The organism is Ottowia thiooxydans (genome assembly GCF_040548795.1).
Lineage (GTDB): Bacteria > Pseudomonadota > Gammaproteobacteria > Burkholderiales > Burkholderiaceae_C > Ottowia > Ottowia thiooxydans_A.
This window is the reverse complement of record NZ_JBEPSH010000001.1, coordinates 284,777-515,462: the sequence shown is the minus strand read 5'-3', so window position 1 is coordinate 515,462 and position 230,686 is coordinate 284,777. Positions and strand designations below refer to the sequence as shown.

199 protein-coding genes and 6 pseudogenes (2 of these 205 cut by a window edge) are annotated in these 230,686 nt (G+C 59.1%); 96 read left to right on the top strand and 109 right to left on the bottom strand.

Annotated elements, in window-relative coordinates; translation table 11 throughout:
* Positions 1-408, top strand: partial view of a mandelate racemase/muconate lactonizing enzyme family protein gene (locus ABIE13_RS02355; RefSeq protein ID WP_354440801.1) — the 3' portion only. The gene continues 762 nt to the left of window position 1, outside the view; 408 of the gene's 1,170 nt are visible here — the last part of the coding sequence; its start codon lies off the left edge, out of view; its stop codon occupies positions 406-408.
* Between the two features lie 238 nt (positions 409-646).
* Here the strand turns inward: ABIE13_RS02355 and ABIE13_RS02350 are convergent, their stop codons facing one another.
* The gene (locus ABIE13_RS02350) at positions 647-2,314 is read right to left on the bottom strand and encodes a sensor histidine kinase (protein ID WP_354440799.1); all 1,668 of its coding nucleotides are present in this window, start codon (positions 2,312-2,314) and stop codon (positions 647-649) included.
* A 375-nt stretch (positions 2,315-2,689) separates the two neighbouring features.
* A complete protein-coding gene (locus tag ABIE13_RS02345; protein WP_354440797.1) occupies positions 2,690-3,688 on the bottom strand; it encodes a Bug family tripartite tricarboxylate transporter substrate binding protein in 999 nt (332 codons plus the stop codon).
* A 46-nt stretch (positions 3,689-3,734) separates the two neighbouring features.
* Between ABIE13_RS02345 and ABIE13_RS02340 the strand changes: the two genes are divergently transcribed.
* Together ABIE13_RS02340 and ABIE13_RS02335 are read left to right on the top strand one after the other, a co-directional pair.
* Positions 3,735-4,715 (top strand): LysR substrate-binding domain-containing protein, encoded by a 981-nt coding sequence (locus tag ABIE13_RS02340; protein ID WP_354440795.1) that lies wholly within the window; start codon positions 3,735-3,737, stop codon positions 4,713-4,715.
* Between the two features lie 411 nt (positions 4,716-5,126).
* Positions 5,127-6,236: a phosphotriesterase family protein gene (locus tag ABIE13_RS02335; protein ID WP_354440793.1), complete on the top strand. Its 1,110-nt coding sequence runs from the start codon at positions 5,127-5,129 to the stop codon at positions 6,234-6,236.
* 159 nt (positions 6,237-6,395) lie between these two features.
* Here ABIE13_RS02335 and ABIE13_RS02330 read toward each other — a convergent pair whose 3' ends face one another.
* Positions 6,396-6,623, bottom strand: coding sequence for a hypothetical protein (locus ABIE13_RS02330; protein WP_354440791.1), 228 nt, complete (start codon positions 6,621-6,623; stop codon positions 6,396-6,398).
* Between the two features lie 11 nt (positions 6,624-6,634).
* Positions 6,635-7,033, bottom strand: a complete 399-nt coding sequence (locus ABIE13_RS02325; RefSeq protein ID WP_354440789.1) for a tautomerase family protein — start codon at positions 7,031-7,033, stop codon at positions 6,635-6,637.
* A gap of 108 nt (positions 7,034-7,141) precedes the next feature.
* Here ABIE13_RS02325 and ABIE13_RS02320 point away from each other — a divergent pair, with 108 nt between their 5' ends.
* The gene (locus ABIE13_RS02320) at positions 7,142-8,065 is read left to right on the top strand and encodes a LysR family transcriptional regulator (RefSeq protein ID WP_354440787.1); all 924 of its coding nucleotides are present in this window, start codon (positions 7,142-7,144) and stop codon (positions 8,063-8,065) included.
* 1 nt (position 8,066) lies between these two features.
* Here ABIE13_RS02320 and ABIE13_RS02315 read toward each other — a convergent pair whose 3' ends face one another.
* From ABIE13_RS02315 to ABIE13_RS02295, 5 genes and pseudogenes are all read right to left on the bottom strand, one after another.
* The gene (locus ABIE13_RS02315) at positions 8,067-8,348 is read right to left on the bottom strand and encodes a LysR substrate-binding domain-containing protein (protein WP_354440785.1); all 282 of its coding nucleotides are present in this window, start codon (positions 8,346-8,348) and stop codon (positions 8,067-8,069) included.
* Between the two features lie 89 nt (positions 8,349-8,437).
* The gene (locus ABIE13_RS02310; protein ID WP_354440784.1) at positions 8,438-9,154 is read right to left on the bottom strand and encodes an SDR family oxidoreductase; all 717 of its coding nucleotides are present in this window, start codon (positions 9,152-9,154) and stop codon (positions 8,438-8,440) included.
* Between the two features lie 181 nt (positions 9,155-9,335).
* Positions 9,336-9,434 (bottom strand): annotated as a pseudogene (locus ABIE13_RS27505) (ATP-binding protein); the annotation flags it as partial.
* A gap of 103 nt (positions 9,435-9,537) precedes the next feature.
* On the bottom strand, positions 9,538-10,398 hold the full coding sequence (locus tag ABIE13_RS02300; protein WP_354440781.1) for an EamA family transporter: 861 nt from the start codon (positions 10,396-10,398) through the stop codon (positions 9,538-9,540).
* Positions 10,398-11,276 (bottom strand): MurR/RpiR family transcriptional regulator, encoded by an 879-nt coding sequence (locus tag ABIE13_RS02295; RefSeq protein ID WP_354441233.1) that lies wholly within the window; start codon positions 11,274-11,276, stop codon positions 10,398-10,400. Before ABIE13_RS02295 ends, ABIE13_RS02300 begins: the two co-directional genes overlap by 1 nt.
* Before the next feature lie 520 nt (positions 11,277-11,796).
* On the opposite strand from ABIE13_RS02295, the gene ABIE13_RS02290 reads away from it, so the two are divergent.
* The 3 genes from ABIE13_RS02290 to ABIE13_RS02280 are packed head-to-tail and all read left to right on the top strand — an operon-like array spanning position 11,797 to position 15,168.
* Entirely contained in the window at positions 11,797-13,248 is a 1,452-nt protein-coding gene (locus ABIE13_RS02290; protein ID WP_354440779.1) for an FAD-dependent oxidoreductase, read from the top strand.
* A gap of 52 nt (positions 13,249-13,300) precedes the next feature.
* On the top strand, positions 13,301-14,311 hold the full coding sequence (locus ABIE13_RS02285) for a Bug family tripartite tricarboxylate transporter substrate binding protein (protein ID WP_354440777.1): 1,011 nt from the start codon (positions 13,301-13,303) through the stop codon (positions 14,309-14,311).
* Positions 14,312-14,316: 5 nt separating this feature from the next.
* Positions 14,317-15,168, top strand: coding sequence for an alpha/beta fold hydrolase (locus tag ABIE13_RS02280; RefSeq protein WP_354440775.1), 852 nt, complete (start codon positions 14,317-14,319; stop codon positions 15,166-15,168).
* A 176-nt stretch (positions 15,169-15,344) separates the two neighbouring features.
* Here ABIE13_RS02280 and ABIE13_RS02275 read toward each other — a convergent pair whose 3' ends face one another.
* From ABIE13_RS02275 to ABIE13_RS02265, 3 genes are all read right to left on the bottom strand, one after another.
* Positions 15,345-15,866 carry a tripartite tricarboxylate transporter substrate-binding protein gene (locus tag ABIE13_RS02275; RefSeq protein WP_354440773.1) on the bottom strand — a complete coding sequence of 174 codons (522 nt, stop codon included), beginning with the start codon at positions 15,864-15,866 and terminating at the stop codon, positions 15,345-15,347.
* A gap of 234 nt (positions 15,867-16,100) precedes the next feature.
* Positions 16,101-17,210, bottom strand: coding sequence for an NADH:flavin oxidoreductase/NADH oxidase (locus ABIE13_RS02270; protein ID WP_354440771.1), 1,110 nt, complete (start codon positions 17,208-17,210; stop codon positions 16,101-16,103).
* A 271-nt stretch (positions 17,211-17,481) separates the two neighbouring features.
* Positions 17,482-18,489, bottom strand: a complete 1,008-nt coding sequence (locus ABIE13_RS02265; protein WP_354440770.1) for a flavin reductase — start codon at positions 18,487-18,489, stop codon at positions 17,482-17,484.
* Positions 18,490-18,710: 221 nt separating this feature from the next.
* On the opposite strand from ABIE13_RS02265, the gene ABIE13_RS02260 reads away from it, so the two are divergent.
* Positions 18,711-19,472, top strand: coding sequence for a hypothetical protein (locus tag ABIE13_RS02260; RefSeq protein WP_354440768.1), 762 nt, complete (start codon positions 18,711-18,713; stop codon positions 19,470-19,472).
* Positions 19,473-19,482: 10 nt separating this feature from the next.
* Here ABIE13_RS02260 and ABIE13_RS02255 read toward each other — a convergent pair whose 3' ends face one another.
* Genes ABIE13_RS02255 through ABIE13_RS02235 form a run of 5 tightly spaced genes read right to left on the bottom strand, consistent with a single transcriptional unit; the run spans position 19,483 to position 25,274 of the window.
* A complete protein-coding gene (locus ABIE13_RS02255) occupies positions 19,483-20,061 on the bottom strand; it encodes a nuclear transport factor 2 family protein (protein ID WP_354440766.1) in 579 nt (192 codons plus the stop codon).
* 57 nt (positions 20,062-20,118) lie between these two features.
* Positions 20,119-20,904 (bottom strand): enoyl-CoA hydratase-related protein, encoded by a 786-nt coding sequence (locus ABIE13_RS02250; protein WP_354440764.1) that lies wholly within the window; start codon positions 20,902-20,904, stop codon positions 20,119-20,121.
* Positions 20,901-23,012 (bottom strand): acetate--CoA ligase family protein, encoded by a 2,112-nt coding sequence (locus tag ABIE13_RS02245; protein WP_354440763.1) that lies wholly within the window; start codon positions 23,010-23,012, stop codon positions 20,901-20,903. The genes ABIE13_RS02250 and ABIE13_RS02245 overlap by 4 nt, the downstream gene beginning before the upstream one ends.
* A complete protein-coding gene (locus ABIE13_RS02240) occupies positions 23,005-24,114 on the bottom strand; it encodes an acyl-CoA dehydrogenase family protein (RefSeq protein ID WP_354440761.1) in 1,110 nt (369 codons plus the stop codon). The genes ABIE13_RS02245 and ABIE13_RS02240 overlap by 8 nt, the downstream gene beginning before the upstream one ends.
* Positions 24,111-25,274: an acyl-CoA dehydrogenase family protein gene (locus ABIE13_RS02235; RefSeq protein WP_354440759.1), complete on the bottom strand. Its 1,164-nt coding sequence runs from the start codon at positions 25,272-25,274 to the stop codon at positions 24,111-24,113. The genes ABIE13_RS02240 and ABIE13_RS02235 overlap by 4 nt, the downstream gene beginning before the upstream one ends.
* Before the next feature lie 323 nt (positions 25,275-25,597).
* Here ABIE13_RS02235 and ABIE13_RS02230 point away from each other — a divergent pair, with 323 nt between their 5' ends.
* The 7 genes from ABIE13_RS02230 to ABIE13_RS02200 all read left to right on the top strand — a co-directional run bounded on the left by ABIE13_RS02230 (position 25,598) and on the right by ABIE13_RS02200 (position 32,082).
* Positions 25,598-26,698 carry an LLM class flavin-dependent oxidoreductase gene (locus ABIE13_RS02230; protein ID WP_354440757.1) on the top strand — a complete coding sequence of 367 codons (1,101 nt, stop codon included), beginning with the start codon at positions 25,598-25,600 and terminating at the stop codon, positions 26,696-26,698.
* A gap of 21 nt (positions 26,699-26,719) precedes the next feature.
* The gene (locus ABIE13_RS02225; RefSeq protein WP_354440756.1) at positions 26,720-27,964 is read left to right on the top strand and encodes a CaiB/BaiF CoA transferase family protein; all 1,245 of its coding nucleotides are present in this window, start codon (positions 26,720-26,722) and stop codon (positions 27,962-27,964) included.
* Positions 27,964-28,767, top strand: a complete 804-nt coding sequence (locus ABIE13_RS02220) for an enoyl-CoA hydratase/isomerase family protein (protein WP_354440754.1) — start codon at positions 27,964-27,966, stop codon at positions 28,765-28,767. Before ABIE13_RS02225 ends, ABIE13_RS02220 begins: the two co-directional genes overlap by 1 nt.
* A 47-nt stretch (positions 28,768-28,814) precedes the next feature.
* Positions 28,815-29,741 (top strand): SDR family oxidoreductase, encoded by a 927-nt coding sequence (locus tag ABIE13_RS02215; RefSeq protein WP_354440752.1) that lies wholly within the window; start codon positions 28,815-28,817, stop codon positions 29,739-29,741.
* 19 nt (positions 29,742-29,760) lie between these two features.
* On the top strand, positions 29,761-30,618 hold the full coding sequence (locus ABIE13_RS02210; RefSeq protein WP_354440750.1) for a MaoC family dehydratase: 858 nt from the start codon (positions 29,761-29,763) through the stop codon (positions 30,616-30,618).
* 67 nt (positions 30,619-30,685) lie between these two features.
* A complete protein-coding gene (locus ABIE13_RS02205; RefSeq protein WP_354440748.1) occupies positions 30,686-31,078 on the top strand; it encodes a VOC family protein in 393 nt (130 codons plus the stop codon).
* A complete protein-coding gene (locus ABIE13_RS02200) occupies positions 31,075-32,082 on the top strand; it encodes a Bug family tripartite tricarboxylate transporter substrate binding protein (RefSeq protein ID WP_354440746.1) in 1,008 nt (335 codons plus the stop codon). Before ABIE13_RS02205 ends, ABIE13_RS02200 begins: the two co-directional genes overlap by 4 nt.
* A gap of 86 nt (positions 32,083-32,168) precedes the next feature.
* Here the strand turns inward: ABIE13_RS02200 and ABIE13_RS02195 are convergent, their stop codons facing one another.
* Complete coding sequence (locus ABIE13_RS02195; RefSeq protein ID WP_354440744.1) at positions 32,169-32,309, bottom strand: hypothetical protein; 141 nt, start codon at positions 32,307-32,309, stop codon at positions 32,169-32,171.
* On the opposite strand from ABIE13_RS02195, the gene ABIE13_RS02190 reads away from it, so the two are divergent.
* From ABIE13_RS02190 to ABIE13_RS02170, 5 genes are all read left to right on the top strand, one after another.
* Positions 32,296-33,198 carry a LysR family transcriptional regulator gene (locus ABIE13_RS02190; protein ID WP_354440742.1) on the top strand — a complete coding sequence of 301 codons (903 nt, stop codon included), beginning with the start codon at positions 32,296-32,298 and terminating at the stop codon, positions 33,196-33,198. The two genes, ABIE13_RS02195 and ABIE13_RS02190, sit on opposite strands and share 14 nt — an antisense overlap.
* A 116-nt stretch (positions 33,199-33,314) precedes the next feature.
* Entirely contained in the window at positions 33,315-34,304 is a 990-nt protein-coding gene (locus ABIE13_RS02185; RefSeq protein WP_354440740.1) for a Bug family tripartite tricarboxylate transporter substrate binding protein, read from the top strand.
* A 1-nt stretch (position 34,305) separates the two neighbouring features.
* Positions 34,306-35,106 carry an SDR family NAD(P)-dependent oxidoreductase gene (locus ABIE13_RS02180; protein WP_354440738.1) on the top strand — a complete coding sequence of 267 codons (801 nt, stop codon included), beginning with the start codon at positions 34,306-34,308 and terminating at the stop codon, positions 35,104-35,106.
* Positions 35,107-35,159: 53 nt separating this feature from the next.
* Positions 35,160-36,074 carry an SDR family NAD(P)-dependent oxidoreductase gene (locus ABIE13_RS02175; RefSeq protein ID WP_354440736.1) on the top strand — a complete coding sequence of 305 codons (915 nt, stop codon included), beginning with the start codon at positions 35,160-35,162 and terminating at the stop codon, positions 36,072-36,074.
* A gap of 24 nt (positions 36,075-36,098) precedes the next feature.
* Positions 36,099-37,073 (top strand): D-2-hydroxyacid dehydrogenase family protein, encoded by a 975-nt coding sequence (locus ABIE13_RS02170; RefSeq protein ID WP_354440734.1) that lies wholly within the window; start codon positions 36,099-36,101, stop codon positions 37,071-37,073.
* A 245-nt stretch (positions 37,074-37,318) separates the two neighbouring features.
* Here ABIE13_RS02170 and ABIE13_RS02165 read toward each other — a convergent pair whose 3' ends face one another.
* The 10 genes and pseudogenes from ABIE13_RS02165 to ABIE13_RS02125 all read right to left on the bottom strand — a co-directional run bounded on the left by ABIE13_RS02165 (position 37,319) and on the right by ABIE13_RS02125 (position 46,296).
* On the bottom strand, positions 37,319-38,089 hold the full coding sequence (locus ABIE13_RS02165) for a GntR family transcriptional regulator (RefSeq protein ID WP_354440732.1): 771 nt from the start codon (positions 38,087-38,089) through the stop codon (positions 37,319-37,321).
* Positions 38,090-38,402: 313 nt separating this feature from the next.
* Positions 38,403-38,507 (bottom strand): annotated as a pseudogene (locus ABIE13_RS27500) (Asp/Glu racemase); the annotation flags it as partial.
* Positions 38,508-38,589: 82 nt separating this feature from the next.
* Positions 38,590-39,489, bottom strand: coding sequence for an alpha/beta hydrolase (locus ABIE13_RS02160; protein ID WP_354440731.1), 900 nt, complete (start codon positions 39,487-39,489; stop codon positions 38,590-38,592).
* Positions 39,489-40,187, bottom strand: coding sequence for an ABC transporter ATP-binding protein (locus ABIE13_RS02155; RefSeq protein ID WP_354440729.1), 699 nt, complete (start codon positions 40,185-40,187; stop codon positions 39,489-39,491). Before ABIE13_RS02155 ends, ABIE13_RS02160 begins: the two co-directional genes overlap by 1 nt.
* Positions 40,181-40,942 (bottom strand): ABC transporter ATP-binding protein, encoded by a 762-nt coding sequence (locus ABIE13_RS02150; protein WP_354440727.1) that lies wholly within the window; start codon positions 40,940-40,942, stop codon positions 40,181-40,183. The genes ABIE13_RS02155 and ABIE13_RS02150 overlap by 7 nt, the downstream gene beginning before the upstream one ends.
* Positions 40,932-41,942, bottom strand: coding sequence for a branched-chain amino acid ABC transporter permease (locus tag ABIE13_RS02145; RefSeq protein WP_354441232.1), 1,011 nt, complete (start codon positions 41,940-41,942; stop codon positions 40,932-40,934). The genes ABIE13_RS02150 and ABIE13_RS02145 overlap by 11 nt, the downstream gene beginning before the upstream one ends.
* A gap of 46 nt (positions 41,943-41,988) precedes the next feature.
* A complete protein-coding gene (locus ABIE13_RS02140) occupies positions 41,989-42,903 on the bottom strand; it encodes a branched-chain amino acid ABC transporter permease (protein ID WP_354440725.1) in 915 nt (304 codons plus the stop codon).
* Complete coding sequence (locus tag ABIE13_RS02135) at positions 42,900-44,066, bottom strand: ABC transporter substrate-binding protein (protein ID WP_354440723.1); 1,167 nt, start codon at positions 44,064-44,066, stop codon at positions 42,900-42,902. The genes ABIE13_RS02140 and ABIE13_RS02135 overlap by 4 nt, the downstream gene beginning before the upstream one ends.
* Positions 44,067-44,172: 106 nt before the next feature.
* On the bottom strand, positions 44,173-45,108 hold the full coding sequence (locus ABIE13_RS02130; protein ID WP_354440722.1) for a fumarylacetoacetate hydrolase family protein: 936 nt from the start codon (positions 45,106-45,108) through the stop codon (positions 44,173-44,175).
* Positions 45,109-45,162: 54 nt separating this feature from the next.
* Entirely contained in the window at positions 45,163-46,296 is a 1,134-nt protein-coding gene (locus ABIE13_RS02125) for a cupin domain-containing protein (protein WP_354440720.1), read from the bottom strand.
* Between the two features lie 228 nt (positions 46,297-46,524).
* Between ABIE13_RS02125 and ABIE13_RS02120 the strand changes: the two genes are divergently transcribed.
* Complete coding sequence (locus ABIE13_RS02120) at positions 46,525-47,145, top strand: flavin reductase family protein (protein WP_354440718.1); 621 nt, start codon at positions 46,525-46,527, stop codon at positions 47,143-47,145.
* A gap of 112 nt (positions 47,146-47,257) precedes the next feature.
* On the opposite strand, the gene ABIE13_RS02115 is transcribed toward ABIE13_RS02120, so the two are convergent.
* From ABIE13_RS02115 to ABIE13_RS02050, 14 genes and pseudogenes are all read right to left on the bottom strand, one after another.
* Positions 47,258-48,070: an SDR family NAD(P)-dependent oxidoreductase gene (locus ABIE13_RS02115; RefSeq protein ID WP_354440716.1), complete on the bottom strand. Its 813-nt coding sequence runs from the start codon at positions 48,068-48,070 to the stop codon at positions 47,258-47,260.
* Positions 48,067-48,849 (bottom strand): SDR family NAD(P)-dependent oxidoreductase, encoded by a 783-nt coding sequence (locus ABIE13_RS02110; protein WP_354440714.1) that lies wholly within the window; start codon positions 48,847-48,849, stop codon positions 48,067-48,069. Before ABIE13_RS02110 ends, ABIE13_RS02115 begins: the two co-directional genes overlap by 4 nt.
* Positions 48,846-50,486, bottom strand: coding sequence for an AMP-binding protein (locus ABIE13_RS02105; RefSeq protein ID WP_354440713.1), 1,641 nt, complete (start codon positions 50,484-50,486; stop codon positions 48,846-48,848). The genes ABIE13_RS02110 and ABIE13_RS02105 overlap by 4 nt, the downstream gene beginning before the upstream one ends.
* A gap of 6 nt (positions 50,487-50,492) precedes the next feature.
* Complete coding sequence (locus ABIE13_RS02100; RefSeq protein WP_354440712.1) at positions 50,493-51,734, bottom strand: thiolase family protein; 1,242 nt, start codon at positions 51,732-51,734, stop codon at positions 50,493-50,495.
* 10 nt (positions 51,735-51,744) lie between these two features.
* Positions 51,745-52,749: a branched-chain amino acid ABC transporter permease gene (locus ABIE13_RS02095; RefSeq protein WP_354440711.1), complete on the bottom strand. Its 1,005-nt coding sequence runs from the start codon at positions 52,747-52,749 to the stop codon at positions 51,745-51,747.
* Between the two features lie 2 nt (positions 52,750-52,751).
* Positions 52,752-53,624: a branched-chain amino acid ABC transporter permease gene (locus tag ABIE13_RS02090; RefSeq protein ID WP_354440709.1), complete on the bottom strand. Its 873-nt coding sequence runs from the start codon at positions 53,622-53,624 to the stop codon at positions 52,752-52,754.
* An 18-nt stretch (positions 53,625-53,642) separates the two neighbouring features.
* The gene (locus ABIE13_RS02085) at positions 53,643-54,359 is read right to left on the bottom strand and encodes an ABC transporter ATP-binding protein (RefSeq protein WP_354440708.1); all 717 of its coding nucleotides are present in this window, start codon (positions 54,357-54,359) and stop codon (positions 53,643-53,645) included.
* Positions 54,356-55,123 (bottom strand): ABC transporter ATP-binding protein, encoded by a 768-nt coding sequence (locus tag ABIE13_RS02080; protein WP_354440706.1) that lies wholly within the window; start codon positions 55,121-55,123, stop codon positions 54,356-54,358. The genes ABIE13_RS02085 and ABIE13_RS02080 overlap by 4 nt, the downstream gene beginning before the upstream one ends.
* 16 nt (positions 55,124-55,139) lie before the next feature.
* On the bottom strand, positions 55,140-56,330 hold the full coding sequence (locus ABIE13_RS02075; protein WP_354440704.1) for an ABC transporter substrate-binding protein: 1,191 nt from the start codon (positions 56,328-56,330) through the stop codon (positions 55,140-55,142).
* Positions 56,331-56,436: 106 nt separating this feature from the next.
* Positions 56,437-57,138, bottom strand: a complete 702-nt coding sequence (locus ABIE13_RS02070; protein WP_354440703.1) for a TetR/AcrR family transcriptional regulator — start codon at positions 57,136-57,138, stop codon at positions 56,437-56,439.
* 242 nt (positions 57,139-57,380) lie between these two features.
* Positions 57,381-57,620 (bottom strand): annotated as a pseudogene (locus ABIE13_RS02065) (ATP-binding protein); the annotation flags it as partial.
* A 154-nt stretch (positions 57,621-57,774) separates the two neighbouring features.
* Entirely contained in the window at positions 57,775-58,911 is a 1,137-nt protein-coding gene (locus ABIE13_RS02060; RefSeq protein ID WP_354440701.1) for a 2-methylaconitate cis-trans isomerase PrpF family protein, read from the bottom strand.
* A gap of 10 nt (positions 58,912-58,921) precedes the next feature.
* Complete coding sequence (locus ABIE13_RS02055; RefSeq protein ID WP_354440699.1) at positions 58,922-59,893, bottom strand: Bug family tripartite tricarboxylate transporter substrate binding protein; 972 nt, start codon at positions 59,891-59,893, stop codon at positions 58,922-58,924.
* A gap of 57 nt (positions 59,894-59,950) precedes the next feature.
* Positions 59,951-60,328: a hypothetical protein gene (locus ABIE13_RS02050; RefSeq protein WP_354440697.1), complete on the bottom strand. Its 378-nt coding sequence runs from the start codon at positions 60,326-60,328 to the stop codon at positions 59,951-59,953.
* Between the two features lie 736 nt (positions 60,329-61,064).
* Here ABIE13_RS02050 and ABIE13_RS02045 point away from each other — a divergent pair.
* From ABIE13_RS02045 to ABIE13_RS02035, 3 genes are read left to right on the top strand one after another with little or no spacing between them, the layout of a single operon-like run.
* Complete coding sequence (locus ABIE13_RS02045; protein ID WP_354440696.1) at positions 61,065-61,262, top strand: hypothetical protein; 198 nt, start codon at positions 61,065-61,067, stop codon at positions 61,260-61,262.
* A 40-nt stretch (positions 61,263-61,302) separates the two neighbouring features.
* Positions 61,303-62,724: an FAD-binding protein gene (locus tag ABIE13_RS02040; protein ID WP_354440695.1), complete on the top strand. Its 1,422-nt coding sequence runs from the start codon at positions 61,303-61,305 to the stop codon at positions 62,722-62,724.
* The gene (locus ABIE13_RS02035; RefSeq protein ID WP_354440693.1) at positions 62,721-64,226 is read left to right on the top strand and encodes an aldehyde dehydrogenase family protein; all 1,506 of its coding nucleotides are present in this window, start codon (positions 62,721-62,723) and stop codon (positions 64,224-64,226) included. The genes ABIE13_RS02040 and ABIE13_RS02035 overlap by 4 nt, the downstream gene beginning before the upstream one ends.
* Positions 64,227-64,322: 96 nt before the next feature.
* Here ABIE13_RS02035 and ABIE13_RS02030 read toward each other — a convergent pair.
* The 6 genes and pseudogenes from ABIE13_RS02030 to ABIE13_RS02005 form a co-directional block, all read right to left on the bottom strand.
* A pseudogene (locus ABIE13_RS02030) lies at positions 64,323-64,424 on the bottom strand (S26 family signal peptidase); the annotation flags it as partial.
* A 10-nt stretch (positions 64,425-64,434) separates the two neighbouring features.
* Positions 64,435-64,873 (bottom strand): annotated as a pseudogene (locus ABIE13_RS02025) (tyrosine-type recombinase/integrase); the annotation flags it as partial.
* Between the two features lie 445 nt (positions 64,874-65,318).
* Positions 65,319-65,873 carry a DUF6624 domain-containing protein gene (locus ABIE13_RS02020; RefSeq protein WP_354440691.1) on the bottom strand — a complete coding sequence of 185 codons (555 nt, stop codon included), beginning with the start codon at positions 65,871-65,873 and terminating at the stop codon, positions 65,319-65,321.
* Positions 65,874-66,107: 234 nt separating this feature from the next.
* Positions 66,108-66,575: a GNAT family N-acetyltransferase gene (locus tag ABIE13_RS02015; RefSeq protein WP_354440689.1), complete on the bottom strand. Its 468-nt coding sequence runs from the start codon at positions 66,573-66,575 to the stop codon at positions 66,108-66,110.
* Positions 66,576-67,114: 539 nt separating this feature from the next.
* On the bottom strand, positions 67,115-67,330 hold the full coding sequence (locus ABIE13_RS02010; RefSeq protein WP_354440687.1) for a helix-turn-helix domain-containing protein: 216 nt from the start codon (positions 67,328-67,330) through the stop codon (positions 67,115-67,117).
* Between the two features lie 3 nt (positions 67,331-67,333).
* A complete protein-coding gene (locus ABIE13_RS02005; protein ID WP_354440685.1) occupies positions 67,334-67,882 on the bottom strand; it encodes a DUF2975 domain-containing protein in 549 nt (182 codons plus the stop codon).
* Between the two features lie 174 nt (positions 67,883-68,056).
* Between ABIE13_RS02005 and ABIE13_RS02000 the strand changes: the two genes are divergently transcribed.
* Complete coding sequence (locus ABIE13_RS02000; RefSeq protein WP_354440683.1) at positions 68,057-68,707, top strand: hypothetical protein; 651 nt, start codon at positions 68,057-68,059, stop codon at positions 68,705-68,707.
* A 164-nt stretch (positions 68,708-68,871) separates the two neighbouring features.
* On the opposite strand, the pseudogene ABIE13_RS01995 reads toward ABIE13_RS02000, so the two are convergent.
* The 3 genes and pseudogenes from ABIE13_RS01995 to guaB all read right to left on the bottom strand — a co-directional run.
* Positions 68,872-69,150: pseudogene (locus ABIE13_RS01995) on the bottom strand (tyrosine-type recombinase/integrase); the annotation flags it as partial.
* A 321-nt stretch (positions 69,151-69,471) separates the two neighbouring features.
* Positions 69,472-71,088, bottom strand: coding sequence for a glutamine-hydrolyzing GMP synthase (guaA, locus tag ABIE13_RS01990; RefSeq protein WP_354440681.1), 1,617 nt, complete (start codon positions 71,086-71,088; stop codon positions 69,472-69,474).
* A 9-nt stretch (positions 71,089-71,097) separates the two neighbouring features.
* The gene (gene guaB / locus ABIE13_RS01985; protein ID WP_354440679.1) at positions 71,098-72,567 is read right to left on the bottom strand and encodes an IMP dehydrogenase; all 1,470 of its coding nucleotides are present in this window, start codon (positions 72,565-72,567) and stop codon (positions 71,098-71,100) included.
* 152 nt (positions 72,568-72,719) lie between these two features.
* Here guaB and ABIE13_RS01980 point away from each other — a divergent pair, with 152 nt between their 5' ends.
* Positions 72,720-73,235 (top strand): DUF4124 domain-containing protein, encoded by a 516-nt coding sequence (locus tag ABIE13_RS01980; protein WP_354440678.1) that lies wholly within the window; start codon positions 72,720-72,722, stop codon positions 73,233-73,235.
* Between the two features lie 37 nt (positions 73,236-73,272).
* Here the strand turns inward: ABIE13_RS01980 and ABIE13_RS01975 are convergent, their stop codons facing one another.
* Both ABIE13_RS01975 and ABIE13_RS01970 read right to left on the bottom strand, forming a co-directional pair.
* Positions 73,273-73,617 (bottom strand): RnfH family protein, encoded by a 345-nt coding sequence (locus ABIE13_RS01975; protein ID WP_354440676.1) that lies wholly within the window; start codon positions 73,615-73,617, stop codon positions 73,273-73,275.
* A 2-nt stretch (positions 73,618-73,619) separates the two neighbouring features.
* The gene (locus ABIE13_RS01970) at positions 73,620-74,066 is read right to left on the bottom strand and encodes a type II toxin-antitoxin system RatA family toxin (RefSeq protein WP_354440674.1); all 447 of its coding nucleotides are present in this window, start codon (positions 74,064-74,066) and stop codon (positions 73,620-73,622) included.
* A gap of 136 nt (positions 74,067-74,202) precedes the next feature.
* Here ABIE13_RS01970 and smpB point away from each other — a divergent pair, with 136 nt between their 5' ends.
* Complete coding sequence (gene smpB, locus ABIE13_RS01965; protein ID WP_354440672.1) at positions 74,203-74,682, top strand: SsrA-binding protein SmpB; 480 nt, start codon at positions 74,203-74,205, stop codon at positions 74,680-74,682.
* A 58-nt stretch (positions 74,683-74,740) separates the two neighbouring features.
* On the opposite strand, the gene ABIE13_RS01960 is transcribed toward smpB, so the two are convergent.
* The 3 genes from ABIE13_RS01960 to ABIE13_RS01950 all read right to left on the bottom strand — a co-directional run bounded on the left by ABIE13_RS01960 (position 74,741) and on the right by ABIE13_RS01950 (position 77,827).
* On the bottom strand, positions 74,741-75,715 hold the full coding sequence (locus ABIE13_RS01960) for a sterol desaturase family protein (RefSeq protein ID WP_354440671.1): 975 nt from the start codon (positions 75,713-75,715) through the stop codon (positions 74,741-74,743).
* 71 nt (positions 75,716-75,786) lie between these two features.
* Entirely contained in the window at positions 75,787-76,548 is a 762-nt protein-coding gene (locus ABIE13_RS01955; protein ID WP_354441230.1) for a polysaccharide deacetylase family protein, read from the bottom strand.
* Positions 76,549-76,657: 109 nt separating this feature from the next.
* Positions 76,658-77,827 carry a YncE family protein gene (locus tag ABIE13_RS01950; protein ID WP_354440670.1) on the bottom strand — a complete coding sequence of 390 codons (1,170 nt, stop codon included), beginning with the start codon at positions 77,825-77,827 and terminating at the stop codon, positions 76,658-76,660.
* 77 nt (positions 77,828-77,904) lie between these two features.
* On the opposite strand from ABIE13_RS01950, the gene ABIE13_RS01945 reads away from it, so the two are divergent.
* The gene (locus tag ABIE13_RS01945; protein WP_354440668.1) at positions 77,905-78,729 is read left to right on the top strand and encodes an alpha/beta fold hydrolase; all 825 of its coding nucleotides are present in this window, start codon (positions 77,905-77,907) and stop codon (positions 78,727-78,729) included.
* A gap of 48 nt (positions 78,730-78,777) precedes the next feature.
* Here ABIE13_RS01945 and ABIE13_RS01940 read toward each other — a convergent pair whose 3' ends face one another.
* Together ABIE13_RS01940 and orn are read right to left on the bottom strand one after the other, a co-directional pair.
* A complete protein-coding gene (locus ABIE13_RS01940) occupies positions 78,778-79,518 on the bottom strand; it encodes a pseudouridine synthase (RefSeq protein WP_354441229.1) in 741 nt (246 codons plus the stop codon).
* 20 nt (positions 79,519-79,538) lie between these two features.
* Entirely contained in the window at positions 79,539-80,138 is a 600-nt protein-coding gene (orn, locus tag ABIE13_RS01935) for an oligoribonuclease (protein WP_354440666.1), read from the bottom strand.
* Positions 80,139-80,343: 205 nt separating this feature from the next.
* Between orn and ABIE13_RS01930 the strand changes: the two genes are divergently transcribed.
* Genes ABIE13_RS01930 through rsgA form a run of 3 tightly spaced genes read left to right on the top strand, consistent with a single transcriptional unit; the run spans position 80,344 to position 82,917 of the window.
* The gene (locus ABIE13_RS01930) at positions 80,344-81,600 is read left to right on the top strand and encodes a M48 family metallopeptidase (RefSeq protein ID WP_354441228.1); all 1,257 of its coding nucleotides are present in this window, start codon (positions 80,344-80,346) and stop codon (positions 81,598-81,600) included.
* A 16-nt stretch (positions 81,601-81,616) separates the two neighbouring features.
* Positions 81,617-81,931, top strand: coding sequence for a 4a-hydroxytetrahydrobiopterin dehydratase (locus ABIE13_RS01925; RefSeq protein ID WP_354440664.1), 315 nt, complete (start codon positions 81,617-81,619; stop codon positions 81,929-81,931).
* Positions 81,928-82,917 carry a ribosome small subunit-dependent GTPase A gene (gene rsgA / locus ABIE13_RS01920; RefSeq protein ID WP_354440662.1) on the top strand — a complete coding sequence of 330 codons (990 nt, stop codon included), beginning with the start codon at positions 81,928-81,930 and terminating at the stop codon, positions 82,915-82,917. Before ABIE13_RS01925 ends, rsgA begins: the two co-directional genes overlap by 4 nt.
* A 19-nt stretch (positions 82,918-82,936) precedes the next feature.
* Here rsgA and ABIE13_RS01915 read toward each other — a convergent pair whose 3' ends face one another.
* Genes ABIE13_RS01915 through ABIE13_RS01905 form a run of 3 tightly spaced genes read right to left on the bottom strand, consistent with a single transcriptional unit; the run spans position 82,937 to position 85,540 of the window.
* Complete coding sequence (locus tag ABIE13_RS01915) at positions 82,937-83,662, bottom strand: hypothetical protein (protein WP_354440660.1); 726 nt, start codon at positions 83,660-83,662, stop codon at positions 82,937-82,939.
* Entirely contained in the window at positions 83,659-84,723 is a 1,065-nt protein-coding gene (locus ABIE13_RS01910) for an MlaD family protein (RefSeq protein WP_354440659.1), read from the bottom strand. Before ABIE13_RS01910 ends, ABIE13_RS01915 begins: the two co-directional genes overlap by 4 nt.
* A 4-nt stretch (positions 84,724-84,727) precedes the next feature.
* Positions 84,728-85,540, bottom strand: coding sequence for an MlaE family ABC transporter permease (locus tag ABIE13_RS01905; protein WP_354440657.1), 813 nt, complete (start codon positions 85,538-85,540; stop codon positions 84,728-84,730).
* Positions 85,541-85,762: 222 nt separating this feature from the next.
* Here ABIE13_RS01905 and phaZ point away from each other — a divergent pair, with 222 nt between their 5' ends.
* Complete coding sequence (phaZ, locus tag ABIE13_RS01900; RefSeq protein ID WP_354440655.1) at positions 85,763-87,316, top strand: polyhydroxyalkanoate depolymerase; 1,554 nt, start codon at positions 85,763-85,765, stop codon at positions 87,314-87,316.
* Positions 87,313-87,984 (top strand): electron transport complex subunit RsxB, encoded by a 672-nt coding sequence (gene rsxB, locus ABIE13_RS01895; RefSeq protein ID WP_354440653.1) that lies wholly within the window; start codon positions 87,313-87,315, stop codon positions 87,982-87,984. The genes phaZ and rsxB overlap by 4 nt, the downstream gene beginning before the upstream one ends.
* 145 nt (positions 87,985-88,129) lie before the next feature.
* Here the strand turns inward: rsxB and ABIE13_RS01890 are convergent, their stop codons facing one another.
* The 3 genes from ABIE13_RS01890 to speD form a co-directional block, all read right to left on the bottom strand.
* On the bottom strand, positions 88,130-89,089 hold the full coding sequence (locus ABIE13_RS01890; RefSeq protein WP_354440651.1) for an alpha-E domain-containing protein: 960 nt from the start codon (positions 89,087-89,089) through the stop codon (positions 88,130-88,132).
* A 9-nt stretch (positions 89,090-89,098) separates the two neighbouring features.
* Positions 89,099-90,571, bottom strand: a complete 1,473-nt coding sequence (locus ABIE13_RS01885) for a circularly permuted type 2 ATP-grasp protein (protein ID WP_436278367.1) — start codon at positions 90,569-90,571, stop codon at positions 89,099-89,101.
* Between the two features lie 255 nt (positions 90,572-90,826).
* Positions 90,827-91,219: an adenosylmethionine decarboxylase gene (speD, locus tag ABIE13_RS01880; RefSeq protein WP_354440649.1), complete on the bottom strand. Its 393-nt coding sequence runs from the start codon at positions 91,217-91,219 to the stop codon at positions 90,827-90,829.
* Between the two features lie 207 nt (positions 91,220-91,426).
* Between speD and ABIE13_RS01875 the strand changes: the two genes are divergently transcribed.
* The 5 genes from ABIE13_RS01875 to ABIE13_RS01855 all read left to right on the top strand — a co-directional run bounded on the left by ABIE13_RS01875 (position 91,427) and on the right by ABIE13_RS01855 (position 97,562).
* Positions 91,427-92,479 carry an SPFH domain-containing protein gene (locus tag ABIE13_RS01875; protein WP_354440647.1) on the top strand — a complete coding sequence of 351 codons (1,053 nt, stop codon included), beginning with the start codon at positions 91,427-91,429 and terminating at the stop codon, positions 92,477-92,479.
* Between the two features lie 66 nt (positions 92,480-92,545).
* Complete coding sequence (locus ABIE13_RS01870; protein WP_354440646.1) at positions 92,546-94,054, top strand: DUF4178 domain-containing protein; 1,509 nt, start codon at positions 92,546-92,548, stop codon at positions 94,052-94,054.
* A 21-nt stretch (positions 94,055-94,075) separates the two neighbouring features.
* The gene (locus tag ABIE13_RS01865) at positions 94,076-94,294 is read left to right on the top strand and encodes a DUF350 domain-containing protein (RefSeq protein ID WP_354440645.1); all 219 of its coding nucleotides are present in this window, start codon (positions 94,076-94,078) and stop codon (positions 94,292-94,294) included.
* A gap of 143 nt (positions 94,295-94,437) precedes the next feature.
* Positions 94,438-95,982, top strand: a complete 1,545-nt coding sequence (locus ABIE13_RS01860; RefSeq protein ID WP_354440643.1) for a polyamine aminopropyltransferase — start codon at positions 94,438-94,440, stop codon at positions 95,980-95,982.
* On the top strand, positions 95,982-97,562 hold the full coding sequence (locus tag ABIE13_RS01855; protein ID WP_354440641.1) for an FAD-dependent oxidoreductase: 1,581 nt from the start codon (positions 95,982-95,984) through the stop codon (positions 97,560-97,562). The genes ABIE13_RS01860 and ABIE13_RS01855 overlap by 1 nt, the downstream gene beginning before the upstream one ends.
* A gap of 32 nt (positions 97,563-97,594) precedes the next feature.
* Here the strand turns inward: ABIE13_RS01855 and putA are convergent, their stop codons facing one another.
* Positions 97,595-101,401: a trifunctional transcriptional regulator/proline dehydrogenase/L-glutamate gamma-semialdehyde dehydrogenase gene (gene putA, locus ABIE13_RS01850; protein WP_354440639.1), complete on the bottom strand. Its 3,807-nt coding sequence runs from the start codon at positions 101,399-101,401 to the stop codon at positions 97,595-97,597.
* An 88-nt stretch (positions 101,402-101,489) separates the two neighbouring features.
* On the opposite strand from putA, the gene ABIE13_RS01845 reads away from it, so the two are divergent.
* From ABIE13_RS01845 to ABIE13_RS01805, 9 genes are all read left to right on the top strand, one after another.
* Positions 101,490-101,978: an Lrp/AsnC ligand binding domain-containing protein gene (locus ABIE13_RS01845; RefSeq protein ID WP_354440637.1), complete on the top strand. Its 489-nt coding sequence runs from the start codon at positions 101,490-101,492 to the stop codon at positions 101,976-101,978.
* 265 nt (positions 101,979-102,243) lie between these two features.
* Positions 102,244-102,744 (top strand): PadR family transcriptional regulator, encoded by a 501-nt coding sequence (locus tag ABIE13_RS01840; RefSeq protein ID WP_354440635.1) that lies wholly within the window; start codon positions 102,244-102,246, stop codon positions 102,742-102,744.
* Positions 102,745-102,753: 9 nt separating this feature from the next.
* Entirely contained in the window at positions 102,754-103,599 is an 846-nt protein-coding gene (locus tag ABIE13_RS01835; protein ID WP_354440633.1) for a siderophore-interacting protein, read from the top strand.
* Between the two features lie 373 nt (positions 103,600-103,972).
* Positions 103,973-107,362: a DUF2126 domain-containing protein gene (locus ABIE13_RS01830; protein ID WP_354440631.1), complete on the top strand. Its 3,390-nt coding sequence runs from the start codon at positions 103,973-103,975 to the stop codon at positions 107,360-107,362.
* A gap of 72 nt (positions 107,363-107,434) precedes the next feature.
* A complete protein-coding gene (locus ABIE13_RS01825; protein WP_354440630.1) occupies positions 107,435-109,996 on the top strand; it encodes a circularly permuted type 2 ATP-grasp protein in 2,562 nt (853 codons plus the stop codon).
* Between the two features lie 38 nt (positions 109,997-110,034).
* On the top strand, positions 110,035-110,946 hold the full coding sequence (locus ABIE13_RS01820) for a transglutaminase family protein (RefSeq protein ID WP_354440628.1): 912 nt from the start codon (positions 110,035-110,037) through the stop codon (positions 110,944-110,946).
* Between the two features lie 250 nt (positions 110,947-111,196).
* Positions 111,197-112,156 (top strand): helix-turn-helix domain-containing protein, encoded by a 960-nt coding sequence (locus ABIE13_RS01815; RefSeq protein ID WP_354440626.1) that lies wholly within the window; start codon positions 111,197-111,199, stop codon positions 112,154-112,156.
* 223 nt (positions 112,157-112,379) lie between these two features.
* Complete coding sequence (locus ABIE13_RS01810) at positions 112,380-113,012, top strand: cysteine hydrolase family protein (protein WP_354440625.1); 633 nt, start codon at positions 112,380-112,382, stop codon at positions 113,010-113,012.
* A 221-nt stretch (positions 113,013-113,233) separates the two neighbouring features.
* Positions 113,234-114,136: a LysR family transcriptional regulator gene (locus ABIE13_RS01805; RefSeq protein ID WP_354440623.1), complete on the top strand. Its 903-nt coding sequence runs from the start codon at positions 113,234-113,236 to the stop codon at positions 114,134-114,136.
* Between the two features lie 290 nt (positions 114,137-114,426).
* Here ABIE13_RS01805 and ABIE13_RS01800 read toward each other — a convergent pair whose 3' ends face one another.
* The 3 genes from ABIE13_RS01800 to ABIE13_RS01790 form a co-directional block, all read right to left on the bottom strand.
* Entirely contained in the window at positions 114,427-115,392 is a 966-nt protein-coding gene (locus tag ABIE13_RS01800; RefSeq protein WP_354440621.1) for a Bug family tripartite tricarboxylate transporter substrate binding protein, read from the bottom strand.
* Entirely contained in the window at positions 115,392-116,270 is an 879-nt protein-coding gene (locus ABIE13_RS01795; protein ID WP_354440619.1) for a dihydrodipicolinate synthase family protein, read from the bottom strand. The genes ABIE13_RS01800 and ABIE13_RS01795 overlap by 1 nt, the downstream gene beginning before the upstream one ends.
* A 300-nt stretch (positions 116,271-116,570) precedes the next feature.
* A complete protein-coding gene (locus ABIE13_RS01790) occupies positions 116,571-119,060 on the bottom strand; it encodes a DNA internalization-related competence protein ComEC/Rec2 (RefSeq protein ID WP_354440618.1) in 2,490 nt (829 codons plus the stop codon).
* Between the two features lie 215 nt (positions 119,061-119,275).
* On the opposite strand from ABIE13_RS01790, the gene ABIE13_RS01785 reads away from it, so the two are divergent.
* Positions 119,276-119,536, top strand: coding sequence for a DUF1272 domain-containing protein (locus tag ABIE13_RS01785; RefSeq protein WP_354440616.1), 261 nt, complete (start codon positions 119,276-119,278; stop codon positions 119,534-119,536).
* A gap of 4 nt (positions 119,537-119,540) precedes the next feature.
* Here ABIE13_RS01785 and ABIE13_RS01780 read toward each other — a convergent pair whose 3' ends face one another.
* Positions 119,541-120,023 carry a sel1 repeat family protein gene (locus ABIE13_RS01780; RefSeq protein ID WP_354440614.1) on the bottom strand — a complete coding sequence of 161 codons (483 nt, stop codon included), beginning with the start codon at positions 120,021-120,023 and terminating at the stop codon, positions 119,541-119,543.
* Positions 120,024-120,236: 213 nt separating this feature from the next.
* On the opposite strand from ABIE13_RS01780, the gene ABIE13_RS01775 reads away from it, so the two are divergent.
* The 5 genes from ABIE13_RS01775 (at position 120,237) to ABIE13_RS01755 (ending at position 125,557) form a co-directional block, all read left to right on the top strand.
* Positions 120,237-120,731 carry a hypothetical protein gene (locus tag ABIE13_RS01775; RefSeq protein ID WP_354440612.1) on the top strand — a complete coding sequence of 165 codons (495 nt, stop codon included), beginning with the start codon at positions 120,237-120,239 and terminating at the stop codon, positions 120,729-120,731.
* Positions 120,732-120,805: 74 nt separating this feature from the next.
* Complete coding sequence (locus ABIE13_RS01770) at positions 120,806-121,411, top strand: hypothetical protein (RefSeq protein WP_354440610.1); 606 nt, start codon at positions 120,806-120,808, stop codon at positions 121,409-121,411.
* Between the two features lie 91 nt (positions 121,412-121,502).
* Positions 121,503-124,127 carry a circularly permuted type 2 ATP-grasp protein gene (locus ABIE13_RS01765; RefSeq protein WP_354440608.1) on the top strand — a complete coding sequence of 875 codons (2,625 nt, stop codon included), beginning with the start codon at positions 121,503-121,505 and terminating at the stop codon, positions 124,125-124,127.
* Entirely contained in the window at positions 124,124-125,077 is a 954-nt protein-coding gene (locus ABIE13_RS01760; protein WP_354440606.1) for a transglutaminase family protein, read from the top strand. The genes ABIE13_RS01765 and ABIE13_RS01760 overlap by 4 nt, the downstream gene beginning before the upstream one ends.
* Before the next feature lie 24 nt (positions 125,078-125,101).
* Positions 125,102-125,557 (top strand): RidA family protein, encoded by a 456-nt coding sequence (locus ABIE13_RS01755; protein ID WP_354440604.1) that lies wholly within the window; start codon positions 125,102-125,104, stop codon positions 125,555-125,557.
* A gap of 54 nt (positions 125,558-125,611) precedes the next feature.
* Here the strand turns inward: ABIE13_RS01755 and ABIE13_RS01750 are convergent, their stop codons facing one another.
* The 6 genes from ABIE13_RS01750 to ABIE13_RS01725 all read right to left on the bottom strand — a co-directional run bounded on the left by ABIE13_RS01750 (position 125,612) and on the right by ABIE13_RS01725 (position 132,732).
* Positions 125,612-126,811: an MFS transporter gene (locus ABIE13_RS01750; protein WP_354440602.1), complete on the bottom strand. Its 1,200-nt coding sequence runs from the start codon at positions 126,809-126,811 to the stop codon at positions 125,612-125,614.
* A complete protein-coding gene (locus ABIE13_RS01745) occupies positions 126,808-128,181 on the bottom strand; it encodes a DNA recombination protein RmuC (RefSeq protein ID WP_354440600.1) in 1,374 nt (457 codons plus the stop codon). Before ABIE13_RS01745 ends, ABIE13_RS01750 begins: the two co-directional genes overlap by 4 nt.
* Positions 128,182-128,318: 137 nt before the next feature.
* Positions 128,319-129,320: a 2-hydroxyacid dehydrogenase gene (locus ABIE13_RS01740; RefSeq protein WP_354440599.1), complete on the bottom strand. Its 1,002-nt coding sequence runs from the start codon at positions 129,318-129,320 to the stop codon at positions 128,319-128,321.
* 29 nt (positions 129,321-129,349) lie between these two features.
* Complete coding sequence (locus ABIE13_RS01735) at positions 129,350-130,759, bottom strand: sodium:proton antiporter (RefSeq protein ID WP_354440597.1); 1,410 nt, start codon at positions 130,757-130,759, stop codon at positions 129,350-129,352.
* Entirely contained in the window at positions 130,756-131,949 is a 1,194-nt protein-coding gene (pncB, locus tag ABIE13_RS01730) for a nicotinate phosphoribosyltransferase (protein WP_354440595.1), read from the bottom strand. The genes ABIE13_RS01735 and pncB overlap by 4 nt, the downstream gene beginning before the upstream one ends.
* 63 nt (positions 131,950-132,012) lie before the next feature.
* Entirely contained in the window at positions 132,013-132,732 is a 720-nt protein-coding gene (locus tag ABIE13_RS01725) for a nitroreductase (RefSeq protein WP_354440594.1), read from the bottom strand.
* 391 nt (positions 132,733-133,123) lie between these two features.
* Here ABIE13_RS01725 and phaP point away from each other — a divergent pair, with 391 nt between their 5' ends.
* Positions 133,124-133,678, top strand: coding sequence for a TIGR01841 family phasin (phaP, locus tag ABIE13_RS01720; protein ID WP_354440592.1), 555 nt, complete (start codon positions 133,124-133,126; stop codon positions 133,676-133,678).
* Positions 133,679-133,860: 182 nt separating this feature from the next.
* Here the strand turns inward: phaP and ABIE13_RS01715 are convergent, their stop codons facing one another.
* From ABIE13_RS01715 to ABIE13_RS01705, 3 genes are all read right to left on the bottom strand, one after another.
* Positions 133,861-134,682 carry an ABC transporter permease gene (locus ABIE13_RS01715; protein WP_354440590.1) on the bottom strand — a complete coding sequence of 274 codons (822 nt, stop codon included), beginning with the start codon at positions 134,680-134,682 and terminating at the stop codon, positions 133,861-133,863.
* 3 nt (positions 134,683-134,685) lie between these two features.
* Positions 134,686-135,534: an ABC transporter permease gene (locus ABIE13_RS01710; RefSeq protein ID WP_354440588.1), complete on the bottom strand. Its 849-nt coding sequence runs from the start codon at positions 135,532-135,534 to the stop codon at positions 134,686-134,688.
* An 89-nt stretch (positions 135,535-135,623) separates the two neighbouring features.
* Positions 135,624-136,649, bottom strand: a complete 1,026-nt coding sequence (locus ABIE13_RS01705; protein WP_354440586.1) for an ABC transporter substrate-binding protein — start codon at positions 136,647-136,649, stop codon at positions 135,624-135,626.
* Between the two features lie 309 nt (positions 136,650-136,958).
* Here ABIE13_RS01705 and ABIE13_RS01700 point away from each other — a divergent pair, with 309 nt between their 5' ends.
* From ABIE13_RS01700 to argE, 4 genes are all read left to right on the top strand, one after another.
* Positions 136,959-137,372, top strand: coding sequence for a RidA family protein (locus ABIE13_RS01700; protein ID WP_354440585.1), 414 nt, complete (start codon positions 136,959-136,961; stop codon positions 137,370-137,372).
* 30 nt (positions 137,373-137,402) lie between these two features.
* Positions 137,403-138,074 (top strand): DUF1028 domain-containing protein, encoded by a 672-nt coding sequence (locus ABIE13_RS01695; RefSeq protein WP_354440584.1) that lies wholly within the window; start codon positions 137,403-137,405, stop codon positions 138,072-138,074.
* Positions 138,075-138,276: 202 nt separating this feature from the next.
* Positions 138,277-139,236 carry a LysR family transcriptional regulator gene (locus ABIE13_RS01690; protein ID WP_354440582.1) on the top strand — a complete coding sequence of 320 codons (960 nt, stop codon included), beginning with the start codon at positions 138,277-138,279 and terminating at the stop codon, positions 139,234-139,236.
* A gap of 10 nt (positions 139,237-139,246) precedes the next feature.
* On the top strand, positions 139,247-140,434 hold the full coding sequence (gene argE / locus ABIE13_RS01685) for an acetylornithine deacetylase (protein ID WP_354440581.1): 1,188 nt from the start codon (positions 139,247-139,249) through the stop codon (positions 140,432-140,434).
* Positions 140,435-140,865: 431 nt separating this feature from the next.
* Here the strand turns inward: argE and ABIE13_RS01680 are convergent, their stop codons facing one another.
* Positions 140,866-142,116 carry a flavin-containing monooxygenase gene (locus ABIE13_RS01680; RefSeq protein WP_354440579.1) on the bottom strand — a complete coding sequence of 417 codons (1,251 nt, stop codon included), beginning with the start codon at positions 142,114-142,116 and terminating at the stop codon, positions 140,866-140,868.
* 501 nt (positions 142,117-142,617) lie between these two features.
* Between ABIE13_RS01680 and ABIE13_RS01675 the strand changes: the two genes are divergently transcribed.
* From ABIE13_RS01675 to ABIE13_RS01655, 5 genes are all read left to right on the top strand, one after another.
* A complete protein-coding gene (locus ABIE13_RS01675; protein WP_354440578.1) occupies positions 142,618-143,766 on the top strand; it encodes an ABC transporter ATP-binding protein in 1,149 nt (382 codons plus the stop codon).
* Positions 143,767-143,782: 16 nt separating this feature from the next.
* Positions 143,783-144,796, top strand: coding sequence for an NAD(P)H-quinone oxidoreductase (locus ABIE13_RS01670; protein ID WP_354440576.1), 1,014 nt, complete (start codon positions 143,783-143,785; stop codon positions 144,794-144,796).
* Positions 144,797-144,917: 121 nt separating this feature from the next.
* Entirely contained in the window at positions 144,918-145,541 is a 624-nt protein-coding gene (locus ABIE13_RS01665) for a glutathione S-transferase (protein WP_354440574.1), read from the top strand.
* 5 nt (positions 145,542-145,546) lie between these two features.
* Complete coding sequence (locus ABIE13_RS01660) at positions 145,547-145,996, top strand: type II 3-dehydroquinate dehydratase (protein WP_354440572.1); 450 nt, start codon at positions 145,547-145,549, stop codon at positions 145,994-145,996.
* Between the two features lie 9 nt (positions 145,997-146,005).
* Positions 146,006-146,962, top strand: a complete 957-nt coding sequence (locus tag ABIE13_RS01655; RefSeq protein WP_354440570.1) for a 2-hydroxyacid dehydrogenase — start codon at positions 146,006-146,008, stop codon at positions 146,960-146,962.
* Positions 146,963-147,005: 43 nt separating this feature from the next.
* Here ABIE13_RS01655 and ABIE13_RS01650 read toward each other — a convergent pair whose 3' ends face one another.
* Positions 147,006-147,455 carry an acyl-CoA thioesterase gene (locus tag ABIE13_RS01650; protein WP_354440569.1) on the bottom strand — a complete coding sequence of 150 codons (450 nt, stop codon included), beginning with the start codon at positions 147,453-147,455 and terminating at the stop codon, positions 147,006-147,008.
* A 311-nt stretch (positions 147,456-147,766) separates the two neighbouring features.
* Here ABIE13_RS01650 and ABIE13_RS01645 point away from each other — a divergent pair, with 311 nt between their 5' ends.
* From ABIE13_RS01645 to ABIE13_RS01635, 3 genes are all read left to right on the top strand, one after another.
* Entirely contained in the window at positions 147,767-148,324 is a 558-nt protein-coding gene (locus ABIE13_RS01645; RefSeq protein ID WP_354440568.1) for a phasin family protein, read from the top strand.
* 547 nt (positions 148,325-148,871) lie between these two features.
* Positions 148,872-150,875: a tetratricopeptide repeat protein gene (locus ABIE13_RS01640; RefSeq protein WP_354440566.1), complete on the top strand. Its 2,004-nt coding sequence runs from the start codon at positions 148,872-148,874 to the stop codon at positions 150,873-150,875.
* Positions 150,876-150,878: 3 nt separating this feature from the next.
* Positions 150,879-152,735, top strand: coding sequence for a glycosyltransferase (locus tag ABIE13_RS01635; protein ID WP_354440565.1), 1,857 nt, complete (start codon positions 150,879-150,881; stop codon positions 152,733-152,735).
* A 21-nt stretch (positions 152,736-152,756) separates the two neighbouring features.
* On the opposite strand, the gene ABIE13_RS01630 is transcribed toward ABIE13_RS01635, so the two are convergent.
* The 4 genes from ABIE13_RS01630 to ABIE13_RS01615 all read right to left on the bottom strand — a co-directional run bounded on the left by ABIE13_RS01630 (position 152,757) and on the right by ABIE13_RS01615 (position 156,365).
* Positions 152,757-154,028 (bottom strand): glycosyltransferase family 4 protein, encoded by a 1,272-nt coding sequence (locus tag ABIE13_RS01630; protein ID WP_354440563.1) that lies wholly within the window; start codon positions 154,026-154,028, stop codon positions 152,757-152,759.
* The gene (locus tag ABIE13_RS01625) at positions 153,950-154,885 is read right to left on the bottom strand and encodes an NAD-dependent epimerase/dehydratase family protein (RefSeq protein ID WP_354440561.1); all 936 of its coding nucleotides are present in this window, start codon (positions 154,883-154,885) and stop codon (positions 153,950-153,952) included. The genes ABIE13_RS01630 and ABIE13_RS01625 overlap by 79 nt, the downstream gene beginning before the upstream one ends.
* Complete coding sequence (gene gmd, locus ABIE13_RS01620; RefSeq protein WP_354440559.1) at positions 154,885-155,919, bottom strand: GDP-mannose 4,6-dehydratase; 1,035 nt, start codon at positions 155,917-155,919, stop codon at positions 154,885-154,887. The genes ABIE13_RS01625 and gmd overlap by 1 nt, the downstream gene beginning before the upstream one ends.
* A gap of 80 nt (positions 155,920-155,999) precedes the next feature.
* Complete coding sequence (locus tag ABIE13_RS01615; RefSeq protein WP_354440557.1) at positions 156,000-156,365, bottom strand: DUF2304 domain-containing protein; 366 nt, start codon at positions 156,363-156,365, stop codon at positions 156,000-156,002.
* A gap of 163 nt (positions 156,366-156,528) precedes the next feature.
* Here ABIE13_RS01615 and ABIE13_RS01610 point away from each other — a divergent pair, with 163 nt between their 5' ends.
* Positions 156,529-157,584 carry an extracellular solute-binding protein gene (locus tag ABIE13_RS01610; protein WP_354440556.1) on the top strand — a complete coding sequence of 352 codons (1,056 nt, stop codon included), beginning with the start codon at positions 156,529-156,531 and terminating at the stop codon, positions 157,582-157,584.
* An 82-nt stretch (positions 157,585-157,666) separates the two neighbouring features.
* Here ABIE13_RS01610 and ABIE13_RS01605 read toward each other — a convergent pair whose 3' ends face one another.
* A complete protein-coding gene (locus ABIE13_RS01605; RefSeq protein WP_354440554.1) occupies positions 157,667-158,800 on the bottom strand; it encodes a PQQ-dependent sugar dehydrogenase in 1,134 nt (377 codons plus the stop codon).
* Between the two features lie 248 nt (positions 158,801-159,048).
* Between ABIE13_RS01605 and ABIE13_RS01600 the strand changes: the two genes are divergently transcribed.
* Positions 159,049-159,714 (top strand): C40 family peptidase, encoded by a 666-nt coding sequence (locus tag ABIE13_RS01600; protein WP_354440553.1) that lies wholly within the window; start codon positions 159,049-159,051, stop codon positions 159,712-159,714.
* 165 nt (positions 159,715-159,879) lie between these two features.
* Here the strand turns inward: ABIE13_RS01600 and def are convergent, their stop codons facing one another.
* From def to smc, 5 genes are all read right to left on the bottom strand, one after another.
* The gene (gene def / locus ABIE13_RS01595) at positions 159,880-160,416 is read right to left on the bottom strand and encodes a peptide deformylase (RefSeq protein ID WP_354440552.1); all 537 of its coding nucleotides are present in this window, start codon (positions 160,414-160,416) and stop codon (positions 159,880-159,882) included.
* A gap of 97 nt (positions 160,417-160,513) precedes the next feature.
* On the bottom strand, positions 160,514-160,972 hold the full coding sequence (locus ABIE13_RS01590) for a hypothetical protein (RefSeq protein ID WP_354440550.1): 459 nt from the start codon (positions 160,970-160,972) through the stop codon (positions 160,514-160,516).
* Between the two features lie 420 nt (positions 160,973-161,392).
* Positions 161,393-163,528 (bottom strand): NAD-dependent DNA ligase LigA, encoded by a 2,136-nt coding sequence (ligA, locus tag ABIE13_RS01585; protein WP_354440549.1) that lies wholly within the window; start codon positions 163,526-163,528, stop codon positions 161,393-161,395.
* A 5-nt stretch (positions 163,529-163,533) separates the two neighbouring features.
* Positions 163,534-164,607, bottom strand: coding sequence for a cell division protein ZipA C-terminal FtsZ-binding domain-containing protein (locus ABIE13_RS01580; RefSeq protein WP_354440548.1), 1,074 nt, complete (start codon positions 164,605-164,607; stop codon positions 163,534-163,536).
* On the bottom strand, positions 164,604-168,122 hold the full coding sequence (gene smc, locus ABIE13_RS01575; protein WP_354440547.1) for a chromosome segregation protein SMC: 3,519 nt from the start codon (positions 168,120-168,122) through the stop codon (positions 164,604-164,606). The genes ABIE13_RS01580 and smc overlap by 4 nt, the downstream gene beginning before the upstream one ends.
* Before the next feature lie 232 nt (positions 168,123-168,354).
* Between smc and dapC the strand changes: the two genes are divergently transcribed.
* The 11 genes from dapC (at position 168,355) to ABIE13_RS01520 (ending at position 183,746) form a co-directional block, all read left to right on the top strand.
* The gene (gene dapC / locus ABIE13_RS01570; protein ID WP_354440545.1) at positions 168,355-169,557 is read left to right on the top strand and encodes a succinyldiaminopimelate transaminase; all 1,203 of its coding nucleotides are present in this window, start codon (positions 168,355-168,357) and stop codon (positions 169,555-169,557) included.
* A 6-nt stretch (positions 169,558-169,563) separates the two neighbouring features.
* Complete coding sequence (dapD, locus tag ABIE13_RS01565) at positions 169,564-170,397, top strand: 2,3,4,5-tetrahydropyridine-2,6-dicarboxylate N-succinyltransferase (protein WP_354440543.1); 834 nt, start codon at positions 169,564-169,566, stop codon at positions 170,395-170,397.
* A 95-nt stretch (positions 170,398-170,492) separates the two neighbouring features.
* On the top strand, positions 170,493-171,767 hold the full coding sequence (locus tag ABIE13_RS01560) for a PilT/PilU family type 4a pilus ATPase (protein WP_354440541.1): 1,275 nt from the start codon (positions 170,493-170,495) through the stop codon (positions 171,765-171,767).
* Between the two features lie 192 nt (positions 171,768-171,959).
* Positions 171,960-173,126 (top strand): succinyl-diaminopimelate desuccinylase, encoded by a 1,167-nt coding sequence (dapE, locus tag ABIE13_RS01555; RefSeq protein WP_354440539.1) that lies wholly within the window; start codon positions 171,960-171,962, stop codon positions 173,124-173,126.
* Between the two features lie 71 nt (positions 173,127-173,197).
* Positions 173,198-174,058: a 50S ribosomal protein L3 N(5)-glutamine methyltransferase gene (prmB, locus tag ABIE13_RS01550; protein WP_354440537.1), complete on the top strand. Its 861-nt coding sequence runs from the start codon at positions 173,198-173,200 to the stop codon at positions 174,056-174,058.
* An 85-nt stretch (positions 174,059-174,143) separates the two neighbouring features.
* Positions 174,144-176,897 (top strand): DUF7657 domain-containing protein, encoded by a 2,754-nt coding sequence (locus tag ABIE13_RS01545; protein WP_354440535.1) that lies wholly within the window; start codon positions 174,144-174,146, stop codon positions 176,895-176,897.
* Positions 176,894-177,415: a GNAT family N-acetyltransferase gene (locus ABIE13_RS01540; protein ID WP_354440534.1), complete on the top strand. Its 522-nt coding sequence runs from the start codon at positions 176,894-176,896 to the stop codon at positions 177,413-177,415. The genes ABIE13_RS01545 and ABIE13_RS01540 overlap by 4 nt, the downstream gene beginning before the upstream one ends.
* On the top strand, positions 177,412-179,592 hold the full coding sequence (locus tag ABIE13_RS01535) for an ABC-F family ATP-binding cassette domain-containing protein (protein ID WP_354440532.1): 2,181 nt from the start codon (positions 177,412-177,414) through the stop codon (positions 179,590-179,592). The genes ABIE13_RS01540 and ABIE13_RS01535 overlap by 4 nt, the downstream gene beginning before the upstream one ends.
* Before the next feature lie 260 nt (positions 179,593-179,852).
* The gene (locus tag ABIE13_RS01530) at positions 179,853-182,708 is read left to right on the top strand and encodes a hypothetical protein (RefSeq protein WP_354440530.1); all 2,856 of its coding nucleotides are present in this window, start codon (positions 179,853-179,855) and stop codon (positions 182,706-182,708) included.
* Positions 182,709-182,886: 178 nt separating this feature from the next.
* Positions 182,887-183,135, top strand: coding sequence for a GlsB/YeaQ/YmgE family stress response membrane protein (locus tag ABIE13_RS01525; RefSeq protein ID WP_354440529.1), 249 nt, complete (start codon positions 182,887-182,889; stop codon positions 183,133-183,135).
* A gap of 20 nt (positions 183,136-183,155) precedes the next feature.
* Positions 183,156-183,746 carry a hypothetical protein gene (locus tag ABIE13_RS01520; RefSeq protein WP_354440527.1) on the top strand — a complete coding sequence of 197 codons (591 nt, stop codon included), beginning with the start codon at positions 183,156-183,158 and terminating at the stop codon, positions 183,744-183,746.
* A 173-nt stretch (positions 183,747-183,919) separates the two neighbouring features.
* Here ABIE13_RS01520 and ABIE13_RS01515 read toward each other — a convergent pair whose 3' ends face one another.
* A complete protein-coding gene (locus tag ABIE13_RS01515; protein ID WP_354440525.1) occupies positions 183,920-184,351 on the bottom strand; it encodes a winged helix-turn-helix transcriptional regulator in 432 nt (143 codons plus the stop codon).
* A gap of 157 nt (positions 184,352-184,508) precedes the next feature.
* Between ABIE13_RS01515 and ABIE13_RS01510 the strand changes: the two genes are divergently transcribed.
* A complete protein-coding gene (locus ABIE13_RS01510) occupies positions 184,509-185,120 on the top strand; it encodes an NAD(P)-dependent oxidoreductase (protein ID WP_354440523.1) in 612 nt (203 codons plus the stop codon).
* Positions 185,121-185,234: 114 nt separating this feature from the next.
* Positions 185,235-185,393: a hypothetical protein gene (locus ABIE13_RS01505; RefSeq protein ID WP_354440521.1), complete on the top strand. Its 159-nt coding sequence runs from the start codon at positions 185,235-185,237 to the stop codon at positions 185,391-185,393.
* A gap of 162 nt (positions 185,394-185,555) precedes the next feature.
* Here ABIE13_RS01505 and ABIE13_RS01500 read toward each other — a convergent pair whose 3' ends face one another.
* From ABIE13_RS01500 to ABIE13_RS01480, 5 genes are all read right to left on the bottom strand, one after another.
* Entirely contained in the window at positions 185,556-186,257 is a 702-nt protein-coding gene (locus ABIE13_RS01500) for an ABC transporter ATP-binding protein (RefSeq protein ID WP_354440519.1), read from the bottom strand.
* Complete coding sequence (locus ABIE13_RS01495) at positions 186,257-187,039, bottom strand: ABC transporter ATP-binding protein (RefSeq protein WP_354440518.1); 783 nt, start codon at positions 187,037-187,039, stop codon at positions 186,257-186,259. Before ABIE13_RS01495 ends, ABIE13_RS01500 begins: the two co-directional genes overlap by 1 nt.
* On the bottom strand, positions 187,023-188,381 hold the full coding sequence (locus ABIE13_RS01490) for a branched-chain amino acid ABC transporter permease (RefSeq protein WP_354440516.1): 1,359 nt from the start codon (positions 188,379-188,381) through the stop codon (positions 187,023-187,025). The genes ABIE13_RS01495 and ABIE13_RS01490 overlap by 17 nt, the downstream gene beginning before the upstream one ends.
* A complete protein-coding gene (locus ABIE13_RS01485) occupies positions 188,368-189,408 on the bottom strand; it encodes a branched-chain amino acid ABC transporter permease (RefSeq protein ID WP_354440515.1) in 1,041 nt (346 codons plus the stop codon). Before ABIE13_RS01485 ends, ABIE13_RS01490 begins: the two co-directional genes overlap by 14 nt.
* A 990-nt stretch (positions 189,409-190,398) precedes the next feature.
* Complete coding sequence (locus tag ABIE13_RS01480; protein ID WP_354440513.1) at positions 190,399-192,024, bottom strand: 3-(methylthio)propionyl-CoA ligase; 1,626 nt, start codon at positions 192,022-192,024, stop codon at positions 190,399-190,401.
* A 135-nt stretch (positions 192,025-192,159) separates the two neighbouring features.
* Here ABIE13_RS01480 and ABIE13_RS01475 point away from each other — a divergent pair, with 135 nt between their 5' ends.
* From ABIE13_RS01475 to ABIE13_RS01455, 5 genes are all read left to right on the top strand, one after another.
* A complete protein-coding gene (locus ABIE13_RS01475) occupies positions 192,160-193,644 on the top strand; it encodes a protein adenylyltransferase SelO (RefSeq protein ID WP_354440511.1) in 1,485 nt (494 codons plus the stop codon).
* Positions 193,641-194,048, top strand: coding sequence for a peptide-methionine (R)-S-oxide reductase MsrB (gene msrB / locus ABIE13_RS01470; protein WP_354440509.1), 408 nt, complete (start codon positions 193,641-193,643; stop codon positions 194,046-194,048). The genes ABIE13_RS01475 and msrB overlap by 4 nt, the downstream gene beginning before the upstream one ends.
* A 37-nt stretch (positions 194,049-194,085) precedes the next feature.
* Entirely contained in the window at positions 194,086-194,673 is a 588-nt protein-coding gene (locus ABIE13_RS01465) for a septation protein A (protein ID WP_354440508.1), read from the top strand.
* Entirely contained in the window at positions 194,670-194,960 is a 291-nt protein-coding gene (locus ABIE13_RS01460) for a BolA family protein (protein WP_354440507.1), read from the top strand. Before ABIE13_RS01465 ends, ABIE13_RS01460 begins: the two co-directional genes overlap by 4 nt.
* A gap of 183 nt (positions 194,961-195,143) precedes the next feature.
* A complete protein-coding gene (locus ABIE13_RS01455; protein ID WP_354440505.1) occupies positions 195,144-195,962 on the top strand; it encodes a peptidylprolyl isomerase in 819 nt (272 codons plus the stop codon).
* A 201-nt stretch (positions 195,963-196,163) separates the two neighbouring features.
* On the opposite strand, the gene ABIE13_RS01450 is transcribed toward ABIE13_RS01455, so the two are convergent.
* On the bottom strand, positions 196,164-197,939 hold the full coding sequence (locus ABIE13_RS01450) for an alpha/beta fold hydrolase (protein WP_354440503.1): 1,776 nt from the start codon (positions 197,937-197,939) through the stop codon (positions 196,164-196,166).
* 135 nt (positions 197,940-198,074) lie between these two features.
* Entirely contained in the window at positions 198,075-199,985 is a 1,911-nt protein-coding gene (locus ABIE13_RS01445; protein ID WP_354440501.1) for an alpha/beta fold hydrolase, read from the bottom strand.
* Positions 199,986-200,470: 485 nt separating this feature from the next.
* Here ABIE13_RS01445 and ABIE13_RS01440 point away from each other — a divergent pair, with 485 nt between their 5' ends.
* Positions 200,471-202,654 carry an AsmA family protein gene (locus ABIE13_RS01440; RefSeq protein WP_354440500.1) on the top strand — a complete coding sequence of 728 codons (2,184 nt, stop codon included), beginning with the start codon at positions 200,471-200,473 and terminating at the stop codon, positions 202,652-202,654.
* 156 nt (positions 202,655-202,810) lie between these two features.
* Complete coding sequence (locus tag ABIE13_RS01435; RefSeq protein WP_354440499.1) at positions 202,811-203,269, top strand: universal stress protein; 459 nt, start codon at positions 202,811-202,813, stop codon at positions 203,267-203,269.
* 399 nt (positions 203,270-203,668) lie between these two features.
* Here ABIE13_RS01435 and ABIE13_RS01430 read toward each other — a convergent pair whose 3' ends face one another.
* The 4 genes from ABIE13_RS01430 to purL all read right to left on the bottom strand — a co-directional run bounded on the left by ABIE13_RS01430 (position 203,669) and on the right by purL (position 210,973).
* Positions 203,669-204,448, bottom strand: coding sequence for an ABC transporter permease (locus tag ABIE13_RS01430; RefSeq protein ID WP_354440497.1), 780 nt, complete (start codon positions 204,446-204,448; stop codon positions 203,669-203,671).
* 2 nt (positions 204,449-204,450) lie between these two features.
* Positions 204,451-205,287, bottom strand: a complete 837-nt coding sequence (locus ABIE13_RS01425; protein ID WP_354440495.1) for an ABC transporter ATP-binding protein — start codon at positions 205,285-205,287, stop codon at positions 204,451-204,453.
* A gap of 488 nt (positions 205,288-205,775) precedes the next feature.
* Complete coding sequence (locus tag ABIE13_RS01420) at positions 205,776-206,804, bottom strand: ABC transporter substrate-binding protein (protein ID WP_354440494.1); 1,029 nt, start codon at positions 206,802-206,804, stop codon at positions 205,776-205,778.
* A gap of 158 nt (positions 206,805-206,962) precedes the next feature.
* A complete protein-coding gene (purL, locus tag ABIE13_RS01415; RefSeq protein ID WP_354440492.1) occupies positions 206,963-210,973 on the bottom strand; it encodes a phosphoribosylformylglycinamidine synthase in 4,011 nt (1,336 codons plus the stop codon).
* A 185-nt stretch (positions 210,974-211,158) separates the two neighbouring features.
* Between purL and map the strand changes: the two genes are divergently transcribed.
* From map to ABIE13_RS01400, 3 genes are all read left to right on the top strand, one after another.
* On the top strand, positions 211,159-211,980 hold the full coding sequence (map, locus tag ABIE13_RS01410; protein WP_354440491.1) for a type I methionyl aminopeptidase: 822 nt from the start codon (positions 211,159-211,161) through the stop codon (positions 211,978-211,980).
* A 23-nt stretch (positions 211,981-212,003) separates the two neighbouring features.
* Positions 212,004-214,685, top strand: a complete 2,682-nt coding sequence (locus ABIE13_RS01405) for a [protein-PII] uridylyltransferase (RefSeq protein WP_354440489.1) — start codon at positions 212,004-212,006, stop codon at positions 214,683-214,685.
* A 389-nt stretch (positions 214,686-215,074) separates the two neighbouring features.
* Positions 215,075-215,791 carry a hypothetical protein gene (locus tag ABIE13_RS01400; protein ID WP_354440488.1) on the top strand — a complete coding sequence of 239 codons (717 nt, stop codon included), beginning with the start codon at positions 215,075-215,077 and terminating at the stop codon, positions 215,789-215,791.
* A 323-nt stretch (positions 215,792-216,114) separates the two neighbouring features.
* Here ABIE13_RS01400 and ABIE13_RS01395 read toward each other — a convergent pair whose 3' ends face one another.
* The 7 genes from ABIE13_RS01395 to ABIE13_RS01365 form a co-directional block, all read right to left on the bottom strand.
* Positions 216,115-217,071, bottom strand: coding sequence for an NAD(P)H-dependent flavin oxidoreductase (locus tag ABIE13_RS01395; protein WP_354440486.1), 957 nt, complete (start codon positions 217,069-217,071; stop codon positions 216,115-216,117).
* Between the two features lie 209 nt (positions 217,072-217,280).
* On the bottom strand, positions 217,281-219,086 hold the full coding sequence (locus ABIE13_RS01390; protein WP_354440484.1) for an acyl-CoA dehydrogenase: 1,806 nt from the start codon (positions 219,084-219,086) through the stop codon (positions 217,281-217,283).
* Positions 219,087-219,229: 143 nt separating this feature from the next.
* Complete coding sequence (locus tag ABIE13_RS01385) at positions 219,230-220,162, bottom strand: electron transfer flavoprotein subunit alpha/FixB family protein (RefSeq protein ID WP_354440482.1); 933 nt, start codon at positions 220,160-220,162, stop codon at positions 219,230-219,232.
* Positions 220,163-220,202: 40 nt separating this feature from the next.
* Positions 220,203-220,952, bottom strand: coding sequence for an electron transfer flavoprotein subunit beta/FixA family protein (locus ABIE13_RS01380; RefSeq protein ID WP_354440480.1), 750 nt, complete (start codon positions 220,950-220,952; stop codon positions 220,203-220,205).
* A 219-nt stretch (positions 220,953-221,171) separates the two neighbouring features.
* On the bottom strand, positions 221,172-222,566 hold the full coding sequence (locus ABIE13_RS01375; protein ID WP_354440478.1) for a mechanosensitive ion channel family protein: 1,395 nt from the start codon (positions 222,564-222,566) through the stop codon (positions 221,172-221,174).
* Positions 222,554-223,342, bottom strand: coding sequence for an enoyl-CoA hydratase (locus ABIE13_RS01370; protein ID WP_354440476.1), 789 nt, complete (start codon positions 223,340-223,342; stop codon positions 222,554-222,556). The genes ABIE13_RS01375 and ABIE13_RS01370 overlap by 13 nt, the downstream gene beginning before the upstream one ends.
* 229 nt (positions 223,343-223,571) lie before the next feature.
* Entirely contained in the window at positions 223,572-224,525 is a 954-nt protein-coding gene (locus tag ABIE13_RS01365; RefSeq protein WP_354440475.1) for a histone deacetylase family protein, read from the bottom strand.
* Between the two features lie 77 nt (positions 224,526-224,602).
* Here ABIE13_RS01365 and ABIE13_RS01360 point away from each other — a divergent pair, with 77 nt between their 5' ends.
* The 5 genes from ABIE13_RS01360 to ABIE13_RS01340 form a co-directional block, all read left to right on the top strand.
* Entirely contained in the window at positions 224,603-225,523 is a 921-nt protein-coding gene (locus ABIE13_RS01360; protein WP_354440473.1) for an AAA family ATPase, read from the top strand.
* 89 nt (positions 225,524-225,612) lie between these two features.
* Positions 225,613-226,536: a DUF58 domain-containing protein gene (locus tag ABIE13_RS01355; protein WP_354441225.1), complete on the top strand. Its 924-nt coding sequence runs from the start codon at positions 225,613-225,615 to the stop codon at positions 226,534-226,536.
* A complete protein-coding gene (locus tag ABIE13_RS01350; protein WP_354440471.1) occupies positions 226,533-228,560 on the top strand; it encodes a DUF3488 and transglutaminase-like domain-containing protein in 2,028 nt (675 codons plus the stop codon). The genes ABIE13_RS01355 and ABIE13_RS01350 overlap by 4 nt, the downstream gene beginning before the upstream one ends.
* Before the next feature lie 274 nt (positions 228,561-228,834).
* Positions 228,835-229,908 (top strand): lytic murein transglycosylase B, encoded by a 1,074-nt coding sequence (mltB, locus tag ABIE13_RS01345; RefSeq protein ID WP_436278366.1) that lies wholly within the window; start codon positions 228,835-228,837, stop codon positions 229,906-229,908.
* Between the two features lie 267 nt (positions 229,909-230,175).
* Positions 230,176-230,686 carry the 5' end (the start) of an AarF/UbiB family protein gene (locus tag ABIE13_RS01340; protein WP_354440469.1) on the top strand. Its footprint extends 2,204 nt past the window's final position, so the window shows 511 of its 2,715 coding nt (coding positions 1-511); it begins with the start codon at positions 230,176-230,178; its stop codon lies off the right edge, out of view.

The window sequence follows — 230,686 nt, the reverse complement described above, 5'->3', positions numbered from 1 at the left end:
GAACAGCCCCTGGCGCTGGCTGGCGGCGAAAACCTGGCCGGAACTGCTGATCTGTTGGCATTCGCTGAAACGGAAGGCGTCGCCGTGGTGCAGCCCGATATTGGTAAATGGGGCGGCTTCAGTGGCTGCGTACCGGTCGGACGAGCCGTTCAGTCACTTGGCAAACGCTTTTGCCCCCACTGGTTGGGTGCAGGCATCGGCCTGACGGCTTCGCTGCATCTCAAGGCTGCGGTGGGTGGCCCCGGCTATGTGGAGGTAGATGCCAATCCGAATCTGCTGCGCGATCTGTTCGCCGGGGACGCCTTCCGAGTGGTGGACGGTCGTGTTTCGCTCCACACCGCTCCGGGTATGGGCGTAGAGCCGGATCTGGCTGCATGCCGTGAGCATGTAACCTACCAGAGCCCGTGAATACAGCGCTGGATCCGTAAATCACCCGAAGCAGAGAGCGAGCGCTCCTTCCACCGAGGACAAGACAGCGCGCGCAACCAGCCACAAAGGCGCGAGCGCGTGCAAAGCTGGCTGTCCTGGAGCAACCGCCAGGTACGATTCAGCACTGGCCGCGCCAGGAATTCGGCAATGAGAGCAAGCCCCCGCAAAAAGCGATGCCTCCTGCCGTGAATTCTTGCGGAAGTATCTCAGCAACCCGCTAAGTTTTCAAATGACTCCGATCGCTCTTCGCCAGCGCATGTATACCGGGAAAGTCGAACTGATCCACTAAATCGCGCAGCGAGTCCGCGAACGGAGAATGGATGGTTTCTTTGAAGTGGTATTCAATCCAGTGCTCGATATCGGTTACGCGGCCATGAAGCGCCAGTTTGGCGAGCTCATCCAGGGCCTCATCGTTGATGTGGCTTTCGATATGTACATGAGCTCGAGGTATTCCCACTTCCGCTTGCGGCAGCGAGGGGATGGCCACTGTGGACATGCGCGGCCCTATATCAGAGCCGTCAGAATCTGAAGCAGCAACGATGGGTGCGGAAAGCTGAAAAGAAAACGTGCTGCCTTGAGAAGGCATGCTGGCCACACTCAAAGATCCACCCATGGATGAGACGATACGTTGCGCGATAAACAACCCCAATCCAGTGCTTCCACTGGCTGCCTGAATTTGCTGAAAGGCGTCAAAAATATCCACCTTCTCGGTTAAATCGATCCCTATTCCTGTATCGCTAATCGCGAAGTCTAGTGCGCAAATACCCCCTTTAGTCTGAGCATTGACCGACATAGTCACCACGCCATCATGCGTGAATTTGGCTGCATTCGATAGAAGATTAAGCAACACTTGTTGCAGACGGTTGCCATCTAAATAAATCGCCGGAGGGAGCACTTGGGGAGGGTGGTATTGGAATATATTATTCTGTTGCAAGCACAAGGAACTCCCATAATCTGAAATATCATTCAACAAGCGTGATAAATCGGTTTTGGCAGAGTTAATGGTTAGAGGCTGCAGCTCTACCTTGGAGAAAGTCTGCAATTCTTCTATAAGACCTAATTGATAATTAATACTACGCTGAATTGAGAGTAGCGACTTTTTTTGGGCTTCGGTAGCATCGTTAAGTAGGAGTGCTGTGTATCCAGAGATGGTCGCAAGCGGGGCGCGCAAGTCATGACTGATATACCCAATAGTTTCTGTTTTTTGCTGATTCTTTGCCTTGGCATCTGAAATCGATTTTTCTTGAAGCAAGTGCATCCCGTTAATCATTAAGCAAATAGCAGTCAACGGAACTACTGCCGAGAAAACAAAAATATAGGATAACTGAATATAAGAAAATTCTGCAGGATTGGACGGAACAAGACTTGGTACGAATAATGTGCTAAATCGAATTGAATAAACAAGGCATTCGATTGCGAGCGATGCAGAAAGCAGCCGATTGATAAAAGACTTGTCCCCGTGTCTAGTGACGGTCCAAAACTGGATCAGGACAAAAATAAAGAGAAAAAATGTAAATCCCTTTAATCGACTTGGATAGTCAGGATCTACACGTAAAAACCAAAACAACAGAACTTCAGAGACCACAGTGAAGGGCACAATCAAGCTCCAGAGTGGAGGTTTATGGTAGAACTTCCGAATGCCAATCGTCTGTATCGCTACGCCTAGAGTCAGTACATAATTCCCGAGAGACAAACGGGAGGTATGTTCATTGAACCAACCTGCATATAAATAGACAGCGAGAGTTGTAACTATAAATCCGAGAGCGTAAGTTTTTATTCTTTTTTGGCCTATTTTTCCAATGGATAACAGCAAAGGAATTAATACCAGCGTTGAAGCAAACGCCGAAATGGCAAAAAATAATTTATGATTAATTACGGTTGTCATATTCGCACTCATCTCAGAAAATAAAATTTAGATGCAATGCGTTGCCCCGGCTTTTCTGAATCTGCTTTCAATTCGCGTTGAACCTGCTCTGAAGTTGGATCATCGCTCACTATCAGGATGTGCGTAATAGAGCTTCATTGTTGCTTCTGGAATCATGGTCTGTACATGACTTATTTTTGCACGCGAATTGTGACATTGATGCTATCTAGCGTGCACTTAAAGTCAAGAGCGAACCCATTGATATCGAGCCCGTAGCACCTGATAAGCTCCCCACCGAAACCACCCTCCTCCGATTAGACGGCCTCAGCATCAGGCGGCCCAGTACTGCTTTTGGTTGTTGATGCACGCAAACCGTACCGGCTTTAGGGCGACCGCTTAATCTATCTGTACATTCGCGCGGCGGACTAGCGATGCCCACACTGGTGTTTCTCGTTTGGCCAACTCGAACAAAACATCGGTCGGGCCGCTTGCAGGTTCCAGCGATAGTCTCGTCAGGCTCTCGCGCACCCCTGCGTTCGACATCATCGCCGTAAACTCTCCGTTAAGGACATTAATGATGTCTGTTCGGGTTCCCGCAGGCACAACGATACCGCCCCAAGCCACACTTTCGTAACCGGACACTCCAGCTTCCCGCACCGTTGGAAGATGGGGTAACAGTGGTGACCGGCGAGCGCCCGTCACCGCAAGCCCGCGCACACGGTCGGATTCAATGAAGGGGCAAATTGACGAGAGGTTGTCAAACATGACATCCACACGACCACCGATCAGGTCTTGAATAGCGGCAGAGCTGCCCCTATAGGGAACATGAAGCATGGAGGTGCCCGTCATGCTCTTGAACAACTCTCCGCTCAAATGGCTGGTGGTGCCATTACCGGCGGAAGCCATCGTCACCTTCCTCGGATTTTTCTTTAGATAGGAAATCAGGTGACCTACTGTCAATATTGGTAGCTCATTTCGCACCACCAGCGCGTTCTGCACAAAGCCAGTCATTGCCACCGGCGCAAGCTGTCGGTCCGGGTCATACGGGAGCTGACCATACAGCGCCCGGTTGATGGCCAGAGTTCCGACGTTTGCATAGCCAAGCGTATAGCCGTCTGGGGCGGCGCGTACCATCTCCAACGTGCCGGCAATACCACCCGCTCCTGGCCTGTTGTCGATCACCACAGCTTGCCCGAGCGCACTTGCCAAAGCCGATCCCATGACGCGGCAGAGAAGATCCGGCGCGCCGCCGGCTGCTCCGGGGACTATCAATCGGAGAGATCGATTGGGGTACGAGCTAGCGGACGCGCCAGACCATGACCCAGCCGCAGCCAACATCGCCAGATTCGAAAACAGTGCGCGGCGCGTCTGCCAAGCCTTCTTCTCTTTTGCCACAGTCTGATTCCCATAATCAAAACCGATCCTATTTGGCGTGCAGTCAATGCGGTTGATCATTAATTGGCGCTCAGAGCCTCAACATAAATCGCTGCTGCTAACATGCACTTTACTTATGCCCTTGCGAATTCCATCGACCATTGCACTACAGTGTTTAGAGGTAAGCGAAAGACTGGGCAGCTTCACGCGTGCAGCCCGGGCGTTAAACCTCACCCAGGGCGCGGTCAGCCGTCAGGTCATTGGACTTGAGCATAAGCTGGGATTGCAGTTGCTTGAACGTCGGAGAGAATCTTTGGTTGCAACGCCGGCGGGCCGGGCCTATCTGCTCGAAGTTCGGCAAGCACTCAGCAGGCTTGAGCGGGCGACCATCGACATCGCACTGCACCAAGGACGGGGTGGTCGGCTGCACCTTTCGGCTCCTTCGTCTTTCTGCAACTACTGGCTAGCGCCTCGCCTGTCCGGCTTCGTGCATGCTCACCCACACATCACGCTGAACCTCTCCACGTACCTCGGTCCTGTTGACTTCAGCGCCACGAGTATCGACGCAGCGATCATGGTAGTCGAGGGCCCGGTGCCTGGGCTGCATTCTCTACCAGTTCTGCAACTGGCACTGCGCCCCTACGCATGCCCCGCCCTCGCGGCTCGAGTTACCGAACGCGGCGATTTAGCGCGACAGATCCAGCATGCCTCGCCCTTGCTTACGCTTATTCACACCACCTCACTTCCTCAAGCATGGGAGACGTGGACCCGACAATCAGGGCAGCTTGACGCGCCTCTGCCTGACGAAATGCAAGCAGGGCCCAGTTATGACTTGCTCTCCATGTCGCTTAATGCAGCCATCGCGGGTATCGGTTTGGCACTACTGCCAAGCTTCATGACTGAGGCCGCTGTCGGTTCGGGACAACTGGAGCCAGTTTCGGACTTCGAGATTATTTCCGACCGGTCGTACTACCTATGCTACCCCTCGCATAACGCCACCCTGCCAGCGTTAGCACAGTTTTCCCATTGGCTCCAGCAGTCCATCTAATCAAGCGTCTGAGCGCTTGCAGTATTGCGGCGTGAGGCGCATGCGACGCCCCCTTTTGTCACACCGTGATTTTGCTGATTTTCGGCCTTTTCGCAATACCGATTGATAACGGCCGCCCCCGTCGCCCTCGTTTTCTCACACAGAACCGAGGGGCATTCCAAAAGCTCATGGTGCCATTAAAAAATATCGAGCCATTAAGCCCGGCTAGCATCGCGCCAGGTAAGTAATCGGTAAGGAATATTTCGAACACTTAGTTCCACATTGGCACGCCGGCCAATGTGCGAGCGGTTATCTCGACCGACCGCCATAAAACGCTAATTTGGCGTATTTGTAGTAGATCAATCGCATTATCTCAATGCGATGGTTAACAACAAATTTCGCTAAATTTCAGCCTATTACAAAGGAGACGTTGTGAAACTCGGAATTTTTCTCTCGCCGTTGGTAGCCATTCTGGCTCTGGTTGCATGTGGGGGTGGCTCTGATGATGTTAACCCGCTCGATTTCAGCGGAAAAGCGATGACAGTCAATGGCCCGGTAAATCCTGACCAACTAGGAATTACTTTGCCACATGAACATATTTTTATCAACTTTGCCAAGCTCGATCATATTGTGCCGGTTCCAACCAACATCAATGTTTTGACTGAAACAAGGAACCCAAATGGCTTAACCTACTATCCAGATGCGCTTTCGGAAATATTGCGCTTCAAGGCTGCGGGCGGCAAGACCATCGTTGACACAACGAACTTTGGATTGACTCGTGATCCAAAAGCGCTGAAGAGAATTTCCGATGAATCTGGCTTGAACGTCATTATGGGCGCAGGCGTTTACATGCGGCCACAACACCCTGCCGATATGGGCAAAATTTCTGTTGAACAATTAACGCAGATCATCGTTGATGACATTACTGTCGGAGCTCAAGGGACAAACATACGCTCTGGAGTCATTGGAGAGGTTGGTCTTGGGGATTTTTCCAATCCTGATGTACTTAATGACAATGAGATCAAGAGCGTAACCGCTTCTGCTCGGGCCTCACGTTTGACCGGGGCGCCAATAAACCTGCATACATTCGTAACTTTGCGGGCTGCTCATGAGGTATTGGATATGTTGGAGAAAGAAGGAGTCGACCTCAATCATGTAGTCATGTCACACGTTGGCGGCAAATTCTCCATTGATGAACTTGCTGCGTTGATGGACCGTGGTGTCTATGTAGAACGGGATTTTGTCGGTCAGGCACCTGGCTCCTCCTTTGGGGGAGCCTCCGCAACAACAATCGCTGACTGGGCTGCTGCGCTTGCAAACAAGGGAGACAAGTATGCCAAGCGCATTTTGCTCGCTCATGATATTTGCATCCAGGCGCAATTGACCATCAACGGAGGTGGTGGCTACGCCTACATCTTGGAAGAGATAGTGCCTCTGTTAAAAACTCGAGTCAGCCAAGGTGTCATTGATGACATCCTCAAAAATAATCCTCAGCGCGCCATGACTTTCACCCAACCGAAAAAGTTGATCCCCAGAGGATAATTCTATTTTTTACCCAACCGCAAATTAGTGGATCTGATCAGTGCTTGTTTTATTTTTTTATAAATCCATTTGTGCTGATCAGAGTGGCGATTCATGCCATATGGACGAAAGCTTGAAATATGGGTCGTCCGGTGCATTTACTGACCCTACTTTTCTGACTTATTCAGGGAACAACTGAGCACGATGGCCGGCAGGATGCCGATCACGCCGAACTCGACGGCATACTAGCCGAACAGTCCCAGTGCGATGAAGAATAATGCCGACCCACCCTGCCCCACCGGGCAGGAATTGCACCGGGAGCGACCGCCTGCCCTCACCGTCGGGGATCCGGGCATCCAGGCCGGCGCGGCGTATCGCCGCAGCCACGGTCAGGTTTGCGAATTGCATGGCGACACCTCCTATTGGTCCGGATGCTGGTGGCGGTATTCCTGCGTCTTGCCGCCAAAGCCGTAAGCGGTAGCCCGCACGTCCTGCACGTAGACATAGCTTTCGCGGTGAATGTCCCCCAGGAGGCGGGCGAACGCTTCGAACGCCTCGGCCACGTAGCGGGCCTTTTCGGCTTTGGTGTTGGTCTCGTCGACTACCTTGACGTCGAAATAGAAGCTTGCCTTTTTCAGTTCGGCCAACGACTTGCCAGCAACGAACCAGTCGCGCGGGTCGACATACTCAATCACCACCGCGGTGAGATCGCGCCGCTTGCCAAGCACACGGCTTGTCAATTCCAGCAGGGTTTCGGTGATGCGCTCGGACAGCTCGGGCGTGCGGTGCGCGGAGACTTTGACGTTCAGGATGGGCATGTCTGATTTCCTTTCGGTGGGTGGGAGCCCCAACTTTAGGAAAAGTGGCGGAGCGCGGAAACCCTCTCGCGCCATAATTGGTTTTGCTCCGCACGCAAAGGCATTCGAATGCGAAATTACTTGCCCGATCCCTCAGATTTGCGCTGGCTGGTTCGGTCGCTCGAGCTGGGCTCGTTCTCCGCAGCTGCCCGCGAGCTCGATGTGGCTGTTTCAGTCGTGACGCGTGGCGTGGACCGCCTCGAAGCCGGCTATGGCGTCACGCTGTTGCGCCGCTCCACGCACGGGCTGTCGCCAACCGCGGAAGGTTCCGAACTGGCGCAAGAGGCGCGCGAGCTGCTGGAGCGGCTGGAGGACATTTCCGGCGCACTGTCCAAGCAGAAAAATCGCGTGGCAGGCGTCGTGCGCTTGGCGTCGAGCCAGGAAATCTGCGAGGAATTGGTGGTGCCTCATCTGGCTCGGCTTCGTGCGAAGCATCCGGCGTTGCGCATTGAGCTGGTGGCCGAAGATCGCGTTGCCGATCTGGTGACGGATGGCATCGATGTGGCACTGCGCACGACGGTGGGCAACAGCGAATCGGTGGTTGCCTGCGCGCTGGGCTCGTTCGAACGGCGTTTGTATGCCTCGCCCACGTATCTTCGCGGTCATGGCGAACCGACCAATCCACAGGAGCTTCACCAACACTTCGCTGTCGCCCACACCGCACAGGGCCCCACCGTGGACTGGAAGTTCTCCAAGGCAGGCCGGACAATGGAAGTGACCGTCCGGCCGCAGCTTTCTGCCAACACCACGGCCCTGGTGCACCACGCCTTGGTTGCCGGGGCAGGCATTGGGATGCTGTCATGTCCGCTGGCGGCCGCAGACGTGGCCCAAGGGCGACTGGTAGAGGTGCTGGCACCTTTCGCGTCTGGCACATGCCACACGATGTTCGCGGTTTCTCTTCCAAGCCGGCGCCGCGCCGCTCGCGTGGGTGCGGTCATCCAATTTCTGCAGGATGCCGCGCGAAAGCAGTGGGGCTTGAATAGCGGTGACTGAATCAGCCTCCGGTTTCGACTGTCGCCCTGATTTTGGGTGCCAGATAACGCGTTGCGGGCCAGAGCGCTTGAATTGGAGAACCCTCGATCCCTTGTGTCGCGAGAACCGTCTGAAGCGTGCCGCGCCTCACCGCATCCGCCACCAGCCAAGTAGGGAACTGCCCGATGTCCAAACCATCGAGCACCACGGCGCGTAACGCATCCCCATCGCTGATGGTGTGGCGCCCTTTGATCTTGACGTCCACGGATCGCTCCTCGCTGCCCAGCAGCTTCCACGGGAACACGTCGCCGCACTATCCAAAGGTGATGCAGTCGCGGTGTGCAAGATCGTCGATGGACGAACGATTCAGCGCCCCGCGCAAGCGCCGATGAGTTACCGACCGCCTAAACTACCGCCGCCATCAACGGCAAGAACTTGACCGGTGATAAAACTCGCATCGTCGGACAATAAGAAACTGATGGCTGCCGCAACCTCATCGGTAGTTCCAAGTCGTCGCATGGGGATGGTAGAAAGAACTCGTTTTTCTGCGTCGCTCCCAGCGGGCCGAGTCTTCCGGAAAAGCTCCGTTTCGATCGGACCGGGTGCTACGGCGTTCGATGTGATCCCGTGCTCGGCAAGCTCCAATGCCCACGTTTTAGTGCATCCAACCAGTGCACTCTTGGCTGCCGCGTAGGCGGTTCGATCAAGAGCACCATGAATGGCGCGACTGCAGACATTAACAATCCGACCCTTGCCACGTTGTTTCATTGGGGCGACAAGAGCCTGCGTTACTTGCACCGCAACCCGGACGTTCAGGTCGAATACGCTCTGCAAAAGCGCCAGATCGATTGCACCGAGCGGCTGAGGGGACGCTATTCCTACATTGTTGACGATCCCATATATTTCGAATCGCTCGGCAACACTGCGTAGAGCGACTTCCGTCCCTTCTGCATTCGAAAGGTCGCAAGAGATGAGCGTGCCAGGGAAGTTCACGCCTTGTGTATTTCGAGACATCCCTATGACCTGGTACCCCTTTGCGGATAATTGATAAGCGACAGAAAGCCCAATGCCCTTTGATGCACCGGTTACCAAAACTGCAGGCTTTTCCATAATCTAATCCTCGTCATTGTCTGAATGAAGTTTCAACTCTCGTGCAGGTTTCTTTGCCAGATCTGCCGGTAGGTGATCGGGTCGCCTGAACGGCTTGTTCGATCATCTGCAGAAACCAAGCTCATCGTTCAGCATCGCTTTCTGCGATCTGAGCGTCACGCAGTTTCTCCTGAGTGTCCCAGACCAGCACCACGTTCTCGGCTTTCTCCATGAACTCGCATCCATCCAGCTGACGCACCAGGGCTTCGTTCACCTCGCTGTTGCTGAAGTCAAAGCCTGATCCCGTGAAGCTCTCTAGATTGGATCCGCTCTATCCGGTTGCACCGCGTAGCAGCATCACCTTAAGCCCCGTTGCCGCGTGCAGATTTGACTCAAAGAAGGCGTCAAAGGCTGATCGCCGCAATCCCAGCCAACACGATCACCGCGCCAGCAATCCGCCGCGCCAGATGACCCTCGCCAAACAGGCTGCACGCAGCGAGTGAGCCAATGACGATGGACGACTCGCGCAGTGGCGCGACGAGCGCCACCGGCGCCTCAAGCATGGCGGTGAGAACGAGGATGTAGGCGAGCGGGGAAAACACAGCCACGATGAGGATCGGCACGGCGTCGGCACGGATAGCCGCTCGAATGCGATGGCGTCGGCGCAGCAAACTTGGGGTCAGGATCAGGCTCTGTAGCAGCAGCGTGGTCGCGTAATAACTCACGGGCGCCAGGTGCAGTGCAACCACCGAGTAGCCGTCCCAGACCGTGTAGGCGGCGATGGTCGCCCCCGTCGCGGCGCCCCAGAGCAAGCCCTGAAGCGGCCGACGGCTCCCGTTTCTGAACGGGTTGCCGGTGACGACGAGAACGCCCGCCACGACAAGCGAAGCGCCAAACATCGCGGCCGCGGTGAGCTGTTCGTCCAGCAGCAGGATCGCGAACAGCATCGCCAGCACCGGCCCGGTGCCGCGGGCGACTGGATAAACCACCCCCAGCTCGGCGCGTTCGTAGCCTGCCTGCAAGGTCAGAGAGTAAGCGGTGTGCAATACGGCAGAGACAGCGGCGCCCGCAGCGAGCGGCCAGCCGAACACCTGCTGCCCATTCGCTATGAAGACAATGCTGATCGGGACGCACAGCAGCGCCGAAGCGTAGGTGTAGCCGCAGACGAACAGCAAGGCATCACCCCGCTTGTACTTCGAGGCCAGGTTCCATACCGCATGGGCTACCGCTGCGGCGAGGACCATCGCGACGGTGCCGGGCAGCATCAGGCGATATCGGGCAGGTCGATGCTCGCCCGTTCCGCGCGGCGGCTGCGCTCCGGATCGCGCAGAGCGAGGGCCGCGACCAGCGCGTCAATCACTACGAGCTGTGCCAGCCGGCTTCCGGCTGCAGCCATTTGGACCGGCAATGGTGCACCTCCGACGACAAGCGCGACATCTGCGAGGGCCGCCAGCGGTGTGCCGTACTGGTTGGTGAGCGCGATGAGCGAGGCCCCGGCAGAAGACGCCGCATCCGCGATCGCGAGCGTCGTCGAGGACCGCCCGGTCGAGCTGACGGCGATGACGGCATCACCAGGGCCGAGGAGCCGCGCCGCGATCATCGCCGACAGATAGTCCGGGATGCCGATGGTCCTCACGCCGACCGCGCGCAGCCGGAAAACCGCATCGGCGGCGACCGTTGCCGAGGTGCCAGCTCCGAATGCGATCACCTGGTGCGCGCCCTGGATGGTGCTCACCGCTTTGTCGAGCGCGGCCAGCTCGACAGCCCCGCCAAGGGCTGTCAGTGCGTCGGCGCCTGCGCGGATCGAGGCCTCGAGCACCGCTGCAGTCGTCGCACCCGCCGCAAGCACGTCGGGGGGCGCGAAGAACCGGGTGGTACCGCGTGCACGAGCGATCTCGATCTTGAGCTCGGTGAACCCGCTGAAACCGATTGCACGTGCGGCGCGGATCACGCTCGGGGGCGAAACGCCAGCGCGCGCAGCCACCTGCGCGGTGGTGCTCTCCCCAACGAAAAGGGGATCGGCGAGCAGTAGCTCAACGACCCTCGCCTCACTGGCAGCAAGGTCACCACTTCGGGCCTGGATGCTTCCAATCAATTGCATCAGTGGCGCGTCGCCAGAAACTCCATTACGATTATCACTCATCATCTGTAATAGATTACAGTGTACTGGCGAGAAGCGCAAGCACTGCGTACACGATCGCTGAACGAGACGCTCGAAGTAGTCTATGTTCATGAATACTGCATGTGGACACGTCCCCATGGGTCGGGCCAGATCTCCAACGGCCATGAAGGCGCGGCCAGTGCCGCGAATCTATACGGCGCCAAGACCGTTTAGGCTGGCAATACGTCCGCACGCTACGGAGAACTCGCGCGCCATCTAGACCTTGATTGCATTGAGTGACTGAGGGCGGTTAAAGCGCAGGTGGGGGTGAGCGTGTGGAGCCGGATGCCATCGTGGCAGAGGCAGCCACTGGCCGGGCCTTCCTCGTGCGGCATATTGAAATTGCGATTCTCTCCAAAGACACCGGATCGGATTTTCCGTGCCAGGGGGTGCGAAAAGACTAATTGAGTATGCGTTTTTAGCACCCCAGAATCAACTCTGACTAACCAATGACTCCTTGCCGCAAGGCGATGGAGCCCGAAGATCCTACGGAGAGAACCCAATGGTGATGCAGACAATTCTTGAACCTCAGCGCAGTATCGAAGTTGCAAGCGAGGTGGACGTCGTGGTTGTGGGCGGCGGACCTTCGGGGGTGTGTGCAGCTATCGGCGCCGCGCGTAGCGGCGCCCGTGTCGCACTCATCGAGCGCATGGGGTTTCTAGGTGGGTCAGCAACGTCGGCAATGGTCGCGAGCCTCGTCGGCTACTACCGCGGCACGGAAGAACTGGTAACAGGCGGCGTGGGCTACGACATCGTCCGTCGCGTGATGGAAGCAGGCGGTTCGCGGGGCTTCTGGCTGCAGATGCACGGCGCTTCCACCGGAACGCCCATCCCGCTGTACTCTTTTCCTTTCGAGCCGGAGATCATGAAGAAGGTGCTGGATGACATGGTGTGCGAAGCCGGCATCGATCTCTGGCTGCATACTCAGGCAAGCGACCCTCTGATCGTCGACGGCAAACTGGCGGGAGTCATCGTTCAGGGGCGCTACGACCGAAAAGCCATCCTTGCGAAGACTGTCGTGGAAGCCGGCGCAGACGGTCTGATGGCTCGTAAGCTCGGCTGCAAAGTTGAGAACGCCGACCAGGACCCGCGCAGCCGCCAGCCGATGTCGCTAATGATGCGCATCGGCGGCGCGGACGGAATGATCTACCGCGCGCTGCCTGGGCCGGAAAAGCAGGCCATCGTTCGTCGCGGTTTTGAGGCCGGCATACTGCCGTCCAAGCTGCTCGCAATGATCAGCGCACCAAACGAAGGCGACGCCTTTATCCTGACTACGCGCATTCCGGGTTGGGATGGCGCTGACGAGCGTGACCTCACGCAGGCCGAACTGGCAGGGCGGGCGCAGGTGTTTCCCATCGTTGATTTCCTGCGCAAGGAAGTGCCGGGGTTCGAGAAGTGTTATCTCGCGTCGCTGGCACCGACTATTGGTATCCGAGAGACGTGGCGCATTGTCGGCGACTACGTGCTCGAGAAAGAAGACGTGATGGTGGGCCGGCAATTCCCCGACAACATCGCCCAGGGTGGCGGGCCGCTCGACATTCACCACACTAGCGGTGGCGGTCTGACGCTGTACCACCCCGAGGCCCCGTTCGCGATTCCCTACCGCTGCCTGTTGCCGCTCGGCGTCGAAGGGTTGCTGATTACGGGGCGCTGCGCTTCCGCGACCGAAGATGCTATGGGCGCATTGCGTAGCATGCCGCCTTGCATGGCGATTGGTCATGCCGCCGGGGTTGCCGCCAGCCTCGCAGCGCAGGCCGGCTTATCGCCGCGCCAGCTGGACGTGGCGGACGTACAGCGAGAGCTGAAAAAACAAGGCGCGGTGATCGACCAACCTCGTGGCATCGCCACGGTCGAATACATGGCACCGGGGCAGCGGCCATATCAGCCCGCGCCGGCCCAACCAGCCGCAGGCGCAGGCGCCGCACCCATGCCATCGCCAGTGGCAGGCGCCTGATCGCAAGGACCTCAAACCCGCGCCCGGCGGCGCCCTCAACTGGAGAGACCTCTTGAAACCCGAAACGAAAAGCCCCCGCTCGATAGTTCTTGCACGGCGCCAATTGCTGAGGACGGGCGCCGCCTGGTCGATGCTGGGGACGCTGGCCCCCCTGGCTGAGGCCAATACAAGTTTCCCATCCCAACCCGTGCGAATCATCCTGCCCTTGCCGCCAGGGGGTGCTGCGGACAAGGTGGCGCGCGCGATCGCCGATCGTCTGTCGGACATGTGGAAGCAGCCCGTCCTGGTAGAGAGCCGTCCCGGCGGCGGGATGGTAGTCGGCACTCTCGCGACTGCACGGTCCAAACCGGACGGCCACACCATTGGTGTGGTCGGCGGCTCCATGAGCATCAACCACGTGCAGCGTTCGGACCTGCCCTACGACGCGTTGAAGGAATTGCAACCTGTCGCACGCCTGGGCTATTACACGATCGCGGTGCTGGCGTCGCACAAGGTTCCAGCCAATGACATGCCCGGCCTGATCCAGTGGGTCAAGGCGCAGAGCGCGCCGATTTCCTGCGGCTCGAACGGCATTGGGACATCCACGGAACTGGGGATCGAGTTGCTCAACCAGATGGCCGGGATCAACTTGCGCCACGTTCCCTACCCTGGAGGTCCCAAGCTCTACACCGACATGCTCGGCGGTCACATCGACTTGGCCATCTCCATCATGGGCGCCGCCGACGGCTTCCTGCAGACCGGTCAGCTCAAAGTGTTGGGCGTGACCGGCCCCACGCGCGTTCCGTACCTGCCACAGGCCGCGCCTATCGCCGAAACACTACCGGGATACGAGGTGCTCAATTGGACAGGCTTCGCCGTGCCAGCTGGCGTGCCGCAGGATGTGGTGACCAAGATCTCCAGGGACATTCTTTCCGTCGCGGAGCGTCCGGAGGTAAGGAAGATTTTCCTCGAGATGGGCATCGTACCGGCGCCCCTGGGTGTCACGGCGATGAGCGATTTCGTCCAGGCCGACATTCGCAAGGTCGCCGCTGTGACGAGCCGTAAGGCGTCACTGCTCAAGTAACGGGTATGCCCTACGCGCGAGGGGAAGGTGCTTGCCTGTATTTCGAGGACAGTGGCCAGGGGCCGCCCCTCGTCTTCGCACATGAGTTCGCAGCCGATGGTCGAGCCTGGGAGGAGCAAGTCCGGAGCTTGTCCGTAAAGTACCGCTGTATCATTTTCAACGCGCGCGGCTACCCGCCTTCCGACGTTCCACACGAGGCGGGGCTTTACAGCCAGGAGATCGCGGCGGACGATATCCGCGCAGTCCTGGATGCAGCAGCGGTCACCTCGGCCTATGTGGTGGGGCTGAGCATGGGCGCCACTGCCGCTCTCGAGTTCGGATTGCGGCACCCTCGGCGCACGGCAGGCCTCATCGTGGCGGGTGCGGGCTCGGGCAGCGGAGCGATCGACCATGCAGCGTTCGTGCAAGGAGTTCTTCACCGCGCAGAACGGGTGCGTGAGCTGGGCATGGCCGCGGTCACCGAAAGCATAGAAGGGGCACGCAACCGGACGCAACTTAAGAGAAAGTCGCCAGCCGCTTGGCAGCGCTTTCTAGCCCACCTCTCCCAGCATAATCCTCTGGGCGCCGCCATGACGCTGGAGAATGTCCAGGCGAAACGGCCTGTACTCGGCCAGATGCAGCCCCGGCTGGTGCACTTGCAAGTCCCGACGCTGCTGATGGCCGGTGACGAGGACGAAGACGTTCTCGAAGCGCAGTTCCTGCTCAAGCGCTGGCTCCCGAACTGCGGATTACGTCTGCTGCCGCGAGCCGGTCATGCAGTGAACCTAGAGGAGCCGGAGGAGTTCAATGCGGCTATCGATCGCTTCATTACAGAGGTCGAAGCGGGCACATGGGGCTTTGAGCCATCTGTGAGGTAAGTGGTGGGGGATGGGGAGCGCTCTGGGTCGAGATTGCCGAGCCAGTCTGAGAGTCGCTCTCTGAGTCTCGAGTTCTTCACCGCTTCCCCTACTCCCCTCGGGCGCACCGGAGAGCACCCGTTCAAGACCCTTTCATAAGCACCGTGGATGCCGCACAACTGAAGATGGCTTCGTGGTCAGTCGAGCGAGACCTTGGCAGTCTGCACGTACTGACGCCATCGATCGATCTCGCTGGAGTAGAAGTCCTGATACGAGCTTTGAGGCGCGTAGTCGAGGATCATGAACATCTTCTTGGTCTGCTCGACAATGGCAGGCTCCCGCAGGCTAGCCTCGATCGCGTCGTGCAGTTGCGAAATGACGGTAGCCGGCATGCCTGCTGGCCCGACGATCCCCAACCAAGGCCCGTTGTCAATCCCGATGCCAACTTCTTTCATGGTCGGAACGTCTGGAAATGCCTGCATTCGCTGCGGCGCCGCCAAGGCCAATAATCGCAGTGCGCCACTCCGGATATGAGGTTCGACGACAGACAGCGCGTTCATGGAACTGTCGATCTGCTTCGCCAACTGGGCCTGCAACAGCAGCGCGGTGCCGTTATAGGGCACATGCAACAGGTCGACATTCTTCGATTGCTTCAGAACCTCCATCGTGAGGTGAGAGATCGTTCCAACACTCCACGAGCCATAGGTCAGCGGCTGCAAGACTTCTACCTAAGGAGAATTCGACGTCGTGCCTCGCCCGGTCGTCGCCTAGGCCTACTTCCTTTATCCGCGCGTGATGCAGTTGCTGCACCCGGTGTTTTGTCAACCTGGACCCTGCGTCCGACTCTGGACGATCGAATACCGTGTATGCGAGACACTCAGTGCGTCGCAGTTTCCGCGACTTTTTTGCCCCCGCAGCTAGCCATCGCCAATCAAAGCCCGAGTTTGGCACTCTCATGTCCCCCGGACAATCGTGTCCTGAGACGGCAGTCCAGCACGGGTTTCGCCTCGCATGTACTGATGTGGCACCTGCGTCTTCGCACCCAGGGCCTCTGCCGCATGCCAGGCCCAGCGCGGATCGTTGAGCATGCCACGGCCCAACGCCACCAGATCCGCCTCGCCGTCAGCAACGATCGCCTGCGCATGCAACGGGTCTCGGATCAATCCCACGCACATGGTGGGCACGTCCACCTCGCGCCGCACTTGCGCGGCGTAAGGCACCTGGTAGCCTGGCGCCAGGGGGATTTCGGCTGGCGCGCTGCCGCCAGATGACAAGTCCATGTAATCGCATCCACGGGCCTTGAGCTCGCGCGCAAAGGCCACCGCATCGTCTCCTTGCAGGCCCTCGGGCAGCCAATCGGTGCCGTTAAAGCGCATGCCCAACGGCTTTTGCGAAGGCCACACCGCGCGCACCGCGTCGAAAACCTCCAGCGGAAACCGCATGCGATTGCATTGACTTCCACCGTATTCGTCGGTGCGCACATTCCCCAGTGGGGAGAGAAAGGCGCTCAAAAGGTACCCGTGCGCAGCATGAATCTCCAACAAGTCCAAGCCGGCGCGGTCGGCACGCTGTGCGGCCTGGGCGAATGCGCACACCACGCGATCCATGCCCTCCCGGTCGAGCGCGAGCGGCGCCTCCCATCCCTTGTCGAAGGGCTGCGCCGTGGGGCCATAGGTTTGCCAACCGCCTTCTTCGCGTGGCAAGGGACCGCGCCCCTGACCCGGCCTCCTCACCGATGCCTTTCGGCCTGCATGGCTCAGCTGGATGCCGATCGGCATGCTCGCGTAAGGGCGAATGGTGCGGATCACGCGCGCAAGCGCTGCTTCGTTCTCATCGGACCACAAGCCTAGACACTCTGCGGTGATGCGCCCGGCTGGTTCAACGCCAGTGGCCTCGATCATCACGAGACCAGCGCCGGACACCACGTATTGCCCCAGGTGCAGGATGTGCCAATCGGTCGCGCTGCCATCGACGGCGCTGTACTGGCACATCGGCGAGACAACGATGCGGTTGGGCAGCGTGAGGCCACGCAGAGTGAGGGGTTGAAAGAGAGCGCTCGACATCTTTTCTCCGACATGTGGGAAAGCCATTGTCCGTGTCGCAGCGCGTCGCTTCAAGACGCTGCGACACTGAACGCCACAAAGCTGCTTTGCGCGCCTTGCAAACATCGCTTACAAGGCGCGCCGGTACACTTTTTCGCCATGACGATCAAGCCACAGGCTTGGATTGCAGGCGCATTCGAACACCCCACCCGGCACGCACCGGAGAAATCCGTCGCCCATGTTCAAACCAGTGAACTGAGCACGGCAAACGGGGACATGGCCGCATGCATGCTCAGGCCGACATGGCCGGCGCGTTTGCACTGGCCAAGGCCATCTCGCGCTGGAACTGCTCGACATGCCCGAAGTACGCGGTCATGGCCTCCGTGGCGCCTTGCGCATCGCGGGCCCGCATGCGCTCCACCATCTTATGCCGCAACGGTGTCAGTTCGGGCTGGTGCATGGCGTCCCACGGCAGTGCCGTGGCCTGCGCCATCACAGAATGCTGCATGAGCGTACCCAACGACTGGGCGACGATGGCCAACACATCGTTGTGTGCAGCCTGGGTCAACAGCTTGAAAAAATCGAGCGCTGCCACGGCGCGCGCCGCCATGTCGCCGCGGGCTTTTTGAGCATCCATCTCCCGCAGGAGTTTCTCCAGCCCATCAAAATCACCGTCGTTGCCCTTCTCGCACGCCAGACGCAGAAGAAGGCCGTAGACCCCGGCGCGTGCCTCGATCAAGGCCGGCGTCGATACACGCCCCTCGGCCGATAGCGCGCGCAGCGACTGGGCGAGCATCATGTACGCACCCTTGTAAAACACCAGCGGATCTTCCTCGCGCCCGTGCTCGAAGTGCTCGACCTTGCCGATGAAAACCACATGGTCGCCAGCCTCGTGTACGGAAAACGTGCTGCACTGGAACCGCGCCACGCATTGATTGATGAGGGGCACACCACGAAAGCCTGGGTTGTGCGCAACCCCCTCGAACTTGTCCAAGATCGAACTGGTTGCAAACCGCGCCGAAAGCGCGCTCTGGTCCTCCGCTAGTATGTTGATGGCAAAGGCAGACGTCCCCCGGAAAGCTCGCAACAACTTGCTCGACGTGCGCAAACTCCACAGCACCAGTGGCGGATCTAGCGACACGGAGCTGAACGAATTGCAGGTCAGGCCTACCGGCACACCTTCGCCGTCGCGCGTTGTGATGATGGCCACGCCGGTGGGGAAAGTGCCGAGGGCACGCCGAAATTCGCGTGCGTCGAATGGCGCACACGCTGGTTGCGGCAGAGGGTTCGTATCGGACATGTCGTTCCTTTGACCGCGCCGCTGCGGACAGTCGATGCGGTGCGTTTCCGCCGATCTTTGGCGTCGGAAAATTCTAGGCATCCAAACAGCCAAAAAAAAGCGCGTGTTGCGCACAGTTTCTTTGCGAAAACCGGAACGATATCGGCACCCACGCTGGCCGTATTCGTCATACGCTGGGGGCCGCAACCCAAGCCCCCCCTTGACCATGAGGACACGACCCAATGCCATCCGAAGAACCTAGGGCAGCCACGAACGCAAGCGCTTGCGCCACCCCCGTCTGGAAGCGCTATTACTTCGTGCGACGCAACCCCGCCATTGCGGCACCCGACTTCCCGGCACGCTGGGGTGCCCACGGAGATCTCGGCGGCACCTTCCCGGACGGTTTGAAGCGCCACCCTCGCACCAACTACGGCGTGGTCACAGCCATGCGTGGTGGTACAGCGGCCATGCAGCGCGACGGAATTGGCCTGCTGTGGCTGGGCAGCCCCGAATGGGCCGACCGCGCCAGCAGCGACCCATTGCACCGCCCCACCATGCAGCAGGACGAACTACGGGTGTTTCAACAACCGGTCTACGACTCGGCGATGCTGACGGAACAGCGCATCAGCAAACCCGGTCCGCTATCGAAGACCGCATTGCTGCGTTTCATCCGGCGCGAGGACGTATCGGATGCGGCTTTCGGTGCGGCATGCGAGGCCGTGGGACGCACCATGGCCGAGCCCCCGTTTGACGCCTCGGTGACCCGGTGCGCATGGGGCACTGCAGTGCGTGCACCCACCATCGCATTCGACAGCGTCATGGAATTCTGGTTCGACACACCCGCGCACGCGACGGCGGCGCTGGAAGACGAAGCGTTCTACGCTGCGGCCTTCAAGCCGATGGACTTTTCTGCGGGATCACAAGACCGCGACGGATCTGACCGCGACGTGCTGTATCGGGTCGACATCTTTCACGAGCGTGTCACCCCGGGCGCTCCGGATTGACGCCGATGCTTCAGAGGCCGAGTTCCTGGCGGCGCGCGTACAAGAAATCGCTCTGGTCGCGGACCGACAGCGTCAGCGCCGGGTTGATCGGTGCGCTGCGCTGGGCGATCCTGGAACGGTAAAGATCGAACAGGACGTCGCGGCGCTGGATGCGCCATTCACCCTCGCGCCGCGTGAAGTGGTCGACGTAGCGGCCAATGGCTTCGTTGTCCACGGAGTCGGAGTCGCTTGCAATCTCACCGTCCAGATACGTTTGCCGAGACGCACCTGCCGAGGGCGACAGGCGCTGGTAGGCCGTGAAGTAGCTCTCTACCAACGCGCTGTCCGGTGCGTTGAATTCGACCAATACGTTGCTGACGACATGCAGCGACTGCTCGATGTGCGCGTGACGCGCTACCAGCGAAGACACAAACCCTTCGATCGGGCCTCTGTAGTTGCCATGGTTGTCGATCGCATCGGGGTGGTAGGCCGATCGGACAAGCGTCCAGTCTCGGCGATCGACACCGCGCGCGTAACGAAACAGCGCCTGTTCGATCGCCGTGATATCGGCGAGACGGTCTGCGGTGGTGTGGCAATTGGCGATCGGCATCGGGCTTCCTTGTCGGGTCTCTTGTGATGGGGCGCACCTGGAAGGAAGCGCCATGCTCTATTTTCCGGTGAAGACGGGCGTCCGCTTTTCGAGGAAAGCCGCCACGGCCTCCTTGTGATCGTCCGTGGCATAGACCACGGCCATGTGCGAGGAAATCTGGTCCAGGTGGGAGGCCAGGTCCATGGTCTGCGCCTGGCGTGCGGCGCGCTTGATCATGCGGATGGCGATGGGCGGTCCGGCGGCGATCCGCTGCGCGAGCGCCAGCGTGTGGCGCATAAGGCTTTCGTCGGGAACCACATCGCTCACAATGCCCAGCCTCAGCGCTTCCTGCGCATCTACAAAGCGGCCGGTCCAGAGCAGTTCCAGCGCACGCGACATGCCGACGATGCGCGGCAGGAACCACGCGCCGCCATCGCCCGGCACGATGCCGATCTTCACGTAGCTTTCGGCAAAACGCGCACTCGCCGCCGCGATCCGGATGTCGCCCATGAGCGCCATGTCCATCCCCGCACCGGTCGCCACCCCATTGACCGCGACGAGCACGGGCTTGTCCATGGCGAGCATGGTCAACGGGATGCGGTGCACGCGATCGGTGAGCGAATTCTTTCGATCAAGAGCAGTGTCTTCAGCCCGGTCTTTCATACCGCCCACGTCACCGCCTGAGCAAAAAGCCTGACCCGCGCCAGTGAGAACGATGACGCGCACATCGTCGCGCGCCTGCGACTCCTCGAGCGCTGCCGTCCAGGCCCGCAACATCGGCGTGTTGAATGCGTTTCGCTTGTCGGGCCGGTTCAAGGTGATGGTCGCGATGCCTTGCGACACATCAAAAACAAGTTCACTCATGGCGTGAGGCTCCTGACGCCTAATGCGTCAACGATGGTGAGACCGGCGCCGTCTTCGTGCACCAGGATCGGGTTGATGTCCATCTCGACCAGACGGTCTCCAGAGCTGGCCGCCAGCTGTGACAACTTCACGAGCAGCTGGCACAGGGCCGGCACATCGCACGGCGGGCGCCCGCGCGCACCAGAGAGCATCGGGTAGCCCTTCAAGGACTGGACCATCTTCAAGGCGGTGTGGGCCGTCAGCGGCGCAGGCGCCAGCGCGGTGTCTTCGAGAACCTCGACATAAATACCGCCCAATCCCACCATCACCATGGGGCCGAAGCTCACGTCATTGACAATACCCGCCATCATCTCCAGACCGGGCTTGCCCATAGCCTGCACCAGGACGCCGTGGATGTCGGCGTTCGGCACATGCAAGCGCGCATTCTTCAAAATCGCTTCTGCGCCCTGCCGCACAGCGTCCGAGGTTTCGAGTTTGAGAAGAACTCCCCCGGCTTCCGTCTTGTGGGGAATGTGCGGGGACTGGATCTTCAGCGCGACCGCGCCACCGATGTCGGCGGCGTGCGCCACTGCTTCTTGCGGTGTCTTCGCCAGGCGCTCGACGGGCAGCTCGATGTCGAACGCGGCCAGCAGGTGCTTGGTCTCGTACTCGCACATCGTGGCTTCGGTTCCCTCCAGCGCTCGCCGGACACAGGTCGGCAACGCTTGCGCATCCGGTGCACCGAAGCGACCGTTCAACTCCTCCTGGAATTTCGAATACGCTCGCAACCCCTGAAGGCCGCGTACGCACCCCGAGATGGTGGAGTAACAGAAGAGGCCGAGCTGCTGCAGGATCTGCATGGAACTCGCGCTCGGCAGTGTGTAGGTGTAGATGAAGACAGGAATGTCCAGCTCCTTCACCAGACGTGCAATCGCCTCACCCTCCTTCTTCAGGCGCGTGTCATGCGCAAAGGAAGACGCGATGATGATCGCGTCGATATAGTCCGCGTCGCCCAGCACCTCCAGCGTCTGCGCGTAGGCGTTCACCCCCTGCGCCGTGATGTCCACAGGGTTGTTGGTAGACCCATACGATGGGATGAACTGTGCCAGCCGCGCCTGACGTTCGCCGTCGATCGGCGGAACCTCAAATCCCATCTCTTCGCAGGTATCGGTGAGCCAGACAGCCGTACCACCGGATGTCGAGACAATCGCCACGCGATCGCCCCGCATGCGTTTTCCTTGCGAGAAGGCGGCCGCCAGATCGAGCAATTCGTCCTGATCGTTGGCGCGCAGCACCCCGTGGTGGTCGAGCACGGCATCCGTGACCCGAACGGAACCTGCCATAGCACCGGTGTGAGACGCTGCGGCACGCTGTCCTGCGCGGGAACGTCCTACTTTGGCCACGATGAGAGGCTTCTTGAGTTGCGCTGCGCGCCGGGCAAGCTCGAGAAAGCGTTTGGGCTTGCGGAAGCTCTCCACGTACAGCATCACGTTGCCCGTCGCCGGGTCGTCCAGCAGGTGGTCGATGTAATCGTTGAGTTCCAGATCCACCTGGTTGCCGACGCTCACGATGTGACTGAAGGCCATGTTGCGCTGGCGTCCCCGGTTGTAGAGCGCGAACCCCAGCCCTCCGCTTTGCGAGACGATGCCGGTGCCCATGCTGCCCTGGGGCGGCTTCGGCACGTCCAGCGCTGGGCTGAAGGTGGCCGCAACACCGGCATGCACATTGAAGAAGCCTTCCGAGTTGGGTCCGTTCACACGGATGCCGGTGCGTCGGCAAATGTCTTCGATCTGGCGCTGCAGCGCCGCGCCTTCACCACCTTCCTCGGAAAATCCCGAACTGAAGATCACGGCATTGCGGATGCCCTTTTCAGCGCATTCCTCGAGAACGCCCGGCACCTGGCGGGCAGGAACGGCAATCAAGGCCAGATCCACGCTGTCAGGCACCGCGCCGATCGACGGGTACGCAGCATACCCCGCGATGCGGTTGCTCGTTCGATTCACCGGATAGAACCTGCCCGCGTACTTCTCGCGCAAGAGCGTCAGCACGATCTTTCCACCAATCTTCGAGGCGTCGTCGGTCGCGCCGATGAGGGCGATGCTGGTCGGGTCGAAGAATGTCTCAAGCATGGTGATTCAGCCGAAAACTGTTGGCAGATGGAAAGTCTTGCGCAGCGGTGACAAAGGACCACAGCTGGTCGCCACCGATGCCCGCCACCGTGCGGCCGATCCAGGCCGACCATTCGGCCTCGGAGCCGAATTCGTCACGCCAGGCCATCAGGCGACGCGTGCTGCGGTGCAGCGCGTGTTCGCGGGTGAATCCCATAGCGCCGTGCACTTGATGTGATATGGCCACCACATGCCCTGCCGCCTCGCTCACGCGGGCTTTGGTCGCGGCGACGGCGAGCCCGGCCTGATGCCCGTCCGCCGCCGCTGCGACCGCGGCCTCGACAGCTGCCGCACCCGCCGCCACCTGCGACGCCATCATCGCCATTTGCTGCTGCACCGCCTGGAACTTTCCAATGGGACGGCCAAACTGTTCGCGCTCCATCGAATAACGCAGCGACAGGTCCAGCGCGGTCTGCATGGCACCGGCCATCTGAGCGGATCGCCACAAGGCCGCGTGAAAGTACAAGGTGTCGGCGTCAAGACCCCGCCCCTCTTCCCCTACGGACGCAGCCGCCAATGGCCATGCATCAAACACGAAGTTGTCGCGCGGCTCACCTGCGTAGTTTTGACCCAGACTGGATGGCGTTGGCCGCGGAATGCAGACCGTGGCATGCGACTGTCCGCAGCGCGCCACCGCGACGACGGCGTGCACGTGGCGCCCCCACGGTATGCGGTGAAGGTCTCCGCTCAGCAACCAGTCGGCACCCCTGCGTTCGAGCGCCAACACATCCGTCGTCAGCACCGGGCCAAAGGCCAGGGGGCCATCAGGCACCGCCAGTCCAGCGGCCTTCAGGGCGAACTGTCCCAGCAAGGTTTCGACGATGGGAATCGGCGCCGCTTTGGCACCCGCCGCCCGCGCAAGAGCGGTCAACAAATCCAGAGGCAAGCAGCGCCCGCCATCGCTCTCGGTGTCGATCGCTGAGGTCAGGCCAGTGTCTGTCGCCAGCCGCCACAGGTCGGCTGGCCAACCGCCCCCCTCCAGCCCGTCATACAGGTCGGCCGTGCACGCGTCGGAAAACAGGCGCGTGGCCGACTCGACCACGATATCGTTCAATTCGCTCATCGCATTCCCATGCTCTTGGCAATGATGCCGCGCAGAATCTCTCGGGTTCCGCCGCGGATCGAAAAAGAAGGTGCGTGCAAGGTGGCTCGCTCCAGCGCAGCCTGCAGCACGCCGTTGTGGTCTGCTCCGAGACGCTCCAGTTCGGGAACCACCATGCGGGCAATGTCCGGAATCTCGCGTTCGAATCCTGTCCCCAGGTCCTTCACCAGCGCGGCTTCGGTGTAGGGCGTGATACCCTGCTGCAACATCCCCGCGATCGACAACGACATCCGTTGAAGCGTCCACAGATGGGCCACGAGCCGACCTGTCGCGACATGCGACGAACCACTCGGCTGTCGCGCGGTATGCGCCACCAGCTGGCGAAGCAGGAAGTAGGTGCTGAGCCAGCGGTCGGGTCCGCTTCGTTCGTAGGTCAATTCGCTGCTCACCTGGTTCCAACCATTGCCGACCGTGCCAATCAACATATCTTCGGGGATGAAGACCTCGTCGAAAACGACTTCGTTGAAATCGGATTCGCCCGCCAGGTTCTGGATGCCGTTGATGGTGATGCCCGGTGACTGGAGGTCCACGAGAAACTGGCTCACGCCGCCACGCCGATCTTCTTCCACGCTGGCCGTTCGCGCAAAGAGAATCATCATGTGCGCGCGGTGCGCGTTGCTGGTCCACAGCTTGGCACCTGACACGCGCCAACCGCCCTCGACAGGCACCGCGCGGGTTCTGACCGACGCCAGATCCGAGCCCGAACCGGCCTCGCTCATACCAATACAGAACGTGCATTCTCCCTTGGCGATGCGAGGCAGATAGAGCTCACGTTGCCGTTCGGTCCCGAAACGCAGGAGCACCGGACCGCTCTGGCGATCGGCGACCCAGTGGGCGCGCACCGGAGCACCGGCCGAGAGAAGCTCTTCCGTGACGACGTGGCGCTCCATGGCGGTTCGCTCATGGCCACCGTACTTTTTTGGCCAAGTCATCCCCACCCAACCACGCGCGGCAAGCCGTTTGCTGAACCCGCGATCGAAGCCCGCCCAACCTTCGGGGCCCGGGGTCCAACTGCCTTGCTTTTCCTCATCGCCAAGGAAACACCGGACTTCCTTGCGAAGCGCCATCAGCGCTTTCGACTGAGGGAATGGTTCGAATCTGAAATGGGACTGTTGAGACAAGTCCGTCTCCTTTTATATGAAGCCGGAGCGGCGGTCTGAAGCCGCTCGCCAGGGCTGGGATATAGATTTGGCGAAGGAATTATTAGCCATGCCGAAAGACGGATGCCCCACAGAAACTGCAAAGGTGCTTTTCGAAATTGACGAAAACCGATATGCGTTTTTCAAGAGAGAACGCGCTCCCTTATCCGCCCTTGATTCCGGTTTCTGCAAAGCAAGTGTTCGTGTTGCTCCACTTATCACATGCCGTATCGCTACCTAGAATTTCTTTCATCCAGCGAGGGTCGTTGACCCCCACGGCACCGTCACACCAACCAGGAACTGCAATGGACTTCGGCATCTTCAACCTCTTGCAACAACGCAACCAGACGCTCTCATCCCACGAGATCGTTGCCAACACCGTCGAGCTCACTCGCCTCGCCGACGAGCTCGGCTTCGGCGCTGCCTGGTTCGCGGAACACCACTTTTCAAACTACGGCTTGTGCCCATCGCCACTGATGCTGGTCGCCCATTGCGCGGCGCTGACGAAGAACATCCGCCTGGGCACCGGCGTCATTGTCGCGCCGCTTTACACGCCTGCTCGGCTCGTGGCCGAGATCGCGCTCGCGGACCAGTTGAGCGGCGGGCGTTTCAACCTGGGCATGGGCGGAGGCTACCAACAGTTCGAGTTTGAGCGGTTCGGTGTGTTGATGGACAACACCAAGGAGCGCACGCAAGAGATGTTGGACATCATCGAGCGCGGACTGACCGAGAAGAAGTTCAGTTACGACGGCACTTACTACAAGCAACTGTTGTCGTCGATCAGCGTGCGAACGGTGCAGAAGCCTATGCCCCCGGTCTGGATCGCCAGCGGAGATCCTGCGCTGATGCGCCGCGCTATCCGCGACGACCATTCCATCTTCATCGGCGGCGGGCTCGGGAACTACAAGCGCATGGGCGGCTTGCGTGGTGTCATCGACGGGATCTGCGAGTCCGAAGGCAAGGACCCTGCCAAGGCCAAGCTGGGCTTGCTGCGCTTTGCCTTTGCCAGCGACGACGACAGCGAAATTGATCACTTCGTGGAATGTGCGCGTTACCAGCAGCGTGTGGCCGTCGCGCTCAAGACGCGCAAGGAATCCGTTGCCGACGATTACATGATTCACGAGCAACCGTTCCCCGAGGAGTTGACGCTGGAAAAAATCAAATCCAACCTCCCCGTTGGCAACGTCGACATGGTGATCGAGCGCCTGGTGCGCGACATTCAGATCGTGCGCCCGCACCACGTGGCCATCCACACGCAGATAGGCGACCTCCCGCACGACCGCATGTGCAAACAATTGGCGCTGTGGGCGGAGAAAATCATCCCGGCGGTCAAGAAGGAGGTTGCCAAGTTCGACCCATACATCAGCGTCGCCCCTGCCGTGACCGAGGAGGCGGTCGGCCGTTGAGGCTTGCACGCGGAAAACCTGATGCAACAACCACAACAGAACACCACCTCGGCCAAAGCCAACACCAACACCAACACGAGCGAGGGACCCTTGGCCGGGATTCGGGTTATTGACGTGAGCCGCGTGCTGGCAGCACCTTTCTGTGGTCAATTGCTGGCCGACATGGGCGCTGATGTCATCAAGGTCGAAGGGCCGAACGGCGACGAGAACCGAGGCTGGGCGCCTTTTAACGCTTCCGGCGAGAGTTGCAACTTCATGAGTGTCAACCGCGGAAAGCGCGGTATCACGCTCAACCTCAAGACCGAGCGCGGCCGTGAAATTCTCTACGAGATGCTCGCCGGCGCCGACGTGCTGATCCACAACTATTTGCCGGATGTGGCCGAAGTTCTGGGTATCGACGAAACGCTCTTCCGCGAGAAGTACCCGCATCTCATCGTGTGCGGCATCTCCGCGTTCGGTGCCAAGGGTGACATGCGCAACCGCCCCGGATACGACTCGCTGCTACAAGCGTTCGCGGGCATCATGGGCTTCACCGGGGAGCGCGACGGACAGTCGGTACGGTCCGGCGTGTCGTTTGTCGACATGACGACCGGCGTCTTTGCTTACAGCGCCATCCTGTCTGCGTTGATGGGCCGGGTGCGCACCGGCAAAGGTTCGAACGTGCGCGCTTCCCTGCTTGAAACCGCCTTGGGCTTGTTGAGCTACCACGGCGTCTCCTGGCTCGAAGCGGGTGTGCTGCCCCAGAAAGAAGGCTCCGGCCTATGGAGCCAGGTGCCGTACCAGGCCTTTCAGTGCAAGGACGTGGAACTGGTCACGGGCGCACTCAATGACGCGACCTGGCGCCGCATGTGCCAGGCCATTGGCCGCCTGGACTTGCGCGACGATCCGACGCTGGCAACAAACGCCCAACGCCTTGAGCGCCGACAGGAAGTCATCGACATCTTTGCCGAGACCTTTCTCCAGGACACAGCCGCCAACTGGACACGGAAGCTCGGCGAGCTCGGCGTGCCCGTTGCGCCTATGCATACGGTGGCGGAAGCACTCACGCACGAGCAATCGCTGATCAACGGCATGGTGCTGAACATGACCGACCAGGACGGCAAGGCCATTCGCCTGCTGGGTGTTCCGTTCAAGGTGGGCGACACGGCGAGTTTTGCTCGACGCCCTCCACCGCGTCTGGGTGAGCACACTGAGCACGTGCTGCGCGAATACGTTTCGCTCTCGACCGCCGACATCGCCGAGCTGCGCGAGCAGGGAGTAATCTGATGGGACGGGTGGAGATCGCCGTTGGTGACAACGGAATGGTGACCTTCTGGCTGGACAACCCGGGCAAGCTCAACGCCTTGAACGAGACCATGCTGGCCACGTTGACCAACGGCATCCGTCACCACGGCGCACAAGCGGCTTGCCGCCTCATCGTGATCCGTGGCCGCAACGGAACCTTTTGCGCGGGTCGTGACGTGGCCGGCCTGCAGCGCACAGAAGGCTCGGCACCGCCGGATGCCCTGGAGCAGATCCGACCGGCGCGAGAGCTCGCTGAGACCTTGATCGGTTGTCCCGTACCGACGGTTGCAGCCGTTGCCGGCCGCGCTGTCGGGCTCGGCATGGGCATGGTGGTCTGGTGCGACATGGCCATCTGCGAGACCAGCGCGACCTTCAGCGTGCCCGAAGCGCGCATCGGCATTCCGCCGAGCATGATCGCGCTCTCGCTCGTTCGCGCCATCGGTCCGCGCGCCACCGCCGACCTGGTCCTGCGTGGGCGCACGGTGGGCGCCGAACACGCATTGCAGGTAGGACTGATACAGAAGGTCTGCGAAGACGATTCGGGCATCGATACGGACCTTGCCGCCTTGTCATCGGACGTCTGGCGCTGCAGCCCGGCCGCACTTCGCAGCAGCAAGCGCCTCTTGCGCGAGATCACCGACATGCCATTCGACGATGGCTTCTCACGCGCCATCGAAGTGGCTGCAGCGTCTCTCGGCAGCGCCGATGCGATCGAAGGCATGCACGCCTTCCGATCTAAAAGACCGCCAACCTGGACGCTGACGCCCACACCGGCCGACAGCTGACGCTCGCAGAACGCCATCAACACGATCAACTAACAAGGAGACAGGCAATGGAAACGACAACAGGACTCGCGGGCAAAGTGGCCGTGGTAACGGGCGCAGGGCGTGGCATAGGACGCGAGATCGCTCTGCTCCTCGGGCGCTATGGCTGCAAGGTGGTGGTGAACGACGTAGGTGCAAGCCTGCACGGCGAGGGCGACGACATGATGCCCGCCGATGAGGTAGTGCACCTCATCAAAAGCACCGGCGGCGATGCGGTTGCCAACAACGACAGCGTGGCCGACTGGGACGGCGCAAAGCGTATCGTGCAGCAGGCACTGGATACCTGGGGAACGCTCGACCTGGTAGTCAACAACGCGGGTATCCTGCGCGACGGCATCTTCCACCGTCTGAGCCCGGAGGAGTTCGATGCAGTGGTGAAGGTGCATCTGTACGGCAGCTTCCACGTAAGCCGTGCGGCGGCCCCGCATTTCCGCGACCGCACCACCGGCGTCTACCTGCACATGACATCGACCTCGGGGCTCATTGGCAGTCTGGGTCAGGCGAACTATGCATCGGCCAAAGCGGGCATCACCGGTCTGTCGCGTTCGTTGGCCCTGGACATGGCGCGTTTCAATGTGAGATCCAACTGCATCGCACCCCACGCATTCAGTCGCATGATCGAATCCGTTCCCGGCAAGAGTCCTGAAGAGCAGGCCGCCTACCTTGAAAAGCGCAAGGCCACTACCCGGCCCGAGCAGATTGCCACGGTGGCAGCTTTCCTGCTGGGAGATGGGGCCAAGGACATAACCGGCCAGATACTCGGCGTGCGTGGCAACGAGGTGTACCTGTACAGCCAGCCCCGGCCGATTCGAATCTTTCAGCGCACCGACCCCTGGACGCCCGAGACGCTGGGTGAGCAGCTCGCGCCCGCGTGGGCCAGTTCGTTTGTGCCGCTGGAGCGCACGCGAGACGTCTTCCCGTGGCAACCCGTCTGACGCGCAGGGGACCCCGACGATGGCATTGAACCGGCAACAGCTTCTCGAGTGGAAGGTGGACGACATCGTCCAGACCTACAACGAGCGCGACACGATGTTGTACAGCCTCAGCCTCGGCCTGGGCATGAACCCGATTGATTCGGCCGAGCTTTCGTATGTGCTGGAGCCAGCGCCGAACGTTTTCCCGACGATGGCGCTGGTTCTGGGAAATCCCGGCCCCTGGACCGGCCATCCCGCGTTGGGCATCGACCGCAAAATGATCGTGCATGGCGAGCAGGGCATCACCTGGCATCGTTGCCTTCCGGCTTCGGGTACCGTGATCGGCCAGACACGTGTGCTCGACGTGATCGACAAGGGCGTAGAAAAGGGCGCGCTGCTGCTCACTGAACGCAATCTCTACCTGGCCGAGTCGAACGAGCTCATCGCATCGATCACGGGCACGACCGTGTGCCGCGGAAACGGTGGCTTCGGCGGTCCGTCGGGCCCGGTGCCGCCGCCACACAAGCTGCCCGATCGAGCACCTGATCTCGCTGTGGACATGCCGACCACGCCGCAAGCTGCGCTTTTGTATCGGCTCAATGGTGACTACAACACCTTGCACGCTGACCCCATTCGCGCCAGACAGGCCGGATTCCCGAGACCGATATCGCACGGGCTTTTCTCGTTTGGACTGTGCGCGCGGGCTGTCGTCCAAAGCCATTGCGGCATGGATGGCACGCGGTTGAAAGCATTCTCGGGACGCTTTGCCTCGCCCGCCTACCCCGGAGAGACATTGCGCATTCAGCTCTGGCGTGACGGCGACGTTGTGTCCTTCAACGCGATCGAGACGCTGCGCAACGTGCAAGTGGTTAGCAACGGACGAGCGCAGATCACTTGAATGCATTTCCTCGCTGGTGCCGCAAGGCCGGCATCCAGCACGACCCACAAGCCAGGAGACACCGCCCATGAGCACCACCGTCCAGCGCATCCAGAACACCTACCTCGCGGCCACAGATGCCGACGCGCTAGCGCACTTCTACCAGTCCGCGCTCCAGCTGAAGCTGAAGTTCCGCGACGGCGACCACTGGATTCAGTTCGGTGCGGGCGGTCACAACTTCGCCATCGCCGGGCCGCGCGAGGCCGCCGTGGCGCAGGGCGCGGTCGTGGTTTTTGAAGTCAACGACCTCGCTCCCGTGTGCCAGCGGTTCGAGGAACTTGGTGGCCGTGTGGAATGCATTCGAGACATGGGTTCCCACGGAAAAGTAGCGACTCTGGTCGACATTGCCGGGAACACGATTCAGTGTTTCCAGAGTGCCAGCCAGAACGCGGGTGTCGAACAGAAACAGGAGACAACATGATGACGATAAAGGCATTCAAGGCATTCAAGACATTCAAGGCGTGGGGACTGGCGGCCATGCTGGGATTCGCCTCTGTGGGCGCTGTGCAGGCGCAGCCAGCGGCGCCCTTCCCTTCGCAGCCGATCAAGCTGGTGCTGTCGTATCCACCGGGCGGAGTGATGGACCCCGTGGCCCGCTTGCTCGCGCCGTACCTCACACAGGACCTCGGCCAACCCGTGGTCGTGGAGAACCGAACCGGCGCGGCGGGCACCATTGGTGCGGCCTACGTGGGGCGTTCCAAACCAGATGGCTACACAATCCTGCTGGCACCCAACGGCGTGACACTGCACCCCGTCACCATGAAAGCCACTGCCGGCTACGACGTGCGCGCCGACCTTACCGCGGTCAGCATGATCGCAACGGGGCCCTACGTTCTGACGGTCAACCGCGACCTGCCGGTCAACAACGTGCGCGAGCTTGTGGAGTACGCCAAGCGCAATCCCACCAAGGTGTTCTACGGCACTGCGGGCGTTGCATCGCCCCTGCATCTGCTGACCGAGCTTTTCAATGGCGCTGCCGGCACCACCATGACACATGTGCCCTACCAGGGTAACGGGCCCGTCGTGAAAGCGCTGCTCGGTGGTGAGATCCAGGTCGGCTTCGACACCATCCCCGGTGCACGCGCGTTGGCCGACTCCGGGCGGCTGCGCATGCTAGCCGTCACCACTCCCAAACGCAATCCGGCGCTGCCCAACGTCCCAACGCTGGAAGAGTCAGGCATCAAGGGCCTTGAGGCGGACCTGTGGCAGGGATTCTTCCTGCCCAAGAATACGCCCAAACCCATTGTTGATCGTTGGAATGCTGCCATCGTGAAAGTGATGGCTGTGCCCGAGGTGAAGGAGAAGATGGCCGGACTTGGCTTCGAGATAGCAGGATCGAGTCCCGATCAACTCGACGCACGCATCCACCGCGAGATCGCGCAATGGGAAAAGGTGATCAAGACGGCCAACATCGATCTGAAGTAACCTTCAATCAGGAAATCGATGCGAGACCCATGCCCGACGGGATGGGTTTTCTGATCCCTTGCACGTGTCATTGACGTTCTGGGAGTTCAGTGCATGACTATGCCAGAATCGAGGGCCTCCCTCGCGCGGGCGCGGGCCGTGCGGCCCAGCTCGGGTGTTGCCTCGCTGGCCACGTACGAACGCACAGAACCACGTTGTATCGGATCAGACAGGATGTTCAGTTCCATTCGCCTATTCTTGAGAGTCGTGCAAGACGGTAGTCTTTCCGCTGCGGGAAAAAGCTCCAATTTGTCGCCCGCTTCCGTCTCCCGACGCATCGCCGCGCTCGAAGAAGAACTGGGTATTCAGCTGTTCAACCGCACGAGCCGCAAAGTCTTGCTCACGGACGCCGGCGAAGCCTATTACCAAAGAATAAAGCCGGTAGTGGAGGAGTTCCTGGACGTCCAGATCTCCGCGCGCCAGATGCAGGACGACGCCCAGGGCTTGCTGCGCATTCACTCCAGAACGTCAGTGGGCATACAGCTCATTGCACCGCGCATCAAGGAGTTCTGCGAACTCCATCCCAAAGTCACGGTGGAGCTGCAACTCTCCGAAACGCCCGTGAACCTGATGGACAAAAACTTCGACATCGACATCCGTCTCGGCGAACTTGAGGATTCGTCCTTTCTGGCTCGCAAGCTCGCCTCGAGCGAGCGCATCCTTGTGGCGAGTCCAGCCTACCTTGCCGCGCATGCACCGATCGAGAAACCTGATGACCTGATGCAGCACAACTGCCTGACCTATCGGCTGGATTCCGAACCGACCTCCTGGCGCTTCTCCAAGAAGGGCGAGCCAGCGCAAGAGCTCAAGATCGCGGGCGGCTTTCACACCAACAATGCCGAAGTTCTCAGATGCGTCACTCTCTCAGGGCTTGGCGTCTCGCTGCTCACGGACTGGGGCATTTATGCCGACCTTCAGGAGGGTCGTCTGATGCAGGTCCTGCCCGACTACCGCACGACCAACTACACCTTCACCAACGGCATTTACGCCGTGTTCCGCCAGACCCGCTACGTGCCCAAAAAGGTTCGGGTGTTCGTTGATTTCATGGTCAAGCGAATGGGCGTCTCACAGCCTTAGGCGACTGAGCATCGGGTGTTGCGCTTCTCGAAAAGATGATGTGCGCGCGGCGCAAACACGAACCAACGGGTTTCGTGCGAGCATCCAACGCGTCAGTTCAAAACACCGGAGACAACATGTTCGCAGCCTTCTCAAGACGCGCTCTGCTCAGCGCCGTCTGCGTGGGCGCCTGCATCGCCGCAACAGCGGTGCACGCCCAGGATCGATTTCCCAGCCGTCCCCTTACGCTGGTGGTGGCGTATCCGCCGGGCGGGTCCACCGACCCGGTGGCGCGGCTGCTCGCGCAGCACATGGCGAAGACCATGGGTCAACCTGTCATCGTCGAGAACCGCCCTGGCGCGTCCGGAACCATGGGCGCTGCCTACGTAGGTCGCCAGGCGCCCGATGGCTACACGGCCCTGTTCGCACCCAACGGCGTGACCATCCACCCGGTCACCATGAAGAAGACCTCGGGCTATGACGTCCGCTACGATCTCGTGCCGGTGAGCCTGATTTCTCAGGGGCCCTACGTGCTGACCGTCGGCGCACAAGTACCGGTCAACTCCGTGGCCGAACTGATCTCCTATGCCAAGGCACGCCCACAGAAGCTGTTCTACGGCACGGCCGGTGTGGCGTCACCCCTGCATCTGCTGCAGGAGGTTTTCAACCGGACTGCCGGCATTGACCTCACGCACGTGCCTTACAAGGGCAACGGCCCGATGCTGGTGGGACTTATGGGCGGCGAAGTGCAAGTGGCGCTTGACACTGTGACCAGCGCACGCCCGCTGGCCGAAGCCGGCAAGCTGAAAATCCTTGCCGTTACCAGTCTGAAGCGCAACGGGGCGTTGCCGAACGTGCCCACACTCGAAGAGGCCGGCGTGAAAGGTCTGACCGGGGGCACGCTGTGGCAAGGCGTCTTTCTGCCCAAGGGCACCCCGGCACCAATCGTCGCCAAATGGAACGCCGCCCTGCTGGACGCGCTTCGCGTGCCTGCCGTGGCGGCCATGCTGGCCGAGTTGGGCTTCGACGCGATCGGCACCACGCCGGCTCAGCTTTCTGACCGCGTCAACCAGGACATCGCCCTTTGGGACGGCATCGTGAAAAGCGCCAACATACCGCTGGATTGACATGCAGACAACACCCAACAAGCAAGAAGTCGCCGTCGTCATTGGTGGTGCAAACGGCATCGGTGCCGCCGTGTGCCGATTGATGGCGCGGATGGGCTGGCGTGTGGTGGTCGCCGATCGCGACGCTGCCGCGGCCGAAGTGCTCGCGCAGGAGATCGGTGGCGTGGCGCGTTCGGTGGACGTGACCGATGCCGGGCAGATCAACTCCCTTGCCAACGGCGTCGAAGCTGAGCTGGGTGGCGCCGATGCACTGGTGGTGTCGTCGGGTGCATTTCAGCTGGTGCTGCCACCAGAGCAGATCACGGAGGAGGCCTGGAACCACATCGTGAACGTGAATCTGTCGGGCACCTTCCGCTGTAACACCGCCTTCGGCGTTCAGATGGCCAAACGCGGCGGCGGCAGCATTGTCAACATCGCGTCGGTCACGGGCATGCAGGCCTCTCCGGTGCTGGCCTATGCGTCGACCAAGGCCGCGGTCATCAACCTTACGCAGAGTCTGGCTTGCGAGTGGGGGCACGCGGGGGTTCGCGTCAACGCGGTTTCTCCGGGGGTAACGCTTGTGGCACGCATCCTCAAACGCTGGTCCGAAGGTGGTGGCACCCGCGCGGCGGGCGATCCGGGACAACATGCTGCGCTAGGGCGCTGCGTCGAGCCGGACGAAGTCGCCGAGGCAGTCGAGTTTCTCGCGTCAAAGCGCGCGCGCGCCATCACAGGCATCAACCTGCCGGTCGATGCGGGCTGGTTCGCGGCGAGCGGAACCGAAATGTACGGCGGCCCTCGCAGGGCTACGTCCCAGTCCTGAAACACAGATAGCGATCTTCACCGAAAAAACCGCCGGACACGGCAAGGACTGGCATGACTTCATCACATCTCTCCGGCCGCGTGGTCATCGTCACCGGCGCAGGTCGTGGCATTGGCCGTGAATCCGCCTTGCTGATGGCGGCCGAGGGCGCGTCCGTCGTCGTCAACGACATGGGCACAGCGCTCGACGGGGACGGTGCAGACGCCAGCGTTGCGCAATCGGTGGTGGACGAGATTGCAGCACACGGCGGCAAGGCCATTGCCAGCAGCGCGGACATCTCGAAGACAGACAGCGGCGCGCAGCTCGTGGCGGCCGCGCTCGACGCGTTTGGACGCCTTGACGCCATCGTGAACAACGCCGGCATCATGCGCGGCGCGCCTTTTTGCGAAATGGATGCCGATACCTGGGATCTTGTGCTGCGCGTCAACCTGAGCGGCGCCTTCCACTTGAGCCGTGCAGCCGCACCGTATTTCGTCCAGCAGAGATCGGGCGCCTTTGTTCACCTCACCTCCACGGCGGCGCTGATCGGCTCGATGAACCAGGCCAACTACGCAGCATCCAAGAACGGAGTGGCGGCACTCTCGCGCTCGCTGGCGATCGAGCTGGAAGCGCACGGCGTGCGGTCCAACTGCGTGTCGCCGCTGGCGTTCAGCCGCATGACCACGGGTGCCACCGGGCGCTCTGAAGAAGACCCGGTGGTGGTGAAGCAACGTGAGGCCGAAGGCGCCGCCGCAGTGGCCCCGCTGGTGGCGTATCTCGCGAGCGACGCGTCCAGGGACATCAACGGGCAGATCATCGGTGTGCGCGGCAAGGAAGTTCACCTCTATTCACAGCCGCGCCCCGTGCGCACGCTGCACGAGAGCGATGGCTGGACGGTCGACAAGATGGTCCAAAAGCTCGCGCCGTCCTGGCGGTCCTCACTCACGCCCGTGGAACGCACGCGCGATGTGTTCACCTGGGATGTCTGACCACCCTGCCACGTGCGGCGCTACATGAGCACCGGCAAGCACTACCGCATCGCGGTGCTCGACGACTACCAGGGCGCCGCGCTCCAGCATGCCGACTGGGAACCGGTGCGTCGCGACGGGAGTGTCACGGTCTTCCGGGACACGCTTCGAAGCGTGCCTGCCCTGGCCGAACGGCTGAAGCCATTCGACATCGTCTGCGCCATGCGCGAGCGCACGCGCTTCGACGCGGAACTCATCCAGCAGCTGCCCAACCTGCAGCTCATCGCGAGTAGCGGTTCATGGAATGCCGCCGTGGATCTCGCGGCGGCACATGCAGCCGGGATCATCGTCTGTGGCACCGAGGGGCTCGGCACGGCAACGCCGGAATTCACCTGGGCGCTGATCCTGGCCGCAGCACGGCATTTGCCCGAAGAAATTGCTTCCATGCAGGCGGGTGGCTGGCAGCGGAACGTTGGCACCGATCTGCATGGCCGAACGCTCGGCCTGCTGGGACTCGGTAACGTCGGCAGCGCCGTGGCAAAGGTCGGCCTGGCATTTGGCATGCACGTGATTGCATGGAGCCATAACCTTACGCACGACCATGCGACTGTGGCCGGTGCACGCCTCGTGGACCGTGAATCCTTGTTCCGTGCGTCCGATGTCCTCAGCATTCACACGCGGCTTTCTCCTCGCACCGAAGGGCTGGTAGACGAAGCCGCTTTCGCGAAAATGAAGCGCCACGCCATCCTGGTCAATACGTCGCGCGGCCCCATCGTCAATGAACGCGCGTTGGTGAATGCGCTCCGGCAAGGCCGCATCGCGGCAGCCGCCGTCGACGTCTACGACGAGGAGCCGTTGCCAGCGGCGCATCCGTTGCGCAACACCCCCCGCCTCATCGCCACTCCCCATCTGGGGTATGTGACCGAGGGCACATACCGCCGTTTCTTTGGCCAGACTGTCGAGAACATTCGCCAGTGGATGGACGGGGCTCCCACGCGCCGGATGACGCCGCCAGGGTGATTCAGATAGTGGCCATGGGCGTCACGGGCGAATCGAACACCCTCGGAAGCCGCAGCGGTGGGGCCGTCAACGCTTTAGAAGTTCGAAACAAAAATTTACACTTTTGGCTGCAGCGCCCTCCCGAAGGGGTCTGCATTAACCCGCAAGTCGAAGTCTTTCTCGACACCCAGAACCTGCATGACAGCAAGGTAAGCACCTGAATGCAGACCCATGACTCGCCCGCCAGTTGAACCGTGCGCCAGCGATCAATCTCCGGTCGCGGCGCCCGACTGTGCCGAGGCCAGCACTCGCCGGACTATCCGGCCTGTTTCCCGGTAATGCCGGGCAAGCAGTCCCGCAGCAAGACCCGCGTCGCGTGCTACAGCAGCATCCAGAAGTTGCCGGTGCTCGGCCCCGACGTCACGCTCCAGATTCCAGTAGCTCCTGTCGCGCAGGCTGGGCTGCCGGTAGCGCTCAGTCTGGGCATAGAGTTGATCAGACAGATCCACCAGCCAGCGCGAACCGCATGCGGCCATTAAGCTGCGGTGGAAGTCGTGGTGGCGCTCTTCCAGTTGAATTTCGTCGGGGCACTCGGGGTCGCTGGTATCAGCAATCCGACGGCCGGTGGCCAGCATCAGTGCATGGAAGGAAGCGACCAGCCTGGCCTCCCACTCGTCATCGCCCCGCACAAGGGAACGCCGCAGCGCCTCGCAGTCGATGACGATACGCGTCTCGATGGCGTCCCACATCTCATCCTCGGAGAACGGTGCCACGCGAAAGCCGCGCGACGTCGTCGAGATCACCAGCCTTTCGCTGTGCAGGCGGTTCAATGCTTCCCGCAGCGGAGAAAAGCTGATGCCGTATCGCTCCTTAAGGTATTCAAGGCGCAAAGGCTGCCCGGCCGGGATCGCCCCGGAAATGATGTCCCGCCGAAGCATACGATGCGCCTGTTCGGCCAGCGTGATCTCTTCGTAGGACGCACCATGGGACTCTCCCGGCGCTGCGGCCGGCCTGACGACCTTGATGCGCGGCTTCATGATACCGCCCGTGTACGCAGGACCGGTCCGCGCTGACCGGTGCGTGGAGGGGTCATGTCGTCGGCTGTCTCGTGGTTGAAAGGATCGTTAATGTGCATGATGCAGATCATAGAGCGGGACCTGTGGGCATTACTCCAGCTTCAGTTGCGCGACCATAGGCCGGAAATCCGTTCGACCCGACGGGCTCGGCGCCCAGATCCCGCAACCGCTGATGAACCTGCGGTTCGCGCGCGGCGGCAGCTGCGGCGTCCTGCAAAGACGCCGCGACGCGCGAAGCTGGGATTTGTAGCGAAATGCAGGTGCGTGTTCATTGTCAGTATTTCCCCGACAGGAGCGAGCCAAAGCCTGGTATGGCGGTAGACAAGCCCGTACGCGCTTCGATGGCCTGCACTGATGGAAGCGAGGGCATCTGCACGCAGAGCCGACGATGGCGTCGGTGTAGAGGAGGACAGCCACCGCCTGCACGGCCGCCGCTTTGAAACGGGGACGGCACAGCATGTTCAGTTCCTGGCGGGTGGAGAAAGGATGGCGTCGCGCACGGCACGCACCAGCGTGCCATCAGGCTCGACCAGCGTGCGTGCGATGTCGAAATGGTTGTACTCAGGCATCGGCACGGTCTGTCCAGCATGGCCTGCTTGCCGCCAGCGCGCGGCGTAGTCCGCGGTCTGGCGCCGGAACTCGTCGGTCTCGTGGCCACCGACCGCAGTCAACAGATGGGCATGGCTGCGCGCCGGGATCCAGCGCTCGGGTGACTGCGCGGCAATCTCCTCGGGCGTAAAGCGCATCCAGCCGTTCACCTGCACATGTTGCAGCGGCGTGAGGTCATAGAGGCCGCTGAGTGCCAGAGCCACGCCGATCACGTCGTCCGGCAGGCCGAAGTCCTGCGTCCAGCCATCGGCCAGCAGCATGCCGACCAAGTGGCCGCCGGCCGACGAACCGCCCACGTGGATACGCTCGGTATGCAGGCCCCGCGTCACCTCTGCGCGCACCAGCCATTGCACAGCCGTGCGTACCTGGCGCACGATCTCGCCAATAGACGCCGTCGGTGCCAGCGTGTAGTCCATCACCGCTACCGAGATGCCCTGGGCCACCAGGCCGCCGGCCGCGAATGCATTATCGTGGCGCGAGCCGGCCCGCCAGTAGCCCCCGTGGATCCACAGAAACACCGGGCTACCGAGACCGGTGCGGTACAGGTCCAGCATCTCCCCGCTGCGTTCATCGTAGACGCATGACACGCGGTCGGTGCAACGCACCTGCACTTGCGCGCTGTCACGCACAGTGGCGGCGTATTCCACGTCGAACGACGGTACGCTGGCACGCGCGTTGTACTGGCGTTCCAGCGTAGGCTGGTCCATGCCGCGGTAGAGAGCGGCTGATGGAGAGTCTGATCGTGCGGTCATCAGATCCCCAGATATCGGTGCGCAAGATCGGCGCGCGCCTTCAGCTCGGACGGCGTACCGGACCAGACCACCCTGCCCTTTTCGACTATGTGGTGACGATCCAGCAGGGAGGCCATCTCGGTAAGGTTCTTGTCGATAACGACGATGGTCTGGCCCTCTCGCTTGAGCGTGCGCAGGCAGTCCCAGATCTCTTGCCGGATGAGCGGCGCCAGGCCTTCGGTCGCCTCATCCAGCACCAGCAGCAGCGGGTTGGTCATCAGCGCGCGTCCCACTGCGAGCATCTGCTGCTCGCCGCCCGAGAGTGTTCGCGCCGACTGCCGGCGACGCTCGCGCAGTCGCGGGAACAAGGTCATCACGCGCTCCAGCGTCCAGGCCGTTCGGCCCGGGGCGGTACGGGCAGTCGCAACCAGATTCTCCTCGACCGAAAGCGAGCCGAATACACGCCGCCCCTCAGGCACCAGCCCCACTCCCAATCTCGCCACCGCATGCGACGCGAGCCGATCCAACACCTTTCCCTGCAACTCGATGCGACCGGCGCGCGGCGGCAACATGCCCATCAGCGTGCGGACGGTGGTAGTCTTGCCCATGCCGTTGCGGCCGATCAACGATACCGCCTGGCCCGCGTGGGCCTCGAAGTCCATCCCAAACAGCACCTGGCTGTCACCGTAGCCTCCAGTCAGTCCTTGCACTTTCAGCATGCTTCCTCTCCCAAGTAAGCCGAGCGCACCTCGGGATGCGCTCGCACTTCGTCCGGCGTTCCGGTGAAAATCGTCCGGCCATAGACCAGCACAGTCAGGCGGTCAGCCAGGGCGAAGACCGCATCCATGTCGTGTTCGACCAGCAAGATGGTGTAACGCCGCTTGAGCCCCAACAGCAGCGCCGTCATGCGAGCCGACTCCTCGCCACCCATGCCAGCCATCGGCTCATCGAGCAGTAGCAGCCGAGGTGAACGCGCCAGCGCAACGGCTAGTTCCAGCTGCCGTTTCTCGCCGTGTGCCAAGTCACGCACGTGCGCGTCGCCCCGATCGCCGAGGCCGACTTCCTTGAGCCATCGGCGCGCACCCTCTACGAGCCCGGAGTCACGGCGCGGGTTGGACCAGGCTTGAAAGGCACGGCCAGAGGTCAGCATCAGCGAAAGGATCACGTTCTCCAACGCTGTGTAATCCGGGCACAACTCAGTGATCTGGAAAGAGCGGGACAGGCCCTTGCGCGCCCGAGCGAAGGCCGGCAGGCGCGTCACGTCCTCCCCGTCGAGCACGATGCTGCCTGCGTCGGGACGCAGTTCACCGCACAACTGCGCAATCAGGGTCGACTTGCCAGCGCCGTTGGGACCTATCAATGCATGGATCTCACCCTCCGCCAGCGCCAGGTCCACGCCATCTGTGGCCTTCACGGCACCGAACGCCTTGCGCAATCCCCGCACCTCGAGCATAGTCCGCTTCTCAGTGACCATGGCTACCTCCCAACCAGCGGCCGAACAGTCCGTTGCGCCCCGCGAGTACGACGATCACCAGGATCGGCCCCATCACCAGCATCCAGTGCTCGGTCCAGGCAGCGAGGGTCTGCTCCAAACCCAGGAACACCGCCGCACCCGCGATAGGACCAAGAAGCGTACCCACGCCTCCCAGGATCACGATGGCCATCAATTCCCCGGATTTGGTCCACGACGCCATGTCGGGCGTCACGAGGCCCGCGAAGTTCGCCCACAGCACACCGGCCAGGCCGGTGCCGACGGCCGACAGCACGAATGCCGACAGGCGGTACGGCGTCGGCGCAGCCCCCAGATTGACCGCACGGCGCTCACTCTGGCGCAACGCCTGCAGCACCATGCCGAATCGCGAGCCGACAATACGCGCGCACAGGAAGGTCCACGCGGCCAGCAGGCCGAGACACACGTAGTAAAACACGACGGGATCGTCCAGGTTGAGTCCCGGCAGCACATTGCGCTGCGACATCATCAGGCCGTCGTCGCCGCCGTAGACCTGCAGCGACATCAGCGCGATGTACACCAGTTGCCCGAAGGCCAATGTGATCATGATGAATTGCACGCCCCGCGTGCGCAGCGCCAGGTAGCCGACCACGGCGCCTAACAGACCACAGCAGGCCAGCGCCAGCGGCCAGACCACCAGCGCCTGCATCGAGCCGCTCCAGCCGAACAGCGGTCCGGCTTCCAGCGCATGGTGCGCCACGATCGCGACCACATAACCTCCGAGGCCAAAGAACATCGCATGGCCGAAGCTGACCATGGCCCCGTAGCCAAGCACCAGGTCGAGGGACACTGCGGCCAGGCCATAGATCAGAAAGCGGGTGGCCAAGTTGATGGCGTATGGCGTGCCAGACACCTCTGCGCCGGTGGGCAAAAGAGCCAGCACGAAAACTCCCACCAGCGCGACCCAGGCCCGTTTGGACAAGAGAGCGGGCTTTGGCGATGGCGACGCAGGATGAGCGGACATGGGAACATGCCTTGTTAAGGGGGGTGACTGAGGGGTAGACACGGGATCATGACCTCGCGGAAAACAGCCCGAGCGGACGCACGATCAGCACCGCTGCCATAAGCAAGTAGATTGAAGCGGACGCGAGTCCGGCGGCAAGCGGCGTCGCGACCTCAGGGGACAGCAGCCCCTCCAGCAACTGTGGCAGGAAGGCACGCCCGAGGCTGTCCACCATGCCGACCAGCAGCGAGCCGGCCATCGCGCCTCGCACCGAGCCCACCCCACCGATGACGATCACGACAAAAGTGGTGATCAGCACGCGTTCACCCATGCCGATCTCCACCGCCAGCAGCGGCGCAGCCATCACTCCGGCCAGGCCGCACAGCAACGCGCCGAGGCCGAAGACCAATGTGTATAGCCGACGGATGTCCACGCCGAGGGCGCTGACCATCTCGCGGTCATCGGCGCCAGCACGCACCAGCATGCCCACACGAGTGCGGTTGACCAGCCACCAAAGGCCAAGTGCCACGAGGGCGCCCAACGCAATAAATGCCAGGCGCAGGACCGGATACTCGAAGCCCGGAGCCAGCGTCACCGCGCCTTGCAGCACCGCTGGAGTATCGACCAGGGGAGGCCGACGCCCGAACAGGAGGCTCACCGCTTCGTTCGTGAACAGAATCAGCCCGAAGGTAGCCAGCACCTGATACAGGTGATCGCGCTGGTACAGACGCCGGATCACGGTGAACTCGATCAACAGCCCGTAAGCGCCGGCCCCCAGCAACGCGGCAGCGACCGCCGCAGCGAAGGACCCCGTGTGCGCGAGCGCAAACGCCGCACAGTAGGCCCCAACCATGTAGAACGAGCCGTGTGTAAGGTTAACCACGCCCATGATGCCGAAGATCAAAGTCAGTCCTGAGGCCAGCATGAACAGCATGGCACCAAACTGCAGCCCATTGAGCAGTTGTTCGAGCAGCAGCGTCATGACGGCATCTTGCAGGCGGCGGAGTAGCTGTCGCGGTCTTCACTGACGATCTTGCGCAAGACCTTTGGCGCGAGTTCGCCATTGGCGGACTTCTCTATGCGCATCAGGTACAAGTCCTGAATCGGGTGCTGATTGGTGTTCAGCGCGAACTTGCCGCGCAGCGAGGTGAAATTGGCCTTGCGCAATGCCGCCCGGAATTCGGCGTTCTTGCCCAGGTCGCCGCCCACTGCCTTGAGGCCTGAGGCGATCCATTGCGCGGTGTCATAGGCCTGCATCGCATAGTCGGTCGGCACACGCTTGTAGGCCGCCTGGAAGTCCTGCACGAACTTCTTCGAGGCAGGGTTGTCCATAGCCACGGACCAGATGCCAGTGGTGTAGAAGCCCTCGGATGCGCCGCCTGTGGCAACCAGCATGCGTGCGTCCATCGAGAAACCAGGCATCAGCATCGGGATGGTCTTGCCCAGGCCGGCGTTGCCGTATTGCTTGGCAAAGTTGATGCCAGCACCACCCGGATGAAACTGGTAGATGGCGTCCGGTGCCAGCGAGCGGATGCGCGCGATTTCGACCGAGAAGTCCGACTGGTCGAGCTTGGTGTAAACCTCTGCCAGCACTTCGCCCTTGAAGGTGCGCTTGAAGCCGGCGATAGCATCACGCCCGGCCTGATAGTTGGGAGCCAGCACGACCACGCGCTTGAAGCCCAACTCATTGGCCGCGACGCCTCCGGCCGTGTGATAGGCGTCGTTCTGGTAGGAGGCGACGAAGTAATTCGGGTCACACTTCTCGCCAGCGAACACCGAGGGACCGGGGTTGGCGCTGATGTAGGTGTAGCCGGCCTTGGTCACACTGGGGACCACCGCAGCCAGCACGTTGGAGAAGTTCACGCCGGTGTAGAGCCGAATGCCGGACTGCACCATGCGGTCGGCTGCCTGCTTGGCGTTGGCGGGCTTCAGACCGTCGTCCTCCACGACCAACTCAACGGGCACACCGCCCAGTTTGCCGCCGCCCTGCTGCATCGCCAGCAGGAAGCCATCGCGCAGGTCTTCGCCGATGTAGCCCGCGGGCGTCGACAGCGTCGTAATGAAGCCGATCTTGACGGGCGCCTGCGCCGCAGCGAGGCCAGCGAAAGTGCCTATCAGCAAAGAGAGACTGAGGTTTTTGAGCACGGGATTCTCCAAGTTCGAGTTGGTTTGAGGGGCCCATCGGCCAGCGATGGGCACGGGACTTTTCAATCTGCCTGCACGTGGGATTTCTTGAGAACGGCGGTGACGACTAACTGCCGCTGCGCGTCTGCGGGCCGACCGCCACAACAGGATTTCGCAGCGTGCCGATACCCTCGACCCAGGCCTCGACCACATCACCCGGCCATAGCCATTCCTGCGGCGTACGCCCCGCGCCCACGCCCGAGGGCGTGCCAGTGGCAATGATGTCGCCCGGCTCCAGCGTGATGGCCGCGCTGATGTCTGCGATCAGGTGATTGATGTTGAACAGAAGGTGACGTGTGTTGGAGTTCTGCTTCTCCACGCCGTTGACCTTCAAGCTCAGGTTCAGGTTGTGCGGATCAGCCAGCTCGTCGGCAGTAACGATGACCGGTCCCAACGGCGCATAGGTATCCTGGCCCTTCGAGTAGATCCACTGTCCGGCGCGGCGGTTATCGCGTGCGCTGATGTCGTTGAGCACCGTGTAGCCAAATACGTGGTCTAGCGCCTTTTCGTCGGTGACCCGCTTGGCGCGTCGGCCTATGACCACCGCCAGCTCCACCTCCCAGTCCAGTTGCTGTGTGATGGCCGCGTTGTGCTCGATCGCATCGTCCGGGCCGATCACTGCGGTCGGCGGCTTGGAGAAGATTACCGGCTGCTTGGGCAGTTCCTTGGCCGTGTCCAGCGTGCGGCTGGACTCTTCCACGTGCTCGACGTAGTTCAGGCCGATGCCGAAGATGTTCTTGCGCGGCCGCGGAATGGGCGCGAGCAGCTTGACGTTGACCAGCGGTAGCGCAGTGCCCAGTGGCCACTTACCCCTGTGCGCTTCCAGCAGTGCGGTGGTCGAGGCCACTGCGTGCGGACCCAGGTCGATAAAGTCGAGGATGTCGGCGGGGATCGCCTGACCGGCATGTGCGCCCAGGCGCTGCAGATCGACCACAAGGTCATCGACGATGGCGCCCAGCCGGGCGGAGGCGCTTACGTTGGCGCGAAAGGTGACGAGTCGCATGTTGTTCGGTGTTCCAAGAAATGCAGGTTGGGAAATAAGGTCGAGATGAAGGGCTCAGGCTGCGGGCAGCACCGTCTGGTGACCACCCCTATCCGCAAGGGCCTCCTCGCGGTACAGCGCCAGTTTTTCCATTACTGGCAGGTCGCTGAAGCAGAACAGGCACGCGTCCTCCGTGGCCGACGCATTGGCGTGCTCGTGCCACGCCCATGACGGCACGCAGAAGATGTCGCGCTCCTGCCAGTCGAAGCGCTGTCCGTTGATGATCGAATAGCCCCGGCCCTTGGCCACCTGGTACAGGAAACTACCCGTGTGCCGGTGCGCTTTGCTCTCAAACCCGGGGCGCAGCAGTTGCATACTTGCCCCGATCGTGGCCATTACATGCCCACCGTTAAGTGGGTTCGTGTAGTGCATCAACACCCCATCGAACGGACTGCCCTCACTGGCTGCAGCCAGCCGCTTGAGCGCCTCGTAGGTCGGCTCCCACTGATACTTGAACAGCGGCGAGTACGGCTTGCTCCAGCCCACGTCGTGTGGCCGCAGCCCTGGCGCGCCCCACAGCGCCAACGAGTCGTCCACCGGATAGGCCACCTGCTGATGCATGTCAGGGTGCACCTTGAAGAACCCGGCTTCCAACGCATTGACCAGCGGGATGTCCAGCCCGTCCTGCCAGATGCAGGGTAGCCCGTCTGCCTCCACCCCATGCTCGTGCCAGCTCCCGTTGGGCGTGAGCACGAAGTCATTTACCCCCAGCGTCATCTTGTGGCCATCCACGATGGTGTAGGCCCCCCGCCCTTCCATGATGAAGCGCAGCGCCGACGTCGAATGCGCGTGCGCTGAGGCAGCCTCTCCGGGGTGCATCACCTGCAGCCCTGAATACAGCCAGCCCACCGCCGCAGCGACCTCGCGCCGTCCGGGGTTATCCAGGTAGATCACCCGCCGCCCCGCCTTCTCTGGCGTCACGAGCGACACCGAACGCAGCACGTGCTCGCGCAAATCCCGGTAGCGCCACAGCACAGGCACCGATTCCGACTTCGGCTGCCATGGTTCGATCTTATTGGCCACCGTCCACAGCGCCGCTGTCTTCAGTCGCGCCAGATCGCCGTAGTACGCCACCAGCTCAGGGGTGTCCTCGACGTCCGCTCGCCCTGCAACGCTCTCGCGATGCGCGTCATAGGTCATTGTCGTCATGATCCGCCTCTCTTTTCGAAGATGCGTATTCTTTTATAAAATTAGGTGAAGCAGTAATTGGTAAAAACCCTGATTTACTGGAACCTTGGTACGCAAGCTGACGTAAAACCACAATGACGCCCTCAGCACACGTCGATCTTTTATAAAATCTCTATATCAAACAACTCCAGCCTGCGCGGGGATGAACTTTTATCGCCGCAGAACGCGGCAATGCAAAGAACTTCTGATATGGACGACCATTTCTACAGCTACGAGCCCGCCAAGGGACACGGCTTGAAGCACGACCCAATCGCCTCGATCCTCGGTCCACGGCCGATTGGCTGGATCTCCACGCGTTCTACCGACGGGCATGCGAACCTCGCGCCATACAGCTTCTTCAACGTCTTCAGTTACCAGCCCCCGATCGTGGCGTTCGCCAGTGTCGGCTGGAAGGATACGATCCGCAACGCGCGGGACACCGGCGAATTCGTCGTCAACCTCGCTACCCGGGCCCTGGCCGAACGGGTGAACCTGACCAGCGCGTCCGTGCCGAGTGACATAGACGAGTTCGACCTCGCGGGCTTGGCTCCGGCCCCATGCCTGCACGTGTCGGCGCCTCGGGTCGCGCAGAGCCCTGTGGCCCTTGAATGCCGCGTAACGCACCTGCAGCAACTCGCAGGCGCCAATGGCGTCAAGGTTGAAACCTGGATAGCTTTCGCGGAAGTCGTGGCAGTTCACATCGCCAGCGAGCTGGTGCGCGATGGCGTCTACAGCACTGAGAACGCCCGGCCCATCCTGCGCGCCGGCGGTCCGGCGGATTATTTCGAGATCGGGCCCGAAGCCCTCTTCCAGATGCACCGACCTCGTTAGCGATCTGCCAGGGGTATGCGTCGGAGGGTTGGGAAGATATTTTTCAATCGTACTTCCTCGCCAAGTTTATCGTTCGGGTCGGCTTCCAGCCGCCGGCTGCAGAGACTCTTTGTTATGCCGGAACCGGCGCGTTCACTTGGTTGTGCAACCCGCCATCCACAAAAATGTCCGCTCCGTTGATGTAGCGTGCAGCATCACTGGCAAGAAAAACTGCGGCATCGGCTGCATCCCAGGGTGTGCCCATAGCACCTGTCGGGCAGACTGCGTTGCGAGTCGCCAGCAGATGTTCGAGCCCTTGCGGATGCGCAACCGCCAGTTGCTGGCGCACCAAAGCAGTGTCCATCATTCCCAGAATGATGTTGTTGCAGCGGACGCCGCGCGCAGCATATTGCATTGCTACGCTCATGCCAAGCGCGTTCAGCGCAGCCTTGCTCGCGCTGTAGGCGCAGAAGGGGGTGCCGCCAGCGCGCGTTCCCGCAACGGATGAGACCTGCACGATGGCGCCCCGGCCCGCCTTGCCCATCAGCGGTAGCACATGCTTGAGCGCAAGAAATGCCGAGCGCGTGTTCAGCGCGAAAGAGCGATCCCAGTCCTCAACCGACAGTTCTTCCGGGCCGCCATGCATCACCACCCCGACGTTGTTGACGAGGATGTCGATGGTGCCATTGACGGCCTGCGCGAACCGCACCGCGTGCTGGACGGAAGCCTCCTCGCACACGTCCGTCTCGATCACCTCGCAGCGCCCGCCAGATTGCTCCGCTAGCCGTTGGGTGCGCCGTGCGGCCTCGATGTCCTTGTCGGCGGCAAACACCAAGGCCCCCTGTTCGGCCAGCCGGATCGCAATCGCGGCACCATTGCCAGGGCCCACCTCGGCCGCACCTGCGCCTAACACCAGGGCGGTTCTGTTCTCGAAGAGCTTATTCATCGCGGACTCATCCTTACCGCGCCATCCAGGCGCACACATTCGCCATTCATGTAGCCGTTGGTCAGCAAAAATTCCACCAGCCGCGCATACTCGTCCGGGTAACCCACCCGGCTTGGGAAGGGCACCGAAGCCTCCAAGGCCCGCCGCACGTGTTCGGGGCCGCCGCGCAGCATCGGCGTGTCGAAGAAACCCGGCTTGATGGTGTTGACGCGGATACCCTCGCTCGCCAGATCGCGTGCAATGGGCAGCGTCATACCCACCACACCCGCCTTGGATGCGGAGTACGCTGCCTGTCCCATCTGTCCTTCATCGGCCGCGATCGACGCGGTGTTGACCACCGCGCCACGCTCGCCGTCCGGCAACGGATCCAGCGCCAGCATGCCGGCAGTGGATTGGGCTATGCAGCAGAAGGTGCCAAGTAGGTTGATGCGGATGACCCGCTCGTAGTCCGCCATCGGGTGGGTCCGGATCGCGCCTGTGTGTTTGTCGCGTGCAGCGGTTTTGTGAGCGCTCACGATGCCGGCACAGTTCACCAGCATGCGCTCCTGGCCATGGGCTTGCCGGGCTCGCGCAAAAGCCGCTTCGACACTCTGCTCGGACCCTACATCGGCATGGCAGAAGATGCCGCCGATCTGCCTTGCCAGTGCCTCGCCCGCCTCGGCGTCGAGATCGAACAGCGCCACCTTGACGCCATGCCCAGCCAGCCGCAACGCAGCCGCGGCACCCAGTCCCTTGCTACCGCCCGTTACCACGGCGGCCACACTGTGATCGAGTTTCATGTCGCCGCCTTCCTGACGCCTGAGTATGTGTCGGCCGCTTTTTCTTCGGTATACACGCTCTGTGGTTGGGCAACCAAAGCCTCGACCAGGAAGCGCTCCTGCGGTTTTTCGGACGCAGTCTTCGGAATCTCCGGAATCACCTGAATGAAACTTGGCACGAAGTTGGGCTCCAGCGCCTCGCGGCAGCGGCGGAACAGCGCTTGCACGTCGAGTGCTTTCCCCTGGGCAGGAACCACAGCAGCGACCACGTCTTTTTCGCCAGGCACGCCCGAAGAAGCCGGCACACCATACACATAAACATCACACACTTGGCCTGACTCGGCGAGAGCCTTCTCTACGTAAGCCGGTGTGATGAAGTCACCGTTTCGGCGGATGCCGCCGCCCTTGCGGTATTCGAAGAACAGCCACCCGTTAGCGTCTTCCCGCACCACGTCACCCATGTGCAGCCAGCCGCCAGAACCCTTCTTGACGGACGCCTCTGGATTGCCAACGTATTCCACCTGATACGGCGATCCATTGGCCGGGCGGAGCAGCAGTTCGCCAGGCGTTCCACGCGGCACCTCTTCACCTACTTCATCAACTATGCGATGAATGAGGTAAGGCGCGATGCGGCCGATACTGCCTACCGGGCCGACTCCGATCGGCTTGACCGCAAGCCCCCCTTCGGCTGACCCATAGAACTCCAGCACCCTCACGCCGAAGCGCTGCTCGAATTTCTCCCAGATCGCCGCCGGCATGCCAGCCGAGACGACGAAGCGCACTGGGTTGTCGGAGTCGTCCGGGCGTGGCGGCTCTGCGTATAGCGTGGTCGTCATGCCGCCCAGCAACGTGAACGAAGTGCATCGGTATTTGCGGGTGATGTCCCACAGCCGCGAGCGCGTGAAACGCCGCGAGAACACCACATGCAAGCCGCCCAGCAACGCGGGCGCCAGCGTCACCAGCAGCGCATTCGCATGCGTGAGCGAGAGGCCGGAGTACAGCCGGTCATCCGGCCGATAGCCAAAGCCCTGCATGGCCGCCGCGCCTGTTTCACAGAAACGGCGATGTGTCAGCACAATACCCTTGGGGTCGCCCGTGGTGCCCGAGGTGTGGATGATCTGCATCACCTCGTCGCCATTGTCTTGCGGCACGGGCAAGTCCTCGCCCTCGGCGCTCAGGCGGGCGTAATCCTCCACGCGCAGGGTCCACTTTTCCGGGATCGGTCCTTCATCGGTGGTGAGCGCGGCAATCCAATCGACCCGGGTGCCCGCATTCACTATTTCCTCTACGTTGTGCAGCGCGTAGTCGGCGGTAATGATGCCGATGGCCTTGGAGTTGCTGATCATGAATGCCAACTTCTCGCCGCGTGTGCGCGGGTCGATAGGCACGAGCACCGCACGCAGCAATGCAGTAGCGATCATGATCTCGACGAATTCAGCGTGGTTGGCCATCAGCAACGCAATCACGCTGCCCTGCCCCACACCGCGTGCGGAAAGGCCACGTGCCAGACGCTGCGCGTTTTTCCACAGATCGCCATAGCTGCGATGCACATCCGCCAGCGCGGGCCCGCCTTCGAACAGCAGCGCCTCGCGCTGTGGATCGGCCTGAACAAACGACGCGACGATTGACGCGATATTGGGGTGCAAAATCACGGTCATCGCGCCTCACTCCTTTTGAAGAATGCTGATGACGATGGCCGCAGCGTCCTCGCCAATCCAGCCGCCGCCGTTCTCCGCGAGCGCGGTGCGCGCGCCCTCTACCTGACGCGGGCCGCAGCGCCCGCGCAGTTGATCGGCCAGTTCCACCAGTTGGGCGCAGCCCGAGGCACCGATGGGGTGGCCCTTGCGCAAGAGGCCGCCGGAGGGGTTGACCGGAACGCGCCCGCCCAGCCGCGTAGCCCCGCTGTGGAGAAGCGCTGCGCCCTCGCCTTCGGCGGCCAGGCCCAGATGCTCGTAGTACATCAGCTCGGCCGGTGCGCCCGCGTCGTGGAGCTCAACTACGTCCAGAGCCTCAGGCCCCACGCCTGCCGCCTCATAGACCTGCGCGGCTACCACCGGCACCAGCCGCTCCTTCTTGTCGATTCCTTCAGCGTAGTCCCAGCCCGACGCCATAACGGAAGACAACACGCGCACCGTGTCACGCAGGCCAAGTTGCCTCGCGGCCTTGCCCGATACGAGCACTAGCGCCGCCGCGCCGTCACCGATAGGCGCACACATGGGGCGCGTCATCGGGTCTACGATCATGGGGGCCGCTAGCACCTGATCCACCGTTAGCACGTCCTGGAACTGCGCCTTCGGGTTCAGGCTTCCATGGAAGGAATTCTTGGCCGCCACCTCCGCGAAATCGCGCTGGATCGCGCCGCTTTCCGCCATATAGTCACGCGCCATCGCGGCATATACGTCCATGAACAGCGAGCGAGAACGGCCCGCACCTGCGAAGTCGGCGGCCGAGCCGTTGCGCGACAGGTTGGCCTGCAACATAGCCATCACGTCATCGATAGCCTCCAGGTCCACCGCGCCGTGGAACACCGAGAAGGTACGCTCCTTGTCCTCGCTGTAGAGTTTTTCAAAACCCGCGACGAGCACGATGTCGTAGGCGCCCAGCGCGATCATCTGCACCGCTTGCTGAAAGGCCGTGGCCGAGGTGGCACAAGCGTTCTCGATGTTGACGACCGGGATCCGTCCTATGCCCATACCGCGCAGGGCCACCTGTCCGGGGATCAGTACCTGGCCAGTCATGACGCCGGCAGCGGCGTTGCCCATGTAGGCCGCCTGCAACTGGGCCGCGGTGATGCCCGCGTCAGAGATGGCCGCGCCGATCGCCTCGGCGGCGAGCGACTTGAGACCGCGATCAATGTGTTTGCCGAAACGGGTCATGCCCGTGCCGGCGATGAATACTGGTTGCATGGAACAAGCCTTAAGATTGGTTCGAGGAGGAATTTGCGCGGTTACGCCAGAGGCCGGTGATCAAGCCGCTCAAGCCGTTAGGCGCAAGGAAAACCACGGCCAGCAGTGCGGAGCCAAAGATCAACCACGGGGCGGATTTCGACAGGCTCTCGGCCATATTGGGCGTGAGCACGATGAAGGCGGCGCCCAGGAAAGCACCCCACAGGCTGCGCACCCCGCCCACGAAGCTACCCACCAGCAGGGACACCGAGAGCAGGAAGGGGAAGCTCTCGGGTGAGACGAACTGGCCCACCACCACGCTCAAGGCGCCAGCCAGTCCGGTGAAAGCCGCACTGAGTCCGAACATCTGCGTACGGATGGCAGTGATGTTAAGTCCGCCCGCTGCCGCCGCGAGGGGCTGGTCACGCGAGGCGTCCACCAGGCGGCCGAACTGAGAGCCAAGGATCCTCCGCGCCAGCAGGAAGGCGCAGAGCGCGCAAGCAGCGACGCTGATCATGATGGCCCAGTCCGCCCGGTCGGCCAGCATGCCTGGGAATGCGGGCTTGTCCAGGATGATCCCCTGCACGCCGCCAGTCAGCCACTCGATTCGCTTCCACTTGAGCGCCTGCGGCGTCACCACCGCCACCGCGAAGGTGGAAAGCGCCAGATAGAGCATGGGCAGCCGCAGGGCCGGAAAGCCGAAAAGAAAACCGGCAACGAAGCACAGCCCCGCCGCCGTCGGCACGCCCACATAGAGCGGCCAGCCCAGGTGGTGCGAGAGCACCGCGGTAGCGTACGCGCCGATTGCGAAGAAGGCGCTATGGCCTAGCGAGATCTGGCCCGTGTAGCCGGTGAGCAGGTTCAGGCCCATGATGGCGATGCCGTAGATCAGCACCTGCGTCATCACGTACAGCGGGTAGCTTTGCCAGCCGAAGGACCAGGCCATCAGCGCGAGACCGGCCGCCGTGGCCGCCCCGCGCAGCCAGGCTGTCGATGCCGCCGGGCACGCGACGAAGGGAGTGTTCAAGGTATTCATGCTCACACCCTCGCCTGTGCGGTCTTGCCGAAGATGCCGGCGGGCCGCAAGACCAGCGTCGCAATGATCAGCAGCATGATGCAGGTCAGCTTCAGGTCGTTGCCGACCACGTAGGCCCCCAACAGGTTCTCCAGCACCCCGACGGTGAAGCCCCCGACCACGGCCCCCACGGGGCTGGCGATGCCGCCCAGCAGTGCGCCCGCCAGCGCATAGATCAGCGGGCTCATCATCATCGACGGCTCCAGGAACACGATGGGCGCAGCCATCAGCCCCGCCACGGCGCCGGCCACCGCCGCAAGGCCCCAGCCCACGGCCAGCACCTTGTTGGTGTTGATGCCTGCCAGCTCCGCCGACGCCGGGTTCACCGCCACAGCGCGCATCGCCAGACCGAAGCGCGTGAAGCGGAAGAACACGAACACCGCCGCCAGTTCGGCGATGGTCACCAGCAGAACGCCCGCCTCGTGGGCGGAGAGAAAGGGCTCCGCACGGCTGAGGGTACCGCCAAACGGCGTGGCAAACTCTTGCAGTTCATGCCCGAACAGCCAGCCGACCAGGCTGTTGAGTATGATGAGCAGCGCAATACTGGCCGCAACGACCGAGAGTACGGGCTTGTGCCGCAAGGGCTGGAATATCGTCCGATCCAGCGCGACCCCGAGCATGAAGGAACCCACGACAACGATGGCGAAGGCCACCCACCACGACGCGCCGGCCTGAACCAGCGCCCAGCTCATGTAGGTGGAGAACATCGCCAATTCGCCCTGCGCGAAATTAACGGATGAAGTGCAGCGGTAGATGAGCACGAGCGCGATGGCGAGGCTGGCATAGATGCCGCCCGCAGCCAGGCCCGAGGCTATCTGGTGAAGGATTGCTTGCATGGAAAGTCCTTGGTTGATCTAGTGGCCGAGGTAGCTGCGGCGCACGGTATCGTCTTCACGCAGCGCGGTGGCGGTGCCTTGCGCGGTAATGCGTCCGCTTTCGAGCACGTAGGCCCGGTCGACCAAGTCGAGCGCAATGTTGGCGTTCTGCTCCACGATGAGCGCAGTGAGGTGCTCGCTTTCGCGCAACTCGCGCAGGAGCTCGTAGATCTCCTGGGTCACGCGCGGAGCAATGCCGAACGAAGGCTCGTCCAGCAGAAGCATCCTGGGACGCATCATCAGCGCGCGGGCGATGGCGAGCATCTGCTGCTCGCCGCCGCTGAGCGTCCCCGCTATCTGCCTCGCACGGGTGGCCAGCTTGGGAAACAGCGCTTGCATGCGGGCGATGTCCTGCTCGATGCCGTCCTTGTCGCGGCGGCGGATCGCGCCCACGCGCAGGTTCTCCAGCACCGTCAGGTCGGCAAAGGTGCCACGGCCCTCCGGCACATGCGCGATGCCCAGTTCGGCGATCGCTGGCGCGGGCATGTCGATGATGTCCTGGCCTTCGAAGCGCAGCGTGCCCGTGGCCGTCACCTGCTGGTGGCTGATCGCGCGCAGGATCGACGTCTTGCCCGCGCCGTTGGCACCGAGCAGCGCCACCATCTCGCCGGCCTGCACGTGCAGGTCGATGCCGTGCACCACCGCGGTTCGGCCATAGGCCACCGCCAGATTGCGGATTTCAAGCCGTTGGGTCACAGCACACCTCCGAGATAGGCATCGATCACCGCCGGGTCGTTCGTCACCGCCTCGGGCGAGCCCTGCGCCAGCTTGCGGCCGAAGCTCAGCACCGCGAGGTCGGAGCAGGTCTTCATCACGAAGCGCATGTTGTGTTCCACGATCACCATGGTCAGCTTCAGTTCCTCGTGCAGGCGCAGCAGCACCTCACGCAGTTCGTCCACCTCGCCGGCGGTCAGTCCAGCGGCTGGCTCGTCGAGCAGCAGCAACCTGGGCCGGGTCACCAGCGCCCGTGCGATTTCCACGCGATGCTGGATGCCCACCGGCAGTTCCGCCACACCCCGTTCCGCATACGCGGACAGCCGCAGCGTGGCCAGCGCCACGTCGGCCGAGTGCGCGATTTCCTCCTCGACCGCACGGACGGCACGCGAGCGCAGCGCGGCGCCCAGCATGGACATGGGCAGCCGTGCGTGCGCGCCCACCATCACGTTTTCACGCACCGTAAGCGAAGGATAGAGCGCCACGTTCTGGAAAGTGCGGCTGAGGCCCAATCGGGTCACGCCGTGGCGTGGCAGGCGCGTCAGTTCTGAGCGACCAAAGCGCACGCTACCGCGCGTGGGCCGGTACAAACCGCTAATACAGTTGAAGCAGGTCGTCTTGCCTGCGCCATTCGGCCCGATCAGGCCGAAGATGCTGCCCTCGGGCACGTCCATCGAGAAAGCGTCTAACGCGACGACACCGCCAAAGCGGATCGTCAGATCGCGTACGGAAAGAATGGGGTCCATCGCTACGCTCACCTCGTCAGACCGACATCAGCTTCCAGCTCGTGCCGTCGAACTGCTGCAGGCGCAGACCCGTCACCGGATGCGGATGGGCGTCACTGGTCTTGATGCGCAGGCCTGGCAGCATCATGGGCAGTTCCAGGTCCAAGCGACGCGTCTGGCGCACGATGTTCTCGCGCGTGAGGTCGTTGGCGCACTGCTTGAGCACCTGCACCACTGTTTGCGCAACGCAGGTGCCGTACACGGCGTTGTAGTCTTTGGCGGCGCCCCTGTTGTACTTGTCCATGAAAGCGCTCCAGGCCTGGAGCCCAGGGTCATTCTTCCAGGTAGGGTCGGCCGGGTCTTTGAGGAATGCCGCGCTGATGACACCCTTAGCCTTGTCCAGCCCCACCGAGGTCAACACCGTGGGCACCGATGACGAGTTCTGGTTGATGTAGATGGTGGGCCGCCAGCCGATGTCATGGGCCTTGCGCAGCGACTGGATAGTGGCCTTCGGGGAACCCCACATCACCAGCACGTCGGCGCCCGATGCCTGCATGGAGATCACCTGCGAGTCCACCGTCGGGTCCGTCACCTCGTGCGACTCTTCACGCACGATCTGTTTCACGGCGACGCCCAGGCCGTCCTTCAGACCACGCAGCAAATCCTTGCCGGCGTCGTCATTTTGGTAGAGCACCGCGACCTTGGCGTTCGGCCGCGTCTGCAGGATGTGCTTGGCCAAAGTGCGCCCCTCGTCGGTGAACAGGGGCTGCCAGCCCAGGCTCCAGGGAAACTTGGCCACATCGTCCGTCCACGTAGCGGCACCGGAGCCAATGAAGAGCTGCGGCACCTTTGCGCTGTTGAAGTAGCCACGCGCCGCCACTCCGGTGGGCGTTCCCACGGGCAATGCGATGAAAGCCACCTGTTCGCGCTCCACCAGGCGGCGCGATTGCTCCACGGTTTTCGGTGGGCTGTAGCCATCGTCGAGCTGCACCAGCTTGAGCTTGCGCCCATTGATGCCGCCCTCCGCGTTGACCAAATCAAACCACGCAGCCATGGCCTTGCCGTTGGTAGCATAGCTCGCAGCCGGGCCGCTGAGCGGCAGCGTCTGGCCGATCTTGATTTCGCTGCCCGTCACGCCCGGGGTGCCCAAGCGCTGCGCGCGGGTCAGGCCGGAGATACCCGCCAGCGTGACGCCGGAAAGCGTGGTAATGAATTGTCTTTTATGCATGTTGTCTCCTGTGGTGGTTGAAACAGCGGCCTCGTCAGGCGCAGGTAATCCTTGGGTCTCTGGCGGACCCAAATTCGTGTCAGAGCGGTATTGATTCGAGGCGGTCTTACTTCACGGCGGTCTTGCGCGATGAAGCCTTCTTCACAGAAGCCTCTAAGGTATTTTTCGCGGGAGGCCTGCTGGCCACCACCCCGTTCCACAGCACCGACAGCAGCGGCTCTGCTTGCGCCGTCAGCGAATAGCTGCGGCGGCGGTATTCCCACATGAGGAAGGCACGGTTGAAGATCGCGTTGAACATGTCAAGGATCAAGCGGCTGTCCAGCTCATACCGCAGCTCTCCCCGCTGTTGAGCGTCACTGATGGCCTTGAGCATGCGCAGCATCAGTTCGCGCTGGGCATAACTCGGGTCACGCATCCATCGTTCCAGCGGAACCGTCATGAAGATGATGCGGCCCACGTTCGGATTCTTCTCATAGAACTCGAAATGCAGCTTCAGCACTCCCAGTAGCTTGGAGCGCAAGTCTCCATTGCCGTCGAGCGGCGTCAACGCAGCCGGGTATAGCCCGCTCAGCCAATACTGGATGAAATAGAACAACAGCGATTCCTTGTCACCAAAGTACCGGTAGATCGTGCGGAAGCTCATGCCAGCTTCACGAGCGATGGTTCGCATATCCACACGGTGAAAGTCTCCCGCGGCGTATATCTCCATGACGACTGGCGAGAGGCGCTCGCACATGGCTACTGGAACGCGTGGCGCGGTCTGCTCCAAGGACTGTGTCTCACTCTCGCCTTTCGGAAGTGTCGGCATATAACTCTCTGTAGGTAACATCGTTACCCCAAAGGATAACATCGTTACCTCCGGTTGATAAAAGGGGTTTACCCTAGCTGTGACAGCGGCAGTAACTGGGGGTCCGCGCACCGTAGCTAGTGTCCCGTCCCGGTAGGCGCTCCCCGGTCCTTTACCTTGTTGGGGCGGTCCTGTGGCCCGCGGGCGGCAAGGTGTCTTTTGTCACCGGCACATTCCTCGATATCACCGACGGAAAGTGACCGGCGGTTCAGCAGCGCCGTGGTCATCTTGGCATCGCCGAAGACGTTGGCCAGGAAAAGCAAGGCCCCGCCCAAGGCGCTGAAGAGCAGAGAGCCCAACTCGTCGAGCACCATCATGTTCAGGTGCGCCAGGCCGTGAGCCATCTGCCCGCTCTTGTTGCAGACCATCTCCTGCTCCAGCAAGTTGACCAATTCGACCTTGGAGAAGAAACGCACCCGGCGCCCATGGTGTTCGACGGTCTGCTCCCGCGAAGCTTTTTAGATTGGATCCGCTCCGTCCGGTAGCAACATCACCCTAAGCCCCGTTACCGCGTGCAGAGTTGACTCAAAGAAGGCGTCAAAGACTGATGCCAGTATTCGAGCAGACCAACTTCTGGTAAAGGTGAGGTGCTTGCACTCATTGGTTGAGGACGCTCGCGCGCACGTAAGCGAAGCCATCCATCAGCCGCCTGGCAGTACGCACAAAGTGAACTTCCTGCACCGACCATTCGCCATCAACGCCACAGGTTACATGCCCGTATACGCTTAGTACGCCGCTCGGATGTCCGATCCGAATGCGCGCTGGCCCTTGGTGGTCGCCACGCGCTTGGGCTGCCACCGTCCCTTCAATCTGGGCCGCGATCGACAGGCATACCGAGCCTCCGCCGGGGAACGCCTTGTGCACGAGGCTGTTCGCGCCCACCATGCGCGCCACCAGATCCATCTCAGTGGCTTCGATCATGCGCCCACCTCCAAAAGCCCTGTAATTCTGGCGCGGGCCGACGAGAATCTGATAGGGCGTGTAGATGCCTTTAAGCCCGCAGTGTTCGGCAGCCCATTGGCGTATGAATTCCGCGACCTCGAAAGTCCTGGCGTTGAACTCCCCCGGCAGTTCGCATCCCATTTCTCCCAGATCCGTGGCGTGGATGAAAACGCACACAGTGCCCACATCGACAATGGAAACTTCGATCTCCCTTCCCAGGAGCGGGACGTGGATCGAATCCCGCGGGTTCCCCGTCGGCAGGAGCTTGCCGGTTGCTCCGCCGCTGGTACCTGAATAGTCAAGAGCGACCTCTGCGCCGCTGCCTGGAACGCCGTCAATCTCGCAGCTCCCCTCGACGCGGGGCTCGCCGTCCGCGCATTGCACCAGCAACCGGAGAATCGTTCCGGTATTGGTGTTGTGGACGCGCACTTCGGTGACCGGTTCCCGGGCCTCGATCAGTTTTTCCTGCAATGCATAGACGCCCGTCGCCGACGATATGTTGCCGCAGACCATTTCGTAGCTGACCGTCGGCGCATCGATTCCGATCTGGGCGAACGTGTAGTCAATATCTGCATCCGGCCGCGACGGCGGGCCGATGATGGCGCACTTGCTGGTGAGAATGTCAGCGCCACCAAGACCGTCGATCTGCCGTGGGTCAGGGCTTCCAAAGAGCGCCAGCAGCATGCGTGCTCTGCGGTCTGCGTCGGACGGCACATCACGCTGCGCGAGGAATACCGCCTTGCTGGTGCCGCCGCGCATGATGGCGACCGGAATCCGAATTTGCTCGCTCATTGCCTCCACCTTATTTAGAGAAGTCGATCTGAACTTGCGCAAGAAAGGTCTTCATAAAGCGAGCTTCTTCCTTGAGCTTCGCAAGGCATTCCGCGCGGGACATTGGGATCGGGACTATCCCGAGCTCCTTGAAGCGCTCTTCCAGCTTCGGACTGCGCAATGCGGCCAGTGTCGCTTGATTCACTGCCTCCATCGCGCTATCCGGTGATCCTGCAACGGCGAAGACGCCGCTCCATGTGGGTACCGACGTGCCACCCAGCTCGGCATTAAGCGATGGAAGATTGTTGAAAGCTGCACCCGACTGCAGCGATCCGAGCGGCTTGAGCTTGCCGGAAGCAACCAAGCCGTGCGCGGTGCTCCAACTCGAGAACACCGCATCGAGATGCTGCCCTGCAAGATCCGCCACCATGGGGGATCCGCCCTTGTACGCCACATGAATCATCCGCACGCCGGTGTGCTTTTCCAGGAGCAGTGCGGCGAGGTGATGAGGCGTTCCAACCCCCGGATTCCCGAACCGGAGCTCGGAGGTTTTGGCTCTTCGCGTGAAGTCGGCGAGGGATTTGACACCACTTTCTGCGTTCACCATGAGAACGAGCGGTATGTCGGCCAGAGGCACCACGGGAACGAACCGCTCAAGGACATCAAGGCCCTTGATACGAAGTTCCGGAACAAAGGCATTCGTTGTCAATTGGGAGGATGGAATAACCAGGAAGTTGGTTCCATCCGCGGGCTGGCGAGAGACGTATTCGGTGCCAATGTTCCCATTTGCTCCAGGCCGGTTGTCGAGGACAACGGGCCCTGAGCCGAGCGCAGCCTGCAAACCTTCAAGCCCAATGCGGCCGCTCACGTCCGCAACGCCGCCCGCGTTGTATGGAATGCAGAATCGCAGTTGCTTGCCGCTGAAGCTGTAAGGCTGCGATGCAAAGGATTGGCTTGCAGCCGCGATCGATCCCAGCGTTGCAAGAAAGTCTCTGCGCTTCATAGAACTGTCTCCTGATGATTTTCAATGGATTCCAAATCCGGCCTGCGAGACGGGCGTTCAATGCCCCAGGAAATTGGGCTTGCGCTTCTCGGAGAACGCTAGACGCGCTTCTATCCTGTCAGCCGAGTTGCGCAGGATGCCGAAGGTCTGCTGCTGCTGCTCCAGCTCAAGCCCCGCAGTCAGCGGTAGTTCACCCGGACCTTCGCCAACCTTTTCCCCCAGCGCATAGGCTGGTGCCTTGCCGGGATGCACGGTGGTATACGTGTACAGGCGCCCGCCGGTGCCCATGGCCACATGTTCCGCTGTCTCGCCAGCATGCAGAAACTTGAGCGGAGGAAAGCGTGTCTCGCCACTGCCTCCACGGCGCGCGCCCAACAGCACCATGCCGTTCGCGTCATTGTGGAAGTGCCCATCCGGGCACTTATTAATTTCCATGGATTGTCTCCAGGTTTTAGATTCACTAGATTTAAGTATCGGAACCTTCCTCTTTTTGGACAAGGGAGTTTTTTCACCAGAAATCTTTAGTTTTTCTCAAAAAAATCAACCACAACCGCCTGCTTTCGCGACATTCGCTTTGAAGCCGAAGATGTGGATATGGCGTCCTATATGGGCAAGAAAATGCCGGTTAGCCTGGAGGTAGTTCGACTGTTCGACGACGCCTTTCCACCGGTGTGTAGCCGGCTTACCTCCGCGACACTTGCCAGCTCACCACGCTGGCGGATCTATCGCAAGGAACCCTGCTGTATTCGATGCGCCGCATGGATGACTGGCAGCGTTGGCTCCACCTTGCCGGATTGACCGAGCTGAAGTCCAAGCGCACCCCGTCATTCGAGAACTCCTCACTCTCGCCAAGTGCATCAATGCGCCTGCGGTCGCAAAGCTGGCCATGTCACCAATGGCCGCTTGCTCTTTCGGTGAGACCATCGCGGTTGCGTGCGCCTTTTTGGACTCGAAGAACACCTCGGCGATCTTGTGCGCCTGTGGGGCCGTCGATGCGGGGCGGAACAAGATCCGGCCTCTCTTTAGAAGGACTCAACCAAACAGCGATGAGATTTGCATTGTGGGTTCGTCATGACAGCCCTAACCTTAGTGCAGACGTTGGCCTGGCCGCACCTGCAGTCCTGATGGCCGCATCGACCAAAAATCGCATGAAAGAAGTAGGGAGACAGACATGACCGTATTCAAGGAGGCCAATGTGGTCATCACCAATGGTGGCGTTGGCGTGGGGCGCGCCCTCGCACTCGAAGCGTCTCTGCGACGTTCGCGATCAGCGTCCCACACAACGCCTTCGGGAAGATCAGAGCACAACCTGGCCTGCATTCGCAGCCGTCCGGATACGCCACCTTCAACTGCGGTTTCTAGATGGTGACCCACGACTGAACATTTGATTAACAACAAAGGAGACGAAAGTGACCAAGCACAACATGTACGACCTGGTAATCGTGGGGATGGGAGCAGCGGGACTCGCCGCCGCCGCGAGTTGTCACGATGCCAGCGGCGGGCGGGCCAGGATCGCCGTGATCGAACGTGCCCCGAGCGATCAACGCGGTGGCGCGACGCGGTGGACGAATGCCGCACTGCGCCTGAACGACGACGGTGAATTCGACCCCGACTGGAAGCATCTGGTCTCCCAACAAAGCAACGGGCTCGCCGACGCCACCTACTGCGAAATCATGGAGGCGAACGTTATGGAGGCGCTCGACTATGTGAAAGGCTTCGGCGTCGAGATCGAGAAGTTGCCCCTATTCGCCCTTGGATTCCACGAGAGCGGTGGCGGAACACACGCGATGTGGCAACCGGTCGGCGGCGGCGCGTCTATCGTGCATCACGTCGGCGACGCCGTTGACGCGCACAAGCACACCGACGTTTTTTACGAGACCGAAGCGGTCAGTCTGCACCTCGAAGATGGCCTCGTCGCCGGTGTCAACGTTCGAGGCGCAGACGGACGGATCCGACCACTGCTCGGCAAAGCCGTGCTGCTCGCGTGCGGAGGATTCGAAGGCAACCCCGAGATGCTCACCCAGTATCTCGGCGAGCGCGCCGTCGACCTCGTGCCCATCGCCCCCGGCATCCTGAACAACACCGGCGACGGCATTCGCATGGCGATGAACATCGGCGCCGGCACTTCAGGGCAGTTCGACATGATCCACGCAGAAGGGGTCGACCCCCGCTCTCGCAAGGCCGATGCGGTCGTTTGGTCATACTTGTTCGGCATCGTGGTCAATGCGCAGGGCGAGCGCTTCTTCGATGAGGGGGCGAGCACACTGGATCGCACCTTCGAGCGTCTCGGATGGGAGATATGGCGTAACCAGAACCAGAAGGCCTTCCTGATCGGGGATCGGAAGTACATGGCGAATCCGTACTCAGCCGCCCTCAACGTGACAGACATCGCGCCGGTCGTTGCCGACACCATCGAGCAGCTAGCAAACCAGCTCGGGATCGACGCCGAAGGGCTTGGGAGAACGGTCGCAGCATTCAATGCCGCAGTGCCTGGCACGCGGATCGACCCCAGCCGACCCGATGGCGCGGCCACGACCGGTATCAACCCGCCCAAATCGAATTGGGCCGAGTCTGTGAGCGAAGGCCCCTTCTATGGTTTTCCGCTCACCGGGGCAGTTACGTTCACTTTCGGTGGCCTCAAGACCGACAGCGATGGACGCGTCCTCACGCCTACGGGCCGGGCCATCCCCGGCCTGTACGCGGCAGGAGAGATCACGGGGCTTTTCTATCACGAGTACGCCTGCGCTACATCCGTGCTGCGGTCAATCACTTTTGGTCGTCGCGTCGGCCTGCGAATCGGCGCCGAACTGCCTGTGCCGGTGACGCAATGACTGCGGCCGCATTCCAAGTGTCGACCCGATTCCCGGAGATCGACCCCAATACTCAGTACCAGCACTTCATTGCCGGCGTTGCCGCCACCCCCTCGGATGGCAAGACCTTCCGGTGCCTCGATCCGTATGAGGAGACCGAGTGGGGCTTCGTAGCACTCGGCTCAGCGGCGGACGTCGACCAGGCGGTACGCGCAGCCCGCGCGGCCTTCCCTGATTGGGCGAACACACCGATCGCCGCACGCGCCGAGATCATGCGGGTCTTCGCCAACCTGATCCGGGAGCATGTCGAGGAACTAGCCCGGCTGCAAGTCCACGAGAACGGCAAGACGATCACCGAGATGCGGGGCGTCACCTCGATGCTTCCGGCGCTGGCCGACTACGTCCGGCATCTCGCGATCAACGATCACGGTGCGGCGCTTCAGCCGACCGCGCCGGGACACGACGCGTGGACCCGGCCGGAGCCCATCGGCGTCATCGCCGCGATCGCTCCGTGGAACAACCCGCTGCTGCTGCTGTCCTGGAAGCTGTTCCCGGCGATCGCGGCGGGGAACACGATCGTGGTCAAGCCGTCGGAGGTCACGCCGGTCTCGACGCTGCGGCTGGCCCAACTGGCACACCAGGCTGGCGTGCCGGCAGGCGTGATCAACGTAGTAACGGGTGGCCGTGAGACGGGCCAAGCGCTGGTGAATCACCCCGACATCGACAAGGTGGCGTTCACAGGTTCGACCGGCGCCGGGATCCAGATCGCCAAGGCCGCGGCGAACCGCGTCCTACGCACGACCCTAGAGCTGGGCGGCAAGGGACCTCAGATCGTTTTTCCCGAAGCGGACCTCTCTCGAGCCATCCCCAGCCTTGTTGCCGGCCTGATCTCGGGCACCGGCCAAGCCTGCAACGCCGGTTCGCGCCTGCTGGTGCATGAGAGCGTGTATGACGAGGTACTCGCCGGGCTACGCGCTGCACTGGAGAAGGTCGTGATCGGCGACCCTCTCGACCCGAAGGTTCAGATTGGCCCGCTGGCGTCGCGTCCGCACTATGAGAAGGTCACTGGCTACTTCGCCATCGCGGAACAGGAGCAGGAGACCACACTGCTCTACGGCGGACACTCCGGCGCCGCGCTCGGTGGAGGCAAGACCGGCCTGTTCGTCGAGCCGACCGTGTACGCGACGCCTGAGCGCACGTCGCGGGTCCGATGTGAGGAGATCTTCGGCCCGATCGGATCGCTGATCCGCTTCGGCAGTGAACAGGAAGCCATCGCCATCTCGAACGAGTCCGAGTTCGGACTTGTGTCCGGATTCTGGTCCCAGGACGTCGACCGGATCGCCCGGGTGTCGAAAGCGCTGCGCACCGGCGTGGTGTGGGTCAACACCTGGCGTGCATTCGGGCTCAACGTGCCGTTCGGGGGATACAAGCTCAGCGGCATCGGCCGGGAACTTGGCCCCGACATGATCCGCGAGTACACCGAAACGAAGGCCATCTGGTTGGGGCACGGGCCACTGGCCTGAGGCGGCTGCACGCTGGGCGACAGCTTGAACGCCACCGGCTCGACACGCCCGATGGCACGACCAGAGGCACGCCAACGTGCAGCGAGTCGGCGGTCATCACGGACGTTTCTCCAGCCAGACCGGATGCTCCATGCCGATCACGGCGGATGCGCTGATCGGCCCGAAATACCGCCTGTCGAACGACGCCGGGTTGGTCAATCTCGTCTCAGGTGGCCTCGACCAGCTCGCTTTTGCGCACCAGCGTCAGCAGAATCATGCGCAGAGGCAGACGAATAGTCGGATACGTGGCCACCGACTCGATCTGCCGCGACGTCAGCCGGATCTCCAGCGGCGACACGGCGCGCTCCTTGGGTGCGAAGGTCGCAATCGAGGCTGCGCCCATATCGGTCGCCGGGTTGTCCACCTTTTCCCCATGCAGGATGGCGAAGGCATAGACCTGCTTCACGATGTCGCGAACGTGAACGGCTGTCGCAGGCGCGCCGCGAGCCTTCACTTTGTTGCACAAGGCGTGCTAGGTCGTCGGACCTGATTTCGTTGAGTAGACAGTTTTTAAACGCCGGCAAGAAGTCCCGACCAACGATGCTCTTGCGCATCGCCCGTGTGCCGTCGGCCATCTTGGCATCGGCGAGGCAGCTAACGGTCATGTCGCAGACGTCCGACTTCCAGTTCTTATTTTCCGCTCTACCGCCAACCTGTTTTCCTGGCCGGCGATAGTCACAAATAGCTCGCGTGACGTATTTTTCCTGAATTAACACGTACAGCAGTTTTTCAGTAACTGGCGATAGTCCCTGGAACACAGTGACCTCTGGAGATGTACTTCCGGCGGGGAATGGTTCGATACGGCATCGGCAGCCAACTGGCTCTGCCCCACCTTTTTGCTCTTCCTCCATGCGCCCGCCCTGCCCTTCACCGTTAGTGGCGACCCATCAAAAATCGCGCAATCCGACCTTGCAGATCGAGGATGTGGCTATGCGGGAAATATGGCCGCGCTCGCCACGCTGCATTCAGTTAGCGGAATAAAAAAACCCAGCCAAGAATAAAATAACCAAGAGACTAGTCGTGTTGGGGCGTTTTCAATTCTTCTGTGCAACTTTAGCTATCGTCCAAGTTATTCCTACGCTCAGTTTCTCGAGCGCGCATTTCAGAAATCCGCTCTTCGATTGTATTGAGGCCGACTGCGGAACGCCGTTGGTTCACTTGCTCGGGATTGTCTATCGCAAATGGGATAGGCCAACCGTCTTCATCGACGTCAAATTGTGTCCCATAGATCTGCTTTTGACCACTTAACGTGCAGATGCGGTCTCTAAGAAAGGCGAGCTGCCAGCCCTCGACCCTGCCGCTTGTCACGCCTCGCTCCATAATGCTCGCACATTCTTGCATGAACGGGATGTTGGACACGGAATGCTGAGCGATCAGCCAAGCAGCCTCCGCTCCCTTCATTCCGGCAATCAGGTTATCAGGCCATCCTTGCTTCTCAATAATTGATTTCAGCCTACCGACATTTTTTTCGTGAACAGAACGCATCGCCGGATGGTACTTTTCCGAGGGGAGCTCTCCAGTCTTGAACAGTTGCTTGAGGACACGCTGATCCTCATCAGCCATCTCTACGAGAGCCCGCTCCAAATCGCTAACAGTCGCTACATTCATCTGCACTGATCCTCTTGAGTCAGATTATATTTTGGCCCTATCCTTGTCCTGCCCTGAAAATAATGCAGTAAGCCAAGACATTCGCCGTCTCACTATGCTCAGCGATTCCTGTGCCGCTCTGGCAAATCCCTGCGCATAACCTTCATAAAAATCACAAAGCACAAGCCCTTGAAAGATAATTGGTTGCATATGCTAACTTCAGGACCACAACCGTTGAATGTTGGAGCAAAAATCTTAACCATGTTGTCCATCTATCAGTAACTCTAAAATTTCATCACCCAAGTCGTCATATTCCCCAGTGGGCTTCCAGCCCAGATGGCGATAGAAGCCGTAGGAGCGCACGCCGGGGTCAGCAGCGCAGCCCAAGAACAGCCGGGCGAATCCCCTACGCCTGAACTCCGCGACAACAAGTTGTAGCAGCGATTTTCCGATCCCGCATCCTTCATACTCCGGCAGTAACGCCAGCACGACGATCTCTCCGCTGTCGCGATCACCAAAGCAATAGCCAATCATCCTACCTTCTATGTCGCCGATGTAGCCGATCATGCTGCCTCCAGCGATGCCATTTGCCCAGCTTTCTTCATTTACTCCCAAAGCACTTAGATCCTCCCGAGAGAAAGCATTTTCGCGCGTTCGTCCTCGCAGGTCGATGCAGGCCGTAGCGTCCTCAGGGGCAGCAATTCTGAAATCAATACTCTTCACTATTTCTCCTTTTGGGATAATTGCATACGCAGCGCAGGCAACGACGTAGAAATAGCACTGGAGAGAGTTATCTCCAATGCTATCTAGTTTAGTGATTGCCGTCCTGTCGGTTCTTGAAAATTACTCATCCTCAGGAGAGCGAAAAATTACCGCGTGTCAAGATAACTAACTCAGAGAACGGTCTTGATGCTCCGGGTGCATCCTAAATCCAAAATCTAAAGCTCCAGAAAAACTTCATCCGGGCATCTGTCGTCAGCGCGTGAAATAGAATTCGCTATAGCGCCTATTTTTCCAACTGCGGCGTTTTCCACTGGACGCGTCCAATAAGCCTCAATTCAGAAAACGTACAGTCTCTCCTCTGTAAGAAATAAGAATTGTGGGGGAAACTGTTGTTCACGTAATTTGCTTAGCATCTTTTACTGCTGGGGGCTCCATACGGCACGCCCCTACCCACGCTCTGCCAGACGGGTAATGAAGTGCACTAGGGGAGTGAGCCGACTATCGATGTTTTTTTCTCACCTATCGTCTCGCCGAAATTTTCACTCTTCATCCGCCGGAACGTATGCCAGAAGATCACCGGGCTGACAATCGAGATACTGGCAAATTATCTCTAGTGTTGAGAACCGGACTGCGCGAACCTTCCCAGACTTCAGCAATGAGACATTCGCCTCGGTGATGCCGATAGCACGTGCGAGTTCATTGGAGCGCACTTTTCGCTTAGCGAGCATCACGTCAAGATTTACTACGATCGGCATGAGTTACACAGTCAACTGTTGTTCTTCATCAATCTTGCGGGCTTCATTCATGACCCAAGCGATCACTAATAGCAAGCCCCCGACAAGAGCGGCCTCCAGCATGCCCACAGTGACCCCCACGCTTAGCAAACGTTCCCCCGGGGGATTGCCTGCGGAAAGCGCCAGCGCCATGGCTGGCGTGAAAAGCATCTGGACAATGGAGAACAGGATCAAGCACCGTCCCAAGCCACGCAGCGCTTGCACATTCAACTCACCGAACATCGTTCCTTCAGCATAGAGAAGAAACAGGCGGCGAAGATGATTCAGCCCTGACAGCATCGGCAGCGCTGCTATCAAGGTCAAGCCGAGGCCGACACCTCGAAGAACTGGCGTCAAGGATTGAACCGAAACCATGCCGCTCAGCCATTGCCTGCTCAAGGTCTCGGGGCTCACGACCAGCCAGTAGGCTCCGATAGCCACGAGACTCCCAACCATCAACCACACACAGACGATGGAAAAACGCTTGCTGACTAGGCGGATCCTCTGTCTCGCTTCGTTGTGTTCTGCATCCACAGCGGGCTCCTTTGTTGAAAACTTATCAATTCTAGATAAAATTATCGAAAAACAGAAATTAAATGTTGTTTAATTTATTTTTTGCCAGATGGGTATGGTGCTTGGACCTTTGGCCTGTGCCACGTACGCGCACCCACTTGCCCGTCATCCGCTTGCAACCCATAAGAAAACTCCGTGTATTCGCTCTCTCCAACCTCTCGTAGGACGCACTTCGGGCGAGTCGCCATTGCGTTGTGGGTCACCGTGCTGCATCTCGCGGCCTTGTGGTTGGTCGACGCCTTTGACCGCAAGAACGCCACACCCACGAGGCAAGCTGTATCGCCGATTCAGGTGAGATTGCTGCCGCCATCGCCATCGCCCCGCGCGCTCACGAAAACCGCGCAGACCTCTGAAGAAAGACATCTGCCTGCGGCAACGCAGAAGCTGCGCACGACGCAGCGAGCTGTCGCGACGGTCGAGCGTCCTTCCAGAACACGTATAGAGTGGAGCAATCCGCCCGATAGCTCCCATCCAACGCGTCCTGACGAAGTCAAGGTCACGCGATCTGCAGAGGCGACGGAAGCGGTTGACGAGCCATTCAGCGTGCGAGAAGAAAGGTACGCGCCTCTGGACCTCAGTTTGCCCCGACAGCACGCCGACGCAACGGTGTTTGACCATCGAGTATTCAAAGGCACCAACCCGAAAAAGAGTGCAAACCAGGTATTCTCCGAGGCCATAGAGCGGGCTCAACGACCCGACTGTCGATCCGCCCACGCCGGGGCGGGCGTTCTGGCAATACCACTCCTGCTGGCGGACTCCATTTCTGGTCGCGGATGCAAGTGGTGAGGGGGCCGTGAGCACTCAATGCGGGTGGTCTGAGGTGGATGGCCGCAGGGTTCCGGTCCTGCGGTCGTCGCCTGGCGGTAATCCTTGGCGATGATGGGGCGCACATTGAATTGGCTTCAGCAATACAAGTTGAAACTGGCCTCTCTAAGCGCGTACGAGTTAGGTGCGTATTCGGGCTTGTTGTAGACCGAACGCGAGGTTCGCCCCTCCTCGTGGGCCAGGCACTTCTCGATCCAGTCACCATCGAAGCCCACTTCGTTGAGCAGTGTGGAGCCGCTGCGGCGCAGGTCATGCACGCTGAAGAGCTCCAATGGCAGACCGGCCGCTTTGGCCCGCGCCACAATGAGCTGTGTCACCCGGTTCAGGGTCGCATGCGACATGCAACGGATCGGGTCGTAGCGCGAGGGCAGTACGAACTTCGAGCCAGCAACGCAGGTGTACAGCTGTGTCGGTAAGCATCGAGGTTTTTCTCCTGTTTCGTGACGGCTTTTTTTTACCGTCAGGGGTCAGGAGACCCGTCGATGCCCGGAAATCCGCATGAAACAAGCTTTCCAGGGGAGCGTTTTACCGTCAAAGACCGGTTTGGTCTCAATAGTAAACGAGAGGGTCTTAATCAGACCCCCGATTCTTACCGTCAGTTCTACCGTCAACCCGTTTCGCTGGCCGGCGATAGCCACCGATAGCTGCCGTGACGTATCTTCTTTTAAATCAAAACGTTACGACGGTTTCTCGATGCCTGGTGATAGTCCCTGGAGGACCTGGTTTCACTCCCACTCAATCGTCGCCGGCGGCTTGCTGCTTACGTCGTAGGTCACGCGGTTGATTCCGCGAACTTCATTGATGATGCGGCTGCTGACTTTCTTGAGCAGGCTGTAGGGCAACTCGGCCCAGTCTGCGGTCATGAAGTCGCTGGTTTGCACCGCACGCAGCGCTACGACATAGTCGTAAGTACGGCCATCGCCCATCACACCCACGCTCTTGACTGGCAAGAAAACCGTGAAAGCCTGGCTGGTGAGGTCGTACCAGCTTTTACCGCTGTTCTTGTCGATGTGAGAGCGCAGCTCTTCGATGAAGATGGCGTCGGCACGGCGCAGCAGGTCGGCATACTCTTTCTTGACTTCACCAAGAATACGCACGCCCAAGCCAGGGCCGGGGAATGGGTGGCGGTAGACCATGTCGTGCGGCAGGCCCAGAGCTACGCCCAGTTCACGGACTTCGTCTTTGAACAGGTCGCGCAGAGGCTCCAGCAGCTTCAAGCCCAGTTGCTCTGGCAAACCACCCACGTTGTGGTGGCTCTTGATGGTGACGGCCTTCTTGCTCTTGGCTCCGCCTGACTCAATGACGTCAGGGTAGATGGTGCCTTGAGCCAGGAAGGTCGCGCCTTTGTTGCCTTGGCCGTTGGCCTTGAGCTTTTCGGCTTCGGCCTTGAACACGTCCACGAACAGGCGGCCGATGATTTTGCGCTTTTGTTCAGGGTCTGTGACGCCGGCCAGTTCACCAAGGAACAGGTCGCTGGCGTCTACCCGGATCACCTTGGCGTGCAGCTTACCGGCAAACATGTCCATGACCATGTCGCCTTCGTTCAGGCGAAGCAATCCATGGTCAACGAACACGCAGGTCAGCTGGTCGCCAATGGCGCGGTGGATAAGGGCTGCAGCTACGGAAGAATCAACACCTCCGGAGAGGCCGAGGATGACTTCTTCGTCGCCCACTTGCTTGCGGATGGATTCCACCGCTTCGGCGATGTGGTCGCGCATGACCCAGTCTGGCCTGGTGCCGCAGATTTCCAGCACGAAACGGTCAAGCAAGGCCTTGCCTTGCACCGTGTGCGTGACTTCTGGGTGGAATTGAACGCCATAGAAGCGGCGCTCTTCATCAGCCATGCCTGCAATGGGGCACGAATCTGTACTGGCCATGAGCTTGAAGCCGGTGGGCAGCTCGGTGACTTTGTCACCGTGGCTCATCCAGACCTTGAGCATGCCGTGGCCTTCCGGAGTGTGGAAGTCCTCGATGCCTTTGAGCAACTCGGTATGGCCGCGAGCGCGCACTTCGGCGTAGCCGAATTCGCGTGTGCTCCCGCCTTCTACCTTGCCACCCAATTGCTGCGCCATGGTTTGCATGCCGTAGCAAATGCCCAGTACGGGCACGCCCAGGGCAAAGACTGAATCAGGCGCTTTGTCGTCTACTTCATACACGCTGGCATGGCTGCCAGAGAGAATGACGCCTTTCAGGTTTCCGTCAGCGGCGTAGGCGCGTACCCAGTCGTCATTGACGTCACAAGGGTGTACTTCGCAGTACACATTGGCTTCCCGCACGCGGCGGGCGATGAGCTGGGTGACCTGCGAGCCGAAATCTAGGATCAGGATTTTCTGGTGTTGCATGGTGCCGCTTCAATCCGCCCGGTAGTTCGGTGCTTCTTTCGTGATCTGCACGTCATGGACGTGAGACTCACGAATGCCCGCTGCCGTGATCTGGACGAATTCGGCCTGGTTGCGCATGTCGTCAATGGTGGCGCATCCGCAGTAGCCCATGCTGGCACGCAAGCCGCCAGCCATCTGGAACAGAATGGCAACCACGCTGCCCTTGTAGGGCACGCGGCCTTCAATGCCTTCTGGCACCAACTTGTCTGCATTGGGGTTGCCCGTGCTGCTTTCCTGGAAGTAGCGGTCTGCACTGCCCTGCTGCATGGCGCCAATGCTGCCCATGCCGCGATAGCTCTTGTAACTACGACCTTGGAAGAGCACGATTTCACCGGGGGCTTCTTCAGTTCCAGCGAACATGCCGCCCATCATGACGGTGCCGGCACCGGCTGCGATGGCCTTGGCGATGTCACCGGAATAGCGGATGCCGCCGTCAGCGATCAGGGGCACACCTGTACCTTGCAAAGCTGTGGCCACGTTGTCGATAGCTGTGATCTGGGGCACGCCCACACCCGCCACGATACGGGTGGTGCAGATGCTGCCTGGGCCGATACCGACCTTGACACCGTCAGCGCCCGCCTCTACCAGCGCGCGCGCTGCGGCACCCGTGGCGATGTTGCCGCCGATGACTTGCACACCTGGGTAATTCTGCTTGACCCAGCGCACGCGCTCGATCACACCCTGGCTGTGACCATGGGCGGTGTCTACGACCAGGGCATCTACCCCGGCTTTGACCAGCGCTTCCACGCGCTCTTCAGTGCCCTGCCCTACGCCGACGGCTGCGCCTACGCGTAGCCGGCCATTGGCGTCACGTGCGGCATTGGGGAAGGTGGTTTGCTTGGTGATGTCTTTGACGGTGATCAGGCCCTTGAGGCGGTCCTGGTTGTCAATGATCAGCAGGCGCTCCAGCTTGTGCTTATTCAGGATGCCCTTGGCTTCCTCATGGCTGGTGCCTTCTTGCACGGTGATCAGGCGCTCGCGTGGCGTCATGATTTCCCGAACGGGGACGTCATAGCGGGTCTCAAAGCGCAGATCGCGCCCTGTGACGATGCCCACCACACGGCCCTGGTCGATGACTGGGAATCCGCTGATGCCCAGTTCGTCAGACAGCTGCATTACCTGGAGCACAGTGTGCTCGGGTGTGATGACGACGGGGTCGCGCAGCACACCACTCTCGTAACGCTTCACTTTAGCGACCTGAACAGCCTGTTCCTGGGCTGTCAGGTTCTTGTGAACAATGCCGATACCACCCTCTTGTGCGATGGCAATAGCCAGGCGCGCTTCAGTGACGGTATCCATCGCAGCCGAAACCAGGGGTAGGTTCAGGCGGATGTCACGTGTGAACTGGGATGAGAGATTGACGTCCTTTGGGAGGACTTGGGAGAACGCGGGGACGAGCAGGACGTCGTCGAAGGTAAGCGCGTTACCGAGAAGGCGCATGTGAAAGCTCCAAAAAAAGAATTGTATCCGTGTGCGCTATGACCCTGTCATGAGATACCCTTTCTGTTTTCCCAAGTGGACAGGCTTTAGAACGTATTCACGGCTTTTCAAGTGTCGAAAAGATAATTAATATGTTCTCATTAATTGACTAAATGACTCTCGTCAGAATCTTCACCGCTTGTTTGCTGCTCGTGGCAGCGGGCACCGCGTCGGCCCAATATCAGTGGGTCGACAAGGATGGCCGCAAGATCTACAGCGACCGCCCCCCTCCTGCGGACGTGCCTCAAAAGAGCATCCTGAAGGAACCGCGCAGCACCACCAGAGCAGCACCTCGGGTGCCGGCTGAAACTGCCGCCAGCAGCCCTGCGGCTTCTGCCGCACCTGCACCTACACCCGCCGCCGCTACCGGGACCGACAAAGCCCTGGAAGAGAAGAAAAAGCAGGCGGATGCCGCTGAAGCAGCGAAGAAAAAAGAAGAAGAGCAAAAACTCGCTGCTCAGCGGGCAGAAAACTGCAGACGCGCTCTTTTATCCAAGGCAAGCCTTGATTCCGGCGTACGGGTCACTCGCACCAGTGAAAAGGGTGAGCGGGAATTTCTGGATGATGCTGCGCGAGCTGCAGAGCAGCAGCGCGTGCAGTCGGTTATTCAATCGGACTGCGCCAAGTAGGCCAAGCTGATCTTCACGCTGGCTACTGGCCGGGCTTTCAGTAGCCTGATTTAGCGCCGGCCCTGCGCTGCGCGAACAAGCCTGCTCCTCTGGCACCTTGCTTGTTGAAGCGCTCGCGCCGTGCTACTTTGGGGTCTACCGTCAGCCCGCGCCAGATCTCCACCCGGTCCTGGTCTTGCAGGGGCTGATCAAGGGGTGCCTTGCGGCCCCAGACACCTGCGCCTGCCGGCTCCAGCACGGCCTCAGGAAAGTTGGCCTGCCAGCCACTGGCATCTATGGCCTGCCTGATCGTGCTGCCCAGGGGAAGTTTCAATGTCACTTCCCAAAGCTGCCTCTGCGCGGGCGCAAAGACCACGGTGACCGAGAGAACTTGGTCGCTCACGCTCAGGTTTTTCCGTACACCTGGTCTGCACGCTGAACAAAGGCGTCCACCATGCTGGAGGCGATCTTGTCGAACACGGGGCCGACCAATTTGGCCAGCAAGGTGCTCGAAAATCCATAGTTCATGGATAGGTCGATCTTGCAGGCTCGTTGACTGCCGTCGCCCACGGGGCTGAATTTCCAGATGCCTTCCAGCTTGGAAAACGGCCCTTTCACCAGATGCAGGCGTACTTCACGGCCGGCAACATGCTCGTTGCGGGTGGTAAAGCTCTGCTGTATGCCTTTGAACGAGATGCCGACTTCTGCCAGCATGCCCGTCTCATCTTCAGAGATGACACGGGCGAAGTTGCACCACGGAAGAAATTCAGGATAGCGCGCCACGTCGGTCACGAGGGCGAACATTTCTTCGGGGGTATACCAGATGAGGACTGATTTGCTGACAGTTTTCATAGAATGCACGTTTCGCCTCCGATTTTAAGAGGCTCTTGCATAAGCGCGTGTATAAGAACGTGGTTACGATCCCAGAGCCTGCCGCTTCGCATCAGATCACTTGCGGCGGGCGGGCATCGCCCCCATATTGTTTCCCATGGCCACCAAATCTCCTGCATCCAAATCCCCCGTCATAGCCCAGAACAAAAAGGCCTCTTTCAATTATTTTTTTGAAGAGCGTTTCGAAGCCGGGATGGTGCTCGAAGGCTGGGAGGTCAAGGCCTTGCGCGCCGGGAAGGTCCAACTTCCTGACGGCTATGTGGTGATCCGAAACGGTGAGCTGTTCGTCGTCGGCTGCCAGATCAACCCTCTGGGTACCGCTTCCACGCACGTCCGTCCAGACGCTGTTCGCACGAAGAAACTTCTTCTCAAGAAAGACGAAATCCGCCGCCTGGTTGGGAAAGTCGAGCAAAAGGGCTATACCCTCGTTCCGATCAATTTGCATTGGTCGAATGGCAAAGTGAAGTGTGAAATTGCCTTGGCCAAGGGCAAGGCTGAACACGATAAGCGCGACACCATCAAGGACCGCGAAGGCAAGCGCGAGGTGGAGCGAATCATGAAAGACCGCAACCGGTGATTTTGGCTCTGGCCAACCGCAGCAAGTAGCAACCAGGCAAGCTGGAATCCGCGCCTTCTCAAGCGGAGGTTTTATGGTCACGCCGAAACAGACGCACAAGGCCTAGCCACTGCTGGGCCCAGAACCCACGCCCGTAGTCCCTGCCCTCTTCAATCTGGTCCTGAATGCCCGTGGGTTTAAGCCCGCCCTTCCAGTCTGCACTCTTGAACAGAATGTCCCAGCAGGAAAACAGGATGCCAAAGTTGGCGCCATAGGGTTGCTGAGCAGTCACGCCGGGCTCATGGCCTAAAGTGACCTCATGGTGGCGGCGGTGAAAACGGGGGCTGACAGCCAGGCGCTCCACCCAATTGGGCCAACGCCAGCGCAGGTTGGCATGCTGCAGGCTCTCAAACAACTGCGAAATCGCGACGAGGGCGACAAATTGCGAAGGTCCTACGCCCACCAGCAAAGCAACGGTCACAAAAACCATGTCGACTATGACCGAGTCCAGCAAATGGTTGCGGTTGTCCGTCCACATGGTCATCTGGCGCTGGCTGTGGTGCACCGAGTGCAACTGCCACCACCAGTGAAAACGGTGCTGAGAGCGGTGCACCCAGTAGCCCACTGCATCAAATACCAGCAGATACAGCAGAAAGCTCACCCACGCCACGTCGGTCACACCAGGCCAGACCTGGTCAATCTGCAGTGTGGGCATCCCCTGCGCGCGCAACATGCCAAAGAACTGCGTCGCCCACTCATCGAAGGTGAAGAACATGGCGAGCTTGAAGACGCCCAGGCGGTGCAGCAGCGTGTAGATCACGTCCACCCGGATGGCATGGCGATCAGTAACGGGTTCTACAGGCCAGAGGCGTTGAGCGGGGCCTATCACCAGGACCATGACGACAATCTGAAGCAGGCCAACCACCAGCCAGCCAGTGGCTGTATAGCCGTCTTCAAGCAGGTTGCCTGCGCCCACGGCAAACGCGAGGGGCTGCACCAGGCCCTCAAATAGCCATTGCTGCACGGCGGCAAAGATGTTGGAAAACCAATCCATGGATCAGATTCTGATGGGATGCGGTGAAAGCTTACCTGTGCGACGTTAGTGCACTGCTCGGAAGCGGATTCCTAGCCCCCATGAGACGTAATCCAGCCTTTGAAATCTGGATGTTCCCGCAGAGTGGCAAAACAAAACCCCTTGTTTTTCAGGCCAACAATAAGAGGCTCCAGCACGGCCGGCGCCCAGGGGTCACGGCGGGACCATATACCCAGGTGAGCCAGCAAAATGTCACCTTCCCGGATGTTGGCTAAGGCATTTTTCAGCAAGACAGCGTTGGGATACTTTTCACTGGGAAGCTCGTCTCCCAGGAAGCCTGCCGGTGACCACCCGGCGTGCTTGTAGCCACACTGCGCTGCAGCTTTCAGCAGCGTTGGTGAGGTTTTGCCACCTGGGGCACGGTAGATTGGCAAGGCTTTCTTGCCAGTGATGCTGGTCAAGCGGTTGGCCGCCAAGGCAATGCTTTCGCAATACTGCTTGGCTGACCAAGTGAGGTTCTGCCCGGCTTGGGGGCCAGCAGAAGGCCGCACCTGAAAGCGTACAGGTGAGCCGGCCAGGTCGCTTCGCCAATAGTCATGCTGCCAAGTGTGCGATGCGAACTCATGCCCCTCGGCGGCACGCGCTTTCCACCAGGGTGCCCAATGATCGCCCAGGCTGCCATCGCCTTCCTTGGTGCGTTCGTTGGCGGCAAAAAAAGTGGCTTTGACACCTTGGCGTTTGAGCACCTCGGCAATCAGAGGCGCGATGTCCATATGACCGGTGTCGAACGTGAGATACAGCGGCTTGCAGGTCGACTCCGCGGGCTTTTGGGCACCCGCGCTGACACAGGCCAGGGATGCGCCTACAAGGGCTAAACCCTTGAAAACGCCGACTAGCCTTGCCACGCCTAGCCTGGCACCCCCTGGCTTGGCAACGCGTAGGGGGGTCAATTGATGACACGCCCTAATGACGTGCCACATGATCGAGCGTCCAGACGCCATGAGGAGACTTGCCTACCGGGATTTGACGTATGACTTTCTGACTCGCGACATCGATGATGGTCAACTTCTTGGCCCAGCGGGAGCCCACCATGATGAGCTTGCCGTCAGAAGAAATGTCCATGCAATCTGGGCCAGAAGGCGCGGGGAACGTGGCATCAACAGCAAGGGTCTGATAGTTGATGCGGCTGATGCTATTGGCTACGCGGTTGCTCACATAAACGTGCTTGCCGTCGCCCGCAGACCGAAACGCATGCGCGCCTTTGCCGGTCGGGATCTTGCGCACCAGCACGGGAGCTTTGCCTCCGGCCACGTCGTAGACCTCAACGCCATCGCTTCCTGTCAAGCCCAACAGGAGGGTCTTGTCGTCCGGGGTGACGTACACATCTGCCGGCATGGGGCCGGTTTTGACCCGTGAAGTCAAGGTTTGGGTCGCAATGTCGATCACCACAAGCTCGTCGCTGTCTTGCATGCTCGCCCAGATGGTCTTGCTGCGACTGTCGATCCAGAGGTGGCTGGGCGTGCGGCTGGTGGGGATGCGCTTGACCAAAGTGGGGTTGGTGCCATCCCATCGGTAAATGTCGACGTGGTTGAGCCGGTTGGCAGCGGTCACGAACCATTTCATATCTGGCGAAAAGCGCAGGTGATAGGGGTCAAGGATGCCCCTTATGGTGCGCTGCTCCTCACCCGTTCGAGGGTCGATGAACGTCAGGGAATCAGCGCCTGCGTTGGCAATGATGACGGATTTCTCATCGGGCGTGAGGTACAGGTGATGCGGCTCCCTGCCAGTCGGAATGCGCTTGGTTTCGGTCCAGGTGGCAGGATCTATGACACTGACATTGCCGTCCAGCGAATTGAGTACGAAGACGGGGGCCCCCTTGCGGCTGAGCGGAGCAGGCGCTGAGGAGCTTTGCGTTGCGACGGCTGGCTTGGCGCCTGGCTGGGCCGGCCTGCTCACCTGGCCGGGTGCTGCCGAGGAGCCTGCAGGGCCAGCTCCAGCGCCGGTTGCAGGCGCGGTGACTGGCGTGGTTGCAGGCGATGGGGTGCGCACTTGCTGTGCATGCAAACTGAACGCGCACGCGCTCAGTACACCCACCATCAGGGCGCAACGAAAAAGACGGGAAGCTGTGATCAAAGGGAGCTTTCTCAGGGCAGCATGAGAGTGTATGGGGCGTTCGGGCTCACGCGAACCCTTCCATTAACATTCGAGACATGAAACAGGTGGACATAGACGGCGTTTTTCTTGAGGTAACGCAAATCCAGGCGCCATCTGGCGCGGTGCCCGCATCTGCCCCTTTGGTCTTTCTGCATGAAGGCTTGGGGTCCGTGGCCATGTGGCGCGACTGGCCGGAAAGCCTGTGTGCAGCCACTGGCCGCACGGGTTGGGTGTATTCACGCCAGGGCTATGGCCAGTCCAGCCCGGTGCAAGACGTGCGCGGGCCATCGCGCCAGGATTTGAACGGTCAGCGAAGTGGGCGCCTGAAGCCGGATTACATGCACCGGGAGGCTTTGGACATCTTGCCGAAATTGCTCAAAAAGCTGGGCGTTGAACGGCCGGTATTGGTGGGCCATTCCGACGGAGCCACCATTGCGCTGCTCCATGCTGCGCGGAATCCGGTGAGCGCCTGCGTTGTGCTGGCACCACATCTTTTCGTGGAGGACGTGACAGTCAAGTCCATCGAAGAAGCTCGCCATGCTTTTGAAACCACTAATTTGCCGGAACGCCTTTCGCGCTATCACCGCGATGTGGACGTGGCCTTCTGGCAGTGGAACGACATTTGGCTTTCCCCAGAATTTCGCAATTACGATATTCGTGAGGACTGCAGGCGCATCACGGCACCTCTGCTCGCCATTCAAGGCGAGGACGACGCCTACGGGACCCTGGCTCAGTTGGATGAACTGCAGCGTGCCGTTGCGCATGCGCGCAAACTGGTTCTGGCTGAGTGCGGGCATTCACCCCATCGTGACCAACCTCAAGCGGTCAATGACGCCATAGTGCGCTTTTTGGATACGAGCTCAGGGGCGGCGCCCCAGTAGTCCAGTCGTCGAATAACCGGTCCTGCGCGGCGCGCAACGCGCCCAGGGTCATTCGCTGGGCGACTTTCCAAGCAGATCGAGCTCCGCAGGACCAAGCCAACGCCACTGCCCTGGCAACAAGTCCGCGGGCAAGTCCAATCCACCGATTTTGGACCGGTGGAGGCCTTCCACCCGGTTGCCCACCGCCGCCAACATGCGTTTGACCTGATGGTATTTGCCTTCGGTCAGCGTCAGGCGAAGGTGAAAAGGCGAAATGATCTCGCAAGCAGCAGCCTTCACTGGTTTCGGGTCATCGTCCAGCACCACACCTGACAGCAGGCGGTCCCGCTGTTTTTCGTCCAAGGCGTGCTTGGCGGTGATCTCGTAGATCTTGGGCACATGGCGCTTGGGTGAATTCATGCGGTGAATGAAGGCACCGTCATCCGACAGCAGCAATAGCCCCGTCGTGTCCTGGTCCAAACGGCCTACGGCTTGGGCACCCTGCACTTTGCCAGCCGTGGGGCGCTGACGCAGGGGCACGGGCAAAAGGCTGTAAACGCTAGGCCAGGCGCCGGGCTTGTGAGAGCACTCGTATCCGGCCGGCTTATGCAGCATGAGATAGGCGTTGGCATGAAAGCGCCATGGCTCGCCCTGGACTGTGTAGTCCAGGTCCGGGGTTTCAGTGTCAATCTCTGCGCCTGGGTCTTCGCACAGGCTTCCTTGCACCGTGACCAAACCGCGCTCGATCAGACCAACGCAAAGCCGCCGGGTGCCAAATCCTTGAGAAAACAGCAGCTCATCAAGCCGCATCCTGGTTTTTCGTTTCATTCTCAGCTTTCCAGCTTGATGAAATGCGTACGATAGTGTTCAAGCTCGTCAATTGACTCATGCACGTCGGCCAATGCGGTGTGCGCCTGCTGCTTCTTGAACGAATCACACACTTCAGGTCGCCAGCGCCTTGCCAGTTCCTTGAGGGTGCTGACATCAATGTTGCGGTAGTGAAAATACGCTTCCAGCTTGGGCATGTACTTGACCAGAAAGCGCCTGTCCTGGCTGATGGTGTTGCCGCAAAGGGGCGATGCGTTTTTACCCACGTACCGCGATATGAAGGCGATGATCTGAGCCTCGGCTTCGCTCTCTGTCAAGGTAGACGCCTTCACTTTGTCTATGAGACCGCTGCGCCCGTGCGTGCCCTTGTTCCAGGCATCCATCTGGTCAAGTTGAGCATCGCTCTGGTGGATGACCAGCACGGGGCCCTCAACGCGAGGGCTCAACTGCGGCCCGGTCACCACGATGGCGATTTCCAGAATGCGCTCTTTTTCAGGGTCAAGCCCGGTCATTTCGCAGTCTAGCCACACCAGATTCTGGTTGGATTTTGGTAATTCGGCACCATTTGCCGATACAGAAACGGAGTTCTCAAGGTCAGTCATGGCTGGGATTGTCCACGAGCCGTGCCCAGATCCAGGAGACACCGTATCAATTGAGGCCCAAATACCCCTACACTCGGCGCGTGCAGCGTACTGAATACTGCCCCGAGATTGACTAAGCCCGCACCACCCTGCATAGAGATTTCTCTTGAACGAAACCGCTTCCTACCTATCTCCCGCACTGCTGACCAGCCTGGTATTTGGCTTCATGCTGCTTGCCAATCTGGGCGTGAAGTTCTGGCTGGCCACGCGTCAGATTCGCGCCGTGTCCCGGCATCGGTCCGCAGTCCCGCAGGAGTTTTCAGAAACTATCTCGCTCCAGACCCACCAGCGCGCCGCTGATTACACGGCAGTCAAGCTGCGCTTCGGTTTGCTGGAGTTGGCGCTAAGTGCTGCGGTGCTTTTGGGATGGACACTGCTCGGCGGGCTAGACTGGTTGAACGAAGTCCTGCTCTCTGCGTTTGGACCTGGCTATCCGTTGCTGCAGCCCTTGGCGTTGCTGGCAGTGTTCACGCTCATCAATGGCCTGATAGATCTGCCTATGTCGTGGTATCAGACCTTTGTGATCGAAGAGCGCTTTGGTTTCAACAAGATGACTCAGAAGCTCTGGCTGGGAGACCTGCTGAAGTCCACCGTGGTGGGCATTGCCATTGGCCTGCCCCTAGCGGCATTGGTGCTGTGGCTGATGAACGCGACGGGCAGTTTGTGGTGGCTCTGGACCTGGGTCGCCTGGATGGGCTTCAGCCTTCTGATGATGGTGGTCTACCCCACCCTCATTGCGCCCATCTTCAACAAGTTTCAGCCTCTGCAAGACGAATCACTCAAGGAGCGCGTGACCCAGCTGATGAACCGCTGCGGGTTTGCCTCCAAAGGCCTTTTCGTGATGGATGGTAGCCGTCGCAGCGCTCACGCCAACGCTTACTTCACGGGTTTCGGCGCTTCCAAGCGTGTGGTGTTTTTTGACACGCTTCTCTCCCAATTGACTCCGGCAGAAGTGGAAGCTGTGCTGGCCCATGAGCTGGGGCATTTCAAGCACAAGCACATTCTCAAGCGGATCGTGGGAATGTTTGCATTCAGCCTGGCCGGACTGGCCTTGCTGGGATGGCTTTCAAACCAATCCTGGTTTTTTGCAGGCTTGGGCGTGATGCCGAACCTGCCCTTGCAGATGGGAGGAACGGTTTCCAACCATGCACTGGCGTTACTGCTTTTTGCGCTTGTGGTTCCCGTATTCACATTTTTCCTGTCGCCGCTGATGGCTCAGCTTTCTCGTAAACATGAATTTGAGGCTGATGCGTACGCGGCAGCTCAAGCCAACGCACAGGATTTGTCCAACGCACTGGTCAAGTTGTACAAGGACAATGCCTCTACCCTGACACCAGACCCGCTCTACGTGCGCTTCTACTACTCGCATCCACCCGCCTCCGAGCGCATCGCCCGCATGGGCGCAGCGATTGCACCGGTCTGAGGCGATGGCACCACCTGTGAATAGACCAAGCCTTACGGCCGACGAGCTCAGCAAGGCCCTGACGACTATTGATGGCTGGAAGCTGTCCTCCCGAGTCGGCGGACCCTGCATTGAGAAAAGTTGGCGCTTCGCAGATTTTCACCAGACCATGGCGTTCGTGAATGCGGTGGCTCAAATAGCGCATTCCCTGGACCATCACCCAGAGCTTCAGGTCAGTTACGGAACTTGCCTTGTCCAATACACCACGCACGACGCTGGGGGCCTCACGCACCGTGACATAGACTCCGCGCTGCGCGTCAATGCCTTGGCCGAAGGCAGGATAAGCGCGTGAGCAAGTCACGCCCTGCTCCATCGGCCTCCGCGGCTTCCCTTCAAGACGGCCTGGTGGTTGCCAGCCATGGACGACATTGCGTGGTGGAAGTACTGGGCGGTGACCGGGTGATTTGCCACCCTCGCGGCAAAAAGCTAACGGTGGTGGTTGGTGATCGAGTGCGATGGCAGCCTTCCCAGGACGAAGGCACCATTGAACAGATCGTCCCACGACGTAATCTTTTCTTTCGCCAGGACGAAATTCGCACCAAATCCTTTGCTGCCAACCTGGACCAGGTATTGATTCTGGTCGCAGCGGAGCCTGAATTCTCAGAGCATCAACTAGCCCGGGCCTTGATTGCGGCCGAGGCTGAACATATTGAACCCATCATCGTGCTGAACAAGGCTGATTTGGGCGATCAGTTTTTGCACGGTTGGAGCCGGCTTGAACCCTACCGAGCCATGGGTTACGCCGTGCTGCCACTGGCTGCCAAGCCTGGCGTGATTCCCTCAGAGGTATCTGGCGCGCCGAACATGACGGGCGACGGCCTGTCTGCCTTGACCGAACGGCTTCATGGCCGCACGACACTCATTCTGGGGCCATCCGGGGCCGGCAAGAGCACCTTGATCAACCGCCTGATTCCTGGCGCCACCGCGCAGACGCAGGAAATCTCCCAAGCGCTCAACTCAGGAAAACACACCACCACCACCACCAGCTGGTACTGGATGGACGAGGCGCGCAGCACGGCGCTGATCGATTCCCCGGGGTTTCAGGAGTTTGGCTTGCGCCAGATTGACCCCATGCAATTGGCAGCCTATATGCCGGACATCAGGCCGCACGTACCCGAATGCAGGTTTTATAACTGCACCCATATGCACGAACCAGGTTGCGGAGTGATTGCAGCGTTGAACGACAATTCCCAGCCGGAAAAAATCGCTGCGGCCCGCTATCGGATTTACACGACGCTATTTGAAGAGCTTAAAGCAGGTCTAGCCTGGGGCGGCTGACGCCCGACGTCGGGCCCGGCTAAAAGGTCACCAAATCCATGCGCCTGCGCACGCGTGCGGCTTCTTCTGGATCGCCCCGCTCCTCTGCCAAGCGCGCTTGCACACCCAGCCAGGCCAGCAAGGGGCGACGCCACCCCTGCCGGGATGCAGTGTCCACCGCAGCAGCGACCGCATCTGGCGTAGCCGCGCTTCGACGCATCAAGACACCTGCTGCCACCAAGCGAGCAACTGGATCTTCAATGCTTGCGACGTTCGCCCCGCCCTGCGCTACCGCACGGTGGTGCGCTGGCAGCAGCGCAATCTCACTGCCCAAAGTCTGGCCAGATAAATACTTCTCATAGGCGCGTTCAACGTCGGAAACGTCCGCCCTCAAGGCTTCAAAGCCCGTACATGGTTCAAACACCAGGCTGGCCACTCTGGTGGCACAGCGATTGAGCTCAATGCGCGCAACCAACTCTGGCTGACCAGTGCGCGCGGTCTCGGCCCTAGCCAGAGTGAACTCGCGGGCCTCAATGCGGCTGTCGCCCTTCAAATAGGCTTCCGTAAACCGCTCTGTGTGGCCCACCGCGTTAATGCTCCAATCTGGGACCTTGGGGCCACCAGCACAGGCCGATAGCAGCATGGTGCAGGTGGCCAGAACCAAGGTTGGGAAAGACCATTTACGGTTAACCAACGCAGACGAGTCGTGGCTTTGGCGCTGCACGAACGATGGCATAAGCGAGCGCGCTTGAAAAAGACGGGTCATGGCAATTTCACCTCTTTTTCTTTGGGTGCGAACGGCCATTTGCGGTTGATTTCGGTGATCAAGCTGTCGATTTTCAGCAAACTTGATTCCACATCGGCGCGCAAATCTCCCAGGTTGTTGGTGGCTTCGGCGGCATTTCCGGCCACGGATTGCACATCCTTGAGCACGGCGTCGACCTTGACCACGGTCTGCCTGGCGTCCTGAAGCAGCGAGTTGAGCTGTTTCACTGCAGCCTGAGCATCCGTAATCAGGCCGTCCTTACCCAGCACCTGTTGATCTGCTTTCTGAACAACACCGTCCACCCGGGTGGCCACGCTGTCCAGACTTTTGAGCAACTGATTGGTGCGAGCCAACAACTCGGTGACTTGCTTGGCATCTGCTTCATTGCCGGTCACTGCTGCCAGCAGGCCACCTTTTTCACTATTGAGGCGAGCAGTAAAGCTGCGTAACTCGACCATCGTACCGGCCAGCGCAGATTCGGCAGACGTCAAACGGTTGAGGTTCTGCAAAACGTCCCTGGCATCTGCGACCATCTTGGGAATTTCAGCCGAGACATCACCGCGCAGGACGACACGTTCTGCATCGGTGGGCAGAGGCTCATCATCTGGCACGCCCGTGAATGCGCGAAGCCGCGCAGCTCCTACGATGCCTTTTTCCAATGTGAACACGCTGGATTGGCGTAACCGGGGGGCGTCTTTCAGCGGTATGTCGACAAGAATGCGCACCACGCCTGCGTCACCGAGCTCAATGCGGCTGACCCGGCCAATAGGAAAGCCGGAGAAGGTCATATCCATTCCCACCGAGACGCCTTCAGAATCGTCCGTGGTCAGAACAAGTCTTTGCGTGGCCTCAAACGCGCCGCGAACCCACATGAGGTAGAGCACGGCGCCGCCGAGCAGCAGCACCATGAAGATCAGGAGCACAGCTGCTCGAAACTCCAGTCGGCGCCATGCCAGTGAGCCCTCGGGAGGTCCATCGGGCATATTGTTGGCTGGCTGCTCTGGAAGGCCCGAACCGGGTTCATTGGACCTATCTGAGGAGGCTGGCGTGGGAACAGTCATTGACTCAATAGTAATTGCCAATAAGAGAGGCGATCTCAATGATCAGCATCAACACAAACATCTGCACCAAACCTTGGAGTTCAACGCTGGTGCGCGATGCCCGGCGTGGGAGATCTCGAAGTGCATTGCCTACTGGCAAAAGGGACACCGAGATGGCAAAAAGCAGGGTCTTCATGCTGAAGATCAGCGAAACCACGGGATTGAATATTTGCCCTACCGCATGGTTGTACGAAGACAGTCCTGCGACCGTAAAGCCATGTACGGCGACGTAGGCCAGGACCAGTGAAATGGAGCAGCTGATCACCGCCAGCAGCACCACAGCAAAGATTCCAGCCAACACACGCGGCAGGACTTCCTGGTTGAGGGGGTCGACGCCTTGCACCCTTAGCGCATCGAAATGGCCGTTTCGCCTGCGCTTATAAAGCTCCGAGCCACCTGGAATGGTGTATTCCACCGCGACGTACAGGGCAGCCGCCAGAGGTACGAGCTCCAGCACCAGTACGCGCACAACCGCGTCGAGGGCGTACTGCGTCAACCCGTAGGAAAACGCGGTCACCACGAGGATGCGGATGACGACCACGTTAAAAAGCGCCATCAAGATGGTAAAGCCTGGCAGACCCGGCCCGGCTGCGTAATACATCTCGCGCAGCACCAAACTGCGAGAGTCGCGCTTGTAACTCGATGGAGAAAATGCCAGAACCATGAGCTTGGCGCCCACGAACAAGACGGACCACCAGCCAATGAACCAGCGCAGCAGTCCTCGCCCCAGATCGAGCAACCAGCCGTAGAGCGAGAAGCCGGAAATCATGGCAACCATGATACTTGCCAGCGCGCCTTCGCCCTGCCTGAAAACTCAATTCGCCCTAAAATTACAAACATCCTGGGTTTGTAACATGCTTGTCGTTTGCACGAAAGTTCGCAGTGCTGTTGCAAGCCCGCCATAGCACAGCCGATTTGCTCGGACTAGAGTTAGTCCCCTACACGCCAGTCACGTTTGGGCTGTTATATTGCACTGCAGCATTTTTGGATCCGAACTAGCATGCTTTATCAAATTTACGAAGCTCAACGGTCATTGATCGAACCCTTTTCCGATCTAGCCGAAGCCACGGCAAAGCTCTACGGAAATCCCCATTCCTTGATTGGCCAGCTTCCCATGGCCCATCGGATCTCAGCCGGCTATGCACTCATGCATCGGCTGGGCAAGGACTATGAGAAGCCGGAATTTGGCATTCGCAAAGTGGAAGTCGATGGCGTGGAAGTTGCCATTGATGAGCGAGTAGAAATCAACAAGCCGTTTTGCGAGCTGCGCCGCTTCAAGCGTTTTACGGATGATCCGGCAACGCTCGCCAAGCTCAAGAACCAGCCGCCCGTGCTGATTGTGGCTCCCCTGTCTGGCCACTACGCTACCTTGCTGCGCGATACAGTGCGCACCATGCTGGAGGGGCATAAGGTCTACATTACCGACTGGAAAAACGCCCGCACAGTGCCTTTGTCCGAAGGTGAATTTCACCTGGACGACTACGTGAACGACGTGCAGGAATTCATTCGCCACCTCCAGGGCACCTACGGCAATTGCCATGTGGTGAGCGTCTGTCAGCCTACGGTCCCTGTACTGGCAGCGATTTCCCTCATGGCTAGCCGAGGAGAGAAAACTCCTCTTACGATGACCATGATGGGTGGCCCTATTGACGCTCGCAAGTCGCCTACGGCAGTCAATAACCTGGCTACCAACAAGAGCATCGAGTGGTTTCAGGACAACGTAATTTTCCGCGTGCCGCCCAACTACCCTGGTGCCGGCCGCCGCGTGTACCCAGGCTTTCTGCAACACGCAGGTTTCATCGCGATGAACCCGGATCGCCACGCGTCCAGCCATTACGATTTCTTCAAGGATCTGGTCAAAGGCGACGAATCCAACGCTGAGTCGCACCGCAAGTTCTACGACGAATACAACGCGGTGCTCGACATGGACGCAGACTATTACCTGGAAACCATCCAGGCGGTCTTCCAGGACTTCAAACTGGTCAACGGCACCATGGAAATGCGCTCCGCCCAAGGCCGTGTTGAGCCTGTGCGTCCGCAAGACATCAAGACAACCGCCCTGTTTACCATTGAAGGCGAGCTGGACGACATTTCCGGTTCTGGCCAGACGCAAGCTGCACACGATTTGTGCACCGGCCTCGGCGGTGTTGAAAAGCGCCATCTTGAAGTCAAAGGCGCTGGTCACTACGGTATTTTCAGCGGACGCCGCTGGAGAGATGTCGTCTATCCGCAGGTCAAGGCGTTTATCAACCGAAACGGCTCTCCTGAAGTGCACGACGAAAAGCCGGCTCCGGGCGCTTCGAAACCTGCTCGAATCACAGAATCTGAGAGCAGCGCTGAAGACAGCCTGCTTCCGTCCAAGCCGGCCGTTAGCGTGACTTCACCTGCAACGAAGTCGCCTGCCAAGCCGGTCACCAGATCCGCTGTGAAGCCAGCCGCCAAGACAACCGCCAGCACAGCAGTCAAGTCAATGACCAAGCCAGCGGTCAAAGCCACTACCAGTGCGCCTGCTCGGGCTGCCAAGGCACCTGCCACACGCCGCAAAGCAGGTTGAGTCAACTTATCTCGCCTCTCGCAGAGCGCCTGCTGAATGCACTGCCACAAACGCAGTGCACTCGCTGTGGCTACCCGGACTGCGAAGGGTATGCTCAAGCCATTGCGGACGGGCAGGCATTGATCAATCAATGCCCTCCTGGCGGAGCGGAGGGCATTCGTCGACTTGCGGCCATCACAGGCACCGATGAGCTGCCACTCAATCCTGCCAATGGCACAGAAGGGCCGCGCAGCGTGGCCTGGATAGATGAAGCCTGGTGCATTGGATGCACGCTCTGCATCAAGGCTTGTCCTGTTGATTGCATAGTGGGCGGCAATCGGCGCATGCACACAGTGATTGAAAGCGAATGCACGGGCTGTGAGTTGTGCATACCGGCCTGCCCTGTGGACTGTATTGCACTTGAAAACGTCACGGGACAACACACAGGCTGGGCGGCATGGTCACTCCAGGACGCTGACTCTGCACGCGAGCGTTACGAACTCACCATGGCCAGACGCAAACGGACGGGAGATGCCCATGCCGTGGCTCTTGAGAAAAAAGCCGAGCACAAGCTCGCGAACCTGCCTGAATTGGTCAAAGGTGCAACTGGGCCAGAGCTGGACCGCAAGCGCTCGGTCATAGAAGCCGCACTCGCCAGAGCCCGGGAAAAAAGGCAAGCAGCAGATTAATTGCTAACGTGCCTTCGGGCCTTCTGGTCCTTCTCGATATTCCAGCGTCTTCACAAGCCGCTGAAGATGCCAAGCTGGAGCTTGGCGCTCCCAGGAGAACGGCCCGGGATGCGCAGTCCCGGCGATTGCGCTCAGCGGCTGGTTCCTAGACTTCGTCAGGCACCAGGAAGTCGCGGCTGATGTGGGCACCCAGCTGGTTCACGCGATCGAGGAACTGCGTCAAGAAGGCATGCAACCCAGTGGCCAGAATTTCATCAATTTGCCCGTAACGGAGGTCAGACTGCAACTTGCCAGCGTGCCGCATGGTCTCGTCCTGCGGCGTCGTGCCGACATGAAGCAGATTGCCCACGACTTCGGTCATGCAATGGTGCAGTGAACGAGGCATGTCTTCGCGCAACATCAGAAGCTCGGCCACCCTCTCTGGCTTGATCACATCACGGTACACCTTGCGGTAGACCTCAAAGCCACTGACGCTTCGCAATATGGCCGACCAGTGGTAGAAATCGTATTCCTGATCGCGTTCACTGGCTGCGCCAAAGAAGTCGCTCTGTACTGCGTGAAACTTCACGTCAAGCAGGCGCGCGGTATTGTCAGCGCGCTCCAGGAATGTACCCAGGCGCAGGAAATGAAAGGCTTCATCCTGCAGCATGGTGCCCAGCGTTACCCCGCGTGAGAGGTGCGAGCGGAATTTGACCCATTCGAAGAACTCTCCAGGGTCTTTTTCGTACATACCTCCGCGCAGCAGACGAATGCACTCAAGCCATGTCTGGTTGAGGGTTTCCCAAACTTCTGTCGTCAATGTTCCTCGCACTGCGCGGGCATTTTCTCGCGCGGCCTTGAGGCATGCAATGATGGACGAAGGGTTGTTCTCGTCCTTGACCATGAAATCCATGACACCCTGCGGTGTGATTTCATCGTGGATGGCTGCGTAGGCTGGCAACAGCTCACTGATGGACAGAATGCCCTGCCAACCGTAGCGCGTGACAGCGGCTGATTGCGGAAGCAACGCAGTTTCGTAGTGCACGTTAAGCATACGTGCGGTGTTCTCTGCCCGTTCGGTATAACGGGACATCCAGAAAAGATGATCGGCGGTGCGCGAAAGCATACTGTCTCCCTAATCTTCCAATACCCATGTGTCTTTGGTGCCACCGCCTTGAGACGAGTTCACCACCAGAGAGCCCGCCTTCAGGGCTACCCGTGTCAATCCACCAGGGACCATTTGCACTTGTTTGCCGCTCAGCACGAACGGCCTCAAATCGATGTGGCGAGGCGCTACTCCGCTCTCTACGTAGGTGGGGCAGCTTGAGAGGCTAAGAGTTGGTTGGGCGATGTAGCCCTTGGGATTGGCCAGAACGGCTTTTCCGAACGCCTCTATCTCAGCAGCGGTGGACGCCGGCCCAACCAGCATTCCATAACCGCCCGCTCCATGCACTTCCTTGACCACCAGGTCTTTCAGGTTGGCCATGACGTACGACAGCTCGGATGGATCCCGGCACATGAACGTGGGCACGTTATGCAGGATGGGCGTTTCGCCCAAGTAGAACTCAATCATCTTGGGAACGTAGGGATAGATGGACTTGTCGTCCGCGACCCCCGTGCCCACTGAATTGCATATGGCCACGTGGCCCTCCCGGTAGGCGGCCATCAAGCCCGCGCAGCCCAGGGTGGAGTCAGGCCGAAAGACCTGGGAATCCAGAAAGTCATCATCTACCCGGCGGTAAATCACATCCACACGCTTGGGGCCGCGGGTGGTTCGCATGAAGACAAAGCCGTCCTTGACGAACAGGTCCTGGCCCTCAACCAATTCCACCCCCATCTGCTGAGCCAGGAATGCGTGCTCGAAGTAAGCGCTGTTGTACATACCTGGGGTCAGCACCACCACCGTGGGATCGCCCGCCGTAGGGGGGCTGCTTTCACGCAGGGTCTCCAGCAACAGGTCTGGATAGTGCGCGACCGGCGCTACACGATGGCTTGCGAACAGGTTGGGAAACAGCCGCATCATCATCTTGCGGTCTTCGAGCATGTAGCTCACGCCGCTGGGAACCCGCAGGTTGTCTTCCAGGACGTAGTACTCTCCCTTGCCCCCTTCAGTTCCAGCACGAACGATGTCGATACCTGCGATGTGTGAGTAGATCTGATTGGGCACCGTCACGCCCTGCATGATCGAGCGGTACTGCGCGTTGTGAATGACCTGCTCAGTGGGGATCACGCCGGCCTTGAGAATTTCCTGATCGTGGTAGACGTCGTGCAGGAATCGATTGAGAGCCGTCACCCGTTGCGCCATGCCGCGCTCGAGCGTGTCCCATTCACTCGAAGGAATGATGCGCGGAATGAGGTCGAAAGGAATCAGCCGCTCCGTACCGGAGCCGTCTTCGTCTTTTGCACCATAGACGGCGAAAGTGATGCCCACGCGCCGAAAGATCATTTCCGCCTCTTCGCGGCGGGAGTTCATGAGCTCAGGGCTCTGTCGGCTCAACCAGGTCGCGTAATCCCTGTAGTGTGGGCGTACGGGATGCCCGGGATCATAAAGGCCGCTCTGGATTAGAGATTGAGCCACTGATTCGTACATTTCGTCGAAGGGATTCATACCTTAGGCTCCGGTCTCCAAGACTATCTGGATGTGTTTGATGAAAGGATAGCAATTTGCAGGCCAATAGCGATGTGTTCAGCTACTGACTTCATTTTCATGGACTTTTTTGGCACAAACAGCGTAGGGCCATTGGTGCGCAAACCACGTGAATGCACTCTTTCAGTGCGTCGCACTGAAATGGGGTGATACCTAATATAGGCTGACTTTTTGCACCCATTTGCAGGGGCTTACCCTCAGGTGATAACCCGTATCCTAGACCGGGGAGAGGCTCGCCACACGGCCGCGGTGCAAGACATGACGTTCGGCCTGCTGCGGCATGAAAAGAGCGAGCAACGCGTCCATCAGGGCCTGGGCTTTGGCCGAGTGATCTCCACCAAAGTTGCACACATACACATCCAGTGTCACGGCGCGCTGCTCTGGCCAAGTGTGGACGCACAGATGGCTCTCGGCCAGAAGCAAAGTGGCAGTCACGCCTCCGGGCCCGTGGACGGAAGCAGGAAATGTATGAAAAATCTCGTTGACCACCTGCAGACCCGCAGCCTTGACAGCGTTGCGGCACGCAGTGCCCAGCTGGGCAGCGTCCAGGAGCCAAATGCTGTTGCAGCGGCAGTCACGGAGGTCAGCGGTCAGGTGAAGGCCTTGCATGGACTCAACTGTAGCCTACGAAGCGATGCGGGAGGCACAATACGTGCTGCATCGAAGTGCGATGCGAAACCGCATGTTCAAGCGCGCGTCAAACAGTGCCCCAAACCGTGCGCTTGCGAGTTGGTAAGGCGTTCGGTAAGGCGCCCGGTAAGGCGCCGGCCCGGGTATCATCGCGCAACCTTAGTCATTTCTTCTCTGGAGCTCTACATGGCCCTGATGGATTTCATCCGCAAACAGTTCATAGACATCATCCAGTGGACTGAAACTGGCGATGGAACACTCGCCTGGCGGTTTCCCATGGCGGAGATGGAAATCCAGAATGGCGCCTCGCTCACGGTGCGAGAGTCTCAGGTGGCGGTGTTCGTCAACGAGGGTCAGGTCGCCGACGTCTTTGGCCCGGGCATGTACAAGCTCACCACCCAGACGCTGCCGGTTCTTACCTATCTGAAGAACTGGGACAAACTGTTTGAGTCGCCCTTCAAAAGCGATGTCTACTTCTTCAGTACACGCCAGCAGTTGGACCAGAAGTGGGGTACGCCCCAACCAATCACTATCCGCGACAAGGATTTTGGTGCGGTGCGGTTGCGAGCCTTTGGCAACTACGCCTTCCGCATCTCCGACCCCAAGGCATTCCATACGAACATCTCGGGCACGCGGGACATCTACTCGGTTGCTGACCTGGATGGCCAGTTGCGCGGCTTGGTCTTGCAAAACATCAGCAATGCCATTGCCGGCAGCGGTTTGCCTTTCCTGGATCTGGCGGCCAACCAGATCATGTTCGCGGACGCGCTGGCCAAACAACTGCAGCCCGAGTTCGCCAAGCTGGGCATCCAGCTCGACAGCCTCACGGTGCAGAGCGTTTCTCTGCCAGAAGAGCTGCAGAAGATTCTTGACCAGAAAATTGGCATGGGCATGGTCGGCAACGACATGGGCAAGTTCATGCAGTATCAGACAGCGCAGGCTATCCCCCGCTTTGCCGAAGGCGGTGGTGGTGGCAGCGGCATAGCAGGCGACGCCATGGGGCTGGGTGCAGGGGTCGCTCTGGGCCAGGTACTGGCCCAGAACCTGCAGGCTGGCTTGCAAGGTGGAACCCCTGCAGCAGGGACTGCAGGAGGCGCCGCGCCCGCTGCGCCGGTAGGTGTCAAGCCCGAAGATGTGATGGCCACGCTGGAAAAGCTGGGCGAACTCAAATCCAAGGGCATTCTGACTCAGGAAGAGTTTGATGCCAAAAAAGCAGAACTGCTGAAGAAATTGGTCTAACCTGAGTTTTGAAGAGCAGCGCTCCGCGCTCGCGAGTAACCTTCACCAAAGCCTGACACCTTAAGAATGGCAACCGACGCCCCCGAGCGGCACTACCGTGCACCGTGTCCTGGCTGCGGCGCGCCCGTTGAGTTTAGAAGTGCGCAGAGCACTTACGCCATCTGCCCGTTCTGCCAGAGCACCGTGGTTCGCAGCGGTGATGTGCTCGCGCGGGTGGGCAAGATGGCCGAGCTGTTTGACGATCACAGCCCGCTGCAGCTCATGGCCAGCGGCCGCATTCAGCTGGAGGAAAAAGCCCAGCCTTTCACGCTCATCGGCCGAGCGCAGTACAAGTCTTCCAACGGCGTTTGGACAGAGTGGAACGCCATTCTTGAAGACGGCCGCATGGCGGCGCTTTCAGAAGACAACGGCTCTTATGTCTTCACCCTGCCCCTGACGCTGCAGCGCCCAGTTCCGGATGCAGAGCATTTCCGGGTGGGGATCACGACGGCCATTAACGGCAAGCCCTACAGCGTGGCATTCAATGAGCAGGTTTCGCTCATCTCCGCGCAGGGCGAGTTGCCCAAGCTGCCGCCCGTGGGGGTGCTGTTTTCCGTGGTTGAGCTTCGCGGTGCCGAGGGTGATGTAATCAGCATCGACTACAGCCCGCCAGGTACGGTGCCTGCTGTTCAGTCCGTCTCGCGTGGGCGAGCGGTTCTGCTGGAAGACTTGAAGTTTCAGGGCCTCAAAGACGAATCCGCTCGCGAAGAAAAAGGCCGCCAGTTCGCCTGCCCCAATTGCGGTAGCCCTGTGCAGGTGGCGCTGGACACCACCAAGACCATTACCTGCCGCTCCTGCAACAGCATCATTGACCTCAGTTCAGGCTTGGGAGGTGAGTTGCGGCATGCGGAGCAGAACGAACCTATCAAGACGCTGATTCCACTGGGTGCGAAGGGGCAGTTGCAAGGTGTGCATTGGCAAGTGGTGGGGTTTCAGCACCGCATGGGGCAAGAGCCAGGAGATGACGAACAGTTTGGGTGGGACGAGTACCTGCTCTACAACCGAAAGCGCGGCTTTAGCTTTCTGGTGGACTCCAGCGACGGATGGAGCATGGTCAAGCCCGCCACCGGCGCCCCCACCATGGCCAACCGCAGCGCGCAGACCGCAACCTACCTGGGAACGACCTACACGCTCGAATACAGCTACGATGCGGAGACCACCTACGTAGCCGGCGAGTTCTATTGGCCCGTTTCGCGCGGTCAAAAAACATTCAACCGTGATTTCGCCAGCGCCAATGGACTGCTCTCCCAGGAGCAGACTCCGAATGAAGTTACCTGGTCGGTCGGCAGCAGGATCAGCAGCGACACCGTTGCCAAAGCCTTCAAGCTGGAAGACAAAGCCGCGCTACTGGGACGTGAAGACGTCAAGCCTTTCTCCGCAGCGCCTCAGGTCAGCCTGCGCGCCATCATCATCTTGCTGGTGCTGCTTGTGATAGTGATCATGATCATGAATTCGTGCAGCGGCTCCCGAGGTGGCAGTTCTCGCAGCTCTGGCGGTTCCTACGGTGGTTACTCCAGTGGTGGTGGCCATAAATGACATTTTTTTCCGGAGGTCCTCATGGGATTTGAATACTTGAAGCCTGGCGTGATTCTGGCGTCCTTGCTCTTTGCGCTCATTGGCGTGGTGATCTTCTGGGTGTGTTTTGTCATCATCGACAAGCTCACGCCCTATGACCTTTGGGCCGAAATCGTGGAAAAGCAGAACAAGGCCCTGGCCATGGTCGTCGCGGCCATGTGCCTCGGCGTCTCCATCATCGTGGCCGCGGCCATACATTAAAGGATGTGGCCCCCACGCTCCCCCGCTGCGCGAGGTCCGCTGCCCCCCGGGGGGGGTGCTTTTCATCTTGGGGCGGCCCGGCGATGAAAAGTCCAGCCACATTACCGGCCTCGTTTAGCGAGGCCGCCTGACCCATGTGTTGAATGACTGAGCAGAGCGAAGCCGCCCGCCCCGCCCCGCGCCCGATCGAAATCGCCCTGCTGTGCAGTGTCTTCGTCGTGGCCGCCTGCGGCCTGTTGTACGAATTGGCGGCTGGCGCACTGGCCTCCTATGTGCTGGGCGACTCGGTGCTGCAATTCAGCACCATCATTGGCACCTATCTGTTTGCCATGGGGGTGGGGTCTTATCTTTCGCGTTTTTTCGAACGCCAGCTTCCTGCCCATTTCCTGCGTATCGAGATGATGGTGGCGTTGGTGGGAGGGCTGCTTCCAGCCGTACTCTTTTTAGCCAACGCGTATGTGCCGGGTGCTTTCCGGTTCCTGCTTTATTCCATGGTGCTGATGGTGGGCACCCTGGTAGGGCTGGAAATTCCTCTGGTCATGCGCATCCTGAAGCGAAATGTGGCTTTGAAGGATGTCGTCAGCCAGGTCTTGACCTATGACTACCTGGGGGCGTTGGCTGTTTCATTGGCGTTTCCTCTGGTGCTGGTTCCCCAGCTGGGCCTGATTCGTACCGGCTTGCTATTCGGACTGATGAACGCCGGGGTCGCGCTGTGGGCTTTGTGGATGTTCCGCCACCAATTGGCTCATCGGCGTGCGCATGCGGTGGCGGGTTTGCTGACCTTCGCAACCCTTGGCCTGGCATTCGCAGGTGCTGACCACATCAGTAGCTTTGCGGAGGACAAGTTCTATCAGGAGCGCATCGTTTTCGCGGAAAGCTCGCCCTACCAGCGCATCGTCGTCACCCACGGCCGCGGTGGGCACCGGCTGTTCCTGAACGGAAACCTGCAGTTTGCCGAGCATGATGAGTACCGCTATCACGAAGCTTTGGTTCATCCGGTCATGTCCGCCCACGGAGCTCCGAAAAAGGTCGCAGTGCTGGGGGGCGGAGACGGCATGGCGGTGAGAGAGGTACTGAAATACCCTTCGGTGGAGCAAGTCACTCTGGTGGAGCTCGATCCCAATATGACGCGGCTCTTCAGTGAGAACGCCACTCTGGCGGCACTCAATGCACACGCATTGGCATCTCCCAAGGTCAAGGTGGTCAACACAGATGCCTTTAAATGGCTGCAGGAAACGCCAGACCGCTTCGACGTGATCGTGGTGGATTTTCCAGATCCAACCAACTTTGCCATCGGAAAACTCTATACCAACAGTTTCTACGCCCTGCTGGATCAGCGGCTTTCAGCAAGTGGCTATGCGGTCATTCAGACGACCTCCCCTCTGGTGGCCCGCAAGAGCTTCTGGACTGTCGCTGAGACCGTTGCATCCACCGGCCTGATCCCTACGCCCTACCATGCCCACGTGCCAAGTTTCGGCGAATGGGGGTACATCATTGCCAGTCGAAGGCCGTGGCGCCAGGCAGAAGTCCTGCCGCAGGGCCTGCGTTTTCTGACCAGGGAATCCTTGCCCTTGCTTTTCGATTTTCCGGCAGACATGGCCCGCGTTCCTGCTCAGGTGAATCGTCTCTCCAACCAGATTCTGGTCACAACCTACGAACAAGAATGGGGCAAGGCCCCTGTGCATTGATGCAGCGGCGCACCTTTCTCGGCCTGCCGGGTGCCGCGTTGGCGCTTGCCGGGTGCGAGCGGCCTGAGTCCATAAGTGGCGGTTTTACCGGCATCAATGACCAGCGCGGCCACGCCTTGCGAGACCGGCGCCAAAGTCTTGAGCCCACCACCACCCGCCGCACGCAGATACTGATTGCAGGCGCAGGTGTGGCCGGCCTTGCCGCAGCCCGCGCGCTGCGCTTGCGCGGTATGGAAGACTTCGTTCTCATGGAGCTGGAGGACGGAGCCGGCGGCAATGCCAGGGGCGGTCAACTGAGTGGCATGCCCTGCCCCCTGGGTGCACACTACCTTCCCGTGCCAGGTGATGATGCCCATGAGGTACAGGACCTGCTTGAAGAGCTAGGGCTGCGCCAGCGGGTCGCAGGCCGGTGGCACTACGCGGAGCAGCATCTTGTTCACAGCCCCCAGGAACGCCTTTTTTTCCATGACACCTGGCAGGACGGGCTCCTTCCGGTGGACGGGGTGAGCCCTGCTACGCTTGAGCAATATCAACGTTTTGCACAGCGAGTCCATGCGCTTTCGCAGGCGGGACGATTCAGCATTCCAGCATCGCGCACTGCTTTCACTGCCGAGCACGCCGCACTGGATGCACAGACGGCAGATCATTGGCTGCGGTCCGAAGGGTTTGACGATCCCCATCTGCTTTGGTACCTCGATTACAGCTGCCGAGACGATTACGGAGCCGGCCTTGCGCGGGTCTCGGCATGGGCCTGTATTCACTACTTTGCCAGCCGCCACGGCTTTCATATGCCTGGCGAGCATGGAGACGGCGACGATGACGCGGGCACCTTGACTTGGCCCGAAGGCAATGGCTGGCTGACCAAGCGCCTGGCGGCACCTCTGGGCGATCGGCTGTACTCAGGGCACAGTGTGCTTCGCATTACAGAAGAAAGGCAGGGTGTCGCCGTCGACACCGTGAACCATCACGATGGCACGGTCACGCGCTGGCAATCCGCGCAATGCATCATCGCCCTGCCCGCGTTCATTGCGGCCAGGGTTGTGCAAAGCCCGCCCGCGGTGCTCGTGGAGACCGCCAAACGCATGGCCTACGCGCCCTGGCTGGTCGCTAACCTTCACATCTCCTCTCCCCTTCAGGACAGAGTCGGCGCAGCCCCCTCTTGGGACAACGTGGTGTACGGAGAAGCCGGTGGCGGCCTGGGGTATGTGGACGCCCGTCATCAAAGCCTGGACCCCACCCCAGGGCCCACCGTACTGACGTACTACCGCGCCCCCGGAGATACGCCCGATGCCCGCCAGCAGTTGCTCAGGCAGCCCTGGACGCACTGGCGCGATGTCGTGGTGTCCGCACTGAGTATTCCCCACCCGGACCTGGCCGAACGCCTGACCCGTATGGACATCACCCGGTACGGCCACGCCATGGCCATACCCACACCAGGTACGCAGCAGTATCTGCTCGGCAAAATCGGAAGAAATGGCGTGCGCAGCGGCCGCCTGCACTTTGCGCACGCAGATTGGTCGGGGTATTCCATCTTTGAAGAAGCGTTCACCCGCGGTCATATGGCGGGGCTCGCGGTTTAGCGCTCTCTTCGAGCGGCCACGGCCGGTGGATTTCAAGCGATGGTCATCAGGCTGGCATTCCCGCCTGCCGCGGCCGTGTTAACGCTCAGCGACCGCTCCATGAGCAATCTTTCCACAGGCACTTGCGCGCCCACGGCAGTCATTGAATTCACTCCAATCACCGGCCCCTCCCGCGTCGCCAGTTCTTTGTTCAAAGACATGAGTGATGCCTGATCGCCGCAGTGCAAGACAGCGTCAAACACAGTCGTGGACGCCTGCCAGTTTTCTATCAGTTCGCATGAAGCCCGCACCACTGGCGCAAGCGAGCTCACCAGGGCCTTGGCCCGGGCAGGAACCATCGCCTTGCTGCCCACAGCAAGCACCGCGGCTATCTGAACGAGAAGACTCTCATCGTCATTGGCCAGGCACAGGACGGCCTCACGCGGAACGAGCGAATAAAGATTGCGCTCGCCCGTGGGACCGCGCAGCTCATAGGAGTTGACGGATTTGGCGGCGCTCTCAAAATGTCTGCACTGCGCTGCCAGCGCAGCCTTATTCGCGGAGACTGCCCACGCGCTCAACGCTGCGAACGCCTGGTTGTCGTAGGGTTGGTCTGGTGCCGTCGTAGCGCCAGCCTGTGTCAGGTAGTCGCGCACCTGGGCAAGAACACCTTCTGGTCGGCGCGAGAGCAAACGGTACAAGTACAGCGGCCCGCCGGCTTTGGGCCCCGTGCCTGACAAGCCCTCACCACCAAACGGCTGTACGCCCACCACCGCTCCCACCATGTTCCGATTCACATAGACGTTTCCCACGTGTGCAGCGTCCACGACTGTCGCAATGGTTTCATCGATGCGGGTATGAACGCCCAAGGTCAAGCCGTAACCTGTTCGGTTGATCTGCTTCAGAAGACTGGGCAGCTCTTTTCTGCCAAAGCGGACTACATGAAGGACAGGACCAAAGATTTCACGCTGAAGTTCATTGATGCTGCCCAGTTCAATCAGGGTGGGCAAGACAAAGGTACCCTGGCTCGTCGCTTCGCCGTCCATATTCCATGCGGCGCGCGTCACACGGCGACCGCGCTGCTGCATGGTCTGGACATGCTCTTCAATGCCACGCTGCGCCTGGGCATCAATGACTGGACCGACGTCCACTGCCAACTGAGTGGGGTTGCCGATCCGGGCTTGTTCCATGGCCCCCTTCAGCATCTCCAAGGTGCGGTCAGCAATATCGTCTTGAAGGCAAAGCACACGCAGCGCCGAACAACGCTGGCCTGCGCTGTCAAAGGCCGATGCCATGACGTCGGAGACGACCTGCTCCGCAAGCGCGGACGAGTCCACCACCATCGCGTTCTGCCCCCCTGTTTCAGCAATGAGAGGAATCGGCTCGCCGCCTTCGCCCAGTCGGCTGGCCAATACCCGCTGCAGAATGCGGGCCACCTCGGTGGAGCCAGTAAACAACACGCCTTGAATGCGCGCATCCGCCACCAGGCTGGCGCCGACTGTTTCTCCTTGACCCGGTAATAGCTGAATGGCTCCCTTGGGAACGCCAGCTTCCCACAGGCGCCGGACGGCGTGTGCAGCCACCAACGGAGTCTGCTCCGCAGGTTTGGCCAACACGACATTGCCTGCTGCTAACGCCGCAGCCACCTGCCCTACGAAAATGGCAAGCGGAAAATTCCACGGGCTGATGCACACCACAGGCCCCAAGGGCCGGTGCGTTTCGTTATGGAAGTTGTTCTGAACTTGCAAGGCGTAGTAGCGCAGAAAGTCCACGGCCTCTCGCACCTCGGCCACGGCATTCGCAGCCGTCTTGCCAGCTTCTCGCGCCAGAAGCCCAATAAGTACGGTCATGTCGGACTCCAGGCTGTGTGCAGCCACCATCAAGAGCCTGGCCCTTTCAGCAGGGGGTGTGTTCGACCATTCGGGCACGCACGCTGCGGCACTCGCCAGAGCAGCTTCAACTTCGTCGGACGAGGCTTCGCGTACGTAGCCGACCAGGTCACCCGCATCCGCTGGGTTTCTCACAGCTATGGTTTGAGATTCAAACCGCGCCGTGTTGCTGGGCGTCTCCTGAAGTGAGACCTGGCTTGCGGCGATCAGCGCGGTGGTAGACCAATCGCGCCCATTCGCATCTGTCATCGCGCTGGCCAGTGTATGCAGAGTGTCTTCGTTCGACAGATCGAGGCCTGCCGAATTGCCTCTTTGACCACCTGACGATGCACCGTATAAGTCGCCGGGTAACGGAATCGCCGGATGCGGCAAACCTACTACGCCTTCCTGCTGGGCCAGACGATCCACCGTGTCCGCGGGGTCTTCCACCAACGTCTCCAGCGCAATGGAAGAGTCCGCAATGCGGTTGACGAATGAGGTGTTGGCACCGTTTTCCAGCAGGCGGCGAACCAGGTAAGCCAGCAGTGTTTCATGGGTGCCTACTGGCGCATAGATACGGCAGGGACGACCCAGACCACCGGCTGCCTCGGCGCCCACGACCTGTTCATACAAAGGCTCACCCATGCCATGCAAGCACTGGAATTCGTATTGACCAGGCCAATAGCCTGCCGGTTCAGCCATTTGATAGATCGCAGCCACTGTATGGGCGTTATGCGTCGCGAATTGAGGAAAGATGGCCTCAGGAGCCGACAGGAGCTTTCGCGCACAGGCGAGATAAGCTACGTCCGTATAGGGCTTACGGGTGTACACGGGAAATCCGCTTTGGCCGTCCACCTGCGCCCTTTTGATTTCGCTGTCCCAGTAGGCGCCCTTGACCAGGCGGATCATGAGTCTGTGCGCACTGCGGCGGGCCAGGTCAATGAGTACGTCAACAACGTACGGACAGCGCTTTTGATAGGCTTGGATCACAAAGCCAATGCCGTTCCAACCGGCCAGTTCGGGGGCAAAGCAGAGCCGCTCCAGCAAGTCGAGTGACAGCTCAAGGCGGTCCGCCTCTTCTGCGTCAATGTTCAGCCCAATATCGTATTTTCTCGCCTGAATGCTCAACGCCAGCATCCGGGGATAGAGCTCATCCATCACGCGCTGGTATTGAGCGCGGCTGTAGCGCGGGTGCAAGGCAGACAGTTTGATGGAAATCCCGGGGCCATTCGTGATGCCCGCGCCAGCTGAGGCACGCCCAATAGCGTCAATGGCTCGCTCATATTCACCGAAATACCGATCGGCATCTGCCTTGGTCAGGGCGGCTTCCCCCAGCATGTCGTAAGAGTATCGAAAGCCTTTGGCCTCCTGCGACTTGGCATGGCGCAACGCGCCTGCGATGGTCTCACCGCAAACGAACTGCTCACCCATCATCCGCATGGCCATATCAACGCCTTTGCGGACCAGAGGCTCACCACCCTTACCTATAAGTTGGCCCAGGGTCGCAGCAAGGCCTGTTTCGCTGTGAGTGGACACAAGCCGCCCCGTCAGCAGAAGGCCCCAGGTGGCCGCGTTCACAAAAAGCGACGGACTCTGGCCAATATGGCGCCGCCAGTCTCCATGGGCAATCTTGTCACGGATAAGTGCGTCGCGGGTGCCTGCGTCCGGAATACGAAGAAGCGCTTCAGCCAGGCACATCAGCGCGATGCCTTCCTGGGATGACAAGGAATACTCTTGCAGCAGGTTCTGGACGATGCCTGCTCGGCCGACTTCGCTTTTACGGGAGCGCAACGTGCCAGCCAGGCGCAGGGCCAGTTCTTGGGCAACTCTCTGGTCTTCGGCACCGGAGCGTGCCGTTTTAAGCAGCGTGGCTACGGCCTCCGGCTCTGCCAGGCGTGTTGCCGCTGTAACCTGTTTTCTCAGCTCACTTCTAGGCGCTGCAGAGCCCTGGAAGGATGGTTTACCTACGCGCACGCAATCGATGTCCGTCATGATGTTTTCCTAGCGAATAGGATGATCATTTCACAATACAAATAGATAATAATGCTGAAATATCGTCAAATGACCGAATAAATATCCAATGCAAAACCAGTCTGCCCAAGCTCCACTGGACCGAAGCGATCTTCGAATCCTTGCACTTTTGCAGAGCGACGGGCGCATGTCCAACCTGAAGCTGGCAGAAGCAGTTCATCTCTCCCCCACTGCCACCCTGGCGCGTGTGCAGCGCCTTACCCGTGATGGCTTCATTCTTGGTTACGAAGCGCGCCTGAACCCTTTGAAGCTGGACGCAGGCATGCTGGTCTTTGTAGAAGTGTTGCTCGACAAAACCACGCCGCACGTGTTTGAAGAGTTCAAAGTGGCAGTTCAGCTCAAGCCGGAGATCATGGAATGCCATATGGTGGCCGGCGGCTTCGATTACCTGCTCAAGACGCGCAGCGCAGACATGACCGCTTACCGCGCCTTCGCTGGTGAAGTGCTGTGGCAATTGCCAGGCGTGAGGGAAACGCGCACCTACGCGGTCATGGAAGAAGTCAAGAACTCAACCCATCTTCATTTGCGCGGGATTTGAAGGTGCCACGGTTCACCTGGGAGCGCCAAGCTCCAGCTTGGCAATCGGCTGCCTCTGCAAGCGCTGCCATGCCAAGCTGGAGCTTGGCGCTCCCAGGGGGAGACCGGCGAGCCGACTTAAGCAAAACCTCACGCCCGCCCAACTAAAACTCAGAGCTTCACGTAGCGGCTGTTCACCTGGGAGCGCCCCGAGAAATAACCTTACCGGTGAAATAGATTCAATTTAGATATATCTTATTGGTATCTTATCTTTAGAAAGATACCTCATGTCTGATTTCGATTCGCCGGCCCGCGGGGGCTCTTTGCGCCGAGCGCGAGTGCTGGGGCATGGAGGGCTCAAGCTCGTGTTGATCCGCTTGATCGCAGAAAAACCCAGCCATGGCTATGAACTGATCAAGGCCATTGAAGACCAGGTACACGGTAGTTACAGCCCCAGCCCTGGCGTGGTCTACCCCGCACTGACCTTGCTGGAAGAGATGGGCTATGTCAGCGTGGGCTCTGCTGAAGGTGGCCGCAAGCTGCACACCATCACTGAGGCCGGCCGCCAATACCTTGAAAGCCAGCGTGACGAAGCTGACGCCCACTGGGCACGCCTGCAAGCGAAAGCCAAGGCCCATGCAGAGCGGCCCCCCCAAATCCAGCGCGCCATCGAAAACTTCAAGCTCGCTGTTCACATGCGGCTCCAACGCGGCGCTCTTACTGAAGAGCAAGCCCATGCCTTTGCTGCGGTACTCGATTCAGCAGCGCAAAACATTGAAAAAATCTGAAAGCATCCAATGACTACAACCAACCCTCTCGATTCCAGCACCGCCGTTGACCCCAGGGCCTCACAACGCGTGCGCCACGAACTTCGGCTGCGCCAGCCCACTGTGAAAAGCGTGGAGCGCCTCAGCCCCAATATGATCCGCGTCGTTCTTCAGGGCGACGATCTCAAGGGGTTCACGAGCCTGGGCTTTGATGACCATGTGAAACTCATGCTGCCCGATCCCGCCACGGGCACCCTATCGGTCCCCTCGGTTGGCCCCGACGGTATTCGCCACGCGGACGGAGCGCCCCGCCCTGCCATGCGCGACTACACACCCCGCAGCTTCGATGCACAAGCCGGCCTGCTGACTCTGGACTTTGCCGTACACGACGCGGGCCCCGCAACGCAATGGGCAGAGCAAGCCCAGCCGGGTCAGAAAGTGGGCATTGGCGGGCCTCGCGGCTCCATGATCATCCCCATGGCCTTTGATGGCTACCTGCTGGTGGGCGACGACACGGCGCTCCCAGCCATTGCGCGCCGCCTGGCCGAGTTGCCCAATGGCGCCCCGGTTGTCGTGATAGCGGAGGTAGACAGCCCCGCAGACGAGCTGGTGTTTGAGACCGCTGCCGACTTGCATCTGACCTGGGTGCACCGCCAAGGCGCCGCCCCGGGCACCACGACCTTGCTGCTTGATGCGCTTCGCAAGGCCGAGTTGCCTGCTGGCGACTTTCACGCCTGGGTCGCCTGCGAAACCTCTGCCGCCAAGGCGATGCGTGCGCACCTCGTTGGAGAACGTGGTGCCCGACCCGCATGGACCAAGGCCGCGGGGTACTGGCGCGTGGGCGCTGCTGACTCGCACGAAACGCACAACGACTAAGTTATTCGGTACTGTGTGCACCCTATTGGTGCTTACCCTCTCTTTGCAGGGTAACGCACCGGTCTGGGCAGGCACGGAATCAGGGCCTGACAATTTTCTCGCCCGATAGGAGCGCATACTCTTGTCGTTGCCGGCTATTTTCCGTAATCGGTGGCGGTCTAGGAGCCTGTCGGACTTGGAGCGCCAATGAAAAATGGACCGCTGCGGCCCATTTGCAGCCGGCGATTTCCAAGTCCGACAGGCTCCTACGTGCACTGATCGTCCAGAATTTCCGGACCGTTAGTGCGCTGGTCATCATGGCGCAGGACTTGCTTCGTACAACTCGTCCACAATGTGTTGGCTGAATTGTTGCTTCGCGCAGAAAGTACATGACATGGCCATCCACGTCGCCCTGAACCACGTCACTCATTATTCATACGACCGCCTGGTCGAGCTCGGACCTCAAGTGGTCCGCCTCAGACCCGCGCCTCACAGTAGAACCAAGGTTCTGTCGTACAGCCAGCGCATCGAGCCGGCCAATCATTTCATCAACTGGCAGCAAGATCCGTTTGCCAACTACCAGGCCCGCCTGGTCTTTCCTGAAGCCACGCGCGAGTTCAAGGTCACAGTAGACCTGGTGGTGGAAATGGCGGTACACAACCCGTTCGATTTCTTCCTGGAACCGCAAGCTGAGAACTTTCCGTTCGCCTACACGGCGGAGCAATCCAAGGATTTGGCCCCCTACCTTGCTACAGACCAGCTGACGCCAAAATTCAAGGCTTACGTCGACAGCATTTCCCGCGAAGAATGTCGCACCATCGACTTTCTGGTGGGCATCAACCAACGGCTGCAAAATGACGTTGGTTACACCATTCGAATGGAGCCGGGTGTTCAGACGCCGGAACAGACCCTGACGCTGGGCACCGGCTCGTGCCGTGACAGCGGATGGCTTCTGGTGCAGATGCTGCGCCATGTAGGCCTGGCCGCTCGGTTCGTATCGGGCTATCTGATCCAGCTGGCTCCAGACGTGAAGTCCATCGACGGCCCCAGCGGTCCTGAGAAGGACTTTACCGACCTGCACGCGTGGTGTGAGGTCTTCCTACCCGGCGCGGGCTGGATTGGGCTTGATCCCACCAGTGGATTGTTGGCTGGCGAAGGTCATATTCCGCTCGCGTGCACGCCCCAGCCGTCCAGTGCTGCCCCCATTGAGGGAGAACTGAGCGAAGCCGTAGTGACCTTCCAGCACCACATGGAAGTCAAGAGGGTCTATGAGTCGCCGCGCGTGACCGCCCCTTACTCGGACGCCCAATGGCAGGCCATCACTTCGCTGGGCGATGCGGTCGACAAGCGTCTGCAGGCCGGTGACGTGCGCTTGACCATGGGGGGCGAGCCCACTTTCGTGGCAACCTCTGACCGCGACGCGCCCGAGTGGAATACGGATGCCCTGGGCCCCACCAAGCGGGGCTACGCGACCGATCTGATGTACCGCCTCAGCGCCCAATACGGCCAAGGAGGGTTTCTGCATCTCGGACAAGGCAAATGGTACCCAGGCGAGCAATTGCCACGATGGGCCTTGTCGATTTTCTGGCGGGCTGATGGACAAGCGACCTGGCGTGATCCCAAACTGTTTGCCAACGAAAGCGATCCAGCTCAATACACCTCGAAAGATGCCGAGCGATTCATACAGGCATTGGCGGGCAATTTGGGTCTTTCATCGCGCTTCATCATCGCGGGTTACGAGGACACCCCCTACTACCAGTGGCGTGAGCGCAAGCTGCCAGTCAACGTCGACCCTACAGCTTCAAAGCTAAACGACGAACTGGAGCGCGTACGACTGCACCGCGTATTCAATCAAGGCCTGGAGTCGCCCATAGGCTATGTGTTGCCACTGGGTGTAGAGGAACTTCCTGCCAACGACAAACCCAGAATCGGATACACCCTGTGGGTCAGCAAGCCCTGGTATTTCCGTGAAGAGTACATGTACCTCGTCCCTGGCGACTCGCCCATGGGCTACAGGCTTCCGCTTGAATCGCTGCCTTGGGTGTCCAAGTCCGACTACCCCTTCCACATAGAGCAAGATCCCAGCGTGCCTCGCGACGAACTTGACTCAAGCGACGGTGCCGAGACACCGGCGGGCGAGAGCAAGTCAGAAAAAGAAGTCACCACAGACGCAGAAACCCGCGCTCCAAAGCACGGTGAGTCCGCGGCCTGGCTGGGCCGCACGGCACTGTGCGTGGAAGCGCGCGACCCGCACCGTGCCAACGGCCCCAAGGCAGAACTCAGCCATGGCGGAAAAAGCAGCCATCTCTACGTATTCATGCCGCCGCTGAAGTACCTGGAAGACTATCTGAATCTGCTGACGGCCATTGAGAACACCGCCCGCAATCTGGGCGTCAAGCTTGTACTGGAAGGCTACCCGCCTCCGCGCGATCCGCGCCTGAAGATGCTGCAGGTCACGCCTGACCCCGGTGTCATTGAAGTCAACATCCATCCTGCGCACAACTGGGTTGACCTGGTCGAGCACACTGAGTTTCTTTATGACGCGGCGTTTCAGACAAGGCTCTGCGCAGAAAAATTCATGACCGATGGGCGTCATACAGGAACAGGCGGCGGCAACCATTTTGTTATGGGAGGCGCTACGCCTGAGGACAGCCCATTTCTCAGAAGACCCGAACTCTTGGGGAGTCTGGTGGCCTACTGGCACAACCACCCTAGCCTGAGTTACTTGTTCAGCGGCCTGTTCATTGGTCCCACGAGCCAGGCGCCTCGCGTGGACGAAGCACGCAACGACCAGTTGTATGAACTGGAAATCGCGCTGGCCCAGATTGAAGCCACCCGCAAGAAAGAGGGAGATAGCATGCCTCCCTGGATGGTGGATCGCACATTGCGCAACATCCTGGTGGATGTCACAGGCAATACCCACCGCAGTGAGTTCTGCATTGACAAGCTGTATTCGCCCGACACCAGCACCGGGCGATTGGGCCTGCTGGAACTGCGCGCGTTTGAAATGCCACCCCATGCACGCATGAGCGTGGCCCAGCAGCTTCTGCTGCGCGCCCTGGTGGCCAGATTCTGGGAAAAACCTTGGCAGGGGCGCCTGAGCCGTTGGGGCACGGAGTTGCATGACCGTTTCCTGTTGCCGACCTTCATACGAATGGACTTCCAGGATGTGCTGGAAGACCTCCGGCAATCTGGTTTTGCCTTCGACAATGCCTGGTTTGAGCCCCACTTCGAGTTCCGTTTCCCCCAGGTAGGCCAAGTGAATGTGGGCGGCATAGAGCTGCGGCTGCGCAATGCACTGGAACCATGGCACGTGATGGGCGAAGAAGGTTCTGCAGGGGGCACGGTCCGCTACGTAGACTCATCCCTGGAGCGGCTGGAGGTGCATGTATCCGGATACAACGATAGTCGCTATGTCGTCACCTGCAATGGACAAGCGATACCTCTGCAGCCCACGGGTGTCGCCGCGCAATTCGTAGCTGGAGTGCGCTATAAAGCCTGGAACCCGTATTCCAGCCTGCATCCCAGCATAGGCGTGCATGGCCCGCTGACTTTTGACATCGTCGACACCTGGAACAACCGCTCTTTAGGGGGCTGCCAATACCATGTCGTGCATCCTGGCGGGCGCAACTACGATACCTTGCCCATCAACGCCTATGAGGCAGAAAGTCGTCGGTTGGCACGGTTTTTCCAGATGGGGCACACTCCAGGAACCGTGAACATTTCCACTCCGAAAGTGAATCTGGAGTTTCCCTTCACCTTGGATTTAAGAGCGTTTTCTTAAAACCTGACGCATACTAGGCGCGTCGCCGTTTCCATCCTCGGGTGAAACTTCAATTCACCCCAGGACTTGACTTTGAAAGACGCAGCACTACCACTTTTTCCTTCGGGCACACCGGTTGATCCGGCGAGCTTGGCTTCAGAGTGGGCAGAGGCTTCGTCGCCGGGCCATCTGGATGAACTTCGTGACTCCACAGATGGCCAGCTGACTCCCCACTGGGCAGCTTTCTTCAAGCATGTAGGGCTTGAGGGCATGGTCGATCTGAACCGCCGCGCACAGAGCCTGGCGCGGCAGTTACGTGACAACGGCGTCACTTACAACGTCTACTCCGACGCCAACGGCGCGCAACGTCCATGGTCCCTGGACCTGCTTCCGATGATCGTGTCCCCAGACTCCTGGGCAACGATTGAGGCCGGGGTACTGCAACGCGCCCGCCTTCTCAACGCCATGCTGGCAGACATTTACGGACCGCAGCGCCTTCTTGCGCAAGGACTGCTGCCTGCGGCTCTGGTACACGGCCATCCGGGCTACCTTCGGTCCATGAAGGGCGTTCAGCCGGTGGGCGGCACCTGGCTGCATGTGGCCGCGTTTGACCTCGGGCGCGGCCCGGACGGCCAGTGGCGAGTGATGTCGCAACGCACTCAGTCACCTTCTGGCCTCGGCTACCTGCTTGAAAACCGCCTCTCCATTTCCCGGCAGTTTCCCAAAGCTTTTGCCGGTCTCAACATTCAGCGATTGGCCGCGAGTTACCAAGGCATGCTGACCGGTATTCGGGCCATGGCACCCAATGGCGACAACGCTCGCATCGCCTTGTTGACGCCCGGCCCCTATAACGAAACCTATTTCGAGCATGCGTACCTCGCTCGCTATCTGGGCCTCAGCCTGGTAGAGGGTAATGACCTGACGGTACGTGACAACCGTCTCTTCCTCAAGACCTTGACGGGCCTGGAACCAGTGGATGCGCTGATCAAGCGCCTGGACGATGAGTGGCTCGACCCGCTGGAGTTGCGCCACGATTCAGCACTGGGCATTCCCGGCTTGCTGCAGGTGGTCCGCGCTGGCAATGTGTTGCTGGCCAATGCACCCGGTTCTGCATTGCTTGAATCGAATGCCTTGCTTGGCTTTCTCCCGGCTATTGCGCGCGAACTGCTCTCAGAAGAACTTCGTTTGCCCGCCTTGGCTACGTGGTGGTGCGGTGAACAGCCCGCACTGCAGCGAGTACTCCCTCAGTTGCGGCACGGGGTGATCAAACCTACCTACCCCGGCTCTCCTGTATTCACGCTGATGGGCCGTAGCCTGAGCCGCAACGGCCTGGAAAAAATCACTGGGCGGATGCTGCATAGTCCTGATGAATTCACGGTTCAGTCTTTCCTGCCGCTGTCAGAGACTCCTACCTGGACTGGCAAGCACCTCTCGCCGCGCGCGGCCATGCTGCGCGTGTACGCCATCGCCGACGGCCCGCAGAGCTGGCGCGTATTGCCCGGCGGTCTGGTGCGCCTGGCCCAGCGCGGTCAATTGATGGCCTCCATGCAATATGGCGGTAGCAGCGCTGATTGCTGGGTCATGACGCGCGGGGAAGTCGACCGGACCAGCCTGCTGTCAAGTGCTCCTACCACTCTGGATCTGGCGCAGACGCGCCGCCCGGTCACCAGTCGCGCGGCAGAGAACCTGTTCTGGCTGGGTCGATACACCGAGCGATCGGAAAACGCGGTGCGCCTCGCACAGGTCATCCTTCGCAACCTGCATGATGAAGAGCCCACGACCCGACCGCTTCAAGCCTGGATGACCAAGCAGGCGAAGGCGCAGGCTTTGGTAAGCGACCATGTACCTGGCATGCTGGGATATGCGGCACAACGGGTTTTCGAGCGATCGCTGATTGCAGCCCTGGCCGACGCGGAAGGCGCCCACAGCGTCGCCTACAACCTGCGCTCTTTGCGACTGGCCGCCGCCAATGTACGTGAGCGTCTGAGCCAGGAGCAGCGCAACCTGATTGAGCAGGCCGAACAGAATTTTCTCGAACACTCCGGTCCACTCAGCGCCGACACCGAAGCTACCGCCCAGGAGGCCTTGAATGCGCTGGAAGGAGCCAGCGAGGCTTTGGCCGGCATCACAGGGACTCAAACCGACCGCATGATGCGTGACAACGGCTGGCGGCTGCTGTCCATAGGGCGCCATATTGAACGCCTGGCCACTTTGTCCCAAGCCATGCGAGAAGCTTTTGAGACCGGCAGCATCCTTGATCCTGCCGGGTTCGAGGCGTTGGTGGCTCAATTCGACAGCACCATCACATTCCATTCGCAATACCAGCAACGTCGCGATGTGGTGGCCTTGCTGGACCTGCTCCTGGTCAATCGAGACAACCCCAGGTCATTGGCCTGGGTACTGGATACATTGCGCTCACGCCTGCGTAAGCTCGAGAACGACAATCCGGAATTTGCCGAGCGCCTTTTCACCGATCTTCCAAACCCGGGCGATTGGGATCTGGCACACCTCAGCACGCCGGATATCGAAGGGCAACACAGTGATTTGCTGACTGTATTGCAAGCCTGCGAAACATCGGCTTTCCTGCTGTCTGACGCCCTCAGCCAAGAGCATTTCAGCCACGCAGAGCGCACCAACCTCAGCCTTCTGGCCTGATCCACTGCCCGCCCCAGCCCCCGAACCAGAGCTCACTCATGCTGCTGCGAATCATCCATGACACTACCTACGAGTATGGAAGGCCTGTGGTCACCGCTCAACACATGGCCCACCTGAGTCCCGTTGATCGGCCTGGCCAGCAAGTGCGGTTCCATGAACTGACGGTGGAGCCTACGCCAGCCCAACGGCAAGACCGCGCGGATGCCTTTGGAAACCCATGCAGTTATTTCGCCCTGCCGGGTGCGCACGAAAAGCTGACCGTGCTGGCCACTTCGGAAGTATTCACTGAGCCGCCTGCGCCTTTGCCACCCGGGATGCCTTGGGAACAGGTGGTCGATGGCTTTCGCTACCGCGCAGCAGCGCCGTACGATCCTGCCGCGGAATTCGTGTTCGCGTCTCCGCGCGTGCCTCACGACAGCCGCCTGGCCGATTTTGCCCACCCCGTATTCGAACCCGGGCGGCCTTTGCTGGAAGCCGCTGAAGCTCTGATGCACCTGATCTACGCAGAGTTCACCTATTCCAGCGGCAGCACCAACGTCAACACGCCCACGCTGGAAGCTTTGGCCCAGCGCAAAGGCGTATGCCAGGATTTCGCTCACATCATGATAGGTAGCCTGCGCAGCCTGGGACTGCCGGCTCGCTATGTCAGTGGTTACATGATGACGCGACCCCCACCCGGAAAACCGAGACTGATCGGAGCAGACGCCTCGCACGCGTGGGTGCAGGTATACGACCCACAACTTGGTTGGGCGGATTTTGACCCCACCAACGACCTTTGTGGACTGGGCCGACCAGCCGAGACCCACGTGACTCTGGCGATCGGTCGAGACTTCAGTGACGTCTCGCCCCTGCGCGGCGTGATTCAAGGGGGCGGCAAGCCGGACCTTGAGGTCGCAGTGACCGTGGCACCGCCGGAGGAGCTCCTTCAATCTGAAGCGCTAAAACGTTGAAACGCCTTTCACCTTGAAATGAGCGCCAGTGGCTGCCCCCATGCAGTTATGCGAAAGCCCGACGGCCCGGTCACCTGCGCACACCTTGCCTCGGTCGGCCGATCACTTTGCTAAAAGCGACAACACTACTCTGAGACCGCCGTTCTTGGCGTTTTCACCCTTGCCGAGGAGTGCCGCACTCTGTACACCTGCAAGCCACCTGGAATCGTTCTTGCTTAGCTGGAGTGCTGCGACCACTGGAAAGGCTCCCATGACTGCTTATGACCATGTCTTACCTGGCGATCCATTCGAGCGCTGGCATCAAGTCACCTGCCGCAATTATTCGGTGACTGAATGCCGCTCTGTCAAAGACGCTTCCTTCAGTGCCCAGGTCAGGGTTCGTGCCCTTGGAGATCTGGCGATCAGCCAAATCAGCTCACACGTCAGTCAGGGAGTGGACCTGAAGGTGACACGTGGACGTCGCGAGATCCGCAAGGATTACCGTGATGACTTTCTGATCTGGATTGGCGGATCCGGCACAACCGTGCTGGAACAGGGTGGCCGCGCCACTCAGCTGCGTGCAGGTGACATGTGCCTGCATGACCAGGCCACCCCCTTCAGTCTCACTTTCAGCCAACGCTCCGCAGCGGCCATGATCACCGTGCCCAGGCCCATCATGCTCCAGCGGTTCGCGCAGGCAGAACAATGGACTGCCCTGCAAGCCCGCTCTGAATTGCCCATATCCCGCCTTGCCACGGCAACTTTCAGAGAGATCGCTATGCAAGAGCCGGACACGCAGTCCGACTTTTTTGGTGAAAAAATATGGAGTGCCGCACTCGATATCTGGCTCGCTGCCATACAAACTTGTGCTCCTGCCCCCACGGCGTCGCGCCTGTCTCGAAAAGAGCAGCGCATGCGATCGGCTGAGCGTTTTTTTCTGCAGCGTCTGAACGATCCAGAAGTCACCTTGGAGAGCGCAGCAACAGAGCTGCACATGTCCAGCAGAACACTGCTGAGGCTGTTTGCCGACCGGGGCACAACACCTATGCACTGGCTTTGGGAGGAGCGCCTCAAAGCCTGCCGAGAGGCCCTGGTCCGCGGGCAGTACGAGCGCGTAAGTGACGTCGCGTTCGCCTTCGGCTTTCGTAACCTTTCGCACTTCAGCCGAGCGTTCAAGGCCCTGCACGGCGTCAACGCGCAGCAACTCCTGCGTCAATCGACAAGCCATTAAGCCATTAAGCCGGTGGCAGGCGCCTACCGATTGAAAAAGAAGCGCCGCGGCAAATTGGACGCGATGCGGACACCGTGCCAATGCGGCCACTGGCATAAGTGCGGTGCGTATCGACTATGTCCAGCAGAGAACAACAAATGGCTATTTCGGGCAATTGATACTGCCGCTTGAGAGATATCGTAACTCTGGATTCCCCCAAAACCACAACCCAGAGGTGCAAGCCATGCCCTATCAGCTCAAGCAAATCGATCCCAAGAAAACAGCCATGATCGTCGTGGACATGCAAAACGACTTCGTCGCAGAAGGCGTTCCCATGCAATCAGCCCAAGCCCTGGCCATGGTCCCACGCCTGGCAGAGACACTGTCTTTCTGCCGGCAAAAAGGTATCAAAGTCATCTATACCGCACACGTTCATCGCAAGGACGGCAGTGACATGGGTTTGTACGATGATCTCTACCCGCCCATTGCATCCGGAGCTTCATTGGTTGATGAAACCCCGGGTGTTGACATCTATCCAGCGCTCGCCCCCGCACCTGGCGAGCACGTCATCAAAAAACACCGATACAGCGGTTTCTTTGCCACTGACCTGGACCTCATGTTGCGCGAATGGGGTATCGACACAGTGATTATTTCCGGCACCACCACGGAGAACTGCTGCCTTTCCACAGCACGCGAAGCCATGTTCCTGAACTACAAGACAGTGTTTCTGTCAGACGCAACGGGTACGTTCGACTACCCCGACGTGGGCCAAGGGGCGATGTCAGCAGAAGAAGTGCACAAGGCCACTCTCATCATCCTGGCATTCTCCACTGCGCATGTGATGACCGCCAAGGAGTTTGAGAAGCTGGTCGGCTGACTATGACCTCGCCTCATCGGAAGTGAGATTCAGCTGCGCAGGCTGCAAGGCAAGCTTCGCATGAGGGGCAGTCATGGAGAGGCTGCCTCTGTCACTCTTGGCCGTGCGCCCTGCTCACTCCCGCTCCGAGCGAGGATGTAGCGCCGCCGTTACGGACAGCAGGAAACCATCGACGAGAACTCCAATGAGTTGTTGGTATGCTGAGCCAAAACGGAATAACCATGGACCTGAGACAACTACGCCAGTTCGTCGTACTAGCCACCGAGCTCAACTACCGCAAAGCTGCTGAGCGTCTGAACATGACGCAACCCCCTTTGAGCATCGCCATCAAGCGCCTGGAATCAGATATAGGCGTTCAACTATTTGAGCGCGATCGCCTGGGCGTGCGCCTGACCATGGCCGGCGGTGTTTTTCTCAGCGAAGCCAAACGCCTGCTTGATGGCGCTGACGCCGCGATCAAAGCCACCCGTGATGCCGACCAGGGGCGCGTAGGAAGCTTGCGGGTTTGCTCCGTGCCAAGTGCATCTCTGGAACTACTCCCAGGTCTGCTGCATCGATTTGCAGCCAACTTTCCTTCGGTTCGCCTTCATTTAAGCAGTGGCAGCACCGTAGGAATTCTCGGCGAGTTGCAAAGAGGAGAACTTGATGCTGCTTTTCTGGTGCCACCTTCTTCCGGTGTCCCCGGCATAGAGTTGCTGGCGTTGCCCCGGCAGGATCTGGTGTTGGCAGTGCCTTCCACTCATCCCCTTGCCCGCCGGGACACCGTCAAGCTCTCAGAGCTGGGAGAGGAAACCCTCGTGACCCTGGCGCATTCGGATAGCCCAGGCTTCGCCGGAGAAGTGATGGCTTTGTGCAGGAGTGAAGGCTTCTACCCCAAAGCACTCCAGGAGTCTTCACACGCACTGATCACCTTACCGCTCATCGCCGCGGGTTTGGGAGTAGCCATCGTTCCTAAAGCCTCGCGGCGCATTGCCGTGGACCACGTGAGTTTTGTGTCCTTAACTGATTCGGACAATCAGGCACTGACCTACCCTCTTGCGCTTGCAACGCCTTCAAAGTCCGGCAACCCGGCCGTGCCATGGTTTGTGGACACTGCTCGTGACTTATTACTGCGGCGTTCATAGACGATTACGGGTACCCGTTCGGGCATGTAGGAGCTTTGCGCGAGGCTTCGACCTCATTGAGTAGCATCTTTTTTTGCAAAGAGTCGAGGTACACACCAATCCGTTCGCGCTGAGCCTGTCGAAGCGTTGCGCAAGGCTTCGACAGGCTCAGCCCGAACGGTCTTAGGGAGATCGAACGCCACTTTAGGCTTGACCAAATCCATATAACCTCAGCCCGAACGGTTTTAATGCCTGTCCAAAACCATTGAACCTCAGCGTGATCGGGGTGTGGACTCTCGATCTTCTTGCGTTTACTTGGGCACCGCTTTCAGCATGGTTGCCCACTTCGCTTGTTCATCGCGAACGCGTTTTTCAAAAGCAATTTGAGTAGGGTCAACAGCCTCGCTTCCCTTCGAGTAGATCCTTTCCTGCACCAGCTGACTTCCTGCCACCTTGGCAATCGCTGCGTTCAGCCGTTTCACCACCTCCGCTGGCGTACCTGCTGGAACGGCTAGCCCGGAGAGCGAGCCGCCTTCCACACTTTTGCCCAAAGCCTCCTTAACCGTGGGAATGTCTGGAAAATTTGCCAGGCGTTTGGCAGAGGTGACGGCGAACGGGCGAATCTGCTTGGAATCCACAAAGCTGACCGCACTCACCGCTGAAATTGCGGTGGCATCGGCCGTGCGGTTGATCACGGCGGTCAAGGATTCGGTGCCGCTCTTGTACGGGACAGCAAGAAACTGAGTCCCCGTCGCCTGCTGAAGAAGTTGCAAAACCTGGTAGTTGTCCGAACCCTCCCCCGCCGTCGAGAAGCTGAGCTTGTCTTTTTCTGCAGCAGCCGCCTTCACCAGTTCTGGAAGCGAAGCGTAGGGACTGCTCGGATTCACCGCCAAAATCGTAGGCGTATTGGCCAGCATAGCGACATATGTGAAGTCCTTTTTGGGGTCATACGCCAAGCTGGGATAGATCAACGGATTGACTGCGAACATGCCGTTGGTGATGACAAGAAGCGTGTAGCCGTCCGGCTTGGCCTTGGAAACCAGAGCCCCTGCAATCCCGCCTGCGGCCCCAGCCCGGTTTTCCACCACAAAAGGCTGGCCCAGCTCCCGGGAGAGCCCTTCGGCAAACACGCGCGCAGTGATGTCGGTCACACCGCCGGCACCAAAAGGCACGATGATGCGGACGGGTTGGGTCGGGTAGTTCTGAGCATGCGCCGTAGTCGCTGCTACGAATGCAAGCAAGCCAGTCGTGGCCAGTTGGCGAAAAGTACGAATCATCAGATGATCTCCATGGTTTCAAGAATATCTCTCATAGCCTCGTTCTGCGCCGGGCTCAAAGCGGAAAGCGGAGCACGCAACTGACCTGCAGGCACTCCGCTGAGCTCCAGGCCCGCGGAGACCGTGCGGGGCAGCCCGTGGTCCATCAGAAAATTGAGCAGATCCGCCTGCCTGGCAAACCAGTGCTCTGCTCCCGCCCAGTCGCCGGAGACCACGCAACGGTGAAAATTCAAGATGAAAGGCGCGCAGACATTCGGCGCGGCCGTACACCAGCCCGCAGCCCCATCGCGAAAACCTTGCTTGGCCATGCTGTTCAAGCCCACGAAGATCCCCACGTGATCCGGGCAGGCGTCTCGAAGGCGTGCGATCTTGGTCTCATCCGGGCTGGCTTCCTTGATGAGTGAGACATTGGGCAACTCAGCCAGCTTGCTCAAAAAGGAAACCGACAGATCCAGACCCGTGGTGAAGGGGTTGTTGTAGACCATCAAAGGAATGGAAACCGCTTCTGCGACTTGACGGTAATACTGAAAAATCTCCGCTTCCGTGAGTTGCCAATAGGTGCTGGGCAAAACTTGAATCGCCGTAGCCCCCGCAGCTTGCGCAAACCGCGCATGACGAACCGTCTGCGCCGTGCTGAGGCTGGACACCCCAGCCAGCACGGGAACGCGGCCAGCCGCCGCAGCAACGGTCGTACGTATGACCGCTTCACGCTCTTCATCGCTCAGGTACGGCAGGCAGCCCACGCTGCCCAAGGGACACAAGCCATGCACGCCTAGGCCCACAAGCCGTTCAACATGTTGGCTCAATAGAGAGTGGTCTACCTGCCCACCTGCATCGCAAGGGGTGAGCAGATAGCCGACGATGCCGTTTATTTTCATAAGGACTGCTTCCGTTTAAAAACTGACCGCAGTCTAGAAACCGCCACCGCACCCGTCCAATTCAATTTTTGTGTGCGCTTGATATCTTTCGCAGCGCTTCGTCAGGCTTACTAGTGTGCTGTCCCGTAAATACCTGGACAAGATGAAATTGATGCATTCGTGCCCAGGGCCAGGCCTAGGCGGCCCCGCACAAACCGCAGTGATACCGGGCGGCATCGCGAGGCTTTGAACGCGGCCGGCTAGGCGCAGCCATGGGTGCGAAGGCGCGATTTCATGTACAGGTATTTACGGGACAGCACACTAGCCTGGGTGGTGCCAGTAGCGGGCCGCGGTCTCTCGCTCACAGCGTATGGCTGCAGGTTTCAAACTCGTCCAATGCATGGCACCACAGGTAGGTGAGTCCACAACGCGTATGCCGCGCTCCACATAGCGTGCCAGCACATGCGGTGCAGGATGCCCAAACCGGTTTCTATAACCTGACTGAACCAGGCCCAGCCTGGGCTGCACGGCATCCAGAAATGAAGCTGAAGAAGAAGTCTTGCTTCCATGGTGCGGCACCAGCAATACATCAGCCCGCAGGTTCTCCTCGCGCGCCACCAGGGCGGCTTCTGCCTTGGCTTCTATATCACCAGCCAAGAGCGCCACGGCCGCGTGCTCACCGGACGCACGGATTCGAAGTACGCAACTCATGTTGTTCGATCGCTCCGAAGCATGGTAGCTCTCGGCCAGTGGATGCAGGATCTCGAACTCCACACCATCCCACTCCCACCGTTGACCGGCTTGGCAACGCATGGATACCCTCGCACGTTGCAGCGGGTGATCATCTTCAACAGAAGACACAAGTGCCGCGCCAGGGTGCATGGCCATGACCGAGCGGGCTCCGCCTATATGGTCTGCGTCGCGGTGGCTTAGCAGCAGTATGTCCACACGCTCGCCCAAGGCTCTGAGCAGTGGGACCAATACCCGATCGCCCGCGTCGCTTTCCAAAGAAAATTTGGGCCCGGTGTCGTACACCAAGGTGTGCTCCGCCGTCCGGATCAGGAGTGCATTACCCTGTCCCACGTCCGCCGCCAGCAACTCGAAAGCGCCGTGCATGGGCCGTGGCGCCTGCCACAGCAGCAATGGCAAGACAAGAGGCAGGCCAACCATTCGCCATGCCCACGGCCAGCGCATCACCATCAGAACACCGCCCGCGATGGCCGCCGCGCCGACCCAGACCGGAACCGCCACCATTGAAACGCTGGCGAAAGGCCAGGAAGCAAACCATTCCAGTAGCCACGCCATGGGACGCAACGACCAGGCGGCTGCCGACCACAAGGGAGCCCATACAACACCTGCCATGGCCAATGGCGTCACCACCAGCGTCACCCACGGAATGGCCAGCAGGTTCGCGGGCAGGCCCACGACGGATGCCTGACCAAATATCATCAGGCTCAAGGGCGTCAGCGCCAACGTGACTACGCCCTGCTCTCGCAGCAACTTCACCAGAAAGCCGCGCACCTTCTCACGGGGGGCCTGTGGGCCCACAACCGGCGTACCCACCGGATTGGCAGCGAACAACACCCCCACGGCCACAAAGCTGAGCCAAAAGCCCGCCTGTAGCAACGCCCAGGGATCCAGCGCCAACACTGCTGCGCAAGCCAGCAACCAGGTCATCCACCAAGGCCAACCAACGCCCAGCAGCCTGAGACATCCAAAAGTGCTGAGCATCAGAATGGTGCGCTGGGCAGGCACACCCCAGCCGGAAAACAGCGCATACAGCGCCGCCATTGCAACCCCGCCGATCAACGCGGCGGTGGGCGCCGGAAGCCAGACACACCAACGCCATCCCCACAGGGCCGTTCGCTTCCACAAGAGCGCGATCAGACCCGACGCCAGCCAGGCGAACATCGTGATGTGCAGGCCAGAGATGCTCATCAAATGGGCCACGCCAGTCGCCCGGAACACATCCCAATCCGCGCGCTCGATCACGTTCTGGTCACCCGTGACCAACGCAGCTACGATGCCGGCAAACCGGCGTCCGTCCAATGCCTGAGTAGCCTCCCCTGACCCTCCCACACGCTCCAGAATTCGCCCGCGCACAGACTGCCTGGCGCGCTCTATCCAGTGCCCTGTGCTGGCTTGTAAACGACGCGGCAAGGTGTCCTTACGCCCAGCACGTACATAGCCCGTCGCCCGCACGCCTTGCTCCCATAGCCAGAGCTCGTAGTCGAACCCATGCGGGTTCAAGCTACCGTGAGGTGCTTTGAGCCGCACAGTGAATTGCCAGCGCTCGCCCGCCCAGAGCTCTGCGGAGAAAGATTGGGGTTTATCGGTTTCCGCTTCGGTACTGACGGACCCATACCAAGCCAATTGCAGCATGCCCGGAACCTTCACCGGTTCTCCCCGCCAGTGCGCCGAGTCCACTTCGAAGCGAAAACGCTGCCCAGCTTTGTTCTTCTGCGGCATGGCATCAATGGTTCCCGTGAGCACCAAGTCAACGCCCTCCAGAGCTGGGTCGAGCGTTTCAGACTGCATGCTGTTGGCGCGCAAGCCTATGGTTCCAAACGCTGCTGCAGCGCTGACAACCAGAAGCAGCAAGGCCGACAATGGGCGCTGCCGCCAGGATGTGCCCAGTACGCACAGCACCCCCATCAAGGCACCCGCAAGGCATCCGGTGTAAGCCACCTGTGACCACAGCGCCGTTTGCTGAATCTGCAGCGCAGTACCTGCCGCCCATCCCGCCAACAGTGCCAACAGCAGGCGCGCTGCGATGCGGGCGCGGTAATTTCTTTCAGGGGGTGAACGCATTAAAGAATCGGCTGGCTGCAAACGCGAAACGGTTGCTCACGTCCTGATCAAGGCATGGAGCAATCTTTTATGTAGTATTTATTACTACTTTACAGCATCACACCGACATTTGGCTTAGCAACACCTGGTGGGCAAAAACGTCGTACATTGAGCTCCTTGCGTTAGCAAACCAGCCTTTTTCTCCCTGCTGGGGTACCAACCACTCTCTGCACACCATGCTTAGCCTCAGACCCAACTGCGAATGCTGCGACAAGGATCTTCCGCCGGCAGCTGAAGCGAGAATTTGCTCATTCGAATGCACTTTCTGCCCTGCATGCGCGGATGAGGTGCTTCACGGCCTGTGCCCCAATTGCGGCGGGGAACTGGTTGCTCGTCCACGCCGGCCTGATGCGAAGCTCGAAAAATACCCCGCGTCCACACAGCGTGTGCTCAAAGCCCACGGATGTACAGGGACCGCCGCGGAGCAAACTGCTTAAATCATCAAGAGAAACTTTTCCCCTCGCAGGACTTCCGGCCTCCACGCACAGAGTGCATGTTGTTAAGCACAAGCGTCTGGTTATCTGCCGCAATGCTTCCGCGCTCTCTTGCCTTGGCAATCCAATACGCTGCTTCGCAGAAGTCGGTCTTCACCTTGGGCCCATACACAGTAGACCCGGCCAGTAGTATTCCGGCCAGGAGCTCCTGAGCGTCCCGGTCGCCTCGGGTTGCTGCACTTCGCAGCAGCGCCAGCATCCTGGGGTAGTCGCGCTCAGTGCGGGCCTCAAGCGCCAATTGGTAGAGCTGGTCCGGAAATGCCAGAGCCAACGAATGTTTCTCAGTCTCGAGTTCCTTGGGCATTGGCTGAGCGTTCGCGGTGAACACCGCCATCATCAACGCTATGCCCCAAGTGAGCGGTCTTGCATGGACATCAGGCACGCCCCGATCAAGAATGCCTGGCAGACGTGCGGGACAGGTTTTTTTCATTTTTTCTTCCTTTGGAATTAGAGCCACCGTGGCTCGAGATAGGTGCCTTCTACTGATTGGACAGGTGGCGCCCTTCAAGCACAATGCGGTTTTTGCCGCCGTTCCTTCGGATGAACCGAAGGCTCCGATAAGGATTGCTCAGGCTGAATCCTTGGGGTTTGCCTTGTGCATAAGCGGCTGATTGCGGAAGCTCTAGCCAGGAAATTGTCAAGCATGCGGGAAGCCGGATACGCACTCCTTAGGGCCATCAAACTCGCCTCGGTGGCGGGTGGGGTCTGTGCCATGACCTTGCTTGCCGCCTGCGATGGCTCCAAAAGCAACGCGACGGAACTCGCGCAAGCTAAAGTGGAGCAGAAGGCTGCTGAACGCCTGGCTGGCGCCAGGTGCGTGGGCGCCAAGGCTACGCCTCAAGCGAAGCTGGCCATTGCACGAATGCTGGCTGTAGACGCCGTGTCGCCGGGCGGAAATTTGCCCGCCTGGATCCCGACCTCCTTTGTGGCTGCCTCCGAAGGCATGAGCGGCAGCGACGCCTGGAACGCTCTCGTTTCACAATGTCCCCATGCGCCGGCTTTTGGAACACCGTTTGGTTTTCCCACTGCCGACATAGAAACAGAACTCAAGAAAGATCCGGAATTTGCGGCGCTATCGGATGAGCAGTGGCGCCAGATCAAGCTATTTGAAGCCACCGCGGCAAACACCTCCAGCTGAACTTCGTAAACTCCTACCATTCACCCTTTTTCAGACTGACCGCGTGACTGACCGCGTCTAGCAGCAAATTTTCGATGGACTCCTTTCTCCTGGCGTTTCTGGCCGGCATGGCTGTGTACATGCTCATCGCATCCGAACAGCGAAAGCGCATTGCCTTGCTGGGTGTTCACCTCCACCAATTCAATATCGAGCGATTGATGGAAACCTTGGCCGATGGGTATTTGAGAGCCTTGGGCGAGAGCGATCAGGCCAGGCGCGATCAGATCTGGGGACTGTTCGATAGCTCCGAGGCGCAACTGGGCGATCAGTTTGCAAGCTTCGCGAAGAGCTTTGCCAAGCTGGATGAGTCGCACACCCGTGTCAGCAAGCTCGCGCTGACCCTGCCCCTGGCGACCCGCTTGTTGCCCGCGTTTTGCTTCGATGCCCGCAAAGCTTTTGTTATCCATTCAGAGGGCTTTACCCGCGTAGCCACCAACGCCAAAGGCCTTTCCGCGCGCGACAAGGCATTCACCATGATGGCGGAACTGCTGCTGATGCAACATACCTGTCACTGGTTCTGCAAATCACGCGCTGTCGCTTCTGCGCGCTTGCTGGCTCGCCATCAAACTCCGTATGAGAAGGTATTGGCCTCTGTCTCCCCTGAGACGCGTCAAGCCTACCTTGAACTGACGGGCCAGTGAAGCCAGTGAGGCGATTAAGTGCCGCTATTCAAACATGTGGTGCTTGAAGTGAGAGAATGGTCCTGTTGAAAAATTCAGCGACACACGAGCTTTGAATAGCGAATTTCCTTCGCCTTCGATTTCGCCCTCCCCTGACGCGCTCGCATTACCAGCCACGGGCCGCTTCCCTGTGGCCGACGCTGGTCACTACGATGAGCTGCACGCGAGGTCAGCCGCGCAAGGCGCCTCAGTCTCGGTCGACGGCAATGTACCGCTAGCCCCGGCTTGGGCCCAGTTCTTCAATCAACTGGGCGACGAGGGGTGGAATACGCTCAATCGCCGGTCTGCGCTTCTTACCCGGCAATTGCGCGACAACGGCGTCACCTACAACGTCTACGCAGACGAAATCAATATGCAGCGGCCATGGCCGTTGGATTTGTTCCCGCTTCTGATTACCTCGGAAGATTGGCGTCGTATAGAAGCGGGCGTATTGCAGCGCGTTCGTCTCCTTGACACCGTCATGGGAGATGTTTATGGCGAGCGCAGGCTATTGAAGGACGGTCTTCTGCCTGCCGCACTGGTGCAGGGCCACCCGGAGTATTTACGCTCCATGCACGGTGCCCCGCCGGTCGGAGGCATGCATCTGCACATCGCTGCATTCGACCTCGCCCGCGGACCCAATGGCCACTGGTGGGTAGTTTCCCAGCGAACCCAGGCACCTTCCGGGCTGGGCTATCTTCTGGAGAATCGTCTGGCCGTTAGCAGCCAGTTTCCGCGCGCATTTCAAGCCATGAACGTGCGGCGGCTGGCTGCCACCTACCGTTCCCTCATAGAAAACCTGAAACGCCTCTCGTCGGCCGGGGCGGATTCGCATATCGCCATGCTAACGCCGGGCCCGAATAACGAAACCTATTTTGAGCAGTCGTATTTGGCACGCTATCTGGGCGTTACCCTGGTGACCGGGGGCGATTTGACCGTCCGAAACGAACGCCTGTACTTGAAAACTCTGGGCGGCCTGCAGCCTGTGCACTGCCTTATCAAGCGCGTAGACGACGCGTTCATTGATCCGTTGGAAATGCGCCCAGACTCTCGCCTGGGTGTTCCTGGACTGTTGCAGGCCGTGCGAGCGGGCAACGTATTGCTGGCCAACTCACCGGGAGCAGGGTTTCTGGAATCCAGCGCATTGCTGGGCTTCCTGCCCTCCCTGGCAAGGCACCTGCTGGGAGAGGAGCTGAAATTGCCAGCCCTTCACACCTGGTGGTGCGGCGAGCCAGCAGCCATGAGAGAGGTCCTGCCCAAACTTGACCGCTGCGTCATCAAGGCCACCTACCCGTGGTCTTTGTCTCGTGGAACATTCCAGGCCGGTGTGGGCCGTCTGATGAGCCCCAGGGTGCTGGAGTCATGGGCAGAGAGCATCAAGCGCGCCCCCGATGAGCACACCGTACAGGCTTACCTGCCCCCGTCACAGATGCCGACATGGCGTGCCGACCACCAGGCCCCCGCCATCGTCCCGCGTTCAGCCATCTTGCGGGTCTTCGCAGTCAGCGATGGCGTCCGTTCGTGGCAGGTGCTGCCAGGCGGAATGACGCGCCTGGTCAGTGCCAGTGCCGGGCTTGCCAGCATGGCGATGGGCGGCAGCAGCGCAGACACCTGGGTCTTGAACGATGAGCCTCTCTACGAGGACCTGGAAGCCGACCAACCATCCTTGGTCGCCATGACGCCTTCAGCCACGGCTCTGGTGCAGCGAGAGCGCCTCGTCACAAGCCGTGCAGCCGAAAATCTGTACTGGCTGGGGCGCTACACAGAGCGAGCGGAAAACAGCGCGCGGCTGGCGCGCATCATCCTGCAAGCGCTTGACGGCGACGAAGAGCCCTCCTACCCCTTGCTCATGTGGCTGGGCCAACTGGCAGAGTCCGCCGGTCTGGTGCCGGAAGACACGCCCTCTCCGCTCGACGACCGATATGCGTTTGAAAACGCACTGATACGCTCGCTCGGTGACACCCAGACGCCCAGCGTAGGCTACACCTTGCATGCGCTGCGTCAGGCAGGCTCGACCTTGCGAGAGCGCCTCTCTCCTGAGCATTGGAGCCTCATCAAAGAGGCTGAAGAAAGCTTCCTGGCAGACTGCGGCGAGTGGACAGGCAGCCACCCTTCCAGCTCTGACGCACTTCGCGCTCTGGTTCGATGCGGCAAGTCCCTGGCAGGCATCACGGGCGCTCAGAACGACAGCATGTGGCGCGACGACGGTTGGCGCCTTTTGATTGTTGGACGGCAGATAGAGCGGCTCACCCACTTGGCGGACGCGCTTTCGAAAGGGTTCTACACCAATGCCGTGCACGATGCCGCAGGTTTTGGTGTGGTGCTGGAGTTGTTCGACTCCAGTATTTCATTCCACTCCCGGTATCAACGAAGCCGGGCTATCGCAGCCTTGATCGAGCACGTGGTCATGAACCACCAGAACCCAAGGTCTTTAGGCTGGGTGACGCTTGAACTCAATACCCTGCTGAGCCACCTTCACCGGCACGACGTGGCGAACCTGGAAGATCTTTCACTCCTTCTGCGCCCGCTCTCGCCGGAAGATCTGCCCAGGCTTTGCGAGGCCAACGAAATTGGTGATTTCACCCACCTTCAGGCCCACCTGGCGCACTGCATCGGCACGGGCACTGGCTTGTCGCGCGAAATCAGCCTGAGGCACTTCACCCATACCGGTGTTGCTGGACGGAGTGTCGGAGCATGAGACTGCGCATTACGCACGACACCTGCTACAGCTACTCCACCGCTGTGGAGATGGCCCTGCATATGGCGTTCCTCAAACCCCCGCATGCGCGTTGCCAGGAGCGCATTGACTATCAGCTACAGGTCATTCCGGAACCCGTCGTGCTCAATGAGCGCCTCGATGTCTACCGCAATGTTCGTGCGTTTTTTGAAATAGACCAGCCGCATGCGTCCCTGACCGTACGCGCCACAACCCTGGTGAATACGAGTCGGCCTGAGCCAGTCACCAGCCTGATGACGTGGGAAGCCGTTCGGGATGCCTTCATCTACCATGCAGACATCCAGTGGCACCCGGCAGCCGAGTTTGTCTACCCATCGGTCTACGTGCATCCTGGGCCGGCCTTTGCAGACTACGCCCGGCCTTCCTTTCAGCCAGGTGTGCCCTTGATCGATGCAGCTCGAGACCTGATGCACCGCATCCACACCGAATTCACATACGCTTCCGACAGCACGGAAATCAACACCCCGGCCGCAGAAGCACTTGCCAACAGGCGTGGCGTATGCCAGGACTTTTCACAAGTGATGCTGGCCTGTCTGCGCTCCATCGGCCTGCCGGCCCGGTATGTGAGCGGATACCTGCTGACGCAGCCGCCGCCCGGCATGCCTCGCCTTGTGGGCAGCGACGCTTCGCACGCTTGGGTCTCTGTGTTTCTGCCCGATGTGGCCGCGAAAAACGGCGGGCATGGGTGGTACGACCTCTGCCCCACCAACCACCGTGATGGCTGGGGTACCCCCGGCGAAGACTATGTCCGGCTGGCCGTTGGCCGTGACTATGCGGACATCTCCCCCATGCGGGGTGTCATCCAGGGCCTGGGTGATCATGAACTGAGCGTCGGCGTTACAGTGGAGCCCTTCGAGGCTCTCACGCTGGCCGATGCGCCCCCGATTGCATTGCCTTTGACGCCCTATTGATCTCCAACCTTGACGAAAAGACCCATGAGCATTGAACAGAAACTCCAGCAACTTGGTATCACACTTCCTCCCGTAGCCGTCCCCGCAGCGGCTTACGTGCCTTTTGTTCAGACTGGAAAACTTGTGTTCTTATCGGGCCATATTGCCCGCAAGGACGGCAAGCCCTGGGTTGGACAACTCGGTAAGAACCTCACTACGCAGGACGGCCAGGCCGCCGCACGAGCCATTGCCATTGACCTGCTTGGCACTCTCCACGCGGCGGTAGGAGACCTGAACAAGGTCAAGAGAATCGTCAAGGTGATGAGCCTGGTGAACTCAACGCCGGACTACACCGAACAGCATCTGGTCACCAATGGCTGCTCAGACTTGATTGGCGAAATCTTTGGCGAAGCGGGCAAACACGCACGCAGTGCCTTCGGCGTGGCTCAGATCCCCCTGGGTGCTTGCGTTGAAATTGAACTGATCGCAGAAGTCGAGTAAAGCCTGGTCCTCTCGAGGTCGCGCAGATGTTCAATACGAACACACTCTAAGGAATCAACGCGGATCGCCAGGCCGCTCGTGAGGCGTTTCATCCACGCGCAAGCCTTTGACCGAGGGAGCGCCAACGACCAGCAGGCCACCGATCAGCCAGAACAGGCCGCTCACTCCCAGCACGGCTCCTAGCGAGCCGAACAACATCGGCATCAGAAAGCTGGAAAAGTTGAGCGTCATGATCCGCAGCGCCATGGCCTCTCCTTGGCGATTGGGTGGCGTGATCTGATGGAGCACGCTCATGATCATCGGTTGAACTGCCCCCAGCGCTACACCGAGCACGGCAGAACACACGCCCATCGATACGGCCCCCGGAGTGAGCGGGTAAGCGACCAATGCACACGCGGCCACCACCGTCGAGACCAAAACGACGCCCCATTCAGGAACCCGCTCACTCAAGATGGGCAGCACCACGCGCACGGCTGCTGCTGCCGCAGCAAACACGCCCAGCAAGACACCAATCGTGGAGGCCGACATGCCTCGTTCATGCCCAAGAATAGGCACCACGAATGTGTGCACATCCCAGGCCGCCGACTGCATCCAGTTCACCAGGAGCAGCAAACGAAGCTGCGGTACGCTCAAGAGATCCCATACCGAGCGGTCTGCCGGGGCTTCTTCGGAAGGCTCAGGTGGAGCTTCGTGTGCGCCCCGCAGCAGCCAGAGGGTAATCAGGGGCATCAGTGCCAGAACGGCGAAGGCTGCACGAAAGCCCCATTCATGCGCAGGTTCGGGACCGGCATGGTCAATCACAACTCCAGCGATCAATGGACCCAGGAAATTGCCCAGGGCTGGCGCAATGGCCATCCAGCTGAACACCGCTTTCAACTCGCTCGTATTCTTTGCAGCCCGCCCTACGTGACGCTGCATGGAGATTTGTGTGGTGGCGGCGGCCGCACCTGTCAGCAGCGCTGAAACACAAAGAACGGGGAAAATGGGCCATATAGCCGCTATACCGGCACCTAAAGTGGCACCACCGATAGCCAGGTGCATAGGTAGACGCAGGCCATGCTTGTCAGCCAATCTGCCAGCAGACAGCGCCAGCAATACGGGCGAGAGGGCAAAGAGCGCCAGCATCACACCCACCTGTGCCGCGCTATACCCGATTTGAAGCGCCAACAGCGGGGCTGCCAAACGCGTACCGGTCATTACCCCGTGCACGCAGACCTGGGCCGCAACCATGCGCAGCAATTCACGTCCTGTCATGCAGGGGGTCGCTCCATGTCCGGATCTGCCGGTAACAGGCCTTGGGCTTCATGGTCGGGCAATGCCTCGACCTGCCGCAAGGCGCGGTTCATGACATTGCTGCGGGTCTGGGCTTTGTCCAAAGTGTTCAGCACGGTCTGTGTCTGCTCCTTGACGCGCGAGAGCACATCGCCAAATTTCCCGAACTCCGTCTTGACGGCTCCCAGAACCTGCCAGACCTCACTGCTGCGCTGTTCAAGTGCCAGGGTTCGAAAGCCCATTTGCAAGGAGTTGAGCATGGCCAGCAAGGTGGTGGGGCCAGCCAGGGTGACGCGATGCTCTCGCTGCAATGCTTCCATCAGACCGGGCCGCCGCAGTACTTCAGCATACAGCCCCTCCGTAGGCAAAAACAAAATGGCGAAGTCCGTGGTGTGGGGCGGTTGGATGTACTTGTCTGCAATGGACCGGGCTTCCAGGCGAATGCGGTTCTCCAGGGATTTACCGGCGGCTTCTGCCCCAAGGGCATCAGCACGCTGCTGCGCGTCCAGCAAGCGCTCGTAGTCTTCGTTAGGGAACTTGGCATCAATCGGGAGCCAGACGGGTATGCCATCGGTACCGCGCCCCGGCAAGCGGATGGCAAAGTCGACCGGGTTTTTCGAGCCAGGCCGCGTGATCTGCTGGGCCGCGTATTGCTCCGGAGCGAACACCTGCTCCAGGAGGGCCGCCAACTGGGCCTCTCCGAAGATTCCGCGCGACTTGACATTGGTGAGCAAATGCTTCAAATCACCCACGCCTTGCGCCAGTGTCTGCATCTCACCCAGGCCCTTGTGCACCTGCTCCAGCCGGTCCGCCACTTGCCGGAAACTTTCACCCAGCCGAGTCTCCAGAGTAGCCTGAAGCTTCTCATCCACCGTGCGGCGCATTTCGTCCAGCTTGGCCGCATTGCTTTCCTGCATGCTTTTAAGCTGAGTCTCCAGAGTGGCCCGGACTTCGCCCAGCCGGCGTGCATTGCCCTCCCCCACAGCCTGAAGCTGAGTGGCCAAGGTGTCTGCAAGCGTTTTCTGCAACAGGGCCAACTGCTGGCCAAATGCATCCATCTGGGTGTTTTGGGTTCGCGTGGCCTCTGCGCTCTGCTGAGTCAGCGCGCGCTGAAAAGTCCCGAGGACTTGCATGAACTCCTGCCGCCCGTCTCTGGCCGATGCGGTAACTTCATGACGGAGCTCGCGCTCAAGGCGCTCAGATGACTGACTGACTGACTGAAACACTTCATGGCGTGAAGCCACATCTTCAGGGCGTTGCGGCTTGCGCAACATCATCACCAAAAGCAGCACGCCGTTAAACAGCAGCCCAGCGAGGAGGACCCAGAAAAATAAGGGGAGTTCTGACAACATTCGTGCGGATGCAACGGCTCGCAGGACAAACGGTTGTTCTAAAGTTTCGCCGTACTCCTGATCATAGTCTGGGAGCCGTTTTTATGCACCACAAGGGGGATTTTTAAGAAGCACCCCATCAAGCCCCCGGTGCACTCTCAGGCACCGATGGAGTCCCCACCACCCATAACCTCCTGATTGAGAGGCGTCAGCGGTTTGCCGTGGATCAAAAACCCGATGAGATTGTCCGCGGCCAGGTCAGCCATGGCCAGGCGCGTAGCCATGGAAGCGCTCGCGATATGGGGTGTCAAAACGATGTTGGGAACAGTGAGAAGGTCCGGATGGACTTTGGGTTCACCTTCGAACACGTCCAGCCCTGCAGCTGCAATTCGCTTGTCCTTAAGTGCCGCTGCCAGGGCCACGTCGTCCACGATGCCGCCGCGCGCCACATTGACCAGCGTGGCCGTGGGTTTCATCATGGCCAGTTCGCTGGCCCCTATCGTATGGCGAGATTCGGGCGTAAAAGGGACCACCAGAACGACGTGGTCTGCTGTGCGGAGCAGTTCTTCCTTGCTCACGTAGCGGGCTTTGCACTCGGCCTCGGTGGCAGCGTCCAGCCTCGAGCGGTTGTGATAAATCACCTGCATGCCAAAGCCATGTGCTCCGCGGCGCGCAATACCTTGGCCGATACGCCCCATGCCGATGATGCCCAGCGTGGAGCCATGCACATCGGTTCCGGCAAACAAATCGTAGCGCCAGCGGTCCCACTGCCCCGCACGTAACCAGTGTTCGCTCTCGCTCACTCGCCTCGCGGCAGCCATAAGCAATGCAAAACCAAAGTCAGCCGTCGTTTCATTGAGTACGCCCGGTGCATTGGTGCCCAGCACACCAGCGGCCGTCATGGCGGCCAGGTCGAAATTGTTGTAGCCCACTGCCATATTGGCGCAGATCTTCAACTGCGGGCACTTTGCAAGCAAGTCTGCGTCTATGCGGTCGCTTCCGGTGGTAAACACACCCTGCTTATCTTGAAGATGGCGCGCAAACTCATCTTGCGACCACGCAATGTCTTCCTGGTTGGATTCGACCTCAAAATATTCAGAGAGCTTTTCTATGGTCTCCGGAAACATGGCGCGTGCTATCAAAATACGAGGCTTGCTCATCCCATAAATCCTTTGTGCAATTTCCGTCGTCAACGGATGAATATAAAAGTCAGAAGAAGGAACAGCGGAACCAGAATTCCGACGCTCCACAGCATGTACCCAAAGAAACTCGGCATGCGCACGCCGCGGTCCTCCGCGATCGACTTGACCATGAGATTGGGTGCGTTGCCAATATAGGTGTTGGCGCCCATGTAGACGGCGCCGGCGCTGATCGCTGCGAGCGCTGGTGCAAACGTGGTCATCAGCACCTGCGCATCGCCACCCGCTGTGTTGAAAAACACCAGGTAGGTGGGCGCGTTGTCCAGAAAGGAAGAAAGCAAGCCGGTCATCCAGAAATACATCACGGGATCTGGGGAACCATCGCTTCGAGTCACCGCGCGAACCACTGCGCTGAAAGGACCCTCTGTTCCCGCCTGAAGCATGGCAATGACCGGAATAATGGTCAAAAATATACCGGCGAACAGCTTGGCTACTTCCAACATCGGACCCCAACTGAACTGGTTGTCGGCATGCACCTTGGCAGGGGTCACATACAGGGATGCAACTGCGACCGCAACCAAGCCTAAATCCCTCACGATGCTCGGCAATGCCAATGGCGTGCCCGCAACGTCAAACACGATGTCACTTTTCCACATGCCGCTCATCAGCACCAGACCCATGATGATCAGCAAAAACCAGAAATTGATGGCGCCATCGAAACCGAATGCAGCGGTATCGGGCGTAGGATCCGGTTTGACAATCCCTTGCTTGCGATACAGCCAGCTGTCCAGCACAAAGAATATGACCAACAGGCTGACTATCAAAAACAGCGTTTCGCCCAGAATATGACCTGCCGTCCAGAAAAAGGTGACCCCTTTAAGAAAGCCCAGGAACAAGGGTGGATCGCCCAGCGGTGTCAGTGAGCCTCCAATGTTACTCACGATGAAAATGAAAAAGACGACCACGTGCATGCAGCTCTTGCGGTTATCGTTGGCGCGGATCAAGGGGCGTATGAGCAGCATGGACGCCCCCGTGGTGCCCATGATGCTCGCCAGAACAGCGCCGACCGCCAAAATGCCGGTATTGAGCAACGGAGTACCGTGCAGGTTGCCCCGAATGTAGATACCGCCGGAAGCCACGAACAACGCAGTCAGCAGCAAGATGAACGGGATGTATTCACCTAATAACGCATGTACGAACCCAGCACCTGCAGTGGCGGCCCCGAAGGTGAGCGCAAATGGAACGAAAAAAGCTAACGCCCAGGCTGCAGTGACTTTGCCAAAATGGTGATGCCAGAAGCTGGGGGCCAGCAACGGCAGGAGCGCAATGGACAACAATATGCCGGCAAATGGCAGACCCCACAGAGGTGACAGTGCGGCGCCATCCAATGCAGCGGCCGACGCGGGCAACGCCGCAAGGCACGCAAATGCACCTATCCCAAGAGAGCGGCCAAACGTCATTGCGGCGCCTCTATTTCAAAAACCTGGCGCAGGTAGGTGAGATACCCCTCATCTTCCACCATGGTCTTCCCGGGGGTATCTGAAATTTTCGCCACCGGTTGACCATTGCATTTGACCATCTTCAAAACGATCTGCAACGCGTCTGGCCCGAGATCATTGGTGAGGTTGGTACCCACGCCGAAAGCCACCTGGATACGGCCGGAGAAACGCTCGAAAAGCTCCTTGCAACGTGGAATGCTCAAACCGTCACTGAAGATGATGGTCTTGGTCCGGGGGTCGCATCGGTTGGCCTGGTAATGTTCGATCATGCGCTCGCCCCAGTTGAATGGGTCGCCGGAGTCATGCCGCGCACCGTCGAACAGCTTGCAGAAATACATATCGAAGTCACGCAGGAAGGCATTCATTCCGTAGACGTCGGACAGCGCGATGCCCAAATCTCCCCGGTATTCCTGCGCCCACTTTTCAAATGCGAACACCTGGCTGTCGCGCAGCCTGGGACCCAGCGCCTGGCAGGCTTGCAGATACTCGTGCGCCATGGTGCCCATGGGACGAAGTCCCAGCTCTTTGGCGTACAAGACATTGCTGGTGCCTGTGAACTGGCCATTGGGACCCTCAGTGCCGAGTTCAGCTTTCAGCGTTTGGACGACCTCAAAATGCCACTGGCGTGAAAAGCGCCGACGCGTGCCGTAGTCTGCAATCTTCAGGTCCTGCAGACCTTGGGTTCGCAGCATGGCGATTTTGGCGGCCAGCCGACGGCGGCCTTCCGCCCAATCCAGATCCGGCTGCGTGTTACGGAAATACACTTCGCTCACGATGGCCAGCACCGGTATCTCGAACATGATCGTATGCAGCCAGGGGCCTTTCACACGAATGTCTATTTCACCATTGTCCAAAGGCGTGAGCGTGATGTACTTTTCATTCAGCCTGAACAACCCCAGAAAATCAACGAAATCACTCTTGATAAAGCGCATGGAGCGCATGTAATCAAGTTCGTCATCAGTGAATCGCAATTCGCACAGCTGGCGAATTTCGTCCCGGATCTCGTCAATGAAGGGTGTCAATTGCACATTCGGTGAACGGCATTTGAACTTGTATTCGACCTGCGCCCCTGGGAACTGATGCAGTACTGCCTGCATCATCGTGAATTTATAAAGATCGGTGTCTAGCAGGCTCTGAATGATGCCGGGCATGGCGCTTGTCTCTCTGAGTGTCCGAGTATCAACGCAGTGTAGCCTGAGCCACCGCCGGGACAGTTACTCCAGCCAGTGCGTGAATGCCTGCACGGGGTCGCGCGGTGTGCGGAATTCGTTGACGGGCGCAGACTCGTCCGCATACCCCAAGGCCATGCCGCACACCAGCATTTCCTCACCCCCCGCACCAATATGTTCCATCACGATGCTCGAATAATTGTTCCACGCCGCTTGCGGGCAGGTGTGCAGCCCACGCGCACGCGCGGCCACCATGAGGTTTTGAATGAACATGCCGTAATCGACCAGACTGCCCTGCCCCATGACTCGATCTACCGTGAACATCAGGCCCACGGGAGCATCGAAGAGCCGATAGTTGCGCTGATGCTGGGCATGCATCTTCTCGTTCTCCCCTTTGGCAATACCCAGCAAGCCATACAGGCTCCATCCGTTTTGTCTGCGCCGTGACAGATAGGGTTCCACCCATTGTCTGGGGTAGTAGTCGTAATCGGGACGGAACTTCGACTCGAGCTCAGGGTGATCTCGCAAGGCATCATGGGCGGCACACACTTTCTCGATCAAGCCTGCTCTTGCGTCGCCTTGCAGCACGTAGACCTTCCAGGGCTGTGCGTTTGAACCCGAAGCCGCACGGCTGGCCACCCGCAAGATTTCTTCCAACATCGTGCGCGGCACTTGGTCAGGCAAAAACGCACGAACGCAAAACCGATTCTCTATAGCGGCATCCACGCTGGCGGGGTCAGAGATCAAAGCATTCAATTGAGACATTGGTTTTTTCCAGAACGGCTTTCAAGGATTTCGCAAGCTGCCGCTGGTAGCCGCGCTTACGGACCAGCTGAAATGTCACGACGACCACGCAGAAGTCGGGCTTGCACATTCGTGCTTCCATTCTGCCAGCGCTCTATTGAGTTAAGGCCTATGTGGAAGGAACAAGCACATCGGCGCAGGGGAAATGCGGCGACTCTGCAGGCCTGCCCCGCTTCGAATCAACCAGTCACGCAGTTTTAGAAGAGCTCATCTAAAGAATGCTGCGGCGCAGCAAATACCTATGAAACCCTGCTGCACTGCCCTAGAATTCGCCTAAATGCTGCACTGCAACATAAGAAGTGGTTCAGAGCGGCGCAACAAGCCCCTTTCGTTTAAAAACCTGGAGATGGATATGCTGACACCTGAACAACTCATTGCTTCGCAAAAAGCCAACCTGGAAACTCTGCACGGTTTGACCACCAAAGCCTTTCAAGGCGTTGAGAAACTGGTCGAATTGAATCTGACAGCTGCCAAAGCCGCTCTGTCTGAGTCCGCCAACCACACACAAACCATCTTGAGCGTCAAAGACGCTCAAGAACTTCTCGCCATACAAGCCAACCTGTTCCAGCCTTTGGCGGAAAAAGCTGCTGCTTACAACCGTCATCTGTATGACATCGCTTCGGACACCAGCGCCGAATTCAGCAAAGCCTTCGAAGGCAAATTGGCTGAAAGCCAAGCTCAGTTCGCCACTCTGGTTGAAAACGCTTCCAAAAACGCACCTGCCGGCTCTGAAACTGCTGTGGCCGTCATGAAAAACGCCGTAGCTGCCGCCAGCAACGCATTTGAATCCGTTCAAAAGGCGGTCAAACAAGCTTCTGACGTCGCTGAAGCCAACTACAGTGCCATGGCATCCAGCGCCACCAGCGCTGTCAAAAACGCTACTGCTGCTGCCAAGAAAACTCGTTAATTCAACACCTGGGTCGTGCGGTCTTCCCGCAAGATTGAACTACCCGGCTTGAATTGAGTGACTGGCGAGCTTTCTTGCTCAGGCAAGGGAGCTCCCAGTGGAAAAAAATGCACTCCTGACATTCTTTTCCACTGGCTCCAGCCTTGAGAGCGTTAACCGCTCTAGCACCGACGCACCAAGCTTCAATGGTTGTCTTCGATGTTCAGAATCTTCCCCAACCCCAGGAAGTAGTTGGCGAAAGCCAGCACAGCGGCGGTGACCACGATATAGACCACAGAGAGGGCTGCCAGAGTGGGATCTGCGAACTCGCGCACATAGTTGTACATGGCCACTGGCAGCGTCTGTGTCTCCTGAGTCGTCACGAAGAGCGATGCGGTGAATTCGCTGAAAGACATGATGGCTGCAAACAGCCAGCCACCAAAGAGTCCTGGTGCCAGCAATGGAATCGTGATCGTGAACATCACCTTCATCGGCGATGCTCCCAAGCTGGCAGCGGCCTGCTCCAGGCGCTCGTCCAGATTTTCCATTGAAACGTAGACACTTCTCAACACAAAAGGCAAGACCAGCATGACGTGGCAGAGAATGACGATGCCATAGCTGCGGTGCATGGAGGCTTGGGACACCAGAATCAGCAAGCCCAGGCCCAGTGTGAAATGCGGCACGACCAAGGGCGAATGCAAGATGGCCAAAAGTATCTTCTTGCCTTTGAATTCAAGCCGCTTGACTGCTATGGACAGGCAAGTGCCAATTACCAGCGCCAGGACAGATGACCACCCGGTGATGATCAGGCTGGCACGGAAGCCCTCCCGAAAGTCCGGGTAGCTGAAGGCTCGCACAAACCATTTCACGGAGTAGGAGTCAGGTGGAAAAGACAGAATAGCCTTCTCGTTGAATGCGGCGAGAGTGACCACCACCACCGGCAAAAGCACGAACGCCATTAAAAGCGCGACCAGCGCGGGGCCGCCAATTCGCAATGGCAAGGGCAAGGAGCTGCGGATTTTCATTTTTCAGTGCCCTCCAATGGTTTGAAGACGTTTGGTGAACAGGCCCAGAGCAAACAGTGCAGCGGCCGTCAGCAACAGGCCCATCACGCTCAAGCTGGCAGCCAGCGGGAAATTCATGGAAGAAAAGCCAAGTTGATACACCAGCGTGGACACCGTCGGCACGCGCCCGCCGCCTATCATCTGCGGCGTCGCAAATGCGCTGAAAGTCCAGGCAAACGCGGTCGTGATGCTGGCCAGAATGCCGGGCATCGAAAGCGGCAAGGTGATCGTGAAAAAGGTTCGCACAGGGCCCGCACCCAGGCTCTGGGCCGCTTTTTCATAATCTCGGTTGATATGGGAAATCGCCGTGGCAAGCATCAGCACCACCACGGGGATCGTCACGTGGACCAGCGCCACAAGCACCCCAAAATGGGTAAACATCAATTCCAACGGCCATTCAATCAGGCCGAGCTTTCGCAAGGCACCATTGATGAATCCGTTGCTGCCCAACACTGCGATCCAGGAATAGGTGCGAACGATCTCACCCAGAAACAGCGGTGTGATCGAAACGACCAGGATGAAGGACTTGAGCGCACGGTTCCTCACCCGCACCAAAGCATAAGCCAGCGGGTAAGCGACCAGCAGAGAGAAGATCGTCGTCTCTACACTCAAGAGCAAGGTGTTGGAGAACGCATCGAGATAGATCGACTTGCCAAGCCCGCTGAAGTTCTCCAGCGTGAGCCCGCCCACATCCAGGGAACCGGGAACGAATGCCCGGAAGCTGAACTGCAGAACCGCTACCAATGACACCGTGATGCAAAGCGCGATAAATATGGCTGGTGAAACCAGCCAGGCCCGTGGATCGGAACGCATTCCTAAACCTTCTTCCTATGTTCAAACGAGGGCGAAGGATTCGAAGGCAAGGCCTTTTCGAATCTTTCGCCAGGCGACCTGAATCAGGGTCAGTTCATGATGTTTTCAGTGAACCACTTGCGCCATTCGGCAGTTTTCTCTGCGCGCAGCTTGTCGTCGATCACGATCGCCTGTTTGGACCATTGCTCTTTGGTGGTGAACACACCTGGCAGCTTGGCATCTTCCGCAGAGACTTTGGCGTTGTCGACGACCGGACTGGCTTTCTTGGAGGCGACGATCTTCGATTGCACTTCTGGCGACAGGGCAATATTCATGAACTTGTAGGCCAGATCAGCCTTGGTGGAGCCTTTCATGATGCCCATGGTGTCCACGCCCAATACGGCGCCTTCCTTAGGCATGACCACCTTGATTGGCACCCCTTGGTTGACCATGTGGTACGCGTTCATCGAGAGGATGACCTCGACCGGCGTCTCCCCCGTGGCAATCAGTTGCTGTGCATTCGCATCATTGGTGTAGAAGGCCTTGAAATTGGGTTTCAGCGCTTTCAGTTTTTGCTGACCTTTTTCCCATGACTTGGCATCAGCGCCCGACAACATGGCCGAAACCGCGATGATGTGGCTCGGATCGAAATCAGGAGCGCTGATCTTGCCCTTCAGCGCAGGGTTCCACAGATCGTTCCAGCTCTCGAACTTGACGCTGGGGGGCACCATGTCGGCGCGATACCCAATGGTGTACACATACGCCCAGCTGCCGATGTGGAATGGGCTGATCTTGGCGCGGTCTACAAGACGGCTGTAGTTGGGGATCTTGCTGGTATCCAGCGTCTCGAAGAGATTGCCATCGGCATACAACCAGCCGACGTGGGACGTCGTGAACGTGATGTCGCTCTCTGGCTTGGAGGCCAGCTTGGCTTTGTTCAAGCGATCAATCGTACCTCCAGTGACATATTTCACCGGCACACCAGTCTGCCGCGTGAACTCCTTGCCTATGTTCTCGTCGATGAGATCGCGAAAACTGCCGCCCCATGTACTCACCACCAGGGCGTCCTGGGCAAATGCACCCGTGCCACCCAGGGTGGCGGATAAAACGCACAACGTCAAAAGCTTACGAATCATTGTTGATCCCTCATCGAAATGTTGAACATATGCCCGAACGGAAAGAGTCTCGGCGGCGTAGGCGAACTTGCATAAATCGGGCCAACGACCATTGACTCAAATCACAGGACAGATGATGAGGAAAGAGACCTGCTCCGGCCAAGTCGCCTTTTACATACAGGTGCCTCAAATTTCCCGATGGGGCTGATAGGCGTCATCACGGCGTAGGAAATTCCTAAACGGCCAGCCAGAAAATACAAATGGCGCCATTGGCAGGCTCGCACGAACATGTCCACTTCAGTCTTTTTTTCAACGCTCGCGAGTCCGACCATGAAGCACACCCGCATCCGCACCTTCAATACAAAAGACACCTATCCGGAGCAAAAGCTCGACAACGACCTCTGCCAGGCGGTGGTGGCCCGGGGCAGCACAGTTTTCCTGCGTGGGCAGATCGGCCAAAACCTTGACACCTCCGAGAGCGTGTGCATTGGCGATGTCTCAGGGCAAGCTGAGCAGGCCATGTCCAACATCGCCATGCTGCTCAAGGAGGCTGGTGGTGAACTTGAGCACATCTGCAAGATTACGATCTACATCATCGATCCGCGCTATCGCGAAGCAGTCTACCGTGTGGTGGGCCGCTGGCTGAAGGGCGTTTTCCCTGTATCGACCGGCATCGTGGTCTCCGCCCTCGCCCGCCCGGAATGGCTGGTGGAGATCGATGCAACCGCCGTCATTCCCGATTGAGCGGTAAAACCGCAGAGCGATAAAACCACCATGACCTTTTCCATCATCGCGCGTTGCCCTGCCAGTGGACAGTTTGGCGCCGCCGTTGCCTCATCTTCGCCAGCGGTCGCCTCGCGTTGTATCCGTGGGCGCAAGGGCGTGGGCGCAGCAACGAGCCAAAATATCACCGACCCCGAACTCGGGCCGCTCGCTTTGGATCTGATGGCCGATGGCCTCACCCCGGAGCAGGCACTGGCGGAGCTACGCAAACGCCCCTTCATCGACTATCGCCAGCTGATGGCCATAGATGCGCACAATCCACCGGTGGTATTTACAGGAGCCCAAGCCTTGGGCACCCTGGCCAGTGTGGTAGGCGAGCATGCGGCGTGCGCCGGCAATATGCTGCGTACCACCGATGTGCCGCAGGCGATGCTGTTGGCCTTCGAGCGGGCTGAAGGGCCTTTGGCCGAGCGGCTGATGCAGGCCATGCTGGCCGGCCAGGCCGCAGGGGGCGAAGAAGGCCCTGTGCATTCGGCTGGCTTGCTGGTCTATGCCGATCAGAGTTGGCCCGTAGTGGACCTTCGGCTGGACTGGGTGGAAGACGATCCGGTTCAGGCCCTTTATGCCACGTGGAAAGTGTACGAACCCCAATTGAAAGACTATGTGACGCGGGCATTGGATCCTCACGCAGCGCCAAGCTTTGGCGTTCCTGGAAATCTTTGACCTTGCGATGGCGTCGCTACACTGACCGGTGATACCGAGTTGCGGTCGCTCGATAAGAGCCGTTAGGGCTGAACCGGTCGAAGCCTGTCCTGAGTCCGTCAAAGTGGCCTCATGCGGAGCTTCGACAGGCTTAGCGTGAACGGTTTGGTATTTTTGAAAGCAAATTGGTAGCAATCCTCAACACCGTTCTATTCACCCGTACATGCTCAACCGCATTTCCCTGCGTCAGATGGAGTATTTCGTCGCCACAGCCAAACATGGCAGCATTGCCACGGCTTCGGCGCAAATCCATATTTCCTCGCCATCGATTTCAGCGGCCATCGCCCACATAGAGTCTGAGCTCGGGGTGCAGTTGTTCGTACGCCATCCATCCAAGGGCCTGGGTCTGACTGCCATTGGCACGCTGGTACTGCAGCAATGCGAAGACGTGTTGAGCCGATCTTCACGCCTCTACGAGATTGCTGCGGACTCAAGCGACGCTATCCAGGGCTCTTTGCGAGTGGGCTGCTTCCAATCTCTGACGGCCATGATCGCCCCAGAAGTCATCTTTGGGTTTTCGAGGGCTTTCGACAAGGTTGAACTTCAGATGATCGAGGGCGATCAGGAAGTGCTCATGAACAAGCTTCGCGCCCTGGAAATCGATCTGGCGATTACCTACGATTTGCATCAGGGAGACGACATCCAGTTCGAATGTCTGGCGAGCCTGCCTCCTCATGTACTGGTGGGAGAAGTTCATCCGCTGGCCAAGGAGCGAGCGATCACCTTGGCAGAGCTGGCACCACAACCCTTTGTGTTGCTGGATATGCCTATGAGCAGAGACTACTTCACCTCGATTTTCGCCAAAGCTGGCGTGGCGCCGAATATCGTGGCGCGTTCGAGTTCGACGGAAGTTGTGCGCTCCATGGTGGCCAACGGCATCGGCTACACACTGTTCAACGTTAGGCCCAAGTCCAACGAAGCGCTCGATGGAAAACGAACGGTACGCGTTCGGCTTGCGGGTGACAACCGTCCCATGCTCCTGGGATTGGCCACCTACAAGTCCGTGAAGCAACCACGCCTTACGCGCGTTTTCATGGAACGCTGCCGAGCCTACATTTCAGATCAGTACATCCCCGGGATGAGCGCTGCCAATTTCTTCGATCCCCATATTCCAGATTCCTGAAGAAAAGACGATGGAAAAACCACAATCCTCAAGCAGCATTGCCCTGCTGGAAACTCTCGTTTCCTTTCCTTCCGTATCGTTGAAACCCAACATAGGTCTGATCGAGAAAGTGGAAGAGATCCTGGCACAAGCCGGTATCGAATCCATGCGGGCGCCGGATCCACAGGATCCGACCCGTACCAACCTCTTTGCAACGGTAGGGCCCCAGGGAATTCCGGGTGTACTGCTCTCCGGGCACACGGATGTGGTTCCAGTGGAGGGACAGCCCTGGACTTCGCCGCCATTCGAGGCTACACATAAGAACGGCCGCCTTTACGGGCGCGGCACAGCCGACATGAAGGGATTCGTCGCATGCGCCGTCACAGCCATGGTGGAAGCCGCGAGCAGACCGTTGACACGACCTCTGCAGCTGGCGCTTTCTTTCGACGAAGAGATTGGATGTGTCGGCGTGCGCCACCTGTTGCGCCGACTCGAAAATAATTTGCCAGCGCCTTATCTTTGCATCATTGGCGAGCCGACTTTGATGCGCATCGGAACTGGCCACAAGGGTAAAGCCGCCTATCGCGCCATCTGCTGCGGCGAGGCCGGGCATTCGGGGCTGGCACCTCGCTTTGTCAATGCGATCCACATGGCAAGCGACCTGGTCGCATCGTTGCGTGATGTGCAGCGCGAGCTGTCCGAAAGCGGTCCTAGAGAGGAAGGCTACGGCGTGCCCTACTCCACCGTGCATGTCGGCACGATCCACGGCGGAAAGGCTCTTAACATCGTCCCATCCGAATGCGAGCTGGGTTTCGAGATTCGCAACGTCTCGCAAGATCAGCCTGAGTTGATACTGGCCCGCATCCTGGAGCGCCTGGCCGAGCGCGTGAAGCGAGAAGCCATGAACGCTGATGCACCGACGCCGGACATCCAGCTCGTCAACAGCTACCCCAGTCTGGACACCCCATCGGATTCACCTGGCGTCGGCCTGCTTGCCTCACTGTTACCGCCAGGTACGCCATGCACCAAGGTGGATTACGGTAGCGAAGGCGGCTTGTTCCAGCAAAGCTGGACCCAGACACCGGTGCTGGTCTGCGGGCCAGGCAGCATTGAAGTCGCGCACAAGGCAGATGAATACGTGGAGCTTTCGCAGATCGAGGCCTGTGACCGGATGCTCCAGGGCTTGGTTGATTTTCTTTGCGATAAGAAAGACGGCTAGCTCCAAGAATTCAAACCGCTCTCTCTGAGCCTGTCGAAGTGGCGTTGCGCAAGCCTTCGACAGGCTCAGGCCGAACGACTTTTTTCTGTTTGAACAATGAACAGTATCTTTGTCACCCAGGGGTTAGGGTGCACAACAATCAACAGCCTCTTTATTACCTAAACGTAGGGCTCACAACAATCCGTTCGCGCTGAGCCTGTCGAAGCGTTGCACAAACCTTCGACAGGCTCAGGCCGAACGGTTTTTTCTGGTTCAACGCCACTCTTCGTTTGACAGAAGCCAGAACCTCAGCCGAACGGTTTTGTTGGTTCGAATGCCACTTTCCGCTTCCAGAAAACCATGGAACCTCATCCCGGAAGGCTCTTGTCGAACGGCCGCAACTCAGTGTCTGTCAGAGGATGATCAGCACCCTCTGACTTATCAAGACCGATCTACGGCTTTGTGTACGACATATAACCGTTTTGAAGCACGATATGGTCGGCCACGTATTTCGCGTCGTGCCATACACCGTAGATGAACGACGATGCTCTGTTGACCAGATTCGGCAGACCCAGGAAATAAATTCCGCTTTCCGCGGAAATTCCGCGTTTATGGAAGGGCTCGCCTTTTTCGTTGAAGGCATTGACCTTCAACCAGCTGTAGTCAAACTTGAAACCGGTGGCCCAGAGAACGGTCGTGATTCCGGCAGCGCCAAGGTCAAGGCTCAGGATTGGATCCTTGAGGCAGTCTGGGTCAGGAAGCAGTTCCCACGCTTCAGGCTCGGGTGGAAAAGGCAGGCCATTCTGTTCAATATAGGCATCCGCCTCCCGCAGCACGTCGAAGTACGCCTGATCACCGTCGGCCACATTTTTTGCCAGTCCTTCTTCGAACTCTATAACACCATCGCGATAAGACTTCGTCAACCCAACCAGCGTAATACCCATATGGGCCAGGCGACGGAAATCCACCGTCTTACCGCCTTCGTAGCCGCTGACCGCGAAGGCCACATGCTCTTTCTTTGGCCTGATCTTCACTTCATCCCACAAGCCCAGCGCGCCCAGCCACCAGCAATAATCGCGGCCACGATAGGAGCGCGGTGGCCTGTAATGCTCGCCCACTGAAAGATAAACCTTCCGGCCGGACTTGCGCAATTCCTCCGCGATCTGAGAGCCAGATGCACCCGCACCGACCACCAGTACAGCACCTTCGGGCAATTGGCCCGGGTTCTTGTAGGTCGATGAATGCAGTTGCTGGAGGCCACTGCTTTCGGGAATGATCTTTGGATACGCTGGAGTCTGGAAGGGCCCGGTAGCTGTCACGACATTAGCCGCCTCAATCACTCCTGCGGACGTCGTCACCTTGAAGCCCGGCCGACCTTGAAGACGTTCGACTTGAGTGACTTCCACGCCTGTTCGCACGGGCGCCTTGATCATCTTTGCGTAGTCCTCGAAGTACTGGGCCACGCGCTCTTTCGCTGGAAATGTCTCCGGCGAGATGTCGTCGAATTTCAACGCCGGAAAGCGGTCATGCCAGGCGGGCCCGTTGGCCACCAGGGAATCCCAACGCTCCGAGCGCCACCGCTCCGCGATCCGGTGGCGCTCCAGCACGATATGCGGCACGTCCATCTGCGAAAGGTGTTCGCTCATCGCTATTCCGGCCTGGCCAGCACCAACCACGAGGGTATTGATTTTTTCCACTGACATTGAGGTTTCCTAAAGATAATGTCGACCGGATAAGGTCCGTCATTGCCCGGCAAGACGGCGCACAGATTTATCCGTCATCGATGGCGACAAGTTTGGTCAAGCCAACGAAGTTTGGAAATCACGTTTTTCGAACTCAGGACTTAGGAAAATACAAAGTGCTGTCAACAAGGCCTGGGTGAATGCGCCAGGTGCTCCCAGGAACGCGCCGAGCCAGCATGAGTTTTCCTATGCCCACGCAGGTGTTATCGGGTGGCGTCTCACCCTGAGAGGACGTGAGCTGAAGCCCGCGGCCGGCCCGCTCACAAGCGTTATTGAAGCCTGGCTCAGGCTATTTCGTTTTTTCCGAGGGGTGACATCAATTTCTGCAAAGATCGAATGGCCGCGGTTTGCCTTATCGTCTCCGCAGGACCTGACTCATGACCAGAGTGGCCCAGCGCGATGGATAGCATCGTCGCCTTGAGTCTATTGGCATCCCGCACGCCCCTTATTCATCGCGCAATCATGAACGTATCCAACCAGCCTGCACGGCAACAAAACCAGCCAAAACCCGAGGCCGATATTGCCGTCAGCCTGCAAGGCGTGGGCAAGAAGTACCACGATCAGACCGTGTTGCACGAGCTCTCGTTAGACATCAGCCGGGGCGAGTTCCTCACGCTGCTGGGCCCCTCTGGCTGCGGAAAGACGACGCTTCTCAACCTGATCGCAGGCTTCGCCGAAGCTGACTCTGGCGAGATCTTCGTCGACGGCCAGCCGATCACGAGCGAGCCTCCGCACAAGCGGCAAATCGGCATTGTGTTTCAGAACTACGCACTGTTCCCGCACATGACAGTCGAGCACAACATCGGCTATGGCCTGCGCATGCGAGGCGTATCCAAAGCGGAAGTGGCGCAGCGCGTGAAGGATGCGATGGCCATGGTCAAACTCGACGGTTTGGGACACCGCAAGCCTCGGGAGCTCTCCGGCGGGCAGCAGCAGCGTGTGGCCCTGGCGCGAGCACTCATCATCCAGCCCAAGGTATTGCTTCTCGACGAACCCTTTTCTGCGCTGGACAAAAGCCTGCGCGGCTCCATGCAGTTCGAGATTCGGGAAATTCAGCGCCGCCTGGGACTGACCACTGTGTTCGTCACCCATGACCAGGGCGAGGCCTTGGCCATGTCCGACCGTATTGCGGTGATGTCCAGCGGCGTAATCCGCCAGATTGCTTCGCCAGCGGACCTCTATCAAAACCCTAGGGATCCCTTCGTGGCATCCTTTCTGGGCGACGTGAACATTCTGCCGGCCCATTACCACGGCAAAGTGGCCACGGACATCCAGCTGCGCCTGGGCGCCGGGTTGCTGAGCCTGCCGCAAGATCGCCTGGCAAATCCTGCTCACGAAGGCCAGCGGCTGGACGTCTATGTGCGACCCGAACACATCACTCTGGAGAGCCTTCATGCCGGCTCCGTGCTGAGTGGCACTGTCATCAACCACGTCTTCCAGGGCGATCACATCAATACCTTCGTCGATGTCGCCATTCCCCCAATGACTACCCGCCACGTCGTCACTGTGCGCAGCGCAGGCCCGGGCGCCCTGCAGCAATGGCCTATAGGGTCGGTCGCCGGGCTTGCCCTTCCAGATGAAGGCATCAGTGTCTTTACCCCACTGAAATGAACAGGAAAGAACTGACGTGAGCGAAACCACCCCCTCCTCCCGCCCTTCATCCATGCGTGCCATCATCGCGCGCGAACCCGGCAACGCCAGCGTGCTGATGATGGCAGACCGCCCTATGCCGGAGCCCGCGGCTGGTGAAGTGCTACTGCGAGTTCTGGCAGCCGGCATCAACCGCCCTGACATCATGCAGCGGCAGGGCATTGCAAAACCAGCCCCCGGCGTCACCGACGTGCTCGGCCTGGAAGTGTGTGGCGAAGTGGTCGCCTGTGGTCCCGGCGTAGACAGCACCTTGCTCGGCCAACGGCTGATGAGTCTGGTTCCCGGTGGCGGCTACGCGCCCTGGTGTACCGCAGCAGTCGATCATTCATTCGTGGTGCCCTCCGGCCTCTCAGATATCGAGGCCGCTGCGTTGCCTGAAGGCCTTTTTACCGTCTGGCACAACCTGTTCGAACTAGGCCGGTTGCGCATGGGAGAGACGGTGTTGATCCACGGCGCAGCAGGTGGCATTGGAACCTTGGCAATCCAGATGGCCCGTGCCGCTGGCGCTACCGTAATCGCCACAGCCAGCGACGAAGATCGCTTTGCCGAACTTAACGTCCTTGGAGTCGATGCCCCCATCTGCTGGCCCACCACCGACTTTGTGCAAGCCTGCCTGGACTACACCGAAGGACGTGGGGCCGATGTGGTGCTTGATGTCGTCGGAGGGGACTACGTTCGGCGTAACCTGCAAGCCATGGCTTTTGGCGGTCGTCACGTCAGCCTCTCATTCATGCAGGGCTCCACGGTTCAGGTCGAGCTACTGACGCTCATGCAGCGGCAGATCAGCCTGCACTCTTCTACCATGCGCCCACAGAGTCGCCTTGAGAAGACCCGCATGGCCCAATGCATTGCGCATCATGTGATGCCTCTGCTCAGGAATGGACGAGTAAGGCCGCGCATTCATGGCACTTTCCCGCTGGCAGAAGCTGCCGCTTCACACGAAATGCTGGAGAGCGGCAAGGTGTTCGGCAAGCTCGTTCTAACAACTTGATCAAAATCTCCTAGCGAGAGCACGAGGCATCACTTCTGTTTTCGTCGCATGGGCGCACCCTTGCATCCACAATTGTTCGAACACAACCGTTCTCTCCTTGAGACATTGAACACGCTTCACAATGAAAATTCTCTTCGCTCCCACATCACCCTTTGTCCGCAAAGTCATGGTCTGCGCGCATCTGACTGGCCAGGCGCAAGAGATCGAGCGCCTGGACAGTGCGGCGCACCCTGTTCGCCGTGACCCGAGAATTGCCGCTCACAACCCGCTGGCCAAGGTCCCCACGCTGATATTGGACAACGGCCAGTCACTCTATGACAGCAGGGTAATCTGCGAATACCTGGCCGATCGCGCTGGCGCCAGCGCCAGCTACATCTTTCCGGCGGCAGGCCCCGCGCGGTGGACCGCCCTGACGCGCCAATCCCTGGGAGATGGATTGCTTGATGCGGCGTTGCTCGCGCGCTATGAGTTGACGGCACGCCCACCTGAATTCCAGTGGGCCACCTGGAGAGAAGCGCTTTTGAACAAAGCTGAAGCCTGCCTGGAGTCCATCGACGCCATGGCACCCGAGTTGGCTCTGGAGCAGCCCAGCATCGGCGAGATCACCATAGCTTGCGCGCTCGGTTATCTGGACTTTCGCTTTCCTGAAATCGACTGGCGCGCCCGGCACACTCATGCAGCCCGCTGGAACGAAGCCATTCAAAATCTCCCAGCCTTTCAAGCCACCCGCCCCTACGAAAGTTGAACGCCATGAGTGACATCACCATCTGGTTTCTGAACGGACCCAATGCCAACCTGTACGGCCTGGATGCCAACAAAACCTACGGAACGGACAGCTTTCCGGTGCTGCAGTCACGCTGCGAAAAAAAGGCGGCCTCTCTGAACGCCGAGTTCCGGTTCCTTCAATCGAACTACGAAGGTCAGTTGATCGACTGGATCCAGGAGGCCCGTGGCGTAGCCGATGGCATCATCATCAATGCGGCCGGCTTGACTTACACCTCTATCCCGATCCTCGATGCCCTGATGTCCTTCCCCGGCAAGATCATTGAGGCTCATATGAGCAACATCTGGAAGCGCGAGCCTTTTCGCCATCACTCCTATATCTCCAAAGTGGCCGATGGACTCATCGCTGGCCTGGGCGGCGATGGCTATGAACTGGCCATCCAGGCTATCGCCGATCTGGTTAGAAAAAGCAAATAGGCAGGCCCGATGATGAAACCTGAAGCAGCCCCTTTGGGTACCCTGGCCTTCTATAGTGATTTCGACGATTTTGAAACCTGGAAGCGTGCGCTCCAGGCACAACTGCCCGATTTGAAGATCGTGCATGCGAGCGAGATCGACAACCCTCAAGAGATCGCCTATGCACTGGTCTGGAAGCCGCCAGCACGCTTTTTCGATCGCATGGAAAACCTGCGGCTTATCGTCAATCTGGGTGCGGGGGTAGACTCATTGGTGAACCGGGATGATTTACCTGCAGGTATTCCTATCACGCGGATCACGGACCCCCAGATGGCGCGAATGATGGCGGGCTATGTGCTGTTTTCCGTACTGCGGCATGCCCGAGACATTCCCTTTTTCGAACAGGCTCAGCGCCTGGGAAAATGGGCGTACCGGCACCCCCGCTCACCGGATGAGATCACAGTCAGCGTGCTGGGCTTGGGGCAGCTGGGCGCCAAGGCTGCGTACGAATTGCAGCGCCAAGGTTTCAAAGTGCTTGGCTGGTCGCGCAGCCCGGCTCAAATAGAAGGCGTGGAGTGTCATTCAGGCATAGAAGCGCTGGATAGCGTAATCGGACAAGCGGACATCCTGGTGCTCATGCTGCCGCACACCCCGCAAACTGTTAACTTGCTCAACCGCGAGCGCCTGGGAAAAATGAAGCCTGGCGCTGCCTTGGTCAATGTGGCGCGGGGGAGCCTGGTAGATCAAACAGCCCTGATTGACCTCCTCAAAATCGGGCACATCGGCGCCGCCACGCTGGACGTCTTTGAGCGTGAACCCCTACCGGCAGGACATCCGCTGTGGAGCATGCCGAACGTGCTGATTACCCCGCATCTGGCCTCCGTTGCGATTCCTTCCTCTTCCGCCACCCAGATTGCGGCCAATATCCGGTGCATATCAGCAGGCATGCCACCAGACAACGTCATTGATCCTTCGCGGGGATACTAGGCATTTTCAAGTCTTACAGCCGCCCAGGGTGTTCGGCACGCTATCAGCCAATACCGCTGAGCTGCTCCAGAACAGCCCTGAGCTTTTGAGGAAGCGGTACGGGCCTTTGTGTTTCTCGGTCCACGTAGACATGCACGAAATGGCCTTTGGCTGCTGTCTTGTCGGCACCTTGAGCGAAAAGTCCGACCTCGTAGCGAACGCTGGAAGAACCAATATGTGCCACGCGAATACCCGCCTCCACCGTCTGCGGGAACGACAAGGGTGCGAAGTACTGGCATTGTGTTTCGATGACGAAACCAATGGTGCCGCCGTTTTCGGTGTCTAACGCGCCCTGCTCAATGAGGTGCGCATTGACTGCTGTATCAAACCAGCTGTAGTAGATCACGTTGTTCACGTGGCCGTATTGATCGTTGTCCATCCACCTGGTGGTGATGCTGCGGAACGCGCGATAGCTGTCACGATGCTCGGGCTGAGGGCGGGGTGATGCATTCATCTTCCCATTCTGCCAGCGCTCGAACAGGGTTCTGGCCCTGTGCAGCAAACTGTGCATCCACGACTTATCCGCAGACCTGCCCGGCGCGCAGCCCATCTCGTAGCCCACGCCCTGATCCGTGATCGATCTTGCGGCGACTCTCGAACTGAATCTCCAGGTTTTAGAAAGCCCCATCTAAAAATGCTGCAGCGCACCAAATACGCTTGCAATCTTTCCTCGTCGGCCTAGAATTCATACACATGCTGCACTGCAACATAAGAAGTCGTTCAGAGCTGCAAAACAAGCCCCTTAATTTAATCCTGGAGATTGATATGCCACTGACACCTGAACAACTCGTCGCAACGCAAAAAGCCAACCTGGAAACTCTCCATGGTCTGACCACCAAGGCCTTCGAAGGCGTGGAAAAATTGGTCGAACTGAATCTGACCGCTGCCAAAGCTGCTCTGTCAGAGTCCGCTACCCATACACAAGCTCTGTTGAACGTCAAAGACGCTCAAGAACTGGTCGCTCTGCAAGCTAACCTGTTCCAGCCTTTGGCCGAAAAAGCCGCTGCTTACAGCCGTCACCTGTACGACATCGCTTCTGGCACCAGCGCTGAATTCAGCAAAGCTTTCGAAGGCAAAGTCGCCGAGAGCCAAGCTCAGTTCGCCTCCATGGTCGACAACGCTTCCAAGAACGCACCAGCCGGTTCTGAAACCGCCGTTGCAGTGATGAAAAGCGCTGTAGCAGCTGCTACCAACGCGTTTGAATCCGTGCAAAAGGCTGTCAAGCAAGCGTCTGATGTCGCTGAAGCCAACTTCAACGCCGTTGCTTCCAGCGCCACCAACGCTGCCAAGAGCGCAACTGCTGCTGCCAAAAAGGCTCGTTGATTCGAGTTCGTCGGTAGATGAACCGGGGTTAGTGAAGTTTGCCAGGCAAATCACATCTCTGAGCACATCGACTGACCTGTGAGCTTCCTTGTTCAGACAGCGAAGCTCCCAGTGGAAAGGGATTGCACATGGACATCCTTTTCCACTGGTGCCAAAAGCCAAGGCTCCTAAAGCTTGTCTCCTCGGATTCTTTCGAAACCTCAGGGTTCAGGAATCCCTTAAAGGGTTGATCGCAAGATCAGCCCTTTTTTTTCCCCGACACTCACCAGAGACGCTGCCAGTACAGAAAGATGCGACGTTGCGGCGCATACCGCTGACGGTTCTTTTTAGCGCATATCAGCCTGATTCAGTGGTGGAACAGCGTTCTGCCGCTTCTTGAGAAACGAATTTTTCGGACTTGATCGCCAGTATCATCAGTCAAGTTGATAAGGCCACTCGAGTCCGATGTGCCGCACCAAGACATCATTGTTACGAACCACAAGTCGAGAAACGTTTCGTAAAAATCTTGATGTCGTCTGCGAATTGCATCGGATGATCCTCTATGCCCATGACTCGATTTGACCGAAAAACCCTTTTCTTCAGCCTATTGGTTGTTGTAGCTGCTCTTTGCATCTACCTCCCGGGGCTTCATCACTCTCTGATTTTCGACGATGCCCGCCTTAGCGATGGCAGCATCTTCGGCAAATATGGCAATCTGCTCGAGTTGAAGCCTCGCATGTTGTCGTATGGCAGCTTTGTCTGGCTTCAACCGTTGTTCGGCGATGCGTACACGGGCCAAAGAGTGGTTAATCTACTTTTGCATCTGGCAACCTGTGTGGCCATTTTCATGATGCTGCAGGAGCTTCTCCGCTCCGTAGAATTTTCAGCTAATGAGGTTTCTGATCCGGGTTTTGAGGCTTCAAAGCGCGCTGCGCTGTTAGTGGGTGTGGGCCTTTTTGCGGTGCACCCGGTCGCCTCCTATGCCGTGGGATATTTGATCCAGCGCTCTATCGTGATGGCAGCACTGTTTTCTGCTCTGAGTTGCTTCGCAGTTGCGCGTGGGTTCCGAACCAAAAAAGCCGCCTGGTTTGTCTACGCTTTGCTCGCGTATGTACTGGCACTCATGTCCAAAGAGCATGCGATCATGGTCGCGGGCGTGTGGATTGCGATCTACATTTTCGTCGCCCGTCCAAAGTGGCAGCATACGCTTGCGGTTTCGGGCATAGCGCTTACCCTGCTGGCAGTTGCTGTGATGGTCCTGATGCAACGGTATGGCTCAATGATTGGAGTAGCCGCATTCGACGGGCCCTCAATAGGCTATGTGAAGCTGCTGGAGGAGCTCAAGCCGGGAATATCGAGCCAAGTCTATTCCATCAGCGTCGTCAATGAAATGGCGCTTTTCTTCTATTACGGCTTCCTTTGGCTCGTCCCCAATGTACTGTGGATGTCCATCGACATACGGCCCCATTTTCCCTTGTCACCCACCGCTTTCCCGCAAGTACTTGGAGCGCTTGGCTTTCTGATTCTCGCTGGAGGCTCCTTCTGGGCGCTGCTGACAAGAAGAGACCGTTGGGGGTTCGCCGCCTTGTGTGCGCTCTGCGCCATTTTGCTTTTCGGCACGGAGTTGGTCACTTCCTGGGTGCAAGATCCATTTGTGCTCTATCGGAGTTATCTCTGGGCCTTGATGTTGCCTGGTCTCGTGGCCATTGCATTGGTTGGCCGAAAGTCGCGCACCATTTACACCTGTGCCATCGTGGCCGTTTTGGTGTTCTCGGCACTCGCATGGGGACGCGTGCAAACGTTCCGAAACGACTTCACCCTCTGGTCCGATGCCGCGGAGAAAATAGATCTTTCGGCTCAGCCCAATGCCGTTGGCCGCTGGCGGTCCTTTTTAAATAGAGGGGCTTATTTCCTGGAGACTGGTGAAGATCAAAAGGCTCTGGAGGATTTCACCAAGGCGTTCAAGCTCGGAGAGCCTGTAGGTTCGGCAGCCTTTAATGCGGGCATGGCTCTTCGGATGCTGAAACGTTATCCGCAAGCCTTGGAAGCCCTTGCCAAAGCTGAGTCACAAGGTTTTACAGATGCCGCGCTCTACTACCAGCGCGCGGAGACGCTGAAATCGATGGGTCGCTTCAAAGACGCCTACGACAACTACTCACTGGCACTGGCCAAACCACAGACAGATCAGGTACGGCAAGCCACCTTGCTACAGCGAGCCGAACTCGCTCTCCCCGCAGGCCAATATGCCAGCGCCATCGACGACTTCAAAGAACTGCTCAAGCTCCAACCCGGCTCCGAACGCTATCTCGTAGGCCTGGGAATTGCCAATGTAGGTGCCCAAAAGGCCACTGAAGCCATGAGCATATTCAATCAACTGCTGGCTAGTAAGCCAACGGCTCCGGCGCTCTACGGAAGAGCGCTTGCCCATGCCGCGTTGAACGACAAGCCGAATGCGCTAAAAGATATCGATCAGGCTATTGCTCTGGAGCCCACCAACCCCGGTTATAGGCAAATGAAGAGCAAATTGGAAGCCGGTACCGGTGCCGAGCCAACGCCAACGGCCACCAGGTAGTCCATGACCCGCTCGCTACATGGCCGAGTGCTTCACGTTGGCAAGTTTTTCCCGCCTCATCGTGGCGGCATGGAATCCTTCCTGGCAGACCTGATCACCGAACAGCGCCAACAAGGGCTCTACGCTATTGGACTGGTGCATGGTCTGCCTCGGCACGACGACCCCTCCTGGCTGCACCGGGTGCGGGTACAGACTGAAGTTCTTTATGCACCCATGGGAATGGGGTTCCCATTCAAGCTTCGACGGTTGATACGCGAATTTGAACCGGACGTCATTCATCTGCACATGCCTAACAATGCCGCCTTCTGGGCGTTGATCATGCGCAGTGCCCGGCGAATTCCCTGGGTGGTTCACTGGCAGTCAGATGTCGTTCCCTCGCGAGTCCGGCGTGCGCTCTCGGCCGCCTACATGCTGTATGAGCCTTTCGAGCGCGCCATTCTTGCGCAGGCTTATCGCGTGATTGCCACGTCACCGCCCTATCTCGCGGCCAGTCCTACCTTGCAACCCTGGTTGGACAAATGCTGCATCGTCCCATTGGGCCTGGCAGACCAATCCCTGGACTCCCCTGCCCCCCGGACCAGCCTCTCTAAGCAGGCCTTATGGCGCCCAGGGGCGTTTCGCCTGCTCTCGATTGGACGTCTGGTCTACTACAAGGGCTTTGAAACACTCATCCAGGCAGTTTCCTCCATTCCTGGTGTGCAGCTGCTGATCGCTGGAGAAGGCGAAATGAGGCCAGCACTCGAGGCCCTCATTAAGAGCTTTGAAGCAGAGACCGGCCAGGAATCGCCGGTACAACTGCTGGGCTCTGTCTCCGAAGCCGTCAAGCACGAGCTGTTTGAGACGTGTGATGTGTTTTGCCTGGCATCCTGCGAGCGAACTGAGTCGTTCGGCCTCGTCTTGATTGAAGCCATGCAACATGCCAAGCCTTGCATTGTCTCGGACCTGCCTGGTTCGGGCATGCCGTGGGTGGTCAAAGAAGCGGGTGCCGGAGTTGATGTTCCGCTGGACGATCTTGGAGCTTGGCGGACGGCCATCCATCAATTTCGTGGCTCGCCAGATTTACGCCAGCAGATGGGAGAATCCGGGAAACGTGCAGCAGCAGGCAGGTTCTCGATTGCCACCTGCGCCTGGAACATCGCGCGTCTCTACGCCAGCGCATCGCCGGAAATCGGATTGGCCGATCAGGACAACGACAGCCTGATCATTCTCCACACCGAAGGTGAAAACCCCCTCGCTCAAACATACATAGATGCGCTGCGCCTCGCTGGCTGGCAAGACATCCTGGTGGTAGGCGACCAAGCTCAACGGCGACACCTTGATGGCGCACTGCCCTTGCCATCCGTTCTTTCCATGGGCGCTTGGAACAGCATTCAGACCGGTCTACGCTACGCCCTTCAGCACGGGTACAAACGCGTTTTTACCGTTGACATCAACCGGTTTCCCCAAGTGAAGAGCCTAGAGGATCTTCAAAACGCCATGGACCAGCCGTCCGGCCCGGACGTGGTCATTGGCGCGTTTCCGAAGGTATCCGGCAAGCATCGCGACTGGGCATGGAAATGGCTCAAAACCTTGACGGGCATAAGCCTTCAAGACCCTTCTTCTGGTTTTCGTCTCTACAACCACGATGCCATGGTGGTGTCGGCGTCCCGTGAGGCCACCCTGCTGGACCACGAAGACATCGGGTCGCTGCTGCTATTTCGCAAGTCGCGCTTGCGGGTCAGCGAAGTGGCCGTTGCCCCGCTGTCCGAGCTGGCTCAACCGGTCTCACCCAAAGACTCGTTCGCATCAACCTTGCACTACCTTGCTGCCACCACAGTGCTCTGCTGCTCCAACTGGTCTAACAGGGCCAAGCGCCGATAGCCAAGAGTAGCCGCCGGTGCCTCACCATCTGTCCGTGACGAGCTTGTAGACCTCCACAGTCCTGTCCGCACAGGTGTCCCAGGAGAAATCACGCGCTCGCTCCAGTCCGGCAGCTATGGCTTGATGACGCCAATCCTCATCTTGCAGCGACTCCAGGATAGCCTGATGAAGTTCATCTACATCCAGAGGATCAATGAGTCGCGCGGCGCCTCCCGCTACTTCGGGCATGGATGACACCTTGGATGTAATCACCGGTACGCCACTGGACATCGCTTCCGCGATCGGAAGTCCGAAACCCTCATAGATTGACGGATAGATGAAAAGCCGGGTACCCGCGTAGATATAAGGAAGGTCACCCTGAGGCAGGAACTTCAGGTAGCGGAGCCAACCTGCGGCTTCTGCCCGACGAATGCGCTCGTGCGTCTGATCTGACCGCCAACCCGTGTCGCCCACAAGCACCAGGGGCCATTCCTCGCGCATAGCTACCGGAAGCGCCTCATAGGCCGACAGCAGGCGGTCCACATTCTTGCGCCCTTCTATGGTGCCCACAAAGAGACTGTAGCCTCCTGCTCGCAGTCCATAGGCTGCCAGACGCGGGGACAGCACATCAGTGCCCCGCGGCATGAAGCACGGGTCTGTGCCCAAGCCAATGGCGGTCACACGGTCTTCGGGCCAGCCCAAATCCTCAATGACCTGCTGCCGCACCGAATGAGAAACCGTAATCATGTGCGACACGGTGCGCAAAGTCTTGGGGAACATGGCGTTCATGTAGTTCACCCTGGCTTCGGGATGAAACTCTGGATAACGCATGTGGGATAGGTCGTGCGTTGTGCTGATCGTAGGCCCCGGAAACCTGGGGACAAAATAATTGGGCGAATGAAAGACAGCGCCTTTGACGGACTGCAAGCGCAGAGCGTTGATAGAGGGCCCGGCCAGTTGGTACGCCTTGACCAGCCACGGAATCTTCGAAAGTGTGGACCTCCATGACTTGCGTCCGGTATTGCTCAGCTTCGCTGCTTCAGAGTCTTCCCTGACATGATCCCCCATGTCCAGCTGGTCAATGGGATCCTCCACCCACCGGCCAAAGGAATAAAAACGCAGTTCATCAATATCCGGGCGAGCCTGCAGACGCTTGACCAGCTCGAATGCGTATCGGCCAATGCCTGTGAGCGGAGGCGTCAGCGCATCACTGGCCACCACCAGATTCAGTGGCTTCAAGGCTGCGCCCGCGGTGCGGGACCCTGGTTTTGAAGCATCCACTGCAAAGTCTCTCGAAGCGGAATCTGCATCCATTCTCCGATGGTCTTGCGCAGCAGGGCCGTGTTCGCGCACAGCGTGCGAACCTCATTGGCGCGAACAAAAGCCGGGTTCACTTGTATTTCGAGGTGATGGCCGGTTAATTCTTCCGCCATTTGAACGATCTCGCGCAGCGAGTGCGTCGCGCCCGAACCCACATTGAATACGCCACCTGCAGGTGCCGCTTCCAACAGCAGCCTGTACGCCCGAACCACCGCTCGCACATCAGAAAAATCGCGCCATACATCCAGGTTGCCCAACTCGATGATCGGCGCCTGTCTTCTGAAATGATCCAGAATCTTGGGCACCAAAAAGCTGCTCGACTGCCCTACTCCCGTGTAATTGAACGGCCTGGTCATCACAATGGGCAGGCGAGGCAGCCAGAGCCTGGCCATGTATTCCATGGCCAGTTTGCTGACCGCATAATCATTGGCAGGGTTAGGCGGGGTCAATTCATCGATTTGTCCGCTGGCAGCGTTGCCATACACATTGGCACTGCTGGCCAGCAGAACGCAACTGGGAGGCACCGCCAGTTCAGCAAGCGCTTGCAGCAGGCTGTGGGTTCCCATCACATTCACGCGATAAAAATCTGCTGCGTTGCCATGCCCCACATAGGCTACCGCCGCCAGGTGAACCACAGCATTCGGTTGGGCGCGGGCCACTGCATCACGCATTGCGGACGCATCATTCAAATCGGCCACAAGCATGCGGCTTGAATCAGTGGACAAGCTGCCATTGCTGTCTGGATGCTCCGCCAAACGCCAGACTTCCCAACCACAGCTGGAGAGTTCGTCCACCAAATGGCCCCCGGTAAACCCGGTAGCGCCTGTAACAAGCACCCTTCTGGCGTTCATCAGTACGAAAGCCCGGCGGTATTTCGACGCAGATCAGCTTCAACCATCATCTGGCAAAGCGATTCCAGATTGGTCTTCGGTGTCCAGTGCAACTTTTCTTGCGCCTTCGTGGCATCGCCAATCAGCAACTCCACTTCAGCAGGGCGGTAAAACTTGGGGTTGACCGTGACCAAGGTCTTGCCCGTACGCGCGTCGACTGCCGACTCGTGCTCTGCCTGCCCATTGAATTCGATGGGAATATCCACGGCGCTGAACGCCAGTTTCACGAAATCTCGCACCGTTTCAGTCCGTCCAGTGGCCAGCACAAAGGTGTCCGGCTCATCCACCTGCAGCATGCTCCACATGCCTTCGACGTAGTCCTTGGCAAAACCCCAGTCCCGCTTGGCATCCAGGTTGCCCAGCTCCAGTACGTCTTGCATGCCGAGTTTGATTTTGGCAACGGAGTCCGTGATCTTGCGGGTCACGAATTCACGGCCACGCAAGGGACTTTCGTGGTTGAAAAGGATGCCGCTGGCACCAAAGATGCCATAGCTTTCACGGTAGTTCACCGTCATCCAGTGCGCGTACAGCTTGGCTACGCCGTAGGGGCTTCGAGGGTAGAAGGGAGTCGACTCCGACTGCGGAATGGCCTGCACCTTCCCGAACATCTCAGAGGTGCTGGCTTGGTAGAAGCGAATCTTTGGATTCACGATACGAATCGCCTCCAGCAGATTGACCGCACCAATGCCGGTGATCTCTGCCGTAGTGACCGGCTGCTCAAAGGACACGCCCACATAGCTTTGGGCGGCCAGGTTATAGACTTCCACAGCGCCACTTTTTTGCAGCAGGCGAATACTGGAAGACAGATCCGTCAGGTCGTACTCGACAAGGTGCAAATTCGGGTGGTTATGAATACCCAATTCCTCGAGGCGCCAGAAATTCACTGAACTGGTTCGTCTGAAGGTGCCATACACCTCATACCCCTTATTCAGCAACAACTCTGAAAGATACGCGCCATCCTGACCGGTGATGCCGGTCACAACCGTCTTTTTCAAATCTTTTCCTCGTCCTCAGATGAAATTAGTACAGGTTTCGGTCTGCGCACTTCAGTCGCAGCTCGACCTGAGAAGGTGTTCTACGTTTGGCCTGTGCCCGACGAGGCTGGCCCTTTGGCATTTTCGGCAGCCAACAAGGAAACCACCTGATTGAGGCGCCGCAACTGCCGCTCCATGCGTGTGTTCACCATATCCGCGTGCAACGCCTTGACGAACAGAATGACCCCCACGCACAAAAACAGGAAAGCGGGCGGATAGACCACACCCACCCAGAGTGCCAACTGATCTATCAGCCGCGGCCAAATACCGAACATTGCAGCAGCGATTGCCACGAGCATCCAGAATAGGCCGTGAGGCCAATGCAAGTGATCTCTGCGTACCAAATACAGAATCAGTAGCGCCAGCCCTATTCCAAGCAACAGTGTCGTAGTTTGAAGATTCCCCATGGCTTGGCGACAGCCCGCTCCTTTTCGTTAAGTATCGATTGTAGGGGGTCACTGTTTCAGCAAAATGGAAGGTGGCCTCAGGCGACCCATGCTGATAAGAATGATTGCTGTTTGCGTTATTATGGAAGCAAACTGACTTATCACCCTCAAGGATCTACTCCACATGAAAAAACGACTGGTGCTTACTGCGGCGGCTGCCACCACTCTCGCCGTTATGTGTGCCGGAGCCGTTCAGGCGCAGGAACCGGCCATCAATCTCTATTCTGCACGGCACTACTCGTCAGACGATGCCCTGTACGCCAGCTTCACCAAGCTGACGGGTCTCAAAATCAATCGGGTGGATGCAGATGATGCGGGCATCATCGCTCGCTTGAAAGCAGAAGGATCCGCATCCCCTGCCGATGTCATTTTGCTTGTGGATGCTGCACGCCTCTGGCGCGGCGAGCAAGACGGCCTGTTCCTGCCCATCAAATCCGAGCCGCTGGAAGCCAGAATTCCCACCGGGTTGCGAGCCACTGCCGTCGCGGAAGGCACTCCGTGGTTCGGGTTCTCAACGCGCGCACGTGTCATCGTCTACGACAAGACCAAGGTCAAGCGGGAAGACGTGGACACTTATGAAAAGCTGGCCGACCCAGTCAACAAGGGCAAACTGTGCATCCGCTCCGGGTCGCACCCTTACAACCTGAGCCTCTTTGGCGCTGTATTGGAACATATGGGTCCTGAAAAGACAGAAGCCTGGCTCAAGGGCATGGTGTCCAACATGGCGCGCGCGCCCAAAGGTGGCGATACTGACCAGATCAAAGGCGTTGCGTCAGGCGAATGCGGCGTGGCCGTTACCAACAGCTACTACCTGGCCCGCCTGATTCGGTCCAACTCACCGGATGACCGCGCTGTGGCAGAGCGCGTGGGCGTGGTGTTCCCCAACCAATCCAGCTGGGGCACTCACGTGAACGTGGCCGGCGGTGCTGTGGCTCGCTATTCCAAGAATGTTCCAGGCGCGGTCAAATTCCTCGAATTCCTGGCCAGCCCTCTCGCACAGAATCATTTTGCCAATGGCAACAACGAGTGGCCAGCAGCCTCCAGCGTGACTTTTGACAACCCTGCCCTGAAATCGATGACGGCTGGCAAGCCATTCAAGACTGAAACCATCCCTATCAGTGCAGTGGGTGCAAACCAGGTCAAGGTTCAGCAGATGCTCGATCGCGTCGGCTTCAAGTAATCCTCCAGCCAGTTGCCGGGAAACCATAGCCCGGCGAACATACAGACGCCTCTTTGATGATTCCCGGAAACGCCGGGCTCTATCAAGGAGGCGTTATTCTTATAAGCCTGCCGCTCGGGCTGTCTGTCACTACATACAGAAGCCCATCAGGCCCTTGGCGTACATCGCGTATACGCTGCCCCACATCTTCCAACAACTTGTGTTCAGCCACGACCTTGTTGCCCTTGATCTCAATTCGGTCAAGGTATTGGAATTTCAGTGATCCAATGAAGAGATTCCCCTTCCATGCGGGTCCGTAACGGTCACTCGTAAGAAACGCCATGCCAGAGGTTGCGATAGAGGGCGTCCAATGGTGCAGAGGTTGTTCCAAGCCAGCCTTGGCGGTCAGGCCGTCCCCGATCTTGCCGCCGCCATAGTTCTCGCCATAGGTAATTACCGGCCAACCGTAGTTCTTTCCAGCCTGCGGTACGTTGATCTCGTCGCCACCTTGCGGCCCGTGTTCGTGCATCCAGAAGGTGCCATCAGGTGCCAACGTGGCGCCTTGGGCGTTCCGGTGGCCGTAACTCCAGATCTCCGGCAATGCGCCGGGCCTGGAAACGAAAGGGTTGTCCTTGGGCACCGAGCCGTCCTTGCCGATGCGCACTACTTTCCCTATATGGTTGTCCAGCTTCTGTGCGTCCTCTTTCCTCGAAAAACGGTCACCCAGGGTCAGAAACAGGGTGCCGTCACCCTGTCCCTTGACCTCTCGAAAGACGATGCGGCAACCAAAGTGCGCGCTGCTGCTGACCTTGGGTTTTTGGCTGAAAATAACCTTCATCTCTTCGAGTTGCTTCAGATCGTCTGAAAGCCTCGCACGGGCCAAAGCCGTGCTATTGGTCGTGCCCGGTCCTGGCTCCGAAAAACAGAAATAGATGGTTCGGTTCTTTGCGAACTCCGGGTCCGTCACCACATCCAGCAGCCCGCCTTGGCCGCCCGCGGCAATATCTGGCAGGCCAGTGACCGGGGGTTGCACGCGCCCGTCGCCCTCTACCACCCGCAGACGTCCAGGCCGCTCGGTGACCAGAAAACGCCCTTCGGGCAGGAATGCCAACGCCCAAGGATTCTGAAGCCCCTTGGCCACTGTCTCAGGTTTGACGCCCGCAGAAGGCTGCGCTTGGAGCGTAGAGGACGCCAATGCCAAGGCTGCAGAAAAAAATACAGATAAATAAGCTTGCATATGATGACAATTGACGTAGAACTTGTCCTACACTAGGCGCTCGGCTCGAAATCAGGTATGTACGTGGTTTCGAAGTGTTGCGCGGCGGGTTTCGGGGGGAATTCTTCCTGGACCAGCATCCTCGGGTGCTTGGAACTGCCAATCCATAAACGACCGATCAGATTTTGCAGGCAGGAGTTCCCGCCGTGTGGTGGTAGCTTTTTTTGCATTTTCTGCTCAACCTAATTCGTACATTCGCATACATGAGCATGAGCAAACTGTTTGCCGTCATCATCGCCCTCGCTGCCGCCAATGCCGCCCAAGCGGCACCCGCACAAGACGAAATCGACAAACTCTTGCATCAAAAAGGCTTGGTAGCCCGTCTTGGTGACTCCATTCAGCACGCTACGAACCGTGCTGCCGACTTGGTAGTCAATGCAATGGACGCTGTTGGCGTACCTTACCGTAAAGGGGGCAACTCCGCTGATACCGGGTTTGACTGCAGCGGCTTCGTTCGCGCCATGTATCAACAGACAGTGGGCATGATTCTCCCCCGACGTGCGGAAGAGCAAGCAGCAGCCACGGAGCAGATCGAAAAGGCTGAACTACAGCCCGGAGATTTGGTGTTTTTCAACACCATGCGGCGCGCATACAGCCACGTAGGCATTTACGTGGGCGACGGCAAATTCATCCATGCACCCCGCACTGGCGCCCATGTTCGCGTAGAAAGCATGAAGGTCAGTTACTGGGAAAAGCGTTTCAATGGCGCAAGGCGCGTTCTCGACGCTGCGCCTCAGGAGCAAATCAGCACATCCCGTGTGACCACCCGCGAATCGGTTGCTCCACGTAGTTATCGTTTGGGCGGCACTTTCTCCCAGCCCTCCGTGCCTGCTACGCAGCTAGAGACAAAAACCGCACTCGGCCAAGGCATTTGATCAAGGGTGCCAAGTGGGGATGGCCGCCAAGAAGCCTGCTGCACTGACTTCCAGGGCTTTAAAAACCTCGTTCGTCAAGCTCCAGGCCGCCTCTAGAACAGCATTCAAGCCCTGACGCTGGCGGACGAAAGCAGCGCCTGTGTGTCCAGGGCATGCTCACCCGCCTTAGTCGTCTGAAGCGTCAAGGCCCGGGAACATTACGTCGGTGAATCCGAATAGCCTGAAGTCTTTCATTCGCATCGGATAAAGTTTTCCGACCAGATGGTCGCACTCATGCTGCACCACGCGTGCATGAAAATCCGATGCCTCCCGGTCAATAGGATCGCCATAAGGGTCAAAGCCGGTATACCTGATCTTTTTCCACCGAGGTACCATGCCGCGAAGCCCAGGGACCGAGAGACAGCCTTCCCAGTCGTCCTCTTGTTCCGCAGAAAGCGGTGTGATGACAGGGTTGCAAAGCACGGTGCGGGGAACCAAGGGCGCGTCAGGATAGCGTGGATTGGGTGCTCCCGTTCCGAAGATAACCAATTGCAGGTCTACACCGATTTGCGGCGCAGCCAAGCCCGCACCATTGGCGGCGTGCATGGTGTCTATGAGGTCATGTACGAGCGCATGTAACTCGTCACTGTCGAAATTGACCACAGGTTGGGCGACGCGCAGCAAGCGGCGATCGCCCATTTTCAGGATGGGATGAATAGCCATCCCTATATGCTAGTGCCAAAGACCGGGTCTAGGAGCCTGTCGGACTTGCAAGACTTGCGCAGCCACATCGCGGAGTACGGCACTCAGAAAACCGCGTTCAGCGACCTCGAAAGCCGCCACCCGAGCCTGGGCCCCGCGGCGGCCTGGGCCCGCCACCTCCCCCGCTCCAGCCCGGTGGGCGTGGGCCTGCGTGGTGCCCGCCACCTCCGCCCGGTGGGGGTCGGAAATGATGCCCACCTCCTCGAGGAGGCTGGTTGAAATGAGGCCGTCCGCCCCTGTGCCCATCATGCCATCCATGATGCCGTCCGCCCCTGTAGTTGCCCCAAATGCCAATGGACACCGGAGGCGCGGCATAAACGGGGCCACCATAGACACCTCCGTAGTAGGGCGCCGGGTAGTAAGTGGGGGCGCCGTAGTAGGTCGCGGAAGTCACCACGGGAGTGCCCACCACGTAGGAGTCTGCAGGTACGACCGCACAACCGCTTAACAACACAGCACCGCCCGCTGCGACGACATACGCAATTCGGCGCAAGACTGGAAAAATCCGGATGGACATAAAAGCTCCTTCTGTATGCGGGTTGTGGCGTACCGCGCGCTCCCATTGACCCAATCATCGCCACGCATGTCATGCGGGCGCCATCAGTCATCTAAGCGTGTTCAAACCTCCAACACGGCACATTTCCGATGACAGGATCGATGAATGCGTTGGCTTTCATCACAGTCGCGCGGGTACGGCAACACGATCTGCCTTGTACTGCAACCCAGCCATCGGCCTGACCTTCCTCGTGAAAGTTGAACACATTCCTTAATAATAAAACGCGCCAGTCGAGGGTCCGGGCCACACCTTTCTTGTCACAGACGTGTAAAGACTGGGTCCTTGCTCTCATCAGATCCTCAAAGGAACAGAGAGTTCAAATGAGGCCGGCGACGATTCTCGAGCCGCGTGATTGACAGATTCAAGCCATTAGTTGAGAACTTAAGTTTTATCTACCAGCAAAGCGAGCATCTCAGCTTCGTCAAGAATGTTAAGTCCAAGTTCCCTCGCCTTATCGAGTTTGCTGCCAGCCTCCGCACCCGCCACGACGTAGTGGGTCTTCTTGCTGACGCTGCCTGCCACTTTGGCGCCGGCAGCTTCGAGCATTTCCTTGGCCTGCTCGCGGCTGAGGGTAGGAAAGGTTCCGGTCAGCACAAAGGTCTTGCCTGCCAATGGCCGCATGGCAGCCGATGAAGGCGCCCCCTCCTCCCACTTGATGCCGGCAGCGCGCAATTGCTCCACCACTTCGCGGTTGTGAGCTTGCTCGAAGAAAGTGTGGACGCTGGTGGCAACGATGGGACCTACATCAGGCACCTGCAGCAGCTGGTCCGTGCTCGCGCTCATGATGGCGTCCAGGTTGCCAAAGTGTCTGGCCAGGTCCTTGGCGGTAGTTTCACCCACATGCCGTATGCCCAAGGCAAACAAAAATCGGCCCAGGTTGGTGTTCTTGGACTTTTGCAGCGCGTCCACAATGTTCTGTGCGGATTTTTGCGCCATCCGGTCCAGGGCGGCGAGAGATACCACCCCCAGCTTGTAAAGGTCAGGCAGCGTCTTGACCGCGCCACTTTCCACCAACTGCTCCACCAGCTTGTCTCCCAGCCCTTCGATATCCATGGCCCGCCGGCTGGCAAAGTGCAGCATGGCTTCCTTGCGCTGCGCCGCGCAGAAGAGGCCTCCTGTACAGCGGTGATCAGCCTCACCTTCCTCTCGAACGACTTCACTGCCGCATACTGGGCAAGTAGCAGGCATGGTGAACTCTGCGGCCCCAGGGGCCCGCTTATCTGCAAGTACAGCCACCACTTCCGGAATGACGTCTCCCGCACGGCGCACGATCACGGTGTCGCCCACGCGCACATCCTTGCGGCGGGCTTCCAGTTCATTGTGCAAAGTGGCGTTGGTAACGGTGACGCCGCCAACGAACACCGGAGCGAGTTTGGCTACTGGAGTGAGTTTTCCTGTGCGACCGACCTGTATGTCGATGGCTTGCACAGTGGTCAACTGTTCTTGCGCTGGATACTTGTGCGCCACAGCCCAACGCGGTTCACGGCTGACAAAGCCCAGTCTTCTTTGCAGGTCAAGGCTGTCGACTTTATAGACCACACCGTCTATGTCAAAGGGCAATTCATCGCGCGCGCCGGCGATTTTCTGGTGGTAGCTCACCAAATCCTCAGCGCCACGTGCCTGTTCAATCAAGGGAGAGACCGGAAAGCCCCAGGCCTTCAAAGCCTGAAGCACTTGCCAGTGCGTGGAGAAATCCGGGCCGCCTTCGTTAGCGGGGGAAATCTCACCCAGGCCATAGGCATAAAAGCTCAAGGGACGCTGACGTGCTATGCCTGGATCCAACTGACGAACAGCCCCTGCGGCCGTGTTGCGTGGGTTGATGAAGGTCTTCGCAGCTTTGTCGCCGGCCGCTATTTTCTCGCGCTGCCTAAGGTTAAGGGCGTCGAAAGCATCTCGGCGCATGTACACCTCGCCGCGCACCTCCAGGACTGCCGGGATCGGCCACTGGCCACGTGCTGTCGCGGCTTCGTCGTCCTCTAGCAAAGCCAATTGTCCAGCGGAGGTTTGTACAGTTGGTACGGTCTGGATCAGACGCAACGGGATCTGTCCGATAGTGCGTATGTTCTGCGTGACATCTTCCCCAACCTCACCATCGCCACGCGTGGCCGCTTGCACAAGCAAGCCATCTTCATAGCGAAGATTGATGGCCAGGCCATCGAATTTCGGCTCAGCGACATAAGCTACTGCGGGAGCGTCAGCCCCAGCTTTCAATTCGCGTCTGATACGGGCATCGAAAGCTTGCGCTCCTGCCGCAGTGGTGTCGGTCTCGGTGCGAATACTCAGCATGGGCACACGGTGCCGGACGGGCGAGAACCCTGCCAGTACGCCTGCGCCTACCCTCTGAGTGGGTGAATCAGGCGTAAGCAGCTCGGGGTGCGCAGCTTCAAGGGCCTGCAGTTGCTGAAATAGCTTGTCGTATTCCGCGTCAGGAATCTCCGGGGCATCCAGAGTGTAGTACTGGTGGGCGGCTTGATTCAACGCGGCTCGCAAGCGTTCCGCTTCGGTACTGGGATTCATCGTGTTTAACTGAACAGGCGCCGCGCCTGCGCGGAGCCGGCAGCGAGATCGTGCGCATCCAGGGTGTCATACAGGTGCTGCAAGTCGCTGCCTATGGTCTCTATCATCTCAGGACGCAACGGGTGGCCCGCGTCGTCCGTAATCACCCCGTCCATGGCCTCGGCCAAAGCAAAGGCGGCATCTCGCAGACGTGCAAAAGGTTGCTCGTTTCGGTGTACTTGGGGCACATCCAGGCTGAGCGCCACCTCGGTCACGGCCGACTGGGTAGGATCTTCCGAGAGAGCAGCCTGGGGATCAAAACTGAGACCCAGGATGGATGGGAGTCCAGGCTCGCTGGAGGGCAAGACCATGCGTCCGGGAATAACCCCCGCCACAAAGCCCAGCTTGGAGGCCTGTTGCTGAACAAAACCCGGGCTCCAGGCAGCGCCGCGGGCACGCAACATGAATCCCAACTGCGCGTCGTGTCCGCCGGCAAACTGATCCAGTTCCCGCCCACGCGCCACTTCATCGAGCATTTCCGGAAAATCAGGCGCCCCACCGACCGAATCAGCGAAAGCCTGGGTCTTCATGACGTACTCTGAGAACTCGATTTCATTGAGCGCTCCGGTCCGATTCGCCAACTGCACGCCGGCCTGCAATGCGGTGTAGCGCTGGCCAGCAACCGGGAACTCCCAATCACGGCTTTGTTCGTTCAAACCTTCCACCGCGAATGGTTTGCTACCCACCCTGCGTGTATGTGGCAAGGCAGCCAATGCGGCATCGCCTGAGACAACTTTGCCATCCAGCGCGACCGGAGTAATGACGTCTATGAGCGCATCAAGCCGTGGACGTTTTTCAGGCACGGGCAACGGGCCCAGCGGCGGAAGCGCTCCAGTGGGGTCAAACGCTGGCTCGACCCGGTCCGGATGAGCCATGCCTGGCTCACCTGTGGGATCCGAACGATCCTGTGGTGACACGGGCCTGTTTTCAGGCACAGCTTGCCGAGGCGTATTCCGGCGAGAAGCCCAGGTGTTGTAGGCGATGACGCCGCCGAGAATAAGGCCACCTGCAACGGCCAGGCCAACTTGCAATGAACTCATGCGGCCTCCATCATTCCGACTGCACTTTCCATATCTACCGCGACGATTCGCGAGACGCCTTGCTCCTGCATGGTCACACCAATGAGTTGCTTCGCCATCTCCATGGCGATCTTGTTGTGGCTGATGAATAGAAACTGCGTGCCCTGCCCGCTCATTTTGGTCACCAACTTGGCATATCGCTCCGTATTGGCGTCATCCAAAGGCGCGTCAACCTCATCCAGCAAGCAGAACGGCGCAGGGTTGAGCTGGAATATCGCAAACACCAGAGCAATGGCCGTCAGAGCTTTCTCGCCCCCTGAGAGCAGGTGAATAGTCTGGTTTTTCTTGCCTGGTGGCTGCGCCATGACCTGCACGCCAGAATCCAGAATTTCCTCGCCCGTCATCATCAGCTTGGCATTCCCACCCCCGAACAGTTCAGGGAACATGCGACCAAAATGCTCATTGACGGTGTTGAAGGTATTGCCCAGCAGGTCACGCGTTTCGCCGTCAATTTTCTTGATGGCGTCTTCCAGCGTGTTCATGGCGTCTGTGAGGTCAGCCGACTGCGCGTCAAGGAACTGCTTGCGCTCACGCGCTGCGGTCAGTTCCTCAAGTGCTGCCAGGTTCACAGCCCCCAGTGACTGGATCTCGCGATGCAAACGGTCGATTTCGCTTTGCAGTCCTGACAGTTTGACATTGCCTTCCAGGATGGATTGCTGAACCAAGGCCAGATCGGCCTGCGCGTCGGCCAACAACTGCGCATACTGCTCAGTGCCCAGGCGGGCGGCTTGTTCTTTCAGTTGAAGGTCCGTGATGCGCTGGCGAAGCGGGTCGAGTTCACGCTCCAGCGAGAGTCGGCGTTCATCGCTCGCACGCAACTTGGCTGTCAAGTCGTCGTAGGTGCTGCGTTTGGCGCCCAACGCCTGCTCCCTGTCCATCTTCAGGCTGAGCGCGGCTTGCAATCCGGCTTGGGCAGCAGCATCGTTCAGGCGAGTCAATTCCTCTTGTGCCCGCTCTCGCTCAGTTTCAATGCCTGCAGCCTGGCCGGTCGCGGTATCGATCGTTCGCGCCAGTTCAGCCCGCCGAGATTCCAGTGCCCGCTGAGCAAAGCCAGACTCCTGTGCTTGTCGCTCGAGGCTGCGCTGCTGCTCCCGTGCTTCATTCAACCGCCGTTCGGCTTCCATCACCCGTTCATCGAGCTGAGCATGGCGTTCCTGGGTGTCCGCCAATTGCATATCCAGCTCTTCGAACCGTGCTTCAGCGGTGATCCGGCGCTCCTGCAATTCCTCGGACTGAGCGTCAATTTCTGCCAGGTCACCGGCAATCTGCTCGCTGCGCGCACGGGTTTGCTCGGCCAGCTGGGAAAGACGCAAGGTCTCCACTTGCAGTTCGTGCGCACGTTGCCGTGCCTCTGCTTCCTCTCGACGCGTGGCGGCCAGGCGCTGTGATGCGTCGCTGTAAGACGCTTCTGCCTTGATCAACGCATTGCGTGCTTCTTCACTGATGAGCGTCTGCGCGCGCTGCAGCTTCTCAAGGTTTTCGATCTCCTGAGCCCGGGCCAGAAGACCTGCCTGCTCAGAATCAGGCGCGTAAAAGCTGACCGCATGTCGGCTGACCGCATGACCAGATCGGGTAAAGAGCAGTTCGCCGGCCTGCAATTGATCCCGCACAGCCAAAGCTTCTTCGAGCGAGTCGGCCGTGTAGCAGCCGGTCAGCCAACTCTCAAGCAGGGCGGTCAACCCGGCGTCGTTCAACCTCAGCAAATCGGCCAGTCGGGAAAACTGGCTGGCTTTGGGGGGAAGCGAAGCTTCCGGGGAGCTGTAGAAGGTCAGCTTGGCCGGTGGCGCGTCACTTGCGAAGGCACGCACGATGTCCAGACGGCTGACTTCCAAGGCGGCCATGCGCTCGCGCAGCGCGGACTCCAGCGCGTTCTCCCACCCGGATTCGATGTGAATACGGCTCCACAGACCCGAAAGACCCTCAAGTCCGTGCTTGGTCAGCCATGGCTTGAGCTTGCCGTCCGTCCGAACTTTCTCTTGCAATGCTTTGAGTGCTTCCAGCCGCGCAGAGAAGTCCGCCTGCTTGGCGCCTTCCGAGTTCACGGCCTGCTGCCGTGCCCGGCGGTCCTCATCGAGCTGAGGTACGCTTTCCTGCAGTTCATGCAGGCGAGCTTCAGTGATCTCTGCGGCTTCCTGGGCGGTAGCCAGCTGGGTTTGCAGATCGATGAGGCGAGCCTCATCTGGAGCAGCAAGCGCATTGCGGTCAGCCGCCAGGCGCTCCCGGCGAGAGCCCAACTGGCGGGACTGCTCCTCAATGTGCCGCTGGTCTGCCGCCAGCACCTGAATCTGTTGCTGGACTTGCCCAACGGCTGCGCGTTGTTCAGCCGCCTTGGATTGTGATTGCCGGAGCGCATCTTCAAGATCAGGCAAGGCCTGCTGCTGCTCTTCTACCTGAGCTGCGAGCGTGATGGCACGGTCTTCCGCCTCCACGGTTTGCTCAGCCAATGTCTCGATCTCCAGTTCAGCCTCTTCTTTGCGCAAGAGCCACTGAGCGACCTGCTCTTTCAGCTGCGTGAGCCGGGTTTCCGCGCGTTGGCGCCCTTCCACCACGAAGCGGATCTCGGCTTCAAGCTTGCCCACTTCGGCCGTAGCTTCATACAGGAGCCCCTGGGCCTGGTTCACATGGTCGCCAGCGGCATAGTGCGCCTGACGGATGGTTTCAAGATCGGCTTCAATGTGGCGCAGGTCGGCCACACGTGACTCCAGGTCGTTCACAGCTTTGTCGGTTTCGGCCTTCAGGCGCCCCTGGCCTTCGTCTGCCTCGCTGCGCTTGAGAAACCACAACTGATTTTGCTTGAGCGCTGCCGTGGCTTGCAGGCCCTGATACTGCTGCGCAACTTCTGCCTGTTTTTCCAGCCTCTCCAGGTTGTTGTTGAGTTCGCGCAGGATGTCTTCAACCCGGGTCAGGTTTTCGCGGGTGTCCGAGAGGCGGTTTTCGGTCTCGCGCCGGCGTTCCTTGTACTTGCTGACGCCCGCCGCCTCTTCCAGGAAGAGACGGAGTTCTTCGGGGCGCGACTCAATGATGCGGCTGATGGTGCCCTGGCCGATGATGGCATAGGCGCGCGGGCCCAGGCCAGTGCCCAGAAACACGTCCTGAACGTCACGGCGGCGTACCGGCTGGTTATTGATGTAGTAGCTGCTGTTGCCGTCACGCGTGAGCACACGCTTGACCGAGATTTCGGTGAACTGCGACCACTGGCCGCCCGCGCGGTGGTCCGCATTGTCAAAAACCAGCTCAACCGACGCTCGGCTGGCTTGCTTGCGGGTGGTGGTGCCGCTGAAAATCACGTCCTGCATGGACTCACCGCGCAGTTCGCTGGCTTTGGACTCGCCCAGCACCCACCGCACAGCATCCATGATGTTGGACTTGCCGCAGCCATTAGGCCCCACCACGCCGACCAATTGCCCGGGCAGCATGAAATTGGTGGGTTCAGCGAAGGACTTGAATCCGGAAAGCTTGATCGAGTTAAGACGCACGGAAAGCCGATTCTCAGATGAAGGCGTATCTGAGCCAATCCCATATGCGGGCGCCAACGACGCGCGGCACCGGAATTGGCGCGAAAGAGGCGATTATCGTGCCATATGAGACCGGGGGGCGCCGGAATCCGGAGCTTCAAGGGGGAAATCGCGGACAAATACTCAGCCGATGCTGGTGATTGGGCATCAATCACAAGAAAAGTACGCCCCCGGGGGACGGATAATGCCCACTATGAACCCCCTGCTCTCCAAGCTTCAGCCCTACCCATTTGAACGGCTGCGCCAGTTGTTTGCTGACGTGACGCCCAATCCGGACTATCGGCCCATTAGCCTGGGCATTGGCGAGCCCCGCCATGCCACACCCGATTTCATCAAACAAGCCCTGGCTGGATCGCTTGACAGTGGTCTCACCGGGTATCCGCCTACCGGTGGCGACCCGCAACTGCGCGAAGCCTGCGCGGCCTGGCTGAAACGACGCTATGACGTGGAGGTGAGCCCTGCCACGCAAATCCTGCCCGTGCTGGGTTCACGCGAAGCCTTGTTTGCACTGGCGCAGACCGTGGTGGACTCGTCACGACCTGACGCAGTCGTGGTCTGCCCCAACCCGTTCTATCAGATCTACGAAGGCGCAGCCTTCCTGGCAGGCGCCTCTCCACATTACGTGCCTAGCGACCCGGCCCGAAACTTCGCGCCTCGCTGGGACCAGGTTCCGGCAAGCGTCTGGGAGCGCACGCAACTTGTTTTTGTTTGTTCACCCGGCAACCCTACAGGGGCAGTCATGCCCTTGCCGGAATGGCAAATGCTGTTCGAGCTTTCCGACAAGCATGGTTTTGTCATCGCCTCGGACGAATGCTATAGCGAGATCTACTTCCGCGAGGAAGCGCCCCTTGGCGGACTGGAAGCCGCACTGAAACTCGGCCGGACCGATTTCAAGAACCTGATCATGCTGACCAGCCTTTCCAAGCGAAGCAACGTGCCCGGTATGCGCTCGGGCTTCGTAGCGGGCGACGCGGCGTTGATCAAGCCGTTCCTGCTCTACCGCACCTACCACGGCAGCGCCATGAGCCCTGCGGTTCAGACTGCCAGCATAGCCGCGTGGAACGATGAGGCGCACGTGGTCGAAAACCGCCGGCTTTACCGCGAAAAATTTGCACTGGCCGCGCCCATGCTCGAAAAAGTCATGGACGTCCGACTTCCTGATGCCGGGTTTTATCTATGGGCCGGGGTGCCTGCTCAATGGGAAGACGACACTCGTTTCGCCCGGGAGCTTCTGGCTCAATACAATGTGACGGTTTTGCCCGGGAGCTATCTGGCTCGCGAGGCCGCAGGCTCCAATCCTGGCCGGGGGCGCGTTCGTATGGCGCTCGTGGCCGAGACCGCTGAATGTGTCGAAGCGGCGGAGCGCATCGTCAAGTTCATCCATTCCAACACCTGAAAAATCATGAGCGAACAATTGCAAAAAATTATCGATGACGCCTGGGAAAACCGCGCCAGCCTGTCCCCCTCCTCCTGCCCCAAGGAAGTGGCAGACGCTGTCGAGCAGGTCATCGAAGACCTGAATGGCGGGCGCCTTCGGGTGGCCACCCGCTCTGGCGTCGGTCAGTGGACTGTGCACCAGTGGATCAAGAAAGCCGTACTGCTGTCTTTCCGCCTCTATGACAACGAACTGATGAAGGCGGGCGACCTGGGCTTTTTCGACAAGGTCAAGACCAAATTCGCCCATCTGGACGCTGAGGGCATGAAAGCATCTGGCGTTCGCGTCGTGCCCCCCGCCGTCGCGCGCCGCGGAAGCTTCATTGCAACTGGCGCCATCTTGATGCCCAGCTACGTCAACATCGGCGCCTATGTGGGCGAAGGCACCATGGTCGACACCTGGGCCACGGTAGGCTCGTGCGCACAAGTTGGCAAGAACGTTCACCTGTCCGGCGGTGTAGGCCTGGGCGGTGTGCTGGAGCCATTGCAAGCCAACCCGACCATCATTGAAGACAACTGCTTCATTGGCGCACGCTCCGAAGTGGTCGAAGGTGTCATCGTCGAAGAAAACTCGGTCCTCGGCATGGGCGTGTACATCGGCCAGAGCACTCCGATTTTCAACCGCGACACGGGTGAGATCAGCTACGGCCGCGTGCCCGCCGGCAGCGTGGTCATCAGCGGGAATCTGCCCAAAACCTCGAAAAACGGTACGGCTTACAGCACCTATGCCGCCATCATCGTGAAGACGGTCGATGCCCAGACGCGCTCCAAGACCAGCTTGAACGACCTGCTGCGTGACTGACCTCACTGGCCTGACTGACAGATAAGCTGACAGTCAGGTAGATTGGCAGTTCAGCGTATTCGAGGCAAGCCCCCCACCACCAGAGGATGCGATCCATGCAACCGCAGGCACCCAGCACCATGATGGAGCGCATTCTTCGCCTCATGGCGGAAAAAAAGGCTTCCGACGTCTATCTGTCGGCGAATGCGCCTGCCACCATCAAGATCAACGGGCAGCACATGCCCATCAATAGCCAGGTTCTCCCGCCCGAAGCGGTCTTGAACCTCCTGATGGATGTCGTCGCGCCCAACCGGATTGAAGAGCTGAAGGAAACTGGCGAGCTGAACATGGCCATTCCCGTGCAGGGCGTGGGCAACTTCCGGCTATCCGCCATGCGCCAGCGCGGCACCTATGCGGCGGTCCTGCGGTTTATCAGCCCGGATATTCCTGCGCTGGAGACGCTCAATCTGCCTTCCATCCTCAGCCAACTGGTGATGGAAAAGCGTGGACTTATCTTGATGGTGGGAGCCACCGGTGCGGGCAAATCGACCACCCTGGCATCCATGCTGGACCAGCGCAACAGAAATGCCTCCGGTCACATCCTGACCATCGAGGATCCGATGGAATTCATCTTCACCAACCGCAAGTCGCTGATCAACCAGCGCGAAGTGGGTGGAGATACGTCCACCATGCATGTCGCGCTGAAAAACGCCCTGCGACAGGCGCCCGACGTGATCATGATTGGCGAAATCCGGGATCGCGAAACCATGTCTGCGGCCATCTCGTACGCGCAATCCGGCCACCTTTGCCTGTCTACTCTGCACGCCAACAACAGTTATCAAGCACTCAACAGGGTGTTGAGCTTCTATCCCGTGGAGGTACGCCCCACTTTGCTGGGCGACTTGGCGGCTTCTCTCAAAGCAGTGGTGTCGCAAAGACTCGTGCGCACCCAGAGCGGTGGGCGCGTCCCCGCCGTGGAGGTCATGCTCAATACCAAACTGGTTGCTGACCTGATCGAAAAGGGAGACTTCTCCGGGGTCAAGGAAGCCATGGTCAACTCCATGGCAGAAGGGTCGCAAACCTTCGAGGAGGCCCTGGCGCGCTTGATCAACGACGGCATCATTGACCGCAAGGAAGGCCTTGCCCATGCGGATTCGCCCACCAACCTCATGTGGCGCCTCCAGAACGATGCACTGCGATCTCCCGACAAGCCGCGCGAAGAAGAACACCCCAGTGACGAGCCTTCGTTCACAGAGATCACACTGGACGTGCGGCCTGGTGACGACGATTCCAGCGCTTTCAGCAAGTCGGGACTTAGCGGCCATTCACTCCGAGGCTCGGATTTTGAGAATTCCGGCTCAGGTAGCGTCATTGCCTCCCGTCTGGGATAGAGATGAGGCCTCTGCGCACAAGTTAGCGCATAGAGTACCGGTGTGTGGCATCCAGCTTTCAGGTCCTCGACAGTGCTGAGGCTTTTCCAATCGAAGACATTGGCCATGCCTGTGTTCAGGCACCACCGCCCGCTCTGGAAGGACCGGCCGGCCCCTGGGCAGGTAATCACGTTTGAAAACTAGCAAGATCATATGACTCACTCCCCCACCCGCACGCTTGCCGAGGCGCTGATCGCCCGTCCATCCGTCACCCCGGAAGATGCCGGCTGTATCGACCTGCTTAGCCAGCGATTGGCTGCCGTCGGGTTCCGATGCGAAGTGATTGACAGCGGACCAGCGGAATTTCGAGTGCGCAACCTCTGGGCCAAAAGGGTTCCAGCAAGCGCAGTGCAAACCGCGCAAACCTTGCCTACCCTGGTCTTTGCGGGGCATACCGACGTCGTGCCTACCGGCCCACTGGGTGAGTGGTCAAGCCCGCCTTTTGTGCCCACAGAGCGTGATGGCAAGCTGTACGGGCGCGGCGCCAGCGACATGAAAACCTCGATTGCAGCATTTGTGGTTGCCGCAGAAGAGTTCATCGCCGCCCAGCCGGAAGCGCCCCTGAACATTGCCTTGCTTTTGACCAGCGACGAAGAAGGTCCGGCGCTGGATGGCACCACCGTGGTCATAGAACACCTGCGCGCGCGGGGTGAAGGCTTTGAGTGGTGCATTGTGGGCGAGCCTACGTCCGTCAGGCAAACCGGCGACATGATCAAGAACGGCCGTCGCGGCACCATGAGCGGAAAGCTCACGGTCAAAGGCATTCAAGGGCATATCGCCTATCCGCAGCTTGCGCGCAATCCCGTGCATCAGTTGGCGCCTGCACTTGCCGAGCTGGTCTCCATCGAGTGGGACCGAGGCAATGAATTCTTCCCGCCCACCAGCTGGCAGGTCAGCAACATTCATTCCGGCACAGGTGCGAGCAACATCATTCCCGGAGCTGCCGTGGTGGATTTCAATTTCCGCTTTTGCACAGAGTCGACACCTGAGTCGCTGCAGCAACGATTGGAGGCCATACTGAAAAAGCACGGCCTTGACTACGAACTGGCCTGGACTCTGGGCGGCCGCCCGTTTCTGACCACACCCGGTACGTTGGTCCAGGCCGTTCAAGCCGCTATTCGCACCGAAACCGGTTTGGAGACCGAGCTGTCCACCACCGGTGGCACCAGCGACGGCCGCTTCATTGCAACGCTGTGCCCGGAAGTCATTGAGCTGGGACCGCCCAACGCGACCATCCACAAGATAGACGAGCATATTCAGATCTCGGACATCGAACCGCTGAAAAATATCTATCTCCGCGTACTCGAAAATCTGAGCTAGAAAGACAAAGCGCCGAAGGCATTGAGGCTACTGCTTGAACGAAGCTCGTCCCTCAGCGCACTTGCAAGACCATGAAACTAGTTGATCTCATAGAAGAAACCGAGCGTCGCCTGACCCAGGCGCAGGTGCATTTTGGCCACGGCACGGACAATGCCCGTGATGAGGCCGTGTGGCTGGTACTGCACGCGCTGGGTCTGCCACTCGACTCCGATCTGGACGACGCGGTAGTCGGTGACCAGCTTGTATCACCCGAGAATCAGGCGAAGGCGGAATCTCTGCTTCAACGGCGCATCTCTACGCACAAACCCCTGGCCTATCTCACCGGCCAAGCCTGGCTTCAGGGCATTCCGTTTTACGTGGATGAACGCACCATTGTGCCCCGCAGCCTCATCGCCGAGGCCATTGCAGATGGAAGTATTGACCCCTGGCTTGCGGCAGACACCCACCGCGTGCTGGACTTGTGTACGGGCAACGGCAGTCTTGCGGTACTCGCGGCCATGGCCTGGCCAGAAATCAGTGTAGATGCCGTGGACATCAGCGCCGATGCGCTCGCGGTCGCGCGCATCAACGTTGACGAACATGGTCTGTCTGAGCGCATCCGCCTGATCGAGAGCGACGGATTCACGAAGTGCCAGGGGGCCTACGATCTGATTCTCTGCAACCCACCCTACGTCAACCAGAACAGCATGGATGCCCTGCCTGCAGAGTTTCGCGCTGAACCATCGCTGGCTTTGGCTGGGGGTGCAGACGGTATGGATTTCATACGAAACATGCTGGCCGCCGCGCCCCGGTACTTGAGCAAATCCGGGGTACTGGTGCTGGAAATCGGAAACGAGCGAGAGCACTTTGAAGCCGCCTTCCCTGATCTCCAGCCAGTCTGGATAGACACCAGCGCGGGAGGCGACCAAGTGCTTCTGTTGGCCCCACAGTAGGGCAAAGGTAGCCCAAGGGAGTGTCCTGCCCCGTAACTCGTTGCCCAATATGAGAAAAATGTCAATTCCCTGGAGAAACTTGCAAATGACTGGCTTCCTGAAGTTTTTCCTTTGCTTGCTGGTTAGTGTTTCTGGACTGCTACCGACAGCCATGGCGCAAGGCCCTGCGGCTCAAGCCGCCCCAGAACCGACGCTATTCGTAGATGGCGTCGCCGTTTCTCCAGACGGAAGGCAGATTCGCGTGAAGGGATGGGCCGTTGACCCTTCAGCTCAGAAAGGCCCTGGCGGTGTCGCCGTCTCCTCGGGAGGAATCAAAGCCGACAAGATGGACTGGAAAGCCGAAAGCCGCCCTGACGTCGCGAAGCACTGGAAAATCTCCAACCAACAACTGGGTTACGAGGCCATGGCGACGTGGGACACGCCCCTTCCCAGCGGGCCACAACAACTCGTCATTCAAGTTGAGGTGAACGGCAAGGTGGCTGGTGCCGCACTTAACATTGAAATCGCTCAGCGGGCGGTCGCAGCGGCACCCACAGGCACGCCTCCCTCCCGGACAGGACAATCACCGACTTCAGCCACTGCCCCGGCCACCGCAATCACCGACCCCAGAACCCCGAACGCGGCCGCGCCGGTCTCTTCGGCCACTGAAGGCCAAGCCACAGCCCCCAGATCGACCGTCGCAACACCGGACGCAGAGAGAGCATCCGCGCAAGCGGGCCCGGCAGCTCAGCCCAAAGGAGCACGCTATGCCGTGTTCATTTCGCTATTTCTGGTGGTGACATTGGTCTTCTGCTTCTCATTCCACCGCTCGGTTGGCTTGAGAAACATCTCCGAGCTGGCATTTCGTTATCCGGCCGCACCCGTGGCCACGCTTTTAGTGCTGTTCGCTGCACTTGTATTGGCGGGGGTGACGGGCTCCTCGATGGGGCATTTGGTTGGTCGAGCCAACTCACCTGCGGAACATTTGATTTTTGACCGTGAAAGCAGCGTCAAGCCGCTGGCATTTTCTCCCAAAAGCATCCGCTCGGACGAATGGATGGTCCTGACTTCAAATGTGCTCGCACAGGTCAACCACTGGCCACCGTTTCCCGTGGTCAACCAAAACCTGGGGCCAGACGGTCAGAACATGTTGATCATAGGCATGTCGGGAGCGCCTGTGTCGCATTGGAGCACTCTAGCCAAGCCGGCTACTTGGGGGTACTTTTTCCTTCCTCTGAAACAGGCGTTGGCATTCCAGTGGCAGCTTCCCATTTTTGGTTGCCTGATTGCGCTCTATTGCCTTCTGAACTTGCTTACGCCCTTGACTCGAGGACGAAATCTGGCCCTGGCGGCCATGTTCTGTATCGCACCTTACGCGGCAGGATGGTCTTTCTGGCCACTCTATCTAGTGGGTCTCGCATGCGGGGCGCTGGCACTCCTCATTTTCATCTTCAAGCCCACATCAGGTGAAAACGACCTGGCCAGCAAGCTCAAGCTATGGATTTCCGCGGTGGCCCTCGGTTGTCTGACAGCAGGATTTGCGCTGACCCTGTATCCGCCTTGGCAGATCCCACTCGCTATCTTCTGTTCGCTCTTTCTCATTGGATACGCCGTGAACCAACGCGGCAGCTTGCGCATAGACAAACATAGCCTTGGCGCCTTGGCGTTGGCAGTCGCTATCACGATCGCTTTGCTGTGGGCCTGGTGGATTGACGCCAGAGCGGCCGTCGAGGCCATACAAGCAACCGTCTACCCTGGGCAACGCGCCGCACTCACTGGAGGGGGTGGATTTCTAGACTTGCTCCGCGGTTATGCCAATGCAGAAACCTTGGCGTTCAAACCGCCCGCAGGCTCCAACCCATCGGAAACAGCTTCGTATTTCTACGTTCTGGTGCCGCTGCTGGCTTTGTCGATCATGAGACTGCGCGCAAGCGATCCTCAACGCTGGATATGGCGTGCGTGGACTTTCTTCGTCGTCGTTGCGCTGCTCTACGTCATCACAGGTTTCCCGCTTTGGCTCGCGGAAGTGACCGGACTCAGCAGAGTACCTACGAGCCGTTTGGATATTGCCCTGGGACTGGCGTGCGTTCTGGGCATCGCATTGCTTCCGGGCTCGCAAGCAGACAGAGCGCCGCTTGCCAAGCCTTTAGTCTGGATCACTACAGCGCTCGCCGGGGTCTTGATCGCCGTGGCATTCTGGGGGGCGCCGAAAGCCGCCTCAGCTGCATCCTCTGCATCTATTGATCCAGTGCTTGCTGCTGTGCTTCTCGTAGCAGGTCTCCTGATGGCGTACTGGCTACTCATTGGCCGGGTCGGAAGTGCCATAGCCATCACACTTGCCATTTATGCTGCCTCGGTCGCCACGTTCAACCCGTGGTCCATTGCTCCTGATCGTGTAGCCATCGCGGAACCGCTGCGAAAGCTCCTGACAGAGGACAACCCTCTGGAGAAAGCGCCCAGAGTTCTGGTCCTGACTCCGGGTGCAATGTGGTCCATGGAGCTTCTGGCTGGCGGCATTCCGGTGGTCAGCGGCGTTCATTACTACCCGCAAACTTCGCTTTGGAAAGGCTTGGGTGTATCCGTTCAAGAAGAGGATGTCGTTAACCGTTATCAACACTTGCTCTTCGTGCCGGTTGCGCCAGTCAACGGCGCTGTCACAGCCATCGACTCCCCGCAACTGGACGTCGTCAGGGTATTGGTCGATCCAAGCCGCTTCTCTTTCGCCACGGTCGGGGCGAACAAGGTCATGGCTCCCCTGGCTGCAGGCCTGGCTTTGCAGACGAACCCCAACCTGCGACTGAAAGGCCAGCATCGCGCATGGCTGGTCTACGATGTCCTTCCCTTAGCTGCGCCGCGATGAGTCCGGCGGCATCCTCTTCTGACTCAAGACTGTCCATTCAACCTGTCAACGACGCGGCCGAGTGGGAAGCCTTCGAAGAGTTGCTTCGCCATTACGCCAGCAACGATCTGGGCCAGGCAGCGAGCAGCTCCATCTGGACGGACCTGAAAGATTTGCCTGCTCGGTACTCAAACTCAGCCGGCGGTGGCGCCGCTCTGGCCCTGGTCGAAGGCACGCCCGTGGGTTGCGGCGCCTTCGCAGCCACCAGCGAGCAAAGCCTGTGCGAACTCAAGCGCTTTTACGTACTTCCCGCCTGGCGCCGACTCGGTTATGGCCGATCTTTGGTGCTCGCCATGCAGCGGTCAGCCAGTGCGTATGGGTACCTGCAAGCCGGGCTTTCCGTCTGGCCCGATAATTCCTCCAGCTTGGCGCTTTATCGCGCCCTGGGTTTTGCACCCATACCGGCCTTCAAAAGCCACCCCGACCCGACGCTGCTCTTTCTTGGCCGCGCGTTGTCAAATTCCTCTATTTTCGAATGATCAGTCTGTTAAATCTCACCTTGCGCCGTGGAGCCAAGGTGTTGCTCAATGGTGCCAATGCCACCATTCACCCGGGTGAAAAAGTCGCCTTGATTGGGCGCAATGGGGCGGGCAAATCCACTCTTTTTGGCCTTCTGAACGGAACGCTTAACGAAGACGGAGGCGACTTCCACATGCCCGCCGGCTGGCGCTTGGCACAGGTGGCTCAGAACATGCCTGAGACTACAGAAACCGCCACGGACTTCGTGCTTTCTGGCGACACACGCCTGATGGAGTTGCGCGACCAACTGGCCGAAGCAGAACGACTGGTCACAGAAGACCCCCTCGACTTGGATGCAGGGATGGCTATCGGCCAAGCCCACAGTGATTTGCATGATGCGGGGGCCCATGACGCCACCTCACGCGCTCAAGCCCTGATCCTCGGCCTGGGCTTCAAGGTGGACGAACTTGATCGCCCTGTCAACAGCTTTTCCGGTGGCTGGCGCATGCGCCTGCAATTGGCGCGGGCACTGATGGCACCCAGCGACCTCCTGCTGCTGGATGAGCCCACCAACCACTTGGATCTGGACGCGCTGGTCTGGCTGGAATCCTGGCTGGCCCGCTACCCGGGCACGCTGATCGTGATCAGCCACGACCGGGAATTTCTGGATGCGGTCACCAGCGTCACGCTGCATATCGAACACGCTCGGCTGACACGCTATGGCGGCAATTACAGTTCGTTTGAAGAGCTACGGGCGCAACAGCTGAGCTTGCAGCAGGCAGCCTTCTCCAAGCAACAGGAAAAAGTCGCCCACCTTCAGAAGTTCATTGACCGCTTCAAGGCCAAGGCGTCCAAAGCGCGCCAGGCGCAAAGCCGGGTCAAGGCTCTGGAGCGCATGGAGAAAATCGCACCGGTACTGGCAGACGCGGAGTTTCAGTTCGAGTTCAAGGAGCCTGCCAACCTCCCGAATCCTATGCTGGCGATGCGAGACGCGGCCTTCGGCTACCGCGCTCCGGAGGCATCGGCCAAGGTTGCGGCGGCCCGCGCCGAGGCGAGCGCTCTGCCCGACCTTCCGGAATACGCGACAAGCGCACTGCTGAATGCCGAACTGGCTGCCCGTGGAGAGCTTCCCCCTGAATTGGAAGCCGGCGACCGCCTGATTCTGCAAGGCGTCACGCGCACCGTATTGGCGGGGCAGCGAATAGGTATTTTGGGCGCCAACGGCCAGGGCAAGTCGACTTTAGTCAAAACCGTGGCGAGAGCCATGCCTTTGCTCGGCGGCACTTTGACCGAAGGCAAAGGCCTGTCGATCGGTTACTTTGCGCAGCAGGAACTGGATGTGCTCAGGCCGCAAGACACGCCGCTCGAACATATGGTGCGATTGGCTCGCGAAACCGGGCAAGCGAATGCCGAAGGGGCACGAGAACAGCAACTGCGCAACTTTCTGGGGACATTCAGTTTTCCAGGCGAGATGGTGCTGCAACCCGTAGGCCAGTTCAGCGGCGGAGAAAAAGCCCGCCTGGTGCTGGCAATGATTGTGTGGCAACGCCCTAACCTGCTGCTGCTCGATGAACCAACCAACCACCTGGACCTGGCCACCCGTGAGGCCCTGGCCGTGGCCTTGAACGAATTCGAGGGCACCGTCATGCTGGTCAGCCATGACCGGGCCTTGCTGCGCAGTGTGTGCGACGAATTCTGGCTCGTAGCTCGTGGCAACATCTCCGACTTTGAAGGCGACTTGGACGACTACCAGCGTTACCTTCTGGATGAAGCCAAACGTCTACGTGAAGCTGCGAAAGAGGTCGCGGTAGCGTCTACCAGTCCAGCCAGCCACCGGCTTGAGGACAGCCAAGTCCCCGTTGAGACAAAACCAAAGCTCGCAGAGACCGGAGTGACATCAGTTGGTGCCGCAGAGCGGCGCAAGCAAACGGCACAACGCCGCCAGGCATTGGCTGCTCAGTTACGCCCCCACAACAAGGCGCAAGCCGATGCCGAAGCCCGCATGAGCCAGTTGCAAAAAGAAAAAGCTGAACTCGAAGCACGATTGAGCACCCCGCTCCCCCCCGCAGAACTGGCCGACGCTGGAAAGCGGCTGAAATCCATCGATGACGCGTTGACCAAAGCAGAAGAATCCTGGCTGGCAGCGGGCGAATCCATCGATCAGATCAAATCGATGGACGCCGCCCTCTCCGATTAGGACCATCCGCTGCAACGATCCTGATCACTTCTAGTGACCTGAATTGCAAGTAAATCAATGCTGCAGACCGCCGGCGGGTAGTGATTCGGGGGTTCGGGCCATCCGGCCGTGAGGGGTGTGCAGAGGCGCCTTAAACATGTACGGCCTCGGGTTGCGGTGCTAACATGAAATTGGTGCGAGGGACTTGAGCAAAGGCCTGGATCATGCGCATCGTGAGGAAGCGACCAAAAACTCGGCAAAAGGAGTGAATGATGCAGTTCATGAAGTTCCCGGTTGAAGTACCTCCTACATCGATTGCCATAAAACGTTGCGGCTGGAAGATCGTTTCGGCCATGCTGGTGACGTTGGGCTCGTATCATGCCGGCGCCCATTCAGCGCCGTCGACCTCCAGTTCAACAAACAAAATTCCGAACCAGGTAGAGATTCAACAGGCTCTGGGCACCCTGAGCATTCCTTTCGAACAAAACACGGGCCAGTTCGACGCGAACATCGCATTCATGGGCAACACTTTTGCTGGCGCTGTGTACGTGACGCAGGACGGCAAGATGATCTATCGCTTGCCGGGAAAGCCCGTCTCTACCCAAGTCAAGTCCGGCATCAGGCTTGACAACTCGGAGCATTTTCAGAAGCGGCAAGAGCGGGGACCAGGCTGGCAGTTGACCGAAAGCCTTGTGCGAGCGTTGCCGATGTCACCTCAAGGAAGAAAGGGCGCCTCAACTCACGTGGCGCGTTTTACCCCCCAAGGCCGGTTCAGCTCCCCTACCTGGCAGAGCGTGACGGTGGGAGAACCCTGGCCAGGGGTAGTGCTAGAACTCGCCGCCCGCGGCCACAACATTGAAAAACTATTTCATGTGTCCCCCGGAGCGGACGCTTCGCAGATTGCGGTCAAAGTGGAAGGGGCCACCAGCCTGGCGCTTGGCAAGGACGGCTCACTTGTGGTTGGCACCGGCAATGGCGAGATCAGCTACACCGCGCCTATAGCTTGGCAGGAGATTGGGGGCAAGCGCTTTCCTGTGGAGGTGCGCTACACCTTGCAATCGGAGGAGAGCGCTCTGTCGCCAGAAGCAAAGGACCTTTCTGGAACGCCGAATCGCTATGGGTTTGTCCTGGCCAGGCATGACCCCAGTTACCCCCTCGTCATTGATCCTTTGATCCAGAGTACATACGTTGGGGGGACGGACAGCCAGGATATTTACAGTATCGTGATCGACAGCAACAACGCAGACGTGTTGGTGGGCGGGGAATCCAGCGCCGATAGCGTGCCCTGTGTCAGCAGCGCTACCAGCGGTTGTGCCAATGGAGCGCAGAGCACATACGCCGGCGGCAGCAGCGACGCGTTCGTGGCCCGCCTGTCCGGTGATTTACGGACCTTCAAACAAAGCACGTATCTGGGTGGCAGTGGAGCAGAACGGATCTTTAGTCTCGCTCTGGATACCACCAACGGTGATTTATTGGTGGCAGGCTCAACATCGTCAGCTAATCTCCCTTGCGTCACTGCATCCATCAGCGGCTGCGCCAATGCCGCCCAAAGCATTTTTGCAGGCGGTGATCCGGGTATGGGTGGCGATACCGATGGTTTTATTGCCCGGCTCTCCGGCAATCTTCAAACGCTCAAGCAAAGCACCTATCTTGGAGGTACAGGGGCAGAATCGATTCAGAAACTTGTCCTGGATGCCAGTTCTGGCGATGTTCTGGTAGCTGGTCAAACTTTCTCCAGCGACCTGCCTTGCACCACTATCGCCAGTGGGTGTGTAGATGGGGCGCAACCCTCACGCCTCGGCTTGAGTGATTCGTTCGTGGCGCGGTTGTCCGGCAATTTGCAAACGCTAAGGCAAAGCACCTACCTCGGGGGAAGTGGCTGGGATTTGGCTTATGGCCTCGCCGTCAGTAGCAACGGCGATGTCGTTTTGGCAGGCTACACCGAAGTCGGTGACTTTCCCTGCACTTCGACCGCTTCCAGCGGTTGCGTCGATGGGGCACAGGCCACCTATGGCGGGGGGCTCAGCGATGGTTTCGTATCCTTGTTATCCGGGAACCTTCAGACACTCAAACAAAGCACGTACCTGGGAGGCTCAGATAGCGAAATGATCCTGACCTTGACGCTCGACGAAACCAGCAATGATGTCCTGGTGGGAGGTGTGAGCAGCTCGACCGACCTGCCCTGCCTTACCAACGCTACGCCTGGTTGTGGAGCTGGAGCGCAATCAGCTTACGGCGGGAATTCTTACGATGGATTTGTGACGCGATTGTCCGGCGATCTGCTCACGTTCCGGCAGAGCACACTGCTGGGCGGCTCCGGAATCGACTGGCTCTCCACGCTCGTACTGGACCCGAATTCAGGAGACGTTCTCGTAGCAGGCTACACCTCATCTACCGATCTGCCTTGCATCACTGTGGCCACGGCTGGTTGCGCAAGTGGCGCACAGACCGCGTTTGTGGACGTTCCTGGAGGGATGCTCGGTATTGCCAATGGATTTGTTTCCCGCTTGTCCGGTAACCTGCAAACACTAAGACAAAGCACCTATCTTGGCGGCACCCAACGCGATTTACTTCGCGCCTTGGCTCTTGATGCCAATGGCGACGTGGTGGTCGCCGGAGGCACCCTTTCCAGCGACTTTCCCTGCACGACCAGCGCCCCGGATGGCTGCTCTGACGGCGCCCAGCTTGCATCCGGAACAGGAGGAGATGGCTTTGTGACGCGCTTGTCCGGCGACCTGAAACGCGTGAGCTCTCAGTTCATCACATTCCCGCCACAAATACCCGCAGTCAGGGGCTTTGTCTCGGGCCTCACATTTACGATCAATCCGCTGGCAAGCGCGAGTTCAGGACTGCCGGTGAGTTACAGCAGCGGCACGCCAGGCATCTGCTCCGTCAGCGGCAACGTTGTCACGGTGTTGGGGCTGGGAACTTGCGACATCATTGCAGCGCAGGCAGGCAGCGATAACTATACGGCCGCAACCCCGCAGACTTCAAGCGTGCAAATAGCGGCGCTGCCCCCAGGGGCGGCCACGATAACAGCCGTGCCGCTGCTGGAGCAATGGTGGGAAAAAACACTGTTAGTGCTCCTGCTGGCCGGTACAGCGTGGGGCCTGCGTAGTCGCCAGACTGGCCGTTGAGGGACGAGCGTCCTGCCGGAAGGCCTTTGATATCAACGGATGCCTATTAAGAGATGGGGCTTAAAGCCCCATTTTTTTGTAACATCGCATTCGTCTGACAAATGGACATCGCACGACAAGGTTACATTGACCCCACCACAACATGTGGCAATTAAGAAATCACTAGAGAGGAATTTTCATGGGAATTATCGTCACCATCATCGTGGGGTTCATTGTCGGATTGCTTGCGCGCGCAATCATGCCCGGCAACCAGAGCATGGGAATCATCATGACCACGATTCTGGGTGTGGTGGGCGCGCTGTTGGCAAGCTATGGCGGCGCCGCCCTTGGCCTGTATCCAGCAGGCGCACCCGTCGGTTGGATCGCTTCCATCCTTGGCGCGATCGTTGTCTTGTTTATCTACGGCTTGGTCACCAAAAAAGGCTGACGCCAAATTTTCACTCAACTATGAAACTGCTGCCTTCCCGCAAACTGCGCGAGCCTGATGCTCTTGAACTGGCTCGCGGTAACTCGGAACTTGAACAAGCGGTGCTGCACAGCCGCCGCCTGTTGCGTAAACGAGCGATGGTCGCGGGGGTGGCAGGCGCCATTCCAATTCCAGGTCTGGATTGGGCAGTAGACGCCGCCATGCTGGCGCGCCTACTGCCCAAGATCAATGCCGAATTCGGTTTGACGCCTCAGCAGATTGACAGGCTTGATTCCAAGGAAAAGGAGCGTGTTCAGAAGGCTGTAGCCATGGCTGGTTCAGTCATTATTGGCAGGGTCGTGACGCGCGATCTCATCTTGAAATTTGCCAAAGCTGTTGGTCTACGACTGACGACAGCCCAAGCGAGCAAATATGTTCCGTTTGCTGGTCAGTTCATCTCCGGTGCACTCGGCTACGCTGCGTTGCAGTATCTTGGCGAACAACACATTCGTGACTGTGTGAAAGTAGCCAAGTCCGCCGTACTGGCATTGCCCGCGCCTGAAAGACGGATCGCGCTGTCTTACTCCAAGACACAGGCACCCCAGGCCGCTCCCAACGGGGTCATCGGCTAGCCTCAATGCTGTTCACTTAAGCACACAAATACCCGTTCGGGCTGAGCTTGTCGAAGCCGGGTGCGACGCTTCGACAGGCTCAGCACGAACGGACTGGGGTTAATCGAACAGTATTGCGGCGGCTAGCCTGGTCTCTCGGCACCCTTTCCGGTCAGCCTGGATCTAGGGTGCCATCAAGCTCGTTTACCAGCGCGTATGACCTGCACGTGCGCGTGTGGGTCAGATTGAGTGGACAGCTCTTCCTTCGCACGAAACTGAATGCGTGACTTGGTGATGTCCAGATGATTGACATCAGCCCATTGAACCAGTGCCTTCATTGGAACCAGAAACGACCGCCCCAGCTCGGTTAGCGTGTAATCCACTCGGGGCGGAACCTCGGCAAACAGGGTTCTCTGAACGAACCCATCTGCTTCCAGCTTCTTCAGCGTACGGGAAAGCATTTGCTTTGAAATATCTCCGATTTCCTTGCTCAGCTCGTTGAATCTGTAGGTTCGCACGGACAGCGTGTCCAGCACAAGCAAGCTCCATTGATCGCCTATCCGGTCGAGCACATCACGAATGGGGCAAGGATGATCAAAGGCGATGACGTTGTTTGCGGTAGGCATATGGAGAGCCTGCAGAGTAAATAAAGCATGGTCACTCGGAAGTGACTTGGTCTCATTTTGATGACTTCTTGTGCGACCAAGGCTCGAAATGTAGCATTCACAACCTCAATAGTCTATTTTTTTTACCTAGTCTCATTTTTAGATTTAAGGAAGCAACATGACACGCATTGCACTTATCGGCGCCTCTGGACAAGTAGGCTCACGCATTCTCAAGGAGTTGTCAGACAGAGGATTTTCAGTGACGGCGATTGCACGGCATCCGGAAAACATTCCCCAATTTCCCCACGTCACCCCGCTCAAAGGTGACGTTCAAGATGCTGTGCAGCTCGCAGAGCAGTTGAAAGGGCACGACGTGGTGGTCAGCTCTGTCAAGTTTGGCGACTCTGATGCCAGGGCGTTGATAGAAGCGGTACGCGCCTCTGGTGTGCCTCGTTACCTCGTGGTGGGAGGAGCCGGAAGCCTGGAAATCGCTCCTGGCAAGCGTCTTATCGGCTTGCCCGACTTCCCTGAAGCCTACCGTTCAGAAGCCACCCGCGGCGCAGAATTCCTGGATCTGCTGTTGGCTGACAACGAATTGGACTGGACCTTCCTCTCGCCGTCTGCAGAGTTTGTACCGGGCGAGCGCACCGGTGTGTTCCGCTTGGGTACCAACGCACTGCTGAGCAATGAGACGGGCAGCCGCATTTCCTTCGAAGACTACGCGCTGGCGCTGGTCAATGAAATTGAACAGCCAGCACATTCTCGTCAGCGCTTCACCGTAGGTTATTGAAGGCTAAATGCCAGCCATCTTCAAGAACTTTGGGCTCGAGAACGAAGTTGGGGCATAGTTCGGCGACAATATACGGTTTTGAGCCAACCAACGCCATTTCAAAGGAAGAGAATCATGGGCAACCGAATCGTTACTGAAGCTGACCGCAAAGCAACCCCTCCACTGGAAGGCGCTTTCGTACGCAAGCAAGGTATTGGCCAGCGTAAAAGCCAAGAGCGCGGTTCACACACCCGCAGCAAGAAAAACGCGGGCAAGCGGCCACACCAAGGCTGAAAAAACGCCTTCGTGAGAAACTGGCGCCTTCGTGGCGCCTTTTTTTTACCTTGTGCAAGCGCGAGCTCATGGGCGTCAGCAGCGTGCCGAGCTACAGGATCACAGTGCCATAGAGCCATGGCAGCCGCAGCCGGCGCATCAACTGCTATCTGCGCCTGAGTTTCAGACTTCCAGCCACTCCGTGCTCACTGCGGTATTCGCGCGGAGCGCCTGGGGCCTACCTTCGAACACGATGGTTCCGTGTCCCATCACCAACACGCGGTCAGAGATGCCCATGGCAATGCTGAGCTTTTGTTCTATCAGCAGCACTGAGCAACCGCTATCTTTCAATTGGTTCAGATAGGTGCCCACGTATTCAACGAATCTTGGCGCCAGGCCTTCGGTGGGCTCGTCGATGATGATGAGATCAGGCTCGCCCATAAGGGTTCGACACAGGGTGAGCATCTGTTGTTCGCCACCCGACAGCACCCCCGCTGGCGTGTGTTGACGCTCTTTCAGGGGTGCAAACATACGGTACATGTCTTCAAACGTCCAGCGAGGCTTTCCGCTACGTTGGGAGCTCTTCTGTCCCAGCAGCAGGTTTTGATGCACGGTGAGTTGCGGGAAGACATCACGGCTTTCAGGCACATAGCCCACACCTTGGCGCGCAATCTCGAACGGCTTTTTGCCAAGCAACTGTTGCCCGTTCCACAGAACTGAGCCCTCGGCAGCAACCATGCCCATGATGGCCCGGGCAGTGGTCGAACGACCAGAACCGTTGCGGCCCAGCAAGCTGACGATTTCGCCCTCGCCCACTTCAAACTGAACTCCGTGCAGCACGTGGCTCTTGCCGTAATAGGCGTGAAGATCATTCACTTGCAGCACTACGTGTTCTCCGTGGCACCCAGATACGCCTGTTGCACCTGCCTGTTCGCGCGTACGGCTTCGGGCGTGTCGAACGCCAGTACCTCACCACGCACCAACACCGCAATTCTGTCTGCCAAATCAAACACCACCCCCATGTCGTGTTCAACCATGAGCAAGGTCTTGCCCGCAGTGACTTCTTTGATCAGCTCAACAAAGTGCGTGGTTTCGCTGCGGCTCATGCCGGCGGTAGGTTCGTCTAGAAGCACTACGTTAGCGCTCCCAGCTGAGGCGCTCCCAGCTGAGGCGCTCCCAGCCAAGGTCACACCCATTTCGAGGGCACGCTGTTCGGCATAGGTGAGGTTCATGCCCAGCACCTCGCGTTTACGTTCAAGGTGAATCATTTTCATGAGCGCCTCGGCACGTGCATTGGCATCGTCAAGATTGGCGAGGAACCGCAAAAGCGTGTAGCGGTAGCCAAGGCTCCATAAAACCGCACAGCGCAGATTCTCGAACACGCTGAGCTTAGGAAAGATATTGGTAATCTGAAAGCTGCGAGAAAGGCCCAGACGATTGATTTCAAACGGCTTCATGCCCTCAATGCGCTTGCCATTGAGCACGATGTGACCACCCGAAGGAGCTAAACGGCCACTGATCAGGTTGAACAACGTGGACTTTCCGGCGCCATTGGGCCCGATGATGGCCACTCGCTCGCCTGCGCGCACAGCCAGCTGGACCCCACGAATGATTTCTGTCTGGCCGAAGCTCTTGCGCAGGTCTTTGAGTTCAAGCGCGTGCATCATCGCCACCTTTGCCAACCGCGCCACGGTTGCCCACCTTCCGCTCGGAAACTTCGCGTTGAATTGCCTCCTGCTCGATCACGGCCTGTACACACTCCCATTGCACCACCGTGCGGCGCCTGGCCCATTCAAACAGGCCTGCTCCCACCAACGCTGCTGCTGCCGCCGCCGCCCAGTGCAGAGGCTGTCGCGGGTCCCAATTAGCGCCCAGGTAGCGCAATTGACCGCCCAGACCGTCGAGTTTGGCGTGATAGATCATCTCGATGAGCACAGAAACGCCCAACAGCATCAAGCCTGCCGCTGCTGCCAGGGCCAGGTAGCGCGGCAACATTTCCAGCAAGCGCCCGTGCCTGGCCACGCGCAAGTTCGTCATGACCAGACCGGCAATGCCGGCGGGGGCATACATCACCATCAGCATGAAAATCAGGCCCAGGTATAAAAGCCAGGCTTTGGTCAGCGCACTGAACAGGGTAAAGGCCAGCACCATCAGCACCGCCCCGATGATGGGGCCAAAGAAATAGGTGGTGCCGCCAATGAAGGTAAACAGCAGATACGCGCCCGAACGCGTACTGCTCAGCACCTCTGCTGTGACGATCTCGAAGTTCAACGCGGCCAGCCCACCCGAAATACCGGCAAAAAAACCAGCCACCATGAAGCCCAGGTAACGCACACGGCGCGCGTCATATCCCACGAACTCCACCCTTTCCGGGTTGTCACGCACGGCGTTCAGCATGCGCCCCAGGGGCGTGAGGGTGAAGGCATAAAGAGCGGCTACGGAAACAAAAGTGTAGGCGGCGATCAGGTAATACACCTGCCGAGGCGGGCCGAAGCTGATGCCCAGAAATGGCTCGCCCACTACGCGGTTGCCGCTCACGCCGCTCTCGCCACCAAAGAATCCGGGGAACATGAGAGACATGGCAAACACCAGCTCACCCAGGCCCAGGGTGATCATTGCAAAAGTGGTACCTGACTTCTTGGTAGTTATCCAGCCTAGCAAGGCAGAGAAAAACAGTCCAGCCAGCCCGCCCACTAGCGGAATCATGGATACAGGGATAAGAATCTTGCCGGCACTCACGAGATTGAGCGCATGAATGGACAGGAAAGCGCCCAGGCCCGTATAGACAGAGTGCCCGAAACTGAGCATTCCGCCTTGCCCCAGCAGCACGTTGTACGACAGGCACGCCACCACGGCGATCCCGATCTGGCTCAGGATGGTGACGGACAGGCTGCTTGCAAACATCATGGGCGCGAGCAGCAGCACCAGCAGGAAGGCGGCCCAAGTGAGCCACCCCGCCACACGCAGTCGCGGGGGTTTTAATTGATGAGACGCCCTAGTGACCGACATCGCGCGTTCCCAGCAACCCCTTGGGGCGCAAAGCCAACATCAACACCAGCAACACATATGGCAATACAGGCGCAAACTGAGATACGGTGAGTTTGATCAGTGCATGGTCTTGCGCCGCTGGGCTCAAAGACACCCCCAGCTGCCCCAACACCGAACCCAGAGAGTGGTCCAAGGTAACTGCAAAAACCTGCATGACGCCAATCAATATGGAAGCCAGGAAAGCGCCCGCCAAAGATCCCAGGCCACCCACCACCACCACCACGAAGATCACAGGCCCCAGGGCGGCCGCCATGGTGGGCTCAGTGAGAAACGCACTGCCGCCGATCACCCCGGCCAAGCCTGCCAGCGCGGAACCTGCGCCAAACACGAGCATGAAGACACGCGGCACGTCATGGCCCAGCGCCTCCACCATGGCGGGATGGGTCAACGCAGCCTGAATGACCAAGCCGATCCGGGTTCGTTTGAGCAGCAACCAGACAGCCAGCAACATGACCAGGGCCGTCACCACCATGAACCCTCGCGTGGCAGGAAACTGCGAACAGGCCACGCTCACCGCCGCATCAACGGCCTGGCAAAAGCCCGCTGGTGCCTGGCCCCAGAACACGCTCATGCCATGAACCGAGTGGTTGACCAGCGTAAAGGCCGGGCCCCGCAAAGCTTCAGGCGGCTGGAAGTCCATCGCCAGACGCCCCCAGCCCAATTGGACCAACTCCAGAATCACGAATGACAAGCCGAAAGTCATCAGCAGCTCGGAAACATGCCCGTGCTTGTACACCTTGCGTAAAGCCAGCCGCTCAAACAGGGCACCCAGCACGCCCGTCGCCAAAGGCGCCAGAACCAGTGCGGGCCAGAAACCGGTGACTCGGGAAATCGTGTAGCCGAAGTACGCGCCCAACATATAGAAGCTGGCATGGGCAAAGTTCAGCACCCCCATCATGCTGAAGATCAAGGTGAGGCCCGCGCTGAGCATGAACAGGATCAAGCCGTAGCTCAGTCCGTTGAGAAGCGAGATTAAGAAAAACTCCATGGGAACAGATTCGGGATTGCTACATGCGCAGACGACCAGTCGCCGTCGATCGCCGGGGTTAAGTGTCGTGCAACCCCTGGATAGTACCTACAAGTGACTGATTGGAACCCGGGGACCCGCTTCAATATCCCAGTTGGCGGATGTTCGCATCCTCAGTGCGGTTCGTGGGGTTGATTTTCTGGCCAATAGAACTGGATATTGGCAAGACGAGCCTCGCGGTCTATTACGAGGCCAGCATCTGGCATGACTTATAGGTTTTACGCAGTTCCCCGGCAGCCGCAGCGATCTTGGAATGCCGTGCCTATTAACCCTGGATTCCCGCCTGCGCGGGGAAGACGGCACAGGATCGTCGCGCCAGCGACTAGTTATTCGAGGGCCGAGCGAAGCAATGGCCCGAGTGGGTGTCCCACCCCTTTGGACGTGCCGAGGAGCGCAGTGCCCAAGGCGGGCAAGAGCACTGCAAGATGCTCTTGCTTCGTGAACTAGCTTGCGGCAGCTGTCTGAGCAGAGAGAGCGAAGCGAACGCCGCGAGTTTTGCCGCACCGCCTTGGGCACGAGCACCGGAGGTTGCCCGTAGCGAAGCGCAGGGACACGGACAGTGGGGCCGCCTTTTCTTGCGCCAGGTTCTTTTGGCGGACCAAAAGAAGGTGGCTGCGCTGCCGGGCGCACTCCCCGGCCTCCGACCTCAATGAAAGATCAGAAGGTAATTAGTTATCGCAGCGTTCAATCAACCGCCGCTTGCCCTCACCCCTGCCCTCTCCCCAGGGGGAGAGGGAGTTAACCCCCCGCCGCGTGCCCCCACCGGTTGGCTGCCCCGCCCTCTCCCAGAGGGAGAGGGAGTTAACACGGCGTGCCTCACCGGTTGGCCGCCTCGCCCCAGCCTCCCCCAAAGGAAGAGGGAGCAAGAGTTGGGGCTCAACTCGGACGGCGCGCCTTCATCAGTCTCTCCCGAAGGAAGAGGGACCAGTACCCCGTTCCTTCACCTGTCCATCAAGCAGGAAGCTTGTAATCCTTCAACATCTCACGCAGCCTGGTCTTCAGCATCTTGCCCGTAGCCCCCAGCGGAATGGCGTCCACAAACACCACATCATCCGGTTTCTGCCACTTGGCCACTTTGCCCTCGTAAAAGGCAAGCAATTCTTCACGCGTGACCTGCGCATCCGGCTTTTTGACCACGGCCACAATGGGCCGCTCGTCCCATTTGGGGTGCGGCATGCCGATGCAGGCTGCCATGGCCACCCCGGGGTGCGCCATGGCCACGTTTTCGATATCGATGGAGCTGATCCATTCGCCACCCGATTTGATGACGTCCTTGCTGCGATCAGTGATCTGCATGAAGCCATCCGCATCGATGGTTGCCACATCGCCCGTAGGGAACCAGCCATCTATAAGCGGATATCCTCCTTCGTTCTTGTAGTACGTGTCCAGAATCCAGGGGCCTTTCACATACAGATCGCCATAGGTCTTTCCGTCCCATGGGAGTTCGGCTCCATCGTCGCTCACGATTTTCATGTCGACGCCGAAGATCGCCCGACCCTGCTTGAGCCGGATCTTCATTTTTTCTTCTTCCGACACGTGGCGGTGCTTTTCCTTGAGAGTGCACAAGGTTCCCAGAGGGCTCATTTCCGTCATGCCCCAGGCGTGCAGGACATCGACACCATAGTTGTCCCTGAACGAAGCGATCATTGCAGGCGGGCAAGCCGAGCCCCCGATAACGGTGCGCTTCAAGGTCGAGAACCTCAGATTGTTGGAGCTTGCATACCCCAAAAGCATTTGCCAGACAGTAGGCACACCTGCGGCAAAAGTGACTTTTTCAGCCTCTATCAGGTCAAAGACCGACTTGCCGTCCAGCGCGGGACCTGGAAACACGAGCTTGCAGCCCACCATGGCCGCCGAATAAGGCAGGCCCCAGGCGTTGACGTGGAACATCGGTACCACCGGCAGCGCTGAATCACTGGCTGACAAGGCCATGGCGTCAGGCAGAGCGGCCGCAAACGCGTGGAGCACCGTGGAGCGATGGCTGTACAGCGCTGCTTTGGGATGGCCAGTGGTGCCGCTGGTGTAGCACATGCTGGAAGCCGTGTTTTCATCAAACACTGGCCAGGCGTAGGTGTTGGGCTGCTCGCCAATCCAGGCTTCATAACTGCGCAGATTCGGGATGCCTGAATCTGCAGGAAGCTTGTCGGCGTCGCACAACGCAATCCAGTGCGTGATGTTGGGGCAATGCGCGTGAATGCCTTGGATGATGGGCAGAAAGCTCATGTCAAAGCACAGTACCTTGTCCTCGGCGTGATTCACGATCCAGGCAATCTGCTCTGGAATCAGGCGCGGGTTGATGGTGTGCAGCACTCGGTTGGACCCGCTCACTCCAAAATAAAGCTCAAGGTGCCGGTAGCCATTCCAGGCTAGCGTGCCTATGCGCTCACCTAGACCAACCCCGAGGGCGTCGAGACCGTTGGCCACCTGCTTGGCACGCTTTTGCACGTCTGCCCAGGTGTATCGGTGAATATCGCCTTCCACGCGCCGCGAAACCACCTCACTATCCGCGTGATGCCTCGCCGCGTGGTCGATAAGCCTCGAAATCAAAAGCGGATGGTTCTGCATCTGACCAAGCATCGGGAAATCTCCTGAGAACAGCGTTGATAAATACGACATTGTGTACCACGCCCGGGCGCCTCTCGCGCCTGCTCCCCCCAGGGTTACCCGAAGGCGGCGCCTGCGCGTTGCGGCGCGTCCGGCGACAATGGCGGTATGCAAGATGACGTTCAGACAGGGCCACAAGCCTTTGACCTAGGCAAGGTTTGGAACAACCGTTTCTTCGGTCTGGGATCCGCGTTCTTCACCGCACGGGCGCCCACGGCGCTGCGAGACCCTTACTGGGTGGCCCGCAGCCAATCCATGGCCCGCGAGCTGGGGTTGCAAGACAATTGGTGGCAATCGCAGGAGGCGCTAGAAGCGTTCTCCGGGAATCGCCCCCTTGCCGGTAGCCAGCCACTGGCCAGCGTTTACAGCGGCCACCAATTTGGCGTATGGGCCGGACAGCTGGGAGATGGCCGTGCCATCTTGCTGGGTGAGTTAGAAACACGGGACGGCCAATCCCTTGAACTCCAGCTCAAGGGCAGTGGGTTGACACCCTACTCCCGCATGGGCGATGGCCGTGCAGTATTGCGCTCTTCGATTCGTGAGTTTCTGTGCAGCGAAGCCATGCACGCGCTGGGTATTCCCACCACGCGGGCCCTCTGCATTACCGGTTCTGATCAGCCTATACGCCGTGAAACCATTGAAACCGCCGCGGTGGTCGCCCGCACGGCCCCCAGTTTCATCCGCTTCGGCCATTTCGAGCATTTCAGCCATAACCAGCAGCACGATGACCTGCAAAAGCTGACCGACTATGTCATTGACCGCTTCTATCCCGAATGCAGGGATGCAGCCAATCCAGCGGCAGCGCTACTGGCCGCCGTCACGCACCGAACTGCGAAACTCATGGCCGATTGGCAAGCGGTTGGCTTTTGCCATGGCGTCATGAACACCGACAACATGAGCATCCTGGGCCTGACCGTGGACTATGGGCCGTTTCAGTTCCTTGACGGATTTGATCCCGACCACATCCCCAATCACTCCGATACCAGTGGCCGCTATTCCTACAAGCGTCAGCCTCAGGTAGCCTACTGGAACCTGTTTGCGCTTGGACAGGCCTTGCTGCCGCTGATTGGCGAACCAGACGATGCCATGGCGGCTCTTGAGCCCTACAAGAGCTTGTTTCCAGCTGCTCTCGACCGGCGCATGGCGGCCAAACTGGGTTTTGCCGATTCCAGCGAAGGCGTCAAGACCTTGGTCAATGATCTGTTGGCTCTGATGGCATCCGAGCGTACGGACTACCCCATCTTCTGGCGCCGCTGGGCACAGCACCTTGATGGCGCGCCAGCGGATATGGTTTTGGACTTGTTTCACGACCGCCCGGCCGCAAATACCCTGCTACAACAATTGCAAGACCCGGATCAGAAGTTCGGGCAGAGCCCCAGTGCGGCTCTTGCACTGCAAAGCAATCCTTCCGTCATACTGAGAAACCATCTTGCAGAGCAGGCCATCGCCCTGGCGAACCAAAAGGACTTCTCCATGATCCAACAATTACTGGACGTCCTCGAAAATCCATTCGAAGATCACCCTGACCACGCAACCTGGTCTGGATTTCCTCCAGACTGGGCTTCTTCCATCCAAATCAGTTGTTCATCATGACTCACCCAGTTCAGAAAACAGATGAAGAGTGGCGCTCTCTTCTCGATTCCAAAAACGCCGAACCCGTGGCCTACCAAGTGACCCGTCACGCCGCGACAGAACGCCCCTACACGGGCAAATACGAGCAGCACTGGGCCGACGGTAGCTACCACTGCATCTGCTGCGGCGCGAAACTCTTCGAATCCGGCACCAAATTTGACGCGGGCTGCGGCTGGCCCAGTTTTTCGCTGGCCATTCCTGGTGCCATTGAAGAGCACCGTGACGTCAGCCTGGGCATGGTTCGTGTTGAAACCGTCTGCGCCAACTGTGGCGCGCACCTGGGCCATGTTTTCCCTGACGGCCCTGCGCCCACAGGCTTGCGCTATTGCATGAATTCAGCTTCCCTGGACTTCACCCCCCGATAATCCAGCCTGTCCATCACGGCTGACTGCCCGCTCCCTCATGAAACTTCTGCTTGATTTCGCGCCCATCGTCTTTTTCTTCATCGCTTACAAGCTGGAAGGCATCTATGTAGGAACTGCTGTATTGATGGCAGCCACCACGCTACAGATGGCCATCATCTACCTGATGGACAAGAAACTCAGCACGATGCACAAGGCCACGCTCGCGCTGATCCTTATTTTTGGCACGCTGACCCTGGTGCTGCAGGACGAGCGTTTCATCAAGTGGAAACCCACGGTCCTGTACACCGCCATGGCCATTGCACTGGCCGTTGCACTTTGGGGGTTCGGCAAGAATTTCCTGAAAATCATGCTGGGCAGCCAACTCAGCCTGCCGGAGCCTGTATGGGTACGTCTGAACACCATATGGGTGCTTTACTGCTTGTTCATGGCCGCCATCAATGGTTATGTGGCGGCCTTCTACTCAACCGATGCATGGGCTAATTTCAAGCTTTGGGGTTACGCTTTTCCGGTGTTGTTCATCATCGGGCAAGGTTTCTATGTGGCCCGCCACATGAGTGAACCGGAGCCAGAGCCCGTGAACAACAGCAAAGATGATCCAACCCTGCCGCCCGGGAGCGCGCAATGAGTATTCACCCAGAAAACGCCCCCCAATCGTCCACTTTGGCCGATCAGATGGCGGCCCGGCTGCGGGAAGCCCTGCAACCCACCGAACTGGATGTGCAGGACGAAAGCTGGCAGCACGAGGGCCATGTAGGCGCCAACGGATCAGGTCATGGCACGCACTTCAGAGTGCGCGTGGCCTCCCCGCTTTTTGAGGGCAAGACACGCGTAGCCAAACATCGCATCGTCTACGAAGCGCTGCAGACTTTTATTGACGAAGGCGTCCACGCGATCGCCATTGAGACGCGCTAAAACTACAGCTGATGCTGGCGCATATACTTCCGCTTCGGCAATTCTCGCGTCTTCACTCCTCGCAAGGGCATAAAGCCCTGCGCAGCGAGAGAAAACTGGCAGACGCCAAGAACCTTTTCAAGACTTAACGGTCTCACTGCACATACTTATCTGCCCCGCGTGGGTTCTCCAAGGCAAATATCAATGAAAAAACAGATTCTGGCAGCTACTGCAGCCGCTTTTGTGATGGGCGCACTGGCCCTTCCAGCCGTTGCGCAAAACATCGCCATCGTCAACGGCAAACCGGTTCCCAAAACACGTTTGGTCGCTCTTGAAGAGCAAGTGGCTGAGCAGGCCGCGCGCACGGGCCGCCCTGTTCCCCCAGAGATGGCCGGACAGATGAGAGAACAAGTCATTGCCATGGAAATCTTCATGCAGGAAGCGCAGAAGCAAGGCATTGAAGGCTCTGAAAATTTCCGCAAAAAAATGGAAATGGCTCGCCAGAGCGTGATGATCAACGAACTCTTCAATCAGTATCAGGAAAAAAACCCTGTAAGTGATGCTGAAGCCAAAGCTGAATACGACCGCATTGTCGGTGCTCAGGCTCCCGCTGCAGGCGCCAAGGAATACAAGGCACGCCACATCCTGGTAGAGAAGGAAGATCAGGCCAAGGCCATCATCGCCCAACTCAAAAAAGGCGGCAATTTTGATGACATCGCCAAGAAGCAATCCAAGGATCCAGGGTCCGGCGCCAACGGCGGCGACCTGGGCTGGGCCAATCCTGCAGGCTATGTGCCAGAGTTTTCAGATGCCCTCAAGAAGCTGAACAAAGGCCAGACCACTGACGCGCCCGTCAAATCACAATTCGGCTACCACGTTATTCGCGTGGATGACATTCGCGAAGCCAAGGCACCAGAGCTGCCCAAGTTCGACGACGTCAAACCCCAGATCGCCCAGCAGATGCAGCAGCAAAAGCTGATGAAGTACCAGGAAGAACTCCGCGCCAAAGCCAAGGTGGAATAAACCAAGGCTACACCAGGCAGGGCCGGCACTTGACTGCGCGATCATCCACTCATCGATCAGGTCCCGAGCTTTCGCTTGGCGGGGGACGCCTATCCTGCTCGACCGCGCTCATCAGGCGCTCCGCATTCGCTGGCGACCGCTGCAACCGCTGCAATCGAATGGTTGCCAAGTGCTAGTGCTCAATCCGAGAGAATGGCAGCGCTAAGGTCGAATCAACCCGCGCTTGAACTCCTTGATAAGCTCGCCCGCCCTCTGCGCGTCTTTGTAAACTGGCGGAACAGCAGCGTCTGGGCCTTCTGCACTTGCAGACTTCATGTTGGCTCGCATGGCCAGTGCATCCTGCTCCAGAGGATGACCCGCGCATATTTCCTCGTGCGTGGTGGGCGAATTACCCAATAGATAATTGGTGACGAGCGGGTCTACGCAGGAGTCGGCGTAGGGATACACCCCATGCTGATAGTCATCTTTCACATAGACTCGTCGTGCTGCAGGAAGATGTGAGAAGAACCTGGTGGCGCCTTCCGTGAAGGTCGCTGAATCGTATTGAGTCTGCACAAAAAGCACATCAAGTGGCTTCATGAGTGCCAGATCGGGTTTGTTCACTTTCGGACCATTCCAGAATCCACACAGGTTTCTGTAGTTGTCGACAAAGAACGTAGGTGAACGTTCAACCAAGCCTTCGACCAGTTGGTCCCAGACCGCCATGTCTGTGGTGGCCGAGGTGTCGTTGCATTGCACTGCCCAAAAAACAGAATAAAACGAACTCAATGCAATCGATTTGTTCTGCGGGACTACCCAGGCTGAACGATAGTCTTGCCACATAGCCTGTGCATATACCTTCAAAACGGCGTTTCGCCCAGCATCCCCTGGGTAGAACGCGTGGGCCTCCAAGGCTTCTGCTACAGCCGCTTCGTCCATCGGATCTACGATGTCCAGCACTGCGTTCAAGCCTCGCGCCGCCGAAATCTGCCAGAGGAAGGTGTCGGCATCGTTGCGTGACGAAGTGAGGTCTGCCAGCCGTGGGTTCAGCACAGCCTGCATTCGTGGGCTGAGGCTTGGGATGACAGCACGAACATCTTCTTCACGCTCACCCAGCTGAAAATAGGCCGCATGGCGAACCGCGTAAGGCACCAGAACTTCGTCAAGCAGCCTCTGGCGTGTGGGCGGCTGGGCCAGAGACGCTTCTTCAAATCTGGAGCTGAAGTCCATGGAACTGTCTAGCACCATCTTGCCCACTCTTTCCGGGAAAAGGCTGGCGTACCACGCTCCCAGCCAAGTTCCGTAGGAATGGCCGACATAGTTGAGCTTTTCATCACCCAGCAAGCCGCGCAGAAGGTCCATATCGCGCGCCGTTGCGTCGGTATTGATATACGGAGTGACGGGGTTCTTCAGGCACGCTTCCGCCGCCTTGCGGTCGTTGTAATGGGCATTGGCAATATTCGCAGGCGCACTCCAGCCTGATGCACTCAAATCAACCTTGCGGCTGATCTCATTGGTGGAGCATTCGAGCCGCGTACTGGCACCAGTCCCCCTTGGAGAAAACCCCACAAGGTCATACTCGCTCAGCAAGCGCAACTGGTTTGCGCCCTGTGCCGAATCTGGATTGCTACCCTCAAACACGCCGATGAACTTCAGGGTGTTAATGAATAACCCATCCGCACCCGGACCGCCGGGGTTCATGAGCAAAGCGCCACGCCGTACCTCTGGTTTACCTGCTGCCAGCCGAGTGACACCCACGAACACATCGCCACGCTCAGGATTGGCCCAGTCCATCGGGGCACGCACCGAGCTACAGCGAAGCCTTTCGCCGTACGCATCTATCGCGCCTTGAACCAGAGCGACGCCTTCCGGCCCCATCATTGCAGCATCACAGGCAGTCCACTCCACGGTCTGCTCACGGTATTTACGCAACGGATCAGAGTCACCGCCACCTCCGCAGGCCACAAGAGTTGAAGCCAGAGCGGCGCTGATCAGCACAACCTGGAATCTCCCAGGCAGTCTATTACGCCTCATAAGGATCCAAAAAGTCGATTGGATGATGGTCACAACTTTGTGCGGTCAAACAACCAAAGCCCGCCGCATGGGCGACACCTGTGAATGCACCCAACAAAGTTAAGGCTTGAATTGAGGTGGAATCAAGCCACGCTTGAACTCTTCTATGAGTTCACGCGCCCTCTCTGGGTCTTTGTATACAGGCGGTTGGCTCGCAGGCACTTCCGGTGAATTTGCTGCCTTGGCTTTTCCCTCAGGTGTCGGTGCATCTTGCTTCAATGGATGACCGGCGCAGATCTTTTCACGCTGAGTAAGGGAGTCGCCCAGCAGATAGCCGGTCACCAACGGATCCACGCAGGAATCGGTGTAGGGGTAAACGCCGTGTTGGAAGTCGTTGTTCACAAACACCCGGTGAGCTTTCGGCAGCTGTTGAAACAACGCGTTGGCGCCCTCTGTTCCGGTGGCGGAATCATATTGGGACTGGACCAGCAGCACATTCAAATCCTTCATGGGTGTAATGGCTGGCTTGCTGACCTTTGGCCCACCCCAAAAGCTGCACGCATGCACTTCAAGCAGACTGGAGAAAAACATGGGGAATCGAGGCGCAAGCCCCCTCAGCAGATTTTCCCAAACCGTCAAATCAGTAGTGGCCGGCGTATCGTTGCAATGCACCGCAACCAGCACGGAAGCGGAAGAGCTCATGCTGATGCTGGTGGGTGATGGGCTCACCCACGTGCCAGCGTACTGCTTCAGAAGTGAGTCCGCAGTTTCACGCAGTGCTGTATTGCGCTGCGGGTTGGACGAGTCAAAGACGTGTTGGTCCAGCGCTTCATCCACCGCCTCCATGTCCGCAGGATCTGGTGCAAGCCCGAGCAAGACATCCAAGCTTCGGGCAGCAAAAATCGTGTCCAAGTAACGGTCGGCGTTGGTACGGATATAACCCAGCCCACTCAAGGGCGTCGCAAGCACCTGTTGAACACGTGGACTCAGAGAAGGCATGATGCCTCGTACTTCTGCCTCCGTGTTGCCTAACTGAAAATAATCTGCGTGCCGAACTGCATAAGGCGCCAGGACATCGTCAAGCAATCGCTGGCGCGCCGGAGGTTGACCAAGGAATACGCCCTGCTCCAGCGTAGCGCTGAAGTCCAGCGAACTGTCCAGCACCATGCGGCCTACTTTTTCAGGGAACAAGCTCGCATACCAGGCTCCTAGCCAAGTGCCATAGGAGTAACCCAGGTAGTTGAGTTTTTCGTCTCCCAGCAGGCCACGAAGCAGGTCCACGTCACGCACCGTGGCATCGGTATTGATATAGGGCGCGATAGGGTTTTTCAGGCATGCCTCGGCGATCTTGCGGCCGTTGTAGTTGGAATTGGCAATGTTCTCTGGCGTGTCCCATTCAACCGCGTTGGTAACCAGAGTACGTTCAAGTTCATTGGTCGCGCACTGAAAGCGGGTGCTCGCACCAGTTCCGCGCGGTGAAAAACCAATCATGTCGTATTCGTTGAGAAGACGAAGTTGAAGAGCGCCTTGAGGGTTTTCAGGATTGCTATTGCTGAACGCTGTCAACAAACTTGTGGCCAAGCCCAAGCCATCGGCTCCCGGCCCTCCTGGGTTGAACACGAGGGAACCATGCTTTTTCTCTGGGGTGCCGGCCGCCAGACGCATGACTGCCATGACCACGTCACCGCGCTCGGTATTGGACCAGTCCAGCGGAGCCTTCACGTAGCCGCATTTCAACCGATCGCCTACTGTCGCCCAAAGCTCGTCAATTGCCGCGTTGCTGACGCCCAGGATGGAGGGATCGCATGCAGTCCATTCAACGGTTTGCTCGCGGTATTTTTGCAGCGGATCGGAGTCGTCTCCGCCACAAGCACTGAGACCACAAGCCAGTACAACGCTGGCGAGCACAGAGGCTCTAACATTCAATCGGCCCCTGATATGGAACAACCCGCGATTGCTCACCCGCCCCTCGGTTCTGTCCACATGGCCTTTGTTGTGGCATGCAATGCCAGCCACATCACTTAACTTCATTACTATTTCTCCAACTTCAAATAATTAACTAAAAAAAGTGAGGCTCGCTCCTGAGCCGAACGCTCAAGACAGAAGAAAAGGGGTTCAGCCTCACCTTGTTGCAATAGATAAAAGCAGCCTGCGACCGTACACAGCTGCTTGGGTGTTGCGGCCTTTGCCGAAGACCGAGGCGATATTAGCAATGTCCGTTCGTTCACTGCCTGAGTCGGCAAACAAAAGAAATATAAAGTATTCTAAAATTAACTGTACGGAATGCCCTCTTGAGGCCAAGTTTTGATCACCGCGCCAAACGCGCAACGCTGCGTCGGCTTTATCGTGAGCAGCCCGGCAATGCGTCCAAAAAGCCCTCTACGCGCCGCATGCAAACCCGTCATCCTTGCTTCTCGTCAGAGCCTTGGCAATTCCCTGGCCTGGGTCTGATTCAACTGTAGGACAAGGGCGCTACCCCCCTCGGAGGTACTCATCAAGTACTTTTAATCACTAGTATGAGAGGGATGATAAGGAGTCGACTATTTCGCATTGCTCTCTGGTTTGTCCTGGCCGCTCTGATATGTATATCAGCCGCCATAGCGTTCATTTATTTCAGCGACTGGAATAAGTACCGCCCCTGGATCAACCAGAGAGTGTCTGAGGCGCTGGGCCGGGAATTTGCCATACGCGGTGACCTGACGGTTGATTGGCAATGGCCGCAGACCCTGGAGCCCGGGTGGCAGCGCTGGATCCCGGGGCCGGTGGTCCGGGGTAACGATATCCACGTGGGCAACCCGACGGGATTTGTTGCAGAAACGCCCTCCCCCGTTTCCCGATCGCCTGCATCGTCTTCCTCACCATCAGCCGGACCGGGCCTTGCAACCGGCGAGTTTGCCCAGGTCGGCCAGGCGGCCATCAACCTCGTGTTACCGCCACTTCTCTGGCGCACGTTTGACATCAAACGAGTCGATCTGACAGATCCTGATGTGCGGCTTATCCGAAAGGCCGACGGCTCCAACAACTGGGGCTTGAGTTTGCCAGCCCAGAAGGACGCGGGTGCAAAACCATGGAATGTCTTGCTGGGCGGTATTGCCGTCAATCAGGGCCGATTGGCCTATTCAGATGCCAAGATGGACCTGTCGGTTCAAGCCAACCTGGCTAGCTTGCCGGCTGAAGAGACGGAGAATGGGCGTTACGGCGTCGGTTTTACATTGACCGGTCAATACGCCAAGGCCGAGATCAAGGGTGAAGGCAAGGCCGGACAACTGCTTTCATTGCGAGATGAGAAGGTCGACTACCCACTCAAGGTGGATGCCCGCGCCGGAAAGCTGGCTGCCACCGCGGTGGGCGTCGTCGAAAACCCCAGATCGCTGTCCGGACTGGACTTCCGAGTCTCCGTCAAAGGCGCAAGCATGGCCGATCTGTATCAACTGACGGGGCTGGTCCTTCCCGACACACCTGAATTCCAGACCCGCGGGCAGTTGATAGGCTCTCTTGAGCCCGAACGCGCCGTGTGGACCTATCGCGACTTCACTGGCACCGTAGGGCAAAGCGATCTGCGAGGCGAGCTGACCTATACGTCTGCAAAATCCCGGCCCAAACTCAGCGGCCAGTTGAGTTCACGCCAGCTGCGCCTGGCCGACCTGGGCCCCACCGTGGGCGTAGGCTCCAGTAAACCTGACAAACCCAAGCGGCCAGGCAAAGTGCTTCCGGACGAACCGTTCGCTACGGACCGCTGGGACAAGATGGACATGGACATCCGATTTGAAGGCCTGAAGATCATTCGCCCTGAGGCAGTCCCTCTTGAGAGCCTTCGTCTGCGTGCAGTAATGGAAAACGCTCGGCTCAGGTTGGCGCCGCTGGATTTTGGTGTGGCAAATGGCAGGTTCAAAACCCAGGTGCAACTGGACGCCAATGCAAAACCAATGCGTGCGTCTGTGCGCGGAAACGTGGATGGCTTGAGTCTATCTGCGCTTTTCCCCAAGATCGAACTGATGAAGAAAAGTCTGGGCCGCGTGGATGGCGGCATCGCCCTGGATGGTCAGGGTAACTCCGTCGCCAGCATACTGGCGAGTGCCAACGGTGAAGCTAAACTTTATGTTCGCGACGGCGTCATGAGCCAGCAGTTGCTGGACCTGGCTGGCTTGAATCTGGGCAGTGTGGTGCTTTCAAAATTGTTCGGTACCGACAAGGAAGTCCAATTGCGCTGCGCTGTGGCGGACGTACCAGTCGTCAACGGAGTTGCGTATGCGCGCAACGTCAAGATCAACACCGAAGATGCTTTGATCGACATCACCGGCACCGCAGATATGGCCCGCGAAATCGTCGATCTGGATGTGAATCCCAAAGCCTACGAGCTCAAGTTTTTCTCTTTGCGCACTCCGCTGGAAGTCCGCGGGCCTTTCGCGAAGGCCAACGTCGGCGTCAAGCCAGGCCCCCTGATCCTTCGGGCAGCGGTCGCTGTCGCTGCCGTCGCTGCGGCGCCGGGTGCACTGGCTTTGGTGCCCATCACGGTTCCTGGTGCGGAAGACGATCAGGGCTGTGCGCCTCTGTTGTCCAAGGCCACGCAAGCACCCAAGGCAGGAGCGGCCCCCAGAGCCACGCAGGAAGAAATTAAGCGGGGCACACCCTCCGCTCGGCCAGCACCCGTGCAACAACCTGCGGCCGGCGAATCGTCTGCAGGCTCGCCCGCTCAATAAGCAGGAAGGGATTTCGCCGCTGATTCTGTCGACTTAACCCCAACTCGAATAGAACTATTCAATGATGACCAGTCTCTAAAAAATGTGATTACGAGCAACGATCAACCTCGCTCTGTTTGTGAGCACGCCCCTGAGTCACTTATAAGAAAGACAAGCATGAAAATTCTTCTACCAGTCGACGGCACCGAACTTTCGCTTCACGAAACCCGCTTCGCTTTGCGTTTATTGCAGGACGGCTTGAGGGCCAGCTTCGTGCTCGCCAATGTGCAGGAGCCCGCTTCTTTCTACGAGATCGTCACGGCCGATCATCCACAATTGATAGAAAACGCCGCGTTGGAAGTTGGGGAAGACTTGATCGCACCTTCGGCCCTGCTGCTGGAATCAGCCGGAGTGCCGTATGAAACGGCTGTCATCTCAGGCGATCCTGCGCAGGCCATGCTCGAATTGATAGAAATTCACCAGTGCGACATGGTAATCATGGGCTCTCGCGCCCTGGGCCTGATCCGCCGGGCACTAGAAGGCGGCTCCACATCTGAGCGCCTGGTTCAAGACTCGCCCGTCCCAGTGCTGTTGGTCAAACCACCGCCGCCAGTTGAGGCGGTTGAGCCTGAGTAAGGCCCTACCCAGCCTTAGCCCGAAATTGCCAAGCTGGAGCTTGGCGCTCCCAGGAAACAGCCAACTTCCAAGAAAGCACCCAAAGCGCATACTTAAAACTGCCAAGCGTCCGGTTTTTGGTTCCCCCCTGGGAGCGCCAAACTCCAACTTGGCATTGCAGCCCCTAGCAAATAGCCCTGACGGTTGAGAGAACGACTGAATTCAAACGGGAACGCCCTTAGCCTGCGCTCGAAATTGTCAAGCTGGAGCTTGGCGCTCCCAGGAAACAGCCAACTTCCAAGAAAGCACGCCAGAGCGCTTACTTAAAACTGCCAAGCGTCCGGCTTTTTGGTTCCCCCCTGGGAGCGCCAAGCTCCAGCTTGGCATTGAGGCCTCTGCAAAATGCCTCGGGCCCCAGTGCTACAACTTCTCAGTCTGCCCCGAACGAGGCTGCCATTTCATGAGCCTGCGCTCTGCCACCCCCACCAGACCATCCAGAACGAGCGCACAGGCGGTGAGCAACACGATACCGGCCACCACCGTGTCAATATCAAAACTGCCTTCGGCCTGCAAGATCAAGTAACCCACGCCGCGCGCAGAACCCAGGTATTCGCCCACCACGGCCCCGACAAAGGCAAGGCCTACCGAGCTGTGAAGACTGGAAAAGACCCAGCTCATGGCACTGGGCACGTACACATGGCGAAGCAACTGGCGTGCATTGGCCCCCAGCATTCGGGCATTGGCCAGCACCACCGGGCTGACTTCTCTCACACCTTGATAAACGTTGAAGAAGACAATAAAAAACACCAGCGTGACCGCCAGCGCCACCTTGGACCAGATACCCAGACCAAACCACAACGCAAATATGGGTGCCAAAATCACCCGCGGCATGGCGTTAGCGGCCTTGAGGTAGGGGTCCAGCACGGCAGAAGCAAATGGAGACAAAGCCAACCACAAGCCCACACCCAGGCCAGCAATCGTGCCAATGGCGAATGCCAACAGCGTCTCAAGCAGAGTCACGCCCAGATGCTGATAGATATTGCCCTCCGTCACAAACCAGTTCCACAGACGGGATGCCACTACAAGCGGTTTTCCGAAGAAGAAGGCCACTTGATCGGAAGACGTGGATGCAATATGCCAAAGCACCAAGATGATCAGCAACAGGCCGATTTGCCAGGTGCGCAAAGCCAAGCGATTCATGATTACGCGGCCTTTCTTTTTTGTTGTTCGTAACCACGCAAGACTTCATCGCGCAGTACCGCCCAGATAGCGGCGTGCAACTCCGCAAAGCGCGGATTGTCTCGAATTTCAGCGACATCGCGCGGACGCGGCAGGTCAATGACAAACTCACCGATAGGTCGGGTGGCCGGGCCTGCGGCCAATACCACCACCCTGTCGGACAAAGCAATTGCCTCATCCAGGTCATGCGTAATGAACAGCACTGCCTTGCCATGACCGCCCTGCCCTGGCGCGGCCCATAGCTCAAGCAGCTCGTTTTCCATCAGCTGGCGAGTTTGAATGTCCAGGGCAGAAAAGGGCTCATCCATGAACACGATGTCCGGGTCCATGATGAGCGTCTGGGCCATGGACACCCGCTTGCGCATACCGCCTGAGAGCTGATGCGGATAGCGGTCTTCAAAACCTGCCAACCCCACACGGGCCAGCCAGGCTTTGCCCTGTCTCTCAGCTTCATCGGTGGGCACACCGCGGAACACCAAACCAGCAGTGACGTTGTCCAGGGCATTCTTCCACGGCATGAGCGAATCTGCCTGGAACATGTAGCCTGCACGGCGGTTCAAGCCTTGCAGCGGCTCGCCAAACACTTTGACTGTGCCACCGGAGGCGTGCAGCAAGCCCGCGCCAATGTTCAGAAGAGTCGATTTTCCGCAGCCCGTAGGGCCAACGACTGAAACAAACTCGCCAGGCGCCACGGACAAACTGGCCTCCTGCACGGCCACATAGCGCTGCCCCGGGTTGTCGGGACTGGTAAAAACGACGCTGATGCCTTGCAGGTCCAGCGCTGGAGTTGGGGAATTCATGCTTTGTACGGGCTTGGAGAAAAATTAGTTTTGAAGCGGGTCGAGGTCAAAGCGTTGGACGAGGCTTCGACAGGCTCAGCCCGAACGGTTTTAGTTAGTTCGAATGCCACTTCCCGCTTGACCAAAACCATAGAACCTCACAACGGACAACTTTTAAACTGTTGTTTTTGGTAGGCTACAACTCATAAAAGTCCGTTCGGGCTGAGCCTGTCGAAGCCTTGTGCAGCGCTTCGACAATCCCGATCGGTATTTGGTGTGGCAGCCTTGGTGCGGCTGTCAGCATCTGTTGGGTCCTCTCGCCTCTCAGCCCCGGGAGGTAAATCACACTCAGCTCGATCGGTGTGTCCGGTTTCGGAGCAGAGCAAGCCAGCTCAGCCGGGACCGCGCTTGAGGTTTAAGCCGGAACGGCTGGCCCTCCGAAAAAACATCCCCCTCACAAGGCCGCGCCAGACGAAGAGCGCATGGCGCGGCATCTAAGGTGCCATGCCTTAAACGTACTTGGCAGCCGCTTTCTTGGCAAACGCGTTGGTAAACGTCTTGGACAGATCGATCTTCTTGCTCGCAATCTCGGCGTCAAACGTTTGCAGCATTTTCAGCGCCGTTGCCGGGCCTGCGTCCGGCATGATGCCGTCAGGCGACATGGCTTCCTTGACACGCAGCCAGGCATCCAGATACAGCGAACGGTCACCCAGCAAATACGCCTCGGGCACCGTTTTCACCAAATCGGAAGGACCCGTCTTTTGCAGCCAACGCAAAGCGCGCACCATGGCATTGGCCAGTGCCTGGGCGGTGTTGGGGTTCTCGTTCAGGAACTTGGTGGGCGCGTACAGGCAGGCAGCAGGCATGGGGCCACCGTAGACTGCTTGCGTATCCTTGAGCGTACGGGTATCAGAGATAACCTTGATCAGCTTGTCACGCTCGAGCATAGTAATGACAGGGTCGAGGTTGGCAATCGCATCCACCTGACCAGACTTCACTGCGGAAAGCGCGCCGCTTGAGGTTCCAACCCCCACGAATGACACGTCGGTAGCCTTCAGCCCGGCCTTGGACAACACATAGGTGGCCATCATGGAAGTCGAGGATCCAGGTGCAGAGACACCAATTTTCTTGCCTTTGAGATCGGCAATAGACTGGTAGTTAGGCATGTTGCGGTTAGACACTGCAAGCACGATCTGCGGCGCACGACCTTGCAGTACAAACTCTTGAATCGATTGATTCTTAGCCTGCATGTTGATGGTGTGCTCGTAAGCACCAGACACGACATCCGCACTGCCCCCAATCAAGGCCTGAAGCGCCTTGGAGCCACCCGCAAAGTCAGGAATCTCTACGTCAAGCCCCTCTGCCTTGAAATAGCCCTGACGCTCAGCTATGGACAGCGGAAGGTAGTAAAAAAGGTTCTTACCGCCCACCGCGATGGTGAGCTTTGGTTTCTCAATCTTCGCAGCTTGCGCCCACACGGAGGGGAAGGCGGCGGCCACCGGGGCAGCCAGCAAGGATTTAAGTATTGTGCGACGCATAGTCCCTCTCTTTAATTGCAAATAGCTACAACTTCAAAACTTTAGCAAATAGCTCCGGGATACGGACGCAGGATTACCCGCACGCTGGCATGTCTATTCGGGGCAACCGCCCCATCCGGAACAGGCCAGCTACAGCCTGGTCAGCCCGTTGGCCTTGCCTACCCCACCCACTTGCGCGCATTGCGCCAAAGCTGAATCCAGGGGCTGAACGCACTCTTGTCCTGTGATGTCCAGCTCATCTGTACATTGCGGAACACGCGCTCAGGGTGCGGCATCAAGGCCGTGAATCGCCCGTCTGCGGTGGTCACCGAGGTCAACCCACCTGCACTACCGTTAGGGTTAAAGGGGTAGGTTTCAGTCGCAGCGCCCTGGTTGTCTACGAAACGCATGGCCGCAATGACCTTGGCAGCATCCCCTCTCGCGCCAAAATTGGCATAGCCCTCGCCGTGCGCCACCGCAATCGGCAACCGGGCGCCCGCCATGTCCTTGAAGAACAGGCTGGGTGATTCCAGCACTTCAACCATGGACAGCCGCGCCTCAAAGCGTTCGCTGCGATTGGTAGTAAAGCGTGGCCAAGCCTCTGCACCCGGGATGATGTCTGCCAATTCGGCGAACATCTGGCATCCGTTGCACACTCCCAGGCCAAACGTATCCGTGCGGGCAAAGAAAGCCTGGAACTGGTCTGTCAGCAGCGGGTTGAAAGTGATGGACCTGGCCCAGCCGATGCCAGCACCCAGTGTGTCGCCATAGCTGAACCCACCGCAGGCCACCATGCCTTTGAAATCAGTCAGAGATGCGCGGCCGGTTTGCAGATCGGTCATGTGCACGTCGACCGCTTCAAAGCCAGCCTCTGTGAACGCATAGGCCATTTCAACATGCGAGTTCACGCCCTGCTCGCGCAAGATGGCCACACGCGGGCGCGCCGTGACCACAAAACTGGCCGCCACCGGCACCGGCAAAGGCGTAGGCAGGTGCACATGCATGCCTGGGTCATCTGCAACGCCAGCTGCGGCGTGCTCTGAATCGGCACAGGCTGGGTTGTCACGCTCGCGGGCGATCTTCCAGCTGACGCTGTCCCACACCTGATGCAAATCGTGCAGCGGGGCCGAGAAGATCTCCTTGGCGTCACGCCAGATGGAAAGCTCGCCCTTGCCTTTGTCAATGCTGGAAGAAGCTGGGCGCGTCTTGCCGATGAAATGGCTGTGCTTGGACAGGCCATGCGCGCGCAGCTTCTGCATGACCGCATCGCGCTCCGCCGTACGCACCTGAAGCACCACGCCCAATTCTTCAGCAAACAGAGCTTTCAGCGTGAGCTCCTCGCGCCGTGCACTCACCTGCCCGGTCCAGTTTTTGGCATCGCCATACTCGGCCTTGCTGTCACTGATGCCGTCGCCTTCAGTGACCAGCAAGTCAACATTGAGCGCCACCCCTACATGTCCCGCGAAGGCCATTTCGGCAGCGGCCGCAAGCAGGCCGCCGTCACTGCGGTCATGGTAGGCAAGGATCTTTCCTTCGGCGCGCAGTTCATTGACCGCAGCCACCAGGGCCACCAGGTCTTTCGGATCATCCAGATCAGGCACACCATCGGTCTTGGGGCAGCCTGACTGGTCAACGGTTTGCGCCAAAACACTGCCCGCCAGACGATGCTTGCCCTTGCCCAGATCGATCAGGACCAGGGTGGTGTCGTCTTGCGCCTCCAGTTGCGGAGTCAGGGTGCCGCGCACATCGTCCAGCGTTGCAAAGGCGCTGATGATCAGGCTGACGGGTGAGGTGACTTTCTTGGCCGCACCGCCTTCGTCTTGCCACTGCGTGCGCATGGACAGGGAATCCTTGCCCACGGGAATGGCCACGCCCAGTGCCGGGCACAGCTCCATTCCCACCGCCTTGACGGTGGCGTAGAGCGCAGCGTCTTCGCCAGCTTCGCCACAGGCTGCCATCCAGTTGGCAGAAAGCTTGATCTTGGGCAGCGAAATGGGTGCAGCCAGCAAATTGGTAATGGCCTCGGCCACCGCCATGCGGCCGCTGGCCGGTGCATCTATGGCCGCAAGAGGCGTGCGTTCGCCCATGCTCATGGCTTCGCCGGCAAAGCCAGCGTAATCAGCCAAAGTGACAGCGCAATCAGCCACTGGCACCTGCCAGGGGCCGACCATCTGGTCGCGGTGCGTCAGTCCGCCGACGGTGCGGTCTCCGATGGTGATCAAAAAGCGCTTGCTAGCCACTGTGGGGTGGCTAAGTACCTTGATCACCGAGTCCTGAAGCGTCAGGCCATCGAGCTTCAAAGGCGCAAATTCGCGCTCCACCGTCTTCACGTCTCGGTGCATCTTGGGCGGTTTGCCCAGGAGCACGCTCATGGGCATGTCCACAGGCTCACCTTCCGCTGACGAGGCAGAGGGCGCCGAAGCCTCCAGATCCACCTCGCCCACCACCAGTTGGCGCTCTTCGGTGGCCACCCCTACGACCGAAAACGGACACCGTTCACGCGCGCAAAGTTCTTCAAAAAGAGGCAGCGACTCGGGCGCAATGGCCAGAACATAGCGTTCCTGGCTCTCGTTGCACCAGATTTCCTTAGGTGCCAGACCGCTTTCTTCCAGCGGAACCGACCTGAGATCAAAGCGTGCACCGCGGCCCGCGTCATTGGTCAGTTCAGGAAAAGCGTTGGACAGCCCGCCTGCTCCCACGTCGTGAATGGCCAGCACGGGATTGGCATCACCCAGCGCCTGGCATTGGGTGATCACCTCCTGGGCACGGCGCTCAATTTCCGGGTTACCGCGCTGCACGGAGTCAAAATCAAGATGGGCCGCATTGGTGCCGCTGGCCAGGGAGCTGGCTGCGCCGCCGCCCATGCCAATGCGCATGCCGGGGCCACCCAGCTGAATCAGCAGGCTGCCCGCAGGGAATTCAATCTTGTGCGTCAGGCGTGCATCGATGCTGCCCAAGCCGCCGGCAATCATGATGGGCTTGTGATAGCCGCGCTGCACGCCTGCCACGTCCAGCTCATATTCGCGGAAATAGCCCACCAGGTTGGGGCGACCAAATTCATTGTTGAATGCCGCAGCGCCCAGAGGGCCTTCGGTCATGATCTGCAGCGGGCTGGCCATGTGCTCAGGCTTGCCCAGCGGGCTGTCCCACAGCTTGCTGACCGTGAACCCAGACAACCCGGCCTTGGGCCGCGCGCCCCGGCCGGTAGCGCCTTCATCGCGAATTTCACCACCAGCGCCGGTACTGGCGCCTGGGAATGGACTGATGGCCGTGGGGTGGTTATGCGTTTCCACCTTCATCAGTACATGCCGCAGCTCGGTTTGCTTCTGGTAGCTGGCCGACCCGGACGAAAGGGGTTGCGGCTGAAAGACTTCGCTGATGTTGCCTTCCATCACCGCCGAGTTGTCGCTGTAGGCCACCACGGTGTGTTTGGGCGCCAGTGCATGCGTGTTGCGGATCATGCCGAACAAGCTGCGCTCTTGCGCCACGCCGTCAATGGTGAACTCGGCATTGAAAATCTTGTGCCGGCAGTGTTCGCTATTGGCCTGCGCGAACATCATCAACTCCACATCAGTGGGGTTGCGGCCCAGGTTGGTGAAGGCCGCCAGCAAATAGTCAATTTCATCGGCCGCCAACGCCAAACCCCAGTCAGCATTGGCTTTTTCCAGAGCAGCCTTGCCACCTGCCAGCACGTCCACATGGTCCATGGGCTGTGGTTGCAAAGCTGTGAACAAGGCTTTGGCCTGGTCACGGGAGGCCAGCACGGTCTCCGTCATGCGGTCATGCAAGAGGCCCGCCAGTGCGACAAGATCAGCCTCTGACACTTTTGCGCCACGCAGATCCACGCGGTATTCCACCAAACGCTCTACCCGGTGCAGAGAAATGCCGCAGTTGCGGGCAATATCGGTGGCCTTGCTGGCCCAGGGAGACACCGTTCCCAAACGGGGTCCCACAATGACTGCCACGCCGGAAGCCGCGCCAGAGGCCGCTGGCTCGCCGTAGGTCAACAAGGCTGCCAAACGCTGCTCATCGGCCTCAGAAGGGCTGGAATCAAAAGACACCAGGTGCACAAAGCGGGCTGAAAGCGACTGAACCTGCGGGTTGACCGCCTGCAGGCGCGGCAACAATTGGCGAATACGGAAATCGCTGAGCGCGTTGCCGCCCTCAAAAAAATTGATCTGCTGGGTCACGGTGCGGGCCGACGGTGGCAAGACGAGGTGAATTGGGCAACGCCCACCGCTGACTGGGGTGGACGCTGGGAATCCGTAATTTTATCCGCCGTGCAAGGCCCTGGTTCCCGACCTTGCAGATGACCCCGCAAATGCCCATGAACATCAGCCTGCGCAAACGGCGCCACGATGGGATAATTTTGCCTATGACAATCACCATCAAAGATGAAGCCGGCATTGCGGCCATGCGCACAGCTTGCCGTTTGGCGTCTGAAGTGCTGGATGCGATCACTCCCCACATCGTGCCCGGCATCACGACACTGGAAATCGACCGCCTGGCCTCTGCCCATATGGCCACCCAGGGCACAAGGTCGGCCACCATAGGCTATCAGCCCCCCGGGTACCCGCCCTTCCCCGCCCACCTGTGCACTTCGGTCAACCATGTGGTGTGCCACGGCATTCCCGCAGACAAACCCCTCAAAAAAGGGGATATCGTCAACGTGGATGTGACCGTGATCACCCCTGAGGGCTGGTTCGGCGATACCAGCCGCATGTTCCTGATTGGTGAAACCTCCATTGCTGCCAAGCGCCTGTGCTCCATCACCTATGAATCCATGTGGCACGGCATTGAGCAGGTCAAACCCGGGGCTCGCCTGGGTGACATTGGCCATGCCATCCAGAAATTCGTGGAAGGCCATGGGCTCTCAGTGGTGCGTGAATTCTGCGGCCACGGCATTGGCCAGAAATTTCATGAAGACCCGCAGATTCTCCACTACGGCAAGCCAGGTACCGGTGAAGAGCTGGTCCCTGGCATGATTTTCACCATCGAGCCCATGGTCAACATCGGACGCCGCGACATCCGTGAAATGAACGATGGCTGGACCATCGTTACCAAAGACCGCTCACTGTCAGCCCAGTGGGAGCACACTGTCGTGGTCACCCCCACCGGGTACGAGGTGCTGACACTCTCCAGTGGCAGTCCAGCCATACCGGACTTCGTTACCGCCAAGTCGGCCATCGCCGCCTGACAACCTGCCCACCAACTGCCCTTATGAGCATCGCGACAAACTCTGCACTCCCCACCCCAACGCAGACGCTGCGCGATAACTATCGACAGAAAAAAGCCGCCCTGCTGGCCGACATGCTGGCTGCGGGATCCAACACCCGGGGCGTGCGGGCGGCGCTGGCGGGCGTGTCCAAATGGGCCGACGACGTTCTGCGCGACCTATGGCGTGCGGCGGGCTTCGACGGCCACTTTGCCCTGGCTGCGGTGGGAGGTTACGGCAGAGGCGAGCTGTTTCCGTATTCGGACATTGATGTCCTGCTCCTGTTACCTGCAGACGCGAGCCCGGCCACTGACGAAGTACTGCGCCACCGCATAGAACAGTTCATAGGCAGTTGCTGGGACGCAGGCCTGGAAATAGGCTCCAGCGTCAGAACCATAGCGGAATGCCTGTCTCTGGCTGAACATGACGTCACGGTGCAGACTGCTTTGCTCGAGAGTCGGCTGATCATTGGAAACCGTGAGCTTTTCAAAGATTTTCAGAAACGGTTTACAGCGCAGCTCGACCCGCTGGACTTTTTTACCGCCAAGCGCCTGGAAATGCGGCAGCGCCACGCGAAATACGAAGACACTCCCTACGCGCTGGAGCCCAATTGCAAGGAATCGCCGGGCGGCCTGCGCGACTTGCAGATCATCCTCTGGGCGGCACGCGCCGCCGGCATAGGCGGCAAGTGGGAAGATCTGGCGCGTGCCGGCCTGGCCACTCCGCATGAATTGCGTCAGCTTCGGCACAACGAAGCCGTGCTGTCCCTTACCCGCGCCCGCCTGCACCTGATAGCCGGCCGCCGTGAAGACAGGCTGGTGTTCGACCTGCAAACCTCCGTGGCCGAATCTTTCGGCTTCAGCAACCGCTTTTCTGAAGACGGTCGCATCGTCACACGGGCCAGCGAAGTGCTGATGCGCCGCTATTACTGGGCAGCCAAGGCAGTCACGCAACTCAATCAAATTCTGCTGCAAGGCATTGAGGAATATCTTCGCAGAGCGCATGGCGAGCCTTTGCCCGAATTGGTGCGCATCAACGACCGGTTTTTCGAGAAAGCCGGCATGATCGAAGTGGCCAGCGACGATCTCTACGAGAAAAACCCAAGAGCCATTTTGGAGACCTTTCTCCTTTATGCCCAGACGCCCGGTGCCAAGGGTTTGTCCATGCGCACCCTGCGCGCGCTCTACAACGCGCGCACGCTGATGAACCACGCGTTTCGCACGGACCCGGTCAACCGCGCCACATTTTTATCCATCATGAAGCAACCGCAAGGCATTACGCATGCCATGCGGCTGATGAATCAGACGTCGGTACTAGGCCGTTACCTGTGGATATTCCGGCGCATCGTGGGGCAGATGCAGCACGACCTGTTTCACGTCTACACCGTCGACCAGCACATATTGATGGTGCTGCGCAATGTACGGCGGTTTTTCATGGCAGAGCATGCGCATGAATACCCGTTTTGCTCCCAGTTGGCCGCCGGCTGGGACAAGCCGTGGATTCTTTTCCTGGCCGCGCTGTTCCATGACATAGCCAAAGGCCGGGGCGGAGACCACTCAGACCTGGGCGCGCAGGATGTGCGGCGCTTCTGCCAGCAGCACGGTATAGATCCACAAGACACCAAGCTCATTGAGTTCCTTGTGCGTGAACACCTGGCCATGAGCCGGATCGCGCAAAAGGAAGACTTGAGCGATCCAGACGTCATCACCAGCTTTGCCGCCCGAGTAGGCAATGAGCGCTACCTAACCGCGCTCTACCTGCTGACCGTGGCCGACATCCGTGGCACCAGTCCCAAGGTATGGAACGCCTGGAAAGCCAAGCTGCTGGAAGACCTGTACAAACTGACCGTTAGGGCCCTCGGCGGCCGTGCACCCGACGCAGACGCCGTCATCGAATCGCGCAAACGCGAGGCTCTGGTGCAATTGGCTCTGGCGTCTGAACCCCATGAGGCGCATAAAGCGCTGTGGGATACGCTGGACGTCAGCTACTTCATGCGCCACGACGCCGGTGAAATTGCCTGGCACGCCAAACAACTGTCGCGCCATGTGCCATCCAAGGGCCTTGGTGCAGTTGCCAGTACCAGTGCTGTCGCGACCACAACTGCCAAAACCATTGTGCGCGCTCGGGTGTCCCCCATTGGTGAAGGCTTGCAGGTACTGGTATACGCCCAGGACCGCCCAGACCTGTTTGCCCGCATCTGCGGGTACTTCGACCGCGCCGGCTTCTCCATTCTGGACGCCAAGATCCACACCACACGAGATGGGCATGCGCTGGACACCTTTCAGGTCGTCAGTTCCATGATCCCCAACCACTACCGCGAGTTTGTCAATCTGGTGGAGGCAGAACTTCCTCTAGCCATCAGCAGCGAGGCCCCCTTGCCCGCGCCCCGCCTGGGAAGAGTGTCCCGCCGCGTCAAGAGCTTCCCCATCACCCCCAGGGTAGACCTGCGGCCAGACGACAAAGCGCAGCGGTGGCTGCTGAGCGTCTCTGCCAGCGACCGCGCCGGCTTGCTCTATGGCATAGCGCATGTCCTGGGCGCCCATGCAATCAGTGTAGAGCTGGCCAAAATCACCACGCTGGGCGAACGCGTTGAAGATACTTTCTTGCTTCAAGGGAGCCAGTTGCAGCACAACAAAACGCAGTTGGAGATTGAGCAAGAATTGCTTGATGTATTGGCGGCCAACTGAAGTAGGACGACGAGCTCCAGCTCAACTCATTTGAACTAAAAAGGCCGTTCGGGTTGAGCCTGTCGAAACCTTGCGCGGTTCTTCGCCCCTTCGGCCAATTCAGGACAGCCTAAGCTCAGCGTCAATAGGTGACCATGAGGATTCGCAAGACCAGCCAGACTGAGAAGGTGTGAACGGATCCCTTATGCCCCACCGGCAAAAACCACCCGCTCCGTGATCTCGCACACAGCCATACCGTTGCTCGTTCCTCGTTCCTCGTTGTCCGATGTTGACAATTTCACCGCATGAACGCTCTTGGGGCGCTTGATAACTTTCGTTCTGAAAGCAGCTCAAATGTATCTGTATACTTTTAAGGCATCCATACGTTTCAGATCTTCTTTAAAGTCTCCGTGAACGCCATCTTTAGCAACAGACTCCCCCGCCGCGCTTTGGCTCTGGCCACTTTATTGGTGTGTTCCTTCTCGGTTCAGGCCGTGCAGCAGTGCCTGACCCGTGGGCCTGGAACCTATGGGTCAGTTACTGTTTCAGGTTGCGCTGACGATCAAGCCCACGGCGTGTGGAACCCCATGGGGGCGGCGCAGTTTCCACCGAGTATTCCCTGGCCCTATTCATACGAAGGTATTGGATTGGGTGTCAACGAGAATGGGGCATTTGCCTGCTCGCTGAATTTCAGCCACCCGATCAACACCAGCAGCATTCGCTTAATGCTGGAGGGCCATCAAGCGCTGGATGTGCTGTCCATCTCTACCAGTACAGGCCCGTACACACCAGTGCCTAGCGATATCTCTGCGCTGCCAGGAGGCGTTTCGCCTGGTCCCTTGGTGATCAGTGGTAACACTATCGTTGGCACTGAAATGATTAGTTCTGGCATCGTGCGCCTCACAAACAATGTTCCGGTGACCATAACGAGCCTGACGCTTCAGGAAAACACGGGGGATCTTGGAACGCTAATAGGCGTTTGCTTTGATGATGCAGCGTCAGCTCCGGTCCCTGCGCCTGAAGTCACCGCTGTGCCGACTGCCTCTGAATGGGTATTGGGCGGGCTCGCACTGCTATGCGGCATGCTGGGCATGCGGCGCTTGGCGGGTAGACGCAGTCAGGCCTGAGATAGCCAGGCACTTGCTGTTTCCGCTGAGCTACCCCCTGGGAGTGCCAAGCGCCAGCTTGGCATGGAAGCGTTGGCAGTGGCCACGAATTGCCAAGCTGGAGCTTGGCGCTCCCAGGAGAGCATCCGACTGGCTAGGGCTGTACGGCCTGAACGGAATGGTGCTTCGTGGAGTCGCATCCTGACGCGCTTTGGTTTTCCCTGGGAGCGCCAAGCTCCAGCTTGGCAATTTGGGGTTCCTAGGGCGCTGTCCCAGCCAAGCTGCAACCAGGAGGTGCCAGGGGGAACAGCCTACTTGCAAGCAGGCTGTAGCTTATTGCGGGGTCAGGCCAGCAGTCTGGCCTTGGCTTCCTGGTATTCGCGCTTCAAACGCGCGGTCAATTCAGCGGCGCCCACCACCTCTTTGATGGCGCCAATGCCTTGGCCACAACCCCAGATATCTTTCCAGGCTTTGGCTGAGCCACCGCCAGAGAAGTTCATTTTGCTGGGGTCGCTTTGTGGCAGATTTTCTGGGTCCATGCCAGCATTGCGAATGCTGCCTTTGAGGTAGTTGCCCAGCACACCTGTGTAGAAGTTGCTGTAGACGATGTCGTCAGAATTGCTTTCGCAAATCATCTGCTTGTAGCCATCTACGGCACGGGCTTCGTGGGTGGCAATGTAGGCTGAGCCGATATAGGCAAAATCCGCACCCATGGCCTGAGCAGCCAGAACGGCGCCGCCTGATGCAATGGAGCCCGACAGGGCCAGTGGGCCGTCAAACCACTGGCGGATTTCCTGAATCATGGCAAATGGGCTCTTGGCGCTGGCATGTCCGCCTGCACCTGCTGCCACTGCAATCAAGCCGTCGGCGCCTTTTTCAATCGCTTTGTGAGCAAAGACGTTGTTGATCACGTCGTGCATCACCACCCCACCCCACGAATGCACAGCCTGGTTCACATCTTCACGAGCGCCCAGGCTGGTGATGATGATGGGCACCTTGTACTTGGCGCAAAGCTGCATGTCGTGGTCCAAGCGGTCATTGCTCTTGTGCACGATTTGGTTGATGGCAAAGGGCGCTGCCGGATTGTCCGGGTTAGCCTTGTCCCATGCGGCAAGCGCCTCAGTGATCTCGATCAGCCATTCCTCCAGTTGTTCTGCCGGACGGGCGTTGAGCGCGGGCATGGAGCCGACCACGCCGGACGTACATTGGGCAATCACCAGCTGAGGATTGCTGACGATGAACAATGGCGAACCGATCACGGGGAACTTCAACTTGGCGAAGACCGGAGGAAGTTTGGACATGAGAGCGCCTTTTTTGTAGTGAAGGAAATTAGTTTCTGGTCCAGCTCGACAGGCTCAACAAACCTCTGAACGGCTGCACCAGGTCAAAAAATGTTCATGGGTTGATGAGCACGGTTTGATGCGCTTGGGCAAATTTACCGCGCCCCTGAGATCACAGAGACCACGGAGCTAAGCGAACTGAAGACCCGCAAGCTCCGTGTATCGAGCGATCAGAAGTCGTCGATCGCCAGCGCGGACACGCTGCCCGCACCTTCGACGATGGCGTCACGCAGGCTAGATGCACGCGTCAGGATGTGGTCGGCGTAGAAACGCGCAGTCGTGATCTTGGCTCGCATGAAGGCTTCTTCATGGCCTTTTGCCAACTGCTGCTCAGCCACCTGCAAGGCACGGCCCATCTGCCAGCCCGCCACCAAGTTACCTGCCAGCATGAGGTAAGGAACGCTGCCAGCATAGGCTGCGTTGGGGTCTGCCTTGGCCTGCGCGGCAATGAAGTTCACCACGTCCACGAAGGCTTTGCGCGCTGCTGCCAGGCGTTTGCCCACGGCGCGTGCGTCATCGCTGCCTGCGGCCAACTCTTTCTCAGTGGCTTCAATCTGCGCTGCCAGACCCAACGCGGTTTGGCCGCCATCACGAGCAGTCTTGCGCCCTACCAGGTCATTGGCCTGAATGGCCGTAGTGCCTTCGTAGATGGTCAGGATCTTGGCGTCGCGGTAGTACTGCGCGGCACCGGTTTCCTCAATGAAGCCCATACCGCCATGCACCTGAACGCCCAGGTTGGTGGCTTCCAGACTCATCTCTGTGCTGTAGCCTTTGACCAGCGGCACCAGAAATTCGTAGAAGGTCTGGTTTTCTTTGCGGACTTCTGCATCCGGGTGCTGGTGAGCCGCGTCATAAGCCGCAGCTGCCACCGTGGCCATGGCACGGCTGGCCTCAGTCAGGGCGCGCATGGTCATCAGCATGCGGCGTACGTCCGCGTGATGAATAATGGTGGCGCTGCCTTTGACACTGCCATCCACTGGGCGGCTTTGCACGCGCTCCTTGGCGAAGGCGGCGGCTTTTTGGTAAGCCCGCTCAGCCACTGCAATACCTTGCACGCCCACCGCATAACGGGCAGCGTTCATCATGATGAACATGTATTCCAAGCCGCGGTTTTCCTCGCCGACCAGGTAGCCCACCGCGCCAGGTTCAGCCGCTTCGCCAATGCCATCACCAAACTGCAACACGGCCGTAGGGCTGGCCTTGATGCCCATCTTGTGTTCAAGGCTCACGCAGTGAACGTCGTTGCGTGCGCCAGGTGTGCCGTCGGCCTTCACCAGGAATTTGGGCACCACGAACAAGCTGATGCCCTTGACACCTTCGGGAGCACCAGCCACACGTGCGAGCGTCAGATGGACGATGTTCTCGGCCATGTCATGCTCACCGTAGGTGATAAAGATCTTGGTGCCGAAGATTCTGTAAGTACCGTCAGGCTTGGTCTCCGCACGCGTGCGCACCAGGGCCAGGTCACTGCCCGCCTGTGGCTCGGTCAGGTTCATAGTGCCTGTCCATTGGCCTGCGACGAGTTTTTCCAGATAGACGCTTTTCAGCTCGTCGCTGCCCGCGGTGAGCAGAGCTTCAATGGCGCCATCGGTCAGCAGAGGGCACAGTGCAAAGCTGAGGTTGGCTGAGTTCAGGATTTCACCACATGCTGCACCAATGGTCTTGGGCAGGCCCTGGCCACCATACTCACTGGGGTGCTGAAGGCCTTGCCACCCACCTTCCGCATACTGCTGGAAGGCTTCCTTGAACCCTGGCGTGGTGGTGACCACGCCATCTTTGAGTGAAGACGGTGCAAGATCGCCTTCCACGTTCAACGGCGCTGTCACGCCTTCGTTGAACCGCGCGCACTCTTCAAGCACCGCTTGTGCTGTCTCCAGGCCCGCATCTTCAAAGCCGGGAATCAAGGCAATCTGGTCTATGCGTGCCAGATGCTCTATGTTGAACAGCATGTCCTTGACGGGAGCTTTGAAACTCATGATGTCTCCGTAATCTCAGTTCTCAAACATCGCCGTGGGAGGCGATTGCTGGGTATCCAAACCTGAACGCAGGAAAAAAAACGGCGTTCGCACAACTGCTGAACGCCGCCTGGCCGGGATTCATTTCATCCTGGCCTAAAGGATCAAAGTGCCTTTTCGAGCTCAGGCACTGCAGTGAACAAGTCGGCTACGAGACCGTAGTCGGCTACGCTGAAAATCGGGGCTTCTTCATCTTTGTTGATGGCCACGATCACTTTGGAGTCTTTCATACCGGCCAAATGCTGGATAGCGCCGGAGATGCCTGCTGCCACATACAGCTGTGGAGCCACAATCTTGCCGGTCTGACCAACCTGCAGGTCGTTCGGTGCGTAGCCTGCGTCCACAGCCGCGCGGCTAGCGCCAATGGCAGCACCCAGCTTGTCGGCCAGGGGCGTCATGACTTCCTGGAACTTCTCTGCACTGCCCAGTGCCCGGCCACCGGAAACGACGATCTTGGCGGCTGTCAGTTCTGGGCGGTCGTTCTTGGCCAGCTCGGCTTTCACGAAGCTGCTCTTGCCAGCATCTGCGGCAGCAGCCACGCTTTCAACAGCTGCGCTTCCACCGGTGGCGGCTGCGGCGTCGAAGCCTGTGGTACGAACGGTGATCACCTTGACCTTGTCGGCGCTTTGCACAGTGGCAATGGCGTTGCCTGCATAAATAGGACGCTCAAAGGTGTCGGGGCTATCCACCTTGATGATGTCGCTGATCTGGGCCACATCAAGCTTGGCGGCCACGCGGGGCGCGACGTTCTTGCCGCTGGCAGTGGCTGGGAAAAGAATGTGCGAGTAGTCGCCTGCAATGGCGAGCACCTGGGCTGCAACGTTTTCTGCCAGGCTATGGCCCAGCGCGGCGCTGTCAGCCAACAGTACTTTGGAAACGCCTGCCACTTTGGCAGCAGCATCAGCTGCGGCTTGGGCATTGTGGCCGGCCACCAGCACATGCACGTCGCCACCGCAGGCTACTGCGGCGGTAACTGTGTTCAGGGTGGCGCTTTTGATGCTGGCGTTGTCGTGTTCAGCGATGACGAGTGTGGTCATGTCTTCAAATCCTTGAGTTGGGCCTGTGGCTTGAGGTGCCTCAGATCACCTTGGCTTCATTACGGAGCTTGTCCACCAGGGTGGCCACGTCCGGCACCTTGATGCCAGCGCCGCGCTTGGGAGGCTCAGCCACTTTCAGGGTTTTCAGGCGGGGAGCCACATCAACGCCCAGCTCGTCTGGTTTGATCACATCGAGCTGCTTTTTCTTGGCCTTCATGATGTTAGGCAAAGTGACATAGCGTGGCTCGTTCAGACGCAAGTCGGTGGTAATGACCGCTGGCAGGCTGATGGAGATGGTCTCCAGGCCGCCGTCGACCTCACGGGTGACATTGGCCTTGTCGCCTTCGACTTCGACCTTGCTTGCGAAAGTGGCCTGTGGCAGGTCGGCCAAGGCTGCAAGCATCTGGCCAGTCTGATTGGCATCATCATCAATGGCTTGTTTGCCCAGGATGATGAGTTGGGGTTGTTCTTTGTCGACCAGGGCCTTGAGGAGCTTGGCAACTGCCAGGGGCTGCAGCTCGGCGTCGGTTTCGACGAGAATGCCGCGGTCAGCGCCAATGGCCATGGCCGTGCGCAGAGTCTCCTGGCATTTTGCATCACCGCACGAGACGGCGATGATTTCTGTGACCACGCCCTTTTCTTTCAGGCGAACAGCCTCTTCGACAGCAATTTCGTCGAAGGGGTTCATACTCATCTTCACGTTTGCAATGTCTACCCCAGTGCCGTCATTCTTGACACGCACTTTCACGTTGTAGTCCACGACGCGCTTGACGGCGACGAGTGCTTTCATTTAAGAAATCTCCTGCTGGTTTTGAAATTCGTGGCCGGGTTCAAGCCTCAGCACGAGGCGCCCCTACCGGCCTTAACCAAACATTCTAGTCCACCGTCTGGAACGTTTCAGCGGGGTGTACCAATCTAGGAACATCTCCTGGAACGCGCGCCCCATTCCAAAACACGGAAAACTAGCCTGCTGGCCACATGTTAAGCGAAATTCGAACGATCGTTCTTTTTATTTTTTCGGATTGTCGGTTGGCGCATTGTTTTTGTCCGCTTCACGTTTGGCGTCAGGTTCAGCGCTTTCCCCCTCAATCGCAACTTTGACTGGCGCATCAGACACGGTATGCACCACCCTGTGCGGGTAAGGAATGTCGATATTGTTCGCACGCAAAGCGCGCAAAATGGCAAGGTTGACTTCAGAACGCAGTCCAAGTTGACCTGATTCAGGCTGGTCCACCCAGAAACCCACCGTAAATTCCAGGCCATCTGCCCCGAAAGAAGACAGCGACACTGACGGCGCGGGTTCGCGAAGAACACGAGAGCTGGACAATGCCGCTTGACGCAGCAAGGTCATGACCAGATCAACGTCGCTGTCATAGCCAACTGAAACTACGGTGGACCTTGAAACCCGCCGGTCCGCCAGCGAAAGGTTCTCCACGCGCTGAGTCACCATCATTTCATTGGGTACGATGGATTCGCCGCCATTACCTGCACGAATCACGGTATAGCGAGTACGGATGTCGGTCACCTGGCCCTCATAGTTATCGACCCGAACCACATCGCCTATGCGAATCGCACGCTCAGCCAGGACCACAAATCCGCTGACATAGTTGGCAGCCAGCTTCTGCAAGCCCAAACCGATACCCACACCGATGGCACCACCCAATACAGAAAGCGCCGTGAGGTTGATCCCCACCGTGGACAACGCCATCAGTACGCCAATGAACAGCAACAGGGCGCGAACGGCATTGGCGATGGCAATACGCACAGAAAGGCTGGCGCCACTCGCCGCCTTCAGCAGCCTGGCCTCAATGGCCGCTGAAACCCACAACGCGAGCATGACAACGGCGCCCACGGTGACCGCACCACGCAGCAACATCGCCACGGAAATCTTGGAGCCGCCCATCTGCCAGGTCAGGCCGTCCAACTCTTCCATGACCAGTGGCAACACCCCGATCACCCAGAGCACCACCCCAAGCCAAACAGCCCAGGAGATGGATCGCTCCAGCGCCCGCACGGATTCGGCTTTGGGAAATGCCGCCTGAAGCACCTTCACACCGATACGAATCACCACCAGAGCCACGAGAGCAGGCAGGGCTACGCGTAAAAACGGCACAGCTTGCCAGCGTGACAGCTCCAGACGGGTCAAGTAGGTTAGACCCAGCCACAACATGGGAAACAGCACGCCGTCAAAAGCGCGTGTGCCGGTAAGAATGGAGGACGTGTCCGATACGCGCGGCCAACTGCGGCGCGCAGCCGCTGCCAACCCCCACGCGATCAGCCCACAACAAGCAATCAGTGCAATCTCTATGAGCACGCCCCGCTGGCTCACGCTGGCCCACCAGGCGTGCCAATCATCGATGCGCATCCCGGAAGCGTTGGTCAAATCTGGGGTTAACGACGCCATGCGGGTTCCCTTTTCTCGATGAATGCCTGCACGCCTTCTTGCGCCACATCCAGCATCATGTTGCACGCCATGGTCTGGCCTGCGAGTTGATAAGCGGCTTCCAGGCCAAGTTCGCGTTGCTGATAGAACAATTGCTTGCCCACAGAAATGGCGTCTCGGGGCTTGGAGCAGATGGCCGTCAGAAATTCATCAATGGCAGTGTCCAGCTCAGCCGCCGGAACAACCTTGTTCACCAAGCCCTGCTCAAGCGCTTCCTGGGCAGCAATGAAACCGCCGGTCAGCAGCATTTCCATGGCTTTCTTGGCCGGCACATTGCGCACAAGAGGAACGCTTGGCGTAGCGCAGAAAAGACCCACATCGATGCCATTGACCCCGAAGCTGGCACTCTCCGCCGCCACCGCCAGATCACATTGCGCAACCAGCTGGCACCCCGCCGCAGTGGCCAGGCCCTGAACCCGTGCAATGACAGGGATTGGCAGCTTTGCAATGGAAAGCATCATCTTGCTGCACTTGGCAAACAGGCCCTGGTAGTACGCCAACTGGGGATGGGCCTTCATCTGTTTGAGGTCGTGCCCGGCGCAAAAAGCCTTGCCCTCAGCCGCAATGACCAGCGCCCTGGCCTGCTCATCTGCTGCAATGGCGCCAAGCTGGCGCTGCAGTTCGTCAAGCATGGCTTCGCTCAGCACGTTGAAGGATTTGGGTTGATTGAGCGTCAGCACATGGACACCACGGGCATCGCAGCGGTGAAGCAAGAGGGGTTCAGAGTTGCTGGTCATGGTTTCATGAAAGTGCAGGCCAAAGCATAGCGTGAAGTGCTTTTGCGAAGCCTGTTCAAGGCAAAGATCAGGAAGAAGCGGGTCAGCGAAGGACCCTGTCACACACCGCAGGAGCCCATCATGGTCCGGGCCAACGGTAAGGCAGCGTGTCAACTATTGGCCGGCCCTGCGAAACAGTCTACTCAAGAGGACGCTGAGTTGACTCTGTTGAGACATGCTGTTTCAACGGTCACAGTCCTGCCAGAACCCGAATATGCGCCTCGACACTGCGCGCAAGCGCCCCCAGGTTGTACCCACCTTCCAGGCAACTGACAATGCGGCCACCCGCATAGCGATCAGCGACATCCTTGACGCGCTGGGTGATCCAGGCGTAGTCCTGGTCTACAAGGCCCAGCTGGCCCATGTCATCGTCGCGATGCGCATCAAACCCGGCGCTGATGAGTATCAGCTCTGGCTTGTGTGCTTCCAGGCGGGGCATCCACATGATCTCTACCAATTCCCGGATATCCATGCCACGGGTGTAGGCCGGTACGGGGCAATTGACCAGGTTGGCGTCGGTTTTGGTTGAGCCACCTTCAGGATAGAAAGGATGTTGAAAAAAACTCACCATGAGTATGCGGTCGTCTCCCGCCACGATGTCTTCCGTGCCGTTGCCATGGTGGACGTCAAAATCAACAATGGCCACCCGTTGGAGGCCAAGCCTCTCGCACGCATATTTGGCAGCCACCGCCACATTGCTGAAAAAACAGAACCCCATGGCCTGGTTACGCGTGGCATGGTGACCGGGCGGCCTGGTGCAGCAAAAGGCGTTTTCAAGCTCACCGCCGACTACTGCATTGACCGCATCAATAGCCGCCCCCGCCGACAGCAAAGCGGCGCGGTAGGTATGGCTGTTCATGGCCGTGTCAGTGTCCAGTGAATAGTGGTCGGGGCCTCCAGCGGCCATCTCTTCGATCAGAATTTCACTCAAACCACGCAGGGCTGCCACATGGCGCCGACCATGAGCCAGCAGAAGTTCGCTCATGCCAGCGGGGCTGGCTTCTCGCCGATCAAGCGCATCTCCTACTCCTGTCACCAGGAGACGGTCTTCTATGGCATCCAGCCGCTGCGGGCATTCGGGATGGCCTGCGCCCATATCATGCTTGCGACAATCATCGTGTCTGAAAAAACCTGTCTGCCCCATGTTTTTCTACCTTCGCTACAACCGATTTTTTAACGCAGCGCCTTAAGCCTGTTCAATTTTTCATGTAATGTCAACCCATGGACATTGCGATAAAAATCAAATCGGTTCTTGATCAGCTTAACACGGTGCTGATAGGCAAAAACAGTCAGGTTCAAGACAGCGTAGCGTGCCTTTTGGCGGGTGGGCATCTGCTGATTGAGGATGTGCCAGGGGTGGGCAAGACCACCCTCGCCCATGCGCTGGCGCGCACTTTCGGCCTGCAGTTCTCTCGGGTGCAATTTACGGCTGACCTCATGCCGGGTGACCTATCGGGTGTCGCCGTGTATGAACGCCAGAAAGAAGCTTTCGTATTTCATCCCGGGCCCGTCTTCTCCCAGGTCTTGCTGGCTGATGAGATCAACCGCGCCAGCCCAAAGACGCAAAGTGCGCTGCTCGAAGCCATGGAAGAAAAACAGGTGTCCGTGGAAGGCCAGACGCGCCCCCTGCCTTCCCCGTTTTTCGTGATTGCAACGCAGAACCCTTTTGACCAGCTGGGTACCTACGCGCTGCCTGAATCCCAGCTTGACCGGTTCCTGATGCGCATATCGCTGGGCTACCCAGAGCGGCAGGCCGAGCGGCAGCTTTTGACAGGCAACGACCGGCGCGACGTACTCGCCACTCTACCCGCCGTCTTGAACGGTGCTGAACTGTCGGTATTGCAGGCGGCCGTCGGTCAAGTGCACGCGGCAGACCCGCTTTTAGATTATGTGCAAGACTTGATCACCGCCACTCGGTCCGGACATTGGTTCATGCAAGGGCTCTCGCCACGCGCAGGTATCGCACTGATGCGGGCTGCACGCGCGCAAGCCTTGATCTCCGGCCGCAACTATGTGGCTCCTGATGACGTGCAAGCCATCTTGCCTCAGTGCATAGCCCATCGATTGGTGCCCGTCGGAGACGCCGGCCGTGGTGCCGTTGAACAGGTACGCGCCATGATAGATGCCGTGCCCCTCCCATGAAACCTTCCCGGGAGTCGCGAGCGAACGCCAGCGCAAACGTCAACGCAGACTCAAGCGCACACCTGCGCTGGTGGCAGCTTCGCCCACGGATGCGGCAGTGGTGGCTTTCCCGCCTCAGGCTGACGGACACTTTCACGCTGACTCAGCGCAATGTGTACATTCTGCCCACCCGGGCGGGATTGATGTTGGCAGTGACCCTGGCGGTGCTGCTCGTCGCGTCCATCAACTACCAGCTCAACCTGGGTTATTTGCTCACGTTTCTTCTGCTGGGCTGCGCTGCTGTGAGCATGGTCGTTTGCCACAATACGCTGCGCGGCTTGACGCTTCACCTACTGCCGCCGCAATCTATCTTTGCTGGTGGCCTGGCCCTGTTTGATATCCGGCTGGTCAACGGACGCAGCACACCGCGCTACGCCATAGGTATGGCCGTGCAAGGTTCAGACCACTGGACCTGGGCCGATGTACCTGCGCAGGGCGAGGCGGCGGTTCAGATCAGCTTCAAACCCGCGCGGCGCGGTTTGCATCGCGTACCCGTACTGACGTCAGAGACGCGCTTTCCATTGGGTACCTTTCGCGTATGGACCATCTGGCGCCCTGCGTCCCAAGTTCTGGTGTACCCGGCCCCAGAAGCCACACCTCCGCCCCTGCCGCAAGGAGAACCCCTGTCTGGCGCTGGCGCCTTGGCCAGCGCCCGGTCCGCCGGAGAGTTCGATGGCGTTCGCTCCTATCAGCGCGGTGACCCCATGAAACTGGTCGTATGGAAAAAATTCGCCAAGTCAGGCGAGTTGGTCAGCCGAGACTCCAGCCAGACCCAGCGCTACGAGCTTTGGCTGGATTTCGCTCGCGCGGGCTCACTCGACCAGGAGGGGCGCCTGTCTCGCCTGGCTGCCTGGGTCATGGCCGCAGATGCGCAAGGTCTTCAATATGGTCTGCGCGTGCCTGGCTCCGAGATCAAGCCTGACGGCGGTGTGGCGCACCGACTTCGCTGCCTGCGGGCATTGGCGCTAGTATGAATTTAGTCGATTTCAAACACCTGCCCAGGGAAGCAAGAGACACTCTCTTTCTCCTCGCAGTGATCGCGTGGGTCATCATGCCGCAGGTGCCCTACCTGCCCATCTGGTGCACGGCGTTCACCGCCGGCGTGCTGATATGGCGAGCATTCATTGCCATCAAAGGCCGCCCTCTGCCCAATCGTTGGTGGTTGCTGGCTCTGCTGCTGATCACGATGGCGGCCACCTTCATGACCCACCGCAGCCTTCTGGGACGCGAGGCCGGAGTCTCACTGATTGTCATTCTGCTAGCCCTCAAAACCCTGGAGCTGCGCGCCAGACGGGACGCCTTGGTAATCTTCTTTCTGGGCTTTTTCACCTTGTTGACAGGGTTCTTTCAGTCACAGTCGTTGACCACCGCCTTCGTCATGCTGGTTGCATTGGTGGGGCTCTTGACCGCGTTGATCAATGCGCACCGTCCAGTCGGCCACCCGAGCTTGCGAGAATCTGCGGGGTTGGCTTGCAAGATGGCATTGCTGGGCGCCCCCATCATGGTGGCGCTTTTCATGCTGTTTCCGCGTTTCGCGCCACTTTGGGGACTGCCCAGCGATGCCGCCACCGGAAGAAGCGGACTGTCGGGCGCCATGAAAGTCGGCTCCATCGCGGAATTGGTTCTGGATGATCGCGTGGCACTGCGCGTGCGTTTTGAAAGCAATCGCCCACGGCAAAGTGAGCTGTATTTCCGTGGCCCCGTTCTAAGCCGCTTTGATGGGGCTGAATGGACCATGGCCGACAGCTCCTTCGCTCCCCCTTTGCCAGCCGGCGATTTGCAAGTGAGCGGCGAACCTGTGCGCTATGAGACCACCCTGGAGCCCAACAACCGGCCGTGGCTGCTCACGCTGGACGTGGCTCCCAACGCACCGGCGCTACCCCGGTCTGTGAACGCGCGCTTGACTTCCGACCTGCAGTGGCTCGCTTCCAGGCCGGTGACCGATCTACTGAGGTACCGTTCTGAAAGCTATACCCAGTTCCAATATGGATTGACCAGCCCCAACGGCCGGCCACGCCGCGACTTCAACGAGTTCCTGCGCCTTCCGCCCGACTTCAACCCCCGTACCCTGGCATTGGCCCAGGAACTGCGAGGCCGAGTCGCAGAAGGAGACACAGATGCTCTCGTTCAATCTGCCCTCGGTCGGCTGCGCACAGGAGGCTACGTGTACACACTGCAACCCGGTGTGGCGGGCCGGCACAGCGCCGACGAATTCTGGTTTGACACCAAAGCAGGTTTCTGTGAGCACATTGCATCGGCATTCGTCATCTTGATGCGTGCCGCGGGAGTTCCCTCCCGCATCGTGACTGGGTTTCAAGGAGGAGAAATCAATAACGTTGACGGCTATTGGACCGTGCGCAATACCGATGCCCACGCCTGGGCTGAAGTGTGGACCACGGACCGAGGCTGGGTGCGTGTAGACCCCACGGCCGCCGTCGCGCCAGGCAGAGTGGGCCAATTCCAGCGTCTGCGCGCCCCAGACGGCGTCATGGCAGGTGCCATTGGCGCCTTCAGTCCCACGTTGCTGGTACAACTGCGTGCCACCTGGGAAGCCATCAACAACGGTTGGAACCAGTGGGTGCTCAACTACACGCAAAGCCGTCAGCTGGATTTCCTCAAGAATCTGGGGTTTGAAGAGCCAAGTTGGGAAGACCTGGGCAAGGTGCTTGCAGGCCTGCTGACCATCGCCGCTCTGGTTGGCGCTGGGTGGGCCATGTGGGAGCGCGGCCAGCACGACCCCTGGCAACGCCTGCTGGGGCGTGCGCGAAAACGACTCCAACGCGCGGGCGTGCAGATCCCGCCCAATGCGCCGCCGCGAGAGTTGGCTCGCATTGCGCAATCCACTGATCGCCTGCCTGTGCCTTTGAAAGATGCCCTCCAGGAGTGGCTGCTGGCCCTGGAGCGCGCCAGGTACGCACCTGCCCCAGAGAACTCGTCCTCACAGATGGCCCAGTTGCAAAGCCAGTTCAAGCAACTCAACTGGCCGCGGTCAGCGTGACGCGGCCCGCGCGACCCGGTCTGACGCGACCCGGTCTGACGCGACCCGGTCTGACGCGACCCGGTCTAACGCGACCCGGCCTGCCAGACATCACTCCAGCTGTCTTGCCCTCGGTTGCTTCGCGCAGTTTGTGGTATCGCCTTCACCCGGGAAGATCAGCGGCTATATGCAAGGGGCCAGGAGCGTGCTTACGATCTAAGATAGGGTGAATTAAGGTGAACGAATCCAGCATTCCGGATTCATTCATATATCTTGAGCTCCTCAGCGCACGCACATGCACCGACGTCCGTTTATTTTGTCTTCAGTTGCCACGTTGCTCGCAGCCGGCACCCCCATCCTATCGTCGGCCAATCCGCGCCAGCAAAAAGGCAGACGCAGCGAACCTAGCGAAGACCCCGCGCGCCCCTATCTTCTGCGCGAAGACGCCATGCGTTTTGCAGACGACCTGGCGGCGCGCCGCGGTCTGGACCCTCAGTGGGTGCGAAGCTCCATTGGTCAGGCGCTATTTATTCGGTCCATTCCACGCCTAATGCTGCCGCCTCCGCGCGGCACGGCCAAAAACTGGCGTGTCTACCGAAGTCGCTTTATCGACCCGGTCCGCATTCGTGCCGGTGTTCGTTTCTGGGCAGCTAACGGCTCGGCATTGGCGCGCGCAAACGAGCAGTTTGGTGTGCCTGAAGAGATCATCGTCGGCATCATTGGTGTGGAGACCATCTATGGACAGAATATGGGTAGTTTCCGCGTCATGGACGCACTCGCTACCCTGACTTTCGATTTTCCGCCTCAACACCCTCGTGCCCAGGCCCGGCAGGCGTTCTTCCAGGACGAACTGGAGCAGTTCCTGAGTCTTTGCCACAGAACTGGCATGGACCCAATGACCCCACTGGGCAGCTATGCCGGCGCTATGGGCATGCCACAGTTCATGCCGTCCAGTTGGGTCAAGCACGCCATAGATTTTGATGGCGATGGCCGTATAGACCTGTGGAACAGCCCCACTGACGCCATTGGTTCAGTCGCGAGCTATTTCCAAGGTTACGGTTGGCGTCCGGGCATGCCGACTCACTACCCGGTGCAATTGGCGCCAGAAGCAGACATGGACGCCTTGCTGGCGCCAGATATTCTTCCCTCATTCAGCCAGGCAAGCTTTGCAGCCAAGGGCGCCATTCTCACGGGCGCCGGACGGGACCATGCAGGCCCGCTGGCACTGATCGAGCTTCAGAATGGCAGTTCGGAGCCGACTTTTGTCGCAGGCACTGAAAATTTCTACACCATCACCCGCTACAACTGGAGCAGCTATTACGCCATGGCTGTGATCGACCTAGGCCGTGAGGTGGCTGCAGCGCGATGAGAGCTTTTACAGGGCTTCACCGGCCTTGCTCAATCGGCCAATCTCTTGCAGAAATAGGGTGGATAGAGAGCGCATACAGAAAGTGACTCTCGCGAGGCGCATCAAAAAATGCGGACGCTGAAGGTGATGAAAGATAAAGTTGGAACCATTGTTCGTCGATGGTCACTCATTCGGTAGGGTCAATCGACGCAGCTTGCCTATGCCCGCCTGGTTTGTATGCCGGGAAACCGCTTTAACTATCCTAGAACGCGCCGAAAGTAGGCCACCATGAACATCAATCTGAATTTCGCAGAAAGAGGCTTGTCCGCTGAAAAGCAGTTGGGAGTTGCGGCTGCAGACTACAAACGGACAACCACCGGGATAGTCTTAGAGATTATCGCGGGCATTTTGACTGGCGGCATCGGCTTCATTGCAGTTGAGGCCTACCACGTCTACAACCGGTCCCAGAAAACGCAGGAATTTTCCGAGTTGGCCGATGCCTTGCTGCAAGGAATGCGGAGCATGGAGCACGATGGGAGTGGTTTCATCACGCAGTATCAGGGCACGACCCTCGCCGTCACCCCCAACGGGAAAGACCTGCAAATTAGCCTTGGGGCTGACGTAAAAATCATTCCCGACAAAACCTTGAGTGCTGTCCGTGAAAATCTCAAGGCAGAAATACTAAGCAACCCTGATTTATACAAGACCAGTACGCTGAAAAATGCTCTTTGGGATCAAACACACGGCCAACGCGAACTTGCCACTGATTTTTTAAAAAAACACGCCAACCTGGACTCTT

Coding starts and splice junctions, on each gene's coding strand:
- ABIE13_RS02250 (WP_354440764.1), bottom strand. CDS start 20,904: ATGAGTGAACTTGTTTTTGATGTGTCGCAAGGCATCGCGACCATCACC.
- ABIE13_RS01755 (WP_354440604.1), top strand. CDS start 125,102: ATGAGCATTGAACAGAAACTCCAGCAACTTGGTATCACACTTCCTCCC.
- ABIE13_RS01710 (WP_354440588.1), bottom strand. CDS start 135,534: ATGCGTTCCGATCCACGGGCCTGGCTGGTTTCACCAGCCATATTTATC.
- ABIE13_RS01580 (WP_354440548.1), bottom strand. CDS start 164,607: ATGAGTTCATTGCAAGTTGGCCTGGCCGTTGCAGGTGGCCTTATTCTC.
- guaB (WP_354440679.1), bottom strand. CDS start 72,567: ATGCGCCTTCTCGGTAACGCGCTTACCTTCGACGACGTCCTGCTCGTC.
- dapC (WP_354440545.1), top strand. CDS start 168,355: ATGAACCCCCTGCTCTCCAAGCTTCAGCCCTACCCATTTGAACGGCTG.
- ABIE13_RS02145 (WP_354441232.1), bottom strand. CDS start 41,942: ATGTCCGCTCATCCTGCGTCGCCATCGCCAAAGCCCGCTCTCTTGTCC.
- dapD (WP_354440543.1), top strand. CDS start 169,564: ATGAGCGAACAATTGCAAAAAATTATCGATGACGCCTGGGAAAACCGC.
- ABIE13_RS01370 (WP_354440476.1), bottom strand. CDS start 223,342: ATGACCAGCAACTCTGAACCCCTCTTGCTTCACCGCTGCGATGCCCGT.
- ABIE13_RS01910 (WP_354440659.1), bottom strand. CDS start 84,723: ATGACTGTTCCCACGCCAGCCTCCTCAGATAGGTCCAATGAACCCGGT.
- smpB (WP_354440672.1), top strand. CDS start 74,203: ATGGCCACCAAATCTCCTGCATCCAAATCCCCCGTCATAGCCCAGAAC.
- ABIE13_RS01525 (WP_354440529.1), top strand. CDS start 182,887: ATGGGAATTATCGTCACCATCATCGTGGGGTTCATTGTCGGATTGCTT.
- ABIE13_RS02320 (WP_354440787.1), top strand. CDS start 7,142: ATGCGAAATTACTTGCCCGATCCCTCAGATTTGCGCTGGCTGGTTCGG.
- ABIE13_RS01660 (WP_354440572.1), top strand. CDS start 145,547: ATGAGTGACATCACCATCTGGTTTCTGAACGGACCCAATGCCAACCTG.
- ABIE13_RS01610 (WP_354440556.1), top strand. CDS start 156,529: ATGAAAAAACGACTGGTGCTTACTGCGGCGGCTGCCACCACTCTCGCC.
- ABIE13_RS01645 (WP_354440568.1), top strand. CDS start 147,767: ATGCCACTGACACCTGAACAACTCGTCGCAACGCAAAAAGCCAACCTG.
- ABIE13_RS01805 (WP_354440623.1), top strand. CDS start 113,234: ATGGACCTGAGACAACTACGCCAGTTCGTCGTACTAGCCACCGAGCTC.
- ABIE13_RS01915 (WP_354440660.1), bottom strand. CDS start 83,662: ATGACCCGTCTTTTTCAAGCGCGCTCGCTTATGCCATCGTTCGTGCAG.
- ABIE13_RS01745 (WP_354440600.1), bottom strand. CDS start 128,181: ATGTTGTCAGAACTCCCCTTATTTTTCTGGGTCCTCCTCGCTGGGCTG.
- ABIE13_RS02165 (WP_354440732.1), bottom strand. CDS start 38,089: ATGAAGCCGCGCATCAAGGTCGTCAGGCCGGCCGCAGCGCCGGGAGAG.
- ABIE13_RS01425 (WP_354440495.1), bottom strand. CDS start 205,287: ATGAATTCCCCAACTCCAGCGCTGGACCTGCAAGGCATCAGCGTCGTT.
- ABIE13_RS02120 (WP_354440718.1), top strand. CDS start 46,525: ATGGACGACCATTTCTACAGCTACGAGCCCGCCAAGGGACACGGCTTG.
- ABIE13_RS01795 (WP_354440619.1), bottom strand. CDS start 116,270: ATGAAAATAAACGGCATCGTCGGCTATCTGCTCACCCCTTGCGATGCA.
- ABIE13_RS01840 (WP_354440635.1), top strand. CDS start 102,244: ATGTCTGATTTCGATTCGCCGGCCCGCGGGGGCTCTTTGCGCCGAGCG.
- ABIE13_RS01875 (WP_354440647.1), top strand. CDS start 91,427: ATGGCCCTGATGGATTTCATCCGCAAACAGTTCATAGACATCATCCAG.
- ABIE13_RS02210 (WP_354440750.1), top strand. CDS start 29,761: ATGGCATTGAACCGGCAACAGCTTCTCGAGTGGAAGGTGGACGACATC.
- ABIE13_RS02300 (WP_354440781.1), bottom strand. CDS start 10,398: ATGCTGCCCGGCACCGTCGCGATGGTCCTCGCCGCAGCGGTAGCCCAT.
- ABIE13_RS01640 (WP_354440566.1), top strand. CDS start 148,872: ATGACTCGATTTGACCGAAAAACCCTTTTCTTCAGCCTATTGGTTGTT.
- ABIE13_RS02020 (WP_354440691.1), bottom strand. CDS start 65,873: ATGAATGTAGCGACTGTTAGCGATTTGGAGCGGGCTCTCGTAGAGATG.
- ABIE13_RS01870 (WP_354440646.1), top strand. CDS start 92,546: ATGGCAACCGACGCCCCCGAGCGGCACTACCGTGCACCGTGTCCTGGC.
- ABIE13_RS02340 (WP_354440795.1), top strand. CDS start 3,735: ATGCGGTTGATCATTAATTGGCGCTCAGAGCCTCAACATAAATCGCTG.
- ABIE13_RS01770 (WP_354440610.1), top strand. CDS start 120,806: ATGGACTCCTTTCTCCTGGCGTTTCTGGCCGGCATGGCTGTGTACATG.
- ABIE13_RS02270 (WP_354440771.1), bottom strand. CDS start 17,210: ATGTCGAGCGCTCTCTTTCAACCCCTCACTCTGCGTGGCCTCACGCTG.
- ABIE13_RS02140 (WP_354440725.1), bottom strand. CDS start 42,903: ATGACGCTGCTGCTCGAACAACTGCTCAATGGGCTGCAGTTTGGTGCC.
- ABIE13_RS01760 (WP_354440606.1), top strand. CDS start 124,124: ATGAGACTGCGCATTACGCACGACACCTGCTACAGCTACTCCACCGCT.
- phaZ (WP_354440655.1), top strand. CDS start 85,763: ATGCTTTATCAAATTTACGAAGCTCAACGGTCATTGATCGAACCCTTT.
- ABIE13_RS01855 (WP_354440641.1), top strand. CDS start 95,982: ATGCAGCGGCGCACCTTTCTCGGCCTGCCGGGTGCCGCGTTGGCGCTT.
- ABIE13_RS02150 (WP_354440727.1), bottom strand. CDS start 40,942: ATGGTCACTGAGAAGCGGACTATGCTCGAGGTGCGGGGATTGCGCAAG.
- ABIE13_RS01615 (WP_354440557.1), bottom strand. CDS start 156,365: ATGGGGAATCTTCAAACTACGACACTGTTGCTTGGAATAGGGCTGGCG.
- ABIE13_RS01395 (WP_354440486.1), bottom strand. CDS start 217,071: ATGTCCAAACTTCCTCCGGTCTTCGCCAAGTTGAAGTTCCCCGTGATC.
- ABIE13_RS01815 (WP_354440626.1), top strand. CDS start 111,197: ATGACTGCTTATGACCATGTCTTACCTGGCGATCCATTCGAGCGCTGG.
- ABIE13_RS01510 (WP_354440523.1), top strand. CDS start 184,509: ATGACACGCATTGCACTTATCGGCGCCTCTGGACAAGTAGGCTCACGC.
- ABIE13_RS02115 (WP_354440716.1), bottom strand. CDS start 48,070: ATGAATAAGCTCTTCGAGAACAGAACCGCCCTGGTGTTAGGCGCAGGT.
- ABIE13_RS01890 (WP_354440651.1), bottom strand. CDS start 89,089: ATGCTTTCGCGCACCGCCGATCATCTTTTCTGGATGTCCCGTTATACC.
- ABIE13_RS01460 (WP_354440507.1), top strand. CDS start 194,670: ATGAGTATTCACCCAGAAAACGCCCCCCAATCGTCCACTTTGGCCGAT.
- ABIE13_RS02295 (WP_354441233.1), bottom strand. CDS start 11,276: ATGAGTGATAATCGTAATGGAGTTTCTGGCGACGCGCCACTGATGCAA.
- prmB (WP_354440537.1), top strand. CDS start 173,198: ATGAAACTAGTTGATCTCATAGAAGAAACCGAGCGTCGCCTGACCCAG.
- def (WP_354440552.1), bottom strand. CDS start 160,416: ATGGCTATTCATCCCATCCTGAAAATGGGCGATCGCCGCTTGCTGCGC.
- ABIE13_RS01675 (WP_354440578.1), top strand. CDS start 142,618: ATGAACGTATCCAACCAGCCTGCACGGCAACAAAACCAGCCAAAACCC.
- ABIE13_RS01540 (WP_354440534.1), top strand. CDS start 176,894: ATGAGTCCGGCGGCATCCTCTTCTGACTCAAGACTGTCCATTCAACCT.
- ABIE13_RS01665 (WP_354440574.1), top strand. CDS start 144,918: ATGAAAATTCTCTTCGCTCCCACATCACCCTTTGTCCGCAAAGTCATG.
- phaP (WP_354440592.1), top strand. CDS start 133,124: ATGCTGACACCTGAACAACTCATTGCTTCGCAAAAAGCCAACCTGGAA.
- ABIE13_RS01545 (WP_354440535.1), top strand. CDS start 174,144: ATGACTGGCTTCCTGAAGTTTTTCCTTTGCTTGCTGGTTAGTGTTTCT.
- ABIE13_RS02265 (WP_354440770.1), bottom strand. CDS start 18,489: ATGTCCGATACGAACCCTCTGCCGCAACCAGCGTGTGCGCCATTCGAC.
- ABIE13_RS01630 (WP_354440563.1), bottom strand. CDS start 154,028: ATGGATGCAGATTCCGCTTCGAGAGACTTTGCAGTGGATGCTTCAAAA.
- ABIE13_RS02205 (WP_354440748.1), top strand. CDS start 30,686: ATGAGCACCACCGTCCAGCGCATCCAGAACACCTACCTCGCGGCCACA.
- ABIE13_RS01960 (WP_354440671.1), bottom strand. CDS start 75,715: ATGGATTGGTTTTCCAACATCTTTGCCGCCGTGCAGCAATGGCTATTT.
- ABIE13_RS01680 (WP_354440579.1), bottom strand. CDS start 142,116: ATGTCAGTGGAAAAAATCAATACCCTCGTGGTTGGTGCTGGCCAGGCC.
- ABIE13_RS02155 (WP_354440729.1), bottom strand. CDS start 40,187: ATGCTGAAAGTGCAAGGACTGACTGGAGGCTACGGTGACAGCCAGGTG.
- ABIE13_RS02060 (WP_354440701.1), bottom strand. CDS start 58,911: ATGAGCGAGCAAATTCGGATTCCGGTCGCCATCATGCGCGGCGGCACC.
- ABIE13_RS01650 (WP_354440569.1), bottom strand. CDS start 147,455: ATGAATGCATCACCCCGCCCTCAGCCCGAGCATCGTGACAGCTATCGC.
- orn (WP_354440666.1), bottom strand. CDS start 80,138: ATGACTGACCTTGAGAACTCCGTTTCTGTATCGGCAAATGGTGCCGAA.
- ABIE13_RS01785 (WP_354440616.1), top strand. CDS start 119,276: ATGCTTAGCCTCAGACCCAACTGCGAATGCTGCGACAAGGATCTTCCG.
- ABIE13_RS02175 (WP_354440736.1), top strand. CDS start 35,160: ATGACTTCATCACATCTCTCCGGCCGCGTGGTCATCGTCACCGGCGCA.
- ABIE13_RS01475 (WP_354440511.1), top strand. CDS start 192,160: ATGCAAGATGACGTTCAGACAGGGCCACAAGCCTTTGACCTAGGCAAG.
- ABIE13_RS02010 (WP_354440687.1), bottom strand. CDS start 67,330: ATGCCGATCGTAGTAAATCTTGACGTGATGCTCGCTAAGCGAAAAGTG.
- ABIE13_RS02190 (WP_354440742.1), top strand. CDS start 32,296: ATGTTCAGTTCCATTCGCCTATTCTTGAGAGTCGTGCAAGACGGTAGT.
- ABIE13_RS01405 (WP_354440489.1), top strand. CDS start 212,004: ATGAGCATCGCGACAAACTCTGCACTCCCCACCCCAACGCAGACGCTG.
- ABIE13_RS01845 (WP_354440637.1), top strand. CDS start 101,490: ATGCAAAACCAGTCTGCCCAAGCTCCACTGGACCGAAGCGATCTTCGA.
- ABIE13_RS01605 (WP_354440554.1), bottom strand. CDS start 158,800: ATGCAAGCTTATTTATCTGTATTTTTTTCTGCAGCCTTGGCATTGGCG.
- ABIE13_RS01725 (WP_354440594.1), bottom strand. CDS start 132,732: ATGTCTCAATTGAATGCTTTGATCTCTGACCCCGCCAGCGTGGATGCC.
- ABIE13_RS01520 (WP_354440527.1), top strand. CDS start 183,156: ATGAAACTGCTGCCTTCCCGCAAACTGCGCGAGCCTGATGCTCTTGAA.
- ABIE13_RS01390 (WP_354440484.1), bottom strand. CDS start 219,086: ATGAGTTTCAAAGCTCCCGTCAAGGACATGCTGTTCAACATAGAGCAT.
- ABIE13_RS01830 (WP_354440631.1), top strand. CDS start 103,973: ATGGCCATCCACGTCGCCCTGAACCACGTCACTCATTATTCATACGAC.
- ABIE13_RS01590 (WP_354440550.1), bottom strand. CDS start 160,972: ATGTCCATCCGGATTTTTCCAGTCTTGCGCCGAATTGCGTATGTCGTC.
- ABIE13_RS01495 (WP_354440518.1), bottom strand. CDS start 187,039: ATGATGCACGCGCTTGAACTCAAAGACCTGCGCAAGAGCTTCGGCCAG.
- dapE (WP_354440539.1), top strand. CDS start 171,960: ATGACTCACTCCCCCACCCGCACGCTTGCCGAGGCGCTGATCGCCCGT.
- ABIE13_RS01485 (WP_354440515.1), bottom strand. CDS start 189,408: ATGGAGTTTTTCTTAATCTCGCTTCTCAACGGACTGAGCTACGGCTTG.
- ABIE13_RS01600 (WP_354440553.1), top strand. CDS start 159,049: ATGAGCAAACTGTTTGCCGTCATCATCGCCCTCGCTGCCGCCAATGCC.
- ABIE13_RS01455 (WP_354440505.1), top strand. CDS start 195,144: ATGAAAAAACAGATTCTGGCAGCTACTGCAGCCGCTTTTGTGATGGGC.
- ABIE13_RS01820 (WP_354440628.1), top strand. CDS start 110,035: ATGCTGCTGCGAATCATCCATGACACTACCTACGAGTATGGAAGGCCT.
- ABIE13_RS02105 (WP_354440713.1), bottom strand. CDS start 50,486: ATGACCGTGATTTTGCACCCCAATATCGCGTCAATCGTCGCGTCGTTT.
- ABIE13_RS02080 (WP_354440706.1), bottom strand. CDS start 55,123: ATGGACCCCATTCTTTCCGTACGCGATCTGACGATCCGCTTTGGCGGT.
- ABIE13_RS02035 (WP_354440693.1), top strand. CDS start 62,721: ATGACTGCGGCCGCATTCCAAGTGTCGACCCGATTCCCGGAGATCGAC.
- ABIE13_RS02230 (WP_354440757.1), top strand. CDS start 25,598: ATGGACTTCGGCATCTTCAACCTCTTGCAACAACGCAACCAGACGCTC.
- ABIE13_RS01375 (WP_354440478.1), bottom strand. CDS start 222,566: ATGGCGTCGTTAACCCCAGATTTGACCAACGCTTCCGGGATGCGCATC.
- ABIE13_RS01435 (WP_354440499.1), top strand. CDS start 202,811: ATGAAAATTCTTCTACCAGTCGACGGCACCGAACTTTCGCTTCACGAA.
- ABIE13_RS01810 (WP_354440625.1), top strand. CDS start 112,380: ATGCCCTATCAGCTCAAGCAAATCGATCCCAAGAAAACAGCCATGATC.
- ABIE13_RS01735 (WP_354440597.1), bottom strand. CDS start 130,759: ATGACGTTTGGCCGCTCTCTTGGGATAGGTGCATTTGCGTGCCTTGCG.
- ABIE13_RS01790 (WP_354440618.1), bottom strand. CDS start 119,060: ATGCGTTCACCCCCTGAAAGAAATTACCGCGCCCGCATCGCAGCGCGC.
- ABIE13_RS02310 (WP_354440784.1), bottom strand. CDS start 9,154: ATGGAAAAGCCTGCAGTTTTGGTAACCGGTGCATCAAAGGGCATTGGG.
- ABIE13_RS02200 (WP_354440746.1), top strand. CDS start 31,075: ATGATGACGATAAAGGCATTCAAGGCATTCAAGACATTCAAGGCGTGG.
- ABIE13_RS02330 (WP_354440791.1), bottom strand. CDS start 6,623: ATGCAATTCGCAAACCTGACCGTGGCTGCGGCGATACGCCGCGCCGGC.
- ABIE13_RS01505 (WP_354440521.1), top strand. CDS start 185,235: ATGGGCAACCGAATCGTTACTGAAGCTGACCGCAAAGCAACCCCTCCA.
- ABIE13_RS01515 (WP_354440525.1), bottom strand. CDS start 184,351: ATGCCTACCGCAAACAACGTCATCGCCTTTGATCATCCTTGCCCCATT.
- ABIE13_RS01715 (WP_354440590.1), bottom strand. CDS start 134,682: ATGAAAATCCGCAGCTCCTTGCCCTTGCCATTGCGAATTGGCGGCCCC.
- ABIE13_RS02350 (WP_354440799.1), bottom strand. CDS start 2,314: ATGACAACCGTAATTAATCATAAATTATTTTTTGCCATTTCGGCGTTT.
- ABIE13_RS01365 (WP_354440475.1), bottom strand. CDS start 224,525: ATGGGGCAGACAGGTTTTTTCAGACACGATGATTGTCGCAAGCATGAT.
- ABIE13_RS01560 (WP_354440541.1), top strand. CDS start 170,493: ATGCAACCGCAGGCACCCAGCACCATGATGGAGCGCATTCTTCGCCTC.
- ABIE13_RS02180 (WP_354440738.1), top strand. CDS start 34,306: ATGCAGACAACACCCAACAAGCAAGAAGTCGCCGTCGTCATTGGTGGT.
- ABIE13_RS02045 (WP_354440696.1), top strand. CDS start 61,065: ATGACCGTATTCAAGGAGGCCAATGTGGTCATCACCAATGGTGGCGTT.
- ABIE13_RS01860 (WP_354440643.1), top strand. CDS start 94,438: ATGACTGAGCAGAGCGAAGCCGCCCGCCCCGCCCCGCGCCCGATCGAA.
- ABIE13_RS01430 (WP_354440497.1), bottom strand. CDS start 204,448: ATGAATCGCTTGGCTTTGCGCACCTGGCAAATCGGCCTGTTGCTGATC.
- ABIE13_RS01535 (WP_354440532.1), top strand. CDS start 177,412: ATGATCAGTCTGTTAAATCTCACCTTGCGCCGTGGAGCCAAGGTGTTG.
- ABIE13_RS01905 (WP_354440657.1), bottom strand. CDS start 85,540: ATGGTTGCCATGATTTCCGGCTTCTCGCTCTACGGCTGGTTGCTCGAT.
- ABIE13_RS01360 (WP_354440473.1), top strand. CDS start 224,603: ATGGACATTGCGATAAAAATCAAATCGGTTCTTGATCAGCTTAACACG.
- ABIE13_RS02095 (WP_354440711.1), bottom strand. CDS start 52,749: ATGAATACCTTGAACACTCCCTTCGTCGCGTGCCCGGCGGCATCGACA.
- ABIE13_RS01700 (WP_354440585.1), top strand. CDS start 136,959: ATGAAGCACACCCGCATCCGCACCTTCAATACAAAAGACACCTATCCG.
- ABIE13_RS02290 (WP_354440779.1), top strand. CDS start 11,797: ATGGTGATGCAGACAATTCTTGAACCTCAGCGCAGTATCGAAGTTGCA.
- pncB (WP_354440595.1), bottom strand. CDS start 131,949: ATGCCCGGCATCATTCAGAGCCTGCTAGACACCGATCTTTATAAATTC.
- ABIE13_RS01780 (WP_354440614.1), bottom strand. CDS start 120,023: ATGAAAAAAACCTGTCCCGCACGTCTGCCAGGCATTCTTGATCGGGGC.
- ABIE13_RS01625 (WP_354440561.1), bottom strand. CDS start 154,885: ATGAACGCCAGAAGGGTGCTTGTTACAGGCGCTACCGGGTTTACCGGG.
- ABIE13_RS01695 (WP_354440584.1), top strand. CDS start 137,403: ATGACCTTTTCCATCATCGCGCGTTGCCCTGCCAGTGGACAGTTTGGC.
- ABIE13_RS02160 (WP_354440731.1), bottom strand. CDS start 39,489: ATGACCGCACGATCAGACTCTCCATCAGCCGCTCTCTACCGCGGCATG.
- ABIE13_RS01355 (WP_354441225.1), top strand. CDS start 225,613: ATGCGGCAGTGGTGGCTTTCCCGCCTCAGGCTGACGGACACTTTCACG.
- ABIE13_RS01930 (WP_354441228.1), top strand. CDS start 80,344: ATGCTGCTTGCCAATCTGGGCGTGAAGTTCTGGCTGGCCACGCGTCAG.
- ABIE13_RS02070 (WP_354440703.1), bottom strand. CDS start 57,138: ATGCCGACACTTCCGAAAGGCGAGAGTGAGACACAGTCCTTGGAGCAG.
- msrB (WP_354440509.1), top strand. CDS start 193,641: ATGACTCACCCAGTTCAGAAAACAGATGAAGAGTGGCGCTCTCTTCTC.
- ABIE13_RS01385 (WP_354440482.1), bottom strand. CDS start 220,162: ATGACCACACTCGTCATCGCTGAACACGACAACGCCAGCATCAAAAGC.
- ABIE13_RS01775 (WP_354440612.1), top strand. CDS start 120,237: ATGCGGGAAGCCGGATACGCACTCCTTAGGGCCATCAAACTCGCCTCG.
- ABIE13_RS02260 (WP_354440768.1), top strand. CDS start 18,711: ATGCCATCCGAAGAACCTAGGGCAGCCACGAACGCAAGCGCTTGCGCC.
- ABIE13_RS01885 (WP_436278367.1), bottom strand. CDS start 90,571: ATGAATCCCTTCGACGAAATGTACGAATCAGTGGCTCAATCTCTAATC.
- putA (WP_354440639.1), bottom strand. CDS start 101,401: ATGACGGACATCGATTGCGTGCGCGTAGGTAAACCATCCTTCCAGGGC.
- ABIE13_RS02100 (WP_354440712.1), bottom strand. CDS start 51,734: ATGCAACCAGTATTCATCGCCGGCACGGGCATGACCCGTTTCGGCAAA.
- ABIE13_RS01945 (WP_354440668.1), top strand. CDS start 77,905: ATGAAACAGGTGGACATAGACGGCGTTTTTCTTGAGGTAACGCAAATC.
- ABIE13_RS02245 (WP_354440763.1), bottom strand. CDS start 23,012: ATGCTTGAGACATTCTTCGACCCGACCAGCATCGCCCTCATCGGCGCG.
- ABIE13_RS01635 (WP_354440565.1), top strand. CDS start 150,879: ATGACCCGCTCGCTACATGGCCGAGTGCTTCACGTTGGCAAGTTTTTC.
- ABIE13_RS01465 (WP_354440508.1), top strand. CDS start 194,086: ATGAAACTTCTGCTTGATTTCGCGCCCATCGTCTTTTTCTTCATCGCT.
- ABIE13_RS02220 (WP_354440754.1), top strand. CDS start 27,964: ATGGGACGGGTGGAGATCGCCGTTGGTGACAACGGAATGGTGACCTTC.
- ABIE13_RS02130 (WP_354440722.1), bottom strand. CDS start 45,108: ATGCGACTCGTCACCTTTCGCGCCAACGTAAGCGCCTCCGCCCGGCTG.
- ligA (WP_354440549.1), bottom strand. CDS start 163,528: ATGAATCCCAGTACCGAAGCGGAACGCTTGCGAGCCGCGTTGAATCAA.
- ABIE13_RS01380 (WP_354440480.1), bottom strand. CDS start 220,952: ATGAAAGCACTCGTCGCCGTCAAGCGCGTCGTGGACTACAACGTGAAA.
- ABIE13_RS01445 (WP_354440501.1), bottom strand. CDS start 199,985: ATGAAGTTAAGTGATGTGGCTGGCATTGCATGCCACAACAAAGGCCAT.
- ABIE13_RS02225 (WP_354440756.1), top strand. CDS start 26,720: ATGCAACAACCACAACAGAACACCACCTCGGCCAAAGCCAACACCAAC.
- ABIE13_RS02215 (WP_354440752.1), top strand. CDS start 28,815: ATGGAAACGACAACAGGACTCGCGGGCAAAGTGGCCGTGGTAACGGGC.
- ABIE13_RS02090 (WP_354440709.1), bottom strand. CDS start 53,624: ATGCAAGCAATCCTTCACCAGATAGCCTCGGGCCTGGCTGCGGGCGGC.
- ABIE13_RS02185 (WP_354440740.1), top strand. CDS start 33,315: ATGTTCGCAGCCTTCTCAAGACGCGCTCTGCTCAGCGCCGTCTGCGTG.
- ABIE13_RS02075 (WP_354440704.1), bottom strand. CDS start 56,330: ATGCATAAAAGACAATTCATTACCACGCTTTCCGGCGTCACGCTGGCG.
- argE (WP_354440581.1), top strand. CDS start 139,247: ATGGAAAAACCACAATCCTCAAGCAGCATTGCCCTGCTGGAAACTCTC.
- ABIE13_RS01970 (WP_354440674.1), bottom strand. CDS start 74,066: ATGAAAACTGTCAGCAAATCAGTCCTCATCTGGTATACCCCCGAAGAA.
- ABIE13_RS01480 (WP_354440513.1), bottom strand. CDS start 192,024: ATGCTTGGTCAGATGCAGAACCATCCGCTTTTGATTTCGAGGCTTATC.
- ABIE13_RS01705 (WP_354440586.1), bottom strand. CDS start 136,649: ATGATTCGTAAGCTTTTGACGTTGTGCGTTTTATCCGCCACCCTGGGT.
- mltB (WP_436278366.1), top strand. CDS start 228,835: ATGCACCGACGTCCGTTTATTTTGTCTTCAGTTGCCACGTTGCTCGCA.
- ABIE13_RS01800 (WP_354440621.1), bottom strand. CDS start 115,392: ATGATTCGTACTTTTCGCCAACTGGCCACGACTGGCTTGCTTGCATTC.
- ABIE13_RS01750 (WP_354440602.1), bottom strand. CDS start 126,811: ATGACAGGACGTGAATTGCTGCGCATGGTTGCGGCCCAGGTCTGCGTG.
- ABIE13_RS02195 (WP_354440744.1), bottom strand. CDS start 32,309: ATGGAACTGAACATCCTGTCTGATCCGATACAACGTGGTTCTGTGCGT.
- ABIE13_RS01940 (WP_354441229.1), bottom strand. CDS start 79,518: ATGCGGCTTGATGAGCTGCTGTTTTCTCAAGGATTTGGCACCCGGCGG.
- ABIE13_RS02050 (WP_354440697.1), bottom strand. CDS start 60,328: ATGGAAATTAATAAGTGCCCGGATGGGCACTTCCACAATGACGCGAAC.
- ABIE13_RS02280 (WP_354440775.1), top strand. CDS start 14,317: ATGCCCTACGCGCGAGGGGAAGGTGCTTGCCTGTATTTCGAGGACAGT.
- ABIE13_RS01490 (WP_354440516.1), bottom strand. CDS start 188,381: ATGTCGGTCACTAGGGCGTCTCATCAATTAAAACCCCCGCGACTGCGT.
- ABIE13_RS02170 (WP_354440734.1), top strand. CDS start 36,099: ATGAGCACCGGCAAGCACTACCGCATCGCGGTGCTCGACGACTACCAG.
- guaA (WP_354440681.1), bottom strand. CDS start 71,088: ATGCAACACCAGAAAATCCTGATCCTAGATTTCGGCTCGCAGGTCACC.
- ABIE13_RS01690 (WP_354440582.1), top strand. CDS start 138,277: ATGCTCAACCGCATTTCCCTGCGTCAGATGGAGTATTTCGTCGCCACA.
- ABIE13_RS01420 (WP_354440494.1), bottom strand. CDS start 206,804: ATGCGTCGCACAATACTTAAATCCTTGCTGGCTGCCCCGGTGGCCGCC.
- ABIE13_RS01740 (WP_354440599.1), bottom strand. CDS start 129,320: ATGAGCAAGCCTCGTATTTTGATAGCACGCGCCATGTTTCCGGAGACC.
- ABIE13_RS01980 (WP_354440678.1), top strand. CDS start 72,720: ATGACTCTCGTCAGAATCTTCACCGCTTGTTTGCTGCTCGTGGCAGCG.
- ABIE13_RS02255 (WP_354440766.1), bottom strand. CDS start 20,061: ATGCCGATCGCCAATTGCCACACCACCGCAGACCGTCTCGCCGATATC.
- ABIE13_RS01350 (WP_354440471.1), top strand. CDS start 226,533: ATGAATTTAGTCGATTTCAAACACCTGCCCAGGGAAGCAAGAGACACT.
- ABIE13_RS02110 (WP_354440714.1), bottom strand. CDS start 48,849: ATGAAACTCGATCACAGTGTGGCCGCCGTGGTAACGGGCGGTAGCAAG.
- speD (WP_354440649.1), bottom strand. CDS start 91,219: ATGCAAGGCCTTCACCTGACCGCTGACCTCCGTGACTGCCGCTGCAAC.
- ABIE13_RS01655 (WP_354440570.1), top strand. CDS start 146,006: ATGATGAAACCTGAAGCAGCCCCTTTGGGTACCCTGGCCTTCTATAGT.
- map (WP_354440491.1), top strand. CDS start 211,159: ATGACAATCACCATCAAAGATGAAGCCGGCATTGCGGCCATGCGCACA.
- ABIE13_RS02125 (WP_354440720.1), bottom strand. CDS start 46,296: ATGACGACAATGACCTATGACGCGCATCGCGAGAGCGTTGCAGGGCGA.
- ABIE13_RS02240 (WP_354440761.1), bottom strand. CDS start 24,114: ATGAGCGAATTGAACGATATCGTGGTCGAGTCGGCCACGCGCCTGTTT.
- ABIE13_RS01530 (WP_354440530.1), top strand. CDS start 179,853: ATGAAGTTCCCGGTTGAAGTACCTCCTACATCGATTGCCATAAAACGT.
- ABIE13_RS01865 (WP_354440645.1), top strand. CDS start 94,076: ATGGGATTTGAATACTTGAAGCCTGGCGTGATTCTGGCGTCCTTGCTC.
- ABIE13_RS02055 (WP_354440699.1), bottom strand. CDS start 59,893: ATGAAGCGCAGAGACTTTCTTGCAACGCTGGGATCGATCGCGGCTGCA.
- ABIE13_RS01440 (WP_354440500.1), top strand. CDS start 200,471: ATGAGAGGGATGATAAGGAGTCGACTATTTCGCATTGCTCTCTGGTTT.
- ABIE13_RS01835 (WP_354440633.1), top strand. CDS start 102,754: ATGACTACAACCAACCCTCTCGATTCCAGCACCGCCGTTGACCCCAGG.
- ABIE13_RS02325 (WP_354440789.1), bottom strand. CDS start 7,033: ATGCCCATCCTGAACGTCAAAGTCTCCGCGCACCGCACGCCCGAGCTG.